Annotated in this window: 193 protein-coding genes and 12 pseudogenes (2 of these 205 running past the window's edge); 102 read left to right on the top strand and 103 right to left on the bottom strand. The window is 52.2% G+C overall.

The window, feature by feature from the left end; translation table 11 throughout:
• The 4 genes in view from VRC33_RS11745 to VRC33_RS11730 are tightly spaced (at most 9 nt apart) and all read left to right on the top strand, a layout consistent with a single transcriptional unit that may run on beyond the window.
• Positions 1 to 233: the 3' portion of a PTS fructose transporter subunit IIA gene (locus tag VRC33_RS11745; RefSeq protein WP_338556007.1), read on the top strand. The gene continues 196 nt to the left of window position 1, outside the view; 233 of the gene's 429 nt are visible here — the last part of the coding sequence; the start codon falls outside the window, past its left edge; the stop codon is at positions 231 to 233.
• A gap of 9 nt (positions 234 to 242) precedes the next feature.
• On the top strand, positions 243 to 749 hold the full coding sequence (locus VRC33_RS11740) for a PTS sugar transporter subunit IIB (protein ID WP_338556005.1): 507 nt from the start codon (positions 243 to 245) through the stop codon (positions 747 to 749).
• Position 750: 1 nt separating this feature from the next.
• Positions 751 to 1,545, top strand: coding sequence for a PTS sugar transporter subunit IIC (locus tag VRC33_RS11735; protein WP_338556003.1), 795 nt, complete (start codon positions 751 to 753; stop codon positions 1,543 to 1,545).
• Positions 1,545 to 2,387: a PTS system mannose/fructose/sorbose family transporter subunit IID gene (locus VRC33_RS11730; RefSeq protein ID WP_338556002.1), complete on the top strand. Its 843-nt coding sequence runs from the start codon at positions 1,545 to 1,547 to the stop codon at positions 2,385 to 2,387. Before VRC33_RS11735 ends, VRC33_RS11730 begins: the two co-directional genes overlap by 1 nt.
• A 31-nt stretch (positions 2,388 to 2,418) precedes the next feature.
• On the opposite strand, the gene VRC33_RS11725 is transcribed toward VRC33_RS11730, so the two are convergent.
• A complete protein-coding gene (locus VRC33_RS11725; RefSeq protein ID WP_338556000.1) occupies positions 2,419 to 3,342 on the bottom strand; it encodes a LysR family transcriptional regulator in 924 nt (307 codons plus the stop codon).
• 153 nt (positions 3,343 to 3,495) lie between these two features.
• Here VRC33_RS11725 and VRC33_RS11720 point away from each other — a divergent pair, with 153 nt between their 5' ends.
• Together VRC33_RS11720 and VRC33_RS11715 are read left to right on the top strand one after the other, a co-directional pair.
• The gene (locus VRC33_RS11720) at positions 3,496 to 4,926 is read left to right on the top strand and encodes a M20 family metallopeptidase (RefSeq protein ID WP_338555998.1); all 1,431 of its coding nucleotides are present in this window, start codon (positions 3,496 to 3,498) and stop codon (positions 4,924 to 4,926) included.
• Complete coding sequence (locus VRC33_RS11715) at positions 4,923 to 6,194, top strand: MFS transporter (RefSeq protein ID WP_338555996.1); 1,272 nt, start codon at positions 4,923 to 4,925, stop codon at positions 6,192 to 6,194. Before VRC33_RS11720 ends, VRC33_RS11715 begins: the two co-directional genes overlap by 4 nt.
• Positions 6,195 to 6,262: 68 nt before the next feature.
• Here VRC33_RS11715 and VRC33_RS11710 read toward each other — a convergent pair whose 3' ends face one another.
• A complete protein-coding gene (locus VRC33_RS11710; RefSeq protein ID WP_338555994.1) occupies positions 6,263 to 7,306 on the bottom strand; it encodes an acyltransferase in 1,044 nt (347 codons plus the stop codon).
• Positions 7,307 to 7,888: 582 nt separating this feature from the next.
• The gene (gene aldA, locus VRC33_RS11705) at positions 7,889 to 9,328 is read right to left on the bottom strand and encodes an aldehyde dehydrogenase (RefSeq protein WP_338555992.1); all 1,440 of its coding nucleotides are present in this window, start codon (positions 9,326 to 9,328) and stop codon (positions 7,889 to 7,891) included.
• Between the two features lie 370 nt (positions 9,329 to 9,698).
• Between aldA and rhaT the strand changes: the two genes are divergently transcribed.
• The gene (rhaT, locus tag VRC33_RS11700; RefSeq protein WP_338555990.1) at positions 9,699 to 10,733 is read left to right on the top strand and encodes an L-rhamnose/proton symporter RhaT; all 1,035 of its coding nucleotides are present in this window, start codon (positions 9,699 to 9,701) and stop codon (positions 10,731 to 10,733) included.
• Between the two features lie 46 nt (positions 10,734 to 10,779).
• Here rhaT and rhaR read toward each other — a convergent pair whose 3' ends face one another.
• Both rhaR and rhaS read right to left on the bottom strand, forming a co-directional pair.
• Complete coding sequence (rhaR, locus tag VRC33_RS11695) at positions 10,780 to 11,652, bottom strand: HTH-type transcriptional activator RhaR (protein ID WP_338555988.1); 873 nt, start codon at positions 11,650 to 11,652, stop codon at positions 10,780 to 10,782.
• 8 nt (positions 11,653 to 11,660) lie between these two features.
• Positions 11,661 to 12,488, bottom strand: a complete 828-nt coding sequence (gene rhaS / locus VRC33_RS11690) for an HTH-type transcriptional activator RhaS (protein WP_338555986.1) — start codon at positions 12,486 to 12,488, stop codon at positions 11,661 to 11,663.
• A gap of 299 nt (positions 12,489 to 12,787) precedes the next feature.
• Here rhaS and rhaB point away from each other — a divergent pair, with 299 nt between their 5' ends.
• From rhaB to rhaM, 4 genes are read left to right on the top strand one after another with little or no spacing between them, the layout of a single operon-like run.
• Positions 12,788 to 14,260, top strand: a complete 1,473-nt coding sequence (gene rhaB, locus VRC33_RS11685) for a rhamnulokinase (protein ID WP_338555984.1) — start codon at positions 12,788 to 12,790, stop codon at positions 14,258 to 14,260.
• Entirely contained in the window at positions 14,257 to 15,513 is a 1,257-nt protein-coding gene (locus VRC33_RS11680) for an L-rhamnose isomerase (RefSeq protein ID WP_338555982.1), read from the top strand. Before rhaB ends, VRC33_RS11680 begins: the two co-directional genes overlap by 4 nt.
• Positions 15,514 to 15,522: 9 nt before the next feature.
• Entirely contained in the window at positions 15,523 to 16,365 is an 843-nt protein-coding gene (gene rhaD / locus VRC33_RS11675; protein WP_338555980.1) for a rhamnulose-1-phosphate aldolase, read from the top strand.
• On the top strand, positions 16,355 to 16,669 hold the full coding sequence (rhaM, locus tag VRC33_RS11670; RefSeq protein WP_338555978.1) for an L-rhamnose mutarotase: 315 nt from the start codon (positions 16,355 to 16,357) through the stop codon (positions 16,667 to 16,669). The genes rhaD and rhaM overlap by 11 nt, the downstream gene beginning before the upstream one ends.
• 37 nt (positions 16,670 to 16,706) lie before the next feature.
• Here rhaM and VRC33_RS11665 read toward each other — a convergent pair whose 3' ends face one another.
• Positions 16,707 to 17,894, bottom strand: coding sequence for a sugar transporter (locus tag VRC33_RS11665; RefSeq protein ID WP_338555976.1), 1,188 nt, complete (start codon positions 17,892 to 17,894; stop codon positions 16,707 to 16,709).
• Between the two features lie 338 nt (positions 17,895 to 18,232).
• Positions 18,233 to 19,639 (bottom strand): MFS transporter, encoded by a 1,407-nt coding sequence (locus VRC33_RS11660; RefSeq protein ID WP_338555974.1) that lies wholly within the window; start codon positions 19,637 to 19,639, stop codon positions 18,233 to 18,235.
• Between the two features lie 117 nt (positions 19,640 to 19,756).
• Between VRC33_RS11660 and VRC33_RS11655 the strand changes: the two genes are divergently transcribed.
• The 3 genes from VRC33_RS11655 (at position 19,757) to VRC33_RS11645 (ending at position 22,330) form a co-directional block, all read left to right on the top strand.
• Entirely contained in the window at positions 19,757 to 20,611 is an 855-nt protein-coding gene (locus VRC33_RS11655) for a helix-turn-helix transcriptional regulator (RefSeq protein ID WP_338555972.1), read from the top strand.
• Between the two features lie 143 nt (positions 20,612 to 20,754).
• Entirely contained in the window at positions 20,755 to 21,627 is an 873-nt protein-coding gene (locus VRC33_RS11650) for an NAD(P)-dependent oxidoreductase (RefSeq protein ID WP_338555970.1), read from the top strand.
• A 220-nt stretch (positions 21,628 to 21,847) separates the two neighbouring features.
• The gene (locus VRC33_RS11645; protein ID WP_338555968.1) at positions 21,848 to 22,330 is read left to right on the top strand and encodes an Rrf2 family transcriptional regulator; all 483 of its coding nucleotides are present in this window, start codon (positions 21,848 to 21,850) and stop codon (positions 22,328 to 22,330) included.
• Between the two features lie 51 nt (positions 22,331 to 22,381).
• Here the strand turns inward: VRC33_RS11645 and VRC33_RS11640 are convergent, their stop codons facing one another.
• Positions 22,382 to 23,317, bottom strand: a complete 936-nt coding sequence (locus VRC33_RS11640) for an AraC family transcriptional regulator (RefSeq protein WP_338555966.1) — start codon at positions 23,315 to 23,317, stop codon at positions 22,382 to 22,384.
• 100 nt (positions 23,318 to 23,417) lie between these two features.
• Between VRC33_RS11640 and VRC33_RS11635 the strand changes: the two genes are divergently transcribed.
• The gene (locus VRC33_RS11635; protein WP_338555964.1) at positions 23,418 to 24,155 is read left to right on the top strand and encodes an SDR family oxidoreductase; all 738 of its coding nucleotides are present in this window, start codon (positions 23,418 to 23,420) and stop codon (positions 24,153 to 24,155) included.
• A gap of 95 nt (positions 24,156 to 24,250) precedes the next feature.
• On the opposite strand, the gene VRC33_RS11630 is transcribed toward VRC33_RS11635, so the two are convergent.
• Both VRC33_RS11630 and VRC33_RS11625 read right to left on the bottom strand, forming a co-directional pair.
• Positions 24,251 to 27,412 (bottom strand): efflux RND transporter permease subunit, encoded by a 3,162-nt coding sequence (locus tag VRC33_RS11630; protein WP_338555962.1) that lies wholly within the window; start codon positions 27,410 to 27,412, stop codon positions 24,251 to 24,253.
• Positions 27,413 to 27,432: 20 nt separating this feature from the next.
• Positions 27,433 to 28,596, bottom strand: coding sequence for an efflux RND transporter periplasmic adaptor subunit (locus tag VRC33_RS11625; RefSeq protein ID WP_338555960.1), 1,164 nt, complete (start codon positions 28,594 to 28,596; stop codon positions 27,433 to 27,435).
• A 364-nt stretch (positions 28,597 to 28,960) separates the two neighbouring features.
• On the opposite strand from VRC33_RS11625, the gene VRC33_RS11620 reads away from it, so the two are divergent.
• From VRC33_RS11620 to VRC33_RS11575, 10 genes are all read left to right on the top strand, one after another.
• A complete protein-coding gene (locus tag VRC33_RS11620) occupies positions 28,961 to 29,302 on the top strand; it encodes a helix-turn-helix domain-containing protein (protein ID WP_338555958.1) in 342 nt (113 codons plus the stop codon).
• 233 nt (positions 29,303 to 29,535) lie between these two features.
• On the top strand, positions 29,536 to 30,564 hold the full coding sequence (locus tag VRC33_RS11615; protein ID WP_338555956.1) for an isopenicillin N synthase family oxygenase: 1,029 nt from the start codon (positions 29,536 to 29,538) through the stop codon (positions 30,562 to 30,564).
• A gap of 16 nt (positions 30,565 to 30,580) precedes the next feature.
• The gene (locus VRC33_RS11610) at positions 30,581 to 31,381 is read left to right on the top strand and encodes a MetQ/NlpA family ABC transporter substrate-binding protein (RefSeq protein ID WP_338555954.1); all 801 of its coding nucleotides are present in this window, start codon (positions 30,581 to 30,583) and stop codon (positions 31,379 to 31,381) included.
• Positions 31,382 to 31,383: 2 nt separating this feature from the next.
• Positions 31,384 to 32,193, top strand: a complete 810-nt coding sequence (locus VRC33_RS11605; RefSeq protein WP_338555952.1) for an ATP-binding cassette domain-containing protein — start codon at positions 31,384 to 31,386, stop codon at positions 32,191 to 32,193.
• The gene (locus tag VRC33_RS11600; protein ID WP_338555950.1) at positions 32,183 to 32,854 is read left to right on the top strand and encodes a methionine ABC transporter permease; all 672 of its coding nucleotides are present in this window, start codon (positions 32,183 to 32,185) and stop codon (positions 32,852 to 32,854) included. Before VRC33_RS11605 ends, VRC33_RS11600 begins: the two co-directional genes overlap by 11 nt.
• Positions 32,855 to 32,930: 76 nt before the next feature.
• Complete coding sequence (locus VRC33_RS11595) at positions 32,931 to 33,950, top strand: AI-2E family transporter (RefSeq protein WP_338555948.1); 1,020 nt, start codon at positions 32,931 to 32,933, stop codon at positions 33,948 to 33,950.
• A 209-nt stretch (positions 33,951 to 34,159) separates the two neighbouring features.
• Complete coding sequence (locus VRC33_RS11590; protein WP_338555946.1) at positions 34,160 to 35,113, top strand: AEC family transporter; 954 nt, start codon at positions 34,160 to 34,162, stop codon at positions 35,111 to 35,113.
• Between the two features lie 142 nt (positions 35,114 to 35,255).
• Entirely contained in the window at positions 35,256 to 36,176 is a 921-nt protein-coding gene (locus VRC33_RS11585) for a sugar ABC transporter substrate-binding protein (RefSeq protein ID WP_338576713.1), read from the top strand.
• 33 nt (positions 36,177 to 36,209) lie between these two features.
• Positions 36,210 to 36,752 carry a ribonuclease domain-containing protein gene (locus VRC33_RS11580; protein ID WP_338555944.1) on the top strand — a complete coding sequence of 181 codons (543 nt, stop codon included), beginning with the start codon at positions 36,210 to 36,212 and terminating at the stop codon, positions 36,750 to 36,752.
• Position 36,753: 1 nt separating this feature from the next.
• Positions 36,754 to 37,023 carry a barstar family protein gene (locus VRC33_RS11575; RefSeq protein ID WP_338555942.1) on the top strand — a complete coding sequence of 90 codons (270 nt, stop codon included), beginning with the start codon at positions 36,754 to 36,756 and terminating at the stop codon, positions 37,021 to 37,023.
• A gap of 124 nt (positions 37,024 to 37,147) precedes the next feature.
• On the opposite strand, the gene VRC33_RS11570 is transcribed toward VRC33_RS11575, so the two are convergent.
• From VRC33_RS11570 to VRC33_RS11560, 3 genes are read right to left on the bottom strand one after another with little or no spacing between them, the layout of a single operon-like run.
• The gene (locus VRC33_RS11570) at positions 37,148 to 39,541 is read right to left on the bottom strand and encodes a virulence factor SrfC family protein (protein WP_338555940.1); all 2,394 of its coding nucleotides are present in this window, start codon (positions 39,539 to 39,541) and stop codon (positions 37,148 to 37,150) included.
• On the bottom strand, positions 39,538 to 42,522 hold the full coding sequence (locus VRC33_RS11565; protein ID WP_338564273.1) for a virulence factor SrfB: 2,985 nt from the start codon (positions 42,520 to 42,522) through the stop codon (positions 39,538 to 39,540). Before VRC33_RS11565 ends, VRC33_RS11570 begins: the two co-directional genes overlap by 4 nt.
• Positions 42,523 to 42,524: 2 nt before the next feature.
• Positions 42,525 to 43,979 (bottom strand): SrfA family protein, encoded by a 1,455-nt coding sequence (locus VRC33_RS11560; RefSeq protein WP_338555938.1) that lies wholly within the window; start codon positions 43,977 to 43,979, stop codon positions 42,525 to 42,527.
• 355 nt (positions 43,980 to 44,334) lie between these two features.
• Between VRC33_RS11560 and VRC33_RS11555 the strand changes: the two genes are divergently transcribed.
• From VRC33_RS11555 to fhuE, 4 genes are all read left to right on the top strand, one after another.
• Positions 44,335 to 45,654, top strand: coding sequence for a PAS domain-containing methyl-accepting chemotaxis protein (locus VRC33_RS11555; RefSeq protein ID WP_338555936.1), 1,320 nt, complete (start codon positions 44,335 to 44,337; stop codon positions 45,652 to 45,654).
• A gap of 185 nt (positions 45,655 to 45,839) precedes the next feature.
• Positions 45,840 to 46,832 carry an NAD(P)-dependent alcohol dehydrogenase gene (locus tag VRC33_RS11550; protein WP_338564270.1) on the top strand — a complete coding sequence of 331 codons (993 nt, stop codon included), beginning with the start codon at positions 45,840 to 45,842 and terminating at the stop codon, positions 46,830 to 46,832.
• 133 nt (positions 46,833 to 46,965) lie between these two features.
• Positions 46,966 to 47,250 (top strand): VF530 family protein, encoded by a 285-nt coding sequence (locus VRC33_RS11545; protein WP_338555933.1) that lies wholly within the window; start codon positions 46,966 to 46,968, stop codon positions 47,248 to 47,250.
• A 481-nt stretch (positions 47,251 to 47,731) separates the two neighbouring features.
• The gene (gene fhuE, locus VRC33_RS11540; RefSeq protein WP_338555931.1) at positions 47,732 to 49,969 is read left to right on the top strand and encodes a ferric-rhodotorulic acid/ferric-coprogen receptor FhuE; all 2,238 of its coding nucleotides are present in this window, start codon (positions 47,732 to 47,734) and stop codon (positions 49,967 to 49,969) included.
• 131 nt (positions 49,970 to 50,100) lie between these two features.
• Here fhuE and VRC33_RS11535 read toward each other — a convergent pair whose 3' ends face one another.
• On the bottom strand, positions 50,101 to 50,799 hold the full coding sequence (locus tag VRC33_RS11535; RefSeq protein ID WP_338555929.1) for an SDR family NAD(P)-dependent oxidoreductase: 699 nt from the start codon (positions 50,797 to 50,799) through the stop codon (positions 50,101 to 50,103).
• 165 nt (positions 50,800 to 50,964) lie between these two features.
• On the opposite strand from VRC33_RS11535, the gene VRC33_RS11530 reads away from it, so the two are divergent.
• Positions 50,965 to 51,885: a LysR family transcriptional regulator gene (locus tag VRC33_RS11530; protein ID WP_338564267.1), complete on the top strand. Its 921-nt coding sequence runs from the start codon at positions 50,965 to 50,967 to the stop codon at positions 51,883 to 51,885.
• Between the two features lie 2 nt (positions 51,886 to 51,887).
• Here the strand turns inward: VRC33_RS11530 and VRC33_RS11525 are convergent, their stop codons facing one another.
• Together VRC33_RS11525 and VRC33_RS11520 are read right to left on the bottom strand one after the other, a co-directional pair.
• On the bottom strand, positions 51,888 to 52,655 hold the full coding sequence (locus tag VRC33_RS11525) for an amino acid ABC transporter ATP-binding protein (protein WP_338555927.1): 768 nt from the start codon (positions 52,653 to 52,655) through the stop codon (positions 51,888 to 51,890).
• Position 52,656: 1 nt separating this feature from the next.
• Entirely contained in the window at positions 52,657 to 53,307 is a 651-nt protein-coding gene (locus VRC33_RS11520) for an amino acid ABC transporter permease (RefSeq protein ID WP_338555925.1), read from the bottom strand.
• Between the two features lie 301 nt (positions 53,308 to 53,608).
• On the opposite strand from VRC33_RS11520, the gene VRC33_RS11515 reads away from it, so the two are divergent.
• From VRC33_RS11515 to VRC33_RS11505, 3 genes are read left to right on the top strand one after another with little or no spacing between them, the layout of a single operon-like run.
• Positions 53,609 to 54,376, top strand: coding sequence for a transporter substrate-binding domain-containing protein (locus tag VRC33_RS11515; RefSeq protein ID WP_338555923.1), 768 nt, complete (start codon positions 53,609 to 53,611; stop codon positions 54,374 to 54,376).
• 54 nt (positions 54,377 to 54,430) lie between these two features.
• Positions 54,431 to 55,036: a cupin domain-containing protein gene (locus VRC33_RS11510; RefSeq protein ID WP_338555921.1), complete on the top strand. Its 606-nt coding sequence runs from the start codon at positions 54,431 to 54,433 to the stop codon at positions 55,034 to 55,036.
• Positions 55,037 to 55,068: 32 nt separating this feature from the next.
• The gene (locus tag VRC33_RS11505) at positions 55,069 to 56,397 is read left to right on the top strand and encodes an FAD-binding oxidoreductase (protein WP_338555919.1); all 1,329 of its coding nucleotides are present in this window, start codon (positions 55,069 to 55,071) and stop codon (positions 56,395 to 56,397) included.
• 4 nt (positions 56,398 to 56,401) lie between these two features.
• Here the strand turns inward: VRC33_RS11505 and VRC33_RS11500 are convergent, their stop codons facing one another.
• Positions 56,402 to 57,787, bottom strand: a complete 1,386-nt coding sequence (locus VRC33_RS11500) for a M24 family metallopeptidase (protein ID WP_338555917.1) — start codon at positions 57,785 to 57,787, stop codon at positions 56,402 to 56,404.
• A gap of 188 nt (positions 57,788 to 57,975) precedes the next feature.
• On the opposite strand from VRC33_RS11500, the gene bla reads away from it, so the two are divergent.
• The 3 genes and pseudogenes from bla to VRC33_RS11485 all read left to right on the top strand — a co-directional run.
• The gene (gene bla / locus VRC33_RS11495; protein ID WP_338555915.1) at positions 57,976 to 58,857 is read left to right on the top strand and encodes a class A beta-lactamase; all 882 of its coding nucleotides are present in this window, start codon (positions 57,976 to 57,978) and stop codon (positions 58,855 to 58,857) included.
• A gap of 455 nt (positions 58,858 to 59,312) precedes the next feature.
• Positions 59,313 to 59,858 carry a cysteine hydrolase family protein gene (locus tag VRC33_RS11490; protein ID WP_338555913.1) on the top strand — a complete coding sequence of 182 codons (546 nt, stop codon included), beginning with the start codon at positions 59,313 to 59,315 and terminating at the stop codon, positions 59,856 to 59,858.
• Between the two features lie 357 nt (positions 59,859 to 60,215).
• Positions 60,216 to 60,422, top strand: a pseudogene (locus VRC33_RS11485) (IS110 family transposase); the annotation flags it as partial.
• 608 nt (positions 60,423 to 61,030) lie between these two features.
• Here the strand turns inward: VRC33_RS11485 and VRC33_RS11480 are convergent.
• Complete coding sequence (locus VRC33_RS11480; RefSeq protein WP_338555911.1) at positions 61,031 to 61,906, bottom strand: transposase; 876 nt, start codon at positions 61,904 to 61,906, stop codon at positions 61,031 to 61,033.
• Positions 61,907 to 62,089: 183 nt separating this feature from the next.
• Between VRC33_RS11480 and VRC33_RS11475 the strand changes: the two are divergent.
• The 3 genes and pseudogenes from VRC33_RS11475 to VRC33_RS11465 all read left to right on the top strand — a co-directional run.
• Positions 62,090 to 62,248 (top strand): annotated as a pseudogene (locus VRC33_RS11475) (hypothetical protein); the annotation flags it as partial.
• A 177-nt stretch (positions 62,249 to 62,425) separates the two neighbouring features.
• Positions 62,426 to 62,716 (top strand): Bor family protein, encoded by a 291-nt coding sequence (locus VRC33_RS11470; RefSeq protein WP_009089453.1) that lies wholly within the window; start codon positions 62,426 to 62,428, stop codon positions 62,714 to 62,716.
• A gap of 321 nt (positions 62,717 to 63,037) precedes the next feature.
• Positions 63,038 to 63,676, top strand: a complete 639-nt coding sequence (locus tag VRC33_RS11465) for a TetR/AcrR family transcriptional regulator (RefSeq protein WP_338555909.1) — start codon at positions 63,038 to 63,040, stop codon at positions 63,674 to 63,676.
• Between the two features lie 327 nt (positions 63,677 to 64,003).
• On the opposite strand, the gene VRC33_RS11460 is transcribed toward VRC33_RS11465, so the two are convergent.
• Both VRC33_RS11460 and VRC33_RS11455 read right to left on the bottom strand, forming a co-directional pair.
• Entirely contained in the window at positions 64,004 to 64,795 is a 792-nt protein-coding gene (locus tag VRC33_RS11460; RefSeq protein WP_338555907.1) for an MBL fold metallo-hydrolase, read from the bottom strand.
• Between the two features lie 82 nt (positions 64,796 to 64,877).
• Complete coding sequence (locus VRC33_RS11455; RefSeq protein WP_338555905.1) at positions 64,878 to 65,906, bottom strand: LacI family DNA-binding transcriptional regulator; 1,029 nt, start codon at positions 65,904 to 65,906, stop codon at positions 64,878 to 64,880.
• Between the two features lie 289 nt (positions 65,907 to 66,195).
• Here VRC33_RS11455 and VRC33_RS11450 point away from each other — a divergent pair, with 289 nt between their 5' ends.
• From VRC33_RS11450 to VRC33_RS11435, 4 genes and pseudogenes are all read left to right on the top strand, one after another.
• Positions 66,196 to 67,224: an ABC transporter substrate-binding protein gene (locus VRC33_RS11450; protein ID WP_338555903.1), complete on the top strand. Its 1,029-nt coding sequence runs from the start codon at positions 66,196 to 66,198 to the stop codon at positions 67,222 to 67,224.
• 110 nt (positions 67,225 to 67,334) lie between these two features.
• Positions 67,335 to 69,565 (top strand): annotated as a pseudogene (locus VRC33_RS11445) (iron ABC transporter permease).
• A complete protein-coding gene (locus tag VRC33_RS11440) occupies positions 69,562 to 70,623 on the top strand; it encodes an ABC transporter ATP-binding protein (RefSeq protein WP_338563987.1) in 1,062 nt (353 codons plus the stop codon). Before VRC33_RS11445 ends, VRC33_RS11440 begins: the two are co-directional and overlap by 4 nt.
• A gap of 24 nt (positions 70,624 to 70,647) precedes the next feature.
• A complete protein-coding gene (locus VRC33_RS11435; RefSeq protein ID WP_338563985.1) occupies positions 70,648 to 71,445 on the top strand; it encodes an inositol monophosphatase in 798 nt (265 codons plus the stop codon).
• An 81-nt stretch (positions 71,446 to 71,526) separates the two neighbouring features.
• On the opposite strand, the gene VRC33_RS11430 is transcribed toward VRC33_RS11435, so the two are convergent.
• Together VRC33_RS11430 and VRC33_RS11425 are read right to left on the bottom strand one after the other, a co-directional pair.
• A complete protein-coding gene (locus VRC33_RS11430) occupies positions 71,527 to 72,066 on the bottom strand; it encodes an MOSC domain-containing protein (RefSeq protein ID WP_338563983.1) in 540 nt (179 codons plus the stop codon).
• A 119-nt stretch (positions 72,067 to 72,185) separates the two neighbouring features.
• Entirely contained in the window at positions 72,186 to 72,827 is a 642-nt protein-coding gene (locus VRC33_RS11425; RefSeq protein WP_338563980.1) for a PadR family transcriptional regulator, read from the bottom strand.
• A 229-nt stretch (positions 72,828 to 73,056) separates the two neighbouring features.
• Here VRC33_RS11425 and VRC33_RS11420 point away from each other — a divergent pair, with 229 nt between their 5' ends.
• Complete coding sequence (locus VRC33_RS11420; protein ID WP_338563978.1) at positions 73,057 to 74,565, top strand: MDR family MFS transporter; 1,509 nt, start codon at positions 73,057 to 73,059, stop codon at positions 74,563 to 74,565.
• A gap of 151 nt (positions 74,566 to 74,716) precedes the next feature.
• On the top strand, positions 74,717 to 75,250 hold the full coding sequence (locus VRC33_RS11415) for a sterol desaturase family protein (protein WP_338563975.1): 534 nt from the start codon (positions 74,717 to 74,719) through the stop codon (positions 75,248 to 75,250).
• Here the strand turns inward: VRC33_RS11415 and crtB are convergent.
• The 6 genes and pseudogenes from crtB to VRC33_RS11385 all read right to left on the bottom strand — a co-directional run bounded on the left by crtB (position 75,189) and on the right by VRC33_RS11385 (position 81,769).
• Positions 75,189 to 76,112, bottom strand: a complete 924-nt coding sequence (gene crtB / locus VRC33_RS11410; RefSeq protein ID WP_338563973.1) for a 15-cis-phytoene synthase CrtB — start codon at positions 76,110 to 76,112, stop codon at positions 75,189 to 75,191. The genes VRC33_RS11415 and crtB overlap by 62 nt on opposite strands.
• Positions 76,109 to 77,589: pseudogene (locus VRC33_RS11405) on the bottom strand (phytoene desaturase). The gene crtB and the pseudogene VRC33_RS11405 overlap by 4 nt, the downstream one beginning before the upstream one ends.
• Positions 77,589 to 78,752: a lycopene beta-cyclase CrtY gene (gene crtY, locus VRC33_RS11400; RefSeq protein WP_338563970.1), complete on the bottom strand. Its 1,164-nt coding sequence runs from the start codon at positions 78,750 to 78,752 to the stop codon at positions 77,589 to 77,591. The pseudogene VRC33_RS11405 and the gene crtY overlap by 1 nt, the downstream one beginning before the upstream one ends.
• Positions 78,749 to 80,023 carry a glycosyltransferase gene (locus VRC33_RS11395; RefSeq protein ID WP_338563968.1) on the bottom strand — a complete coding sequence of 425 codons (1,275 nt, stop codon included), beginning with the start codon at positions 80,021 to 80,023 and terminating at the stop codon, positions 78,749 to 78,751. Before VRC33_RS11395 ends, crtY begins: the two co-directional genes overlap by 4 nt.
• An 89-nt stretch (positions 80,024 to 80,112) precedes the next feature.
• Complete coding sequence (locus tag VRC33_RS11390; protein WP_338563966.1) at positions 80,113 to 81,018, bottom strand: polyprenyl synthetase family protein; 906 nt, start codon at positions 81,016 to 81,018, stop codon at positions 80,113 to 80,115.
• A gap of 193 nt (positions 81,019 to 81,211) precedes the next feature.
• Positions 81,212 to 81,769 (bottom strand): YtfJ family protein, encoded by a 558-nt coding sequence (locus VRC33_RS11385; protein WP_338563963.1) that lies wholly within the window; start codon positions 81,767 to 81,769, stop codon positions 81,212 to 81,214.
• 228 nt (positions 81,770 to 81,997) lie between these two features.
• Here VRC33_RS11385 and VRC33_RS11380 point away from each other — a divergent pair, with 228 nt between their 5' ends.
• Genes VRC33_RS11380 through VRC33_RS11360 form a run of 5 tightly spaced genes read left to right on the top strand, consistent with a single transcriptional unit; the run spans position 81,998 to position 87,388 of the window.
• Complete coding sequence (locus tag VRC33_RS11380; protein WP_338563960.1) at positions 81,998 to 82,486, top strand: (2Fe-2S)-binding protein; 489 nt, start codon at positions 81,998 to 82,000, stop codon at positions 82,484 to 82,486.
• Positions 82,483 to 83,475: a xanthine dehydrogenase family protein subunit M gene (locus tag VRC33_RS11375; RefSeq protein WP_338563957.1), complete on the top strand. Its 993-nt coding sequence runs from the start codon at positions 82,483 to 82,485 to the stop codon at positions 83,473 to 83,475. The genes VRC33_RS11380 and VRC33_RS11375 overlap by 4 nt, the downstream gene beginning before the upstream one ends.
• Entirely contained in the window at positions 83,472 to 85,838 is a 2,367-nt protein-coding gene (locus VRC33_RS11370; RefSeq protein ID WP_338563954.1) for a xanthine dehydrogenase family protein molybdopterin-binding subunit, read from the top strand. The genes VRC33_RS11375 and VRC33_RS11370 overlap by 4 nt, the downstream gene beginning before the upstream one ends.
• Positions 85,839 to 85,856: 18 nt before the next feature.
• A complete protein-coding gene (locus tag VRC33_RS11365; RefSeq protein WP_338563952.1) occupies positions 85,857 to 86,420 on the top strand; it encodes a nucleotidyltransferase family protein in 564 nt (187 codons plus the stop codon).
• Entirely contained in the window at positions 86,417 to 87,388 is a 972-nt protein-coding gene (locus VRC33_RS11360; RefSeq protein ID WP_338563950.1) for an XdhC family protein, read from the top strand. The genes VRC33_RS11365 and VRC33_RS11360 overlap by 4 nt, the downstream gene beginning before the upstream one ends.
• A 57-nt stretch (positions 87,389 to 87,445) precedes the next feature.
• Here VRC33_RS11360 and VRC33_RS11355 read toward each other — a convergent pair whose 3' ends face one another.
• The 5 genes and pseudogenes from VRC33_RS11355 to VRC33_RS11335 form a co-directional block, all read right to left on the bottom strand.
• A complete protein-coding gene (locus tag VRC33_RS11355; RefSeq protein WP_338563947.1) occupies positions 87,446 to 88,693 on the bottom strand; it encodes a c-type cytochrome in 1,248 nt (415 codons plus the stop codon).
• 57 nt (positions 88,694 to 88,750) lie between these two features.
• A pseudogene (locus VRC33_RS11350) lies at positions 88,751 to 90,456 on the bottom strand (GMC family oxidoreductase).
• Positions 90,457 to 90,535: 79 nt separating this feature from the next.
• Complete coding sequence (locus VRC33_RS11345; RefSeq protein WP_338563942.1) at positions 90,536 to 91,108, bottom strand: gluconate 2-dehydrogenase subunit 3 family protein; 573 nt, start codon at positions 91,106 to 91,108, stop codon at positions 90,536 to 90,538.
• 433 nt (positions 91,109 to 91,541) lie between these two features.
• Positions 91,542 to 92,372 (bottom strand): sugar phosphate isomerase/epimerase family protein, encoded by an 831-nt coding sequence (locus VRC33_RS11340; RefSeq protein WP_338563939.1) that lies wholly within the window; start codon positions 92,370 to 92,372, stop codon positions 91,542 to 91,544.
• Positions 92,373 to 92,386: 14 nt separating this feature from the next.
• Positions 92,387 to 93,397, bottom strand: a complete 1,011-nt coding sequence (locus tag VRC33_RS11335; protein ID WP_338563937.1) for a LacI family DNA-binding transcriptional regulator — start codon at positions 93,395 to 93,397, stop codon at positions 92,387 to 92,389.
• 438 nt (positions 93,398 to 93,835) lie between these two features.
• On the opposite strand from VRC33_RS11335, the gene VRC33_RS11330 reads away from it, so the two are divergent.
• From VRC33_RS11330 to VRC33_RS11305, 6 genes and pseudogenes are all read left to right on the top strand, one after another.
• On the top strand, positions 93,836 to 94,753 hold the full coding sequence (locus VRC33_RS11330; protein ID WP_338564264.1) for a substrate-binding domain-containing protein: 918 nt from the start codon (positions 93,836 to 93,838) through the stop codon (positions 94,751 to 94,753).
• A 55-nt stretch (positions 94,754 to 94,808) separates the two neighbouring features.
• A pseudogene (locus VRC33_RS11325) lies at positions 94,809 to 95,986 on the top strand (Gfo/Idh/MocA family oxidoreductase).
• 9 nt (positions 95,987 to 95,995) lie between these two features.
• On the top strand, positions 95,996 to 96,937 hold the full coding sequence (locus VRC33_RS11320; RefSeq protein WP_338563935.1) for a sugar phosphate isomerase/epimerase: 942 nt from the start codon (positions 95,996 to 95,998) through the stop codon (positions 96,935 to 96,937).
• Between the two features lie 447 nt (positions 96,938 to 97,384).
• Positions 97,385 to 98,833 (top strand): sugar porter family MFS transporter, encoded by a 1,449-nt coding sequence (locus VRC33_RS11315; RefSeq protein WP_338563934.1) that lies wholly within the window; start codon positions 97,385 to 97,387, stop codon positions 98,831 to 98,833.
• Complete coding sequence (locus tag VRC33_RS11310; RefSeq protein WP_338563933.1) at positions 98,833 to 99,753, top strand: TIM barrel protein; 921 nt, start codon at positions 98,833 to 98,835, stop codon at positions 99,751 to 99,753. Before VRC33_RS11315 ends, VRC33_RS11310 begins: the two co-directional genes overlap by 1 nt.
• A 237-nt stretch (positions 99,754 to 99,990) precedes the next feature.
• The gene (locus tag VRC33_RS11305) at positions 99,991 to 100,194 is read left to right on the top strand and encodes a hypothetical protein (protein ID WP_338563931.1); all 204 of its coding nucleotides are present in this window, start codon (positions 99,991 to 99,993) and stop codon (positions 100,192 to 100,194) included.
• Between the two features lie 21 nt (positions 100,195 to 100,215).
• Here the strand turns inward: VRC33_RS11305 and VRC33_RS11300 are convergent, their stop codons facing one another.
• The 3 genes from VRC33_RS11300 to VRC33_RS11290 all read right to left on the bottom strand — a co-directional run bounded on the left by VRC33_RS11300 (position 100,216) and on the right by VRC33_RS11290 (position 101,639).
• Complete coding sequence (locus VRC33_RS11300; RefSeq protein ID WP_338563928.1) at positions 100,216 to 100,494, bottom strand: hypothetical protein; 279 nt, start codon at positions 100,492 to 100,494, stop codon at positions 100,216 to 100,218.
• Between the two features lie 202 nt (positions 100,495 to 100,696).
• Positions 100,697 to 100,942, bottom strand: coding sequence for a regulatory protein YcgZ (ycgZ, locus tag VRC33_RS11295; RefSeq protein WP_338564261.1), 246 nt, complete (start codon positions 100,940 to 100,942; stop codon positions 100,697 to 100,699).
• Between the two features lie 376 nt (positions 100,943 to 101,318).
• Positions 101,319 to 101,639: a hypothetical protein gene (locus VRC33_RS11290; protein WP_338563925.1), complete on the bottom strand. Its 321-nt coding sequence runs from the start codon at positions 101,637 to 101,639 to the stop codon at positions 101,319 to 101,321.
• A gap of 421 nt (positions 101,640 to 102,060) precedes the next feature.
• Here VRC33_RS11290 and VRC33_RS11285 point away from each other — a divergent pair, with 421 nt between their 5' ends.
• The 4 genes from VRC33_RS11285 to VRC33_RS11270 all read left to right on the top strand — a co-directional run bounded on the left by VRC33_RS11285 (position 102,061) and on the right by VRC33_RS11270 (position 105,429).
• Positions 102,061 to 102,639, top strand: coding sequence for an NlpC/P60 family protein (locus VRC33_RS11285; protein ID WP_338563923.1), 579 nt, complete (start codon positions 102,061 to 102,063; stop codon positions 102,637 to 102,639).
• A gap of 96 nt (positions 102,640 to 102,735) precedes the next feature.
• Positions 102,736 to 103,701 carry a UV damage endonuclease UvsE gene (locus tag VRC33_RS11280; RefSeq protein ID WP_338563920.1) on the top strand — a complete coding sequence of 322 codons (966 nt, stop codon included), beginning with the start codon at positions 102,736 to 102,738 and terminating at the stop codon, positions 103,699 to 103,701.
• Positions 103,702 to 104,136: 435 nt separating this feature from the next.
• Positions 104,137 to 104,541 (top strand): DUF2382 domain-containing protein, encoded by a 405-nt coding sequence (locus VRC33_RS11275; RefSeq protein WP_338563917.1) that lies wholly within the window; start codon positions 104,137 to 104,139, stop codon positions 104,539 to 104,541.
• A gap of 24 nt (positions 104,542 to 104,565) precedes the next feature.
• Positions 104,566 to 105,429: a YsnF/AvaK domain-containing protein gene (locus tag VRC33_RS11270; protein ID WP_338563915.1), complete on the top strand. Its 864-nt coding sequence runs from the start codon at positions 104,566 to 104,568 to the stop codon at positions 105,427 to 105,429.
• Between the two features lie 159 nt (positions 105,430 to 105,588).
• On the opposite strand, the pseudogene VRC33_RS11265 reads toward VRC33_RS11270, so the two are convergent.
• The 9 genes and pseudogenes from VRC33_RS11265 to VRC33_RS11225 form a co-directional block, all read right to left on the bottom strand.
• A pseudogene (locus VRC33_RS11265) lies at positions 105,589 to 107,687 on the bottom strand (peptidase domain-containing ABC transporter).
• Positions 107,680 to 108,963 (bottom strand): HlyD family secretion protein, encoded by a 1,284-nt coding sequence (locus tag VRC33_RS11260; RefSeq protein WP_338563913.1) that lies wholly within the window; start codon positions 108,961 to 108,963, stop codon positions 107,680 to 107,682. The pseudogene VRC33_RS11265 and the gene VRC33_RS11260 overlap by 8 nt, the downstream one beginning before the upstream one ends.
• A 48-nt stretch (positions 108,964 to 109,011) precedes the next feature.
• Positions 109,012 to 109,368 carry a hypothetical protein gene (locus VRC33_RS11255; protein WP_338563911.1) on the bottom strand — a complete coding sequence of 119 codons (357 nt, stop codon included), beginning with the start codon at positions 109,366 to 109,368 and terminating at the stop codon, positions 109,012 to 109,014.
• Positions 109,369 to 109,657: 289 nt separating this feature from the next.
• Complete coding sequence (locus VRC33_RS11250) at positions 109,658 to 110,593, bottom strand: fimbrial protein (RefSeq protein WP_338563908.1); 936 nt, start codon at positions 110,591 to 110,593, stop codon at positions 109,658 to 109,660.
• A gap of 38 nt (positions 110,594 to 110,631) precedes the next feature.
• Entirely contained in the window at positions 110,632 to 113,187 is a 2,556-nt protein-coding gene (locus VRC33_RS11245) for a fimbria/pilus outer membrane usher protein (RefSeq protein ID WP_338563906.1), read from the bottom strand.
• Between the two features lie 93 nt (positions 113,188 to 113,280).
• On the bottom strand, positions 113,281 to 113,964 hold the full coding sequence (locus VRC33_RS11240) for a fimbria/pilus periplasmic chaperone (RefSeq protein ID WP_338563903.1): 684 nt from the start codon (positions 113,962 to 113,964) through the stop codon (positions 113,281 to 113,283).
• A gap of 52 nt (positions 113,965 to 114,016) precedes the next feature.
• Positions 114,017 to 114,565, bottom strand: a complete 549-nt coding sequence (locus tag VRC33_RS11235) for a fimbrial protein (RefSeq protein WP_338563900.1) — start codon at positions 114,563 to 114,565, stop codon at positions 114,017 to 114,019.
• A gap of 370 nt (positions 114,566 to 114,935) precedes the next feature.
• Positions 114,936 to 115,559, bottom strand: a complete 624-nt coding sequence (locus VRC33_RS11230) for a winged helix-turn-helix domain-containing protein (RefSeq protein WP_338563897.1) — start codon at positions 115,557 to 115,559, stop codon at positions 114,936 to 114,938.
• 469 nt (positions 115,560 to 116,028) lie between these two features.
• Positions 116,029 to 117,237, bottom strand: a complete 1,209-nt coding sequence (locus VRC33_RS11225) for an aldose 1-epimerase family protein (RefSeq protein WP_338563894.1) — start codon at positions 117,235 to 117,237, stop codon at positions 116,029 to 116,031.
• A 353-nt stretch (positions 117,238 to 117,590) separates the two neighbouring features.
• On the opposite strand from VRC33_RS11225, the gene treZ reads away from it, so the two are divergent.
• The 5 genes from treZ (at position 117,591) to VRC33_RS11200 (ending at position 125,278) form a co-directional block, all read left to right on the top strand.
• Positions 117,591 to 119,375: a malto-oligosyltrehalose trehalohydrolase gene (treZ, locus tag VRC33_RS11220; protein ID WP_338563890.1), complete on the top strand. Its 1,785-nt coding sequence runs from the start codon at positions 117,591 to 117,593 to the stop codon at positions 119,373 to 119,375.
• Entirely contained in the window at positions 119,372 to 121,906 is a 2,535-nt protein-coding gene (gene treY / locus VRC33_RS11215; RefSeq protein WP_338563887.1) for a malto-oligosyltrehalose synthase, read from the top strand. Before treZ ends, treY begins: the two co-directional genes overlap by 4 nt.
• A 54-nt stretch (positions 121,907 to 121,960) precedes the next feature.
• Positions 121,961 to 124,036 carry a glycogen debranching protein GlgX gene (gene glgX, locus VRC33_RS11210; protein WP_338563885.1) on the top strand — a complete coding sequence of 692 codons (2,076 nt, stop codon included), beginning with the start codon at positions 121,961 to 121,963 and terminating at the stop codon, positions 124,034 to 124,036.
• Positions 124,037 to 124,422: 386 nt separating this feature from the next.
• Positions 124,423 to 124,728, top strand: a complete 306-nt coding sequence (locus VRC33_RS11205; protein ID WP_338563883.1) for a DUF1471 domain-containing protein — start codon at positions 124,423 to 124,425, stop codon at positions 124,726 to 124,728.
• A 139-nt stretch (positions 124,729 to 124,867) separates the two neighbouring features.
• Positions 124,868 to 125,278 carry a GFA family protein gene (locus tag VRC33_RS11200; protein ID WP_338563881.1) on the top strand — a complete coding sequence of 137 codons (411 nt, stop codon included), beginning with the start codon at positions 124,868 to 124,870 and terminating at the stop codon, positions 125,276 to 125,278.
• 76 nt (positions 125,279 to 125,354) lie between these two features.
• Here VRC33_RS11200 and VRC33_RS11195 read toward each other — a convergent pair whose 3' ends face one another.
• The 5 genes from VRC33_RS11195 to VRC33_RS11175 form a co-directional block, all read right to left on the bottom strand.
• Positions 125,355 to 126,236 carry an ATP-grasp fold amidoligase family protein gene (locus VRC33_RS11195; protein WP_338563879.1) on the bottom strand — a complete coding sequence of 294 codons (882 nt, stop codon included), beginning with the start codon at positions 126,234 to 126,236 and terminating at the stop codon, positions 125,355 to 125,357.
• Between the two features lies 1 nt (position 126,237).
• On the bottom strand, positions 126,238 to 127,431 hold the full coding sequence (locus VRC33_RS11190; RefSeq protein WP_338563876.1) for an oligosaccharide flippase family protein: 1,194 nt from the start codon (positions 127,429 to 127,431) through the stop codon (positions 126,238 to 126,240).
• 218 nt (positions 127,432 to 127,649) lie between these two features.
• A complete protein-coding gene (locus VRC33_RS11185; protein ID WP_338576999.1) occupies positions 127,650 to 127,838 on the bottom strand; it encodes a hypothetical protein in 189 nt (62 codons plus the stop codon).
• Positions 127,839 to 127,855: 17 nt separating this feature from the next.
• Positions 127,856 to 128,044, bottom strand: coding sequence for a hypothetical protein (locus VRC33_RS11180; protein ID WP_338563873.1), 189 nt, complete (start codon positions 128,042 to 128,044; stop codon positions 127,856 to 127,858).
• 513 nt (positions 128,045 to 128,557) lie between these two features.
• Positions 128,558 to 129,469, bottom strand: a complete 912-nt coding sequence (locus tag VRC33_RS11175) for an AraC family transcriptional regulator (protein WP_338564259.1) — start codon at positions 129,467 to 129,469, stop codon at positions 128,558 to 128,560.
• A 157-nt stretch (positions 129,470 to 129,626) separates the two neighbouring features.
• Between VRC33_RS11175 and VRC33_RS11170 the strand changes: the two genes are divergently transcribed.
• From VRC33_RS11170 to VRC33_RS11140, 7 genes and pseudogenes are all read left to right on the top strand, one after another.
• Positions 129,627 to 130,469 (top strand): oxidoreductase, encoded by an 843-nt coding sequence (locus tag VRC33_RS11170; protein ID WP_338563871.1) that lies wholly within the window; start codon positions 129,627 to 129,629, stop codon positions 130,467 to 130,469.
• A 175-nt stretch (positions 130,470 to 130,644) separates the two neighbouring features.
• Positions 130,645 to 131,370 carry an SDR family oxidoreductase gene (gene bdcA, locus VRC33_RS11165; protein ID WP_338563869.1) on the top strand — a complete coding sequence of 242 codons (726 nt, stop codon included), beginning with the start codon at positions 130,645 to 130,647 and terminating at the stop codon, positions 131,368 to 131,370.
• Positions 131,371 to 131,530: 160 nt separating this feature from the next.
• Entirely contained in the window at positions 131,531 to 132,886 is a 1,356-nt protein-coding gene (locus VRC33_RS11160) for an amidohydrolase family protein (RefSeq protein ID WP_338563866.1), read from the top strand.
• A gap of 174 nt (positions 132,887 to 133,060) precedes the next feature.
• Positions 133,061 to 135,384 (top strand): annotated as a pseudogene (locus VRC33_RS11155) (FdhF/YdeP family oxidoreductase).
• A 77-nt stretch (positions 135,385 to 135,461) separates the two neighbouring features.
• Positions 135,462 to 136,298, top strand: a complete 837-nt coding sequence (locus tag VRC33_RS11150) for an alpha/beta hydrolase (protein WP_338563864.1) — start codon at positions 135,462 to 135,464, stop codon at positions 136,296 to 136,298.
• Positions 136,299 to 136,663: 365 nt separating this feature from the next.
• Positions 136,664 to 137,050: a response regulator gene (locus VRC33_RS11145; RefSeq protein WP_338564256.1), complete on the top strand. Its 387-nt coding sequence runs from the start codon at positions 136,664 to 136,666 to the stop codon at positions 137,048 to 137,050.
• On the top strand, positions 137,047 to 142,620 hold the full coding sequence (locus VRC33_RS11140) for an AAA family ATPase (protein ID WP_338563859.1): 5,574 nt from the start codon (positions 137,047 to 137,049) through the stop codon (positions 142,618 to 142,620). The genes VRC33_RS11145 and VRC33_RS11140 overlap by 4 nt, the downstream gene beginning before the upstream one ends.
• 62 nt (positions 142,621 to 142,682) lie before the next feature.
• Here VRC33_RS11140 and VRC33_RS11135 read toward each other — a convergent pair whose 3' ends face one another.
• A complete protein-coding gene (locus VRC33_RS11135) occupies positions 142,683 to 143,357 on the bottom strand; it encodes a GntR family transcriptional regulator (protein ID WP_338563856.1) in 675 nt (224 codons plus the stop codon).
• 114 nt (positions 143,358 to 143,471) lie between these two features.
• Between VRC33_RS11135 and VRC33_RS11130 the strand changes: the two genes are divergently transcribed.
• The 7 genes from VRC33_RS11130 (at position 143,472) to VRC33_RS11100 (ending at position 149,886) form a co-directional block, all read left to right on the top strand.
• A complete protein-coding gene (locus VRC33_RS11130; protein WP_338563853.1) occupies positions 143,472 to 144,152 on the top strand; it encodes a DUF2848 domain-containing protein in 681 nt (226 codons plus the stop codon).
• 11 nt (positions 144,153 to 144,163) lie between these two features.
• Positions 144,164 to 145,507, top strand: coding sequence for an amidase (locus tag VRC33_RS11125; RefSeq protein WP_338563850.1), 1,344 nt, complete (start codon positions 144,164 to 144,166; stop codon positions 145,505 to 145,507).
• A gap of 2 nt (positions 145,508 to 145,509) precedes the next feature.
• Complete coding sequence (locus tag VRC33_RS11120; RefSeq protein ID WP_338563847.1) at positions 145,510 to 146,145, top strand: hypothetical protein; 636 nt, start codon at positions 145,510 to 145,512, stop codon at positions 146,143 to 146,145.
• Entirely contained in the window at positions 146,138 to 147,451 is a 1,314-nt protein-coding gene (locus tag VRC33_RS11115; protein WP_338563845.1) for an MFS transporter, read from the top strand. The genes VRC33_RS11120 and VRC33_RS11115 overlap by 8 nt, the downstream gene beginning before the upstream one ends.
• A 240-nt stretch (positions 147,452 to 147,691) precedes the next feature.
• Entirely contained in the window at positions 147,692 to 148,399 is a 708-nt protein-coding gene (locus VRC33_RS11110; protein ID WP_338563844.1) for a phage antirepressor KilAC domain-containing protein, read from the top strand.
• A 357-nt stretch (positions 148,400 to 148,756) separates the two neighbouring features.
• Positions 148,757 to 149,458 (top strand): hypothetical protein, encoded by a 702-nt coding sequence (locus tag VRC33_RS11105; protein WP_338563841.1) that lies wholly within the window; start codon positions 148,757 to 148,759, stop codon positions 149,456 to 149,458.
• Complete coding sequence (locus VRC33_RS11100; RefSeq protein ID WP_338563838.1) at positions 149,455 to 149,886, top strand: hypothetical protein; 432 nt, start codon at positions 149,455 to 149,457, stop codon at positions 149,884 to 149,886. The genes VRC33_RS11105 and VRC33_RS11100 overlap by 4 nt, the downstream gene beginning before the upstream one ends.
• A 377-nt stretch (positions 149,887 to 150,263) precedes the next feature.
• On the opposite strand, the pseudogene VRC33_RS11095 reads toward VRC33_RS11100, so the two are convergent.
• Positions 150,264 to 151,171 (bottom strand): annotated as a pseudogene (locus VRC33_RS11095) (helix-turn-helix domain-containing protein).
• 204 nt (positions 151,172 to 151,375) lie between these two features.
• Positions 151,376 to 151,678: a hypothetical protein gene (locus VRC33_RS11090; RefSeq protein ID WP_338563835.1), complete on the bottom strand. Its 303-nt coding sequence runs from the start codon at positions 151,676 to 151,678 to the stop codon at positions 151,376 to 151,378.
• Between the two features lie 1,118 nt (positions 151,679 to 152,796).
• Between VRC33_RS11090 and VRC33_RS11085 the strand changes: the two genes are divergently transcribed.
• Entirely contained in the window at positions 152,797 to 154,083 is a 1,287-nt protein-coding gene (locus VRC33_RS11085) for a PAS domain-containing methyl-accepting chemotaxis protein (protein ID WP_338563832.1), read from the top strand.
• Between the two features lie 44 nt (positions 154,084 to 154,127).
• On the opposite strand, the gene VRC33_RS11080 is transcribed toward VRC33_RS11085, so the two are convergent.
• The 8 genes from VRC33_RS11080 to VRC33_RS11045 form a co-directional block, all read right to left on the bottom strand.
• A complete protein-coding gene (locus VRC33_RS11080; protein WP_338563829.1) occupies positions 154,128 to 154,868 on the bottom strand; it encodes an NADPH-dependent oxidoreductase in 741 nt (246 codons plus the stop codon).
• Between the two features lie 329 nt (positions 154,869 to 155,197).
• Positions 155,198 to 155,878, bottom strand: coding sequence for a type 1 glutamine amidotransferase domain-containing protein (locus tag VRC33_RS11075; RefSeq protein ID WP_338563826.1), 681 nt, complete (start codon positions 155,876 to 155,878; stop codon positions 155,198 to 155,200).
• 175 nt (positions 155,879 to 156,053) lie between these two features.
• Positions 156,054 to 156,659, bottom strand: a complete 606-nt coding sequence (locus tag VRC33_RS11070; RefSeq protein WP_338563823.1) for a TetR/AcrR family transcriptional regulator — start codon at positions 156,657 to 156,659, stop codon at positions 156,054 to 156,056.
• 133 nt (positions 156,660 to 156,792) lie between these two features.
• Entirely contained in the window at positions 156,793 to 157,785 is a 993-nt protein-coding gene (locus VRC33_RS11065; protein WP_338563821.1) for a sugar phosphate isomerase/epimerase family protein, read from the bottom strand.
• A 178-nt stretch (positions 157,786 to 157,963) separates the two neighbouring features.
• Positions 157,964 to 159,073, bottom strand: a complete 1,110-nt coding sequence (locus VRC33_RS11060; protein ID WP_338563818.1) for an ABC transporter permease — start codon at positions 159,071 to 159,073, stop codon at positions 157,964 to 157,966.
• Between the two features lies 1 nt (position 159,074).
• Positions 159,075 to 160,601, bottom strand: a complete 1,527-nt coding sequence (locus VRC33_RS11055; protein ID WP_338563815.1) for a sugar ABC transporter ATP-binding protein — start codon at positions 160,599 to 160,601, stop codon at positions 159,075 to 159,077.
• Positions 160,601 to 161,203, bottom strand: a complete 603-nt coding sequence (locus VRC33_RS11050; protein WP_338564253.1) for a DUF2291 family protein — start codon at positions 161,201 to 161,203, stop codon at positions 160,601 to 160,603. The genes VRC33_RS11055 and VRC33_RS11050 overlap by 1 nt, the downstream gene beginning before the upstream one ends.
• Before the next feature lie 14 nt (positions 161,204 to 161,217).
• Positions 161,218 to 162,156: a D-ribose ABC transporter substrate-binding protein gene (locus VRC33_RS11045; RefSeq protein ID WP_338563813.1), complete on the bottom strand. Its 939-nt coding sequence runs from the start codon at positions 162,154 to 162,156 to the stop codon at positions 161,218 to 161,220.
• 196 nt (positions 162,157 to 162,352) lie between these two features.
• Between VRC33_RS11045 and VRC33_RS11040 the strand changes: the two genes are divergently transcribed.
• Complete coding sequence (locus tag VRC33_RS11040; protein WP_338563810.1) at positions 162,353 to 163,306, top strand: sugar-binding transcriptional regulator; 954 nt, start codon at positions 162,353 to 162,355, stop codon at positions 163,304 to 163,306.
• On the opposite strand, the gene VRC33_RS11035 is transcribed toward VRC33_RS11040, so the two are convergent.
• Positions 163,303 to 163,812 (bottom strand): SRPBCC domain-containing protein, encoded by a 510-nt coding sequence (locus VRC33_RS11035; RefSeq protein ID WP_338564251.1) that lies wholly within the window; start codon positions 163,810 to 163,812, stop codon positions 163,303 to 163,305. The two genes, VRC33_RS11040 and VRC33_RS11035, sit on opposite strands and share 4 nt — an antisense overlap.
• 164 nt (positions 163,813 to 163,976) lie before the next feature.
• On the opposite strand from VRC33_RS11035, the gene VRC33_RS11030 reads away from it, so the two are divergent.
• The gene (locus tag VRC33_RS11030) at positions 163,977 to 164,891 is read left to right on the top strand and encodes a LysR family transcriptional regulator (RefSeq protein ID WP_338563808.1); all 915 of its coding nucleotides are present in this window, start codon (positions 163,977 to 163,979) and stop codon (positions 164,889 to 164,891) included.
• A 253-nt stretch (positions 164,892 to 165,144) separates the two neighbouring features.
• Positions 165,145 to 165,984 carry a GntR family transcriptional regulator gene (locus VRC33_RS11025; RefSeq protein WP_338563806.1) on the top strand — a complete coding sequence of 280 codons (840 nt, stop codon included), beginning with the start codon at positions 165,145 to 165,147 and terminating at the stop codon, positions 165,982 to 165,984.
• A gap of 38 nt (positions 165,985 to 166,022) precedes the next feature.
• On the opposite strand, the gene VRC33_RS11020 is transcribed toward VRC33_RS11025, so the two are convergent.
• Both VRC33_RS11020 and phbB read right to left on the bottom strand, forming a co-directional pair.
• Entirely contained in the window at positions 166,023 to 167,360 is a 1,338-nt protein-coding gene (locus VRC33_RS11020; RefSeq protein ID WP_338563803.1) for a CitMHS family transporter, read from the bottom strand.
• Positions 167,361 to 167,441: 81 nt separating this feature from the next.
• Positions 167,442 to 168,185, bottom strand: a complete 744-nt coding sequence (gene phbB / locus VRC33_RS11015; RefSeq protein ID WP_338563800.1) for an acetoacetyl-CoA reductase — start codon at positions 168,183 to 168,185, stop codon at positions 167,442 to 167,444.
• Positions 168,186 to 168,503: 318 nt separating this feature from the next.
• Here phbB and VRC33_RS11010 point away from each other — a divergent pair, with 318 nt between their 5' ends.
• Positions 168,504 to 169,610: a lactonase family protein gene (locus tag VRC33_RS11010; RefSeq protein ID WP_338563798.1), complete on the top strand. Its 1,107-nt coding sequence runs from the start codon at positions 168,504 to 168,506 to the stop codon at positions 169,608 to 169,610.
• A gap of 34 nt (positions 169,611 to 169,644) precedes the next feature.
• On the opposite strand, the gene VRC33_RS11005 is transcribed toward VRC33_RS11010, so the two are convergent.
• The 8 genes from VRC33_RS11005 to VRC33_RS10970 form a co-directional block, all read right to left on the bottom strand.
• The gene (locus VRC33_RS11005) at positions 169,645 to 170,130 is read right to left on the bottom strand and encodes a LysR substrate-binding domain-containing protein (RefSeq protein ID WP_338563795.1); all 486 of its coding nucleotides are present in this window, start codon (positions 170,128 to 170,130) and stop codon (positions 169,645 to 169,647) included.
• Complete coding sequence (locus VRC33_RS11000; RefSeq protein ID WP_338563792.1) at positions 170,090 to 170,560, bottom strand: LysR family transcriptional regulator; 471 nt, start codon at positions 170,558 to 170,560, stop codon at positions 170,090 to 170,092. The genes VRC33_RS11005 and VRC33_RS11000 overlap by 41 nt, the downstream gene beginning before the upstream one ends.
• Before the next feature lie 10 nt (positions 170,561 to 170,570).
• Positions 170,571 to 173,219 carry an aconitate hydratase AcnA gene (gene acnA / locus VRC33_RS10995; protein ID WP_338563790.1) on the bottom strand — a complete coding sequence of 883 codons (2,649 nt, stop codon included), beginning with the start codon at positions 173,217 to 173,219 and terminating at the stop codon, positions 170,571 to 170,573.
• 123 nt (positions 173,220 to 173,342) lie between these two features.
• Positions 173,343 to 174,029, bottom strand: a complete 687-nt coding sequence (locus VRC33_RS10990) for a transporter substrate-binding domain-containing protein (RefSeq protein ID WP_338563788.1) — start codon at positions 174,027 to 174,029, stop codon at positions 173,343 to 173,345.
• Positions 174,013 to 175,398, bottom strand: coding sequence for an MFS transporter (locus tag VRC33_RS10985; RefSeq protein ID WP_338563785.1), 1,386 nt, complete (start codon positions 175,396 to 175,398; stop codon positions 174,013 to 174,015). Before VRC33_RS10985 ends, VRC33_RS10990 begins: the two co-directional genes overlap by 17 nt.
• 26 nt (positions 175,399 to 175,424) lie before the next feature.
• Positions 175,425 to 176,300: an amidohydrolase family protein gene (locus VRC33_RS10980; RefSeq protein WP_338563782.1), complete on the bottom strand. Its 876-nt coding sequence runs from the start codon at positions 176,298 to 176,300 to the stop codon at positions 175,425 to 175,427.
• A 32-nt stretch (positions 176,301 to 176,332) separates the two neighbouring features.
• Positions 176,333 to 176,989 carry an aspartate/glutamate racemase family protein gene (locus VRC33_RS10975; protein ID WP_338563780.1) on the bottom strand — a complete coding sequence of 219 codons (657 nt, stop codon included), beginning with the start codon at positions 176,987 to 176,989 and terminating at the stop codon, positions 176,333 to 176,335.
• 56 nt (positions 176,990 to 177,045) lie between these two features.
• The gene (locus tag VRC33_RS10970; RefSeq protein ID WP_338563777.1) at positions 177,046 to 178,116 is read right to left on the bottom strand and encodes an isocitrate/isopropylmalate dehydrogenase family protein; all 1,071 of its coding nucleotides are present in this window, start codon (positions 178,114 to 178,116) and stop codon (positions 177,046 to 177,048) included.
• A 378-nt stretch (positions 178,117 to 178,494) separates the two neighbouring features.
• Here VRC33_RS10970 and VRC33_RS10965 point away from each other — a divergent pair, with 378 nt between their 5' ends.
• Together VRC33_RS10965 and VRC33_RS10960 are read left to right on the top strand one after the other, a co-directional pair.
• Positions 178,495 to 179,766 (top strand): SLC13 family permease, encoded by a 1,272-nt coding sequence (locus VRC33_RS10965; protein WP_338563774.1) that lies wholly within the window; start codon positions 178,495 to 178,497, stop codon positions 179,764 to 179,766.
• Between the two features lie 94 nt (positions 179,767 to 179,860).
• Positions 179,861 to 181,063 (top strand): MFS transporter, encoded by a 1,203-nt coding sequence (locus tag VRC33_RS10960; protein WP_338563771.1) that lies wholly within the window; start codon positions 179,861 to 179,863, stop codon positions 181,061 to 181,063.
• A 105-nt stretch (positions 181,064 to 181,168) separates the two neighbouring features.
• Here the strand turns inward: VRC33_RS10960 and VRC33_RS10955 are convergent, their stop codons facing one another.
• Both VRC33_RS10955 and VRC33_RS10950 read right to left on the bottom strand, forming a co-directional pair.
• Positions 181,169 to 181,789 carry a LysE family translocator gene (locus VRC33_RS10955; protein WP_338563768.1) on the bottom strand — a complete coding sequence of 207 codons (621 nt, stop codon included), beginning with the start codon at positions 181,787 to 181,789 and terminating at the stop codon, positions 181,169 to 181,171.
• A 209-nt stretch (positions 181,790 to 181,998) separates the two neighbouring features.
• Positions 181,999 to 183,963 carry a sigma 54-interacting transcriptional regulator gene (locus tag VRC33_RS10950; protein ID WP_338563766.1) on the bottom strand — a complete coding sequence of 655 codons (1,965 nt, stop codon included), beginning with the start codon at positions 183,961 to 183,963 and terminating at the stop codon, positions 181,999 to 182,001.
• Between the two features lie 224 nt (positions 183,964 to 184,187).
• On the opposite strand from VRC33_RS10950, the gene VRC33_RS10945 reads away from it, so the two are divergent.
• The 5 genes from VRC33_RS10945 to iolE all read left to right on the top strand — a co-directional run bounded on the left by VRC33_RS10945 (position 184,188) and on the right by iolE (position 188,975).
• Positions 184,188 to 185,195, top strand: a complete 1,008-nt coding sequence (locus tag VRC33_RS10945; protein WP_338563764.1) for a Gfo/Idh/MocA family oxidoreductase — start codon at positions 184,188 to 184,190, stop codon at positions 185,193 to 185,195.
• 13 nt (positions 185,196 to 185,208) lie between these two features.
• Positions 185,209 to 185,988, top strand: a complete 780-nt coding sequence (locus tag VRC33_RS10940; RefSeq protein WP_338563763.1) for a TIM barrel protein — start codon at positions 185,209 to 185,211, stop codon at positions 185,986 to 185,988.
• A 118-nt stretch (positions 185,989 to 186,106) separates the two neighbouring features.
• Positions 186,107 to 187,504 carry a sugar porter family MFS transporter gene (locus VRC33_RS10935; RefSeq protein WP_338563762.1) on the top strand — a complete coding sequence of 466 codons (1,398 nt, stop codon included), beginning with the start codon at positions 186,107 to 186,109 and terminating at the stop codon, positions 187,502 to 187,504.
• A 41-nt stretch (positions 187,505 to 187,545) separates the two neighbouring features.
• The gene (locus VRC33_RS10930) at positions 187,546 to 187,983 is read left to right on the top strand and encodes a PTS sugar transporter subunit IIA (RefSeq protein ID WP_338563759.1); all 438 of its coding nucleotides are present in this window, start codon (positions 187,546 to 187,548) and stop codon (positions 187,981 to 187,983) included.
• Positions 187,984 to 188,078: 95 nt separating this feature from the next.
• A complete protein-coding gene (gene iolE / locus VRC33_RS10925; protein WP_338563757.1) occupies positions 188,079 to 188,975 on the top strand; it encodes a myo-inosose-2 dehydratase in 897 nt (298 codons plus the stop codon).
• A gap of 283 nt (positions 188,976 to 189,258) precedes the next feature.
• Here iolE and VRC33_RS10920 read toward each other — a convergent pair whose 3' ends face one another.
• The 8 genes and pseudogenes from VRC33_RS10920 to VRC33_RS10885 all read right to left on the bottom strand — a co-directional run bounded on the left by VRC33_RS10920 (position 189,259) and on the right by VRC33_RS10885 (position 197,469).
• Positions 189,259 to 189,657 (bottom strand): DUF4440 domain-containing protein, encoded by a 399-nt coding sequence (locus VRC33_RS10920; RefSeq protein WP_338576997.1) that lies wholly within the window; start codon positions 189,655 to 189,657, stop codon positions 189,259 to 189,261.
• A pseudogene (locus VRC33_RS10915) lies at positions 189,620 to 190,453 on the bottom strand (MFS transporter); the annotation flags it as partial. The pseudogene VRC33_RS10915 and the gene VRC33_RS10920, both read right to left, overlap by 38 nt.
• A 41-nt stretch (positions 190,454 to 190,494) precedes the next feature.
• Positions 190,495 to 192,138, bottom strand: a complete 1,644-nt coding sequence (locus VRC33_RS10910; protein ID WP_338563754.1) for a GMC family oxidoreductase — start codon at positions 192,136 to 192,138, stop codon at positions 190,495 to 190,497.
• Entirely contained in the window at positions 192,135 to 192,662 is a 528-nt protein-coding gene (locus VRC33_RS10905) for a sugar dehydrogenase complex small subunit (RefSeq protein ID WP_338563752.1), read from the bottom strand. The genes VRC33_RS10910 and VRC33_RS10905 overlap by 4 nt, the downstream gene beginning before the upstream one ends.
• Positions 192,652 to 194,052, bottom strand: coding sequence for a cytochrome c (locus tag VRC33_RS10900; RefSeq protein WP_338563749.1), 1,401 nt, complete (start codon positions 194,050 to 194,052; stop codon positions 192,652 to 192,654). Before VRC33_RS10900 ends, VRC33_RS10905 begins: the two co-directional genes overlap by 11 nt.
• Before the next feature lie 113 nt (positions 194,053 to 194,165).
• On the bottom strand, positions 194,166 to 194,873 hold the full coding sequence (locus VRC33_RS10895) for a hypothetical protein (RefSeq protein ID WP_338563745.1): 708 nt from the start codon (positions 194,871 to 194,873) through the stop codon (positions 194,166 to 194,168).
• A gap of 82 nt (positions 194,874 to 194,955) precedes the next feature.
• On the bottom strand, positions 194,956 to 196,104 hold the full coding sequence (locus VRC33_RS10890; protein ID WP_338563743.1) for a beta-propeller fold lactonase family protein: 1,149 nt from the start codon (positions 196,102 to 196,104) through the stop codon (positions 194,956 to 194,958).
• A 57-nt stretch (positions 196,105 to 196,161) separates the two neighbouring features.
• The gene (locus VRC33_RS10885) at positions 196,162 to 197,469 is read right to left on the bottom strand and encodes an MFS transporter (RefSeq protein ID WP_338563741.1); all 1,308 of its coding nucleotides are present in this window, start codon (positions 197,467 to 197,469) and stop codon (positions 196,162 to 196,164) included.
• A gap of 265 nt (positions 197,470 to 197,734) precedes the next feature.
• Between VRC33_RS10885 and VRC33_RS10880 the strand changes: the two genes are divergently transcribed.
• Positions 197,735 to 198,766: a LacI family DNA-binding transcriptional regulator gene (locus VRC33_RS10880; protein WP_338563739.1), complete on the top strand. Its 1,032-nt coding sequence runs from the start codon at positions 197,735 to 197,737 to the stop codon at positions 198,764 to 198,766.
• Here VRC33_RS10880 and VRC33_RS10875 read toward each other — a convergent pair.
• Together VRC33_RS10875 and VRC33_RS10870 are read right to left on the bottom strand one after the other, a co-directional pair.
• A complete protein-coding gene (locus VRC33_RS10875; protein WP_338563737.1) occupies positions 198,763 to 199,452 on the bottom strand; it encodes a substrate-binding domain-containing protein in 690 nt (229 codons plus the stop codon). The two genes, VRC33_RS10880 and VRC33_RS10875, sit on opposite strands and share 4 nt — an antisense overlap.
• A gap of 67 nt (positions 199,453 to 199,519) precedes the next feature.
• Entirely contained in the window at positions 199,520 to 200,767 is a 1,248-nt protein-coding gene (locus VRC33_RS10870) for an alpha-hydroxy acid oxidase (protein WP_338563734.1), read from the bottom strand.
• Positions 200,768 to 200,974: 207 nt separating this feature from the next.
• Here VRC33_RS10870 and VRC33_RS10865 point away from each other — a divergent pair, with 207 nt between their 5' ends.
• Positions 200,975 to 201,631: an aspartate/glutamate racemase family protein gene (locus tag VRC33_RS10865; protein WP_338563731.1), complete on the top strand. Its 657-nt coding sequence runs from the start codon at positions 200,975 to 200,977 to the stop codon at positions 201,629 to 201,631.
• Between the two features lie 66 nt (positions 201,632 to 201,697).
• Here the strand turns inward: VRC33_RS10865 and VRC33_RS10860 are convergent, their stop codons facing one another.
• From VRC33_RS10860 to epsC, 11 genes and pseudogenes are all read right to left on the bottom strand, one after another.
• Positions 201,698 to 203,296, bottom strand: a complete 1,599-nt coding sequence (locus tag VRC33_RS10860) for an HrpF/NolX family T3SS translocon protein (RefSeq protein ID WP_338563727.1) — start codon at positions 203,294 to 203,296, stop codon at positions 201,698 to 201,700.
• Positions 203,297 to 203,560: 264 nt separating this feature from the next.
• Complete coding sequence (locus VRC33_RS10855; RefSeq protein WP_338563725.1) at positions 203,561 to 204,220, bottom strand: DUF2931 family protein; 660 nt, start codon at positions 204,218 to 204,220, stop codon at positions 203,561 to 203,563.
• Positions 204,217 to 206,076, bottom strand: coding sequence for a DUF2235 domain-containing protein (locus tag VRC33_RS10850; protein ID WP_338563723.1), 1,860 nt, complete (start codon positions 206,074 to 206,076; stop codon positions 204,217 to 204,219). Before VRC33_RS10850 ends, VRC33_RS10855 begins: the two co-directional genes overlap by 4 nt.
• Before the next feature lie 4 nt (positions 206,077 to 206,080).
• Positions 206,081 to 206,371 carry a hypothetical protein gene (locus tag VRC33_RS10845; RefSeq protein ID WP_338563721.1) on the bottom strand — a complete coding sequence of 97 codons (291 nt, stop codon included), beginning with the start codon at positions 206,369 to 206,371 and terminating at the stop codon, positions 206,081 to 206,083.
• Positions 206,372 to 206,450: 79 nt separating this feature from the next.
• Positions 206,451 to 206,768, bottom strand: a pseudogene (locus tag VRC33_RS10840) (recombinase family protein); the annotation flags it as partial.
• 234 nt (positions 206,769 to 207,002) lie between these two features.
• Positions 207,003 to 207,422, bottom strand: coding sequence for a GNAT family N-acetyltransferase (locus tag VRC33_RS10835; RefSeq protein WP_338563718.1), 420 nt, complete (start codon positions 207,420 to 207,422; stop codon positions 207,003 to 207,005).
• Between the two features lie 156 nt (positions 207,423 to 207,578).
• A complete protein-coding gene (locus tag VRC33_RS10830; protein ID WP_338563716.1) occupies positions 207,579 to 208,742 on the bottom strand; it encodes a M20 aminoacylase family protein in 1,164 nt (387 codons plus the stop codon).
• A 4-nt stretch (positions 208,743 to 208,746) separates the two neighbouring features.
• Entirely contained in the window at positions 208,747 to 210,264 is a 1,518-nt protein-coding gene (locus VRC33_RS10825; RefSeq protein ID WP_338563714.1) for an aldehyde dehydrogenase family protein, read from the bottom strand.
• Between the two features lie 4 nt (positions 210,265 to 210,268).
• The gene (locus tag VRC33_RS10820; protein ID WP_338563711.1) at positions 210,269 to 211,159 is read right to left on the bottom strand and encodes an NAD(P)-dependent oxidoreductase; all 891 of its coding nucleotides are present in this window, start codon (positions 211,157 to 211,159) and stop codon (positions 210,269 to 210,271) included.
• Entirely contained in the window at positions 211,156 to 212,064 is a 909-nt protein-coding gene (locus tag VRC33_RS10815; RefSeq protein ID WP_338563709.1) for a VOC family protein, read from the bottom strand. Before VRC33_RS10815 ends, VRC33_RS10820 begins: the two co-directional genes overlap by 4 nt.
• Positions 212,061 to 212,834 carry a serine O-acetyltransferase EpsC gene (gene epsC / locus VRC33_RS10810; protein ID WP_338563706.1) on the bottom strand — a complete coding sequence of 258 codons (774 nt, stop codon included), beginning with the start codon at positions 212,832 to 212,834 and terminating at the stop codon, positions 212,061 to 212,063. Before epsC ends, VRC33_RS10815 begins: the two co-directional genes overlap by 4 nt.
• A 113-nt stretch (positions 212,835 to 212,947) precedes the next feature.
• Here epsC and VRC33_RS10805 point away from each other — a divergent pair, with 113 nt between their 5' ends.
• Both VRC33_RS10805 and VRC33_RS10800 read left to right on the top strand, forming a co-directional pair.
• Complete coding sequence (locus tag VRC33_RS10805) at positions 212,948 to 213,859, top strand: LysR family transcriptional regulator (protein WP_338563703.1); 912 nt, start codon at positions 212,948 to 212,950, stop codon at positions 213,857 to 213,859.
• Positions 213,860 to 214,308: 449 nt separating this feature from the next.
• The gene (locus VRC33_RS10800; RefSeq protein ID WP_338563701.1) at positions 214,309 to 215,706 is read left to right on the top strand and encodes an amino acid permease; all 1,398 of its coding nucleotides are present in this window, start codon (positions 214,309 to 214,311) and stop codon (positions 215,704 to 215,706) included.
• A gap of 109 nt (positions 215,707 to 215,815) precedes the next feature.
• Here VRC33_RS10800 and VRC33_RS10795 read toward each other — a convergent pair whose 3' ends face one another.
• Entirely contained in the window at positions 215,816 to 216,025 is a 210-nt protein-coding gene (locus VRC33_RS10795) for a hypothetical protein (RefSeq protein WP_338564832.1), read from the bottom strand.
• A gap of 99 nt (positions 216,026 to 216,124) precedes the next feature.
• Between VRC33_RS10795 and VRC33_RS10790 the strand changes: the two genes are divergently transcribed.
• Positions 216,125 to 216,916, top strand: coding sequence for a substrate-binding domain-containing protein (locus VRC33_RS10790; protein ID WP_338564831.1), 792 nt, complete (start codon positions 216,125 to 216,127; stop codon positions 216,914 to 216,916).
• Between the two features lie 160 nt (positions 216,917 to 217,076).
• Here the strand turns inward: VRC33_RS10790 and VRC33_RS10785 are convergent, their stop codons facing one another.
• From VRC33_RS10785 to VRC33_RS10775, 3 genes are read right to left on the bottom strand one after another with little or no spacing between them, the layout of a single operon-like run.
• Positions 217,077 to 218,264, bottom strand: coding sequence for a Xaa-Pro peptidase family protein (locus VRC33_RS10785; protein ID WP_338563698.1), 1,188 nt, complete (start codon positions 218,262 to 218,264; stop codon positions 217,077 to 217,079).
• A 16-nt stretch (positions 218,265 to 218,280) separates the two neighbouring features.
• A complete protein-coding gene (locus tag VRC33_RS10780) occupies positions 218,281 to 218,982 on the bottom strand; it encodes a GntR family transcriptional regulator (protein WP_338563695.1) in 702 nt (233 codons plus the stop codon).
• 55 nt (positions 218,983 to 219,037) lie between these two features.
• Entirely contained in the window at positions 219,038 to 220,045 is a 1,008-nt protein-coding gene (locus VRC33_RS10775) for a Gfo/Idh/MocA family oxidoreductase (RefSeq protein WP_338563692.1), read from the bottom strand.
• Between the two features lie 368 nt (positions 220,046 to 220,413).
• Between VRC33_RS10775 and VRC33_RS10770 the strand changes: the two genes are divergently transcribed.
• From VRC33_RS10770 to VRC33_RS10745, 6 genes are all read left to right on the top strand, one after another.
• Positions 220,414 to 221,430: a TRAP transporter substrate-binding protein gene (locus VRC33_RS10770; protein ID WP_338563689.1), complete on the top strand. Its 1,017-nt coding sequence runs from the start codon at positions 220,414 to 220,416 to the stop codon at positions 221,428 to 221,430.
• 36 nt (positions 221,431 to 221,466) lie between these two features.
• The gene (locus VRC33_RS10765; protein WP_338563686.1) at positions 221,467 to 223,347 is read left to right on the top strand and encodes a TRAP transporter large permease subunit; all 1,881 of its coding nucleotides are present in this window, start codon (positions 221,467 to 221,469) and stop codon (positions 223,345 to 223,347) included.
• Between the two features lie 18 nt (positions 223,348 to 223,365).
• Entirely contained in the window at positions 223,366 to 223,785 is a 420-nt protein-coding gene (locus tag VRC33_RS10760) for a heme-binding protein (RefSeq protein ID WP_338563684.1), read from the top strand.
• Positions 223,786 to 223,941: 156 nt separating this feature from the next.
• Positions 223,942 to 225,042: a phosphotransferase gene (locus VRC33_RS10755; protein ID WP_338563681.1), complete on the top strand. Its 1,101-nt coding sequence runs from the start codon at positions 223,942 to 223,944 to the stop codon at positions 225,040 to 225,042.
• Between the two features lie 37 nt (positions 225,043 to 225,079).
• Complete coding sequence (locus VRC33_RS10750; protein WP_338563678.1) at positions 225,080 to 226,432, top strand: aspartate aminotransferase family protein; 1,353 nt, start codon at positions 225,080 to 225,082, stop codon at positions 226,430 to 226,432.
• A gap of 13 nt (positions 226,433 to 226,445) precedes the next feature.
• Positions 226,446 to 228,044, top strand: a complete 1,599-nt coding sequence (locus tag VRC33_RS10745) for a gamma-glutamyltransferase family protein (RefSeq protein ID WP_338563676.1) — start codon at positions 226,446 to 226,448, stop codon at positions 228,042 to 228,044.
• A gap of 147 nt (positions 228,045 to 228,191) precedes the next feature.
• Here VRC33_RS10745 and VRC33_RS10740 read toward each other — a convergent pair.
• The 4 genes and pseudogenes from VRC33_RS10740 to tkt form a co-directional block, all read right to left on the bottom strand.
• A pseudogene (locus VRC33_RS10740) lies at positions 228,192 to 229,564 on the bottom strand (PTS ascorbate transporter subunit IIC).
• 38 nt (positions 229,565 to 229,602) lie between these two features.
• A complete protein-coding gene (locus VRC33_RS10735; RefSeq protein WP_338563673.1) occupies positions 229,603 to 229,875 on the bottom strand; it encodes a PTS sugar transporter subunit IIB in 273 nt (90 codons plus the stop codon).
• A 30-nt stretch (positions 229,876 to 229,905) separates the two neighbouring features.
• The gene (locus VRC33_RS10730; protein WP_338563671.1) at positions 229,906 to 230,370 is read right to left on the bottom strand and encodes a PTS sugar transporter subunit IIA; all 465 of its coding nucleotides are present in this window, start codon (positions 230,368 to 230,370) and stop codon (positions 229,906 to 229,908) included.
• Between the two features lie 39 nt (positions 230,371 to 230,409).
• Positions 230,410 to 230,686, bottom strand: partial view of a transketolase gene (tkt, locus tag VRC33_RS10725; protein ID WP_338563669.1) — the final stretch only. The gene runs 1,721 nt beyond the window's last position; 277 of the gene's 1,998 nt are visible here — the last part of the coding sequence; its start codon lies off the right edge, out of view; the stop codon is at positions 230,410 to 230,412.

Raw genomic sequence — 230,686 nt, 5'->3', positions numbered from 1 at the left:
GTGACCTGCTCAGCGGCACGCCCTGGAACGTGGCCTCTGGCTACGCCTTTCACCCTGAAAAAGCGCAGCGTGTAGCGGTGCTCAGTGGCGTCAGCCTGCCTCTGCTGCTGCTGGCGCAGGAATACAGCGAGGTTGCCGATCCGAATTTCGTGGCCGAACAACTTATTGCTCAGGTTCCTGACCTTGTCGTCCATGCCCTTCCTGTTATTCATGACACCACAGAAGATTTTTAAGGAAAAATTATGGCTATCTCATTTATACGAATTGATGACCGCGTCATTCATGGGCAGTTAATAACGCGCTGGGCCAAGGAGTTTCCCTGTCAGGGCATTATTGCCATTGATGATGGCGTGGCTAACGATCCCTTTTTATCGCAGGTAATGAAAGGGGCCGTTTCAGATGTCAAAGTCTGGCTATTTACCCGGAAAGAAGCCCTGGAGAAACTGCCTAAGGTCATCGCGAGCGAAAAGAAATACTTTGTTATCTGTAAAACGCCCGAAACCTTATCGCATTTGATCAAAGCCGGGATCAGCATCAGGAATGATAATAAATGCATCAACGTCGGCCCGATGAGCGCCAGAGAGGGCACGATAATCATCGGGCCTAACCAGTCGGTCACCCAGCAGGAAATCAGTGCATTTAACGACCTGGCGAACCAGGGCTATAAAATGGATTTTCGTCTGGTACCGGATGGCAAAAGCTATGACTGGCCAGCCGCGCAGAAAAAACTGCTTAATGGAGGAAGCTAAAATGCTGATTGAATCGGCCCTGATTGGGCTGTTCTGTTATCTGGGTGCGCTCAGCACCCCGTGGGTTATGGGTCTGACCGGGGGATGGTATACCCTGAGTCGTCCGCTGGTCTCAGGGATGATCATCGGGCTTATCGTCGGCGACGTGAAAACGGGGATCCTGATTGGCGTCTCCGTTCAGGCGGTCTACATTGCGATGGTCACACCGGGCGGCTCAATGCCTGCGGATCTGAATTTTGTGGCCTGGCCGGCAGTAGCCCTGGGGATCCTCTCAGGTAAAAATCCCGAAGTGGCCGTGGCGATTGCGGCGACTATCGGTATTGTCGGCACCCTGGTTTTCAACCTTATGATGCTACTGAATTCCTACTGGAACCATCAGGCCGACAAGGCGGTAAATAAAGGCGACGAAAAAGGAATTATTCTGACCTGTATTGTCTGGCCTCAGGCCGTTCACTTTCTGCTGCGTTTTGTGCCAACCTTTATCGCGGTCTATTTTGGCGCGCAATATATACAGGGATTAATGGATTCACTGCCGGAATGGATAATCAAAACCATGACGGTGGTCGGCGGCATGTTACCTGCCGTTGGCATTGCCATTCTGCTTAAGCAAATAATTAAAAGTAATGCGCTGATGATCTATTTTCTGGTCGGGTTTGTCTGCATTGTTTTTCTGAAGCTGAATATGGTCGCGCTGGTTATGCTGGGCACGCTGTTTTCCCTGATTCACTTCAACTATAAACAGGAACCGGCGGCGGCGACTGCCACAAAAATGGACAGCAGTGAGGATGAATTCTGATGACTGATAACCTGACAAACCTGGCCCCGGCAAAAACCATCACCCTGACCAAAGGGGATTTATTCTCCTGCTGGCGACGCTGGATCATGTACAACCTTTGCTCAATGAGTTTCGAACGCTTCGAATCTTTTGGCTTTTGCCTGAGCATGATGCCGGTGATTAAAAAGCTATATCCGCAAGAGGCTCAGCGCAGGGAGGCTCTGAAACGGCACACCTCTTTCTATAATACCGAGCCGCAGATTGGTGCCATTATCAATGGCCTGGTGGTGGGGCTGGAAGAGAAAAGAGCCAATGGCGAACCTATTGATGGCGAAGTGATCAATACCCTTAAAGTCGGGTTGATGGGGCCGATTGCCGGAATCGGCGACTCAATGATCCCCGGCATGCTGATCCCGATATTACTCAGTATCGGAATGGCGCTGGCCGATGGCGGCAGTATGTTAGGGCCGATCTTCTACATTGTGAGCTGGTGTTCGATAATGCTGATCGGCTCCTGGTCCCTGTTTATGAAGGGCTACCGGCTTGGCACCGGCTCAATAGAGGAACTGGTCAGTTCCCGATCCACACGGCTGCGTGAAGCGATGTCTCTGCTGGGGATATTCGTGATGGGCGGGCTGGCGGCAAGCTATATCACGCTCTCCACTCCGCTGAGCTTTGTCTCTTCCGAAGGGGTAAATATTACCATCCAGACCATGCTGGACGGGATATTCCCTAAACTGCTGCCTTTGCTGGTGGTTACCGGCACCTGGTATCTGATGGCAAAGAGAAACGTCTCGTCGGTTAAGGCGATGATTATTCTGTTAGCCATCGCAGCTTTGGGAGTGATTATCGGCGTTTTCTGACTGCTGTTGACGCCAGTGCGCCTGCAGAAGATCAAAAGCCATACTCCTTACGAAAAGCTTCGTTTTGCTGCTGTAGCTGCTCGCTGACGTAACTCAGAAACAGATTCAGGGCCGCCGAACGCTGGCGGCCATTCACCGTCTGTACCTGAAGCGTTCTCTGGGTCAGCTGATCGATGCCCATTGAGCGCAGAGCCAGTCCTTGCTCTCTGGCGTGGTAAAGCAGGGTGAACTGACTGCAAATGGTCACCGCCAGCGGATTTTGCTGCAAAAAGGTATAGAGCGTACTGAAATTATTGCAGGTCATCGCAGGCTCGATAAAAGTACCGCTCATCTGACAGGAGAGATCAAATAACTGACGCACGGTTGTTCCCTGGTCAGGTAGCGCAACCGGGAACGCCAGCAAATCCTGGAGGCTGAAAGGGCGCGTGGCCAGCGGGTGCGACTGGTGCATGACAATCAGCACCGGCGCCGGATAAGAAGCGATAACATCCACGCCTCTCTCAGGATGGAGGCTGAACTGAAATGCGACGTCACACTCTCCCTGCCGGAGGATCTCCGCTACCTCCAGCGCACTGCTTACCTTCAGGTTGAAGCTTACCGAAGGGTGAAGCTGCCGAAACTGCGAACAGAGCGTGGGCAGCAGGCTGAAGGCCATGCCATCGGTACAGGCCAGGCGCAGGGCGGTCTTCCTCACCGCTTTCAGCCCTTTGATCTCCGCCAGCGCGTGCTCCATATCCATCAGGCTTCTGCGGACGTGATTCTCAAAAATCTTCCCGGCATCATTCAGCACCATACCTCTGGCATGGCGATCAAACAGCGGAGCGCCCACTTCCGCCTCCAGACGCTGGATCTGCCGACTGATAGCCGAGACGGCCACAAAGAGTTGCTGGCTGGCCGCGCTCAGTGAGCCGGTATTTGCCACGGCAAGAAAATAGCGGATTTCTGAACTCTGCAAGGACTTGCTTCCTTTTGGTGCATGCTGCCTGAACGTGCAATATAGCTTTGCTTTTGTAGCAAAGCTTATTTGATATTTTGATGATTGTGGCAAAGCGCGATTTTAGCTTAGATGGTCTGTATAACAAAATAATCAAACACAACAGGCAGGATTATGACCGCTAAACAGGCAGTGGCACAGGCAACAGCGTATTTTGACCGGGGTGAATTTCAGCAGGTGCTGGCACGACGTATTGCCATACGTTCTGAAAGCCAGCGCGAGGATCGCGACAGCGAACTTCAACGTTATCTCGATGAGGAAATAGCGCCTGCCATGCTGGCGCTGGGTTTTGAGCTGACGGAGCTGGCCAATCCTCAGGCGGAGGCTCGTCCATTCCTGGTCGCCACCCGCATTGAAAATGAGAGCCTGCCCACGCTGCTCTGCTATGGGCATGGTGACGTGGTCTTCGGTGATGACGAGAACTGGCGGGAAGGCTTGTTGCCGTGGCAACTGACTGAAGAGGGCGATCGCTGGTATGGCCGTGGCAGCGCCGATAATAAAGGGCAGCATTCGGTGAATATTGCCGCGCTGGAGCAGATCTTTGCCGCGCGAGGCGGTTCGCTGGGCTTTAACTGCAAATTTTTGTTCGAAATGGGCGAAGAGATCAGTTCACCCGGACTGGCGCAAATTTGTCGTGACCACCAGCAACTGCTGAGTGCCGATCTCTTTATCGCCTCTGATGGGCCAAGGCTGAATGCGGAACGGCCGACGCTGTTTCTGGGATCGCGCGGCGCCGTTAACGTCAGGCTGAGCATTAACGCCCGCGATCGCGATTATCATTCCGGTAACTGGGGCGGCCTGCTGACCAATCCCGGCACGCAACTGGCGAATGCAGTGGCTTGTCTGGTCAATCAGCAGGGGCAGCTACAGGTGGCGGCGCTGAAACCCCCGGCGATCTCAGAGGCTGTGCGCCAAATCCTGAGTGATATCGATGTTCAGGAGAGCAGCGATGGCCCGGCAATCGATGCCAACTGGGGCGAGGCGGGTCTGACGCCAACGGAACGTCTTTATGGCTGGAATACGCTTGAGGTGCTCTCTTTCCTTACCGGTAACCCGGCGCGACCAATGAATGCCATCCCAGGCAATGCCACGGCGGTTTGCCAGCTTCGTTTTGTGGTGGGCACCGACTGGGAAAATATTGCCGGTCACCTTCGTGAGCATCTGGATGCCAGAGGCTTTACGCAGGTAGAAGTGGAGTTTCTGCGCGGTTCGCCTGCTACCCGGCTGGACCCCCGCGATCCGCTGGTGGGTTGGGCACTTAAAGCTATGGCTGAAACCAGCGGTAAAAAACCGGCGCTGTTGCCGAATCTCGGAGGTTCACTGCCAAACGATGTCTTTGCAAAAATCCTCGGTCTGCCAACGCTCTGGGTTCCGCACTCCTATCCGGCCTGCGGCCAGCACGCGGTGGATGAACATATGCTTAAGTCCATCGCCCGCGAAGGGTTGCAAATTATGACGCAGCTCTTCTGGGAACTGGGTGAACAGGGTGAAGCACTGCTTGCCAGCCACCGCCAGTATCAGCAGCAGAAAGAGGGTGGCCAATGAGCTCTCTGACGCAAACGGGTGAAGTCGCCACGGCGCCCAACCTCTATAAAACCCTTTTCGCCACCTGCGTGGGCAATGCACTGGAGTGGTTTGACATTGCGGTCTATGGATTTTTCGCCAGCTACATTGCTCACGCTTTTTTCCCTGTTCAGGATCCTGCGGTCTCCCTGCTGCTGACCTTTGGCAGTTTCGGCGTATCGTTCCTGATCAGGCCGCTAGGGGCAATCGTGCTCGGTGCTTACGCAGATCGGGTCGGGCGGAAAAAGGCGTTGATGCTGTCGATCACTTTGATGATGGTGGGCGGGCTGATTATCGTGCTGATGCCTGCTTACAGCACTATCGGCCTGATCGCTCCCGTTATGATCCTGCTGGCGCGTCTGATTCAGGGCTTTTCTGCCGGGGGAGAATTTGGCAGTTCCACCGCCTTTCTGGTGGAGCATTTCCCGCACCGCAAAGCGTTTATCGCAAGCTGGCAGTTTGCCACTCAGGGAGCTAGCACGCTGATGGCGTCCGCTTTTGGTCTGGGGCTGACCCACTGGCTCAGCGAAACGCAGATCCAGGACTGGGGATGGCGTATTCCCTTTGCCTTTGGCCTGCTGATTGGCCCGGTCGGGCTCTATATCCGCCGTCATGTGCATGAACCGGCCACGTTCAAAGTACAGAAAACCCACTCACCGCTGAAACAGCTGGCCGGACAGCAAAAAAATCTGATGCTGCTGGCTATCGGGCTGATGGTGATCTCCACCGGCATCAACTACATGCTGAATTATGTGCCGACCTACGCGACTAAAAGTTTGCATCTGTCGGGATCGGCGGCCTTTACTGCCACACTGCTTGCCGGAGTGATTCTGACGGTAGTGACGCCATTGATGGGGTTGTGGGCTGAGAAAGTTGGCCGCAGGCCGCTGATGTGGGGATCGCTTGGCTTACTGATTTTGACCATTTATCCCGCCTTTTTACTGGTGGTCAATCACCCAACGCCCGGTAACCTTCTGTTACTGGTAGGCTGGATGGCGCTGCTTAAATCGGTCTATTTCTCCACCGTCCCTTCAATGATGGCCGATCTCTTCCCGGTCTCGACGCGTGCCAGCGGCATGGCAATCAGCTACAACATTGCCGTCACCGTGTTTGGTGGGTTTGCGCCACTGATTTGTACCTTGCTTATTACCGCAACCGGTACCAGCCTCGCCCCCAGCTATTACCTGATGGTGCTGGCAGTCGTCAGTGGCTGGGCGCTGTACAGAAGCCAGTTTACCCTCAGAAGTTAAAATAACGTCCCGGCGGCGACCGTTCCGCCGGGACGTTATTGGGGCAGACCTTAACCGAACCTTTCTTCCTAGCGGACTTTCGTCCACAACATGAAGGAAGCGCGACGTTCAACCAGCCGGTAAATAAGATAGCCCAGCGCAACCGAGCACAACGTTAATACTGCCACTGACATAAACATGGTGACATTGCCGCTGCCTTCCGGCGTGAAGAATGTCAGAGCCTTCTTCAGACCGCCCATCAGCAGAACATGACAGGCATAGATTGAATATGAAGCCAGACCGATAGCGGTCAATGTTCTGCCCGTATGTGAAGCTTTACGGGTATTGAAACTAAAGAAGGTCAACAGGAAGAAGGCGATGGTCAGCACCATCAGCTGGGCAATCCCCTGCAAATAAGCGGTGGCCATAATAATCAAGAGGCTGACCGTAAACAAAGAGTACCGGTTGTGATACCAGGGGATAGATAACCTCGGTTGCAGAGCAAAGCAAAATACGCCGCTCAGGAAATAGAGAATAATGGGGTTGGTGTAGAACCTGAACCAAAGATTATCGTAATGCAGGGTCTGACTGGCGGCTGCCAGCACCAGCATGCTGAGGAAAATCCAGGTCAGCCCGGAGCGACGGGCAAAGAGTAATCCGATGGAAAAAATCGCATAAAAGAGAATTTCATAGCAGAAAATCCAGCCTACTGAGAGCACCGGCGTCAGTGAGTTAAGCTCCTGGCTGAAGACAGAAGGGATGAAAATCAGCGATAAAAGGTTGTCCGCAGGCGTGAGTGAAATGGACGGGAACCAGTCAGGATTGATAATCCAGAAAATGATGGTCACTAAGGTAAAGAGATAATAGACCGGAAGTAACTTGATCAGTCTTCCTTTAATAAAGTTGGCCACTCTTCCCTCACCAAAATCCCTCCAGTGCAGGCTGGCGGTCAGATATCCACTGGTCATAAAAAACATGAAAACGCCAAGTTGACCCATCGCGGTACCGTAACCTGATAATCCACTGAATTTATCTACGGACAATTCTCTGACGAATCCTTCTGCATTACAGAGAACAATAAGCAGACAGGCCACGGCGTGTAGCCAGGTTATGGAGAGAATATTGTTTTTCATTTAAAGGACCCCGGTGCTGTGTAGGGAAAACCCTCACCGCGAACGGTGAGGGAGGGTTTTTATCCATTTAAATAATATTTGTTATATGGACTGAATTATTGGGCCCTTTTCGGGCCTCTTTGTAATAAGGCTGCTGTGTGCGTCTTTCTTTTAACACATTAGCACTGCCGTGCTCTGTGTGTGGTAATACATTAACCGGGTGACTCATTGATTGCTATATGTAAAACGCAACATTAATTAGTTTAGGAATTTCCTGTACACGTTACTTTATTAAATTTTGGTCAGGCCGGGTAAGTAATGATTGGTGCTAATAGTTTATAATTGAATTTCAAAATACAAGATGATTTTTTTCAGTGGGTTAGATTAAAGCCTCTCTTTTTTAACCGGTGAAAATGTTAACCAGGACACAGTAAAAAACACACATTCACATCCGTAATTCATTACTGGTTAAAAATTTTGCTTTATGGGCTTATTCCTGGCGCGCGGCTTAAGAGGGCTGAATGTCTGCGGTGCGGCCTGATATGACTGGTTGCAGCCGGTTAAAAAATACCGGCTGCTCTATTACTGGAAAGAGAACCAGAATTAATGATAATTCAGATAGGCGACATGCGTCTGTAGATATTCTTCCAGACCGTGACGGCCATCCGCTCCTCCGATGCCGGACTTACGCCAGCCTGCATGGAATCCCTGCATCGCTTCAAAATTTTCACGGTTTACATAGGTTTCGCCAAATTTAAGCTGCCCGAGAGCCTGCAAGGTTACGTTCAAATCGCGGGTGAAAAGCGAGGAAGTCAGGCCATACTCACTGTCATTTGCCATCGCTATAGCTTCTTCAAGCGTGTTGAAGGGGATCACTGGCAGCACAGGACCAAAAGTCTCTTCCTGCACGATGGCCATTTGCTGGTGAACCTCCGTCAGTAAGGTGGGTTCAAAGAAGAAACCACGGTCGCCAATACGTTTACCGCCGGTAACCACTTTCGCTCCCTGCTCAACAGCGAAAGCGACTTTCTGCTCAACACGTTTAAGCGCATCAGCAGAGATCAATGGCCCCATATCCACGTCGTTTTTTTCTGCGGGGTTCCCGCTGGTGACCCGTTCAAAGGCTTCAGCCAGCCGTGCCACCATCTCATCATAAACATCCCGCTGCACATACAGACGCTCTACACAGTTACAGACCTGCCCGGTATTGATCATTCTGGAACTGACAATGGCTTTCACCGCCAGATCCAGATCGGCATCTTGCATCACAATGGCCGGGGCTTTGCCGCCCAGCTCCAGTGAAACTTTGGTGATGTTCGGTGCGGCAGCCTGCAGGGTAGCCACGCCGGCCCCAACGCTGCCCGTCAAGCTGACCATGCCCACTTTGGGGTTAGCCGCCAGCGCCTGGCCAACTTCCGGGCCATACCCGGTCACCAGGTTAAACACCCCGGCGGGCAGCCCCACAGCATCCACTATTTCGGCAAACAGCATGGCGTTATTCGACGTCAGCTCGCTGGGTTTAATGACGATGGTGTTGCCGGTTACCAGTGCCGGGGCGGCTTTTCGCGCAATCAGGAAGAAAGGAAAGTTCCACGGCAGGATACCTGTGGTCACGCCGATAGCTTTTTTAAACACCATGATGGTTTCATTGACCCGATCGCTCTGCACAATCTCCCCTTCATAGCGGCGAGCCCATTCGGCCATATAGTCGAGATAATCCGCCGTAAACAGCACTTCTGTCTGGGCGAGTTGCTGCGTCTTTCCGCCTTCGGCGACGATAGTCCGGGTGATTTCAGCTTCACGCTCGCGGATCCCGGCTGAAATTTTGCGTAACCAGTTTCCGCGCTCTACCGCTGGCAGAGCCTCCCAGGCTGGCTGGGCCGCTTCAGCTGCTTCAATCGCCCGGTCGGCGTCTTCACGACTTCCCTGCGGGACCTGAGATAAACACTCTTCCGTGGCTGGATTGATCACATCAATCCAGCGGTCGCTGCGGTTTTCAACAAACTGACCCTGGATATAAAGGCGATGCTGGCGTGGGCTCATAACAGACTCTCCGTTAACGTTATTTTATAGTGAGGTTAATAAAATGTTGCGCTATAAAAGAGTGCCCGAAGCGCGCGTTGATGACCTTTCTGTGACTGCCAGCCGTGACCGTCAGATGGCAGAAATCAGAAGAACGGTAGCCGGGGAAGGCCAGAAAAGTATAAATGCTTTAAAAACAGACAATTAATTGGATATTGCCCGAATCGGGCGCTGGAATGTCAGAAGCTGGATTTGTGATCGCGGACAGCAGAAGGCACTGAATTTTGCCAGATCTGTTTAAGAGCGGGCAGCCAGCCTAAGGTGGCGGGGGGACGATCCTTCGTAGACTGCCTGTACCGGGAACCTTACCCACCTACGAAGGAAAACAATAATGAGTCAGGCAATCCTCTCAGGCATTCTGTGGCATCTGGTAGGCGCAGCAAGCGCCGCCTGCTTTTATGCACCATTCAAAAAAGTCCGCCACTGGTCATGGGAAACCATGTGGTCAGTTGGCGGTATCGCATCATGGATCATTCTACCCTGGGCAGTGAGCGCCGTGCTGCTGCCGAACTTCTGGGGGTACTACAGCAGCTTTTCGCTTTCACAGCTGTTACCGGTGTTTCTCTTTGGTGCCATGTGGGGCATAGGGAACATCAACTATGGCCTGACCATGCGTTATCTGGGCATGTCGATGGGGATAGGGATTGCTATCGGCATTACTCTGGTGGTGGGCACGCTTATGACGCCCCTGTTGCAGGGTCGCTTTGTGGAGCTGTTCAGCTCTGCCGGCGGCAGGATGACCCTTCTGGGGGTACTGGTAGCGCTTATCGGTGTAGCCATCGTCTCCCGTGCCGGTTTACTTAAAGAGCGGGCGATGGGCATTACGGCTGAAGAGTTTAATCTCAGAAAAGGGTTAATGCTGGCCGTGCTTTGCGGTGTGTTCTCGGCTGGCATGTCATTCGCCATGAATGCTGCAAAACCGATGCACGATGCGGCGGCGGCGCTGGGCATCGATCCGCTTTATATCGCACTACCCAGCTATGTGGTGATCATGGGGGGCGGGGCGCTGGTCAACCTCGGCTTCTGTTTTATCCGGCTGGCGACCAAATCGAACCTTTCAATAAAAGCCGATTTTTCGGTGGCGAAATCGCTGCTGATCAGCAACGTCCTGCTCTCCATCCTCGGGGGCACCATGTGGTATCTGCAATTCTTCTTCTATGCCTGGGGCCACGCCCGCATTCCGGCGCAGTATGATTTTATCAGCTGGATGTTACATATGAGCTTCTATGTGCTCTGCGGTGGGCTGGTGGGGCTGGTGCTCAGGGAGTGGAAAAACGTCGGGCGTCGGCCAGTCAGCGTGCTGTGCGGGGGCTGCTTTGTGATTATTATCGCCGCCAATATCGTTGGGATGGGCATGATGTCCTGAGTGGCACTCCCTGCCACACAACACGGCCACCACCGGGAAGTGGTGGTCATCCTTTATTCTGCATCACCAGTGGAATCTTCCTCTGACTGGCCTGTTCAAACTGCTGCCGGAATGCGCTTGGCGTGATGCCGGTTTCACGCGTAAACACCGCTGAAAAGTAATTACTGTCGTCAAAGCCACAGCGGGCAGCCACTTCACCAATCAGACAGCCGCTGCTGCGCAGTAAAAATTTTGCCCGGCACAGCTGTAACTGACGAATATAGTGCCCTGGCGTCATGCCTGTCTGCTGGCGGAAGAGCTGTTTAATAGCCCGTTCGGAAAGATGGTGCTGATGGCAGAAAGCGCTGAGATCAAAACTGGTGGCAATCTGACCCTGGATGGCTGACATTAACAGATCCAGTTGTTCCCCCTCGGGCAACTGACAGGCGCTGTCAGCAGAATATCGGTGACGTTGTAACGTGAGCGCCAGCTGAAGAAACAGCGTTTCCGTTAGCTGTCTGGAAAGCTGATCGCTTTTGCGGCTCTCCTGCGCCAGTTGCTGAATCACTCCCCTCGCCAGCGCCATTCCCCGGGTGGTTAATCGCCAGGCGGAGCCGGGCTCAACCGGCAGGAACCGATCCCAGTCCAGCCCCAGGCTGAAGCGCTCCCGGCAATAGATAATATTGTCCAGCACCAGTTCATTGACCGACTGAAAACTGTGGCAGTCGTCTGGCTTAAGATAGAACAGGTCGCCACAGGTGATTAGCCACGGCTGGTCGTTCATGACATGCAGCCCGTTACCCCGCCAGACAATCACCAGTTCGCTGAACTCATGAACGTGAGGCGGAAAGCAGGGCTGAGGCGCACGATCGGCCACCGCCACCGGCATAAGTTCAGAAGGAAAATAGTCGGCTTGCGCCAGGCGAAGGGGTTGAGTCAAGGTTCACCTCAGAGATCGTTTTGTCTGATGGTACGCGGTGAGAGGCCAAACTCGCGCTTGAACAGTGTGGAAAAGTGATTGCTGTCACCAAATCCACACTGAAAAGCAATATCGGTTATACGGATGTCGCTGTGCCGTAACAGATGCCGCGCCTGAAGCAGACGCAGACGATTAAGATAGCGCTGCGGCGTGCTGCCAGTCTGTTGCTTGAGCTGCCGGTGCAGCGTTCTCAAGGATAATGAGAAACGTGAAGCCAGCGCTTCCCAGTCAACTTCCTCACTGAAATGTTCTGCCAGCCAGTTCAGCAACCCCCGCATCCGGCCATCCTGATCCTCTCCTGGCAGTTCACTGCATCCCCGTCGCAGTAAGACCAGCAGCTGCATAAACCGCATCTCCTGCTCGGCCTGATTTTCCAGAGTGGGTTGACCGATGGGTATTTCAATCCCTGCGATCAGCGTTTTGGCCTGGGCGAGGACTTTGCTGCCAATGCGCCAGTGAGAAGGGTAGCTGCCTTCGATCTCCTGTGGCAGCAGATGCTGAAAGCCGGTGACAAAGCGAAAGGCCTCCGGGCCACGGTAGAGCACGTTAGTCAGAATGAGCCGCTCGGTATTCTCATACAGGTGGCGATCGTGATCGCGCACGAAACAGACACACCCGCCACACAGGGGTCTTGGTTCTCCGTTAAAGATATGGATCCCCGCCCCCTGCTCGACAATCACAATCTCATGGAAATCGTCGTGGTGATGTTCCGGAAAAGCCCCCTGAGGAGCCCGGGGTTCGATGGCTATCGGCAGCCCGCCGCCGGGGAAAAAATCCACACTGTGTAATACGGTCATGATCGGCCCTCTTTGCATGGTATCGACGGAGTCTACTGTCCGACGGGGGGCGTTCACCTTGAAAATCCGACAGAAATTCGGCGCATTGCGGCACATTTTTCAAGAAAGCCCCGGTGAAATAACAGAATTGAGCGGCATGTCACACCTGCGCGCGAAAGCAGTGAAAAACAGAAGTGTGAGCTGATTCACGTTCATCTTTGCCGGAGTGCCAGGCGGGGGCCAGGGCTGGCAGTTAGGGGAAGGTGACAAATTGTCAGGCTTTTAAACTGTGGCTATCGAACTGACAGGAAGCCACTGCTATGAGCATGCGACATTGTGTAGCCATCGACCTCGGCGCCTCCAGCGGCCGCGTTATGCTGGCCCGTTTTAACTCACAAACTGGCTCCCTCCATCTGGAAGAAGTCGCCCGCTGTGTGAACCGGCTGGTGACGGTTGAAGAGCGTCAGTGCTGGGATGTGGATGCGCTGGAAAGTTTTATCCTGACGTCCCTGAATAAGCTGGTCGCACAGGGCATCGTTCCTGACAGCATCGGCATTGATACCTGGGGCGTGGATTATGTGTTGCTGGACGGGCAAGGCAACAGGCTGGGCCTGCCGGTGGCTTATCGTGATGGCCGTACGCAGGGGGTGATGCAACAAGCCTGCGAAGCGCTGAGCCGCGAAGCGATCTATCAGCGTACCGGCATTCAGTTTCTGCCTTTCAATACGCTTTATCAGCTTCGCGCCCTGACCGTCTCACAGCCTGCCTGGCTGGACCAGGTTCAGCATGTGCTGATGATCCCCGACTATTTCCATTACCGGCTGACCGGCAGGCTGAACTGGGAGTACACCAACGCCACCACCACGCAGTTGCTGAATATCCAGAGCGGCAACTGGGATGAAACCCTGCTGGCGTGGGCCGGGGCCAGGGCCAGCTGGTTTGGTCAGCCTTCACCACCCGGCAGCCGGGTAGGTGAATGGAAAACCGCGGCAGGCGAGGCCGTACCGGTGATTGCCGTAGCCACCCACGATACCGCCAGTGCGGTGCTGGCCGCCCCCGTCGCCGGAACCAACGCCGCCTGGCTCAGTTCCGGCACCTGGTCGCTGATGGGATTTGAGAGCGTTGAACCTTTTACCGGAAAGGCGGCGCTGGCGCTGAACATCACCAACGAAGGGGGCGCGGAAGGGCGTTACCGCGTGCTGAAAAATATCATGGGGCTTTGGCTGCTGCAGCGCATCTGTCACGAGCTGACCCTCAATGATTTGAGCGAACTGGTGAGTGCAGCAGAGCAGCAGCCTGCCTGCCGTTCGCTGATCAATCCCAACGACGACCGCTTCATCAACCCGGTCAATATGGTGCGGGAAATTCAGGATGCCTGCGTAGAGCAGGGAATGCCTGCGCCTCAGGATGCGGCAACGCTGGCCCGCTGCATTTTTGACAGCCTTGCGCTTTATTACCGGCAGGTGCTGCACGAACTTGAGGATTTGCGCGGGTCACCCTTCAGCTGGCTGCACATTGTGGGTGGGGGTTGTCAGAACCCGCTGCTGAATCAGCTCTGTGCGGATGCCTGTGGCATACCGGTGATCGCCGGTCCCATCGAGGCCTCCACGCTGGGCAATATCGGTAGCCAGCTGATGGCCAGTGGAGAGATCCGGGACGTTACGCACCTGCGACAACTGATCAAACAAAACTTCTCATTAAAAACCTATACCCCTCACGCCAGTGACGCGTACCGCCGCAGTTGGCCACGTTTTCAGTCACTGACACACAAGGCAAAGGAGCTATGTATATGACCCGAGCAATCGAGCAGGCGTTTGAGCTGGCGAAACAGCGTTTCGCTGAGATCGGCATTGATGTTAACGCTGCGATGGCACAGCTGGATAAGCTGCCTGTCTCCATGCACTGCTGGCAGGGGGACGACGTGAAAGGGTTTGAGAACCCCCAGGGCGCCCTGACAGGCGGCATTCAGGCCACCGGTAATTATCCCGGCAAGGCCCGTAACGCCGCTGAACTACGCGCCGATCTTGACCAGGCAATGGCGTTGATTCCCGGCCCGAAACGCCTGAATCTTCATGCCATCTACCTTGAAAGCGACAGTCCGGTGGATCGCACCGACATCAGGCCAGAACATTTCAGCCAGTGGGTAGAGTGGGCGAAGCGCAACGAGCTGGGGCTGGATTTCAATCCGACCTGCTTCTCTCACCCGTTGAGCGAAGACGGTTTTACGCTGGCCCACAGCAATCCTGAGATCCGCCAGTTCTGGATTGAACACTGCAAAGCCAGCCGCAAAATTTCAGCCTCGTTCGGTGAGCAGTTGGGGACGCCTTCGATCATGAACATCTGGGTGCCGGACGGCATGAAAGATCAGACTGTCGATCGCTTTGGCCCGCGCGAGCGCCTGATGAATTCGCTGGATGACATTATCAGCGAGAAGCTGGATCCTGCCCATCATTACGACGCGGTCGAAAGCAAGCTGTTTGGTATTGGTGCGGAGAGTTACACCGTGGGATCCAATGAATTCTGTCTGGGTTATGCCAGCAGCCGCCAGACGGCCCTGACCCTGGATGCCGGGCATTTCCATCCCACTGAAGTGATCTCCGACAAAATTTCCACGGCAATGCTTTACGTGCCGCGTCTGCTGCTGCATGTCAGCCGCCCGGTGCGCTGGGACAGTGACCATGTAGTCACTCTGGACGATGAAACTCAGGCGATCGCCAGTGAGATCGTTCGCCAGCGGCTGTTCGATAAAGTGCATATCGGGCTGGATTTCTTTGATGCCTCCATCAACCGCATAGCAGCCTGGGTGATAGGTACCCGCAACGCGAAAAAAGCGCTGCTGCGCGCCCTGCTGGAACCGGTCGCAAAACTGCAAAAACTTGAGCAGGAAGGGGACTACACCAGCCGTCTGGCGCTGCTGGAAGAGCAGAAATCCCTGCCGTGGCAGGCCGTCTGGGAAGCTTACTGTCTGCGTCACGATGTTCCGGCTGGCGCTGGCTGGTTGGGTGATGTCCGTCATTATGAACAACAAGTGCTGAGCAAACGCTAAGGAAGTCACATGCAAAATATTCTGAATGCCTGGTTTGTGCAGGGAATGGTCAAAGCCACCACGGATATGTGGCTGAAAGGCTGGGACGAGCGTAATGGCGGCAACGTCAGCCTGCGTTTGCTGGAGGAGGAGGTCAAACCTTTCGCCGGGGATTTCTATCCTGTGCCACGCACGGTGGAGCTGACTCAGCCCGCTCCCGCACTGGCCAACTGCTGGTTTCTGGTCACCGGTTCCGGCAAATTTTTCCGCAATGTCCAGCTCGATCCGGCAGACAGCCTGGTGCTGTTGCAGGTCAGTGAGGATGGCCGTGCCTACAGCATCTACTGGGGCCTGAGCAACGGCGGCCTGCCAACGTCAGAGCTGGCTTCGCACTTCCAGTCTCACAGCGTGCGCATCAAGGCGAGCAGTGGCGTTGACCGGGTGATCATGCACTGCCATGCCACTCACTTTATGTCCCTGAGTTACGTGGTGGATCTTGATTCCGCCAGCTTCACCCGTCTGTTGTGGGAAGGCAGCACCGAGTGTCTGGTGGTGTTCCCTGATGGCGTGGGGATTGTCCCCTGGATGGTGCCCGGCACCGACGGTATCGGCGAGAAAACGGCGGAACAGATGGCCTCGCACAGCCTGGTGATGTGGCCTTTCCACGGCATCTTCGGGGCTGGGCCAACTCTGGATGAAACCTTTGGCCTGATTGATACCGCTGAGAAGTCATCCGAGGTGGTGGTTAAAGTGCTGTCGATGGGCGGCATGAAGCAAAGTATCACCACTCAGGAACTGATCGCGCTGGGAGAACGTTTCGGTGTGAAACCCTGGCAGGCCGCGCTGGAGGCAACGCATCCTCATGTTGCGTAAAGCTTTTGTGATGCAGGTGCATCCTGACAAACACCGGGAATATCAGCAACGCCACGATCCGATTTGGCCTGAACTGGCTGAGACGCTGAAAGCGCACGGCGCACACCATTACAGCATCTTTCTCGACGAGCAGCGCAGTCTGCTGTTTGCGGTGGTGGAGATTGAATCGGAAGCGCGCTGGAATGCGGTAGCACAGACGGATGTCTGTCAGCGTTGGTGGCGATCGATGTGTGAACTGATGCCTTCCAATGAGGATTGCAGCCCAGTCAGCACCGAACTGAAACCGGTATTTTATCTGGCATAAAAAAACGGGGCGAATCATTTCGTCCCGTTTTGTCATCTCAACCGTTGATCCTTAACTGCGGATAACGGCGCATACTCCAGCCACACCAGGCCAGTGAAATCAGACCGATAATCCCGCCCGCATAGCCGATGTTCTGCATACTCAAATGCAGGCTGACCTGGTTGCCAAGCAGTGCACCGCCGCCGATACCCAGATTATAAATTCCGGACAACAGCGACATCGCAACATCGGTGGCATCCGGTGCCAGCGCCAGCACACGAACCTGCACAGCCAGCCCGATAATCATCATCGACATTCCCCAGATAATACAGAGCGTCGAAATGGCCACGCTGTGGGTTACCGCCACAAATAACGTCAGCATACAAAGTGAAATTAAAGCAATGGCCCCCAGTAAAAAGAATGCCGGGAATTTATTGCCGAGGGTGCTGAACAATATGCTGCCCACAATGCCGGCTGCGCCAAATATTAATAACAGGAAGGTAGTGAAATTGCCCCCCATTGCAGCAACGCTTTGCAGGAACGGCTCAATGTAGCTGTACGCCGTATAATGGGCGGTGACCACAACGGCAATCAGTAAATAAAGCGACACCAGCGCCGGACGCTTAAATAAAATCGGCACGCTTTTTAGCGAACCAGTATGTTCACTTGGCAGTTTAGGCAGTAATTTCGCCAGGCACAGCATGGTGATCAGGGCCACTACGCCAATAATGCCGAAGGTCATCCGCCAGCCAAGATACTGACCGATCAGACGACCTATCGGTAATCCCAGCACCATTGCCAGGGCTGTGCCTGTAGCCAGCATACTCAACGCCTGCGTCTTTTTACCCGGCGGTGCCACGCGAATGGCCAGCGAGGCGGTGATCGACCAGAAAATTGCATGGGAAAGCGCAATTCCGATACGTGACAGCACCAGGATATTGAAACTCCACGCAAAAGTTGACAGCACATGGCTGGCAATGAACAGCGTGAAGATAGCAATCAGCAGAAAACGCCGTTCAACCTGACGTGTTAACAGCATCATCGGCAGAGAGAGCAGCGCCACTACCCAGGCATAGATGGTCAGCATCAACCCAACCTGGGCGGTATTCATGGCGTAACTGGCCGCAATATCTGACAGCAGACCTACAGGAGCAAATTCAGTGGTGTTAAAAATAAAGGCAGCAATGGCTAACATAACAACACGTAGCCACGCCGTTTTGCGTGATACAAGACTATTTGATTGCATTGGAGTTAACGACATGTTGATAAAAAGTTAATCCCACATCGGGCGGAATCCAGAAAAGAGCGCTTATTGTGTTTTATTTATCCGGCAGAAGACATCGAAAAAAGGCGATATTTTGTAAATCAGAACAGCAATGTGGTTTTGCAGTCACCACCTGAAGCAGTCCTGTTTCTGATATCGCCCTTTACCACGCAAAAAACTGCCGGCTGCTGAGTATAGACAGATTCATTAATTGTTCCAGCCCGATACAGCGACAGCGTAATAAGTGAGCATTGCGCGCTCAGGGATAATGTAACGTTTTTTAAGACATGCGCAGTCAGGAGGTCACTTTTCAGTCAGACTCAGCCAGCCTGAATCTGCAGGCGCCGGCGGGTCATTACCGCGCGGATAACCAGTAGCATCATCAGGAACAGCTCGGCGGCCAGGGCGGTCAGCACCGCATCATGATAACTGCCGTTATGTTGCAGCACCTGGCTGTACAGGGTTCCTAACAGCATTGGACCCAGACCAAAGGCTGCCTGCTGTACGGTCGAAAGCATTGAGCTTCCTGCGCCAGCGTGTTCTTTAGGCACATCAGACAATCCAATGCGGTAAAAACAGCTGACGATAAACGATTGTCCCGCGCCAATCAGCACGGTAGCCGGGATCAGCGCCAGAATGCCCACGTCTGGCCAGCCCCAGTTAAAGGTGGCCATCAGCACCACAAGGCCGCTCATCTGAACGCCGCATCCGGTCAACAGCGTGGCCAGTCTGCCCAGTTTCTCCACTACACGCGTGGAACAGATTGAACCGATAAAATAGGCCACGCCCAGGGCGATAAAAGCATTACCGGACTGGAAGGGCGTCAGGTGCAACCCGGACTGCAACGTCAGGGCTACAGCAAACATAAATCCGCTCCAGCAGGAAAAGAACAGAACCGCAATCGAGAGGCCGAAACGCACGCCGTTCAGCCGCATCAGGCTGGGCGGCAGTAGCGGCGCTCCCTGTTGTTGTTCCAGCTTAACTTCAACTTTCCACAAGCGGATCAGCAGAACAGGGAAAGCGGCGAGCAGCAGAATACAAGGCCATGACCAGTGCAATAAAGGCCCTAATGCCAGCGCCATCAGCAGACAGCCAATGGCACTGGCCAGCAGCAATGTCCCTGACAGGTCTAACGACACCTTTTGCGCTTTTTTGGTTTCCGGAATGCTTTTCGCCGCAAACATGACGATCAGTACGCAAAGGGGAATATTGATCAGAAATACGCTGCGCCAGGCATAGCCGCCTGGATCTGCTGCAATCAGAAAACCGCCCAGCACCTGGCCGATGATAAAAGCCAGACCGCCAATGCCGCCGTACAGGCCAATAGCGCGGGCATGGGCGCGCCCGTGCAGGGATACATGCAGCGTTGCAAGAATTTGCGGAACGACCAGCGCCGCGCCAATGCCCTGTAAGGCGCGCGCTATTAGCAGCAGCCAGACCGAACCCGCCACGCCGCACAGCAGCGATGCGAAGCCAAACACCACCACACCCAAAGTAAATACGCGTCGGCGGCCATAGTTATCACCGAGCCTGCCGCCCATCGCCAGGCTGACAGCAAAAGCAATGCCATAAACCGCCACGATCAGTTCAAGCTGAATCGGCGAGGCATGAAGGGTAGAGGAGATGGCATCCAGCGCCACATTCACAATGGAAAAGTCGATCATCGGCAGAAGTTGCCCGGCCAGCAGAACCAACAGGCCGCTACGGCCCAGGGTTGAGTTATTCATCAGGTGGAAACCTTGTCGGAAAGCAGAATGAGGCATAGCATCGGCGATCTGTAAAACGGGTACCAGTTTTTGATTATCATGGTATAAAAGCTACCTGTATCGGCCGGAGGCCTTGCCATGCCTGAATTTACCGTTATTCCTGTTACTGAAAATAATCGCCAGCTGCTTGGTGCCTTTCTCCGTCGCCGGCGTGAAAGTCTGGATCCCAACAGGCTGGGTCTGGCACGTATGCGAAATCGTCGCACGCCTGGCTTAAGGCGGGAGGAAGTGGCTCAAATCGCGGATGTAGGGGTCACCTGGTATACCTGGCTGGAACAGGGAAGGGAGATCAAAGCCTCGACGAAAACCCTGACCGCTATCGCCGCCGCGTTACAGTGTAACGAGGCGGAAACCCGCCACCTGTTTTCGCTGGCGGGGCACCAGTTCCCGATGCAGGCAGCCGCTAAAGTTTGCGCAAAGGTCTCCGCACAGGGGCAGATTACCCTGGATGCTTTGAATCCGTTGCCGGCGGTAATCCAGTCTGCCCGCTTTGATATTCTGGGGTATAACCAGGCCTGGCAGCGTCTGGTCAATGTTAATTTAGAAAGCCTTCCTCCTGAAGACCGTAACTGCATTTTTCTGGCATTTACTCATCAGGCGTGGCGCGATGCCATGCTGGACTGGGAAAGCGTGATGCCCACAATGGTGGCAAGATTTCGGGCGCAGATGGGCGATAACCTGGAAGATCCGCACTGGAAAGAGATGGTCGAACGGTTGCTGGCCTGTTCCGGTGAGTTTCGGGATATCTGGCAGCGTTACGAAATCAGGGCGATCGAAAACCAGATAAAACGCTTCTTTCACCCTTCCGTGGGCGCGATGACGCTGCGGCAGAATAACTGGTTCTCCGCGCCCAGGAACGGTGAAAGGCTGCTGGTTTATATCCCTGATGATGAAATAAGCGCCCGCGCGTTAAGCCAGATAACCGCAGAATAATGTTAAAACGGTCATACTCTTTTACGCATTTCCCACCGGTTTGATGCCTGATAAAACAGGAAATTTTGCGGACATTACGTTACCCTGGATCAAGAAGGGTGGCCGACGTGCCGCACCCGTCAACAACAAAAGGAACTCTTGCTATGACTCAACGTCCCTCTGTAGCCGTATTGGGATTAGGTGCTATGGGCCATGCCTTTGCCGCTAATTTACTGAAAAACAGCTTCACCACTTATGGCTGGAACCGCACCAGAGCCCGTGGGGAAGATCTGGAAAACGCCGGACTCAGGCTGATTGATACGCCACAGCAGGCGGTGGAACAGGCTGATGTGGTGATCGCCATGCTGGCAGATGCCAGTATCACAGAATCGGTGCTGGATCAGGCCATAAGCACGCTGAAGCAGGGTGCCATAGTGGTGCAGATGGGCACCATCGGCGTGGAATCAACCGAAAAACTGATCGCCACTTTCCAGCAGCAGCGTCCTGACGTGGTATTCCTGGATGCGCCCGTCTCCGGCACCAAAACCCCGGCTGAAAATGCGCAGATTGTGGTACTTGCCAGCGGCGATCGTGAGCGTGCAGCCGCTGTGGAACCGGTATTCGCTGCCATTTCAAAAGGCACAAAATGGCTGGGCGCGGCTGGCTCGGCGACCAAAATGAAGCTGGTGGTCAATGCCTGGCTGATTTCGATGGTTCAGGGATTATCAGAAAGCACTCAGATGGCGAAAGAGTTTGGTTTTTCCCCCGACGATCTCTGGTCAGTGCTGGAGGGCGGCCCGCTGGCAGTGCCTTACGTCAAAGGCAAACTGGAGATGATCAAAGAGGGAAGCTTCGAGCCGCAGATGCACCTGACCTGGGCATTAAAAGACGTCAACCTGGCGCTGGCGGCGTCGAAAACCAGCGAATTGCCGGGACTGAGTTTGATTTCCAACGTCTGGCAGGAGGCGGTAGAAGCAGGATACGGCGAAAAAGACCTTTCAGTGGTCTATCGCTATCTGAGTGAGAAAACAGGCTGACAGCAGCAGCCGGTCTGGGATCGGCTGAATAATGCGATCATAATCCCATATTATTCATGGTGATAAGGGGAATAGCAGTAATCGCTCAAGCCGCGCCTTCTAAAGTGCAACCATATTTGTTATATTAAGCGGGTAGTGTTTTTCCTAGTTGACTGATTTTTAATGCTTTTTAAGACCGCCTTAAAAAAGGTGTCGCACAGCTAAAAGCAAGGATCTGAACATGCTTGATATTCGTTTTCCTACAGCCTTACAAATGGTGCTCAGCATAGCCCTGGCAGAGCGGGAAGGTAAACGCAGCACCAGCAAAATTCTGGCAGCAGGCCTGGAGGCCAATCCCAGTTTTGTTCGTAAAATGATGGTGCCGCTTACCCGCGATGGCATCATTGTTTCGACACTGGGCCGGACGGGGACCATCCGGCTGGGCCGCCCGGCTGAAGAGATTACTCTTTGTGATATTTATACTTCAGTGCTGGAAGATAAACCGTTGCTGGCAGGACGTCCTGAAGTCCCGGCCCGTTGCCTGGTCAGTGCCAATACCTGCTGGTTCTTCAAAGAACTGGCGCGCGAAGCGGAACAGGCTTCGATGAACGTGCTGGCTAAACGCACGGTGGCAGATACGCTGACCGAGATTTATGAGCGCGATCGCCGTAATCCTGAAGGCAGCTGTGAAGCGACCAGAGCCAGGGAAGCAGCAGAGTCATAATTCTGCTTTCAGGGAAAAAGAAGCCGGACATCGTCAGGATGCCCGGTTTTTTTACGTCTGTTGCCAGGCGGTCACTTCATCCGGTGGGAGTGCAGGATCTTCGCCGGTGTAGCGCGCTGGCGGCACACCCACGTAGCGGGTAAAGGCAACGCTGAAAGCACTTGCGGAGCTGTAGCCCACGCGGCCGGCCACTTCAGCTATGCTTCCCTGTTTACGCAACAGCAGATTTTTGGCCATCGCCATCCGCCAGGCCAGCAGATACGCCATAGGGGCAACGCCCACCGCCTGACGGAAACGTTCAAAGAAGGTTGAGCGTGAAAGGGCTGCTTCTTTGGCCAGTTGTGCCACTGTCCAGGCCCTGGTTGGCATCTCATGCATCCTTTTGATTGCCGTTGCCAGTCGCTCATCGGCCATGCCCCGTAACAACCCCGGCGAGGCTGAGGCTTCGGTGGTCGACCGCAGCGCTTCAATCAACAGCACCTCCAGCAGCCTGGCCAGCACAACTTCTCTGGCAGGGCGTTGCACGCGACACTCTTCACCCACCAGTTGCAGGAGCGTCGCCAGCCTTTTCTCGCCCCGAACATGCACCAGATCCGGTAACAGTGACACCAGCAGGCCGGCATCCGGCGAACCAAAAAGACAATGGCCCACCAGGGTTTGCACCTCAGGGGGCCCGCTTTGCAAACCCGTGCGGAAATACCCCGGTGCAAGGGCGACAGGCATAGTGAAATCTTCAGGCTTTACCGGAAGATGGCTGGACAGGATGAAGCCTTCGGCGGCAGGGATTAGCACAAAATCCTCCTCCTGAAGCAGCAGGGGCTCTTTTCCGTCTACCGAGAGCCAGCAGGAACCCTGAAGGATAACGCAGTAAAAAGGGTCGCCGGAAACGGATCGCCGGACGGCCCAGGTCCCTGCGGCATCCACCATTTTAGAATAGGGGGTGCCGGGCCGCAGTAAGGTAACGACGTCGGCAAGGGGATCGATCATGGCTGGACTCCTGCTAATGAATGGCGGACGTTTGATGGTAGCAAGTCCGGATTATTCAGCCTATTGTTATTTTTCTGCTCACAACACCCTGGAAAACCTTATGAAAACTGTTCTGATTACCGGCTGTTCTTCCGGATTTGGTCTTGATATTGCGCGCTATTTTCTTGACCGGGACTGGCACGTCATAGCCACCATGCGTACACCGGATGAAGATCTGTTACCCCGATCTGATAAGCTTAAAATTCTCGCGCTGGACGTGACAAGTGCTGAAAGCATCCGCAAAGCTGTTGAAGCGGCCGGGCCGATTGACGTGCTGGTGAACAATGCCGGAATAGGGGCTTTTGGTATTTTTGAGAATTACTCTCTGGAAACGGCCCGCGAGATTTTCGAAACTAATACCTTTGGCACCATGGCGATGATCCAGGCTGTTCTGCCGCAGTTCAGGGAGAAGCAGGCCGGAACGATCGTCAATGTCACCTCCAGCGTTACGTTGAAACCTTTGCCGATGCTGCCCATTTACACCGCCAGTAAAGCTGCTGTAAATGCCTTTACCGAATCTCTGGCGCTGGAACTTGAGCAATTTAATATCCGCTTAAAAATCGTGTTGCCCGGTCAGGCCCCGGAAACCCGCTTTGCAGAAAATGCCGGGCCACGAATCGGTGAATTCCCACCGGCTTACAAGGATTTTGCTGAGTCAGTGTTTGCCATGCTAAAAGCGCCCGCTACTGAGATAACCAAATCACTGGATGTCTCGCAAGCGGTATGGCACGCGGTCAATGACCCAACCAGCCCGATGCGTATCCCTGCTGGTGCGGATGCGGTCGCTGTATTTAAATAAATAAGCCGGGCATCGTGATGATGCCCGGCTTTAATTCTTTTGATAGCCGATCAACCCCTGGATTCATAAAGGGTCGAACGGCACTGTCCCTTTACTCAACTCTCCAGGGCAGGTTTCTGCTCCGGCACGGGTTCTTCTTTTTTCACCAGCTTACGCAGGGCAACATAGAATACCGGCGTCAGGAACAGCCCGAACAGCGTCACGCCCAGCATCCCGGCGAAAACCGTAATCCCGGTTACGGTACGCACTTCGGCACCGGCACCGTGGCCCAGCATCAGCGGGATAGTCCCGGCGATAAAGGCGATGGAGGTCATGACAATCGGGCGCAGACGCAGGCGACAGGCTTCCAGAGCGGCCTGCACAATAGTCCGGCCCTGCATTTCAAGCTCCCGCGCAAACTCCACAATCAGGATCGCATTCTTACAGGCCAGGCCCATCAGCACCACCAGTCCTACCTGCACAAAGACGTTATTGTCACCGCCGGTCATCCAGACGCCAAACAGCGCGGAAAGCATCGTCATCGGCACAATCAGGATCACCGCCAGCGGCAGCGTCCAGCTCTCGTAGAGTGCCGCCAGTACCAGGAAGGCCAGCAGTATCGCCACCGGGAAGACAATCACCGCTGCGTTGCCCTGGGTAGACTGCTGATAACTCAGATCGGTCCATTCGATATTCATGCCGTTGGGCAGGATCTGATCGGCAATCCCCTGAACGGCCTGCATCGCCTCGGCGGAAGAGAGCACCCTGGGATCGGCATCGCCAATCAAATCCGCCGCCGGGAAGCCGTTATAACGGATAACCGGGTCAGGGCCATAAGTGGTGGCGATATGCACCATGCTGCCGATTGGCACCATCTCGCCACTGGCATTGCGGGTACGCAGGTTAGCGATATCCTCAATGCTGTCGCGGAACTCGCCATCGGCCTGGGCGTACACCTTCCAGGTCCGGCCAAAGCGGTTAAAGTCATTGACGTAAGAGGAGCCCAGATAGGTTTGCAGGGTGCCAAACAGATCGGTTAACGCCACGCCCTGCGCTTTGGCTTTATCGCGATCCACCTGTGCATCCAGCTGCGGGACGTTAGCCTGATAGGTTGAGATCGGGAAGTGCAGTCCCGGCGTCTGCATAATTGTGCCAGCCATCGCATTAGCGGCATCCTGCAGTGCGCCATAGCCCAGTCCTGCGCGGTCCTGAATATACAACGAATAGCCCGCGCCCTGGCCCAGACCCAGGATCGGCGGCGGCATAATCGAGAAGGTAAAACCTTCCTGAATCTGCGACAGCTTCGCGTTGATCTCAGCGTTAATCTCGGCGGCTGAACGTGTGCGCTGATTCAGCGGTTTCAGCGCAAAGAACACCGTGCCGGTATTAGGCGTGTTGGTGAACTGCAACGCATTCAGACCAGGGAAGGCCACCGCATCTGCCACGCCTTCAGTGTGCATGGCGATATCGCTCATCTGACGGATGACTTTATCGGTACGCTCAAGAGAGGATCCTTCCGGCATTTTCACCCCACCAATCAGGTAAAGCTTGTCCTGAGTGGGAATAAAGCCAGCGGGAACCAGCTTAAACATCATGCCTGCGCCAACCAGCAGCAGAATATAGACGCCGAACACCGCACCACGACGCCGCAGAAAGCGGGAGACGCCACCCTGATAACGTTGGGAGTTACGGTTAAAGAAGCGGTTGAACGGGCGGAACAGCCAGCCAAACAGCGCATCAATAATGCGGGTAGGGCGATCTTTCGCCGCCCCGTGCGACTTCAGCAGCAGAGCAGCCAGCGCCGGGGAAAGCGTCAGGGAGTTAATCGCTGAAATCACGGTAGAGATAGCGATGGTCACCGCAAACTGCTTATAGAACTGCCCGGTCACGCCGGACAGGAACGCCATCGGCACAAAGACCGCACAAAGCACCAGTGCGATAGCGATGATCGGCCCTGAAACTTCCCGCATCGCCTGATGGGCAGCGGCCCTGGGTTCCAGCCCCTCTTCGATATTTCGCTCGACGTTCTCCACCACCACGATGGCATCATCCACCACGATACCTATCGCCAGCACCAGCCCGAACAGGCTCAGGGTGTTTAGCGAGAAGCCCAGCAGATAGAGCACCGAGAAGGTGCCGACCACCGAAACCGGCACGGCCAGCAGCGGGATGATCGAAGCACGCCAGGTTTGCAGGAACAGGATCACCACCAGAACTACCAGCAACACCGCTTCCAGCAGGGTATGCAGCACGGAGCTGATCGAGTCGCGTACAAAAATAGTGGGATCGTAAGGCGCTTTCCACTCCACGCCATCCGGGAAGCGGGTAGCCAGCTCCGCCATTTTGGCCCGCACGGCATCAGAGAGATCGATGGCGTTAGCGCCAGGTGCCTGGAAGATACCAATCCCAACCGCATCTTTATTATTGAGCTGAGATCGCAGCGCGTAGCTGCCCGAACCCATCTCAATGCGTGCGACATCGCGCAAGCGCACGATCTGCCCGTCTTCGCCATTTTTCAGGATGATATTGCCGAACTCTTCTTCACTCTGTAAACGACCCTGAGCATTGATCGACAGCAGGAAATCGCTCTTGTTGGGCATCGGCTCTGCGCCAAGCTGACCGGCAGAAACCTGTACGTTCTGTTCCTGTATCGCCGTTACCACGTCGCCAGCGGTCATGCCACGGGCTGCCACTTTGGTCGGATCAAGCCAGATACGCATGGCATATTCACCTGCGCCGAAGATCTGCACCTGACCCACGCCAGGCAGACGCGCCAGCTCATCTTTGACCTTGAGCTGCGCGTAGTTACGCAGGTAGAGCGAGTCATAACGGCCCGATGGGGAGTCAAGATGCACCACCAGCGTCATGGTTGGCGACTGCTTCTGAGTGGTCACACCCTGACGACGCACATCCTCAGGCAGGCGAGCTTCAGCCTGTGCCACACGGTTCTGCACCTGAACCTGCGCCTGATCGGGATCGGTTCCCGGACGGAAGGTCACGGTGGTCACCAGCACGCCGTCCGAACCGGCAATCGATTTCATGTACATCATGTTCTCGACGCCGTTGATCGCTTCTTCCAGCGGCGTCGCCACGGTCTCAGCAATCACTTTTGGGTTAGCACCCGGATATTCAGCACGCACCTGCACGCTTGGCGGTACCACATCCGGGTACTCGCTGATGGGCAGCAGCGGAATGGCAATCAGCCCCGAGACAAAGATCAGAATCGACAGTACGGCCGCAAAAATGGGCCGGTCGATGAAAAACCTGGAAAAATCCATAACAGTTCCCGCAGTCCGGATTAAAGGGAGGCTGGTGCCATCGGCACCGGTTTGGCATTGACTGCCATACCCGGCATAAACACTTTCTGAACGCCGTCAACGATCACCCGATCGCCTGACTGCAAACCCTGCTGGACAATACGCAACCCCTCGGCCAGCTGGCCCGGCTTGATATCCCGACGCTGGGCTTTGTTCTGGGCATCAATAACCCAGACATACTTGCGATCCTGATCGGTAAGCACCGCTTTGTCACTGATCAGCAGAGCAGGGAAGTCGGCACGGCCAGGAAGTTGAACACGGGCGAAGAGCCCCGGCGTGTAAAGACGCCGATCGTTATCAAGCAGGGCGCGCATGCGGATAGTGCCGGTGCTGGCGGTGAGCTGGTTGTCGGTGAAATCAACCTTGCCGTTATGCGGATAACCCTGTTCGCCAACCAGACCAATTTTTACCGGCAGCGCGTGCCGGGCATTGGCGGCACTGTCACCCTGGCGGGTGATTTGCTGATAGCGCAGGAACGTGGCTTCATCGACATCAAAATAGACATACACCGTCTTCAGCGACACCAGCGTGGTCAGCACGCTGCTGCTGTCACCGGCAGTGACCAGATTTCCGGAGGTGATCATCGCCCGGCTGGCCCGGCCATCAATCGGTGCGGTTACGCGGGTAAAATCGAGGTTGAGTTTTGCCATATCAACCGCTGCCTGAGCGGAGAGCACGTTAGCCTGAGCCTGGGTGGCGGCAGAACGACGCTGTTCCCAGACCTCGCGGGAGATAGCCTGGCTGCCAATCAGCTTTTCAGTACGGCCAGATTCGCTGCGCGCCAGCGATGCCTGAGTGCGGGCGCTGGCGAGGTCAGCCTCTGCGCGTTCCAGCTCTGCTTTATAAGTCCGGTCATCAATAGTGAACAGCACGTCGCCTTTTTTAACTTCCTGGCCTTCGGTGTAGTTCACTTTATCAATGTAGCCGGTAACACGCGGACGAAGCTGAACGCTCTGTACCGCTTCAATGCGTCCATTGAAGTTATCCCACTGGCTGACGGTTTGTTGCTTCACTTCGGCCACACTGACCTGTGGGGCAGGCGGTGCGCTCTGTTCAGCCCCTTTGGAATCACAGCCCATCAGCCAGAAGGCGGAGAGCAGCGGCAGCGCGACAGTGCGCAGACGCGAAGAGGTGATTGAAATCATATTGGTAGTCCCTGTTGCAGATGCTTGACGACGTGAAAAGGGTGCACGGCATAATATGTACTTAAGATAAATACACTAAACAGGGGGAGTGTAAGAAGCGCGATCGTAAAGTGCAAGTATTATTGTTGCTTTTAGCACTTTCTTGTCAGGACGTTTTACAAACTGTGAATGAGGGGTCTGGCTAAGGAGAGTGAACTTTCGAAGAAGAATGCCTGCGAACCGCATTTAATGCAACAATTAAACTTGCATTATTGGGGCGGGTGCTTTAGCGTATATATGTGCATTCATTAAAGTTACCTTTTACCCTGCTGCGGGGGAGAGGTCAAGACCGACCAATAACAAAAAGCGCCTGAGGGGAAGAACAATGAGTCATGATGATTTCATAAGCGATCTCGTAAAGTGGATTGATACGCATATTGAAGGGAAGATGGATCTGGATACGGTGGCTGACCGTGCCGGCTATTCGAAATGGCACCTGCAACGCATGTTTAAACAGCATACGGGTCATGCCCTGGGTGAATATATTCGCGCCCGTCGTCTGAAAAAATCCGCTGAGCGCCTGGCAACGGGTGGTGAGCCGATTCTGGATGTGGCGATCTCTTTCGGATTTGATTCGCAACAATCGTTTAACCGCAGTTTCAAACGCCAGTTTGGTCAGTCACCTGGCGCATGGCGTCGTCAGGTTCAGGTCAGCGCCTGCCAGTAAATTTCCGTAGTGCTCAATAGCGGGCGTGCCAGCCCGCTGTGAGCCACTGTTCAACCAAAAACCGCTTGAATTTCCATCCTTCCAGCCCGACAAACCCACCCCTCCACATAGTCTTTGCCCGGCAAATCTTAGCTGTATTTGATATTTCTCCTTGTGACGAAAAAACATAATAGTGGCAGCAGAAAAGGCCAGGTTTCCTCGCCTTCACCTGATAATCCTGCTACGGGGGCATTATGACTCTTCCCACAACTTTGCCGGTACTCGATCTTTCCCATCTTCAGGGAGACAAAACCCAGCGGCAGACTTTTCTCAACGAGCTGAGCAAGAGTGCGCGTGAAGTTGGATTTTTCTATCTGATTAATCACGGCGTCGATCAACAACTTTCTGCCGATGTTCAGCGAGTTTCCCGGCAATTTTTTGCGCTCCCTGAAGAAGAGAAACAGCAGGTGGCGATGTTCCACTCGCCGCATTTCCGTGGTTATAACCGCGCTGGCTCAGAGATTACCCGCAACCAGCCAGACTGGCGGGAACAGTTCGACATAGGTGCAGAGCGCCCGGCTTTGCCTCTCAAAGCGGGCGATGCGGGCTGGAAGCGACTGCAGGGCCCCAATCTGTGGCCGGCATCGTTGCCGGAACTGCAAACCGTACTGCTTAAGTGGCAGGCTCAGATGACCAGCATGTCACTGCACCTGCTGCGTGCCTTTGCTGAAGCTCTTGCGTTGCCGGTCACGGCTTTCGATGCCCTGTACGGGGAGAAACCCAACGAGCACGTCAAACTGATTCGCTATCCGGGGCAGACCGCAGAAGGGGGAAGTCAGGGCGTGGGTGCCCATAAAGACTCCGGCTTTCTGAGTTTTCTTTTGCAGGATCGGCAGCGTGGATTACAGGTGGAAGTGGAGCCTGACCACTGGATTGATGCGCTGCCACGCGAAGGCGCGTTTGTGGTCAACATCGGCGAACTGCTGGAGCTGGCAACCAATGGCTATCTGCGCGCCACCGTGCATCGGGTTATCTCTCCGCAGGCCGACCGGGATCGGCTCTCCGTCGCGTTTTTCCTTGGGGCACAACTGGATGCTGTAGTGCCCGTCTACCAGCTCCGCGAAGAGATTGCCCGCCTGGCAACCGGCCCGGCCAGCGATCCCCACAATCCATTGTTACGGGATGTGGGCTGGAATTACCTCAAGGGGCGTCTGCGCTCCCATCCTGATGTGGCGGCTCGCTGGTACAGCGATCTGCTGACAACACCCGAAACGACTTACTAAAACAAGGATTTTATCTATGCGTTATGCCTCTTTTTCTGTGGCAGGGATTGCTCTGTCTGTGGCATTGGCTTTAAACGTTCAGGCGGCTGAACTGCGTGTGGCGGCCGATCCGGTGCCTCATGCCGAAATCCTGAATTATGTGAAAAAAATCGATCCTTCCCTGGACCTGAAGGTGATCGAACTCACCAGTGGCATCAATGCCAACGAACTGCTGGCCAACGGTGATGTGCAGGCCAACTATTTCCAGCATGCGCCTTATCTGCACGATCAGGAAAAGGCGCTGGGTCAAAAATTTGCAGTGGTGGCAACGGTGCATATCGAACCGCTGGGGATCTACTCCCACAAGGTCAAAAATTTAAAAGATGTTAAGGATAAAGCCACCGTGGCGGTGCCAAACAACGTGACGAATCTCAGTCGCGCGCTCTATCTGTTACAGGCAAACGGCCTGATCAAACTTAAAGAGGGTTTTACCGATCCGGCCAAAAATCAGGCCACGCCGCAGGGCATTGCAGAGAACCCCAAACATCTTAAAATCCTCGAAGTGGAGTCACCGCAGATCCCCAGGTCGCTGGATGATGTCGATTTAGCGGTAATCAACGGTAACTATGCGCTGGAGGCGGGTCTGGTCCCGGCAAAGGATGCGTTAGGCCTTGAAAGCGCTAGCCATAATCCTTACGCCAATCTGCTGGTGACCACGCCGGCCCTGCAAAACGATCCGCAGATCAAAAAGCTGGCAGCTGACCTGGAATCCCCGCAGGTGGCCGACTTTATTCGCAAAAATTACAACGGGTCGGTGATCCCTGTAGCGGGGCAATAGCCATGATCGTGATTGACGACGTCAGCAAATATTACACCCTGGGTCAGCCTCCGGCACTGGAGCAGGTTTCTCTTACCGTGCCAGACCGGGCGATATACGGGATCCTCGGGCGCAGTGGAGCGGGTAAAAGCACGCTTATACGCTGTCTGAATCTGCTTGAGCAGCCCACGTCCGGGCGGATTCTGGTCGATGGAGAAGACATTACCCGGTTCTCCAGCGCTTTGCTGCGCCGTCATCGCCAGCGTTGCGGCATGATTTTTCAGCACTTTAATCTGCTGCACAGCCGCAGCGTGGCGGACAACGTGGCGGTGCCGCTGGAGATTGCCGGGATACAGCGTGAGCAGCGTGAAGCCCGCGTGACGGAGCTGCTGTCGCTGGTAGGGCTGAGCGACAAGGCATCGGCTTTTCCCTCTCAGCTTTCCGGTGGGCAAAAGCAGCGGGTAGGGATTGCCCGCGCGCTCGCCGTAAGGCCTGATTATCTGTTATGTGACGAGGCCACCAGTGCGCTGGATGGCGAAACCACCCGTTCGGTACTGGCGTTGCTGAAAGAGATTAATCAGCAACTGGGACTGACCATTGTGATGATTACCCATCAGATTGAGGTGGTGAAAGCCATTTGCGATCGGGCAGCCCTGATTGAGAAGGGCCGGGTGACGGAAGAAGGATCGTTGCAGGAGCTGCTTCTCAATCCGCATTCGCAGTTGCGCGGGGCTTTACTGCACGATCAGGAAGAAGAACGCGCCTTTTTGCGCCGTCATGGACTGGATGTGATGCAACAGGTCAACCAGAAGGAATTCAGTTATGCGCGGTAACCTGGACTGGAATACGTATCTGGCTCTGCTCGGCAATGGCACCCTTGAAACCTTATATATGGTGGGCCTGGCCGGATTCTTTACCGTACTGGTCGGTCTGCCGCTGGGCGTGATGCTATTTATCAGCCGCCGTAAAGGCCTGAAACCCCTACCTCAGGTAAACACTTTACTGGCTACGGTGGTGAACATCGGGCGATCGTTACCTTTCGTGGTATTACTCATCGCCCTGATCCCCTTCACCCGGCTGATTATTGGCACCACGCTTGGCAGTACTGCTGCCATAGTGCCAATCACTATCGGGGCGATCCCGTTCTTTGCCCGCCTGGTGGAAAACGCGCTGGATGAAGTGGATAAAGGGCGCATTGAGGCCATTCTGTCGATGGGCGGGTCTGACTGGCAGGTGATCAGCAAGGCGTTACTCCCTGAAGCTTTACCTGCTTTACTGGCAAGCATCACCCTGACGCTGGTGATGCTGATTGGCTTCTCCTCTATGGCCGGAGTGATTGGCGGCGGAGGATTAGGCGATCTGGCTATCCGCTATGGCTATCAACGCTTTAACCAGCCGGTGATGATCGGCACGGTCGCGGTGTTAATCGTACTGGTACAGGGAACGCAGTTTATTGGCGATCGACTGGTGGCATCACTGGCTCACCGTCGATAACAGAGAAGAACCTGACAACGCGTTGTATACTGTCTGAATCACACTGATTTTTAATATCTTTCAGACAGGGATCATCATGGAGTTGGGGAAACTGAATAAACAGGGTATTTGCGAGGCTGCCAGTTTCTTACTGGTGTTTGGGGCATTGTTTCTGATTTTCCCCCTGCGGCTGCTGCCCTGTTTTCTTGCCGGATTTATTGTCTATGAAACTATCCTTGCGTTAACCCCCTGGGTGGAGAGGCTGGTGAAAGGCCCGCTGGCCCGCTGGATCATTATCTTCTTCCTGACGGTAATCATCCTGGTGGCGCTGGCGGGCGGGGTCACCAAACTGATTGGGTTTTTACTGCATGATTTCCAGAACCCGGCAGCCTTCCATGCTGCGGCAAGCAAGCTGCTTGAGGATGCCCAACGCACGCTCTCTCCGGTGGTGACACGTTATCTGCCCGCGGACATTGATGAGCTCCAGCATCAGGTTATCACCTGGCTGCGTGAGCATCTGGTGGTAGTGCAAACACTGGGACGCACAGCGGCGCACACCTTTGCCACCATGCTGATTGGTATGCTGCTGGGGGCGATCATCTCACTGCGCGTCAGCAGCCTGAATACCCGTGATGCGCCTCTTAAACACGCGCTGCTGGATCGTCTGACTATCCTGGCCGCTTCCTTCCATAACGTGGTGTTTGCGCAAATCAAAGTTTCGCTGGTTAACACCGTGCTGACCTGTGGCTTCCTGTTTGGCGTGCTGCCGCTGTTTGGCCTGCACTTCCCGTTTGCCAAAACTGTGGTGGTGCTGACCTTCGTGGCGGGGCTGCTGCCGATTATCGGTAACCTGATTTCCAATACGGTGATTGTGTTGATCGGTCTCTCTATCTCGTTGAAAGCGGCGGTGATTGCCCTGATCTTCCTGATACTGGTGCACAAACTGGAATACTTTATCAATGCGCGCATTTTTGGCAGCCGCATCAATGCCAAAACCTGGGAAATCCTGCTGGCAATGCTGGTGTTTGAATCGGCCTTCGGTCTGGCCGGCGTAGTTGCCGCGCCGGTTTACTACGCCTACCTGAAAAGCGAACTGCGTCTGGCGCGGTTAATCTGATTTCGCGCTGCCAGAAAGCGGCAGCGTGCGCATTCTCCCACTGCAAAACTGCCCGCGCTGTGACGAAGTTTATCGCTGGCAGTTTTAGCTAACTCTCTCTTCCGGGGCCGGTTTTTCCGGCCTGTTTTTATTCTGCGATCCATATCCGGGCTTTACCCCGCTATCCATCGACCTTATGGTAGAGAAAACGACTGACTGTTGAGCCCCACATGCCTGCGCTTTTGGATACGTTGCTGCACCAAATCCTGCTTTCTATGCCGTTGTTTATTCTGATTGCCCTGGGCTGGTTGCTGGTTCGCTGGCAGAAATGGCCCGGAAGCATCACCGAAGCCCTGAATCGCGTGGTGTTTAAGATTGCGCTGCCCGCCATGCTGTTCAGGTTGATGAGTGATTTCAGCAAAAGTCCCCCGGTTGATGCCCGCCTGTTAATCGCTTTTTTTGGCAGTTGCCTGATTGTTTTTGTGCTGGGAAGGCTGATCGCCAGCCGCGTATTTAAACTCGACGGTATCTCTGGCTCGGTTTTCGCGCTGGGTGGAATATTTTCCAATAACGTTATGCTTGGTTTGCCGATTGCCACCGTGATGCTGGGCGAACGGGCCATTCCGTCAGTCGCGCTGGTGCTGGTTTTCAATGGGCTGATCCTCTGGACGCTGGCGACAGTCTCCGTTGAATGGTTCAAACATGGCGCGCTGAATCTGAAAGGGTTTGGCAAAACGGCGATTAGCGTGCTGAAAAATCCGCTGATTATCGCCATCCTCTCCGGCACCCTGTTCAGCCTTACCGGAGTACCGCTACCGCAGATGGTGGATCAGCCCATCAGTATGCTGGGCAAAATCGCCGTTCCGCTGGCGCTGGTGGCACTGGGGATGAGCCTGGCGGCCTATCAGATGAAAGAGGGGCTGCGAGAGAGCTATGCCATCTGCCTGCTGAAACTGATTGTTCAGCCGCTGGTGATTTGGGCGCTGGCCTGGCTGATTGGTCTGCCGCCGCTGGAGAGCAAAGTGGTGGTGTTGCTGGGATCGATGTCCGTCGGCATCAACGTCTATCTGATGTCACAACAGTTTAATGTGCTGAAAGGCCCGGCAGCCACCAGTATGTTGCTGTCGACGATCTTCTCAGCGGTGACCACGCCCGTGCTGCTGATGGTGATGGACCTCGTCTGACGAGGAAATGTGAGCGGCCTTGCGGATTCAACGCGGGGTGCTTGCGGTAAGAGTATTTATTTCATTATCTTCTTTAATCGGTTTATTTGTTTCGTTTGCACCGGCAGGCGAGGCAGGCCGATCCTGACTCTGGAGAAGAATAATGAAAACCTGTAAAGCCCTGCTGCTGGTCGTTTCGCTGAGCTGTTCCGCTTCCGCGCTGGCGGAGACAATCGGCGTTTCAATGGCCTATTTCGACCAAAACTTTCTGACTATTATCCGCCACTCTATAGATAAAGAGGCCAAAGCCAGAGGCATCACCGTGCAGTTTGAAGATGCGCGGGGGGATGTGGGCAGGCAGACCGATCAGGTCCAGAGCTTTATCAGCGCCGGTGTGGATGCAATCATTGTTGACCCGGTAAATTCCGCCGGCACACCCGCAATGACCAGACTGGTTACCGCTGCGAAAATCCCGCTGGTCTACGTTAACCGCACGCCTGGCGATAAAAAACTGCCAGATGGCGTGGTGTTTGTCGGTTCCGATGAGAAACAGTCCGGGACGCTGCAGATGGAGGAGCTGGCGCGACTGGCAAACTATCAGGGCAACGTGGCGGTGATGATTGGCAATCTGACCGATGCGGGTGCCATCCAGCGGACTAAAGATGTGGAGCAGGTGGTTGCCAAATACCCGAAAATGAAAGTGGTGCAGAAACAGACCGCCAACTATTCCCGCAATGAGGGGATGGATCTGATGCTCAACTGGATGACCAATGGTGAGGAGATCGATATCGTTGCGGCCAATAATGACGAAATGGCTATTGGGGCGATCATGGGTCTGCAACAGGCGGGCAAAAAAGAGAGCAAAATCCTGATTGGTGGGATTGATGCCACCCCGGACGGCCTGAAGGCGATGTCCAGTGGCAGGATGCAGGTCACGGTTTTTCAGGATGCTATCGGTCAGGGCAAAGCCTCGGTGGATGTCGCCCAGCGCATGATCAGAGGCGAAAAACTTGACCCTTACTACTGGATCCCGTTTGAGTTGGTCACCCCAGCCACGTTGCAGAAATACGTTGATAAGGAATAGACGCTAATTCTCCCGGCGGGGTAAACTCCGCCGATGAATAAAAAACTGATTATTGCGGCGATCCTGGCGATTGTTGCCACCGCCGCCGGGCTGCGTCATCCAGCCGAACAACATCACTCTACAGAAAGCCAGGAGACGACTCAGCAGCAGACGGGCCGGCACGCATCGGCGGAGAGCAGCGATGAGGCCTTCCCACGTTCATCTTCAGAGAGCCGCGACAATACTGTCGGCTCCGGCAGCGATATCACCGAACTGACTAAGTTACAGCGGGTGGCTGATTATCTGCACCAGCATCAGCGGCTGCCTTCTTATTACCTCACCAAATCACAGGCCCGGCGTCAGGGCTGGGAACCCAGCAAAGGCAATCTTTGCCAGATCCTGCCAGGCCGGGCGATTGGCGGGGATCATTTTTCAAACCGGGAAAAGGTACTGCCAGAAAAGCAGGGGAGACGCTGGTTTGAAGCGGATGTGAACTATGACTGTGGCCGACGCGGCAGCGATCGTATGCTCTATTCCAGCGACGGCATGATTTACGTCACCCGCGATCACTACCGCCATGTTGAACAGGTGTACTGAGATGAACACGATCAGTTTTGATTTTGACCAGATCGCTGATGTCCCGGACTTCTACCGCCAGTTTACCCGCAAGTTCGCTATTGAAATGGCCTTTGGGGCCAATCTTGATGCGTTATGGGATGCGCTGACCGGCATGATCGAATTACCCGCGCACGTTACCTTCCGCCATCTGGATCAGCATAAAGATGCGCAGCAGTTCGCGGGCATTATTGCGGTACTGCGTGAGGCGGAAGCCGAACTGAACGGCAAGTTCAGCCTGCGTATTCGCTGAGAGTGACAGGAAAGAATTCATTAAGTTACAAGACTCTTCCCGATTCGCAGCCTGAACATCAAGGCTGGGAGGAAATGACAGGCCGGCCCGGACAGTTAATTTACTCTCCGGGCCGGTTTGGTGATTAACGCCCGATTTGCTTGAGGATCGCGGCCAGCTGCTCGCGATGTTCTGCGTCAATCTCGCGCGCGGCAGAGTAACCGGCGTTCTGCAGGATCATCTCGTTCAGGCCAACCAGCCAGTCATAAATATACCAGGCGGCATAATTATTGGGTTTCAGATCCAGTCTGGTCAGTCGCTGCCCGGGGCCAAGACTTGCCGTCTGCGTTTCCGGTTTGGCAAAAATTTTCTGCCCCCGGTTAATCTTGCTCTCCGGCCTTTGTGCTTCGGGCAGATGCTGGAAGCCAAGCCAGGCGACAAAATCGCCCATCACGCTGAGCGCGCGGGAAACCTGACGATCGGCCATCATCTCTACCGGCGTACCTGGCGCTTCATGATCGGTGAGCATTTTTACCAGCGCGGCTTCAATGTCCAGACGAATACTGGCTGTTACCAGCTCCTCGGTCAGCATCTCCAGCGTGGGCTTGGTGACGCCAAGCAGCTCCAGCAGCGGCCCCTGATCCGGTAACTGACGAAGCACATTGATCCAGTGACGATAAACCTGCTGGGCAAACTCAGCTTCAGGTTCTTCCTGCGCGGGTTTCTCCTCCGGATTGAGTAAACCTGCCACCGGCTCATCGCTCAGCAGATCAATACTGATCCCGATGCCGAAGGGATCCTCCTCGCTCAGCGCATATTCTTCAACCAGCGGGCGCTGGCCAGGATTCTGCCGTTGCAGGAACAGGTGGCGCAGCGTCTCACGCGAGGGCAGTAAACGTTCCAGCAGCTCACCGTGGACGCCGGTACGCGCCTGCAACGACTTCAGCAGCGTTCCCGCAATGCGCAGTCGGGCCTGAGGTTCCTCTTTTTCAGAAGCGAGATGCCAGCGGCCCAATAAGTTTTCGCTCAGCTCGCGGCGGATCTCCTCACGCTGCTCCTGCAGGCGTTCCAGCTTGCTCTCGCGGCGGACTTCGCTTACCAGCCAGCCGGCCATACGTTTGACGCCTTTCTCATCCATCGCCAGCATCGACCCCCAGGCATCGCCAGGGTTACCGACGTAACGCTGAACGGCAGCGTCAAAGTTTTGCCCGTGAGTAATACGCTGGTCGAAGGGCGTCAATGCCCAGATCAGGCCGGGTTTGCGCCCGTTGCGAATCTGGCTATTTTCCCCCTGAGTCTGCCTGACCCAGTTATCCAGCACGCGGCCCACGGTGCGGGTGTCGGTACGCTGGCCGACGGCGCTGCAAACCATCAGTAAATTCACTTCCTGATGTTCCGCGGAACGGGTCAGCAGGAAAGGGCGTTTGGCGGTGATAAAGTCCAGCGCCAGCGCATGTTGTTCATCATCCGGCACCACGGCAGGCGTTTCAAAGCCGGGATAGTCCAGCAGATCGACCTGCTCAAATAAATTTTCACGCGGGGCGCTGTAGAGCGGCATCACAACTTCCCGGCCAAGCAGCGCCAGCTCGGCTAACGGCAGGTTGACCGGCTGAAGATTGCGGCCATTATGCTGTGGCACCACCTGAATGACCCGATCGGATGAGGCATTGAAATAGCGCAAGCCGTGGGTGTTCAGCACGCTGAGCGACGAATCGTCCAGCACCGAAAGCGGTGCCAGCACGCGGGGCACGCAGGAAACATGGTGCAGCACATGCGCAAGCTGGCGGTAAAGGGCGGTGAGTTCACGATCCTCTCCCCATAACAGGGAAAACAGCCGCGCACGGTCGTCCACGCCCAGCATGGGTGCAAGCTCAACCGCCAGCGGCCAGAAATGCGACTCCAGCGCTTTACTGACGCAGAGCTGAGCCGTCGCCAGGCGATCCCACAGAGCCACCACATCATGGGTGTTCATCCCGTCGATGGCTTCAGCCTGACGGTACATAGAGACGGTTTTCAGCCGCTCCGAAATCTGCTGTTCATCCAGCACGCTCGCCCGTTCGCCTGAACGGCGTGCCCAGAGATCGGCCAGAATCGCCACCAGTTCTTCTTCACTTAACAGCGCAATCTGCACCGGCCACTCGTTATCCACCCGCAGCTGCTGACCGCTGTAACGGGTCACCATAGTGCCGGTTAACTGTTGCGGATTGAGCTGGCTGTAATCGAGCGTGGTGTTGCCCAGCGCAATCTCGGTTCTGCCTTTCTCACTGGCAGCCAGCGCGGTGATCAGATAGGACTTTCCCGCCTGGGAAAGTCCAAAAAAGCCGATGGCGCACTCTTTTCCGGCGGCCTCCAGCAAACGGGTCGCTTTATTACGCTGGCGCTGAAGCCGGACGCTGAGACGATCGGCTTCCATATTCAGGCGCGGCGAACTTTCACGGGCGCTGTCCAGCCAGGCTACCGACTGTTCGATGCCTTTGGTCAGGGCTTCCAGTTTTTTGCCGAACGGCCCGGACAACTGTTTAGGCGTCAACGGTTTCATTTCTTGTATACGCTCCCACTGTCAATCCAGTAATGGCTGATTCCCGATCCGCTGCTGGCCAAGGTGTTCAGCCTGAGACGTAAATGCTCCAGCGGGACCTGGCTGCCATCATCTAACGTGGCATCAGCAATTTCAAATCGTTCCGGGCCAAATTCGCCGGACTCTTTAGCCACCGCCAGTTTAATTTTCAGCACCTTATCACCTGCCACGCTGCGCGCCAGTTGCGGATCGGCAATCGACAGCGTATAGAGCGGTGAGGCTGGCCAGCGGTCATTATCCAGCTGACGGAAGCCCAGCGTCATCGCGCCACGGACCTGGAACCGCTGGCGGGCATCCAGACGGAATTCCGCGTCGTCCAGATCGATATCGCCATACCAGACATTATCGCTGCCCAGTGCCCCGTTGCTGTCCAGCATCCCCAGATAGCGGATGGTGGAATAGGGCTGGAAATCGCCAGCCTTGAACCAGAAGTTAGCCAGACGCAGATCCAGCGACAGCAGGCAAAGCATCGCGCCGACCGCCGCGGTGGATTTCGGGTTCTCAATCCGGCCCTGTTTGTTAAACGGATACCAGTCATTGGTGTGATAGCCGTCCAGAGAGAGAATACGGCTGACCGGTAAAGGCTGCAGATGGCGGAACAGCGCCTGAACGCCAGGGAAGCGTGAAGGGCGGCCGGTCAGCAGCAGAACATCGCAGTCATACACCGCGACAACTTCGGACATTGAGCGCAGGCTCTGAGTAATATTCATGCGCGGCGACAGGAACTCCGCGTGAAGTTTGCTCATTTTGACCACCAGCGGGACACGCAGGATATCAAACTCTGCGGCTTCGCCCGGCAGCTCACGCTGGATCTCGCGGTTGATATAGTCCAGCAGCTTTCTGGTGGGGGGCAGCGCCAGCAGCTCTTCAAAACGCGCATCGACTTCGGCATTCAGCTCCAGCGGGTCAAACTGCTCGTAAGCTTCCAGAATAGCCTGGCCAACCGGAATAAAGATCTGCAATGTCACCTGCTGGCGCAATGTGGAGTGACCATCGAGCCGCCCCTCGTGGCCGAACAGCCGGGTCATTACCCCTTCCGGATTGATCATGCCCGCCTGTTTAAAGGCGGCCTGTAGCGCAGGCAACACATAGAGTTGGATCACATCCAGCAGAATGTCGTCACCCGCCAGCTTGAACCCTTCACGGAACAGCAGGCGAGGCATGATTTTCACGTTAGTGCCCACGCCATCATCAAGACGGTACTGGGTAATCGCCAGATCCGTGGTGCCGCCACCGATATCAATCGAGGCGATGCGCAGGGTTTTGCCTGGCTGCTCATCTGCCGCGCGGGCACGATCCGGGCGCGCCATGCTGACGAAGAACGCTTCGGCACGGCCACCAAAGTTCACCTGGGTTTCGTTATAGAGATAAACCATCTGACCGCAGGTCGCTTCGTCCCACTCCATCTGCACTTCCGGCACGGGTACCTGGCTTTTGGCTTTGTCTTTGGCGGTGGTGAAATCGTCATCGGCCGGGTGCCAGCACATGGCTTTCCACACCAGCGCGATCGCTTCGTGCATCCGGCGGCGGAAAATCTCCCGCTCCGGTTTAGGCATCGCAGAAGGTAATGTCAGAATAATGTTACGCAACTGACGGGGGGCGCTGCTGTGCAGCATCTTCTGGCGCTGCACCGCGCTGTTCATCTGCATCAGCGCCTGAGCCAGCAGTTCAGAGAGCATAAAGCTCATCACCGAGCTGCGGCTGTACTGCGGCGAGAACACCGGCAGGCGCTCATCCAGCGGCTGGTTGTAAAGAGGCTGGCCTTCGTCATTCACCAGGTTGGTCATCGGGGCAGCGGTAGCCAGCGGCTCCTGAGCGGCATTGCCCGGCGTGCGGCTGAAGCGCCAGCCCGGCGTGTAGCTCTCTTCATCCCAGAGATAACGGCGTGGGCTGGAGATACCGGTAGCGCCCTCGGTTCCGAGACGTTGCAGGGCCAGATGACTCGCTTCACGGCCTACACGGGTGATGGAAGGCCAGATAAAGGCATCTTCGCGACCGCTCTCCATCGAGAAATTCTGTTTGCCAAAATTGGCCTGAGCAAACTCCACGCGGCTCTCAAACAGCTCGTTAAACAGCTGATGCGGCTCGCTGAGATTGCGCAGGTGCAGCTCATAGGTATGTTTCAGCCCGTGATGATCGTCAACATGATCTTCCACCATGATCCCGCAGGTATGAGAGTTGCCCACGTCCAGGATCAAATCCACCGGGATGGCTGGTTCCTGCAGGGTGGCTGCACTGATCTTCAGTTCCGGCATGGAAAGCTGATGGCCCAGCATATGCAGGATATTCAGGTAGTGAGCCTGATATTCAAATTCACGCAGGGCGGTGCGGATATTCACCTGTGGACGCTGTTCCACTGAGGAGGCCTGCTGACTGAAAATTTCACGCAGCCAGCCATCGATCCAGGTATGGTCGAGGAACTCACCCAGCTCATTGCTGCGGTGAGCCAGCGCGAAGCTGACGCCATTTTTGACATCGCTTTCATTCAGCGCCAGCGACTCATCTTCGCCTTCGGCCCAGGTCCGGGTTTCAAAAGCCAGACAAATACGGTGCGTGTTGCCGTTCTGATCCGGTTTATCCAGGGCGACAATCTGCACACGCGCCCAGTTATCAGGACCGCCAATAAAGGTGCGCGGGGGAGTGAAACGGAAATAGGGCAGCGGTAGCCAGATGCCATCCAGCAGGCGCAGCGACTGCTCCAGCGGGAAGCTGAATTCAGGCTTGACCACTTCCGGCATATCGCCTGCATTCACCGGCAGCAGATATTTGCCGTTTTGCGTATTAAGGTTCAGACGCAGCAAAGGGCCGTTGGCCGTCTGGCGGACAAATTTCCCCGGCAGCTCGGCATCATGATCCGGCGTCAGCGCAAAGTCGAGGAACTGAATGCCGCTGTTCTGAATCAGCGTCATATTCGGTTTAAAATCAGCGATCGTCGCCAGCATCATCATTTACTCTCGCGCTTCATCGTCATCGGTAACACCGTACTGGCATCATACTGGCCACTACACTCTGCTGCGCCAGTGGCGCCTTGTTTACACACCAGTTCAGGCATCTGATAGCGGGAACCGTCGCTGCACCGGGATTTGGTACGGCTGTTGATCACCAGATTGCCCGAACTCATCAGCCCGGCATAGACATCCACGCGACAGCTGATGCCGCCGCCCTGAACAATTTTAGCCACGCCTTTGCCATTTTTAATCTGATAACGCAACACGGGTGGCTTGCCGGTAAGCGGGTTCTTGCCGCCCACAATCACGCGCCAGTTGCCGTTCAGGAATTTGGTTGACCCCAGTTTGACGGCATCCGCAGGCATCACCAGATCGTCTTTAGCCGCAGGAGGAACATCAACAGCGGGTTGTTCCGGGGCTGCTTCAGTCGCTACTGCCGTGGCCGGCACGCTGGCCGCATCGACCGGCAGATCTGCCGGGCCAGGTTGTGCAGTTACAGCCGCTGGCTGAGGTTGTACCGGAGCAGATTTGGCGTTTTCGGCCACGGCTTCGGGCTGTGCCGGAGCCGGAATAACGGCTGTGGCCGTTGGCGTTTCTGGTTTAGCCGGGGTCTTAGCGGCCTCAGCCTTGCTCTGATCGTCCACCGCAGGCTGAGGGGCTTTCGCTTCGGACGCCGCCTGCGTTTTAGCCGGTTCCGGCTGTGAGACACAGCCTTTGATCTGCACGCCAAAGGCGATCAGCAGGGCGGCGGCAGGTAACATCCAGCCGTAGCGGATCAGGGCATGTTTAGGCGCGGGCTTTTGCTCCAGACTCTGTGGCTCAGCAACTGGTTCCGCGGCGGCTGCGACAGGTTCCACAACCGGGGCCGCAATAACGGCCGGAATAACGACTGGGGCAACCGGCAGGGCGGCAACTTCAGGCACTATCGGGGCAGAAAGTTTAGAAAGGTTTAATGGCGGCTCGTCATCTTCGGCGGCACGCAGGCAGTCCAGCGCATCCAGACGGGATTTTTTCTCAAGGCTGACAAACCCCCAGAACGTCAGGACCGGCTTGCCGCCGACCAGATAAACAAAATTCTGATCGGGGAACTGTATGGCTTTGGCCAGCAGGGCACCAAAAAGTTTCTGGCTGGTTTTTTCAGCGTATTGCGCCTTCTGGCACATGTCGGCCACCGCCTGCTGGCAGGCAATCAGCTGATTAAGCGCGTGCGTGCGGGCGCTGTCACTGGCAGCAGCCCAGGAGGTGACTTTGCCTGAAACCGGGGAATACCAGTCCAGACGGTCTCCGGCATCATTGGACTGAGGAATGGCCAGACAGTCTGCAATCTGCGGCTGCTTTCTGAGGCGCAGCGTTTCGCGCAGTTGCAAAGCGGAAAGATAAACGGGCTGACCGTTCTCGCCGAGAGGCAGAACCGCATCCAGACTTCCGCTGCGTAAGAATGATTTTGCCACGCAAAAAGGACCTTTTTGTCAGAAGCGGAAAATAAATTATTCTCCAGTGTTGCCGATACTGTAGTGGAATTTGACTTAAAGCAAAGGCGGAAATAAGGGGGTAAAGAGGTGATTACTTTCGCAATGAGATTGCAGAATGTCTACGGGCCACGCATCCCATCAAAATCACTGGGTTTAGCTGGGGAACTTCCTCCCGGCGTGGGGGAACCTCTGAGCTATCCGTGGTCGTCAGAAAGGTAATAAAATTTACCGGACAAAAATTAAACATAGCTATTAAATACAACTTAAATAAATGCCTTATTTGCCGATAGTGTATTTGTGACGAATACCAAAAATATGACAATAAGGTTACAACATGATCAGCACGATTAAATCAGGGGTTTTATCGCGAGTTTTTCACAGCGCTTCACGGCATTCGCAGGCAACGCTTAGCTCGCTAAATGACGCCATCGCCATGATTGAATTTACACCGGAAGGATTAATTCTGGGGGCTAATTCGCTATTCCTGGAGAAAATGGGCTACGAATTTCACGAAGTCATTGGCCAGCATCACAGCCTGTTCTGCACGCCTGCACTGGTCAGTTCACCTGAATACAGCCATTTCTGGCAGCGATTAGGCCGGGGAGAAAGCTTCAGCAATAAATTTCTGCGAGTGGCGAAAAATAACCGCCCCTTGTGGCTGGAGGCGAATTATGTCCCGGTACAGGATCGTCATGGCAGAGTGATCAAAATCGTCAAGCTTGCCACCGATATCACCGACCATATCCTGGATGCGCAGGAGCAGCGGGCGATGACGAATGCCATTAATCGTTCAATGGCGGTAATTGCATTTAACCTTACCGGTCAGGTGCTTCGTGCTAACGACAATTTTTTGAAAACCATGGGCTATCAGGCGGCTGAGGTGGTGGGCAAACATCACGGCATGTTTTGTCCTCCTGAAGTCCGAAACAGCAAAGAGTACGCTGAATTCTGGAAAAAGCTGCGTCGGGGTGACTTTGTTTCCGGCCAGTTCGCCCGCGTGAACCGGCAGGGCAAAACGATCTGGCTGCGTGCTACTTATAACCCGGTCTTTGATGAAAACGATCAACTGTATGAAGTGGTGAAGTTTGCCACCGACGTCTCTCCCCAGGTGCTGAAGAATCAACAGGATCGTGAAGCGGCTGAGCATGCTTATCAGGCCGCGCTGGAGACCAGCGAAAACACGCGTGTGGGCGTCAACGTTATTGAAAACAGCGTCAGGAAAATGAATGAGATCGCCGGGGAGCTGCGGAAAGTCTCTAACGATATTAATGGCCTGAGTTCTCAATCCGCACAGATCGGCGTGATTGTTGAAACCATCCGCTCCATTGCCAGCCAGACTAACCTGCTGGCGCTGAACGCGGCTATTGAAGCTGCCCGGGCAGGCACGCATGGCCGCAGCTTTGCGGTGGTGGCTAACGAGGTCCGCAGCCTTGCTGCCAATATTCATACCGCCAGCCAGGAGATCAGTGGTGTTGTCGACCGCAATCATGAACTTGCCAGTCTGGCCCAGAAAAATATCACCGCAAACCTGATCCGCGCTGATGAGGGCGTGCATCTCGTGCGCGAAGCCGGGGATGTGATTGTCGATATCCAGGCCAATTCTGCTCAGGTTGTGGAGGCTATAGGTAACGTGACAAATAAATTGACGGATTAAATTGAGAGGCGGATGGTGGCTTAATCGCCAGTAGTGACTGAAAAACCAGCACTATTTACATGCAGATACAAACGAAGCAGCAAGGATGCCTCGTTTCGGTGCATTGCGACTATTTGGGCTTTGCTAAACTTCTCAGGGTATTTCCCAATCCGAGGTGAAGAGTGAAAATTAAAAGTTACGCAGCGATGAAAGCCGGTCAGGCGCTTGAACTGTACGAGTACGATCCGGGTGAACTGAGTACAGAAGAAGTGGAAGTCGAGGTTGAATACTGTGGAGTCTGCCATTCTGACCTCTCAATGATCGACAACGAGTGGGGCATCTCCCGATTCCCTACCATTGCCGGCCATGAAGTGATTGGACGTGTTTCTGCACTGGGTGAGTCTGCGCAATCCAAAGGATTGAAAGTGGGCCAGCGCGTGGGGATCGGCTGGACGGCCAAAAGCTGTCAGCACTGCGATGCCTGTATCAACGGCGAGCAGGTCAACTGTGAAAAGGGCACCACGCCAACCATTCTGAACCACGGCGGCTTTGCTGAGAAACTGCGTGCAGACTGGCAGTGGGTGATCCCGCTTCCGGAGAAGCTGGATCTGGCAAGTGCCGGTCCTTTACTGTGTGGCGGCATTACCGTCTTCAAACCGCTGCTGATGAGCAATATTACGGCAACCAGCCGTGTGGGCGTGATCGGTATCGGTGGTCTGGGACACATTGCGATTAAAATCCTGCGTGCAATGGGGGCGGAAGTTGTGGCTTTCAGTTCCACGCCGGACAAAAAGCAGTCGATTCTGGATATGGGGGCTGATGAGGTGATCAACAGCCGCGATCCTCAGGCACTGAAGGCGCAGGCAGGGCGTTTTGATCTGATCATCAGCACCGTAGCGGTAGATCTTGACTGGAAACCTTACTTTGCCGCACTGGCACCAAAAGGGAAATTCCACACCGTAGGCGCAGTGATGAAACCCTTCCAGGTCGGCGCGTTTGATTTGATCATGGGCGACAAGGCGTTGACGGGTTCCTCTACAGGATCGCCGGGCCAGCTACGTTCGCTGCTGAAACTGGCTTCCCGCGCCAATATCGCCCCCACCGTTGAATTCTTCCCGATGTCGAAAATCAACGAAGCGCTGGACCACGTCCGTGCCGGTAAAGCTAACTTCCGTGTGGTACTGAAAGCCGATTTCTGATCCTTTAAGGTCTTCAAACCGGTTTAAACCAGCGCACAGGCGCTGTTTTTTTTGTCAGAAACAGGGGAGAATTGCACTGACGGGCACCATTCAGTATGGTGTCGGCAATTTCTCCCTGTTAACAGGATGCACTATGACACCTCATTCACCGAAAGATCCCCTGCACGGCCTGACGCTTGAAGCCCTGCTGAATGCGCTGGTGGCTCGCTATGGGTGGGCAGAGATGGCTGCACGCATCAATATCAACTGCTTCAAGAGCGATCCAAGCATCAAATCCAGCCTGAAGTTTTTGCGCCGCACGCCGTGGGCGCGCAAAGAAGTGGAAGAGTTCTATATTGCCTCGCTGGATGAACCAGCAGCCCCTGAACCAGAGCTGCCCGCCGACAGCCCCTGGGCTAACTGGAAAAAGAAAGAATAAGTTTCAGGATGGGGATCTGGCAGTAACCCGGTCAATCAGATGCTGGCCAGCGTAGCGGAGAGCATTCAGGATCATCGTTAGTCCGGTTATTCTCCAATATCGCCAGGACTTGTAAGACAGTACTGGCGGTTGTACGAATTTACTGGCCCCCCTGGCTGGTTGAACCCCCTGAATAACATCAATGACATTTTTGCCCGTATGCAGGCAGCTAGGATAGAACGGCGTATCGTTGTCAATTTATCCCTGTAATTAATGAAGTTACCGGGTTTTATCATCCTGATGAATCCCGGAAATGCCTGCTTTCAAACGCTTCAACAGACACATCCCCCCGGCGTCTTACAAAATTCTGAAAAGTTCCCTAATATTCTTTTACATACTAAATAAAAAAAATTATAGTTCTCATTCGCATTTGAGCAAAGGCGGGGCAGTGGCTACATCGTCGCTCAAAATAATAAATAAGAGAAAATTCTGAGGTAGTACGATGTCTTTTGCTTCAAGCCGTATCAGGGAAAAGCGCTTCATCAGTGAAGCTGGCTCCAGCATTGCACCCCGCTATACTCTGGTCGCCGCACTGGTTGCGGCGGCTTTGCAGGTTCCTTATGCCTCAGCCGCAACGGAAACCCCCACACCCGAAGCGGCAAATACCAGTACCGGACAAACGCTGACGGTTAATGCCACCACTGGCAGCGCATCTGACACGGCCGCCACCGATTACAGCGTGCCGGTGACCAGTGCCGGTACCAAAATGACGATGATTGCACGCGACATTCCGCAATCGGTCAGTATCATCAGCCAACAGCGTATGGAAGACCAGCAGCTCCAGTCGCTGGGGCAGGTGCTGTATAACACCACCGCCATTCAGGAAGAGACCGCCGATCTGGATCGCAAAACCTACTACTCGCGGGGTTTTCTGATCGACAACTATATGGTCGATGGTATTCCAACCGTGTTTGAGCCACGCTGGAACCTGGGCGATTCCCAGACGGACTCTGCGCTCTATGAGCGTATTGAAGTGGTGCGTGGCGCATCCGGCTTGATGACCGGTACAGGCAATCCTTCAGCCTCGGTAAACATGATCCGCAAACATGCTGACAGCCGCGAGTTCAAAGGCGATGTCACCGCAACCTATGGTAGCTGGAATAAACAGCGCTATGTGGCCGACCTCTCCGCACCGCTGAGTGAATCAGGCAACGTGCGTGGCCGTGTTGTTGCCGGTTATCAGGACAATGACAGCTACGTTGAGCGTTACAGCGCAGAGAAGAAATTCTTTTACGGCACGGTGGATGCCGATCTGACCGATTCCACCACCCTCTCCGTGGGATACGAATTCCAGGAAACCAATGCCAATCGCCCAACCTGGGGTGGGGCACCGCGCTGGTATCTGGATGGCAGCAAAACGGATTATCGCCGTGGCTACAACACTGCGCCAGACTGGGCTTACAACGACAAAGAGAGTTCAAAGCTCTTTGCTAATCTGAAGCAAAGTTTCGACAATGGCTGGCAACTTAATCTCAACGCCACGCATAACGTCACCTTTATTAACAGCAAGCAGCTCTACATTGACGGCTATTTCGATAAAAACACCGGTGCTGGTGTTTCACGTTATGCCGGCTATCCGGTCGTGGGCGGAACAGGCTATAACAGCGGCAAACGTGAAGTGAACGCCGTTGATACTTACGCCAGCGGCCCCTATGAGCTGTTTGGACGCCAGCATGAGCTGATGGTGGGGGTGAATTACACCAAACAGGAAAACACCTATTACAGCGCCTTTGCCAATCTTTCTACGGAAGACATTGGCAACTTTAACAATTTCAGCAGCGATTTCCCGGAAACCGACTGGGGTCCACGTTCGCTTTCACAGCAGGATACCATCCGTCAGAGGTCGGGCTACCTGGCCACCCGCCTCTCGCTGGCTGACCCGCTGCACCTGATCCTGGGTGCCCGCTATACCCGCTGGAGCACGCACACGCTGACCGAAGAGTTGGAAAAAAACAACATCTCGCCTTACGCCGGAGTGGTGTTTGATATCAATGAAAACTGGTCAACCTATGCCAGCTATACCAACGTGTTCCAGCCACAGACCTACCGCGACATCAATGGTGCCTATCTGTCGCCAGTCGAAGGCAAAAACTACGAAGCCGGGGTGAAATCAGACTGGTTTAACAGCCGCCTGACCACCTCGCTTTCGGTGTTCCGTGCCGAGCTGGACAATGTTGGTCAGAGCACGGGGCAGATTATCCCCGGGACGCAGGACACCGCCTATGAGGGCAAAGATGGCACGGTTAGCCGTGGCGTGGAGTTTGAAATCAACGGCGCCCTTACCGATAACTGGCAGATGACCTTTGGCGGCACGCGTTACATCGCTGAAGAGCGCGATGGCACCGCGGTAAATCCTCAACTGCCACGCACTCAGTTAAAGCTTTTCACCAGCTACCGCCTGCCTCAGTTGCAGGATCTCACCCTGGGTGGCGGCGTGAACTGGCAGACGCATGTCTGGGATGAAATCGACGGGCCGGAAGGCGTGGGCACGCGTTATGCCGAGCAGGGCAGTTATGCGCTGGTTAACCTGTTCAGCCGCTATCAGGTGACAAAGCAACTTTCCGTGCAGGCCAACCTGAATAACCTGTTTGATAAGAAATATGACACCACCGTAGACAATATCTACGCGCAGTACGGTGAACCGCGTAACTTCTCGGTAAGCGCCAACTACAAGTTCTGATAATGTTGAAAATGGCTCCTGAACGGAGCCATTTTTTCCAGGCGCTGCTTCCCCGAGGCGATTCGCACACAGCCTGCCTTGATGACCTGGACACCACGTCCTCAAGGTATTTCGCACACTGAAAACCCCGATCACCAGGGAACCACTTTCCCCTGATAGTCCAGATAGTGCAGGCCTGAACGTCCTTGATATTCCGTCATGGTATTTATTAACGCCGGAATGCTTTCAGCGATAGTCAGCCGTGCCTGCGATCCCCCCATATCTGTGCGAACCCAACCGGGAGCCATCAGCAACAGCGTACGGGGATCTTCACTGTGCCGCGCCGCAAAACTGCGCATAAACATATTCAGTGCGGCTTTACTGCCCCGGTACACTTCGTAATTGCCATTGGTATTATTCGTCAGGCTTCCCTGACCGGAAGACATAACGCCAATCGTGCCGGTCTCCACCACCCGATCCTTGAACACTTCAATCACCCGCAGCGGGCTGAGGGAATTGGTGACCATCACCCGGATAAATTCGTCAGTGGATACATCGGCAATGGTTTCACCGTCGCTATTTTTAACGCCAGCATTGATAAAAAGCAGGTCCACTCGCAGATCGCCAAGCCGCTGGTGCAACGCAGCCACTTGTTCTGGAAGGGTAATATCGACGGTTTCCACCCTGAGATCGGGGTGTATATCGGCCAGCGCCAGGAGTTTATCAATTGAGTTACTGCGGCCAGTGGCTGTGACTTTCCAGCCGCGATGAAGGTACTCTTCCACCATCGCCAGGCCCAAACCGCGTGAAGCGCCAATCAGCAGGGCAGATTTTTGTTCTAATCTGGACATGGATGCATTCCTCATAGTTCAGCTGAAAAAAGTGTTTTCTCTTCAGTCTGTGTCAGTGAAGAAAATATAGCCCCGGCAGAGATAAGGCGGAAGACGCAACGCCTGCACTGATAACCTGCACCAAACGCCTTCCCACATTGAGGGGCGCGGGATAATATGGCTGCCATGAACGATCCCGATCTGAACTTACTGATAGCGCTTGATGTCCTGCTGGCAGAGGCCAGCGTGGCCGCGGCTGCCCGTCGTCTGGGGTTAAGCGCCTCCGCCATGAGCCGGACTTTGGGTCGGCTACGAACGGTGACAGGCGACCCTTTGCTGGTGCGGGCAGGGCGCCGCATGGTGTTAACGCCCGGAGCTGAAGCCCTTCGTGAACGGGCACATAACACCGTCTTCGAAGCCCGTTCCGTACTGCGTCCCGCTGTCGACGAATTTGATCTCTCCTCCCTGAATCGCGTTTTTACGCTGCGAACCAACGATGGCTTTGTGGAAACTTTTGGCGCCACGCTGATTGCTGCCGCCTGTGCTGTCGCGCCGGACGTGCTTCTGCGTTTTGCTCCCAAGCCTGAGAAGAGCAGCGTTCCGCTGCGTGAAGGGCAGATTGACCTTGAGATCGGGGTGCTGGGGGAAATGGGGCCGGAGGTCAAGATTCAGGCTCTGTTCAGAGATCGCTTTGTGGGCGTGGTCAGAAAAGACCATCCCCTGGCGCGAGAACCCGAGGTCACTGCGGAAAAGCTCGTTGCCTGGAGTCATGTGGTGACCTCCCGCCGTGGGCTAATCCACGGGCCGCTGGATATCGCGCTCGCGGCATCGGGTCTTGAACGTAAGGTGGCTGCTGTGGTGCCGGGTTTTGCTGCCGCGCTGGCCGTGGCTCAGGCTTCTGAACTGATAGCACCGGTATCTGAAGCCTTCCTGAATTCGCAGCCGGTGATCAATGCCCATATAAGGGGATCGCTTTTCGCTTTCGAACTGCCGGTCGCGACCGATCAAATGACGATATCGCAGATGTGGCATCCCAGGCTGGATGCCGATCCGGCGCACCGCTGGCTGCGGCAACTGGTACTAAGCGTCTGCCGCGGCCAGCCGTAAATTCAGGCCGACTTCAGGCAGCCTTCGCAGGTGCAGGTTGACTGCGTGCCGATCACACGGCGAAGGAAATCCTGAGTCGGCGCTTCCTGTGGCGTGAGCAGTACCCGGTTGGCCGGGCCTTGCTCTACAATTCTGCCGCTGTGCAGGAAGCAGACCCTGTCCGCCACTTCGCGCGCAAACTGCATTTCATGCGTCACCACCACCATGGTCATGCCTTCTTTCGCCAGATTGCGCATCACCTGCAACACTTCACCCACCAGCTCAGGATCGAGCGCGGAAGTCGGCTCATCAAATAAAATCGCTTTGGGTTGCAGTGCCAGCGTGCGGGCAATAGCGACCCGTTGCTGCTGGCCGCCGGAGAGTTGCGCTGGCCAGGCGTTGATTTTTGGGGCAAGGCCCACCAGATCCAGCAGCTCCTTCGCCCGTTTCTCTGCCTGCGCGCGAGGCTCGTTGTTCACATGGATTGCGCCTTCCATAACATTTTCCAGCACCGTGCGGTGGGGAAACAGATTAAAGCGCTGGAACACCATGCCAATCTTACGGCGAAGCTCATTGATGCTCTTGTCACGATTATTCACCCGCTGGCCCAGCACGCGGATTTCGCCTTCTTCATAAGTTTCCAACCCGTTGATGCAGCGAAGCAGGGTGGATTTGCCCGATCCGGACGGGCCAATCAGACAGACCACTTCCCCTTCCTGCACGGTAAAACTCACGCCTTTCAGCACTTCAACATTGGAAAACCGTTTATGGACGCACTCAATTTCGATCATATCAGACCCCTTTTGCCTGGCGGGATTCAAGGCGTTTGGTCAGCGCCATCAGTGGCAGACACAGCGCCAGATAGAGCAGCGCCACCAGCGTATAAACCGTGGTGTTATCAAAGGTGGAGGAGGCGATTAACTGGCCCTGGCGGGTCATTTCAGTGACGGCGATAGTTGAAGCCAGGGCGGAGTCTTTCAGCATCATCACCAGGGTATTGCTGTAAGGGGGCAACGCCACATGAAACGCCTGCGGCAGAACCACTCGCTTCATCGCTTTACCAAATCCCATCCCCATAGAGCGCGCAGCTTCCAGTTGCCCACGGTCGACCGACTCAATACCCGAGCGGAAGATCTCGGCAATATAGGTTGAAAAGCAGAAGGCGATACCGATAACGCTGGCCTGGAAAGAGGTCAGGGTGATGCCGATGTCCGGGAAAACAAAATAGATATAAAACAGCACCACGATGATCGGCAGACCCCGGGTGATATTGATGATGACTGACACCGGCCAGGAAATAATCTTCCACGGACACATTTTTCCGGCGGCAAACAGCAGCCCGAGGGGCGTACTGATCACCAGCGAGAAAAAAGTGATATACAGCGTCATTTCAGCCCCTTTCAGCAGAAAGGGTAAGTAGGTGTGGATATTGCTCCAGTCCATCGCTCACTCCTGTACTTTATGGGACGCGCCAACGGCTGACAGGACGCGAATTTCATTTAATTGAATATCACGCGCCCCCATACCCCTGTCAATCGCTTTAAATTAATTCAACATAGGCTTTGCTTATTGCTGATATAAAGGGGCTTTATTTACCCTAAAATACCTTATAAATCATCGTTAAATAAGTAATCCTACCGACTTAACATTAGTAAAAATAAAAGATTGACAAGGACACCCCGAAATTCATTATAGTGAAAACAGACCCTCAGCGCCGTTCTCACTGTTTACCCAGGAGTGACCTATGCCAGCTTCGTGTTTACCTCTCTCAGCTTTGCATCGTGGTGTGGTTCTTGCACTTACCCTCACCGCCAGCGTCACCTCATACGCAGCAGGATGGACAGCAGGATCGCCTCCCTCCAGCGCGCCAACCACCTTTCTGGACACCAAAACAGGGAACATCGAAGGCTTTATGCCAGATGTGGCTCACGAGGTCGCAAAACGGGAAAAACTGGATATCACTTTTACCGCCGTCCCGTTCTCAACCCTTATTCAGTCGGTGATTGCCGGTAAAATTGACATGATTGTGGCAGGGATGACGCCAACGCCCGAACGGGCCAAAAGGATCACCTTTTCCCAGGAGGTGACCGCGTTTGGCGCCGGACTGATGGTGCGCGATGACAACAAAAAAACGTACCACTCCTGGCAGGATTTGAAAGGCGAAGTGGTGGGCAGTATGGCCGGCACGGATTACTCGCAGAATTTAATTAAAAGCGGTATTGCCAAAGAGGTGAAACTCTATGACAGCCCGGCAGATATGACGCGTGACCTCTCTCTGGGACGAGTGGCCGCCGCAATGAACGATTATCCGATTATTAAAGCGCAGGAAAAATCCGGCGGCTTAAAAGGGATGCACGTGGTGGATGGATATAAACCGGAAACGGTTTCCCCGATGGCCTTTGGCGTGAAAAAAGGCAACGATGCGCTGATGGCGAAAATAAATGCTGCGCTGACCGGAATGAAAGAGGATGGCACGCTGCAAACGCTGAAAACAAAATGGAATATGCCGTAAGCACTCCGGATAATAGTCGTTCTCTGTGTGAAGGATAATTAAAGGGTAAAGAGCATGAAAAAGGAAAAAGAGACCCTCTCAGAGGCCGGTTCGCTGGAAGCGGATATCGGCGCACGCCTGAAGGCGATCCGTAAAGCCCGCAATCTGACGATTACCGACCTGGCCACGCTGGCCAATGTTTCAGCCGGGACCATCAGCCAGATTGAACGTAATATGACCAATCCCACGGTCAGGATGCTGGAGCAGTTGCGGTTAGTGCTTAAGGTGCCGTTGACCACCTTTCTGGAAGAGACGGCTCCCTCTCTTCGCGGCGCGGAATTTTATGTCCGCCGGGCTGATGCACGGCCCCATTTCCATGTGGGCAAGCGGGGCATCGCCAAAGAGATGCTTTCACCCTCTGGCGATCACGATATTCAGTTTATGATTATCGCCATTCCGCCCGGTGTCCGCTCAGATGAGATGCTGATGGGACAGGGCGAAAAAGCAGGATTGGTCATCAGTGGCGAGCTGACGCTGGAGCTGGATGGTGACGCTGTCACTTTATCGGCTGGCGACAGTTTTCAGTTCAACAGCACTCTGGCGCATAACGTCTTTAATCATACGGATGGCGAGGCCAGGGTGCTGTGGATTATGCATATTATTCCCGAGAACCATCTTTAGTTCGGATTACTCCGGCCCCGTTAAGGACATCTATGCGCATTAAAATTGATGCTGTACCAGACAGTTTAGCGTTTCCCGAACAGGCTGATGTGATCGTCATCGGTGGCGGAATTATTGGTACGTCGGTCACCTATGAACTGGCAAAACGGGGCGTCCAGGTAGCTCTGTTCGAAAAAGGGGTGATCGGCTGTGAACAGTCGGGCCGCAACTGGGGATGGGTCAGGCAGCAAAACCGCGATCTCTATGAGTTGCCGATGGCGATGTACAGCCTGCAACGCTGGTCAGAACTGGGCGATGAGACCGGGTATGACCTGGGATTCCGCCGCTCCGGCATTCTTTATGGCACCACCAGGGAAGAGGATCTGCAAAAGTGGGAAACCTGGGGGAAGAAGGCCCGGGAGGTGGGTTTTAACAGTGAAATTTTGTCGGCAAGTGAAGCGCGCGAGCGGATGAACAGCGCCACGCCCTGGCTGGGGGGCATCTGGTCGCCCACTGATGGCCGGGCAGAGCCTTCCAAAGCCGCACCCGCACTGGCGATGGGCGCACAAAATCTCGGGGCCAATATTCAGCAGCGCTGTGCGGTGCGCGGGCTGGAGATCGCTGCGGGTAAAGTGGCGGGTGTCTGGACTGAACGTGGCCTGGTGAAAGCCAGCACCGTAATCTGCTGTGGCGGAGCCTGGAGTTCGCGCTTCTTCAAGCAGTTGGGCATTGATTTACCCTGCGCCAATATCCTGGGTACCGCCTTTAAAACCACTGCGGCACCTGAAATCATCAAAGGCTGTGTCAGTACGCCAAACCTGGCGATCCGTCGCCGACTCGATGGCAGCTACACCATCTCCATTCCGGGGCGTGGACGGCTGGATCTTGCGCCGCAAAACCTGCGCTTTGCGACAAAATTCTATCCCATGTACAGAAGCAAAATTGCCAAGAAACTGAAAATACGCATCAACAGCTCCTTCTTCTCGGGAGCGGAAGCTGCCGGTTCCTGGTCAATGCAGTCGCGCTCGCCCTTTGAAAAACACCGCGTGCTGGACCCGGCACCCGATCGGGGCATCCTGCGTGAGGCAATTGCCTCGCTGGTAGCGGAGTTTCCCGCCCTGAAAGGGATAGGCATCGATCATGCCTGGGCTGGATGGATAGACACCACGCCTGACCTGGTGCCGGTGATCGACAGCATTGATGAAATCCCGGGCTTCGTGGTGGCATCGGGCTTTAGCGGCCACGGGTTTGGCATTGGCCCCGGCGCGGGCAAACTCACCGCGCAGTTAGTGATGAACGATCAACCCTATACAGATTTCTCTCCCTACCGCCTGAGTCGCTTCTATGATGGTACCGAAATTCGCCAGCCACAGATGATGTAGAGGCTCATTGACGAATCAGCGCGCGGGTTTTATCCAGCAGGAAAGGGCGCAGATAGCCGACGGTGTTGGAGAGCAGTATCACCTCGTCGGCTACGGTGATTTTCAACACGTCGCGCAGATAAGTTTTACGCGTCTCCATCCGATGCCACACCTCCGGGAAGTCATTTTGTAGCGCTGCACGGAGGCTGGCATCGGCAAGCGCCACCGTATCCTCAATGCTGCAACCGCCATATCCCGGCAGAGAAGGGATGATATCAATCTGGAAAATCATCCCGCTCTGCAAAGGGATAGCAGAATCCGGATATACCGGCGAGCAGAGCCACTCTTCATCCGCAACCAGATGACCAGGATTGAGATGCCAGTGATAGTGCGCTTTCGGCAAAACGCCCTCAATGGTCTGATAAAGCTCTCCGCCGGTCAGGCCGGTACGAAGGGTTTCCAGCCAGGTGATTACCGCCCGGTAATAGGGGATCGCCAGCGCTGGCAGATAATCGGCCACTCCGGCATTCAGCTCATTTTCGGCAGCCACCACATAAGCCGCCCGGCTTGTCAGCCCACCTTTGTAGCCCAGAGTCAGTGAAAATTTATCACCACGTTGAATTTTTTTGTCAGTGGGATAGAGGCAGGCATTGGCAAATCTGTCGCCAGTTGCGGCAATCATCACCACGCTGGCAGGTTGCCCTTCACTGGAAAGATGTTGTGCAACCGCCCGCTCGCTTTTTCCCACTTCGATACTGTCCAGGGCGGCCAGTAAAGAGGTTGAAGCGAGGTTAGCGCCGTATTCATAAAAGGCGATTTCACTGGCAGTATTGATTCGCCTGATACCCCGTTGCGGTGAGATCAGCAGCGAGGTGGCATTCACCACCTGCTGACGATTGCCAGCCGTTGTAATTATCGCCTCCAGCATAAAGGCCGGAATATCGAACAGGTAGCGATTGTCCTGTCCGGCGCTGGTAAACAGCTTCCAGCCAGCCACGCCCACTTTTTGGCCGGGGGCAATACCTGCCTGCGCCAGCACCTCAGCCAGCGGAGCCTCATTATCCATCGGTTGATTGGGCAGAGAAAAGGCGGGGGCATGCAGGCACTTCCCCGGATTTCTGGCAAAGGGCACCAGTTTAAGATTCTCATTCCCCATCACGTAAGCGAGTTCCCCGGCTGCGGAAATAACCAGCAAGGCCTCCTCAAAACGGGGAATAAAGCCTGAGAGGTATTCAAAATTGCTGCCATGCTCTTTGTCGGCATAAATAACCAGAGAGTCCAGATCCTGCTCGCGCATCGCTTTCAGCAGGTTTTGCAACCGCTGGCGCATAACTTCATCACTTATCACCGGGGTTTTAACGTCGCGAAACGTCGCAGGCGCGGGAATTTCACTTAGCTGAAAGTCATTCATTTTCTTCCTCATCTGGCCATCGTTAAAACAGCACCCTATCCCATAATGTTCTGGTAAGTAAAACAAAGCGCAGCAGGGCCGTAACAGAGATTTACAGCGTGACAATACGCGCAGGATTTCGCTATGAGGATTGGATCAGTAACAGCTAATCCTTATTATTACTGAATCTCACTTTACGCAGGTTTCTTATGATAACTGTTCCCTTACGCCGTCCCACAATGATCCTTGCCGTTGTTGCACCGCTGCTTTTCACCAGTACCCTCTGGGCAAAATCACCCCCGGCAGTTGTGATACAGCAAAAACTGCTGAAGTTAGAAAAAACAGCCGGTGGGCGTCTGGGAGTGGCTTTGATCGATACCACAAGTGGGACTCGCGTGGCTTATCGCGGTGACGAACGTTTTCCTCTGTGCAGCACCAGTAAAGTGATGGCAGCATCAGCGATTCTCAAAAAAAGCGAGACACAAAAAGATCTGCTGAACAAACACATCGTCATCAGCAAATCGGACCTGGTGAATTACAATCCGATCACCGAAAAGCATCTGGATACCGGCATGACGCTGTCAGCCCTGAGTGCTGCCGCTTTGCAATACAGTGATAATACGGCAATGAACAAGCTGATTGCAGAGCTGGGTGGGCCGGATAAGGTCACTGCCTTTGCGCGTTCAATCGGTGACTCCACCTTCCGTTTAGATCGTAAAGAACCTGAGTTAAATACCGCTATACCCGGTGATGAACGTGATACCACCACCCCCCATGCTATGGCGGAAAGCCTGCAAAAGTTGATGCTGGGTAACGCATTGCAAAACCCGCAGCGTGCCCAACTGGTGACCTGGATGAAGGGAAATACCACAGGCGAAGCCAGTATCAAGGCTGGTCTGCCGTCTTCCTGGATAGTGGGAGATAAAACAGGCAGCGGCGATTTTGGTACCACCAACGATGTCGCGGTGATCTGGCCGGAAAACCATGCGCCGCTGGTACTGGTAACCTTTTATACCCAGACCAGGCCGGAAGCCAAAAGTCGTAAAGATGTGCTGGCCGCAGCCGCCAGGATAGTTGCTGAGCAATACTGATACATATCAATGGTGCAGCAATAGCAGCCCCTGTTATATCCGGGGCCCGACTGGAAAACGGAAAATAGCCTACGCTAAGCCTGTTTTTTAAGCAGACATGACGGGCAGCATTGAGCGAACAGCGGAAGCCAAATTGCTTTCCTTTGCGGGTCAGGGGGTACCAACAAAGCTCGGCAACATTCAGGAAACATATTTGTTGAATCCGGTAAATCTCAGTGCTAAAACAAAAGAGCAGTTTTTTACGATTCGTAGTGTTTCCTGTTGCTAATACCCATAAGAGAAAGTCAGAAAATGATAAAGTCTGTTCATCCAGCGACAACCGTTACCACCACCGGAAATTTCGGCGGCGTGGGCGTATCTGTGACTGGCTCCTGACAAAACAGACTCTGACTCCCCGCCAAACCGGACGGGGAAGAAAATTTCTCCGTTCATGACCTACTGAATGGAGATACATCATGATTTCATCTGAAAATGCGCTTTTAGTTATTGATATGCAGCAGGGACTTTTCCGTGGACCCGCCTCACCGTATTTTGCAGATTCGGTTCTGTCTAACATCTGCTTACTGATTGAAAAAGCGAGGCAGGCTAAGGTGCCCGTATTTTTTGCCCGCCACACCGGACCTGAAGATTCTCACTTCTCTGAGCAAAGTCTGTTGACACAACTGATACCCGAAATGAATGTGAACGCTGAGCACGATGTCGTGTTTATCAAAAAGTACCCCAACTGTTTCCGGGATACGAACCTGCAGCATCAGCTCAGCCAGAGAGGTGTTAAGGAACTGGTTATCGCCGGGATGAAAACAGAATTCTGTGTGGACACTACCTGTCGCGCAGCACCGGAACTGGGATTCAGGACCGTGCTGATTTCAGATGCGCACACGACAATGGATAACAATCACCTGTCCGCAAATGAAATCATCAGCCACCACAACGTCACACTAGCTGGCCCGTTTGTGTCGCTCGCGACAGCAGCTGACTGGGCCTTTCACTCTGAGAAATGAGTTGAGACTGAGAGCCGCCCTCAGGGCGGCTAAGGTGCTTAAGGTCCGCTTTTGGCACAAAGCGGACATTCTGTAACGCCACGTCAGGGCCGGAGCAATTGCCGGAATGGACGTACCGGCTACCTTCACTTTATGCCAGCTTCGGTAAGCTGGGTGAGGCACCGACTCATAAAGATATCATTGATAACAATCGCAGCATCAACTGGCCTGTATAAAGGCGCTGCCGGTAAACTGTTCTCAGACTGGTAAGGCTATCCCTGCCTTAAAATTTTCAGAAGTTGCCTCCTGCAAAATTTCACAATAAACGCCGTCTTAACATGCCGTTAGAGGAATGCTTCTGGTTTGTTGGATGGCGTTGCCAAAACGGTTAACTCATCATACTGGTCCAAGCTGTATTATCAGGGACTGCGAGAAAAAGGAAAATCTCACCAGTCTGCAATCCGGGCTCTTGCCTTCAAATGGATAAGGATCATTTACCGCTGCTGGAAGACCAGAACCCAGTACGATGAAGCGAAGTATTTGCTGGCTCTTGAAACGCGACACTCGCCCTTACTGAAACCATAAAAGCTTGTCGAATGTCTCATGGCGTGAAGCGGACGTTAGCGATTGATATCATCTCTACTGGTCAAATAGATGCATTGAGACATCTGGAAATCCATAATTGCGTGCACCCCGATTACCAGGATTGCCTGGTCTTCCGGGATTCCCAGGGTTTCCCGGGTTACCTATGTTTCCAAAATTACCCATGTGCTTGTTTAGGATCATGCTTTCATGAAGTTCACCAATGTATTGACCAGAAAGCCTATGTACATGTGTTCCATGAAGTTGGCCGACCGCATTGCCGTTCATACCATGTATGTATTTCCCACAGATAAAGCCTACGGCTTTACCTTGAGAATTATAGATATAATCTGTCATTTAAATGCCTCATAGATTCTTAGTTAATATTCATTATGGATGTATTACAAACTATACACACTTAACTTCTTCAATTTCGTATCTTAATCATGGTAGCACTGTCATAAAGTTTGATTTTGTCTTAAAGTGAAATTAAACGCTGACCAGTGTCCAATTTTCGTAAATTTCATTCATTACTTTTTTCACTAAACATCCTTTCTCAATAAAGACACTCAATGAACCGAAGAGTGTCAATGATAATAATATGATGCATCCTAGATTACATACACTTTCACTAAGACTTTGCCATCTTTACTTGAGCGCTCACCTTCCAAATCACTTTTAAATCCTTGTGAATTAGTTATATATTTGTTTGGGTCATATACGATACACCATAAATTCTTGCATTCACTATGCCGTCTGTAATGTTCAATATCAATTATAAGCTCATCGCCAATTTTTTTGGCATGACCACGGTCTCTTACAATTTTTGTTTCAAGAACAAGCTCATGCGCAGGCAAAAGGAAATCCATCCTAGTACTTGAACCAGCATAGCTAGGAGTAAATTCTTCTGGGCGTATATCTTGAATCCATGGTCTCAATAATGAATGAAGTAGATCTTGCACATCATATTCATTGCTAAACGTTAAGTTTTGACTTCCTTTTCTTCGGTGAGTGAGGGGGTGCATAGCACGTTGCAAACCTCTAACCAACCTTTCCAGCAGAGCTTCCACTTTATGAGGAATAACTGGCTGCTGACTAATTCTTAAAGTCTCTTCATATGGGATATCATCTGCGGGAATGTGACCCAAGGGTAAAATTCGGCCAAAACGATAATATCGAAAACCATTGTCATGTAATGCGGCTTCGACTCGCTCTCTTTTTTCAGACCATTCAAAAAACTCGGGGCTTCCTTGTTTCGGAGGAAGATCCATAAATTCTTCAATTACCCCACCTAACACAGATAGACTATCTACCTCCTTGTCCTGACCAGTGAGGTATAGCCAGTCCTTCCACTTTGTACCATGAGATCCTTGTGGTGGTTCACCAGGAGCGCCCGCTGAGAAAAATAGTGATTCCAACGCTGCATGAGACGCAGTGTTAGCAATGACGTCCCCAACAACTTTGCATAGCGACCGTGATAACCTCATCTTCGCCCCATTCAGAGAAAAACATTCACATTGACTTTATCGTTGAAACGCACAAATGGAAATATCGAAATTTAATTAAATCTTCATTTTTAATCGTTACTTTCTTTATTTTTCCAATATTAAGTTGTGGTAGTAAAGTCCGCTTTTGGCACAAAGCGGACTGACGGCAGGCCAGGGTCCGTTATGAGCGAGAAGCATAAGTCGCTGCTGCGTGAGCTGGAATAGAGCTTTGGTGGTGCGGCGGGCGAGAAGAACAGTCCGCATTCAAAAAGCTTTCTCGATGGCGTCCAAAAGGTTCTTCTACGATTTGACTCGCTAAGCGGAAACGCTGCGGGAACATAAAAAGCCCCTGCTGTGCAGGGGCTTTTTTTATTGCTGTACTATTCAGCAAAACGTATCCGTTAGGCGTACTTAAAAATCTTTCTCATGTTTCCGCTTTCGTTGTCGATAACCAGATGGCTGGCTGAGTGATGATTTCACTCAGCATTTATTTTTTTATTTCACGCGATAAGGGTATTTATGAACAAGCTTTGTGTTGCGGCGTTGTTGGCTCTGAGTTTAACCGGCTGTGCGCAGCAGACTTTCGTAATGAAACAGAATCAAGTTGGCGCGGCGACGAAAACCACTAGCCAGCCGTTCTTTGTTTCAGGTATCGGTCAGCGTAAGAGCATTGATGCGGCGCAGGTGTGCGGCGGCCAGGAAAAAGTTAGTCGGGTTGAAGTGCAGCAGACGTTTGTTAATGGCTTACTGAGCGTGGTGACGTTTGGTATCTACACGCCACGTGAAGCGCGCGTTTATTGCGCCATCTGATAATGCCTCAGGCCGGTTCGCCGGCCTAATCCTGCGCCTGTTATTAAATCGCATTAGTATATTGTAACTATTAAATTCTGCTGTCGCACCGCTGCGCGGCTTGCCTGCTGACGACGTTACTCGAAACGAGTTCAGGCAACGTCGTCCAGCCTGGTAAAAGCAGTGGTAAGCTGTTGAGGCATGTCAGTCCACTATGAGCGAGGAGCGGACATATTCTCATCAAGCTTTGCAGCTTGGACAAGTTTGTAAGGTAAATCTGAGAAGGTGCTTTTAATTGTAGATTGATCGATCTACAATCAATTCTCACTTCTGGAGGATTAAATGAAAGCATCTGTTGGTAGACCCCGAGAATTCGACCCTGAAACATTTCTCAATACCGCGCTGGAATGCTTCTGGCAAAAAGGATATCGGGCAACATCAATGTCAGACCTCATGAAAGCCTCTGGTCTTGCAAGCGCCAGTATCTATAAGCTTTACCCTGATAAACGCACAATCTATCTCGCGGCCTTACAGCAATACATGGATGAAGGTGTTTCCAGAGCAACAGAACGCGATGCGGAGTTATCTCCAGAAAAGGCATTGCGCGAAACGTTAGAATTTGTAGCGCTTTTATCATCTTCTCCTGATGGAGAAAAAGGTTGTTTTACCATTTCCGCGGCCAGTGAACTTCTACCGGGTGATGCAGAGATAAAAAGTAAGGTTCATCATAAATTCAACTCAATAATCAATCAGTTGGAAAACATATTACGCAAAGGTCAGACGCAGCGGCTGTTTCGGTGCGATGAAAGCCCACGAACAATGGCCATGAGCATTTTTATGATGCTGGAAGGGATGCGGGTTTATGGAAAAATTCAGCCTGAAATTGACGAACTTAAAAGGTGTAACGAATTCATCGTCAGATCGGTGCTCTTAAACAGAAATGTTGATGGGAAAGCTCTCTCCAAAGAGACATCAACATGATGGCAGTGGGCACAATTGTTCGTCGTCGAAAAAGAAGGAAAACAATGGTTGTGCTCGAATATGAAAACGGCATGGCTTTATGTGGTTGGGTCGATAACGGAAAGCTTTTCAAAAGACGCTTTCTACTGTCTCAGTTAAAGATATGCGTGCCTTACTCAAACTTTTGGCCTCTAACTTGAAGCGCTGGATTGGCCCTTTTCCGGCGACTGATACTGACGTCCGCTTCTGGCACAGAGCAGACCGTCCAGCTAAGAGGTTTAAGCTGAATTTATACTCAGGATTGTTGTCCTGCCTTTACCCGGAGTAGGGTTTGGCGGGTGGGGGCTGTCATTTTAAACAGGCTATATACTTTTCGCCTGAACGCTGCACGATGTCACCGGCGTTTGCCGTGATGTTCTGACCTTCAAATGCGCCATAGAGTTTTGCAAACGGCACTTCACTGAGCCGGTGCGTGATATCGCTGACGGTATTTGCCGGAAGCGGCAGCATATTCGGATAGCTCCACATAAAAGAGACGGCATCCGCACCGGGTGTCACCTGGACGATATCACCGGCAAGTACGACCCCATTGCCCCGGGAGCAGTGTAAAACCGTGCCGCCGGCAAAATGGCCACCCAGACGCAGTAAGGTGACGTCAGAAGTGAGTTGAATCGACTCGCCTTCCCACAGCTGGATATGAGGATTATCACGCATTATCCACTCACGATCGCTGGCGTGCAGGTATACCGGCGCGTCGAATTCGTCCGCCCAGTCCTGCATGGTGGTGTAGTAGTGAGGGTGGGAGAGAGCGATGGCTTTGATTCCCCCCAGTGCGGCAATCAGGGATTTGGTGGCCTCGTCAAGATTGGCAATACAGTCCCAAAGAATATTGCCTTCCGGGGTTCTCAAAAGAAAAGCACGCTGATTGATAGCAAAGTTGGGCACGGTTTTGATACTGAATAGCGTGCTGTCGTGTTGTTGCCACTTATTTGTGTGTGAAGCCACCAGCGCATTCAGCTCCAGCCACGCCTGACCCTGAACCGGAACATACTGACGTTCGTCGTCGCATATCCTGCACTGTTCCGGCCAGCGGTCGGTGACCTGATATGAAGTGCCGCAGGCTTTGCATAACGTGATCATAAAGTCATCCTCTCTGTTTTCGCCACAGCAATGTGTTACGCCGGGCGGGTTTATCTGAGCATGGCATTGAAAATGAAATTCGCTAACCCCCGCGCACCGACCCACGCCAGATAATCTCTGACTGATATACCCGGCAATCACCCACCGGTCTGGCTGGCAGGTCATGTTCCTGTTTTTCGGCGGCAATTAACCACGTGACAGCGTCACGTGCAAACTGCTCTACGGGCTGGGCGAAGGTGGTGAGGTTATAGGAGGACCAGCCGGACTGAGGAATATTATCGTAGCCGACCAGGCAAAGATCTTCTGGGATTCTTAACGAGAAACGGTGGCGGGCCTCATCCATAAATCCGCAGGCCATTAAGTCCGTCACGCAGAACACGGCATCGGGGCGTTGATCTCTGGTCAGCAGCCGGTGCGCCAAGATCTGGCCGCTTTCATAGGATGTGGTGCCGAACCGCTCCACGGTGACGGGCAAGCCAGCTTTGTCCGCTGCGGCCAGAAAATCCCGTTCTCGGTTCATCAGGCTCGGCGTGCCCGCCAGGGAATTGGCAAACGCAAGGCGGCGGCAGCCTGCACGAACCATAGCCATTACCGCCATCTCAGCGGCTGAACGGGAATCGAGATTAATACTCAGGGAGCCGGGAAGCGTCTCATCTCGGTTGATCATAACGATGTGCTGGCCATGTTTATAACAGACCCGGGTGATGGCTTTATCAGGCATGCCTGAAAGGATTATCGAGGCATCCGCGCGAAAATTGATCGCCTGTTGCAGGGCAAGGGTGACGCTCTCATCAGACCGATCGGTATTGATCAGCATCGCCACTTTTCCGGCATCCTGCAGAAATTGCGTCAGCCAGCGCACCAGGCTGGCACGATAGGGCGTTTCCACTTCTGAAACAATCAGGCAGACAATGCCGCTGCGGTTACGCACCAGCCCCCGCGCCAGGTGATTAACGTGGTAGCCCAACTCTTCCGCAGCCTTCATCACTCTGGCCCGCGTGGCTTCCGATACGCTGGCGCCAGGGGTGTAGGTTCGTGACACCGCTGAACGGGAAACGCCGGCACGATCGGCCACATCCTGCGCACTGACCACCGTTTTTTCAACGCTCATATCGCTTCTCCTTTAACCGACGTCCCGCTCTGGCCCGGCGGGCTTTTACTCAAGAGTGAAGAGGCCTTTAACCTGTTTATCGGTTTGCTCTTAAACGAAGGCCAGTGTGCCTCACTTTGCAAAGCTGTGCAAAAAACCTTTGCGGCCGGATGTTTCAATTTTGTGACATTCCCCTTCAAATGCTGAGCAGGCTGATTGACAGGCCAGACGATGTTCCCTACTAATTTGCACACACGTGCAAAGAAAGGTGCCGGTGAAGCACCACACCCTACAAACCCAGGAGAACACCATGCGATACACTTCTCTGTTAGCTGCCCTGACTCTTACCTGCGGAACACTGCCTTTCGCGGCATCAGCCGCGGGCAACCTGAATATGATTTGCTCGGCAGACGTGGTGGTCTGTGAACTGATGACCCGCCTCTACAGTCAGTCCCATCCCGATATCAAAGTGAGTATGGTGCGGCTTTCCGCCGGTGAAGCCTATGCCCGAATCCGCAGTGAAGCGCGCAACCCCAGAACGGATATCTGGTGGGCAGGTACGGGCGATCCCCATATGCAGGCGGCGGAAGAGGGGCTGACCCAGGTCTATAAATCGCCGTTGCTGCCACAGCAGCAGGACTGGGCGCAGAAACAGGCGGAGATTTCCGGCTATCGCACCGTGGGAATTTACGCCGGTGCGCTGGGCTGGGGATATAACACCAAACTGCTGGCGGATAAAAAGCTTAAAGCACCAGCCTGCTGGGCCGATTTGCTGGATCCTGCCCTCAAGGGTGAGATCCAGATAGCTAACCCTAACTCTTCCGGCACGGCCTATAACACGCTGGCCACGCTGGTGCAGATAATGGGAGAAGATAAGGCCTTTGATTACCTGAAAAAACTCAACGGTAATATCTCCCAGTACACCAAATCTGGTTCTGCGCCGGTGAAATCGGCAGCGCGTGGCGAAACGACCGTCGGCATTGTTTTTATGCATGATGCCGTGGCCATGCAGGTTGATGGCTTCCCGATCAAGGCGGTGGCCCCCTGTGAAGGCACCGGTTATGAAATCGGATCAATGTCGATTATCAAGGGCGCGCGCAATCTTGCCAACGCCAAATCCTGGTATGACTGGGCGCTGAGCGCAGAAGCTCAGTCGCATATGAAAGAGGCTAAATCTTTCCAGCTTCCCTCTAATCGTGAGGCCGAAATCTCTGAACACGCGCCGCGATTCGAGGACATCAAGCTGATCGACTACGACTTTAAAACCTACGGCGACTCGGCGAAACGCAAAGCGTTACTGAGCCGCTGGGACAAAGAGATCGGCGCCAGCGCGCAGTAAAAGCGACGCTCTGGCCGGCATCAAGGGCCGGTCATAACCTTCTGTTGCTGAACAGCGGTGGCTATAGCCAGATGTCCGCATCAGCCTGAACCTTCAGGTCGGGGTGAATTATGAATGCTAATAACCGGCGCTTAACCGGTGCGCTGATTGCGGGCGCTATCGCCTTAACCCTGCTGCCCTGGTACAGCCTCGAAGCGGGTTTTTTCCAGGGGGCTGGATACTCTCTTTATGGGCGAACGCTGAAACCGCGCCCGCCCTCTGGCAAATGCTGGTCTGGCAGCATCCGTGGCTGGCCGTAGCAGTGGGGCTGTATCTGCTTTGTGCAGCCTGTGGATTAATGCCTGCCGGAAAACTGCGCAGCAGCTTACTTCTTCTGCTCAGTACCGCTGGCGTGGTGTTTCTTATCTTTGAAGGCCATGCCATCGGTTACAGCGGCTGGAGTTGGGTCTGGCTTGAGAACCTGATGGGCACGCTTGAGCAGGGGCAACCGGCGATGGGGGCTGGCGCACTGCTGATGCTGACCACCTTCCTGCTTATTTTCTCTTTTGCGCTGGCGGAACGCGGGGTATTGAGGGGGGATGCTTTTGTGGTGGCTTCGATCGTGATGCTGGTAGCGCTGGTCACCACCTTCGTTCTTTATCCGGTGTTAAGCCTGTTTATCGCCTCGGTGCAGGATGTGGATGGCAGCTTTAAGCCGGATGGACTGATTGCCAATATGATGGATCCTTCGATCTGGAGTCTGTCATGCCTTTCCGGAGGAACCTGTGGAACAGCCTGGCGCACGCTGGCGCTGGCCCTGATGACCGCAGCCGGTTCAACGCTGTTGGGGCTGGCCTTTGCGCTTGCCGCCACCCGCACAGCTTTCCCCTGCAAGAAAGCGCTGCGCATGTTGACCATTCTCCCGATTATCACGCCGCCGTTTGTGATCGGCCTGGCGCTGATCCTGCTGTTCGGGCGTTCAGGCGTGGTGACGGAATATCTGGCCGCTCTGTTTGATATTGAGCCGGGACGCTGGCTATACGGCCTGACCGGCATCTGGATTGCCCAGGTTCTCTCCTTTACGCCCATCGCCTTCCTGGTACTGATTGGCGTGGTGGAAGGCGTCAGCCCCTCTATGGAAGAAGCCTCACAGACACTGCGGGCCAACCGCTGGCGCACCTTTACCCGTGTCTCGCTGCCGCTGATGGCACCGGGGCTGGCGAATGCGTTTCTGATCGGCTTTATCGAAAGCATGGCGGATTTCGGTAACCCGATGGTGCTGGGCGGCAGCCACGGTGTGCTTTCCACTGAAATATTTTTCTCGGTGGTCGGGGCGCAAAACGATCCAAGTCGCGCTGCGGTGCTGGCAATGATCCTGCTCTGCTTCACGCTGGCTGCCTTTATTCTGCAACGCGTGTGGCTCTCGGGGAAAAGCTACGCCACGGTGACCGGCAAGGGTGATGGCGGAAAACACGGGCAGCTGCCGGTGGCTCTGCGCTACAGCGTGTACGGCATGATTATTCCGTGGGGACTCTTTACCCTGGTGATCTACGGCATGATTTTTGTTGGCGGTTTTGTTCAGTCCTGGGGGCTGAACGATACGCTGACGCTGCAACACTATATTCACGCTTTCCGTGTCAGTATTACCGATGGAGAGATTATCTGGAGCGGAGTGGCCTGGAACTCCTTCTGGACCACGCTGGAAATTGCCCTGATTGCTGCGCCATTAACGGCGGCGGTGGGATTACTGACCGCCTGGCTGATTGTGCGGCAGAAATTTGCAGGCCGACAGACCTTCGAATTTATGCTGATGCTGAGTTTTGCCATTCCGGGCACGGTCATCGGCGTGAGCTATGTGACGGCTTACAATCTGCCACCGCTTGAGATTACCGGCACCGCTCTGATTCTGATTGCCTGCTTTGTGTTCCGCAACATGCCGGTAGGCGTGCGTGGTGGCATCGCGGCTATGACCCAGCTGGATAAAAGTCTGGATGAAGCTTCGTTGACGCTGGGTGCAAACAGCTTCCGCACGCTGCGCAAAGTGGTGCTGCCGCTGCTTAAACCGGCGATCAGTGCCGCGCTGGTTTATGCCTTTGTCCGGGCTATCACCTCAATCAGCGCGGTGATCTTCCTGGTCAGCGCGCAGTACAACATGGCCACTTCGTACATCGTGGGCCTGGTGGAAAATGGTGAATATGGCGTGGCTATTGCCTACTCGACGGTGCTGATCGTGGTGATGTTAACCATTATCCTGGTGTTTCAGCTTCTGGTGGGTGAACGTCGGCTTCGTCGTGCGGCCACTGCCGTCCCCGTTGCGGTTCCCCCAACGCCCACATCCTTAACGCAGGAGAGTGCAGTATGACTTCGGTAACCGCAGGATCCGTTGTATTTGAGCATGTTTCAAAGCAGTTCGCGGGCTTTACGGCGCTGCCGGATCTCTCACTGACCGTGGAAGCCGGAACGCTTGTGACGCTGCTGGGCCCCTCTGGCTGTGGCAAAACCACCACGCTCAGGCTGCTGGCCGGGCTGGAACATCCGACTTCTGGCCGTATCCTGATTGGTGGGCGTGATGTGACAAATCTGCCCGCCAATGAGCGTGACGTGGCGATGGTGTTCCAGTCCTATGCGCTGTTCCCGCATATGACCGCGCTGGAGAACATCATGTACGGGCTGCTTTCGTCGGGCATGAATAAAAAAGAGGCCCATGACCGGGCGCAGGAAGGGATGAACCTTGTCGGCCTGGCTAATCAGGGGCACCGGCTGCCTTCTGAACTCTCCGGCGGGCAGCAGCAGCGTATTGCCGTGGCCCGCGCGCTGGTGCTTGAACCTCAGGTGCTGCTGCTGGATGAGCCGCTCTCAAACCTGGATGAGCGCCTGCGGCGACGGGTCAGAACCGAAATTCGCGATCTGCAACAACGGCTTGGCTTTACGGCAGTGTATGTCACCCACGATCAGGAAGAGGCGCTGGCGGTGTCGGACAAAATTATCGTGATGAAAGAGGGCGAGATTGCGCAGCAGGGTGCGCCGGAAACGCTCTACCATTCGCCAAATTCGGTGTTTATTGCCGACTTTATGGGGGAGGCAAACATTCTGCCCTGTGAAGTGGAGCAGGTGGAAGGCGACAGCGCAATGATCAGAGTAGGCACCCAGCTTTATCGCGTCCGGGGAGCCGGAGCCAGAATGGGGGCTGCACAGCTTTCCGTCCGCCCGCAATTTATCACCTTATGCGGTGAGGGAGAGGGCGCGCTGAAAGGGGAAGTGATCCACAGCACCTGGCTGGGCGACCACATCGAATATGAGGTGCATACCGAGCTGGGATCGCTGTTTATCGTTGACGCGCAGATGGAGCATCAGCTGCCTTTGTCATCGGCCGTGGCCGTGGACTTTAAACCTCAGGGACTGGCGCTGATTGCCTGCTGATCCCTTTTAACCTAAGGATTGACTATGAATGCTGGTAAAAATGAAATGATGGCTCGTCTGGCACTGGCAGAAGAGGTGGCGCGGGCAGGCGGGGAGGCCGCACTGGCCTGGTTTCACAAACGTGACAGCCTGGTGATCGAAACCAAATATGACGCTCAGGATGTGGTATCGATCGCGGACCGGGAAGTGGAACAGCTTATCAGCGAGCGTATAGCGGCAATGTTTCCGCACGATGGTTTTCTTGGTGAGGAGAGCGGCCTGCAAAAGGGCACCTCTGATTATACCTGGGTAGTGGATCCCATTGATGGTACCAGCCCCTTTCTGAACGGTATGCCAAGCTGGTGTGTCTCTGTCGCGGTACTGCGTGGCGATGTTCCGGTGATTGGCGTCATCTTCGCGCCCTGTTATCAGGAATGCTACATCGCCGCGCTGGGCGAAGGGGCGACACTGAATGGCCGCAGGCTCCAGGTTGATCCCACACGAACACTGCAAAACCATGTTACCGGCTTTGGTGCCAACAGCTACGTCAGCCCCGAAAAAGTAGGAGAGATTCTGGCTTCTCTGCTCACGGCGGGCGGGAACTTTATCCGGATTGGCTCCGGCGCACTGATGCTGGCCTGGGTCGCCGCCGGACGAGTCGTCGGTTATTACGAGCCCTATATGCACGCCTGGGATTGTCTGGCCGGGTATTGTCTGGTGAAAGAGGCAGGCGGCTGGTATCACCCGTTTAATACGGAGGGGGATCGCCTCACGAAAGGGGCACAGGTCCTGGCCGTGGCGCCGGGCGCGGAAGCCGAGCTGAGGAAAATTGCTGGTATTTAACGGCGGATGGGCAAACCAGTAGCTATGACTGCCGGTTTGCCCCCGTCATGCGCTTTTATTACTGACCGGGAACCCGGTAGATCAGCGGTTTATGAGGCAGGGGGGCAACTCAATGTCAATCATGTCGCCCGGATAGACTTCGCCGCCCTTGATTACGATGCTCATCACCCCTGTTTTGCGGACCATGCCGGCAGGTGTTTTTTCAACAAGATGCTGAAACAGACCGGGCTGAAACTTTTCAATTTGACTGCAGGGGTTTCGCAGTCCTGTCAGTTCAATGACCGCTTCACCGCCGAAGTGCAGGCGTGTCCCCACAGGCAGGCTGAGCAAATCGACATTCCTCGTTGAGATATTTTCGCCCAGTTCGCCTGGCCGCACGGTGTGACCCTTTTCCAGTAACTGATCAAACAGTTCTGCCTGGATCACATGCACCTGACGAAGGTTGGGGTGTTCTCCGAAACGCCGGATATGGTAACGATGCTGGTCGTTGATTCCGGCATGAGAATCGCCCTCAACGCCAACATTTTCAATCAGCCGGACAGACTGCTTCGGCGCTTTGCTGAAGGCATGTCTGGTGCTGCTCTGGACGGAAACCACCACGGGGAGGTCAGGCTCATACACGGAGATATCCTCTCATACAAAACGTTCCTTTCAACGGTGCCGTTGAGACACCGTGGCAGGCAAAGAGTTGCAGAAGAAAGCCTTGCTGGCCTCCTTTGTCTGAGAGGGAAAGGCCGGATTCACGACCCTACAGATTTAAGCTGGTCCAGCGTTTGCTGCAAAACAACCGCAACCTGCTGCTGGGTGTCTGCATCACTGCCGTGATAATTATGCAGCTGAGTGCGAAGCTGATGAATCGCCTGCATTAGTGCAGGTTCAAACGGTTGGCGGTGCTCGGACATCGCCTGATTCACGGTATCGCTCTGGCGGGCAAACAGGGCAAGTTTGGCGATCAGCGCTTCTGCCACAGCCTGATTTTCCGCAAGCCAGGCTTCACCCTGCTGGTTGATCGCATAGCGTTTACGATTACCTTCCTGCTGCACGGTGACATAACCGACATCTTCCAGATAGGTCAGTGCAGGGTAGATAACACCAGGGCTGGGGGTGTAAAAACCGCCGCTTTTCTCGGTCAGCGTTTTGATCAGCTCGTAACCGTAGCTGGCCTGCTCTTTGAGCAGCGTCAGCACCAGAATTTGCAGCTCATCCGCACCAAATTTACGGCCACGCAGGAAAGAAGGGCGATCGCGATGACCAGCATCATCACCGCCACGGCCACGGCCATGTCCACGGTGCCCCTCGTGACCCTCACCACGGCGATGGGCATGTCTGTGATGATGGTGGTGGTGGCCACCCCGGCTTTCGTTAAACAGTTCTTTAAACATAAATGATCTCCTGAGTAGAATAAGTATCTTACGACTGTATCGTAAGATAGTGCTTGTTATATATCTTACGATAGTTAAAAGCAACATAAAATGGCGAACTCAGACTCCCTGGTCTTGATTGCAGGTAAACTGTGCCAACATAATGTGCAGCAGGGATAGCCCTTTACAGAATCTGGTTTATCAAGCCGGTGCCTCATACAACTACAAATTTCTAAAAGCGAGTGTCGTTATGGATGCTGATTCTTTCGCATCAAAAGAGTCTGATTCGCAGGGGAAAGAGCCCTCCCTGCGTCTGCTGTTCAGTGCTTTATTGCTGGTGATGCTGCTGGCAGCGCTGGATCAAACTATCGTCTCCACCGCGCTGCCCACCATTGTGGGTGAACTGGGTGGCCTGGATAAACTGACCTGGGTGGTTATCGCCTATACCCTGGCTTCCACGGTTGTGGTGCCGTTGTACGGTAAATTCGGCGATCTGTTTGGGCGTAAACGCGTTCTGCAGATTGCCATTGCGCTGTTCCTGCTGGGGTCCGCCTTGTGTGGACTGTCGCAGACCATGGAACAGCTGGTGCTGACCCGTGCGCTTCAGGGACTGGGAGGCGGGGGACTGATGGTGGTCAGCATGGCCGCCGTGGCGGATGTGGTTCCTCCCGCCAGCCGGGGGCGCTATCAGGGGTTATTCGGCGGTGTATTTGGGCTGGCTACGGTAATCGGCCCGCTGATTGGAGGCTTTATCGTTCAGCACACCACCTGGCGCTGGATCTTCTATATCAACCTGCCTCTGGGGCTGTTTGCCCTGCTGGTGATCGGCGCGGTGCTTAAACCGGCCGGAAAGCGGAAACAGCACGAGATCGACTATCTGGGCGCTTTCTATCTGTGCCTGGCGCTGGTTGGAATAACCCTGTTCACCAGTGAAGGCGGCAGCGTTAAAGCCTGGTCCGATCCGCTGTTGTGGTGCATCCTGGCATTTGGTCTGGTCGGCCTGGCTGGCTTTATTTATGAAGAGCGCAGGGCGATCGAACCGATCATTCCGCTGACCCTGTTTCGGGAACGCAGCTTTCTGCTCAGCAGCCTGATCGGTTTTATTATCGGCATGGCGTTATTTGGTAGCGTGACTTTCCTGCCGCTCTACCTGCAGGTGGTGAAGGCTGCAACGCCTACGCAGGCGGGTATGCAGTTGCTGCCGCTGATGGGGGGCTTGCTGCTCACGTCAATTATCAGCGGCAGGATAATCAGCCGCACCGGGAGATACCGTCTGTTCCCCATTGCCGGAACCTTGTTCGCCAGCATGGGCATGGCGCTGTTAACCACCATCACCACCGATTCCCCGGTCTGGCATCTCTATCTGTTCACCAGCGTGATGGGCATGGGCCTTGGCATGGTGATGCAGGTGCTGGTACTGGCGGTGCAGAATACCGTCGCGCCCACTATGCTTGGCGTTGCAACCTCTTCCGTCACGCTGTTCCGTTCGGTGGGAGGATCTGTTGGCGTGGCGCTGTTTGGTACGGTATTCACTCAGATCCTGAAGTCGGGACTGGAACGCCTGATCCCTGAAGGTTCAGAACTGCCGAAGTCACTGGACCCGACTGCCATTCGTCATCTGCCCGAACCCCTGCATCATGACTACCTGCTGGCGTTTGGCGATGCGATTCACGCAGCCTTTATGATGGCTACCGGCGTGATGGTGATGGCGTTTATTCTCTCCTGGTTTTTACCCGAATCTACGCTGAGGAAAAGCTAAGCGCCTGTTTCGATCGGCAGCAAATAAACGGGGGGATATCGCTTCAGCTTCAGAGGGTTCATAAGGCCGGGCAGGCAAACTAAATTTCTGCACGCTTCAGGAGTTAATGGATTAAGCTTGTGCCCATGTTGTAAAAAAGAGTCAAAACACTATGCTGCTGTTGGTTAACATTTTGATTGTTATCGCTACCGTTGTTGTGATGGAAATCGTTGCTGCACTTTCCCATAAATACATCATGCATGGCTGGGGGTGGGGCTGGCATCTCTCTCACCACGAACCTCACGAGGGCGGCCTGGAGTTGAACGATCTTTATGCGGTGGTGTTTGCCGTACTGGCGATTGGGCTGATTTACTTCGGCAGTACCGGACTCTGGCCGCTGCAGTGGATCGGGGCGGGAATGACGACCTATGGCGCACTCTATTTCATCGTGCATGACGGTCTGGTGCATCAGCGCTGGCCGTTTCGCTATATCCCGCGCAAAGGCTATCTGAAGCGCCTCTATATGGCTCACCGCCTGCATCACGCGGTCAGGGGCAAAGAGGGGTGCGTGTCATTTGGTTTTCTGTACGCGCCGCCGCTGACGAAGCTGCAAAAAACGCTGCGTCAGCGGCATAAAAGGCCGGTCAGAGCGGGCGCTGCCAAAGCGCCGCAGGACGGGATGTCCGCTTCGAAAAAAGAGAAGTAGCGGCCTGACCTGCCGCCGAGGCCAGCAAGCCGAGCTTTTCCAGCTTGCTGGTGCCCTGGCGTTTCTGCCAGGCCTGTTCGCCCGCAGCCATCACTTTTACGCCAATCTCACGATAAACGCCTCGCGCCGTGGCGATCGCCCAGGCAGAGCGTAAAGGTAAACCTTGCAGCCCAGCCTGAGCTGAGTGGTAATAAGGTTCAGCCGCCATAATCAGGCGCCTTGCCACTCTTGCCAGCGCAACACGCTGAGCAGGTTCAGCGTAATTTTGCAGGGTCAGACCCTCTTCCTCAAGCCAGCTTACGGGCAGATAGCAGCGTCCGGCCTGTGCATCCTCCACAATATCGCGGGCGATGTTGGTTAACTGGAAGGCTAATCCCAAATCGCAGGCGCGATCCAGCACAGCCTGGTCGCGGACGCCCATCACCTGAGCCATCATCAGTCCCACCACGCCGGCGACGTGGTAACAGTAGCGAAGCGTGTCATCCAGCGTGTAATACGTTTCTTCCCGCACGTCCATCGCATAGCCTTCAAGGTGATCAAACGCCAGCCGTTCGGGGATCGCCTGCGCCAGCGCCACTTCCTGAAAAGCGGCAAAAGCCGGGTCCTGCATCGGCTCGCCCCTGAATGCGGCACGGGTGGACTGCCTCAGCTCCTCCAGCCGCTGTTCCGGGGTATCAGCCGGGACAGGTGCTGCAAACCCCAACTGCTGGCCGTCAATCACATCATCACAATGACGGCACCAGGCATAAAGCATCAGCGCGCTGCGGCGGGTAACGGGATCAAACAGCTTTGAAGCGGTGGCAAAACTTTTGGAGCCAGCAGCCATAGTTTCGGTGGCGTGATTAAGCAGAGGCTGATTCATGGCGCTAAATCCTTAACCATCAGGCTGGCAGTGGCTTTGGCAGAGCCAATCACACCGGGTACGCCCGCGCCAGGATGCGTGCCTGCGCCGACCAGGTAAAGGTTTTCAATCTGGCTGTCCCGGTTATGGGGCCGGAACCAGGCGCTCTGGGTCAGGATAGGTTCGATGGAAAACGCCGAGCCCAGGTGCGCATCCAGTTGATCGCGGAAATCAAACGGGGTAAACATGCGATGCGTGACCAGTTGCTCCCGCAGGCCGGGCATATAGCGCTCTTCAAGGTAATCAAAAATGCGATCGCGCAGGCGCGGGCCTTCCACTTCCCAGTCAATGTCGGCGGTTCCCAGATGCGGTACGGGGGCCAGCACGTAGTAACTCCCACAACCTGCGGGAGCCAGGGAAGGATCGGTCACGCAAGGGGCATGAAGATAAAGAGAAAAGTCTTCCGCCAGCTCTGGATTGTTAAAAATTTCATCAATCAGCTCCCTGTAGCGGGGGCCAAAACAAACCGTGTGATGCGCAAGCTGACTGTGATGATGATTCAGCCCGAAGTAGAGGACAAACAGTGAGTTACTCATCCGTTTGCGGCTCAGCGAGGCCGCCCGCGCCACGCCCTGAGGATGATGGCTTAGCAGCTTTTTATAGGTGTTCACCACGTCGGCATTCGATGCCACGGCGGAAACAGGGATCAGCCGTCCATCCTCAAGCTCCACACCCGTGACCCTGTCACCTTTTGTCTGGAGCTGGCTGACCCGTGCATTGAGTTGAATCTCTCCTCCCAGGTCTTCAAACAGCTTTACCATTCCCTGAACAAGGGCGCCGGTCCCCCCCGCGGGAACCAGACACCCCATTCGCGCTCCAGGGCGTGGATCAGCGTATAAATGGCGGAAGTGGCAAAAGGATTACCGCCAACCAGCAGAGAGTGAAACGAGAATGCCTGACGCAGATGATCCTCCTCTATAAAAGAAGAAACCATAGAATAGACGCTGCGCCAGGCCTGAAGACGTGCCAGTTGAGGGCCCGCTTTCAGCATGTCGCGAAAAGAGAGAAAAGGCACGGTGCCGAGCTTGAGATAGCCTTCGCGGAAAACAGCCTGCGAATAGGAAAGAAAACGCTGATAGCCCGCCACATCTGCCGGATTAAAACGGGCGATTTCCTGCTCAAGCTGCTGCTGATCGTTGTCATAGTTCAGCACCTTGCCATCTTCCCAGCAGAGCCGGTAAAACGGCCTTACCGGCATTAATTCGACATAATCTTCCAGCCGCTTACCCGCCAGGGTGAACAGCTCTTCGATAGCACTGGGATCGGTGATAACCGTAGGGCCGGCATCAAAAGTAAAACCCTGATCCTGATAGACGTAAGCGCGGCCGCCGGGCTTGTCCCGACCTTCCAGCAGCAGGGTGGGAATGCCTGCCGCCTGGAGGCGGATCGCTAAGGCCAGGCCGCCAAATCCGGCGCCAATTACCGTGGTTCTGTTCATTATAATGCTCGCAGACGGGGAGTTTGCTTGAGCACGGCCTTCAGCGCTTCACCTACCGGAACCGGTGGTTTACCTGTCAGAACCCGTGCCATATCGTATAACGTTGGCTCTCCCGCATAGAAGCGGGCAATCAGCTGGTCATCCAGCCGGTAAAAACGTTGCATCACCTGCCAGCGCCTGGAAGGCGTTCCAGCCAGAAATAGCATGCGGTTAAGCAGACGGAAAAAGCGCTGCTGCTGCCACTGTCTGGCCGAAAATCGCTGGATGAGTTCGGCCAGGCTGCTGCTTTCCAGATCGGGCTGGCTGGCGATCAAATCGGCCAGCGTGGTTGCCAGAGGCAGGGAATAGCCGGTTGTAGGATGGAAAAGGCCGGCGCGAATACCGCTGCGGGGCTGGCCGCCAGCGTGCTGCCAGAACGCTTTGGGATCGCCCGCCAGCGTAATAGGCAGGTTTCCCTGCTCTTCACGCTCCAGTGTTTGCAGTTCCCAGCCTTTTTCGCGGGCATAGGCGGCTATCCGCTCCCGGGCTTCACTGGCGTTGAAGGCGGTGCCATCAATGTAATGGGTATCTTCAATCAGCAGCGAATCGGGCGTCAGCGGCAGTGTATAAACAAACCTGTAGCCTTCAAGCTGATCGACCCTGGCATCCATAAGGATGGGGCGGGTTAATCCGTGTGGCCTGGCAAGCTGCCACTGCTGACCCAAAAACGCCTGATAGCCAATCTTCATACAGGGGCTGGCCTGATAGCCCCTGCCATCAATAACTGCCGGAGCGGAGAAAGTACGGCCATCGGCCAGCCTTACCTCAGTGGGCGTGAGCTGAACGATGTCGCTCTGAGTCAGGATGTTTTTGCCCAGAGCCTGCTCCATAACCCCGGCGAAACGTTCAGAAGTCACCGTCAGATAGCCGCCTGGCAAAGTGCGATTAAGCTCGGGGAAGGAGACGTCGTAGCCCTCCCAGCGATGGGCTATCAGCGGGGCGATCTCTGCCAGTTGAGCAGCGGTTAAGTCGCTTTCGTGAAATGACCAGGTATGATTGCCGCCGGGCCGTGGCCCTGCTTCAATCATCAGAATACGGATATCGGGCTGACGCTGGAGCAGGCGCAGAGCAATCAGTCCGTTTGCCAGTCCACCACCGGCGAGGATCAGATCCCAGACTCTCACCCGGCCGCCTTAGCGATGACGCTGAAAGAGGGGCTTAGTGCCTGGCTGATAAGGCGGGCAGCCAGTACCGCTCCGCCCGCGTTGTTGAGCTGCGCCTGCAGGGGCTGAAGATGTTGCTGATAGCGGTTTTCACTTAACAGCGGGTGCAGATTTTTTGCCAGAGTATCGCTGCTGCAATTGCGTGAGACACGACGACCAATCCCGCTCCAGCTGACCCGTGCCGCCACACCGGGCTGATCAAATGCCACCGGCATAGCCAGCACCGGCGTCAGGGTGGCAATGGCATCAGCCACGGTATTCATCCCACCGTGGGTAACGACCGCCTGAGCCTGCTGTAAAACGGCGTACTGATCGGCAAAATCTGTGACCCAGGTGGCGCCGTTTTCCCGCAGGAGATCGCTTTGTGCTTCATCCAGTCCGCCGCAATGGGCGATCAGCAACTGAACATCCAGGCTGCGGCACGCCCTGGCGATGCTTTTAAACTGGCTGAATCTGTGACCCTGTAACGTGCCCAGTGAAGCAAAGACCAGAGGACGCGAAGAGGAGACACCCGGATGCGGCTGAAGATGATGACGGGGCTTACGCAGCGGGCCAACAGCATGAAATGTTTCCGGCAATGCGTAGCGGGGGAAATCCAGGCCGGGCAGAGTCTGGCTGATCTGCAACAAGGGCGAAAGGCAGTCATGCAACCCTTTACGGCTGCGCAGTCCAAATGCTGCGGCGTGGCGGTTAATGGCTCTGTTCTGCGCCCGCATCAGCCAGTCATAGATGCGCTGGCTGGATTTAAAAAGCCTGAGCGAGCGCTGGTCGGTGCCGTAATCAAAGGGCATCACCGGTAAGGGTAATCCCGGCTCGCGGTTGACCGGTAGCGCACAGGCAACGGAAACAAAAGGCAGGCCCAGCGCTTCGGCCACCAGGCCTCCGGCCGGCTCCATCTGATCGACAATTAACCCGTCGACGGCCAGTTTTTCCAGCGCGGCGGGGAGTTCCGCACAGAGCATATCAGTGGTCAGCGCCATATCCTCGATCAGGCTGAGGAGCGAAAGGCCGGGACTGGCCGCCAGTTTCAACGTACGCGAAAGGGATCCCTCAGGGTGGGACAATATGCCCACGGGATGCCTGCCGATACCCGGCTCCTGCAGATTTGCCAGGGCTTCAGGCTGCTGAATAAAGGTAATGCGGTGTCCCAGTGCCATCAGTTCATAAGCCAGCGCCTCCAGGGCGCGCTGATGGCTGTAAAGCGGGGGAGCGATAATGGCGTAATGGCTCATTTTTCCCTCCCGGTAAGCCGGCGATCGTGGTTTCGCTGAATCAGATCCTCGTCCTTCATTCACTCTCCGTTGGGGTCTGCAGCCGGGCTCTAACCGAACGAGGCAAGCTGCTGATCGAACCAGGCATGCATAAACTGGCGGGTAGCCATACCCTGTCGGCTGACAGAGGCAAAATGCTCGTCTGCACTCTGCAGATGCGCACGCAATCGCTGATGCACCTCTTCGTTACCCAGCAGGGCGACCAGCGTGGATTTTCCCTGATCCTGATTGATATCTTTGCCCGTTCCGCTGTGGCTGTCGGCCAGATCGTCAAGCAGCTGAAACGCCTGCCCCAGGTCATGAGCAAAACAGCGTAATCGCTGGCGAACTTCCTGGTTGGCATCGGCAGCGAGAGCGGCCATCTGCAGTGAGGCATCAAACAGCATGCTGGTTTTCAAATCGTTGGTCCGGGCAATCGCTTCTTTGCTGCGCGTGGTATTGCCCTTTTTCAGATCCAGAAATTGCCCCTGCACCAGCCCCTGTAAACCCACAGCGGCAGATAACTCTGCAACGGCCTGTGCCCTGCAGCTGCCTGACAGGCCTTCCGCAGAGGCCACGGTGCCGAAAGCGGTGCTGAGCAGCGCAACGGCAGAAAGAATGGCCACATCCTGGCCGAACTGGCGATGAATGGTCGGCTTACCCCGGCGCATTCTGGCGTTATCCATGCAGGGGATATCGTCCAGAATCAGCGAAGCCGCATGGACCATCTCCACCGAGCAGGCCAGATCGATCATCCCCGGATGCGCAGGGTCACAGCCGATATCCTGGGCCACCAGCAGCAGCAGCAGGGGGCGGATACGTTTACCCGGCGTCAGCGTGCCTTCACGCATCGCCGCAATGACACGATCTTCTTCTCCCCCTGGGGGCAGCAACTGCTCAAGGCGATGATTAACGGCCTCGCGCATCCGCAGCAGCCCGTTTTCATGATTAAGAGATTTTTCAGCTAATAAGGTCATGGTCACTCTTAATTGCGTCAAAAGGGGATTTCCGACGTTGATCACAGAATGACCAGACGAAGAAAGCGTTTGTTCCTCTTTGATAAGGCTAGAATATTATTGAGAAATTGCGCTGATAACCCACGATTAAAAGTGGATTTACCGATAAAGCAGCCGGCCACGGGGGGTAAAGGCACCGGACAGGGGGGCAGAACTACTGAACCAGCGTTTTCAGCAGGGTCATAACCTGTTCAACTTCTCCGGAGGTCAGCGCGCCCTCTTTAACGAAGCGCACAATCCCCTGACGGTCCAGCACCGTCACGGTCGAACCTCCCGGTTTCAACTGCCAGGCCTGGCTGGCGGTGCCCCTGCCATCAACAATGAATTCTGACCAGGGCGACTGCTCTTTACTGGATTTCAGACTGGCGCGGACAAACATCGCGCTGCCCGGGATGGCATCGTCAGTATTCACAATCAGCGTGGTCTGGTAACGATCTCGCGGAAGATTGGCAGTCTGTAATTTCTCCGTTAAGACTTCATTTTCATCCTTCGCCGAGAGGCGGCCTGCCAGATGCAGTAAAACCCGTACTTTTCCCGGCAGTTTTGCGCTGTTCCACGCGGTATAGCTGAAATCTCCTGAGGAGTAGTTAAGCCTCCCCGGATCGGCTACCACCGCCAGCGGCAGGCGTTGGCCCATGACCAGATTGTGTGCGGAACAGCTAAAAGAGAGGGCCAGAAAGGTACAAAGACAAAGCTGACGCGGAGTGATCATATTGCTCCTGAAGGTCGTGGCAGGTTCCTGATTTCCCCAAAAGCATAGCAGCGGCGCGGCAGGCCGGTGGCCGAATTCCCGTATTAACTGTCCGGACGCCTGTCAAAATCGGCTAAAAGTGCTAAACCTTAAGCTTGCGAGATAAAAAACAGAAAAGGGCTAACCCTTACTCTTTCAGGCCTGGTCACTGCCTGAACACTTTTCCACCCAGAAAATGGGAAGTTTGCAATGTCGGATAAAATCACACTCAACTTGTTCATTAATGAGCAACCTGAACGGCTGGATATCGATCCACGCGTCACCTTGCTGGATGCATTACGCGATCATCTGGCGCTGCCGGGCACCAAAAAAGGGTGCGACCAGGGGCAATGTGGAGCCTGTACCGTGCACGTTAATGGCCGTCGTGTTCTGAGCTGCCTGACGTTGGCGGCACAGGCTGAAGGCGCTAAGGTCACCACCATTGAGGGGCTGGAAAAGCCCGATGGCACGCTGCATGCGGTTCAGCAATCTTTTCTCAATCATGACGGTTTTCAATGTGGTTACTGTACGCCCGGCCAGATAATGTCGGCCGTGGCCTGCATTAAAGAGGGCCATGCCGGTTCTGAAGAAGAGATCCGCGAGTATATGAGCGGCAATCTTTGCCGCTGTGGTGCTTACCCGCATATCGTTGATGCTATCAAAGAAGCCGCTGCTGAGATGGCCAGGGAGTCCGCATGAATCCGTTTAGCTGGCAGACAGCCGGGTCGGTCACTGAGGCCGCAACCCATAAGAAAAATGACGGCAGCCAGTTACTGGCGGGGGGCACCACCCAGCTGGACCTGATGAAGTGCGGCGTTTTCAACCCGGAAACGCTGATTTCGGTTACGCAGTTGCCGGGAATGGGATCCATCACCTTTGCGGATGAGATCATCACCCTGGGAGGCGGGGTGTTGATGAGCGAGCTGGAGAATCACCCGGAGTGTCAGCAACGTGCTCCCGCACTTTACGGCAGCCTGTGGCAGGCCGCTTCTCCACAGATCCGCAATATGGCGACGCTGGCCGGTAATCTTCGCCAGCGCACTCGCTGCGCTTATTATCGCGATCCTGCAACCTTTCCTGACTGCAATAAAAGAACGCCAGGTTCAGGCTGTGCGGCGCTGGCGGGCGTGACCCGCAACCATGCCATCCTTGGCGGCAGCGAAAGCTGTGTGGCGACCTATCCTGGCGATTTTGCCGTTGCGTTGATGGCGTTTGATGCCGTAGTGGTGCTGGAAAACGCTCAGGGTGCGGTGCGAAAAGTCCCGATAGACGATTTTTACCTGCTGCCCGGCAATACGCCGGATAAAGAGCACAACCTTGAAGATGATGAGCTGATCATCGCTATCGAACTCCCGCAAACGGCGGCGCTGAAAAATTCCACTTACCTGAAGGTGCGCGATCGCAGCTCTTATGAATTCGCCGCAGCCAGTGCGGCCGTGGGGCTGGTGGTTGAAAATGGGGTGATGGTGGAAGTGAGGATCGCTGTGGGTGGCGTGGCGACTAAACCCTGGCGCGCGCGCCGTGTTGAAGAGGCATTGCAGGGCCAGCCCTTCAGTGAGGCGCTGGTTAATCAGGCGGCAAGCCGGGTGACAGAAGATGCCCATCCGCTGACCCACAACGCTCACAAAATGACTCTTTTACCACGTGTTATCGCGCGTGCGCTGATCGCCGCAGGAGAAACATCATGACTTCATCGACCGATACACAACGCCGCGGACTCCAAAAGGCCACGGAAGTCGTCACGGCGTCTGGCGGCCCTGAATCTGCTCAGGCTGAAATCTCTTCCCCCGTCAGAAAAACAGCCGCAGGGGTGCAGGGTCTGGGATCTTCACGCTCTCGCGGAGATGGCCAGGTAAAAGTTACCGGGCGCGCAACCTATGCGCTGGAAAGCCAGGTCGAAAATCCTTTGTCTGGCGTGGTGATCCAGTCCACGATTTCCAGCGGCCATATCACCCACATTGATACCGCAAAGGCAGAACAGGCTGCGGGGGTGATCGCTGTCTACACTCACCTGAACAGCCTTAAAATCAACAAGCCTACCCCCATTGCTGAAGGTGGGGCCGCCCAGTCAACCTATACGCCGATCCAGGATAACGTCATTATCCATAATGGCCAGAATATTGGCCTGGTGGTCGCCGAAACCTTTGAGCAGGCCACTTATGCCGCCTCGCTGGTGGAAGTGACCTATGAAACTTCTCCGGCGCTGATTTTTGCCACGGATGAAGGCGTGGAGCCGCAGGATATGAGCGAGGAGGATATCCTGCTGGGCGATGCTCAGGCCATGATGGCCGGGGCCGATGTGCGCAACAGCCAGTGCTATACCACTCCCCGCGAATACAATATGCCGATGGAGCCCCATGCCTGTATTGCAAGCTGGCAGCAGGGGATCATGACCGTCTGGGAGCCGAGCCAGTGGGTGGCCGGTGCGCAGGTTGAGATCGGCGAGTGGATGGGGATCCCGGCGGATAATGTGCATATTATCTCCCCCTATGTTGGCGGGGGATTTGGCTCCAAACCTGTGCCTTACACCCATGTTGCTCTGGCCTGTGTTGCTTCCCGCCAGCTCAACCGTCCGGTAAAGGTCTCCCTGACGCGTCCTCAAACTTTTACCGGGCTGGGCGGACGGGCGGCGACTTCACAGCAGCTTGAAATGGGAGCGACGCAGGACGGAAAAATTCAGTCGGTGATCCTCACCAGCTTTAATGAAACTTCGCTGCTGGATTCGTTTTCAGAGAATTGTAATCACGTTACCGGGCGCATGTATGCCATCGCCAACCTCTCTGCTAAACATCAGGTCATCCCCATCAATACGGTGACGCCAGGCTGGATGCGCGCGCCGGGTGAAAACCCCAGCGCCTTTGGGCTGGAAGTGGCCATGGATGAAATGGCCTATGCGCTGGATATTGATCCGCTGGAATTACGTCTGCGCAACTGGGCGGATCACGATTATCAGATGAACATCCCCTGGAGTTCCCGCCGGCTGAAAGAGGCTTACCAGAAAGGGGCCGAGGCATTCGGCTGGGGAAAACGCATTATGGCCCCGCGCTCGATGCGCGAAGGACGGGAGCTGATAGGCTGGGGCATGGCTTCCGGAACGTATCCGGTGAGCCGTTTGCCGGCGGAAGCCAAAATTATCCTGACTCCACAGGGGCAATTTATCGTGCAGTGCGCGGCGGCGGATATCGGCACCGGCACCTACACCATTCTGGCGCAGACCGCAGCGGATGTACTGCAGGTTTCCTCCGAAAAAATTGTGGTGCAGCTTGGCGATACCCGCCTGCCAAGGGCCGGAGTTGCGGGCGGTTCACAACTGGCTGGTAACACCACGGCGGCAGTCCATGTCACGGCTGAAAAAATGCGCCAGAAAATCCTTGAGCTGGCGAGTCAGCTTGAAGGATCGGCTCTGAAAGGTTCCCAGGGGCAGTTGATCCTGGTGGACGGTGAGGTGCGGCTGGCTTCCCGTTCAGGCAAAGGCATCAGCTTCCCTGAGCTGATAAAGCTGGCAGGGCTGCCGGAGCTGGAAGTGACCGGCGGGACTTTTGCCGAAAATCTGACCCCAGAAGAGAAAGATCGGATCATTGGTGGGCTGGATAAAATGACCCAGCCGGAGCATGTTTCAGCGCATAGCTGGAGCGCACAATTTGTTGAAGTCCGCGTTGATGAAGACTTTGGAACTGTCAGGGTGAAACGCATGGTTGCCGCACTGGACAGCGGCAGGCTCTACAATCCCAAACTGGCCAGAAGTCAGTGGATTGGCGGGATGATTATGGGGCTGGGGCAGGCCTTGCTGGAGGAGGGTATTGTTGACCCGAGAACTGGCAGAGTTATCAACAACAACCTTGCTGACTATCTGATCCCGGTCAATGCTGACGTGCCGGAAATCACCACCATCAATGTTGGAGAGCCCGATTTTGAGGCAACAACCATGGGTGGCAAAGCGGTGGGCGAACTGGGCATTGTCGGGGTGGCGGCAGCCATCAGTAATGCGGTGTTCCATGCTACCGGCAAGCGGGTCAGGGATTTACCCATCACCCTGGATAAGCTCCTGTAGAGCCACCCAGGTGACCTGATGAAAAGTGCAATATTAGTGATGGCGGCCGGTCTGAGCCGCCGCTTTAATCAGGCGGGTGCCGGGCATAAGCTGCTGGCAACGCTTGATGGCAAAACGGTTTTACAGCATACGCTTGAGCAGGCGAGGGCGACAGAAAGGGACGTGTATGTGGTTTCACAGCCCGCTGATGTGCAAATTCACCGGCTTTCCGGTCAGGCTACGCTGGTGCTTTGTGCCAGCGATGGCCTGGGGGATTCCATAGCAGCGGGCGTGCGGGCCTGTAAACAGTATGATGGCTGGCTGATAGCGCTGGGCGATATGCCCTGGCTGACAACGGGCAGCTATCTGGCCGTGCTGGAAGCCCTTGAACGCTATCCGGTCGTCCGGCCCGTTTTCGCTGAGATGCCGGGGCATCCGGTGGGGTTTCAGTCGTCCTTTTATACTGCCCTGACCGCCTTACGGGGTGATAACGGAGCAAAAGCGATCCTGCAACTCAATCCACCCCATATGCTGAGACTTCAGGATCGGGGCTGTCTGCTGGATGTCGATTATCCTGAAGCGCTGTCAGGGAGTGCACAATGATCAGGCTCGATCAGTTAGTGATTAAAGAGGCGCTTGGCTGGCATCAGGCCTCTGAAGCGGTATGGCTTTGTACGGTGTTACATACCTGGGGATCTTCTCCCCGTGCTCCCGGCACCGTCATGGCTGTGAACACGCAGGGGCAGTTTTGTGGTTCCCTGTCCGGCGGCTGCATTGAGGAAGATTTTCTGGCACAGGTAGCTTCAGGCCTGTACCGCGAAAGCAGCCAGGTCGTGCGCTATGGTGAGGGCGGAATGCGTCCTGACGTTAAGCTTCCCTGCGGCGGCAGCCTGGATATTCTGATTGAATTCCTGCCTGCCGATGCGCCGACCCTGGCATTACTTCAGGCGATGCAGGCTGCATTAGCGGGTCAGCAGCGCATGGTGAAAATCTTTAAACCGGGTGAACGAGCGCATTGGGAAAGTCTGGCGGCTGAATGTGCAATGCCGGTATTAACCCGCACCGGAGAGCAGATCACAGTGCCGGTAGGTGCCACGCCGGAGCTGCTGGTAGCGGGCTATTCTTCTGTAGCCTTTGAATGTATCCGCCTGGGGCAGATTCTGGGGTTTCATGTGCGGATTTGTGAGCACCGCCCGGAGAGCCTGAGCGAAGTCGAACGGCATTTTCAGGGGGCCGATAACGTCACTATTGTGCCACAGCATCCCGCCCGCTGGCTGGAGGTAAACGGCGCAAGCGCGGCAGTGGCGATTGTTTCACTGACTCACGATCCGCGTATCGACGAGCTGACGATGATGGAAGCGATCACTACTTCTGCTTTCTATCTTGGTGTGATGGGTTCTGAGAAAAACAGCGAGCAGCGCAGGGGACGTTTACGGCAAATTGCCGGTTTTGAAGATGATGATCTGGCACGCATTCATGCGCCTGTGGGTATTAAGATAGGCAGTAAAACCCCATCAGAAATCGCATTGTCGATTATGGCGGATATCGTCAGGGTGAAGAACGGGGCGTAATCAGCGCCCCTGAAAGATGGCCGGTTCAATTATCCGGCCATCGTTAAAATTCCTCATCTAAGGAGTTTTAAGCTTTTCCTGTGTGTCTGTTTCTTTCCGTAAGTCAGCAACCTTTTCTTCGGTGACCTCACTCGCTTTATTACCCCAACTGTTACGAACGTAATTGAGTATGTCTGCAATCTGTTGATCGTCCATTTTCCATGCAAACGATGGCATTCCCGCTGCAGTCTGGCGCGCCTCCGTATGGGGTGCCCGGGTACCCGTTAGCATTGCATGAATCATATTAGTGGGGTCGTTTTGCATGGAACGGTTACCGGCAAACGCCGGAACCATGCCGCTAATGCCTTCTCCCCGTAATCCATGACACGCCGAACAATTCACTTCATAACTATCGGCCATGTTTTTTTCACGCTCGCCATCCATATGAAAAGCCTGCTGCGCGGGTGCTGATGATGCCGGGAGATCTCGTAAATAGCGGGCGATGGCCTGAAGATCGTCCGGTGCAAAGTACTGTGTAGAATGTTCAACGGCTTCTGACATCGGACCGGCGGCAACACTGGTGCCGTTAGAGCCGGTTTTCAGGTAGTTGGCGATTTGATTATTATCCCAGCCACCAATTCCAGCATGAGGATTTGGCGTAATATCTGGTGCGTACCAGCTACCAAGTTTTCCGCCCTGCAGATAAGCGCTGCTAATTTCCCCTCCCAGCGCATTGCGGTCGGTATGACAGACGCTGCAATGCGCCGGTCCATCTACAATATATTTACCGCGGTTCCAGGCGCTATCTTTATGAATATCAACTTTAAAACCTTTATTATCAAAAAACAGCAGGTTCCAGCCTGTCATTGCCAACCGTATATTATACGGGAAATTCATGCCCGCATTTTCATCCACCTCATGCTCAACCGGTTCAACGGTGGAAAAATAGGCCCACAGGTCGTGCATATCCCGATCGCTCATCTGCGTATAAGCGGTATACGGCATTGCCGGATAAAGAAAGCCGTGTCTACCGCGCCCCTGTCGCACCGCATTAAAGAAATCGCGTTCGGTCATGTTGCCAATACCCGTTTTTCGATCTGGCGTAATGTTAGAGGTTTCCAGCGCGCCAAATGGAGTGTCAATCTTGTAACCGCCGTTAAAGCCCGGATTATGACAGGCTGCACAATCGCTGAGGCGCATCACATATTCCCCGCGACGGATCGCTGCTTCATCCTGGCTTTTAAAATCAGCAAGTGTCGTCCGATCGTCAGCGACATCAGAACGCGAGCTTTCCAGCACTGCCCATAAACGGTAACTGGCTCCCAAACCAGCCAGAATCGCAACAACTGCAGCGCCATAAGCCAGTTTTTTTCACGCTCATGATTATGCTCCCACCAACGGTGAAGGATTTTGTATGTAATGCTGATAGATGGCTTGTGCTGCGCGGATCGCCAGAGCACCCACGGTGACGGTCGGGTTATAACCCCCGTTATTGGGAAACGCCGATGCACCGACCACAAACAGATTGTGCGCATCCCAGCTCTGAAGATAGGGATTCAACGCTGAGGTGGAGGCATCTGCGCCCATGACTGCGCCACCAATGGTGTGTGAGCTGTGTTGCATATAGGGATTCCAGCTGCGCTCTGTCTGGTTGTCGATGACCAGATGCTTGCCACCCACCTCCTGCATAATTTTTACGGCGCGGTCCGTGACGTAATTCGCCATGCGCACATCATTCTGATTCCAGTCAAATGTCATACGCATCAGGGGTTGGCCATGACGGTCTTTATAAACCGGGTCGAGATCAAGATAGGCTTCACGCACCGGCATTGACGTGCCCTGAGAGAAAATCGTGCCTGCGGTCTGATAATCACGCGCATAACCGGCTTTCCATTCGCTGCCCCAGCGCGGGGTACCCGGACGCAGTGCATCCATATTTTGAATCGGTCTTCCATTGGTTGAGAACCCCATAATTCCCGCACCGCCAATGAAGTCCAGATTGCTGTGATCGAAGTTGTCACCATTGAAATCATCAATTTGAACAGCTAAAGCTCCGCCTCCGATAAACGGATTCATGTACTCATTATCAAAGAAGCCGGTAACGCTGGAACAGGTCTGGTAGTTATAGTTGCGGCCAATGGTGCCGCGGCCAGTGCGCGGATCATATTGTTCACCTACGCCGGAGAGCAGCATCAGGCGAACATTATCCATCTGATAAGCAGTGATACAGACGATATCGGCTGGCTGGAATCCCTCTTTGCCATCTTCAGAAATAAACTTAACGCCTTTTACCGTTTTGCCATCGTCATGCTTCACGGCGTGCAGAACTTCGGTGTTGGTCAGCAGCGTGAAGTTTTTCGGCGCATCAGCGCAGGTAAAATACAGGCCTGTGGAGAGGATTTTGAGAAGTTACCGCAGCCGTGGAAGTCACAGAAGCCACAGTAGGTGCATGGACCCATGGTTACGCCCAGTGGATTGACGTAAGCCTGTGAAATGTTGCCCGCCGGCACGGTGAACGGGTGATAACCCATTCTCTCGGTAGTTTTACGGTACTTACGCATCCAGTGGGTATCTTTTAATGGCGGAGTGGGGTACTCGCGGCTGCGTGAGCCTTCAAAGACATTGCCGCCGTGTTGTGGCTGACCATTCAGGTTGCCTGCTTTACCAGACGTGCCAGCAATACGCTCGAAGCGATCGTAAAAAGGGGCCATTTCATCATAGGTAACGCCCCAGTCCTGCAGCTGTAATCCTTTCATCTTTGCAGGGCCGTAACGTTCACGTGTCCGTTTAGCAACTTCAAAATCCCAGGGTGAGAAACGCCACGACATACCGGCCCAATGGGTTCCAGCACCGCCTACGTTCCAGCCAAACTGAAATGCCGACCAGTTACGCACCGGCGCTGCATCCTGATTACTCCTGTTTCGGAATGTGGTGGTTTCAACGCTCATCGGCTGCATAATCTTACGGCGGGTTCGCCAGCGCAGTTCATCAGGATCGACGGCGGGAGGAAAATCGGTTGAGGTATCACGCCAGGCGCCGCGTTCAATCGCGACGACTTCAAGGCCGGCTCGCGTTAATTCTTCTGCCATGACGGAGCCAGCCCAACCTAAGCCGACGATTACCACGTCCGCTTTTTTCTTATTAAAGACACTTTGTAACGCTCCGTAATTAATTATCTGGGATAAGGCTGACAGGAATGAGCTGCAGGTTTTCATTATGTCGATCGATATAGGGTCGATAGTCATAACGCGCGCCAGGGAAACCAATCATTTTCCATCCCGCCATATTTTTATTACCGCCATACATAGGGTCGGCAAGATAACCTTCACGAACGTTTTGTAGCATTAACTCAAAAAAAGCCTGACTGTTGATAGTACTGCCCAGATCGATACTTCCGGATTCCATTTTTTTTAAAAATGAATCAATATCTTCATTATTCAACTGATGAAAGGGGCTTTGCTTATTCTTCTGCGCCCAGCTTTCCAGTGCTTTTAGCCCGGTCAGATATCTTTCACGGGGCGGCATGAGGAACTGCGGACTTCCCATCAGCGCCTCTTCATTGCCCGGATTTAGCGGACCATCAAGATAAAGTGCAGCACCGCTGCCATAATCCCCGGCCAGTTCACTGTCAATGAATTCGATACAGCCCGCTTCACTGGCTGAAGGACCATGCCGATCCGCCGGGATCAGGCGGTCAAATATAGCGGTCAACGTTTTGCGGTCCATCTCATCGGTCAGCACCTGATAACCTTTTTGCCATGCAGGCTGAGGTAAATGATCGCTGTTGAGCTGTGTGGACAGGGGGACATTACGTAATTCTTCTGACCTGAGTTTTGGTGCCACCGCCAGTGAGGCAACGATAGAAGTCAGTGAAAAGAGTGCTTCTCTTCGGTTCATTTTTAATACCCTGTTATACCGGCACTACACCGGGCATCATCGTTTTTTAACGACATGTTTTTTCTGACGTGAGCGCACATGCACTCGCCCTGTAATAAGATTTGCTTTTTTTCAGACAAAAAAAGACCTGCGAAAAATATCGCATAAATTTAATCGAGCTATTTACACTATCAGTGTGTGGCCGTTTGATTAACGGAAAGCTGATAATGCTATTTTATTAAAATATTTTTTATTCTGACATGATCATTATTCATGCCGCACAAACGTGGCATGATATTTACTTTGCGATGCCATACTGTTTCAGGCTCTGCATACTCACTTTGCCAATTTCAAACAGATCTTTTTCCCAGGCATGAGGGCTCAGCCATTCTGGCGTCCAAACGCCGTCATACCCGGTTTCACGGACAGCATTCAGCCACACTGGCAAATCAACGTCACCCTGACCGGGTTCATAGTCTCGCTGAACCCATTCATCCCAGCCTTCATCTTCATGTGCAGCACGACCATCACAGAAATGGATACCGTAAATCAGATTTACGTCCATTTTGGCCACTTCTTCAGGCCGCGTGCTTCCACCCGCGTGCAGATGCCAGAAATCAATCACCAGCCCAACATTCTCTCTGGCGCAGGCTGCAACCATTTCCAGACCTTGTTGCAGGGAGTTGAAGGGGGTAAAAGCCACAACTTCAATCTGAAATCTAATACCAAGCGGTTTACCGATATCCGCAATCGCGCTGATATTTTCGCGCAAGATGGCGTTGCGCTCAGTTTCAGAAAAATCATCCAGTTCATTAAGTGCCATTATCTGAACGACCGGGCAGCCCAGCTCAACTGCGGCATGGCAGATTTTATGCGCTTCCTGCATCATCGCCGCCCGCTCTTCAGGCTGATGACGCCCGATACGCTTCAGAGCATTGATGCAGGTGATATCGATGCCGAATTTTTCCATTAATTCACGATATTCGGCGTAACTTCCCCCGTTATCGAGGTAACGAAAAAGATGTTCTGGCAGCAGTTCCAGTCCGCTGAAACCAGCTTCATGGGCAATCCGTAACTGCGTGACGGCATTGCTGTACCAGACAGAAACACCGTGTAGCGATAATCTCATCTTATCTCCTTAAATTAAGGCTTCAGATGAGAGCGCCTGATACGCAATTCTCCCTGTCGCCAGTTATTGTTTTCTGCTGTCTGCCCGAGCAGCAGACGGTTTAAGGCTTCGGCAATCAATAAATCCAGCCGCTGGCTGTAGGTGGTCAATTGCCAGCCCGGTGCCGCCGCTTCGTCGATATCATCAAATCCCACTATCGCGATATGCGTTTTGGGCGCGGTATCCCGAAGCGCCGCCGTTGCGCCAAGCGCCAGAATGTCATTTTCACAAAACAGCGCTTCAAAGCGTTCGGATGCCGCTGTTTTAAGCAGGTAATGCTGCATAGCCTGGTAACCGAGCTGGCGATCGTAATGTTCAGTTTTGAGCTCATGGCTCAGGGTTAGCCCCTGGGATAAAAGCTCATCGCGAAAGCCTTCTTTTCGCTGTAAATGACCATCTTCCGATCCAGGGCCCGCCATATAGCCAAACCGCTGATAATCCTGTTGCGTTAACAAACGCGCGATAACACGGCCCGCCTGGTACCCGTCAATATTGACCACGTCAATATCCTGTCCGGTGGTGTTCCGACACACCTGCACTAACGGGACGTTATGCATATCTTCGGCAATCGCCACTAACTCCGGGGTTAATGCCGTACCCAGAAACAGGATGCCATCTACCTGCAGCTGATCGGCCAGTGACATTACCGATCGATAATTTTCACCGGTTATATTCAGCATCAAGGCCATATAGCCCCGCGCCTGAAGCTGTCGCGTGACTTCATCCAGCATCAACATTGAATGTGGATTTTTCAGCTCATCAATCACAACGCCAATAATATGGGTACGTTTTTGTGACAGGCTCCGCGCCAACAGGTTAGGGCGGTAACCCAGCTCTTTCGCTACGGCCAGAACGCTTTCACGTGCCTTGTCTGAAATGGAGGCACCCGGCGTAAACGCGCGCGACACCGTCCATTTTGAAACGCCTGCTTTGGCTGCCACATCGCTTGCCGTGGCCTTATGTCGTTTTACTGGTTCTTTAGTCATCAGCCCGCGTCCCGAGGTTAAATTTCTTCCTCAGCATTGAACGCGAAACGCTGACTAAAAGAAACCCTGGCAGTCAGACTGGTTCAAAAAACGCTGTAAACCTTACTAATGTTGCGATTATGTTTGATCATTGCACCCGATTGCAAACATTTTGTGATCGAGCGGGGCGAATTGATAAAATGCCAATTGACTATTTTTTAAGCCTCTTACACATTTGTATCTGAGCCCGTCCAGACCGCGAGGGGTGAAAGAGCAATATTTTTTAAAAGCTGCGCAATCATTTGTGCACCCGGGTGCATAACTGATCGCAGTGTGACTTTAACCCCCGTTCCGGCTGCAAAAGTAAAAGACAGGTTTCAGGAAAGGCTACAAGGGCAGTGTGAAGTCGCTCTTCGCGTCGCGTAATGAATGTTAATTCTTACCCCACAGGACCCGATGATGAAAAAGACACTCTGTTTAATCATGCTCCTCATGCTGGCATATGTCGCGCCAGCCACGGCCAAAACATTCCAGGTTGGTGTGGCACTGGCCAACTTTGATCTCAACTTTGTTTCAATTTTGCGCACGCAAATGGTTCACGAACTTGAAGTTCAGGGGCTGAAAGGCCAGTTCTCTGATGCCAAAGGAGACGTTGCGTTGCAGGCGCAACAGGTTGATGACTTTATCAATCAGGGGGTTGACGCCATCATTCTTAATCCGGTAGATACCCAGGGTGTGTTACCCATGATTAATGCGGCAAAGCAGGCCAATATTCCCCTGGTGTTCGTTAACCGTAAGCCCGAGGTTCCGTTGAGCGGCGCAATGGCCTATGTAGGATCTGACTCCGCGCTTAGCGGCAGGATGCAAATAGAGGCGCTGGCAAAACAGATGAACTATCGCGGCAACATCGCCATTTTAATGGGGGCGTTGTCCAATGAAGAAGCGCGTGAACGTACCCGTGCCGTCGAAGAATTTGTTGCCCGGCATAAAGAGATGAAGATTGTTGAAAAGCAAACGGCAAAATGGCAGCGCAACGAAGCAGTCGACGTAGTCTCAACGTGGTTACTTAACGGCACCCCAATTAATGCCATCGTAGCCAATAATGATGAGATGGCGATTGGGGCTATTATGGCGCTAAATCAGGCTAAAAAAACCCAGGTTCTTGTGGCAGGAATTGATGGAACTCCCGATGGCCTGCAGTTTATCAAAAATGGAAAAATGGCCGTGACTGTTTTTCAGGATGCTAAAGGGCAGGCAACCGGGGCGGTTAAAGTCTCCCACGACATGCTCGAAAAACAGAAAACTGCAGTTTACAACTGGATACCTTATCAGACCGTTACCAAAGCGAATTACGGCCAGTTCACGCAACAAAACTAAAATAATCTTCTAACCCTACAATTGCACCCGAGTGCAATAACGCTGAGGATCCACTATGTTAAACGGTGAAAGAAGTATTCCAGCCCCCTCCGCTGGGCGATGGTTGGGGGCGGGCGCCTGAGTCAGGTCGGCTATAAGCATCGTTCAGGCGCGCTGCGTGACAATACCGCATTTCAACTCGTCGCCAGTGCTTTTGATATTGATGCCACACGGGGTCGTGAGTTTGGGGTTAACCTCGGCATCGCGCCAGAACGCTGTTACGACAACTATCAGCAACTGCTGGAGGAAGAAGCGAAACGGGAAGATGGCATTGAAGTTGTCACTATCGCCACTCCAAATGGCACCCATTATGAGATTACAAAAGCGGCACTGAACGCGGGGATCCATGTTATATGCGAAAAGCCGCTGTTCTTTACCGCTGCTGAGGCGCAGGAAATCAAAGCGCTGGCTGACGAAAAGAGGCTGATTGTGGGGGTCACGTATGGTTATTCCGGTCACCCACTATTAATGCAGATGCGTGCCATGATAGCCAAAGGTGAGATCGGCGACGTGCGGATGGTCGAACTGCAGTACACCCATGGTTTCAGCGCCAGTGACAGTGCCGATAAATTCAGCGACGCGCAGAAATGGCGGGTTGATCCGAAAATTGCCGGGCCCACGTTTGTACTCGGCGACATTTCCACGCACACGTTCTACATCTCACAGCTGGTCATGCCTGACCTTAAAATTAAAAGCCTGCTCTGCGATAGGCAAAGTTTTATTCCCTCACGCGCTCCGCTGGAAGATAACGCTATGGTGCTGATGCACTATGAAGGCGGTGCGGTTGGACGCATGTGGGCCTCAGCAATCAACGCGGGTTCGATGGATAGCCAAAGTATTCGGGTGATAGGTTCACGCGCCAGCCTGGAATGGAGTGATTACAATCCGGGTGAACTCAGGTTTGAAGTGCAGGGGCAACCAAACCAGACGTTACATCATGGCATGCCTTATCTTGATGCAAGCGCGCTGGCGGATGAACGACTCGGGGCGTTACATACTGAAGGGCTGGCTGAATCCTGGGCAAATATCTATCTCAAATTCGCTATCGCTATCAGCGCCACACAACGTGGTGACACCGAAACGCTGGCTTCGCTGATATACCCGGATATTAACGCTGGCGTGGAAGGCGTGCGCTGGATTGAGAATTGTGTGCGTTCAGCAGACAACGGCTCCAGCTGGATTAATTACGAATAAGGGATCGGCATGAAACTTTCATTTTGTACGGACAGTCTGGGTAACCTGCCTTTTGAACAGATGCTGGATAAGCTGCTGGAGCTGGGTGTTAACGGCGTGGAAATGACCACCGGCGGCTGGTCACCGGCGCCACACGTACCAACCTCTGAGCTCCTGGCCAGTGCCGCTAAACGTCAGCAGTTTTTACAGGCTATTGAAAGCCGCGGCATGTCGATTGCTGCACTCAATGTATCGGGGAATCCTCTTGATCCCGGCGGGCTGGGACAGCGTCATAAACAGGATACTGAGGATGCACTGACGCTGGCCGGTGAACTTGGTGTGAAGAAAATTGTAATGATGAGCGGCCTGCCGCCAGCCAGCCCGCATGACACGATCCCCAACTGGATTACCTATACCGTAAGTTGGCCGCCCACACTTAAGAACTGCCTCGATTATCAATGGAATGAGGTGGCAATTCCGTACTGGCAGGGATTAGTTGAACGCGCGAAAAATAATGGCGTTGATAAATTTGCGCTGGAAAACTTCAGCTCTATGCTGGTATGGAATCCTGAAACCCTGTTCAGGCTGCGGGATGCTGTGGGCCCGATGGTGGGGCTGAATCTCGATCCAAGCCACCTGATCTGGATGGGAGCCGATCCGATTGCGGCTGCACGCGCACTGGGGCCCGCCATCCATCATGTGCACGGTAAAGATGTCCGCCTTGAGCGGGGTCTCGTTGATATTAACGGCCTGCTGGAAACCAAACCGGTTGAAGATGTTGCTAACCGTGCGTGGAATTACGTCGCAGTAGGGTGTGGTCAGGATATGCAGTGGTGGAAAGAGTTTTTCTCGGTGGTGCGCATGATGGGTTATAACGACTGGGTGTCGCTGGAAATGGAGGATTTAACCATGTCCGTTGAGGCCGGCGTAACCTCGTCCATCGCGGCGCTAAAACAAACCCTCAGTCAGTAACTCTCGCAGTAAAGACCGCAGTCATCGTGCTGCGGTCATTTTGAGCTTTCAGCTAAAGCTGTTGCGCGCTCGTATAGAATTTGCCCTGACTGCCAGTCCAGAAGGAAATCAAACTGCTTCAGTCGCGCGTCACTTTCCTGGTTAATCAGTTTCTCACGAGTGAAATTGATTGTCATAAGCCTTCCGTAATGAAATTAAAATTTCATGGTTAGAGTAAGAGATAAAACCATAAATTATTTAACATCAGAAGCTTGAGTAAAGACACTTAATTTTGCACCCGATTGCATTTTAGTTATCCACGTCACAAAACAAGATTATATCTTTCGCCAAAAAGATATTTGGAAATTACATTTCACTTTATGTTGCAGGGTTACCCATCTAAAACGTGATTTCAATGCTGTCGCTCATTGCAGAACATTGAGAGTTGACACTACTAAGGGCTCCAGAATGGAAACAAAACACATCCGGTATAATTTGAAGTATGTAATGTTGTGTTGCACCGTTGCCGCCTTTGGCGGATTACTTTTAGGATACGATTCCTCAGTGATTTCAGGTGCAATCGAACCGCTTAGCCGCTACTTCTCACTTTCACCCGCTGAAACGGGATGGGCGGTCTCTAACATTTTGCTGGGTAGCCTGATAGGTTGTTTTATCGCACCAAAATTAAGTGACAGGTTGGGGCGCAAAAAGTCTTTAGCCATTACCGCTTTTATTTTTACATTGTCCGTTGCGGGAACTGCACTGGCGCATAATTTCACGTTATTCGTCTTTGCGCGGATGTTGGGCGGTTTAGCCATCGGCCTGGCCTCGGTAATCTCCCCCATTTACCTTGCCGAGCTTTCCCCCTCTAAGTTCCGTGGTCGTACTACCGCGCTCTACTCCGTATGCTGTGTTGGCGGTCAGTCAGTCGTTTTGCTGACCAACTATTACATCCACAAATCCATGATGCCCGAAGTGATGGATAATATCGGCTGGCGGTATATCCTGGCTACAGCACTGGTACCTTGTGCGCTGTTTATCATTTTTATAGCTTTTATCCCTGAGTCTCCACGCTGGAATGTATTACGCGGACGTCATGAAGCGGCACTCGATACGCTGAGCAAAATATCCAATGCGTCCCATGCTCAGCGCGTCATGAAGGAAATTCAGGCATCTCTTTCTACCGACGTGCAGGAACAGCATAAAGCACGTTTCAGATTAGACCGGCGTACATGGCCGCTGTTGCTGGTAGGGATTGGCCTTGCGGTGGGGAATCAAATCAGCGGTATCAACGTCATTCAGTATTTTGGACCTTCGTTGCTCAGAAACGTTTTTCCTGACGCCGGGTCCGCATTACTGCAAACTTTTTGGCTGTCTGTATGCCAGTTTATTGGTGTACTGATTGGCATGTCTTTGATCGATCGCGTTGGCCGCCGCAAGCTGTTGCTGGCGGGTGCTGTCGCCTCAAGTATCTTTCTGACCTACTCGTTCTTTGCTTTTTATTACCATTTGCCCGGCATGCTGGCGGTGGTGGGGTTGTTTGCTTACATGATCTTCTTCGGCATTACCTGGGGGCAGATAGTCTGGACAGTACTGGGCGAGATATTCCCAACTGAAATCCGGGCCGTATGTGTTGGCATCTCAATCTGCATGATGTCTCTGGCTAATTTTGTCATCAGTACCACTTTTCCTGTACTGAACACCAACAGCTTCCTGCAGGAACTGTTTCATGGTGGTTTCCCGCTATTGTTATTCGCTGTTTTTTCATTGGGTATGTATTTTTTCACCTTTCGCTATCTGCCTGAAACCGCAGGGGTCTCTCTTGAGAAAATTCCCGATTTGCTGTTACGCAAATATCAGGGTGAACAAAAGGACTCACGGATTAATCATGATGTCGCGCGCACTGAGGAGTCGTAATGTTGATAAGAATTGCAAATGCACCCTGTAGCTGGGGCGTTGACGATCCGCAAAATCCATTCCTGCCACCCTGGGATAAAGTGCTTAGTGAGGCGGCACAGGCCGGCTATAAAAGTATTGAACTGGGTCCATGGGGATTTCTGCCCGTAGAAAGTGAAGCGCTGACTGCAGCACTCAATAAGTATCAGCTCTCACTGGTTGCAGGCACAATCTTTGACGATTTGGTCAGCGAAGAAAATGCGGCGAAGCTGTTCGATCTCACGCACAAAATATGTCAGACACTGGTCAGTGTACCCCAGGCTGAAAAGGTTCACGGGAACAATGTGCCAGCGCCTTATTTGGTGATTATAGATTTTGGCGATGCAGAGCGTGGGCGGCTTGCCGGACAATCGGCGCTGGCACCCCGGCTGCCGGAGGAAGCATGGCAGCGCATGGTCAGACACATCAGGGATATCAGCAATATCGCCCGACAGTATGGTGTCCGGCCAGTCATCCATCCTCATGCGGGTGGCTATATAGAATTTATTGATGAACTGGAAAAAATCACGGCGGCTATCCCGCATGAGACAGCGGGTTTGTGCCTTGATACTGGCCATATTTACTATTCAGGCTCCGATCCACTGACTGTGCTCGAACGCTATTTTTCGCGGATCGATTATCTGCACTTCAAAGATGTCGACCCCCGGCATTTCCGCCATGCGATAGACAATAATCTGGATTTTTTTACTGCCTGTGCTGAAGGCGTAATGTGCCCGCTAGGCCAGGGGGCAATTGATTATCCGGGGGTTCTGGCGCTGTTAAAAAAATGCGCCTATCAAGGCTGGATTACGATTGAGCAGGAACGCGATCCTCGACATGTCGAAACCAGTCTGGAAGATGTGACGGCAAGTCTGCACTATCTGCGAAGCGTGGGTTTCTGAGCCATTTATTTTTACCTGCATGACCATCAGGCATAATCATTCCCGTCTGTATAGCTGCCGATATCGGCGGCTATACAGCCCACCTGCATCATCAGCCGGGACAGGGACTGATGTGCTTGATGCGGCTATCCGCACAGACCTGACCCTGAACGCCACTGTCGTGTCAAAGCGGAGCGGGTGCATAAAAGCACGAGTGATGATATTGTGTAGGCACATCCAGCTACCAATGGGTAACGTGTGCAAGACAAAGACAATGAGTGCACTGCAGAAATTTATGCGGTGATTGGCAAGGCGGTCGCTGAGCTGATCAAATCTGGAGAGGACGTAGGTAAAAAAAACGTGCTGCTCAAACTCCAGCTCCACAGCACCCTGACTACCGACACATCACTGCAGGCTGTCTATAATCAGGCGTTTCGAAATATTCTTGAAAGCTTCCACTGACCAGCACTAACGGCTTAATACCTAGTGCTTCTTCGTGCCATCCGGTGGACCTTCGCTGCTGAACATGTGCGTCATGTTCTCATGCTTATTACTTTCATGGTCGGCGGCCATATAACTCCTGACTTCACTAATAGCCCGACGGCAGGCACGTTGCCTGACGGTGTCGGACTCTGCGGAAGCCATAGCCTGAAGCTGCCTGATCAGAGCAGCATTACTGATGGCTGCGTCATCTTTCAACAGCACCATCACCGCTTCACCAAGCAGGATATCGATCAGTTTTTCATCTTCGTTTTTATACATACCAACTTCTCTGAATCAGTAGTAATGCAGGCGCTGTAGAAATGGCCGCAGATACTTTAGGCAAACCCTGTTTTACAGGTGTTCGCAGGTCGAAAACACCAGACCTGTCATACAACAGGTGGGCATACCGGTCAGATTGTCGGACTGAGTTATCAAGCAAGAGACACCATAAAAAACAGTTCAAAAATATACGTGCTAAGACTCAGTCACCCCGGCCAAACAGCAGGCCAATTAACTCCTGATAATGCTGCTCCTGCTCCGGACCAGAAGCGTGCTCAAGCCGCTTGAGAAGGCGAGCACAGAGAGATTTACGGTTCAGGGTATTTCCGGCGCGCAGGATCTCAACCACAATCTGGCCAAGCGTTTCCTGCTGTGAAGGCACAATAGCTTCATTAAAATAACGGCTGATGTCATTGCCAATGCTGGTGTTAGATCCATTCTGACGCATCATGTTCACCCCTCAGTCGTAAAGTATAGAAAGTGTTCAAAAAAACCTGCAATAAAGTTATACACCTTTTGCAAACTTGTACAGCGATTCTGGCTTTATGCAGTTTTGATTTTTTAGCAAAAAGTGCTATTTGAATGTTTTCAGTAGGTTGGGAGCAAACGAGTCGTTCTGGAAAACTTAACCCGGACAAGCGGAGAGGTTGTACAACGTTAAGATTTAACAATATTACCATGACAGGGAAGTGAGGCGCAAAGCGAGGGGCATACTATTAGTAAAGTTGAGGGGCAAATCGTGGGCTACTCTGTTCGTCGTCCCTGACGATGCTGTCCTGTCACTTTAGCGGTAGAGGCAAAGGCGCTCATACCATTTTCCCGGACTAGCGTTTAGATTTATCGCTTCCCTGAGCGGATCTCAGACGAATATCAGACTCTTTTGCCTGTGGATCGGGCTGTGGCCTGGAGGAAAAAAGCCAGTTGCTGGTTGAGGTTAACGGATTGGTGACCTGTTTATACTCCAGTAACCATTTACGTGCCTTCCAGATACTCAGTAATCTGTCATCATCTTCTTCATCTGAGGCCATAGCCTGTAGCTGATTCAGAAGTGTTCCAAGACTTATCTCTTCCCTGCTGAAGACAACATTCATTGCCGCTTCGCCTATCATAATATGCAGTAATTCATCTTCTTCAGAAATAGTCAAAATAACCTCCGGTACATCTGTCCTCATTAAAAGTGAACGTTCATTAGTAACCTTAGGTCATGATCCTCATTTTGTGAAATTCTGCCGGTTTATTCAGCTTTTTCTCACGCTTTGAGTAGAGCATAAATCGGGTGAGCTGTAAGTTTTTAATTCTGGTTGCGTCATTGTGTGTGGTTAATTAATGCAGAAGATTATTATTAAGTCAGCATTTATCATTCAGGTTATTAACCAGCTTAAAAAACATACATAATAAATGCTCATATAAATTTGAAGGCATATACGTCGGAAAGTGGCCCTAATTTTTTACGTAAGTTAATGTAAAGCATGGTAATCCGGCGTCATAATCAAGCGCTGGCGATCGGCCAGACAACCCGGTAAGTTATAAGCAATTCCTCTTCCTGTTCAACTGCGATTGCCCTTAATGATGTCACTGGTTAACTTTAAAAATCTGTTATGCCTTATGCTGATTGTCACCGGAGGATGTTCCTCTAAGACTCATAAAAGTCCTCACTCTGATGACGATCTGCCAACAGCATCCACTGTACAACCCGGCGCTCAGCCCGATCTTATTCCTGTCCTCGCTGCGCTGCACGATCAGATGCATTCATGGCAGGGAACCCCGTATCACTGGGGTGGAACCAATCTGAAAGGGGTGGACTGTTCGGGCTTCGTCTGGAGAACACTGAAAGACAGATTTAACATTCCTATGGAGAGGGTGACCACTAAGCAGCTGGTTGAGATGGGTAAGCCAGTCGATGCGAACCATTTGCAGACGGGAGATTTAGTCTTTTTCCAGATCCATCATCAACTGCATGTCGGTTTTTATGACACGCAAAGACATTTTTTACATGCCTCTTACAGTAAAGGTGTCATTCGTTCATCGCTGGATAATCCTTACTGGCAATCCGTATTTTATCGGGCCCGCAGGCTGAAAAAAGAGTACGGGGCGGAAATCTCTTTTAATCATGATGAAAAGAAAATCTTTTTAGCCAGCAAGTAATTAAATAAGCTTAAATAATGGACTAACGAACCCCCTGAGCTCACTATTTTTCAGCCAGCTGTTACACTGAATCAATCAGAATGACAGGGGGATATAATGAAACTTGGTTTTGCTTGCAAATATTTAAACGCAGATTTAACACAACCTTTTCCGTTAAAGGCTACCACGCGTAAGCGTTTTCTGAGCCTGGAAAATAAAGAGAGAAAGGCGCTGATTTCTGGCATTGCAGAGATCAACCTGAAGAACCTGTTTCTGACCCTGGAGCAACTGGCTGTTCTTCCTGAAAGTTTAAGAATGATGAGAATTGGCAGCGATCTGCTGCCCCTGTATACGGTTCCGGAAGCCACGGTGTTATATGCGGATTTCCTGCCCGATCTCTATCCTCTGTTTGAAAAATGCGGTGATTTTGCCAGGAAAAATCAGATCAGACTCTCCTTTCATCCTGGCCAGTATACGGTTTTAGCCTCTGATAACCCGCTGGTGGTTGAAAGAGCCATAGAGGACGTGGAGTATCACGCCCTGTGTGCGAGGCTGATGGGATTTGGTAAAACCTTCCAGGATTTTAAGATTAATATCCATATGAATGGCAAAGCGGGGATCGAAGGATTCAGGGATTCGTTCAGCAAGCTGAGCGCGGAAGCCCAACGCATGCTCACGGTAGAGAATGATGAAATCTCCTGTTCACTGGACGACGTTCTGCAGGCCAGTGATTTGTGCCCGGTGGTACTGGATATCCACCACCATTGGGTAAAAGAAGACAGCTTTATCAAACCGGACGATCCCCGCATAAAGCAGGTCATTGCCTCATGGAGAGGTGTCCGGCCGGTTTTGCACTACTCGATTTCACAGGAAGGCGTAATCCCCGTGCAGGGATTTCCAGAACAGCAGGCCCTGGGCATATCAAAATCTAAGCTACGCGCCCACTCTGATTATTATTTCAACGAAACCCTGAATGACTGGGCGCTATCATTCACCGACTTTGACATCATGTGTGAAGTGAAGATGAAGAATCTGGCCAGAGAACAGCTCTACGCCTGGGCCAGGAAAACCAACAGAATCTGAGATTCCACAGGGTAAGCGTTCATCATCTTCTGCTTACTCATTCATTATCTTTCTTATCAAATTGACTGTGGTTCACCTGTAACAGGGTAACCGCAGTTATTCGCTGGCCTCGTTTTATCGAGGAATTTTTATATTAATAATAAGTTATTGCTTTTATTGCATGATGACATGACCTCCGGACTGGTACACATTTCTCAGCAGGACAATAGGTTATTGTCAAAGTTCAAAGTAAATACTCCTGTTTATTTTTCTCTGAAAAATTCCTGCTGAATTTTATTCATTAAATTATTGTTACATTTGTATACCCGGCAATTACAAACAAATCCTGAGAGTGGGCTACAGTTAAAAGCGTGAAGGGGAACAGCAGGGCAGCACGTCATATTAACCTTTACCGCTGGCATTTTTTCTTTAACCTGATTTATAAGGACGACTATTATGGAAAATACCAAAATGCCACGGGCTGGAGAGCATGATGAAGCTACACTTAAGCTGGCTGAGGAGCAGGTGGAAATAACCAAACACCGCCATGTTGATGCAAAGGTTGAACTGCATCGCACCACTCACAGCAGAGATGAGCTGTTAGAGACTGAGCTGACGCGGGAAAATGTGGAAATCCTGCATATTCCCCGTGGTGAGGTTGTTAACGACGATTCTCTTCCTCAGGTTCGACAGGAAGGAGATGTATTAATCATTCCTGTTATTGAAGAAGAAGTTGAAATTATACGGCGTAAAGTGCTTAAAGAAGAAGTTCACATTATTAAGCATCAGGCCACTGAAAAATTCAGGCAGAGTGTCACTCTGCGCAATCAGGAAGTCACCATCACCAAAGACGAAAACTGAAACCAATCTACGAGGATCTATTTTATGGCACACGAAAAAATCGTAACCGCATTCAACCAGGTACAGCAGGCAGAAGCAGCCAAAGAAAGATTGATCGTCGAAGGTATTGCTGAAAAAAATATTGATATTATTTCAGGCGAACGTCTGAGAGTAGAAAATAAAGAAATTCGTCATCCAAGTTTCTGGCAGCGCCTGTTTGGTGACGATGTGGATGATAATAACGCCGCAGAATATAATCGCGCCATCCAGTCTGGCGGTGTGCTGCTTACTGTAAGAGCGCCTAAAGATCAGGCCAGCCATATTGAAGAAGAGCTTTCTGCCTTTGCAGCTGACTATTCTTCAGTAGGTCATAATGAGGGGGCGCTGACAGGCGGTGAGTTTGCCGGGGAAACTAATGACCGCGCAGTCAATTCACGCACTGAGTTCACCTCGCAGAATCCTTCACTGGTAGCGGAAGATCCGGTTGCCGGCCGTGAACCGACGCTTGGTGAAAACCGTGATGCGGTTAAGCTGGCGGAAGAGCAGGTTGATGTGGGTAAACGTCGGGTCAGTGACGGTACTGTACGACTTCGCCGATATACTGTTGAGGATGAAGTTGCTGAAGATGTCTCTTTATTCGATCAGCATGCAGAAGTGTTCCGTAAAGCGGTCGATGAGCCGGCCTATCTTAATGATGTAGACTGGTCAGACAAAACACTGGTGGTTGAAGAATCCCATGAGGTACCCACCATTGCCAAGACAGCGCGTGTGAAAGAAGAAGTTGGCCTTCGCGGTGAAGAAACTGCCCGAGTGGAGACAGTGAAAGATACTGTCCGTCGTCAGGAAGTGGAAGTTGAACACACTGATGATACTCGCCTTGCAGGCAAACCCGATGCTAAGAAGTTCTGATGTTATAAACTAAGGCTCCGGCCATAAGCCGTGGTCACATGAAAAAAAGCGCCGTCATACACGGCGCTTTTTTCTTGTTCTGAATCTTCCTGGTCGGCGGCATTTGAAGCCTGGCTGATACCACGCTTTGCTTTAAATGATAAATAGCTGTGATAACATTTAAAGTGTGATAACGCGATCTGCTGAAGCAATAGTGGAAGGGCGATGGGCAACAATGATACGGGTGATTTTCAGAGATGAGATTGCTTTATTGATCGCCGCTTCATTGGCAATATCCAGATGGCTTGTCGCTTCATCCATAAAAATAATGTTCGGCTGCCGGTACAGCGCGCGGGCAATGAATAATCTCTGCTTCTGCCCGCCAGAAATACCCGTTCCCAGTTCACCAATCATGGTCTCATAACCCATCGGCATACTGAGAATTTCATGATGAATGTTACTGTAGGCTGCGCAGGCCATCACTCGTTGTCTGTTTGCATCCTGAGCAAATCCACTGATATTTTCTGCAATTGAGCCGGAAAATAACCGATCATCCTGCAATACACAGGAAATGCTCTGGCGATAGTTATTGATCCCCATTTTATGAATATCCAGTCCGCCAGCCTGAATTTTTCCGCTTGTCGGCGTCAGCAGCCCGCTCATCGCTTTCAGCAAAGTCGTTTTACCCGCGCCAGAAGGGCCTACAATAGCCACACTTTCTCCCGCCTGGACCAAAATATTCAGGTCCTGAAAGATCGGTTTTGACAAAGTATCATACTGATATGAGAGTTCTTTAATCTCTAAAGCGATGCCTTCCCCTTTCTGGAAGAGTGTACGCAGGGGAAGTTCTTCTTCCGATTCGGTAAAGATAATGTCTGAAATCCTTTCATTATGCAGAGACAACATCCTCAGGCTCAGCGTGAGATCGATCAGATTGCCAGCACGTTGAGAGAATTGCCCGCGATAGGCGTTAAAAGCCATAAACATCCCGAGAGTCATAACATTGTCGATCACCATCGACGCGCCCAGCCAGAGCACCGCTACCTGATCAAGCGTGGAGATAAAAGTATTCAGGCCGCCAAATAACATGCTGTAACGGGTAGTCTTAATCCCCGTGTTAGTCGCATCAATATTCAGATTGAGCCAGTGGCTGGAACGAATATTGTTGATGCCGAGTGCTTTAATGGTGGAGATCCCGTAAAGCGTTTCCATAAAATGCGAACTTGCTTTGGCACCTTTAACGATTTGCTCCTCAGATAACTGGCGAAATACCCGATAGGTCGCCAGACGGATCAGCGCATAAATCACCGTAAAACCCACGACGACCCAGACCAGCCAGCTGCCGTAAACCGCCATCATGGCCAGAAGACCCAGGGTCATGATGCCGTCGATAATGCCGGTAACGATACTGTTAGTAAAAGTAGAGCGAATGGCATCCAGCGAGGCAAAACGGGACTGAATATCACCGAGGTGCCTTTTTTCAAAAAAGAGAGGGGGAGCTTTATCAGATGGTCGAACAAGGTGGTCTTCCACTGCACATCAGTCAGGGTACCGAGCACGATTGAAGTCCAGGCGCGGAGCATACTGACCAATGCTTTGAACAGCGTAAACAGTACCAACCCCAGACATATCACGGTCAAAAGATCATAATCATGCGCAGGGACAACATGGTCCATTACCAGTTGCGTTCCCACCGGCAGTAACAGGTTAACGGCCTCAATGACCAGAGAGAGGGCGAATATTTTTATCAATGCGCCCGTTAACCCGTCGATGTTTCTCATTAAATCGGGCAGGCGCAACCGGGTTTTGACCGTCTCTTTATGAAACTCTTTGTCTGGCCACAGTTCCAGCGCCACGCCGGTAAAATGACAGGACATCTCCTTAATACCGACAACGCGACGGCCGAAAGCAGGATCGTGGATAACAAAAGAGCTGTGACGAACTTTGACCAGGACCACAAAGTGGTTCATGTCCCAGTGCAAGATGCAGGGTGTTTTTAACTGGTCGATCTCATTGATGTCCAGCGAAAGGGCACGGGTTTTAAGCTGTAGCTGTTTTGCTATATCAGCCACCAGATTTAAGGTAGCCCCCTTGGTGGAGACGCCAAACTTTTGCCGCAGGTTAAACAGGTCAACGTTGAGGCCATACCATGATGAAATCATCGCCAGACAGGCCAGCCCACATTCTGAGGATTCAGACTGCAAAATTTTTGGCACCTTACGCCGCAATGAGAAGTTAATTTTGCCGTTAATTTTTTCAAAAAGGGTTTTGCTATTCACCGACCACTCCCGTCACGCTGTTCTTGATTTTATTAACAGGGGAGGTTGCCCATTGATACAGGGGTTTTGTTTCAAGAAAGACAATAGCTTTAGCCTGCAGGCCGCTGGAAATTTCAAGTTTCTTACCTTTATCACTGATTTCTGTATTATTAATAGCAACCAGAACTTTATAATAAGCGCCAGTTTCTTTACGGCTTGCGCTGCTGTACCCCCTCAATTCCTGTGGCGGCGCAGGCAGAGAGGAGACAGAAGCCACCTTTCCGGGGAACTGACCAAATTTATCTGATGGAAAGGCGTTATAACGAATGTTTATCCCGTCTCCAATTTTTATGTAGGGCAAGCTATTATCCGGTAACCACAGCAGCAAGTAATATTTCACATCATTAATGGGTTTTATTTGCGCCAGGCTGGCGCTGGTTTCTACCATTTGACCGGGGGTGACGCTCATTGATTCGATAAAGCCATCCAGTTTGGCACTGATAATCAGGCTGTTACTGGCTTTATATTCGGCAAGCTGACGTTCCAAATCACTGGCCTGAGACTGGTTTTGTATTATCTGATTATCCAACTCTGCGCCTCGTGTAATTTTGTCACTTTGCAGTTGTGCCAGCTGAATAATTTCCTGATTACTTTGATTACTGAGGGACTGCCAGGCACTTTGTTGTGACAAAGCCTGTGCGCGCTGGTAGTTAAGTTGATCCTGAGTGATCAATCCTTTTTTCAGGTATCCCTCATAGTTTGTCAGGCTCGCGTTCATTTTTTTCATGCCCTCCCAGGCATTTTTGACGATTTTCTCCGTTTCTTTATGTGCTAAAGCGTAATTATCGATCTGATGTTGCAGATTATTCAAAATAGATGTTTTATTCCCTTCAAGCTTGTGAATAATGGCCTGAAAATTAGCTGACTGTTTCTTAATGGATTCAACCGCTGCATAGCTCACGTTTCCAGAAGACGTCGTTCGTGAAACATCCAGCTCATACAATGGATCGCCTTTTTTGACCCGGTCACCCACCTTAACAAAGGTAAAGGTGATATACCCCTGCTGGGGAGAGTAAATATTGATCGAATGGGGCAGGGTAATCACTTCACCATCTACATCTACGCGTCTGCTGTAATCAAATAGAATCATTGCCATGACCAGGGCAACAATAAAAGCCAGAGAGGTGCCAGCAACAACTGGCGCAGGAATTTTGGAAAGCAACAGTGCTTTACCTACCCACTTCTGGCGTTGATAATCAATCGCGTCACTGCGAAAAATACTTTTTTTGTTTTCCATTTGCGCTCTAGAAAAGAGCCACAGACGTGGCTCTTTGTCAGTGGTTTTTTAACTCAATGTGCCTTCAATAATTCCCGCAGTAGCTTTTTTACTGTATTCCAGCGTAACATCCCACCCTAAAACAGCTCCGGCAATACCATAGGTCAAGCCCCCTATAATAGCACCAGAAATCATTCCGACACCCTGACCGATAGATCCAAAGCCGAGCAGGCCGCCACCGTCACCACCGTGCTTCCCTGCTATCAGAGCACCTGCAGCAGTTCCTACAGAGGCGGCCAGAGTAATACTTGCAACGGCTTCAACGGTATTACCTGCAAGGGAACCGAAAAAACCGCCAATGCTACTAAAGTCCCAGCCATAAGCACCAGATACATCATTCATCTCAATTACTGTAATTTCTTTCATTCTAAAAATCCTTTTGTTTTCCATTCGTGTTTTCTAAGGAATATTCCATACTCCTGGATATCCCTTTATTTTATACCCACTCTATTGGGGCAAGAAAACCTTAATTAAAAACCACATGAACTATCAAGTGATTTGTTTATATTTAATGTAATTCATACCTTCTTAAATCAACTTGAGACCATTTTATTGGAGTTATTAGAAAGCTCATGGTTAATTGCATGCCATTAAACGTGGGCGTTAATTTATCTATATATAACTTCACTTATCAGGTGTTGATTAAATAAAATAATTAATTTTGTGTAATCGTAAAAGTCATGGCGGCATTAGCTGAGCCGGGCGTGATTATCCCAACTTGCTTATATCTTGCAATAAGGGGGATTTCAATCAATGCCTCTGACAGGCTGTGATAGAGAGTAGTTTGTCCAAATATAATCGGTGTTCTGCTACTGTCCAGCACCTCAACCACAATGCCGGAAGCCGTATCATTACCTGCATCCAACGTAATCATGCCATTTCCACCCGAACTTCCCACTGGGTCGAAACTTACCAGGACAGGGATATTGTCTTTTTGACAATTCATCACCACACTGAAGTTATGTTCAGAAGAAGGTGCACTACTTCCAGGACCGTTAAAATCACTGCGATTGTGGTTACCTAATATCACTGTCTGATGCCGGGTGTTAACGTCTACCAGGCAACTTTTTTGAAAAATCCTGATGCTGGGTACGGTAACCGAGGCAAAAATAGTCCCATTAAGATAATAATTGGCATACACTTTTTTCCCCATTGAACCCGCAATTATTGGGCCTGTTTTGACAAAGGTTAACCTCACTCTTTCAGCGAGCCAGTTAGTAAGAGCATTGGGGCCCAGTGAAGTGCTAAAAGGAACTAACCTGGCCGGGTTGTAGAAATCACTTATTTTTACACCTACACCAGGAATGCCCGTTTCATAAGCCCCCTCAACGGTAGTGCTTAAAGCTAATAATGAAGTCGAACGATAGGGTGAACTGCCTGTACAAATAACGTTGTATCTGCCGCCTAAATGCTCGGCATAACGGTAGCCGAGTATCGCCCCTGGATCCGCATCAGGATCAACACCAAGTGATACGACTGCTGTTGTTGCATTCCTGATTCCTATCGGGCAACTTCCTGCCCAGGTAAAACAAGGCATCGTGAAGAGCACTAAAATGATTTTAAACTTCAGGCTGTAATTTGATAGATTCATATCTTAAGCACTCCGAATCCGCAGCGTTTGTTTCCAGATTACTGACATTCATGGGTTAAAATATTGATGCCAGCTCCGGCTTTTTGTTTGGGCAGAATATAATCGACCTGACATTGTCTGTTCGCAGTTTTTCCCCACTGAACCAATAGCCTGCCTTCTGGTTGCAGACCACTCAGATAAACCTGTCCTGCATCACCGACGATATAACTTTGTTTATTATTTTTGCTGTTATCGACCACTATTGCACCAAAAGGAACCGGGCGACCATTATGGGTTAGCGTCATAATGCTTCTGGCGCCCACCTGCGCAGAAAACGTTGCGCGGACAATAGCCCCACGGGTAGGTACCACACTTTGGCTGGCCAGCCCCAGGTCAACATCTTCTGGCAGACTGGTCGTATCCAGCATAATGTCGGACTGGCGATAAGGTGTGACATCAGGCACCACGGTGTAACCGCGAAAATCTGTTTTAACCCCTGTCTGATTGGTTATCTGTACGCCACTGGCTCCTGGAGCCATCACCAGGGCTGCGGTATCGCCAAAGGCCTGGCTTAACGTTGCCCCATCCTTATGAATGATCACTCCACCCTCAACGCCATAGTTCACTCTTTTACTCTCTCTGTCATAGCCGTAACCCGCGGAGATCTCACCATAGGTGCCCCGGTAGCCGCCATCCAGGTTGCCACTGTTGCCCACTCCCTGGCTGCCATAGCCTTCGCGGGCGTTCCAGTACAGGTTGTTGTTTTCCAGTGAGGTGCCACTCAATCCCACGCTCTGGCTGCTATTGCCCGGCTTGCTGTTGGTGACGGTGTAACTGGCCCAGGTGTTCGATAACCAGTGGTCGAGCGGAACAGAAACGTTGAAAGAGACCAGCTGGTCTTTGCTGTAACGGGTTGGGCCGTAAAGCGGGGACGAATTACGGTTATAACTGTAACTCACTCCGTAATTGATGCTCTTGTAACTGTTGTTGTAACCCAGAGCCAGGGACTCCATCCTCCGGTTGGTACGCCAGTAATCCTCACGCAGCAGACTGACACTCAGTGATCCCGCAACCTCGCCAAGGTTCTGATTCACAGTGAGTTCAGTACGATTACGCGCCTGTTCCCGCACCGCAGGATTTTCGTTAAAACGGTATGTTTCCATCAGCTCTGACAGGGAGTAGTAATCACGGGTAGAGTATCGGTAACCCGCGATTGCAAAGTTGGTGCCTGTCTCATAGAAATTTTTACTGTAGCGCACACGAAACGACTGACCTTCTGCCTTTACAGCGTCTTTGGCAGTGGCCCAGGAATTAAGGATATCGGCAGAAAATGCCCCAAAATTACCCAGGTTTCTACCCACGCCGAGTGCCAGCGACTGGTAATCCGCTGCCGCTTGCACGCCGCCATACAGGGTGAGATTCCAGGGCAGACCGTAGATCGCCGTGGCCTGACTGAACGATTTTTTGACGACCGCATTGTCGAAGGGCCGGTAATGTCCAGAGGTGAGGCTGTATTTCAGATGACCTTCACGCACCAGTACGGGCAGTGATGCATAGGGAACAACTAAGTGTTGCTCGCTGCCATCCGCTTCCTTGACGGTGACATACATGTCACCGCTGCCGCCGGTTGCATAGAGATCGTCGATCTCAAAGGCGCCGGGAGCAACATAGCTTTGATAAATGATATAGCCATTCTGGCGGACGATAATTTGGGCATTGGTGCGTGCGGTGCCGCGAACCACTGGGGCATAACCGCGCAGACTCTCAGGCAGCATCTCTTCATCAGAGGCCAGTTGTGCGCCAGTGAAAGGAACACTCTCGAAAATTTCGGCAGGGGAAGTGCCTTCACCTACTGTCAGTTGAGATTTCATCGGCACGATATTCCGCTGTAACCGGGTATAAACCGTACTCCATTTTCCTTTATCGGCATCGGTGCTGCTGCGATTCCAGGTGGTGTAATTACGCATACGCCAGGGGCCGATATTGAAACCCGGTCTCAAATTAAGATACTGACTGTCGCTGGTGGTCCCTGTGCGGCTGCGGGCACTATTATTTGCCCCGGAAAAACGGTAGTTCAACGACAGGGCAGTGATCCCCTCGTCAAATTTATCCGGTGAGACGTAGCCCCTGGCACTGGCAAGCATGGCAGCCTGAGGGATACTCAGTAACAGACGTTGTGTATTAAAGTTGAAGGTGGCAGTAGCCTGTGGGATGACGGTAATATCAACACAACCGTTATTTTCTGTGAGATTCGGGAAGGCTTTAATCCGTATGCCGTAAGCCCTTAATGTTTCCAGCTTAAGACAGGGCGCAAGTCCGGTGTTATCTTCAGGATCCTTGCTCGCCAGAAAGGTCACGTTTCTGGATTCAATAAAACGGTAGTTAAGCCATATATCAACCAGATAGTTACCAGGAGCCTGTGACTGACTGTTCTCAAACACCGACAGGTCGGCTATGCTCGCCCCCTCCTGGCCAGACTCCAGGAAAACGGGGTTAAAGGTTTCTGCCGCCTGGACTTGTTGAGCCACTAACCCAAAATTTATTGCAGGAAGAATCAAAATAACAAGAAAACTATTCCAGGATTTAATCCTTTCATTGATAGCCATTTTTTTCATCTTTACATTCCATTGCTCAAGCACTGACATCATTGTCAAATCACAGGAACTCTTGTAAAAAACACTTTCTTAAGTTAATGCTGAAGAAGATATTTATAGTGTGAAGTGATGTGCAGGACCTGTACCACCGTAATCATTGATGATCGCCCAACTGAGGTCGCCGGTGAGGTTATTTGCAGGCAGTGTAAAAGTCATTGCAGACTCCGGCCCGACAAAACCACCGTCGGAGATTTTTACATTGTTAATTTTAACAGACATAAAATTCATATAATATTTCGACGGATTAGTAACGGTTAATTCATTCCCCTGGCGATGCCAGACTAACTTTGCTGAAAATTCCTCGGGCACTTCACTCAGTAAACTGTCAGGACGATAAATCAGTTTCAGACGCGAACGTACGGCTATTTGTAGCGAATTTTTGTCTTCATCCGATTTTGCCGGAATAGACTTGATATTTAACCAGAACAGCGACTCCTTGTCCTGAGGCAAAGATTTCATACTGTTGATGATCCGCAGAATATTTTTCTGCCCGCCATCCAGTCGGAACAGGGGAGGGGTGACAAAAAATTGGGGAGGCGAGTTAAGCAATTTTCCTGACGCATCTTCAATCCATGACTGGATCAGAAAAGGTGTGGGATCCAAATTTTCAACCGTGATTGACTGCTCTTTTTTATTTCCTTCGTAAACCATTCGGCTGCCGCCAATGACTACGCCAGCGCTTACTTCGAAGGTGATGATACCAAGCAGTAGTAAAAACGAAATCTGAAATCTGCGCATTCCGCTACCTTTTTTGAAAAAGACACCTCCCATCCCGGGGAGGTGTCAGCAATTAATAATTAACGGTAAAAGTTGCCACAGAGTTAGCTTTACCCGCCGTTACAGCAGCGTCTTTCTGAATATAGCGGGCATAAAAGTCGAGGATATTGGCATTAGCACCACTAACGAGATTGTAGGATGCAGACTGGGTGAAGAGTGGCAGTACCTCTCCCGATTTGTCAGTCAGCTGGATACCCACACCTTTTGCCACCCCGGTTTCATTGGTCAACGCCAGAACGGTGTTATCACCCGCATAGGCTATACCATCGAATTTAACTTTGGCTGTAGAAACAGTCTCAGGACAGTTCTTCAGGGTGATGTTGAATTTAGTGGCGCTTGCGCTACCCCCAGCAGTTGAGCCTGTACCGGTAAAGGCGGTTTTAGAGACATCTCCCATCAGGACATCCATCGTTTTTGCACCTGCGCCGTCCAGATCGACGATACAGGCAGCATCAAGGATATTTCCTTTGAAATTGATAGTGCCATCAGCGGCGCTGATTGATGCGGAGGAAAAAACGGCCAGCAGTGTTACTGATGTCATAGCGGATACGATATATTTCATATTTCTGTCCTTTGAATTTTCATGTAAATAAGTTCACCGATAAAGGTGGACTTACTAACGGTTTAAGTCTGAAAAGCATTTTTCATTTCAGGCTAAATGCTTCCCTGTCCATTATTTTCGCCACTGCAAGTAACCTGAGGTTCACGCTGCAGTCGGATTACTTTATGTTTAAGAAATTAAAAAATCCATTTAACTCAGTCTTAATTATTTCGTTCATAAATCCTGCAGAGCGGGTTCACATGAAATATTACTGTCTTACAATGCAATTTACTGACTGGAACCCCCTCCGCGTTAACTTAATCACTCAGCTAACAGGGGGTGGCAATTAACTATTTAACTGGAAAGGGACTGAACCGTTAGACGCTAAAAATTACGAAAAAAGATGGTTATTAATTAATATTATGATTGTTGCAATAAAGATAGCAATGATGATTTTATGGTGAGGCTGTAGCCTTGAGGTTATTATTTCTTTCTCCTGGCGTGGCGTTCCTCTCATTTTCATTTCGAATTCATCTTTCTTACCTTCTGTCTGAGGTGAGTGAATTGATGTTTCTTCCTGATGATAACTATCATAAACAGCCGTTTTGTTGTCAATGACATTATCTTCTTTTTCAATACTCACATCCAGAGCAAGGGTCAGGCCTTGATGAGGAACGGTAATGATGATGTCCTCTTTGATTCCGGCTTTTTTTAATGTTCTCCTTAAAATTGAGATATTTTGATAATAGGTATTCTGTGAAACGAAAGCTCCGTTCTCTATCCAGACATGCTGAAGAAATTCCTCACGCGTAACAACCTTACCCCTTTTTTGTATAAGCAGCATGAAACACCGACTGGCAGGCGTATTCAGGCTAAATTCCTGAGGAGATAAATCCTTTCCGCGACAAAATAACTTATGACCCTGTGGATCAAAAAAAATGGTTTCATCAATCGTGAACAATACCTGTGATGACTGATTGTCGTTGTTATTTTCCATGTTTACCTCAGAAGACATTACGCTTCCTGATTCATACCCAATTTCTCTGTTTTAGGTTTGTGATGAGTTAGTTAATTTTAAATTTCTTTTGTATGATAAAACTCTACTTATTTGACTTAAGTCAGAATCTTTTTATCGGGTCGGGGCTTTGATGTCCAGAAAATTTCATCTGAATTTTCATGCTTATTAAGAATTGAGAGTGAATGAACCTTTGCAATCTGGGACTTCATGGCACTTATCGTTAATAAAAGAAATCTTCTAAGATAAATGAATGTTATTTTTGTTGCTGGGCTGCTGGCGCTAACAGGGAGTGAAAAAGGGCGAAGGGTATGCAAAACAAAAGCGCCGTGTCGCGGCGCTTTGAACAGATATAAAGTTCGTGATGGAGAGGAAGATCCTTTCATCTTCCTGCACAGAGCCATTAAGTACTCTGGATAAACAGCGATTCACTCTTTCTGCCGTTGAGCATTGTTTATCCCGCCGCGAATCACTCCACCGCAATGGGCTTTTCATCAATTTTCACTGACTCATCACCCTGAATCTCCTTCACTCTTTGCTCAACTTTCTGAACGGCAGCCGCATCTTTCAGCAGGGAATAGGTGAGGGTAAACGCCGTGCTCTGACCTGGCTGTAGCTGCTTAACTCGTCCCTGTTCTTTTTCGATAGTGACCGGGTAGGCATAGTTGGTGCCTGGCTCAATGCCGGTGACGTATCCCTGCTTCAGGGTATCGGTGTTTTTCCACATAGTCAGCAGCGGTAACTGATGGGTATCAAACTCAACAGACGCGCCTTTGTCTCCTTTGCTGTTGATCACTGCTGCCAGCGTTTTGCCCTCTTTATCGGCTTTTGGCTTAAGGTTAAACACCATTTCATCAAAGTCTTTGGTTGGCGCATCATAGGTTGCCCAATCCTTAAGCCCTTTTTTGGCATAGTCGTTGAAAGGTGAAACAGAGACCAGTGGCGCAATAAAGCGCGCATCTTTTTCCAGGATCGGCGTACCAAAGTTACTGTGATAGATAATCTGGTAGTCGTGTGGGTAATCCGCCTGATTGGTTAAGACGTCATGTACGGTGAAGGAGTCACTGCCCGGCACATAACGCAGTTCCGTCCAGGTTTCCAGGTTGGCTTTCTTAAAAGTATGCTCTTTCAACAATCCACGAATGCGGATCTCATGCGGGGCTTTATCATCCACGCTGACTTCAACTTTGGATGCCGGAGTATTCCCCGCTTTACCGTGTAAAGTATAAATTAATCCGTCTTTAGTGACCGGGTGGCCAGTCCATTCAAAGCCACAGCGCACCATCATTTCATTGAAGCCTTCCAGCCAGCCCAGGCCATTGCGGCTTTCCAGATTGATATAAGCCGGGTTAACCACTTCATTTACCGGTGAATCCCAGCCCAGCCGCACGCCATGACCCGTTACACGCAGCAAATCCATGCCTCTGGTCGGGCTGAGCATGATAGTCAGGCCATTGTTGCTGGTCAGCGTTATGACCTTTGAACCTTCCTGTTTGCCGCCGTGCAGAACTTTCTGTTCAATGCTGAAGGGTTCGCCACCCAGCTTCAGCTCAGTGTTGGAAATCTGCCAGTTCCCCTCGTCCTTGCTGGTGTCAACGTCTGTCAGCACCCAGCTTTTTGCGGAAGCCTGTGCGCTTAATAAGGTAAGAACCACCAGGGCCAGAGTCTGTTTTTTCATCGTATTCATCCTTTTTGCTGAATTGATTTAGCTAACGTTTCAGGAGAGTACAAACTCATGCTGAATAAAGATGTGAACGGCGTCACCGGCAGGAAAATACGTTAATAAAGGTGGCAAATATCAGATACACATCACGAATTGTTATGTTTTGAGGGGCTTTTATCAGGCTAAACGTGAGTAAAGGAGCAATTTTTTAGCAAATAATGGATTCGATTCAGCTTTATCTCTACTGCTGGGGCAGAGCATTGCCAGAATACTCGACTAAGATTATTTCAAGCGAACGAGACGCAAGCTCGCACTATTGGTACTGGTCCGCGTGAAGTTTTCATTGATTGCTTAAACGAGGGAGTTGTATGACATCCAAAGCCTTTTTCAGGAGCTGGGGAGCCGAATATCTGGACTCCGGTGCAGTTCGCTTTGCTCTTTGGGCAACCGGGCAAAAGAAAGTAACGTTGAGACTAAACGGCGAAGACAGAGAGATGGAGCCTGGCCTTGATGGCTGGTTTAGCCTGGAGCTGGAAGGCATAAAGCCCGGCGCGGAATATAACTTTGTCCTGGCTGACGGCATGGTTGTGCCGGACCCGGCATCCCGGGCTCAGAAAGAGGGTGTTAACGGCCCCTCACTGGTTATCGATCCTCAAAACTATCGCTGGGAAAATGCCGGCTGGGCTGGTCGTCCGTGGCAGGAATCAGTGGTTTATGAGATGCATATCGGCACCTTCACGCCGGAGGGCACATTCAGCGCAGCAACCGAAAAGCTTGCTTACCTCGCCGGACTCGGCATCACCATGATTGAAGTATTGCCCCTTTCGCAATTTGGCGGCGATCGTGGCTGGGGATATGATGGCGTGCTGCTTTATGCTCCGCATTCCGCCTATGGCACACCGGAAGATTTCAAAGCCTTCGTTGATGCTGCTCACGGTCACGGGCTGTCGGTGGTGCTGGATATTGTGCTTAATCACTTCGGACCTGAGGGCAATTATCTGCCGCTGCTGTCACCGCATTTCTTCCATAAGGAGCGGATGACGCCCTGGGGTGCAGGCATCGCTTACGACATTGATGCGGCACGGCGTTATATAGTTGAAGCGCCGCTTTACTGGCTTGAAGAGTTCCACCTTGATGGCCTGCGTTTTGACGCTATCGATCAGATTGAAGACAGTTCTGACCGGCACGCGCTGATCGAAATCGCGGAACGCATCCGCGCTGATATCACAGATCGTCCCGTCCATCTGACCACTGAAGACTGCCGCAACGTTATTTACCTGCATCCACGCAATGCGGATGGTTCCGTCCCCTTGTTCACGGGGGAATGGAACGATGATTTCCACAACGCCGTTCACGTATTTGCTACCGGTGAAACCCATGCTTATTACCAGGATTTTGCCGCAGAGCCTGAAAAGCTTGTGGCGCGAACACTGACTGAAGGCTTTGCCTATCAGGGAGAGGAATCGCTGCAGAGCGGCGAGAAGCGGGGAGTGAAAAGCACCGGCCAGCCGCCCGTTGCCTTTGTTGACTTCATTCAAAACCACGATCAGATCGGCAACCGTGCGCAGGGCGAGAGGTTGATCGACCTGGCCGGAGCCGACCGGACCAAAGTTCTGCTGGCGACACTGCTTTTATCACCGCATATCCCGCTGCTGTTTATGGGCGAAGAGTATGGAGAAACCAATCCCTTCCTGTTCTTTACTGATTTTCACGGCGATCTTGCCAAAGCCGTACGCGAGGGCCGCGCCCGCGAGTTCAAGGGCCACGCTGGCCATGGCGAAGTCGTGCCCGATCCTAATGCCCGCGAGACTTTCGCAATGTCGAAACTCGACTGGAACAAGACCGGAAGCGAGCAGGGTAAGGAGTGGCTGGCACTGACCAGCAAGTTGCTGAAGCTGCGTCAGCAACATATTGTTCCCTTGCTGCACAATGCCGGGGGGAACAGCGGCAAGGTGGTCAAAACGGCGAAAGGTTTTCTGGCCGTGAGCTGGGATTTCCCACAAGGCACGCTTTCACTCGCGCTGAATATCGGTGAAAACACTCAACCACTGCCAGACCTGCCAGGTGAGAAAATTTTCGGCTGGCCGCAGGGGATCACCGATCTGCCACAGAATTCTATTATCGTGCGTCTGGCGCAGGGAGAGGCAGAGTGAAGATACCAACCGCTACCTACCGTATTCAGTTCCGTAACGGCATGACTTTCGATCGTGCCGCAGGCCTGGTGCCTTACCTGAAACAACTCGGCATCAGCCATCTTTATGCTTCGCCAATTTTTACCGCCACATCCGGATCGACTCACGGTTATGACGTTACCAACGCTAACGAGATAGAACCTGAGATTGGGGGCCGTGAAGGCTTTGACCGTATGGTCCGGGTTCTGAAAGCGGCCGGGCTGGGGTTGATTCTGGACATTGTGCCAAATCATATGGCGGCTTCGCTGGAAAATCCCTGGTGGCGTGACGTCATCGCGCAGGGTGAAAAAAGCCGATATGCCCGTCATTTTGACATCGACTGGTCACGCCGCCTGACTCTGCCTTTCCTCGGCGACAGTTTTGAAGCCGTGCTGGAACAGGGTGATATCAGCATTAAAGCCGATCCTGAAACGGGTAATCCCGCCCTGGCTTATTTTGAGAATATCTATCCGCTGGTGCCGGAAAGCTGGCAGGGGCGTGAAGCGGAGGTGCTGGCAATCACCGATAAAGCAGAAATTGCTGAACTGCACGATCGCCAACCCTGGCGGTTGATGTCGTGGCGGGATGCGCCGCGTGAACTTTCATATCGCCGGTTCTTTGAGATAACTGGCCTCGCTGGCGTCCGGGTTGAAGAGCGTGCCGTTTTTGATGATACACACCGGCTGATCCTGGAACTGGTCCATTCCGGGGCTGTTGACGGCCTGCGGGTTGATCATGTCGACGGGCTTGCCGATCCAAAAGGTTATCTTGAGCTTCTGCGCCAGCAGGCAGGGCCGGATTGCTATATCACCGTTGAAAAGATCCTGGGAGAGGGTGAGCACCTTCCCGAAGACTGGCCCATTTCCGGCACCACAGGCTATGAATTTATCGCCTCGCTTTCTGATGCGTTGGTGGATGGCGACAGGATCGACACGCTGCGTAAAGCCTATGAGGAAGTGCTGGGCAAGCCGGTAGATGTGGCGGCCGAACTGCTGACGGCGAAACTGCTGATGGCAGGAAGAAATTTTGAGGGCGAATCCAGCACGCTGCTGAAAATTGCGCTGGAGATTGCTGCTCAGCAAAATGTCGTAGCGGATGAGAAAGCTTTGCGGTCAGCCCTGCGGGAGTTGCTGGTCGCGTTCCCGGTCTACCGAACCTACGGCACGGCGGCAGGGTTGCCCCCGGCCGACACTGCGTTACTGCAAAAAGTGGTTGAGCAGGTCACGGCCAGTACTAACGCGCCCGATCCTGAAGCGCTGGAATTTCTGACCCGTATCATGTCTGGCAAGGTTTCTGAGGCATCTTCAGCTGACGCGGCCTCTTTCCGTACCCGCTTTCAGCAACTTACCGGCCCGCTGATGGCAAAATCCGTGGAAGATACCTTATTCTTCCGCCTGCATATGGCGCTGGGGCTGAATGAAGTTGGTGCAGAGCCGCTACCGCGTTCGTTCTCCCCTGAACGCTTCCATGAAGAGATGAAGATCCGGCGCGAACGTCAGCCTGATGCCATCACCAGTACCTCAACCCATGATACCAAACGGGGTGAGGATGCCCGTGCGCGGCTTTACACGCTGACGGAAGCACCGGAACGCTGGACGGAGTGCTTCACCCGCTGGTGCCAGATTAACCGTGCAAAAGTGGTGCAGCTTGACGATGGTCCGGCACCGCGACCGGGTATTGAATGGATGATCTTCCAGGCGCTGGCCGGCGTCTGGCCTGCCACACTCGGCCCGGATGACAGAGAAGGGCTGAAAGCGCTGGAGACACGGTTCCTGGCCTACCTGGAAAAAGCGCTGCGTGAAGCGAAGCTGCGCACAGACTGGGCCGACAATAACGAAGCCTATGAACAGGCCGTGTTTGACTATGCCCGTCATCTCTTTTCACCGGACAACCAGGCTTTCCTGCAGGATTTCGTCAGCGCATTGCAGCCATTTATCCGCGCAGGCCTGGTAAACAGCCTGACCCAGACGGCCATCAAACTGACCGCACCAGGCGTGCCGGATATTTATCAGGGCAGCGAGGGGCTGAATTTCAGCCTTGTCGATCCTGACAACCGCCTAGAGCCGGATTTTGCCCTGCTTCAGCAGCAGCTGGCTGAGGATAATATTGTCGACCCTCCGGTTGATGAAGCCTGGCTGAGTGGCCGACTGAAACAGCACCTTATTGCGAAGCTCTTGCCTTTACGTCAAAAGAAGCCGAATCTGTTTAGTCACGGTGATTATCTACCTCTCACCATCACTGGCAGCAGGGCGGATCATATTCTGGCCTGGGCGCGGGTGGATGATGAGGATGCCCTGATCGTTATCGTTCCCCGTCTTGTCTTCGGTCTGCTGAATGAAACATTTTGCGAAACCCCGACAACGCTCTGGAACGGGACGGAAATCGTCCTGCCCGAACGCCTGGCTAATCGTCGCTATCGGGATGTTATCACCGGTGAAGAGCGCGTCCTGACTAACCGTATCACGCTGGAGGATACCGGGAAGCTGACCCCTTCCATACTTTCAATTGATTAACCTGATTTATAAATCGCTTTCGTGCGTAATTAGAGTATCCATGGAGAGTAAAGCATGTCAGAAGGTAAGCCTTATGAGATCACGGCAGGTCACAGCCTTCGTTTAGGGGCTAATTATGATGGTAAGGGCGTCAATTTCGCGCTGTTTTCAGCCAACGCAGAGAGAGTTGAATTATGCCTTTACGACCCGTCCGGAGAGGTTGAAATCACCCGACTGGATCTACCCGAATATACCAATGAAGTCTGGCACGGCTTCGTTCCGGATCTGCAACCTGGCGCGCTTTATGGCTATCGGGTCTATGGCCCCTTTGATCCGGACAACGGCCACAGATTCAATCCCAATAAGCTGCTGATCGACCCCTATGCACGCGAACTTTCAGGCAGCCTTGACTGGAATGAAGCGCATTTTGCCTATGATATGCAGCATGAAGACAAAGACCTGACCTTTGATACGCGCGACAGCGCGCCATTTACGCCAAAGTGCAAGGTTATCGATCCCGATGAATTTGACTGGCACGATGAAAATCGTCCTTGCATACCCTGGTCCGAAACCGTGCTTTATGAAGCCCATGTCAAAGGCTTCACACAGCTTAATTCAGCTTTGCCAGAAGCGCTGCGCGGCACTTATGAAGGCATGGGGCACAAGGCCACTGTCGACTATATCAAAAGTATGGGCATCACTTCGGTCGAGCTTCTGCCGGTTCACTGGTTCCCGGATGACCAGCATCTTCTCGACAGAGGGCTGAAAAACTTCTGGGGCTACAATACGCTGGGCTTCTTTGCGCCAGCCAGGCGTTACTTTGGCCCCAACGGTATTCAGGGCTTCCGCGATATGGTACGGGCTTACCATGACGCCGGGATAGAAGTGATCCTTGATGTCGTTTATAACCACACGGCAGAGGGCAACGAACTTGGTCCAACGCTCTCCTTTAAAGGCATCGACAACTTCTCCTATTACCGCACAATTTCCGACCAGCATCGCTACTACGTTAACGATACCGGCACCGGCAATACCGTTAATACCTCTCATCCCCGCGTGCTGCAGATGATTATGGATTCCCTGCGTTACTGGGCGGAATCCATGCATATCGATGGTTTTCGTTTCGATCTTGGCACTATTCTGGGCCGGGAGCCGGACGGATTTACCGAGCGGAGCGGCTTTTTTGACGCGGTGATGCAGGATCCGGTGCTGTCAAAACTCAAGCTGATTGGTGAGCCCTGGGACATCGGTCCGGGCGGCTATCAGGTAGGCGGCTTCCCGCCCGGCTGGGCAGAGTGGAATGACAAGTATCGTGATACGGTGCGTGAATACTGGAAAGGTGACAACGTTTCGACCGATTTTGCCGCCCGCCTGCTGGGTTCCGGCGATCTTTACGACCAGCGTGGCCGTCGCCCCTGGGCGAGCGTCAATTTCATTACCGCCCACGATGGCTTTACCCTTAACGATCTCGTTTCTTACAATGAGAAGGAAAATGACGCTAACGGTGAGGATAATAACGACGGACACAATGATAACCGGTCTTACAACTATGGCGTTGAAGGCCTGACCTCTGATGAAAAAATCAATGCCATACGTGAACGGCAGAAACGCAACTTCCTCACCACGCTGATTTTCTCCCATGGTACGCCCATGCTGCTGGCGGGTGATGAGTTTGGCCGCAGCCAGCTGGGTAACAACAACGGATACTGCCAGGACAGCGAAATTTCGTGGGTTCACTGGGACAATCTGCCAGATTCTGCCGGGGCGCTGCGCGAGTTTACGCGTCAGCTGATCAAGCTTCGGGCTAAACAGCCGCTGCTGCGCCGTGAGAGCTGGCGCGACGGTATGGATATCAAATGGTTCAACGCCGGGGGAGGGTTCCAGCAGTCTGAACAGTGGGATGAAGGCTCGACGCTGGGCGTTTATCTTGGTCGTAACGACCTCAAACAGGAAGAAGGTATCTGGCACGATGTGCTGATGTTGTTTAATCCGTTTGAAGGCAACGTCCCGTTCAGTATCCCGCAGTTTGGCGAGGGCGGTTGGGTGCTGGAGCTGACCACCTCAGAGACAGCAAATCAGGGGTTAGTCATTACCAAAGAGGTGGATTTTGTGCTGGAAGGGCGCAGCATTGCCTTGTTCCGCCGCCGGTAAGGCTTCAACCCGCTAACTGAATCAGGCCTGAACCTTCCGGGGTTCAGGTTTTTTTTTACCAGAAGGTATGCAGATGCCTTTAAGGCCCTGCGGATCATAATGGTCGTGCTATCCCGATCGACCGGTGTCAGAACACACCAAAATGTAATCAAATGAAAATATCTTCCTGAATTACCTGAAGAGTTGGGTAAGACGTTTCATTAACACCTAATTAGCAATTAAAGCTAAAACGATTAACATCAAAAGGTATTTATTACTCCTGACGCGGGCAACGCTTGCCGTGCGCTTACGCTGTGACTGTTAAGGGAATTTGGGCCGATCGATCATCAAAAAGCCTGACCCTTGCCAGATCATCGGTTTTGAAGTCATCTGAAAGGAGTAAGACCATGAAAAAGCTGGTTAGCGATGTTTTAGCGATCTTTTCACCTCAGAGCGTCAAGCCTGTTTTGATCCGTTCAGGACTCTCCTGGAGTGAGATAGCCTCAATGCAGCCCGTGGGCGTGACAACGGTGAGTTGGGCAACCTCAATGGAAGAGCTGAACGATGCCATCGTTAAGAAGGCGCTGGAGGCTGGCGCCGTGGGCTATCATATTACGGATGTGGAATCCCATAAGCCGGGTAACGACGAGCAGCATGTGCTGGCCGCAACGGCAACGCTTTATAACCTTGACGCCAAGGCGATTCATGGCTGATGCTCAATCTTACTTTGGATAAGCAATACGCCGCCGTTCTATGAACCGCGGCGTTTTTTTCTGCCGGTAAAATTGTCACGAACCTCTGCCAGGATGACTATCCTTCTGTTAGTACATTGACTGAATCAGGGAGAGTGTTATGAGCGGTAAAATATCTGCCCAGTGTCATTGTGGTGCCGTGGTGTTCAACGCCGATCTCACCGATGGCTTTAATACGCTGCGCCGCTGCAATTGTTCATTTTGCCGTATGCGCGGCGCGGTAGTGGTCGCGGCCCGGCAGATTGAAGTGATCAAGGGCAAAGAATTTCTTATGGAGTATCGTTTCAATACGGGTGAAGCTGCGCATTACTTCTGTGCCGTCTGCGGCATCTATACCTTCCACCAGCGTCGCTCCGATCCTCAGCAGTACGGCGTTAACGTCGCCTGTATAGAAGGGGTCTCACCTTTTGACTTCCCTTCGATTGGCGTCACGGATGGCATTAATCATCCCAAAGATGGCGGTGCCGGGGGCGTAGTCGGGCATGTGAATTATATAGCCGTATCAAAGTAAAGATTGGGGCTCCTGAACGAAAACAGGCAGCGATCCGGTGAACACCAAATCACTGCCTGAAAAGATCCCGCTAAACTCAGGCCGGTACGAGGTTGCTGGTATCCGACATATGCCATTTATTGCCCATCAGCACATCCAGATCGCGACCATACCCTATACCAAACCCTGCGGCAGGCGTCAGGGTGACTTCGCCAAAGTAGAGTTCATCTTCATGGATATACCAGTCGATGCGGGCGTACTCAAGATCGCCCAGTAGCTTTATGCTTAATTCCAGACCTTGCTGAACTAAAGGCAGAAGTTCCTCTCCGATTTCATGCGTGCCGGAATAGGCTTCGGTAAAATTATTGATATAGAAGGTGCGGCTGAGCGCGCCTTCAAACCTGTCATCAATGAGTTGCAGCACGAAGAACACTGACCCGTCTGGTTGCTTAAACAGGTGGTACTTATAATCAGTCAGGGCCGCTACGCCATCACCGATGCGTTTTTCGATCAGCAGTTTTCTTTTGATATTCTGATAATGGAACTCGCAACTCTGAATTGAAAAATCGGTTTTCAGCCAGCTTTCAGCTTCAATCAGCAGCGCGGCGACTTCCTCTTCTTTCAATTTATCGTTGATGACTTTGACCATGCCCGCGCCATGATTAGGTTTCACCACGCAGTGTTCGAGGTTTTTGACGACATCCGCCAGCGAGTGGACATCGTCAAAATGCTCAACCAGAGGGATCAGGTATTTTTCACCGACACAGCTTTTCACATACTCCCTGACCAGAAACTTATCCGCCAGCATGGTGTAATTTTCATTGTCCGTGCAGAGGAAACGTTTTCTGTACAGTACTTTTTCATTGAAAGTTTTCGGTATCTTCAGATCGGGAAGCATACCAAAAGCACGGTAGTATTTATAACTGTCTCGTAACTTCCATGGCATTTTATTTAAAGCAAGATTTTTTAATCGCTTCACTTCAAGCTCCTTTGAATGACAGGGTCAGGATATGCAACTTCAGGATGAGTGCTTTGTTGAAAAAATAGTTCATTACCGTCAGGGATAAAAATTCCACTGCAACCACGCTTATTGCCGCGCCGGTAATGCCAAAATATCGGGTCAAGAAATAAGAAAGAGGGATGCTGATCAGGAACACGGCCACCATTTTTTTAGATAAGTAGGCATAGCCTGAATGTTTAATGATGTACCTGTAGGCCACTGAACCCGTGGAGGAGAGTAGTGTGCCTACGCAAAGGATCACCACAGGGATATAGGCATCTTTATATTCATCGCCATACAGCAGGTGAATAATCTCCCTGCCGAAGATAACAATGAACCCCACAAAGAAAGCAGAGAAGATCACCGCATATCTGTTGAGCTTTGCCGCCTGCTTCATTGCCGTAGCCTCATCATTTTCAGCATAGATTGAGGTATAGAAGGAGGTAATTACCGAGTTGACAAAGAAACTCCACGAGGTGGCAAGCGTCAGCGCTACCGAATAGATACCCAGCTGATAGCTTCCGGTGAATTCAGAGATGAAAAAGAGATTGATGCGCGTATAAATTGCCACCGAAATGCTGGAAAGCATCACGGCGCTGCCCGCCATCAACATGTATTTAGAATAAACCAGAGAGTTTTTTCGCCACTCTTTATGGATAGGTTTGACATGACCTGCATCGCGCCTGAACCTGGCTCTTCTGATCAGGAACGGGATCAGGGTGGTCAGCACAATCGGGATACCAAGCAGCATCGGGTCGAGCTGCAGTCTGGCGATGATGTACCTTACGCCAAGCCCAATCACCAGCCCGATAACGTTGGAAACAGCGTTGTATTTGGAGCTGAGGGTGGAGTTGTTATAGATGGTATACACATCTATAGCGCTGAACAGGCAGGCGAGAGCGACTGAAATGGCGAATACAAAAGCGGTCTTGTCAGCAGAGAACCAGAAGTAGAGAACCACCGGAATCGCCAGCACAGTATAAAGCATCAGGCGCAGCATAAAGGAGGCCCGGATCAGACGAACACCCGAATCGACCTTTTTGGCCACGCGTTTGAAAATGATATTTTCACCGCCCATTTGAGCAACGGTCTGCACTATCTGAAACACGGCCATTGCCAGCGACAGCGCACCAAATAAAGAGGGGCCAATGTACTTAGCTACATAAGAGGTCACAAAAAAAGACCAAAAATGGAAATGATCTTCTCGGACATCATCCAGATAGCATTTCGCCCTATACTATTTAAACGCATATAAAACTCGCATAACCATGATTAAAAAAACAGGAAAAAGCACCGGCCTGAAGGGGGCAAAAATTAAGCATGCAGGTTCCATGACATCAGGCCAGTGTCAGAGGGTAATAAAATTAACTGCAATGACGGACGCTGGTATATTTACTCGCTGAATAAATTCTCTCTGCTGGATTCCACTTCCCACATCATAGAGATTAACTCTGCTGCGGCACGAGCCTGGATCTCTAAAGAGTGGCCAGCCTGTTCTGCAATGGCCGCAAAACGAATCAAATTTGTGTGCTGTTGTTTGTCGGCCAAAACAAAACTGGTGTAATCCTTATTGAGACCCATAGTCCGGCAGCGGGCATTTAATAAGAAAAAAACTGACTTTTTTTAAGATTGTCTTCTGACCATGTCGGCTTTGAATCTGCCGGTGCTTTATCAAACAGGGAAACAACCTGCCTGACCACTTTGCTGACAGGTGCCGTACGGGAAAGTCTGACAAGCTTAATAAAACCCCAAACCATTGCTAAAAATAACAAAGTGAATATGGCCATGCTCTTTTTCTTCGTCCTGAATAAGGTATAAGTCTGTATGCGGCAGTAGACTATCATAAGGAAATGTTATCGGGCAAAGCTCTGCCAGCCCTTTTTCAGGTGTTATCAAAAGTGAAACATATGGATGGTCTGTTTAATGGCGTCCGGATGTGGGGAAACTACCCATAAATTCAGTACCGGATTTTATCATTAACAAGCATTGCATCAGCAGGGGGCAATCTGTGTTTCAGAGAGGATCAGCCCGCTTTTAAAGCGCCGCGAGCAGGCTTAAGCGCAAACGGACTCACGTATTTGACTTAAATTAACAAAATTTGCCGCGCTGACTTAGTAATTAGTGGTCATGCCGGTGGTTTTTATTATGGTTATAATTGGCACCAAATCAGTGCAGCTGTTAATTGTCTCGGGGCTATACCTGTTAGGAATTACGCCAAAAATTACCCCGTTTTTTTAAGATTTTCCTTGGTTACACCGCCAATATTCCTTTACTGATTCGAATTTCATCCTGAAAGCCTGTTAATGGGACGACACAAACTCTGATGCTGAATGCGCCGGCGGGATGGCGAAGTTTTCCCGCCTACGTCGTGCCTCTTCAGCCGGTGGAAGGCCAAATAAACGCTTAAATTCCCGGTTAAACTGCGACGGACTTTCATAACCCACAGCCTGACTGGCTACCGCTGCGGTCATGCCTTGCCGGACCATCAGCAGTCTTGCCTGATGAAGGCGTGTGGATTTCACGTACTGCATCGGCGATGTGCGGGTAATAGCTTTAAAATGGGCGTGAAAACTGGGTACGCTCATGCCTGCTTCGTCTGCCAGTTGGGTTAAATCCAGTGGATTAGCGTAATTTGCGTGGATACGCCGTAACGCCTTACCAATTTTCCCAAACTGACCCTGCATAGCCAATGCCGAGCGCATTACATTCCCCTGAGGCCCGGTGAGAACGCGAAAGTAGAGCTCGCGTAGCAAGGCCGGTCCCAGTATCACACTGTCCAGCGGCTTACTCATCGCCTTAAGAAAGTGAAGTACAGAAGTTTGCATCTCTGCATCCATCGGGCTGGACATCATACTTTCTGGAATGGCTGTCACCATCGCATCGCTTTGTCTGTCGATCTGGATTATCAGTTCAGCCGCCAGCCTGAAGTCCAGATGCAGATACAGGGCAAGCAGTGGATGTTCCGGTGAGGCATCGGTTTCCATCACAAAAGGCACAGGGACCGACACGGCCAGATAGTGCAACCGATCATAAACGTAAGTCCTGTCACCAAAATAGCCCCGTTTGCACCCCTGACAAACTATCACGATGCCGGGATCATAAAGGACGGGGGTGCGTGTAAGAGGGCGATCCGAACGCAAAAAACGCACGCCGGGGAGCGGCGTCAGGTTATATCCCTCCTGCGGCGCCAGCTTCTGTAACAGGTCAATCATGCTTTGCTGAGCGGAATTCTGGCTTTCAACAGCGGTGTCCGGATGATTCATATCACTACGTCCTCATAGAAACAGGCAATCATCAGAGAAGATTGGGTCTGAAAACGCCGTGTCATAGAGAATATTATTCATTTCTCTTAACCAGAAGGAGTTTTGTATGTCTTCATCAAAAATTATGTTTATCACCGGCGTCAGCAGCGGTTTTGGTCGTGCTCTGGCGCAGGAGGCCCTTGCCTGCGGTTATCAGGTTGTCGGTACCGTACGCAGCGAGTCGGCAAGGGAAGCCTTTGAGTCCCTGCATGCTGAGCGGGCTTTTGGCCGTATCCTCGATGTTACCGATTTTGAGGCTATCCCCGGTGTGATTGCTGAAGTGGAAGCCAGTATTGGTCCGGTAGAAGTGTTGGTCAATAATGCGGGTTACGGTTATGAGGGCATCATGGAAGAGTCGCCGCTGGACGAAATGAAACGGCAGTTCGACGTCAACGTGTTTGGTGCCGTAGCCGTGATTAAAGCGCTTTTACCCGCCATGCGTGAACGCCGTCGCGGGCATATTCTCAATATCACCTCTATGGGCGGATTTATTACTATGCCCGGTATCGCCTATTACTGCGGCAGCAAGTTTGCCCTGGAAGGTATTTCAGATGTGCTGGCGAAGGAGCTTAAGCCTTTCAATATCGCCGTCACTGCCGTTGCCCCGGGATCTTTTCGCACGGACTGGGCAGGGCGCTCTATGGTGCGCGCGGCCCGGACAATTGCCGATTACGATCCCTTATTCGATCCCATCCGTAAGGCAAGGGAAGAGAAAAATGGCAGGCAGCCTGGCGATCCGGTAAAAGCGGCGCGGGCCATGCTGGCGGTGATTGCCAGTGAGACGCCGCCTGCACATTTGCTGTTAGGGAGCGACGCGCTCAGCCTGGTGCGCGACAGGATCACAGACTATACCGCCGGGATAGACGCCTGGGAGGCGCTGACTTGTTCCACCGACGGCCCTTTAAGCTGAAACTGTGAGCCAGTAAAACCTCAGCCGCTTAAAGTCTCCTATACTCACCGATGCTTATGAACAGCGATACCTCTTCATTACGCCAGCCCAACTTAACGATGCCGGTGAAGCCAGACAATGCGGCTGCGCAACCGGCATCATCTTTGAATGTAGGCTCTGAATCAGAGGAAATAACATGACAGATTATCCAGAGATCAAAAGCGCCCGAAGGGTTTTCGTTATCGGTGGCAGTCGGGGCATTGGCGAAGCTATCGTGCGTCGTTTTGCAGAGAGCGGGGATGACGTGATTTTCACTTATGCCCGTTCTCCTGAGAAGGCTCAGGTTATCGCTGATGAGACGAACAGCCACCGGCTTCAACTGGATGTGTCCGATCGTGCTGCCCTTATAGAAACGCTGAATCATGCCGGTGAACTGGATGTGCTGGTTATTAATGCGGGCCTGCTGAGTGCAGGAGACCCGCTGGGGATCGAGGCGGATGAGATCGAGATGTTGTTCAGGGTGAATATTCACGCCCCCTATTTTGCAGCGGTCGAAGCTGCGCGGCAGATGCATGAAGGAGGGCGGATTATCCTTATTGGTTCGATCAACGCCGATCGCAGCGCAGTGCAGGGACTGGCTGCCTACAGCGCCACTAAATCAGCGCTTCAGGGCATGGTGCGTGGTCTGGCAAGAGATTTCGGCAGCCGTGGCATCACGGTAAATGTGGTTCAGCCAGGCCCCACAGATACCGATATGAATCCGGCTGAAGGGCCGATGAACGAAACGCTGCACAATTTAATGGCCATCAAACGGCATGCTCACGCCAGTGAAGTTGCCAGTATGGTGTTCTGGATTGCCAGCCCGGAAGCAGCAATGGTGACAGGTGCCGCACTGACCATAGACGGTGGATTTGGGGCTTAACTGCTGGCATGCCGCGCTGCGGTTTCTTACTCCTATAGCACATATGGAACGGAAAGCTGGCCTTTCTTCTCTTTTACAGCTTCATAAAAGCAAATATTTCCTATCATAAAATGTACGTTTCATTTTGTTTTATCTTTTAATGAAATTGACGGGGAAGCTGATGAAGAGATTATGTTTACTGGCGGTAATGCTCACCGGAGCAGCCACCTCGCCTTTGTTTGCACAGCAATCAACTGATATTGTTATAAAAAATGGCTATGTAATGCCACTAAAACCAGGCAGTATCGACTTGCCTGACAGCGATATTTTAATTCGCCAGGGCCGGATAGCTGAGATCGGTAAAAATCTCCCGACTGAAGGACGCCAGATAATAGATGCAAATGGAAAATTTGTTCTACCCGGATTTGTGGATACTCATTCACACCTCTGGGTGACCACTATGCGAGGGCAGTTTCGCAATCAGGATGGCAAATTTTTCCCAGTCAGCAACAAACTGGGGGCTCGTATGCATCCTGCTGATATCTATACGGCAATGTACAGTGGCGCAGTGGAGTTACTTTCCAGCGGGATCACCACCAGCGGCGACTTTTTCGACAATATCAGAGGACCCGAGTGGGGGGATGCCGGGCTGAAAGCGCTGAAAGACTCCGGTATTCGCGCTCTTATGTATTACGGCGGCCCGGATAAAACCACAAAGCACCCGATAGATACGGATCATTTGCTGAGCCTGGTGCAGCAGCAGCAGCCAGATGACCGGGTTAAGCTTGGGCTGGGGTGGCGCTTACCACGTCAGCTACAGGATGAAAATAACTGGGCTATGCGTAATAAAGAGTTCAGCTTCGCCAGGCACCACAACCTCCCGGTGCAGGTTCACGTCAGCGGGGAGGCGAATGCCATGTTCAATGCCCTGATAAAACGCGGCTTTCTTAATCCGTCGTTAACGGTAGTTCACGCAACGGAGGCTACCCAGGCTCAGCTTGCGGCGCTTGAAAAGGCGGGTGGAAGTCTGGCTTTAACGCCGATTAGCGAACAGCGGGTCGGCTATGGTTTGACCCGGCTCGACCATTTCTCAAGGGTAACACGCAAAGGGCTGGGGATAGACGGCAATGCACTGGCGGGCAGCGGGGATATGTTTGCCACATTACGGCTGGCAGCATTAACGTTAAGTGGAGCAACTAAAGATGAGACCAGTCCGGATGCCCGCCAGCTGCTGGAACTGGCAACCTGGCATGGTGCTGATACGCTGGGGCTTTCGGCGGTAACCGGCTCACTGGAGCGGGGTAAACGGGCGGACATCCAGATCCTTGACCCGGACGCGTTGAATTTAAGTGGTTTTGGCGGTGGCGATCCGGCAGCGCTGATTGTCTATTCTGCCCGACCAGAAAACGTCACCACGGTAATGGTCGATGGCATCCTCGTTAAACAGGACGGGCATATGCAGCAACAGGATGTGCATTCGCTGATAAGCCAGGCCAGTAAATCCGCCAGACGCCTGCTGAGCAGGGCTGAACAGTAAAAAATCTCACTCCTTCCTGCTGGCCCGGACCGGGGATGAGCGATGAAGCCATCTCCCTGTAAAGCCAGCAGAAACATTTTGAGATTCTTAACCCAGCTTTCACTGGGGTTTTGCTCCACCATTTTACCGATCCTGTACCAGGCTTAGAACCTGGTAAAAAGATAAGGTGTGGCAATGAAAAATAATAACCGGACTACTGGCATCGCACCCTATGGGGGTTCTGCAGGGGGTGGGGGGCACTTAAAGCGGTTGCTGACGCGATACGTGGACAAATGTCGGTAAAGCAGGATGTGATTGCCTTATTCAAAGTCAATCAGCCACAGGGCTTTGACTGTCCGGGCTGTGCCTGGCCCGATCCACAACATGCATCCTCGTTTGAGTTTTGTGAAAATGGCGCCAAGGCCGTCTCCTGGGAAGCCACCAGCAAAAGGACCACGCCCGATTTCTTTGCCGCGCATACGGTCAGCGAACTGTGGCAGCGTAATGCACTGGAACTCGAAGGCGAAGGCAGGCTGACTCATCCGATGAAATATGATGAGGCTACGGATACTTATCAGCCCGTGGAATGGGAAACCGCATTTAAAGAGATTGGCGAGCATCTGCGCAGCTATGAAGATCCCAACAGCGTCGAGTTTTACACCTCTGGTCGCGCCTCAAACGAAGCCGCCTTTCTCTGGCAGCTTTTCGCCCGTGAATACGGCACTAATAACTTTCCTGACTGCTCCAACATGTGCCATGAACCCACCAGCGTCGGCCTGCCTGAATCCATTGGCGTAGGCAAAGGCACGGTGGAACTGGACGATTTTGACCATTGCGATCTGGTTCTCTGTATCGGCCACAATCCTGGTACCAACCATCCCAGAATGCTGGGGACACTGCGGGAGGTCTCTAAACGCGGTGCCACAATCGTGGCTGTCAACCCGCTGCGGGAGCGAGGGCTGGAGCGTTTTACCTCTCCGCAAAGCCCGATCGAGATGCTGTCGTTAAGCTCTACCGAACTCGCGTCCACCTATTATAAAGTTCGTGTGGGTGGCGATGCGGCGATGCTGAAAGGCGTGATGAAAATCTTGCTGACAATGCACGAAGAGGCTCTGGCAAAAGGAGAGCCTGGTGTTATAGATGACGCCTTCATCCGCGAGCACACACAGGGATTCGAACAACTTAAGGCCGATCTGGATGCTACAGAGTGGGAACATATCATCAAAGTATCCGGAATGGATCGCCAGGAGATCCAGCATATCGCCCGCCTTTATGCGGATGCTGAGCGCACTATTATCTGTTACGGCATGGGCATCACCCAGCACCAGTACGGCACGGAAAATGTCCAGCAGATCGCTAACCTGCTGCTGATGCGTGGGAACATAGGTAAAAAGGGCGCTGGCATCTGTCCCCTGCGGGGCCATTCCAACGTCCAGGGCGATCGTACTGTAGGGATCACGGAAATTCCCTCGCAAACGTTGCTGGACAGCATAGAGCAGGTCTTTGGTTTTAAGCCGCCACAACATCATGGTCATGGCGCCGTTGCGGCCATTCAGGCGATGCGGGACGGGCAGGCCAAAGCATTACTTTGCCTCGGCGGTAATCTGGCTGAAGCGATCTCCGATCCACAGGTCACTTTCCCGGCCATGCGTAAGCTGGATCTGGTGGTGCATATGGCGACCAAACTTAACCGCTCTCATCTGCTGCTGGGCAAGCATAATTATCTGTTACCGGTGATTGGCCGTACCGAAATTGATTTGCAGGCTTCAGGTGAACAAAGCGTTACGGTTGAGGATTCCATGTCCATGGTGCACGCTTCACGGGGCTCATTAAAACCCGCTTCACCCTGGCTTAAATCAGAACCGGCGCTGGTGGCTGGACTGGCAAAGGCGACGTTACCGGACAGCGTGATCAACTGGGATAAGATGACCGGCGACTACAGTTTTATCCGGGACGCCATTGAAGCGGTCTTTCCTGCCTTTGAGAATTTCAACGAGCGGGTGAAAAAGCCCGGCGGTTTCCGATTACGAAACACCGCCTCGGAGCGCGTCTGGAATACCCCCTCAGGCAAGGCAGAATTCAGGATCATGCAGGGGATCAATGAAGACCCGCGATCCCTGAAGTGCCATGATCTCGTCCTGACCACTCTGCGCAGCCACGATCAGTACAACACCACACTTTACGGCCTGAACGATCGATATCGCGGCGTTACCGGCAGACGGGATGTGCTTTTTATCAACGCAGATGAAGCGGAACAACGCCAGTTGCGCGTCGGCGATCGGGTCAATGTTGTCGCCCTGGATTTTGAAGGTAACCCGACAACGCGGCGTCTGGACAATCTGACAGTCGTGGTAATCGATATGGCTTCCGGATCGGTTGGCGCCTATTATCCGGAGGCGAATGTTCTGGTGCCGCTGGACAGCCACGACACCAGGAGCGGAATACCGGCTTATAAAAGTATTCCGATTGCGATGGAACGCGTTGAAGTCCCTGTACCCACTTCCGGCGCACGCCGTTGAAGGCAACCGGTTAAAGCCCTGAGATTCAGAAGTCTGAATGTAATCGAACGTTTCTCTCAACTGAAGGAGTCACTTCTATGGCATTTGTCACGACGAATGATGGCGTAAATATCTGGTACAAAGACTGGGGGCCGGTAGAGGCAGAGCCCCTTGTTTTCCACCACGGCTGGCCACTGAGTGCCGATGACTGGGACAACCAGATGCTGTTTTTCCTGGCAGAAGGTTTCCGTGTCATCGCCATTGACCGGCGCGGTCATGGCCGTTCGGATCAGGTCAGTGACGGGCATGATATGGACCATTACGCAGCGGATGTTTCAGCCGTAGTTGAACATCTGGATTTGTATAATGCAGTCCATATAGGGCACTCCACGGGAGGGGGCGAAGTTGCCCGTTATGTCGCCCGCTATGGACAACCCCAGGGTCGGGTGGCAAAAGCGGTGCTGATCAGCGCTGTACCGCCATTGATGGTGAAAACCGAAAACAATCCTGGCGGTACGCCGCTGGAGGTTTTTGACGGTTTTCGGGCGGGCCTGGCCGCAAACCGCGCCCAGTTCTACCTTGATGTCGCTTCCGGCCCCTTCTATGGCTTTAACCGGGAAGGGGCGAAGGTTTCTCAGGGCACCATCCAGAACTGGTGGCGGCAGGGAATGATCGGCAGTGCCAAAGCCCATTACGAAGGGATTAAAGCCTTTTCTGAAACCGATCAGACGGAAGATTTAAAGGCGATTACTGTGCCGACGCTGATCCTTCAGGGAGATGACGATCAGGTGGTTCCTTATAAGAATGCGGCTTTACTGCAGGATCAACTCCTGTCAGACAGCACGCTGAAGGTCTATCCTGGCTTTCCTCACGGCATGCACACCACCCATGCTGATGCGATCAATGAAGACCTGCTGGCCTTTATCCGCTCGTGAGTTAGTCGACATAAATTGATTGCGAAGGCGCAGAGAGAGTCAGGCTCACCCGGTCTGCCTCTCTCTGTTTTTCTCGCTGAAGAGAGTGCTCATTCGCGCAACCTCATTTATCGACCGTATACAGCACATCTGAACTATTTCCCCTCCTCGCTTTGCTATTATCGAGCGTGTAATCGGAAAACGCCTTGAACCGACATTTGACGCAGTGCCTGTACAGATAAACAGGTATACGCAGAGATAATAGTAAGGTTATAAAAAGTCCCATACACTGCGGTATGGGTGTGAATTCTTCTCCGCCTTCAGATAAAAAAGCCATAAGGAAAGCCGGCATGTTCGTGTCGGTACTATCTAAGGATAAAAACAGCATGCAGCTGCCCCAGTGCATTGTCATCGTCGATGACGAGCAGTCAATCCGTAGTGGGTTGAGTAATTTACTTCAGTCAGAAGGCTACTCAACTCTGACTTTCGAGTCAGCAGAAGCACTGCTTGATGACGAAACTGCGATGGCAAAGGCCGCGTTGTTTATCATTGATGTGGAACTGAAAGGGATCAGCGGTTTTCAGCTTTTCAGCCAGCTAACGCGGCGGCTTGAAAACCCACCGGGCATTATTATTTCAGGCAAGAGTGATGAACATATGCTCTGGTATGCAATAAGCCTTGGCGCCCTGGCTTTTATGCCAAAACCCATTGATATTGAAGCGTTATTTTCACATATCCAGACAAAACTCTGCCTGCGGGATAAGCAACTATGAAAACGACCTCTCCGGCACAGCCGTTATCGGATACCGAAGTCCTGCCGCTGGCAGACGGGCTGATGATAACGTCTCTGGTGAAGGTGGGGCATATCGAATGGTGCCAGTGCAAAGATCCCAATACGGGTGAGATATTCAACCTGGCGACCCCATCCAGCGAGAAATACCTTTTTCAGGTTACGCAGTTACTAAAAAATGAATATCAGTTGCGTGACAGGCTGACATCAGATTGGGCGGTGAAAGCCTGCGGGCAGGCATTGTACTTTGGGCGGTACGCTTTGCTCTATCCCGCATTTTCCTACCGGACATTGGTCGGGTTACTTGACCAGCCTCCTGCGCCGCTGGCTATTTACCTGAATAACGCCATCCAGCTTTGCGCAGTCGTAAGCTGTGCGCACCGGCAGGGGATTGTGCACGCGGACATCAAACCGGCGAATTTCTTTATTTTTGATGATGACAGCTGGCGTCTGCGTGGATTTGGTCTTTCATCATCAGGCGAAGCGACAGATGAGCAGCCAAGACCGCCAGCTATCAGCGGCACTCTGGCTTATATGTCGCCTGAACATACGACCCGTACGACCCGCCAGGTGACCTTTCAGAGTGATTTATACAGCCTCGGCATCGTTTTATACGAATTGCTGACCGGCAAACTGCCGTTCGGTGCGCCGGATGGCAGCCTTGCCGAGTGGGTCCATCATCACATCGCTTCTGAACCGGTTCCCCCACACATTATTCGGCCTGATGTGCCAGCCGTGGTGTCAGCCATTATTCTCAGGCTGTTATCTAAATCACCTGAGCAACGCTATCAGACGGCTGAAGGCCTTCAGGCCGATCTCCACCGGTGCCTGTCAACAATCACTGCGGAGGGTCAGATTGAGTTGTTTATACCCGGCTTGCAGGATACGCAGCAGACAGGGTTAAGCTCAGACCGTCTTTTTACTGAACATCCGCAGGCAGTCGACGTCCTGGCCGCTTTTGAAGAAACAAAACGTACCGGATCTCCTGCGTTAGTTGTTATCACTGGCGCACCAGGAACCGGCAAGTCATCTTTGATTGCTTCGTCGCTTAAATTACTTCAGCAGGAAAAATTGCTGGTGACGATGGTGAAAGCCGACCGGCACGCACCGGTATTACCCTACGCCGTGCTGATAACCGCTTTTCGCTCTCTGGTATTAACGCTTCTGGGTCTGCCCGCCAGTGACGTGGCGCGATGGCGCGCGCATTTCGGCAGGCTTCTGGGCGATTATGCAGGACTGGCGGCGCATTTTATCCCGGAAATGGCCGCACTGATGGAACAGAAGGCGCGCATACCGCCTGATGTTCACTCGCCGGATGCGCGCAAACAGTTTCACAACATGGCCTGCAATATGGCCCGGGCTTTCGTTATGCCGGGCCGGCCGCTGGTGATATTTATTGATGATATTCACTGGGCCGATCAGGCCAGTCTGGAATTGCTCCAGCATCTGTTGAGTCAGGGTGAAGAGATTCCGGTAATGTTAGTGGTTGCTCACAGAGATGTCGCCTCTCTTCCGGATGCGCTGACTGGAACGCAGCTGGAAAAACTTCATCAGTCAGCTTCCCGCACGGTGATGATCACTCCGGTTTCTCTCTCAGTAAAAAATATTGCATGCTGGTTAAGCGGGATCTTCCATGTAAAAAGGGCCTCCACGCTGGACCTGGCTCAGCTTATCCATGAAAAGACCGGCGGTAATCCGCTGTTCACTCAGGAGTTTTTCAGGCAGGCGGTTCAGGACGGGCTGATTAACCTGCAAACATACCCGGCGAAATGGAGCTATAACAGGGAGGCAATACAGCGTTGTCATTACGCTGAGAATGTTGCCAGCCGGATAGTACAACAGCTGGAAGGCATTCCCGGTGAGACGCGCATGCTGCTCAGCGATATGGCCTGCCTGGGGGGTTCTGGCGACATTGCTCTGCTTACCAACGTTCTGAACCTTGATGCTGATAACCTTCGCATCCTCTTATATCCCGCAGTGACCGGCAGGCTCATTACGCTGACAGCAGACAAATATGCTTTTACCCACGACAGGGTTCATGAGGCTGTTTTGATGTTGAACAGCTCAGGGGATAAAGACTGGCTTCATCTCCGGGCCGCATCAAGGCTTTCAGAGCAGGTAGCCGCAGAGTCGGGTAATGAAGCGCTGTTCAGAACCGTGCATCATCTTTCATCCATTACGGATGTCGGGCTAATCCGTCCGCAGGTCACTCACTATCGCGCACTGATCCTGCTTGCCTCACGCAGGGCAAAGAACACCGGAGATTACGCCTCTTCACTACGTTATATTCGGGTGGCTCATAAGTTTGACGTGGCTTTAAGCCGTAATGAAACCTTTGTTTTTCTTCTTGAAGAGGCCGAGTGCAGATTCCTTCAGGGAGAGTTGTGTGAAGCACTGGAGTTATGCAATCAACTCATCAGCGCGCCGGGGGAATTAACTGACAAAGCTGTAGCTGTCTGCCTGCTGGCTGAAATTCATATGCGGCAGTCCGATCATCAGCTGGCGCTGGAAACCGCCTTGTCCTGGCTTGCGGTCTTTGGGATCCAGCTTCAACAATTTCCTGAGAAGCAGGAGTGTGATGTCGCCAGGATCAGGTTGAAACAGCACGTCGGGAAAAATCCCTACAGCCGTTTCCGTTCTCTGCCTTTATTAGCCAGCCGCGAAACCGAAGCTGTAATGAACCTTCTGGCCAGTGCCAGTATGTTTGCCGCCTTTATCTGCCCCCGTCTGCATTTTATGATTATCTGTAAAATGCTTCATATCACCCTGGACGAGGGAGTGACCGGCGCTTCAACCTTTGCATTATCCTGGTATGGCGTGCTCTGCGGCGATCACTATGATGAGTACAGCCGGGGTTTTGCCAGTACGCTGCTGGCCAGAGAGCTGGTGTATAAACATGATTTTACGAGCTTCAAAGCCCGGACGTTGTTGCCTCTGGATCAGGTCAGTATCTGGACCATGCCGGTAACTTATGCCATCGACTGTGCCAAAGCGACGTTTGATGCCGCCGTGGCTAATGGCGATCGCACCTCTGCCTGCCTCGCTTTACGCCATCTGATCATGAATTACCTGACCCGTGGCGATCACCTGGAGGGTGTTCAGACCTCAATAGAGCGTGGCCTGGTCTATGTCCGAAAGTCTCAGTATCAGGATGTGGAAATCATCCTGCAGTTGCAGCGTGATTATGTCTCATTTCTCCGTACCCCTACGGCCACTGTGTTTTCAGGAACCCACTTCACGCCGCGTGCCATACAAATTGTCAGGCCGGAAGTCGCCGTTGAACCCATCTCGCTGATGCAGTTCTGGATGTGGCTCTACAAGGGCATGGCGCATTTCTTTGCGGGCGAGTACAGCTGTTCCGGCCTCTGTTTTGAGCAGGGGGCGCTGCTGACTGAAACCCTTCCGGGCCATGCTCACATGCTTGATTTCCACCTTTACAGCGCCCTCAGCATCACTGTCCCGCTGAAGCCCGGTGAATATACCGGGTCAAAGCGGCAGGCCGTACAGCGTCACTATGAAAAAATTGTGACCTGGACGACCGAAAATGTGAAAACCTTTGCCGATAAGGAAGCTTTACTGAGTGCTGAAATGCACCGGCTGGAGGGCAAGAGTGCACAGGCAGGGTCGCTGTATGAAGCGGCTATAACGCTTTCCCGTGAGGGGCAGTTTCACCCCATTAACGGTCTGGCGCATGAGCTTGCCGCTGCTTTTGCCCTCTCAAACGGGTTACGGGTTGCGGCAGAAGCCTATATCAAAGGGGCCATTCATGCCTGGGAGCGCTGGGGCGCAACGGCAAAAGTGCGGGACCTGGAATCAAAACATCCGCATCTTGTGATTTCAGGCGTGGGATTGCCCTTCACTACGATGTCATATGAACAGAATGCAGCCATCAGCGATTTAGAGAGCGTCATCCTTGCCGTTCGTGCACTGACTGAAGAGATCAACCTGGACCGGCTTATCAACACCTTGATGGTGATGCTGCTGGAAAGGGCTGGTGCCCAGCAATGTATGCTGATCCGCCTGCATGATGGCGGTACTCCTGAGATTGAAGCCAGCGCGATGACCACCTCCCAGGGTATCAAGGTTAAAATTGTCAATCAGACTCCCGTCGCCACTGATATGCCGCTGTCGCTGCTGTCTGCGGTGATCCGTACCGGACAGGAAATCCGCACCGGCAAGCCTGAAATATTCAGCCCGTTCAGTCAGGATCCTTATCTGGTGGCGTCGGGGGCTGCCGTTATGTGTGTCCCCATGTTCAAACAGGCCCGCATGACGGGCGTGCTGTATCTTGAGAACAGGTTAATGCCGGATGTGTTTACCGCTGAGCAATCGCGGGTGGTGTCAATGCTGGGGGCTCAGGCCGCCGTTTCGCTGGAAACAGCCCGGTTATATGCGAAGCTGCTGGATGAAAACAACCATCGCAGGCGGGTGGAGAAGCAGCTGCGTGCCAGTCAGACCTCCCTGATGCTCGGTGAGAAAATCAGCCATACCGGCACATGGCACTGGCATCTGGATACCGACGTTCAGCTTATCTCAGATGAGTACAAGCGCATCATGGGCCTGCCGGATGGACAGAACAGCACCTCAATGAGTGAATTCCTGACGCGAGTTCATCCTGATGATGTTTCCTGGCTGAAGGTACTGATAGAAACTAGCGTCAGAAAGGGCATCAGCATGCAGGCCGAGTTTCGTATCATCAGGGATGATGGCGAATGTCGCTATATCAAAGGCATTGGCGATCCGGTCGAGAGCTGGCCGGAACTGGCGGAATATTTCGGCACCTTATCGGATATCACCCCCGAACGTCAGGCTGAGGATGCCGTAAGGATTGCTCAGGCCGATTTGGCTCGCGTTTCCAGGGCTACAACCGTCGGGCAGCTTACTGCTTCGATTGCTCATGAAATCAATCAGCCGCTGATGTCGATAGTGGCCAACGCCGGGGCCAGTCTGCGCTGGTTGAAAAAGGATCCTGCCAATGTGGAAAAAGCCGCACTGAGCCTGAACGAAATACTCAGTGAGGGGAAAAGGGCCGGCGATATCATTCGTGGGCTACAGGGGCTGACCCGGAATAATACGGCAGAATTTGCCCCGGCAAACCTTCATCTGCTGGCCAGGGATATCCTGTCTCTTTCAAGGATGGAGCTTGAAAGAAGGGCGATTTCGCTGGAGTTAAATTTCCATGCAAAAAGTGACACCGTATTCTGTGAGCGGGTGCAAATCCAGCAGGTGCTGCTTAATCTGGTTCTCAATGCCATTGATGCGATGGATGAGAACGGGCAGGAGATGCGTATGCTGACGCTGTCATCTTCAAGTCCCGATAATGAAACGGTCCGCTTTGAAGTATCGGATACCGGTACCGGTCTTTCAGAAGAGGTTGTTGAAAAAATCTTTGATTCTTTCTACACCACTAAAGCGCAGGGAATGGGGATGGGGCTGACCATCAGTGCGGAGATCATCAGAAAGCATGGCGGTGAGCTGAAAGCAGAGAACAGAAAGGGGGCAGGGAGCACCTTCTGGTTTACGCTGCCGGTAGAAAAAACCGATCTGTTTTGATTCGCGGTGACAGGGCCGGGTTTCATCCGGCCATCCGCCACCCTGTTCTGTCCGCAGATTTCTCAGGTAGTCAGTAGCGCAGACTTGAACGACCTGATATGAGCACGCGCGGCTTCAGAAGCCTGTTCTGAGTTACCCTCTTCCAGCGCCCTGATAATGGCGTTGTGCTCCGCAATCACCTCATCCATATGCGTCACGCTCGACAGCGTGGTGGCCCAGAACCGCTGTGCCTGCGCATGGATGATGCTGAGAATATCGGAGAGTCGGCGATTGCCCGCGATGTCTGCCAGCACCTGATGAAACTCCCGGTCCAGCAGCATCATTTTTTCCCTGTCGCGAGCTTTGCCTGCCGCCGCAATATCCTGATTCAGACCCTGCAGTTGAGTAATGTGCTCCGCATTGACCTTCTGGCTGGCGAGCTGCACGCAAAGTGTCTCATTGACCAGGCGTACTTCAATCAACTCCAGCGCATCATCTATCGACAGCGGTGCCACCATCACCCCTTTGCGGGGGATAATCTGCAAAAGTCCTTCGGTGGCCAGCCGGTGAACAGCCTGGTTGACCGGTGTGCGGCCCATTTTCAGATCGTCCATCACCTGAGCGGTATTGAGATATTCACCCGGTTTATAGCGCAGGGTGATCAGCCGGTGCCTGAAAGCCAGATAGGCCTGATCGTTCAGGGATAACGTTCTTTCACGGCTGCGCAGGTTCACACCTTCGGTAATCGAATCATTCATCGCAACATTCCTTTTTTAGCTTCTGAGACATATTACACAAAAAGATGGCATGAAAATCGCTAGTTTAGAATTACTGTGAAATTTCACTGTAATTTTCAAGCGAGGAATCTCCCTATGCATCTTCAGTTCAATACAGACGCCAAAGCCACCACCACGCTGGATGTTGAGATAAATCATTTCGTGATCGCAGGCTGGGTAGGCCGGGATCAGGAAGCCGTGTTGCACCATATCAGGGAGCTGGAAGCGCTGGGTGTGCCCGCTCCGGGTGCAGTGCCTCTGTTTTATCGCGTGGCAACCAATCAAATCAGCCAGCAAAGCCAGCTGGAAGTCGTCGGTAACGAAACGTCTGGCGAAGCTGAACCCTTCGTATTCTTTCACGACGGAGAGTACTGGGTCTCACTTATCTCCGATCACACCGATCGGCATCTTGAAACCTTCAGCGTGGCTCTCTCCAAGCAGGCCTGCATCAAGCCGGTGGCTTCCGGCGCATGGCGCATGAGCGAGGTGACCGGGCACTGGGATGCACTCGAACTCACTTCCTGGATCAAAGAGCAGGGCGAGTGGGTGATCTATCAGCAGGGTACTCTGGCTTCACTTTTAACCCCGCCCGACTTGCTGGCCCGCTATTTAGGTGACGGCTCAGTGAAAGAAGGGTTTGCCATGTCCTGCGGCACCCTGGGGGCCATTGGTGGTATCCGTCCCTCCAGCGAATTCCGCATGGCGCTGCACGACCCGATTCTGGGCCGGACGCTCGAACATCATTACTGTACCGGCGCGCTGCCGGTCGTGGCATGAGGAACTGAGCGATGACCACACTATGGCAGGCAAGTCAGCAACTCCAGGCGGGAACATCCCGGCCTGATACCTTCACGGAAGCTGCCCTGAAGGCGGCCAGCGATCCTGCTGGTGAAAGCACACGAGTCTTCCTGCGCCGCTATGAGGAGCAGGCAAAAACTCAGGCTCAGCAGGCGGGATTGCGCTGGGCATTGAAGGAAGAACAAAGCCCAATCGATGGTCTCCCGATCAGCATAAAGGATCTCTTTGACGTTCAGGGTGAGGCGACCACCGCCGGTTCGCGTCTGTTGGCTGATGCGCCTTTAGCCACGGCTGACGCAAGCATGGTCGGAAGACTGAAGCAGGCAGGTGCCGCGATCGTTGGAAAAACCAATATGACCGAGTTCGCCTTTTCCGGATTAGGCATTAACCCACATTACGGAACGCCTGCTAATCCCTGGCGGCGCGAAGAGAAACGTATCCCTGGCGGTTCATCCTCAGGTGCGGCCGTAGCGGTTGCCGATGGTATGTGCCTGGGGGCTGTGGGGACTGATACAGGAGGTTCGGTCCGCATTCCAGCGGCACTGTGTGGTCTGACCGGCTTCAAACCTACTGCCAGTCGTATTGATCAGACAGGTACTCTGCCGTTGTCCGTATCACTCGACAGCATCGGCGTGATTGCACATGACGTCCGCAGCTGTTGGCTGCTCGACAGCATTATTGCCGGTTATCCTCTGGTGATTGAAGAACGCGACCTTAGTCAGGCGCGCTTTGCCATTCCGCAGACGCGCGTGCTGGACGATATGGATGAAGAGGTGACGCAGGCGTGGCAGGCAGCCATTGCCGTTTTACGCAATGCCGGTGCCACGCTGGTTGACCTGCCACTTCCTGAGCTGAACGAACTGAACGTGATGAATGCGCGCGGCGGCATCACGGCCTTTGAGGCCTGGCAGTGGCATCAGCGTAGCGCAGCCGAACGGCCGGATGCTTACGATCCGCAAGTGCTGGTGCGGGTGCAGCGCGGCAGCCTGCTGACCGAACAGGATGCCGCAGAGTTATATCAGCAACGTGCAGAGTGGCAACAGCGGGTTAATCAGACGCTGGCTGGTTTTGATGCGCTGCTGATGCCCACCGTGCCTCGTATCGCTCCCACTATTGAATCGCTTGAGGATCCACAGCGTTACATGGAGATCAACGCGCTGATGCTGCGTAACACCAGCGTCATCAACATGCTGGATGGCTGCGCCCTCTCTTTACCCTGCCATCAAAGCGGCACTGCGCCAGTTGGCCTGAGCCTTGCTTCCCTTCACGGTGATGATGCCCGCTTAGTCAGCTGGTCGCTTGCCGTAGAAACTGCCCTTAACCGGAGTAAATGAACATGACACAACCCCACGGCATGCTGTTTGTGGCGACCAATGTCGGCGCTGAAGACGAAGCGGATTTTAACCAGTGGTACGATCGTGAGCACGTTGAAGAGCGCGTGGCCATCACCGGCTTTTTAAGCGGTACGCGCTATCAGGCCGTCAGTGCAGAGCGTAAATACCTTGGCCTGTATGAGACAGAATCACTGGAAGCCTTCACCAGCGCGGATTATCACGCGGCGTTTACACGCCAGACGGAATGGTCGGTGAAGAACCTGCAGAAAATGATTAATCCGATGCGTCGGGTCTGCGCGGTGAGCCACCGTCAGGGTAAAGGTACCGGCAATCATCTGGCGGTCATTACCCTGAAAGAGCCAACAGATTTTACGGCGTTAACCGCTTGGCAGCATAGTGTCAGCCACACGGCTGGCTATATCGCCTCTTATCTTCTCACTCCGGACACCACTCTCAGCTCTCCACTGCCGATGGAGAAGGCTGAAAACCGCCAGATGCAGTCGATGCTGATTGTCAGCTGTAGCAGTGCAGCGTGCTGTGAAGAGCTGGCCTCTGCGGCTGCACAGACCCTGCAGGGCGTCGCTCAATGCTATTCATTCGGCTGGACACTGACCAAACAGGAGATGACTCATGGCTGATACCCACACCACTTTATCCGGAGCGGTTCGCGACAGGCGCACCAAATCAAAAACCGGTCGCCTCGCGGCGGCCAGCTCTATAGGCACCGCGCTGGAATGGTATGACTTCACGGTCTACAACATTATGGCGGCGCTGGTTTTCAACCATGTCTTCTTCCCAAGCTTCGATCCCCTGGTCGGAACCATACTGGCGTTCTCCACCTATGCCGTAGGTTATATCTCGCGCCCGCTGGGTGGTTTTGTATTTGGTCATCTTGGAGACGTTGCTGGTCGCAAGGCGGTGCTAATCATTACGCTGGTCATTATGGGCGTGACCACAGCCCTGATGGGCTTGCTGCCCGGCTATGCAACCTGGGGGATCTGGAGCCCGGTGCTGCTGGTGGCGCTGCGCTTTGTGCAGGGCATCGCGCTCGGCGGCGAATGGGCAGGAGCCGTTCTGCTGTCGATGGAGCATGGTGATGCGGATAAACGCGGGCGGAATGCCTCGTTTGCCCAGGTCGGCCCTTCATGCGGTACGCTGATCGGGACCGGCTTTATTACACTGGTGACAGTTTTGATGAGCGGGGAGCAATTTCAGGCGTGGGGCTGGCGCATTCCTTTCCTGCTGAGCCTGCTGCTGGTGTTGTTTGGTCTGTGGCTGCGCCGTGGCGTGGAAGAAACACCCACATTTCTGGCCATGCAGACGGCAGAGAAAACGACCCATACCCCATTAAAAGAGGTTTTCGTTAACTATCCTAAACAGCTGCTTATCGCTGGTGGCTCCCGCATTGGCTCAGATGTGCTGTATGCGCTGGTGGTGGTATTCACACTGACCTACGTGACGACCGTACTCCACTTACCGCGTCCCCTGGCTTTGATAGCGACCATGCTGGGTGCGATTGGTAACGCCATTACCGTGCCGATGTTTGGTGCGTTGTCTGACAAATGGGGTCGGCGTCCGGTCTATATTACCGGGGCGCTGCTGGCCATTGTCTGGTCGTTCGTCTTCTTTGTGCTGCTAGACAGTACGCAACCGGTATTGATTGTGCTGGCGGTGATTGGAGGCCTGTTGATTCATGCAATGATGTATGGCCCGCAGGCGGCTTTCGTCACCGAGCAATTCCCAAGCCACGTTCGTTATGCCGGTTCATCGCTGGCCTATACGCTGGCCGGGATTGTGGGGGGCGGGTTTGCTCCGCTGATTATCACCACGCTGTATAAAGAAATGGGCAGTACGCTGTGTGTGTCGCTGTATGTGACTCTGGCACTGCTGATCACGCTGTTTGCCGTGTGGAAAGCTAAAGAAACCGCGCATCGTCCGCTTTGACCCTGGATTTTGGCGAAGGATTGCCAAAACTTTCAGGGTAGCCGAAGTTCACAGTTCATATCCAACACCTCTCAACATTTCATCTGCCACGGTTCTTCTGCCACATCACAAATCCCATATCTCATATCCCGTAAAACCGTTACAACTTTGCTCAAATAAAATACTGGATATTTGAACAGGGGTTTGTATAATAATTCTACTGCCCGCTGGGTATTGGTAGAGTGAGTGAGGGGTGAACCCATGATGATTTCCACTGAAAGTCTTAAATCCCTGGAACAATCGGTCACAATGAGCAGCCGTGAATTGGCTCAGATGACCGGCATCACGCATGGAGAAGTGAAGCGGTTATTTAAAAGCCTGGAAACTGCTGGACGTCTGTCGCAACCCATCATCGTCAATGACTATGAGCGGGAAGGGGAGATGCGTCAGGAGTATCGTCTGAATAAACGTGACTCGTTGTTGGCAGTAGCTCGTTTATCACCTGGCTTTACCGTTGAAGTGCTGGACCGCTGGCAGGATCGCGAAAAAACCACGCACTTGCCTGACTTTACCAATCCGGCCGTAGCGGCACGCGCCTGGGCTGAACAGTTTGAACAGCGCCAGGCTGCTGAGCGTCAGCTTGCGCTCTCAGCCCCTAAGGTCGCTTTCTTCGACAGCTTTATTGAGGTTCAGGATTCACTGGGCTTTCGTGAGCTGTGCAAGATGATGAAAGTGAAGGAGCCTGAGTTTCGCCAGTTCCTGCTTGAGCGCAACATCATGTATCGCGCCAAAGGCACCCTGACACCGCAGAATTACCATCTGCAGGCCGGTTATTTCACGCTGCACTCTGGCGTTGGCGAAAACCGTCATACCTTTTCGCAGGCTCGCTTCACTTCAAAAGGGGTGAAATGGATCGCCAGCTTGTGGGCAGGGCACGTTTCAACGCAGCCTAAAGGCGCGGCGGCTTAACAGGGCATTGCGGCTCCACAGGCTGATAGCCGCATTGCGAATACTTGTTGTCTGGCATAAAAAGCCACATCCGGTCCTGACAATCGTCATTCGATATGCCAGGAAAGTGGGGAAACCTTCACTTTTGACAAAATAATCGATTACCGCTCTTATACAGGGCGGGCGAAGGCATGCATTCGGATGGATTTGAGCAATATGATCCAGTTCAATCATGATTGCAGTAATGAATCCTCTATTAATGTTTTATAATTAAAAATTAATGCAATCCCATGCTAAAGTAGCCTGGTTCTATATGGAGATTTACGGAAAACCCTGGTCCAGTACTTAATGGCCACTACCCAATGGAGGGGAACAAGGATGAGTATAAGAAGCGAAATAATTGATGGCAGCCGGGCGCCAGGGAGTAATTACGGATTAATATATACGGAAGTATTAGGTTGGGTGGATCTCGGACATGCCCAGGGCACAGACATACGCAATTTATGGGCGCAAATGCTGCGCGGTGAATCTCAAAGCGATTCAACTTATGATGTAACTTATAAACAATCAATGATTGGTCTCAAACATCGTCTGACGGTGGGTAAATCCCTCACCTGGCGACTAAAAAAAGGCCTGTCATATACTCAAAAGCAAAGCATTGCTCTAACCATGATGATAACAATAGCCCGACGGTTTGAAAATCTTCAAGGCTCTTTCCCTTTCAACTGGGCTACAGATAGCGGATTTAGTTGTGAGGATCTGGTATCGGACCTGCTCGGTTTTTACCGGGTTATGACGTGTATGAGCAACGTGTTTAGCTACCTTAAACCGGTGAGTAAAAAGGAAGCCTTAAAACGGTGGGACCATTACGGGAAAATAGGCTCTTGGAAAAATGAAACTTTCAAACCGCTTCTCTTCCCAGATCCGGATCATTATCCTAATGGCAGACCGTACTTTGGACAATTACCAAACTTCATGAGAAGGGTTACACCTTACAACAGATGGACATCTGAGGATGTCATTATTGTTGATCCTAATCGGGGATTTATTCGTTTTGGCAGGGGAGAACCACGGCCATGAAAAGGTTTCTAAAAAGTACACTTGCCATTTTAATGGTATGTGTAATTGGTCTTTTCTATGGCTTGGAATACCTCAAGATGGAATTCGCCGACGGTGCTGATTACTCGGAAATGGATAAACGAGAGTATGATTTTTATACCCCAGAATTGCTGAAAAATATGCCACGCGTGAGTAAAACCTATAACTTTCATTATAGTAATTTGTCTGGACCTAACGCTGCTCTGATTTATCAGTCAAACTTTTTTGGCATTAGGGATACCCGACAAATTGATATCTACCTGGAAAAAAACGGATTTAAAAAAGGTGGAACGTGCAACACCAGTGAAAATTGCTGGATTAGCAAGGACCCCAATCTAACCGTATCGGTAGAAGTTGAGGAAAGTCCGGACACCATCCGCGTCAAGATGATAGATAAGGTGGGATATTAACGAGAGTTTCACCGGAAGCCCCGACAGGCAGCAATGTCCGGAAGAGGCGAATTACAGCCTGTTAAATCACGATATAATATGGAATGATTGGCAGATATATGATTATCAAGGAAGCGAACTTTGAGGCATGAACTCAGGGTAGAGCCCGATGGATGCCAGACTTTTTGTCTGAAAGGTGCCCACGGAAATGCAGTAAGATCATTATTAGAGACTGGTGCAGAGCTTGTATGGGAAGTTGAGGCGGCCAGCCATTATGAAGCAATGACGCTTTACTATAAATATATGGACTGGGGTAAATATAAGACGTCCTTTCCTGAACAGGATTGTAAAACTTATTGTGAACGGGGTTGGGAATAAAGCCAGTTAACAATCCGGATTCAAGTGTCTTTCTGCTCAAAGATTTCTTTGATGCGGGTCTGTAAATCAAAAAAACGCTTTAAGCAAATCATCTTCATTAACCGCACGCTGTCGCTTTCTAGTCGGATTTTTCTTCGTACTCCTGCGACTTGGCCCGGTTCCGGCCGGAAGCGCCTGCGATCGCGTATTATCACGCTTGTCCTGCATTATTTTCACAACACCCAGCGCGTGGCCAAGCCGTTTATTGTCAACGATCGCGCTTTGGTCAACTTCGGAAAGCCGGTCATAGGCAGAGTAGGGAAGCACCACGCCGTGACTCCTGAGCTCAACGCGGCCATCCGGGTACTGCCAGGCATCCAGGTATTTACCCATCGCGCGGCGGCTGTCATCGTTATCCTCAAGCAGCAACAGCATTTTATCGTAGCGGACCGTCAGCGCTTTTGACACCTTACGCGGCTCGCGCCAGGTAAATATCTGGTTCAGGTTGTCGTCAGCATCGAGCGGCCGGTGCACGTCAAAATCGTGCCTCGGTGCCTTAGCAAAGCGGCGGTTATAGTCCGCCATAAACTCAGCGGCAAAGGTGTTAGCCACGTCAGGCGTACTGATGCCACGCAGCCTGAAACTGGTGTTGGCACAGATACCGGTGATGTTCAGCTCGTTCATCGCGCGTCCGAACTGTGTCTGACCGTCGCCGCCAGCCGCATTTTCATGGTAGCTGATAGTTGCTGGGCATGCCGCGCCGCCGGTCAGCCATGCCCAGCGGACCGTCTATACGATAGCGCTGAAGCAGACGGCGACATTGTCTGTTGGAAATACCAAGACGCTCAGCAGCGAGGTGGTTTGTCAGTCGCCGATCGACGACGTCCTGAATGACTATAAGTCGGTTAACTTCGTTCATCGTGAAAAACTCCACCTTAGAAGCCGCCATATCTAGTTCCTCAGCAGGTCCACCCGAAGCGGCCATGTTAGCTTAGCTCAAAGCGGACATTACTACTTTTCCTCTATAACCTTAGTTCGCATAATGTATATTATGTTAAATTGGATATCCTATAGCGCACTTAACATCAACCTAAGCTGTCACCTGCTGATCGCTGTCGTGTTTAGTAGTTTTGCCTGCGATCGATCCATAACATCATCTGAAGCCCTCCGTAAGATCGAACAACCACATCCCAAGGCGTCTTAGCTTTTGGATGAACTTTTCCATTAAGACTGCATAGCGTGGACGCGCTAGCGGTTTGACGCACGTTATTCCTTTTTGGCTCAGCGTTTGCCAGGCATCTAACCTCACCTGATAAACAAAATCGTTTTTTGCCAGATGCTGTAATGCCTTTATGCTGTGTTCATCTGAGCATTCTTTCAGGTCTGCTATCAGTTTCAGTCGTTTTTTAAAATCGCTTTTATCTTTCAAGATGGTTTCTACTTCATCTGATCGCACAGGCACTCCTCATATCGGGCGAAAAACCGGCATCGATACGTGAAAAACTTACGAATACTCCTGCACGCCATCACGCAGATTTTACGTAGCGACACCTGTTATAGATGTCTGTCTGACGCTTGTTCTAATTGTTAATTCCGTGACATGAAAAAACTTAGTCTATTATTACCGATGGTTTTTCATTCTCGGGTGACCAATAGCCACCCCTACCATGATAGGTTTAGCGCCCAATTAGGATGAGTAATTAAGGATCTTACATGCCGTTATGAAATTTATCAGCTAATTTGTATACGATATAGGCGATAACGAATCCAAGACATGATATGCCCGCCATAATATATCTGTAATTTGATTCAGACATGAAGATAAACCAGAATAACAATCCAAGTGTAGCGAGAATTATGCAGTCACTGATGCCTGCGATACCCCGTGCGACCAGTGTTTTTAATAGCTTCATTAAGGTCTGACCTGTTGAAAAATGTCCCTAAAAATATATTTGAACTTAACTTCACAATCTTTTTCTAGATCATTTCATATCCTTGTGACTGGACCCTATCATAACCCGACCTTATAAAATTCAAAAATGTGAATCCAATCAGTGCTGTATAAAAATCCAGTAAATCGAATTCGTGCTGACGATGGCTAAAATGAGTACAGGTTGCGCTACGTGAATTCTGATAATTAATCTGGGCATCACCCCTGCAGATTTCACGTAGCGATGGCAAAAAATGGTCTTAAATTTGCCGTCGGCGCCCTTTTCTCTCATCATCACTACGGCATATGCCGAAAATCGCGTCAACATTCCCGGTAAATCTGCCACACACATATCTTTTAAACATTCCCCTCAAACTTTCCGCTGCGGTGCCGATACCTGATTAAGACGGGGATTTTCAAGCCCCCAGACATTTTTCAAAACACCAGGTAAGTTACAGAGACAGTATCCCGGCATGCGTACTTCGGGCGTAAAGAGTCACGGTCCTCCGCCACATATGGTTGAAGGCTAAAGTGTCCTGCAGGGAAAAATTATGCGGCCCCATAAGGGTAACCGCGAAAATTCATTTGCGAAGGCCCGGCCCGCAAACGAGTCACAGAGATGGTGATATCTTCCTGAGGTTTATATGTTTGGTGTGAAAAAATCGAGTCTTTCCCTGCCCTTGTCCAAAGGCAGTAGCATTGTTAAGGACATCAATGCAATTAAACAGCATGTGGCATGGATTGAGTTTTTACCCGATGGAGAGATCCTCAGCGCCAATCAGCAGTTCCTGGAGGTTACCGGCTACTCTCTGAGTGAAATTCAGGGCAAGCATCACCGGATTTTCTGCAAACCCGAATACGTCCGATCTTCAAGCTACAACGCTTTCTGGCAGGCACTCGCGTCTGGCGAGTCGGTCACCGGTATCTTTGAACGCTTCAGCAAAAATCATCAGCGTTTTTACCTTAGCGCCACCTATTTTCCCGTCAGCGATGATAAAGGTAACGTTTACAAGGTGATCAAGGTGGCTACCGATATCACGGCGCGCCATCAGGAGCTGGAACATAAAGAAGCAGTCATTAACGCACTGGATCTCTCAATGGCGGTTATTGAGTTTACGCCTGACGGCAAAATCCTGACTGCGAACAACAATTTCCTCACCACGATGGGCTATGCGTTGTCTGACATCGTGGGTCAGCATCACCGTATTTTTTGCTATGAAAGCTTCTACAAAGATAAACCCGATTTCTGGCAAAAAATTGGTAAAGGTCAGCACTTTGTTGGCCGTTTTGAGCGCAAAACGGCGAGCGGAGAACGTATCTGGCTGGAAGCGAGCTATAACCCTGTTTATGACGCCGATGGCAAAGTGGGCAAGGTCATTAAGATCGCTTCTGATATCACCGCCCGCGTTGAAGCTGCAAAACGGGTAGCGGATATCGCTGTCACCACCTCAGAAGAAACATCGCAAATCACCCATAACGCCAACGAAGTGCTGGATGAAACCGTGCGTAACTCCGGGCTGGTTGCGATCCAGGTGAATGCGGCTACTGAAATTGGTGCGCAGCTCAATGCTTCGGCTAAAAGTATCAGCGAAGTGGTGGATACCATTAACGTCATTGCTGCTCAAACGAATATTCTGGCGCTGAATGCCGCAATCGAATCAGCCAGGGCGGGTGAAGCTGGACGAGGATTTAGCGTAGTGGCTGCCGAAGTGCGACGGCTTGCTGCTTCTACCGCCAGCGCCACGCAAAAGATCACTGCTGTGGTAGAAATAAACTCGACGCTGATTCAGCAAATGTATCAGCAACTGGATGCGGTAAAACAGATTGTGGTTAGCGAGCAGGATAAAATCTGCGATCTTTCGCGCAGCCTGAAAGAGATCAACAGCGGCGTACACCAGTTTGTCAGCGTTATTCACCGGCTGGACGTCTGATTAACCCGGAAAATGGGGAGCAACGTGGCTCCCCTTTTTTATAATTACTTATCCGTACCGAATCCCTGCTTTTTCAGCGCAGCCAGCACGTCTGGGAAATAGATCTTGCTGTAGTATCCGCTGACACTTTCACTCCAGCTTTCACCATCGTTGCGCCCGATGTCTTTCCAGTGCTGAACCATGACCTGATTATATTTTTCGATCTGATTTTCCAGGCCCTGGGTCTGGTAGGTTTCATTATGTCGGAAAGTTTCCATCGCCATGCGTGGTTTCATGTGCGAAGGTTGGTCAACATAGCCAATTACAACGCCAGCTACCGGGAAGGTTAATTGCGGCAAATCCAGCAGAGTAATCAACGCCTGCGGATCACGACGAATACCACCAATCGGTACAATCCCTAATCCTTCCGCGCGGGCTGCGGCCATCACCGACCCCAAAGCAATTCCGATATCTGTCGATCCGGAAACGATGCTTTCAATACTCTCATGTGCCAGTTGGGCCTTATCCACAGCCGACATGCCAACATAAGACTTATGCATATCGAGAACAAATGTAATAAAAACAGGTGCTTTGGCAATCCAGGGCTGGCCGCCAGCGATTTCAGAAATCTTTGCACGTTTCTCAGCACTACGAGTCACTATCACAGAAACCTGCTGAGAATTAACAGAGGTCGGCGCATGGTAAGCGGTACTGATGATGCGATCTAATACTTCATCCTCTACAGGCCGATCGCTGAAGCTACGTTCACTTTTATGGCTGATAAAATTTTTAATAACTGAATTCATGATTTCTCCTGTGATTAAGGGAAGACAATAACAAAAAGGCCGCTTCCAGACTTAACCGTATTTGCGGCAGTTAAAAAAGGAGACTTTTTGTTCTGTGCAGATAAAAGAGGAATGAGTGAAGAGGGATTTAATTTCGGATAAAATTTTATGAGGCATTTTGACATTCAAATTAACGCTGTGGCAGCATTCGGAATCCATCACTGCCTTAACATTCAAATTAACGCTGTGGCAGCGTTCGGAATTCATCACTGCCACATTGCTATTTATTACTTCCACATTGCTATTTATTACTGCCACATTGGCATTTATCACTGCCACATTGCTATCAGTTACTGAACAAACTGCTTAATAAGCAGCTCTGCAGTAGCGGCCGATGAACCTGGATTTTGTCCAGTGATCAACAAACCATCCTGTACGACATAGGAACTCCAGTCATCACCTTTAGAATAAATCCCACCTTTGGCAATAAGCTCGTCTTCAACCAGGAAAGGCACAACGTTTGTTAATCCTACAGCCTCTTCCTCGGAATTGGTAAAGCCAGTGACCTTCTTGCCTTCAACCAGCGGTCGGCCCGCCGGTGTTTTGACATGACGCAGTACGCCAGGCGCATGGCAGACCAGCGCAACGGGTTTATTAGCGGCAAGGAATGATTCAATAAGCGCGATGGAGTGTTTATCTTCAGCCAGATCCCAAAGCGGGCCATGGCCTCCTGGATAAAACACGGTGTCATAGTCAGCCTGAGAAATTGTGTCCAGGCGTACCGTATCGGCGAGCTGAGACAGAGCAGCGGTATCAGCTTCAAAGCGATGAGTCTGCTCTGTCTGGAAATCTGGCTCATTACTTTTTGGGTCCAGAGGCGGCTTACCGCCCTGCGGCGAAGCCAGGGTGATTTCTGCCCCGCTATCTTTAAACGCGTAATAAGGTGCAGCCAACTCCTCCAGCCAGAAACCCGTTTTACGGCCAGTATCGCCAAGTTGATCGTGAGAAGTCAGAATCATCAGAACTTTCATGTTGTATCTCCAGTAGAATGAAGCGAGCTATTAAGTAGACCAGTCGTATAGAAAATACCTAAATAAAAATTCAACAGTGTTCAGTGCCAGCTCAAACTCAGGGCGGTTCAATCCGACCAGTCGTCTTGATTTTAGTGCAAAAAATATCCCTGTGAGGGTTTACTGATTGCCCTGTCTACAGGGCAATATTGAGACTCTTTTTAGTCAGCAGCATGGCTGATTCAAAGGGGTCTTTATTGCGAACAATTTTCACCATCACGCTCGCGCCAAGCCAGAGCTGGTACAGGCTTTCTGCCACCCTCGCCGGCTTATCATCGATATGCAGTGACCCCTCCTTCACGCCTGATTCAATGCCCTGCGTCAGGCGCTGAATAATGGCAGAAGTCCCCGTTTTAAGCGTAAGCCGCATATTTTCGGAGAGGTCAGCCACTTCGGCTCCCAGCTTCACGGCGAGACATTTCCCCTGGCAATCGAGAAAAGATTGGGTGTCCTGCCACTGTTGCCAGTAATGCATCAACCGCTGCGCCATGGTGCGATCGGGTAAAGCCAGCGTAACGTCCAGTTCAGCCAGATAAGCGTCGAAATAGCTTTCAAGCATCGCCACGCCAAAGGCATCTTTGGAACCAAAGTAATGATAAAAAGATCCTTTGGGCACACCTGCATCACTCAAAATTTCATTGAGTCCAACTGCCGAATATCCTTTGCTCGCCATAATACGCTGGCCCGTAGCCAGGATATGCTCGCGGATATTATTTCTGTGTGAGTGAGTAGATGTGGTCATGCATTGAAGATAGCCCCAATTAGACCGACCGTCTAGGATAATTTAAAATAAATTAAAAAAATCAGCCCTGCTCCCTGTCCCACCTCCAGAAAAGGATCCGCAGATCCTTTTCTGGCACGATCGGCGATCTCCCCTATTCTTCTTCAATTGAGGAGAGCAACGCGTTCTGAATAATGCGCTGCGCCTGCATGGCATCCTGACGATGCTGTGCCGCCTGCAGTGCCGGGATATCCAGCTTATCCAGGGCGCGATAGATATGCTTCAGGAAACGAATCGACAGGCGTGCCGCCTCAACGTTATCTTCGCGGAACGGGAACTGATCCAGTTGCCAGACGCCATCCCAGTTATTGATCTTCAGTACATAGAAGAATTCAAAGATCTCCGTCATATGTACAGTGCCGACCACCAGGTCATCATCCCAACCGCGCAGGTTATCGTTCACGTCCATTCCAAACAGACGACCACGATCGATGATCAACTGGGCAGAATCCGCCGGGGATTCTCCGCCAAACAGCGCATGACCAAAGTCCAGCAGCACGCCGACATTATCCAGACCGATCTCTTCGATACCCAGCAATGTGCGTGCCGCTGAATCCCAGGTCATTTTTACCCGTGGCTCACGAGGCTTGTACTCAATAGCAAACTTCACATCCGGGTTAGCTGCCGCCAGTTCGCGCATACCGTCAACCGCCAGTTTCCACAGCTGTTTATGATCCACCTGGAAGGGATAATCCCAGCCATCCTGACCCGGCCAGACTTTGACATAGCTCGCCCCCAGCTCCCTGACCACCTGCGCCGCTTCGTTCATCAGCTTCATTGCCTCCTCCCTGGCGACAGGATCGGGGTTGGTAAAGGCACCGCGTGACCATTTGCGCAGATAGATCTCCGGCGTGATGCCAATGGCCTGCAAGCCAGCCTCCTTCAGCGCCTCCCTGACCTGATCTAACGTAACGCCCGGCGAGAACGGATAGGGAATATCCACAAAGGAGAGGTCTCCCACCTTTTTTGCTTCCTGAATCTGTTCCAGCGTGCTCAACGGCGGACCGTAACCGTCTACCGCGTAACGGTCAATGTAGTTGGCAAAATGCCACAGGCCAGCACCAAATTTGGGATAGTTATAGGTCATTTCTCTTTCTCCATGCTGAACGACGTAAGAGTGCACGCGGCTGCGTGAGATAAGATGTTTTGAGCAAATCTGATTGCTGGCAGAGAGGTACACCAGCCTCATCATCTCGCTTTTGAATTTAAAATTATTAGTGAATATATATTCACAAGGGGTGTGAAAAGTCCCGGTTTTGTCCTGTTCAGCCGCTGCGGCTGGCACCCTCTTCCTGAATCAACGCCTTCTGGGCAACCACTGCCGCCTTCTGCTGCATCCGGTTCTGCATCTGGTCGATAATGACGGCGATAATGATCACTATGCCTTTTATCACCATCTGCCAGAATTCACTGACGCCCATCATAATCAGTCCGTCAGCAAGGAAGCCGATAACGAACGCCCCAATCAGCGTGCCCAGAATGGTCCCGCGTCCACCAGCCAGTGAGGTTCCTCCCAGCACTACGGCAGCAATAGCGTTCATCTCGAATGAGGTACCGTTGGCTGGATGGCTCGCCACCAGCTGCGAGGAGACCACAATCCCGGCGATCGCGGCGCAGAATCCAGAGAGCGCATAGACCATGATTTTGACCCGCTTCACCCGTACCCCGGAGAGCTCCGCTGCCCGTTCATTGTCACCAATGGAGTAAACATGGCGGCCAAACGGCAAACGCTGCGCGATATAGGCGATGACCAGCGCCAGCACAATCATCATCCAGATGGCATAAGGCAGGCCGAGAAAATAGCCTGCGCCAATCTCATCAAAACCGGTATTCCCTAACTGGGGATTACCCTGCAATCCTGGAAAAGTTTCGCCGCCCGAGGTCAGCATGGCCGCCCCGCGCAGGATATACATAGTGCCCAGAGTGCAGATAAAAGGCGCGACGTTGTAGCGAGTGATTATCCAGCCGTTACCTGCCCCTATAAGCGCCCCCACCAGCAGCACCAGCGGGACGATAACCCAGACGCTGGGGAAGATGGCGATGCCAAACATCGGCAGAACGATGCCTTTGGTAATCAGCCAGCCTGCAATCATGCCGCACAGCCCCAGCGTGGCCCCGATGGAGAGATCGATTCCCGCAGTGATGATCACAAAGGTAATACCCAGCGCCAGGAAAGCATTGATTGCAATATGTTTAATCATGATCACCATACTGCCGACCGCGAGAAAATCCGGCACGGTGATGGCAAAGAAGCCGACAATCAGAATCAGCGCGATAAAGGTGCGCATTTTTAATAACAGCAGAAGCAGGCTTTCCCGTGAATTAAAGGCTTTTACTGGCACGATGCCTGGCGTGGCCGTGTGGCTGTTTTTCATGTCAGAACCCCTGAGCACTTGCTTTAACCAGCGCCGACTCTTCTGCCGCCGCACGAGGAATATCGGCGGTAAGTTTCCCGCCGGACATCACCAGAATGCGATCCGAGACCGCCATGATTTCTTTCAAATCCGAGGTGGAAAACAGAATGGCTATGCCCTGCTTCGACAGATCGACCATCATGCGGAAGACGTCCGCTTTCGCCCCCACATCAATACCCCGGCTGGGTTCATCCAGCAGCAGCAGGCGGGGATTGGTCAGCAGTGAACGTCCAATCACGACTTTCTGCTGATTGCCGCCGCTCAGGGCATTAATGGTGACCTCCGGCGAGGAGACTTTGATCGACAGATTACTCACCGTCTCCTTAACCACCGCCTGCTCCTTACGGCGGGAAATAGCAAATCTGTATTCCAGACGTTGCCACAGGCTCCCCACAGTCAGATTGCTGGCCACCGACGACACCGGGAAGATGCCGGTACGCTTACGGTCTTCCGGAACTAGGCTCATCCCCATACGGATACGTTCTGCGGGTTCCAGCCTTTGAGGCACCGGCTTACTGTCGAGCCAGATTTTGCCAAGGTAGTTACGTTGCGTACCCAGCAAGCACTCAAACAGCTCGGTACGCCCCGCGCCCATGAGGCCATAAATCCCGACAATCTCTCCCGCCCGCACGTTAAACGAAACGTCATCCACCACCGGAATACCTGCGGGACCCACGCAGGTGATTTTCTCGACCTCCAGCACCGGCGCACCAAATTGCCTGCCCGGCGGCAGAAAACTGGAGATGGGTTCACTGCCCAGCATTTCACGCACTATCCACGGCACATCGATGTCACTGACCTGCGCCTCTGCCTGAAACCGTCCATCCCGCAAAATGGTGATCACATCCCCGATGGCCATCAACTCTTCCAGCCGGTGAGAGATATAGATAATAGAGACGCCCTGCCGCGTCAGCTCGCGGATAACCCGGAACAGAATCTCCACTTCCGTTTTACTCAGGGCTGAGGTTGGCTCATCCAGGATCAGGATGTCGGTATTTTCTGCCAGCGCTTTGGCTATCTCCACCAGCTGCTGCTGGCCAACCTTGAGATTAGCGACCAGCTCACGCGGTGAGATAGCCTGATCGAGACGCCGCATCAGTTCAGCCGTCCGCGCCTCCTGGGTTTTCTCATCAATCGGTCTTAGCCCATGCTGTAACTCACGCCCGAGGAAGATATTTTCTGCGACCGTCAGATTTTCAAACAGGTTAAGCTCCTGATGCACCATACCAATCCCATGCCGGGCCGCCTCACGGGTACTGTGAAGCGTTACCAGCTCGCCGTTGAGCCGGATCTCTCCGACTGAAGGCTGCTGCACACCGGCGAGGATCTTCATCAGCGTGGATTTTCCGGCGCCGTTTTCTCCGATGATAACGTTCACCTTACCGCGCCAGACGTTGTAGTCGACGTTGTCCAGTGCCAGGGTACCGGGAAACAGCATTGATACGTTCCTGGTCTGTAAAATTACCGGATCCGCATTGGGCTGGGTCATTATGGCTGCTCCTGCTTCAGGGAAACGGCGACCACGTCCTGCACCTTGTTGGTCTGTAAGGTCACGGCCACCACCAGCTGCACGGATTTACCCACCCAGCTCCCATCAACCGGCGGTAGCTGTTTCACCGCATGGCGATTCAGTGCTCTGGTGATCTGGGCATACTGCACCTGGTTAGTGAACTCCTCAAACCGGAAGCCCGCAGCATCACGTATTGCGTTACTGCGGATAACCGGCCCGATAGCAACCGGCACCGCCTCACCGTTCAGGGTTACCGTCATGATGCGTTCACGTTCGCTGGCTGCACTGACCGCCGTCACCGTACCCGTACCGCGCACAAACAGGCTGTCACTGGTGCCCGCCTTAACGGTAGTGCTGCGAATTTTCATATCGGCCCAGCTCAGGGCGTGCTTATCGGCTCCGGCAAGCACTTTGCTCTGCCAGGTGGCTTCTGCCACCTGCTGCGCCGTCAGGTCGCGGTAGCCCTGCTTCGCAGCAGGGTCCTTTGGAATAATCGGCTGCCCGTTGGCATCCAGATCGACCACCGTACAGGCACTCAGCATCAGGACCATCAGGGCGATCGGCGCACGTTTCGTCAGCATCATCGGCTCCCTGACTACTGTGCGAGGTTGAAGAGTTTCAGTTTGCTGGCATTGGTGTCATCAATCAGCGTGCAGTCCATCAGCTGTTTCTCTTCTTTCTGCGCTTTGCCGTGCGTCAGGTAGTAGTCAGCCTGTTCAATGGCCATCTGCGCCTGTGCCCAACCCGGTTGCAGAACCGTGGCCTTGATATTGCCTTTGTTGATGATGGAGTCACGCACGTAATCGCTGCCGTCAAAGCCCACTACAATCACATCTTTTTTGCCGGCAGCCTTCAGGGCCGCTTCAGCGCCCAGCGCCATAGTGTCGTTGCCGGAGATCACGCCGACAATATTGGGATTTTTTTGCAGAATAGTTTCCATGCGGCTGAAAGCCTCTGTCTGGCTCCAGTTAGCGCTCTGTTGTGCCACCATCTTCATATCGGGATAATCATCAAGCACGTCGTGATAGCCCTGAGAACGTACCCCGGCGTTGGTATCAGACTCTTTACCCAACAGCTCTACATAATCCCCTTTACCGTTCAGCAATTTGGCGAACTTTTCTGCCCCAAGCTGCGCGCCCTGATAGTTATTGGAAACGATCTGCGCAACGGCGATGCCCGGCTTGTTGATCTCACGGTCAATAAGGAAAGTGGGAATGCCGGCATCCTTCGCCTTCTGAACCGGCCCTACGGTGGCATCCGCACCCGCGTTATCCAGCACAATAACTTTGGCCTTGCGGGCAATAGCCGTTTCAATCAGCTGATTTTGTTTGTTAACGTCGTCGTCATGCGATGCCACCAGCGTACTGTAGCCAAGGGCTTTGGCTTTCTGATTCGCACCATCGGCTTCCGCCTTGAAGAAAGGGTTATCGTGTGAAGGGGTGATGATAACTATCAGCCCTTTATCGGCGGCCAGTGAAGCCGCAGAAAACGTCATGGCGGATAAAAGTAAACCGGTCAGCAGGGTACGTTTCATTGTCTCTCTCCGTTATGAATATATATTCAAAGGTGATTTATTATTCCATGAATATGATTTACACTTGATTTTCCCGCCAGATAAACCGGACAGAAAAGCGAACAGGATCACAGCTCGCCGGGGGATTTACTCGAAATTGGGGTTGAGTCGTCATTTTTGCGACTTTCAGGATAATCAGCACCGCGAGGGAGAAACGATGTCAAAGCAGGATGAACAGCGCCTGATGGTAAAAATTGCCACGCTCTATTACACCGAAGGGATGAAGCAGTCTGACATTGCCAGAACCCTGCATTTATCTCAGTCCTTTATTTCGCGGATGCTGGTGCGCTGCCTGAATGAAGGCGTGGTGAAAATCAGCGTCATTCCACCCGGCAACATTTTCCCCGCGGTTGAGAAGAGTCTCGAAAAACGCTATGGCCTGAAGCAGGCCATTGTGGTGGACACTGCAGAAGACGCGACGCAGATGCAGATTCGCCATGCGATTGGCTCCGCTGCCGCGCATTACGTGGAAACGCGTATCCGCGCTAATGACCTGGTAGGCATCTCCTCCTGGAGCGATACCATCCGCGCAATGGTGGATGCCCTGCACCCGCAAAGCGTCAAGGCGCGGGGAGTGATCCAACTGCTGGGCGGCGTCGGGGCCAATGGCAACGTACAGGCCACCATCCTGACCCAGACCCTGGCCGCCGCCATGAACTGCAAAGCCTGGCTACTCCCTTCCCAAAGCATTGAGCGGTCGGTAGATGAACGCCACCGGCTTTCGACCAGCGACGATGTCGCCGAAGTGGTCAGCAAGTTCGCTGAAGTTGATGTCGCCATTGTGGGCATTGGTGAACTTGAACCTTCACAGCAGTTGAAAAGCTCCGGTAACTATTATGATGAAGAGATGCTCAGGATCCTGGCTTCACGCGGGGCGGTGGGTGATATCTGCCTGCACTACTATGATGCCAGCGGAAAGCCGGTGCTGAATGACGGAGAAGATCCGGTGATTGGCATGGAGCTCTCTCAGGTTCATGCCTGTCCCCAGGTGGTGGCGCTGGCTGGCGGTCTCAGTAAGGCCAGCGCCATCCGGGGTGCGCTGGTGGGCGAATACATCAATGTGCTGATTGTGGATTACCCTACCGCCAGGAAACTGCTGGAAGAGTATTAACGTCCTCTGGCAGCGTTCACAAGCCCGTCCAGCCAGTCCTGGTGACCATTGATCATGGGGTTGGGATGCGCTTTTGCGAGCCCGACCGCCGGAAGACCCTTTTGTGTTTCCTGAGTCAGGATACGGACACGGTTGCCTGGCAAATCTTCCAACAGCCAGGCATGCAACACATCCAGCCTCTCAGCACTGCCCTTTTCTCCAGCCCAGCCATGCCAGGAAATACGCGCGGCTTCACCTGGGGCTGGCGCCACAAACTCAGTAACCCTTGCTTCGACAGGAAAACCAAACGTCTCAAAGCTAAACCTCACATCCAGTTCCAGCTCAGGGCCTTTATTGTCATGAAAACGAGTATTAGCTGAGTTCTTATAATAGGTTGGCCAGCGCTCAGGATGGCTCAGCAGTGGCCAGATTTCGCTGGTGTTAAGCCCCGCAACAATCACTTCATTTGAGCAAAAGTTGTCACAGAAACCCGGTAAAAACCCTTCAGGCCAGTTGATAGCATGCATTTTCATCTCTTACTCTCTCTGAAAAAACCACAGGATTGTAGCGGTAGAAAGAGTATGTTCTCCTGTAAGAAATAAGACCAATCACCATTTACTATTCTGATTATCAATTTTCGTGATATCAGGATATCCTCGAATACATCATCATTTATGCATCCCGGTAAACCATGAAAATCGATGTCAGAAATCTGGATCTGAACCTGTTGAAGGCGCTTGATGCTTTGCTGGATGAACGGAGCGTCACCCGTGCGGCTAAGCGATTAGCTCTCACGCAGCCCGCGATGAGTGGGATGTTGAACCGGTTGCGGGATTGCTTCGAAGATCCTCTTTTTACCCGGACGCAGCGCGGTATTGTGCCCACGCTTCGTGCCCTCGAGCTGGCTGTTCCGGTCAAAAACATTCTGACTGACGTGGGAGAATTACTGCAGAAGCGGCTCTTTGATCCTGCTACTGCCGCGATGACGCTTAATATCGCCGCCACAGATTACGCATTGCGGGCCGTCATTGTGCCCTTTATGTCCGCATTGCGTCAGCAGGCGCCGGGGATTCGCGTGGCTGTGTTACCGGTGAATAATGAACAACTGAGTTTACAGTTTGAGCGTGGAACCCTGGACATCGCGTTGATAACACCCGAAACCACCCCACCCGATTTACATGCAAAAGCGCTTTACGAAGAGCAGTACGTCTGCCTGATGAGGAGAGAGCATCCACTGACGCAACCCGGTGCCTTTACGCTGGATGCTTTTTGCTCTCAGGATCATGCGCTTGTCTCTTATCCGGGTGGGAGTTTTTCTGGCGTAACTGATGAAGCGCTGAGAAAAATCGGACGCGAGCGGCGGGTTACACTTTCAGTATGCAGTTTTCTGGTGCTGCCTGAAATTCTGCGCGTCAGTGATTTAATCAGCGTTGTGCCCAGGCGACTGGCCCTGAGTACTCAGGGGCTGGTAATGTTACCGCCACCTATTGAAATTCAGGGGTTCACTAAAACCCTGGTGTGGCATGAACGTACACACCGCGATCCGGGTCACCAGTGGCTGCGTGAGTTGTTATTTTCAACGGCAACTGTTCGACACATACGCTGAGACCTCATTTAACATGCCCGCGCAAAGAGGCAAACTTCTTCACTGCGGCCTGATAATGGCCACTCTGCCCGGTGGCAGTCAGATGAGGTCCACTACCGGAACCTGATTTTCTGTGATCCTGAAGGATTAAATTGCATTTATAATTATTCAAATGCAATATTGGCAATAATTTTATTGCTTACCACTGTTTTGTAGGGCTACCGTCATGAAAATAAGTGCTCTTACGGAAAGGCTTTCTCAGAAAATAATCACCATGATCGACAACGGTGGGCTCTTGCCTGGCGCGCATCTCAGCGTCCCTAAGCTGGCAGAATCTTTTGATGTTTCACGTTCTCCAGTGCGTGAAGCTTTAGTCTACCTCGAGAACAAAGGCGTCCTTCAGCAGCAGCTTAACCGGGGTTTTTTCGTTAAGCAGGACTACGCTCCGCAACTTCAGAATTCAGATGAGAGTGAAGTCGATAATGATCTTCCTGAATACTATCAGTTAGCGGAAGACTGGCTGCAGGATAAAATCGAATCGGAAGTGAACGAACTGTATCTGCTTAAGCGGTACAACCTTTCTAAAACTCAACTAACGACGATCCTTGCGCGCGGTATCAGTGAAGGTTGGGTTGAACGTAAGCAGGGTTATGGCTGGCGTTTTCTGCCGGTTGCCAAGACAAAAGCCGCACTCGAACATATTTTTAGCTTCCGCATGGTCATCGAACCTATGGCCATACTGGAATCTACGTTCAAAGCACCACAAAGCAAAATTGATGAACTGAAGCGCGAACTGGATATGTTGCTCGGGAGTGGTATTCAACGTCTCTCTCCCACTCAGCTGCAGCTAGCCGGGTACCGCTTTCATGAGACTGTTATCAGTTTCTCAAATAACCCGTTTTTTGAGATATCACTGCGCAATGTTAACCGCATGCGACGTCTGATGGACTATCGCATCATGGATGACCGCAATCGTTATTATGCTGAAGTGAAAGACCATATCCATCTTCTGTCATTGATCGAGTCCGGGCAACTGATTGAAGCGTCTTACATGATGAAGCAACATCTTGCTGTCGCGCTTGATAACAAAAAGCAACGTAGCATCGGGATATAAAAAATGGCCCGGATGGGCCATTTTTGTTATCAAGGCGGTTATCCCGCAGGTGAATAAAGCGGGTACAGTCCTAACAATAAACCTGAAGCCAGGAAAATCATGCAGAGCAGGAAAGCCCACTTGAAGGTGTATTTCTGATGATCGCTGAATTCCACCCCTGCCAGGCCCACCAGCAGGTAGGTAGAGGCCACTAACGGACTAAGTAAGTGAATGGGTTGTCCCACTAACGATGCACGGCCAATTTCAATAGGGTCAATACCGTAGGCTTTCGCCGCTTCTGCCAGCACCGGCAAAACACCGTAATAGAAGGCATCATTTGACATAAAGAAGGTGCCAGGCAGACTGATTAATGCCGTAATCGGAGCCAGGTAAGGCCCCCATGAATCGGGTAACACATCCAGCAATGAGGCTGACATTGCAGTAACCATGCCCGTACCCGAAAGTATCCCGGCAAAAATCCCGGCGGCCAGAAAAATGGACGTCTGGTTTAAAGCGGCAGGTGCATGGGCTGCTATACGCTGCCGCTGGGCATCAATATGCGGATAATTGATCAGCAGCGCCAGTGCAAAGGCGACCATAAACAACACAGACAGTGGCAGTAACTCCATCACCAGCGAACCCATCAGAACTAATGTCAAAACGGCATTCAGCCAGAACAGTTTTGGGCGACGCAGCTCTTCATTAACTTCATTGATGGCCGGAAGATAGCTTTCAGCATCATCTTCAGTAACGGCTCCGTTTCCACCGGTATTAATACTCAGCTTGCCCAAACGCCCACGTTCACGAATGCCGATATACCATGACAGAACCAGTACCCCGACAAAACCACAGACCATGGTTGGAATCAGTGGAATAAACAGATCGCTGGATTCAACTTTCAGGGATGCCGCAACGCGTGCCAGTGGCCCGCCCCAGGGCAGCAAGTTGGTGATACTGCCGGCCAGGAAGACCACACAGGTCAACGCCAATGGGTCCAGACGAATGCGTTTGAACAACGGAAGCATCGCCGTAACGCAGATCATATAGGTGGTTGAGCCATCACCATCCAGTGACACCATCGCCGCCAGAACAGCGCTACACATTACTGCTTTAACCGGGTCACCATTAATAATTCGTAAAAAGAAGCGAATAACAGGATCAAATAAACCGGTATCAAACATCGTACTGAAGTAGAGAATGGCAAATATAACCATGATGGCAGTTGGAGCAACTTTCTTAAGCCCCTCAATCATCATCTCGCCCATTTCTCCACCGAAACCGGCAATCAGGGCAAATATTATCGGAATAATGATCAGTGCGACGAGTGCAGAAAGTTTTTTGGTCATGATGAGGATCATAAAGACCACAATCATGCCATATCCCAGAAGCGAGAGCATAAGAGCCTCCAACGCATATTATTGCTAATATGCGTAATAATTAATTAAAGGAATTTTTTTAAGCAGGTTTATTTTAATTAATCAGCCCATATGCAGGCCGCCATTAACAGAAAAATCAGCGCCTGTCGCAAATCCTGATTCGTCAGATGCCAGCCATGAGCAGATAGAGGCAATTTCCTGAGGAGAGCCCAGTCGACGAACCGGGATTTCCTGAACAATTTTATCAATGACCTGAACCGGCGTGACCGTCTTCAGTTTTGAGGTGGCCAGATAACCGGGGGAGACTGTATTCACCGTCACGCCACGAGCTGAAACCTCACGGGCCAGCGCGCGAGTGAAACCCCGTACCGCAGATTTTGCTGTTGAGTAGTTAACCTGACCCGTTTGACCAATTTGCGCATTCACCGAAGAAATATTGATAATACGCCCCCACCCTCGCGACATCATGCCATCAACAACCTGTTTTGTGACATTGAATAATGAGTTCATATTGGTGTTAATCACGGCTTGCCACTCCTGTGGCTGCATGTCACGAAATAAAACATTTCGTGCCGTACCGGCATTATTAATCAGTACATCGATTTCCCCAATTTCAGCCTTTATTTTGTTAAAAGCTTTGACCGTCGATTCCCAGTCAGCCACGTTGCCTTCTGATGCTATAAAATCAAACCCCATCTTTTTATTGTCATCAAGCCAGGCGTTTTTACGTTGAGAATTGGGGCCGCATCCTGCAATAACTTTAAAACCATCCTTCGCCAGCCGACGGCAAATAGCGGTTCCGAGGCTTCCCATCCCGGAAGTAACATACGCGATACGTTGGGTCATAACCCTTCTCCCAGATGCATTTATGTAACAGTTTTTCACGACTTGTTAACAGTAAGCTGCCTGCGGTTTTTTTTAGCAATCCCGGACCGCTGAATTTGTGACCACGATCGTCAATTTTCTGCATTTGAATACAGCTAAATGCAATGACAGGTATCTCAGTGCACTTTCAATCTTGTATGATTCGAATCAAAACCCGCCACAAAACCCTTTATAAATGGGCATAAAACTTGATGTGAAAGGGAAATCGTGATTTCAGTCACAAGATCATTAATGCACTTATGTTTAAATAAATGCATATTTCACTTTATGGAATTGTAAATGAGTCAGTTTGCCTATGTTGGTTGCCGCACATCCCAGTGGCGTGGCGCGCGTGGAAAAGGGATCGAAGTGTTCCGCATTGATGAAGGGGGTAACTGGCATTCTGTTCAACGCGTGATATCCGTTCAGGAGAACCCTTCCTGGATCACGCTGGATGAAAAACGAAACCGGCTTTATGTGTTGCACGGCGATGGTAACCAGGTAGCCATCTTTGCGCGCGATGCTCTGTCTGGCATGCTTACCCTGTTATCTTCACAGGCTACCGGCCCACAAAACCCCCATCCTGATCTCGATCCACTGCGGCGTAACAACCCGGTGCATGCCGCTCTCTCACCTGATGAGCGTCATCTGCTGATTGCCAATCATGAAGGGGGCAACGTGGCGGCATTGGCGTTTGCTGATGATGATTCGCTGCTGCCCCCCGGCCATCTGGCAATGGTGGAAGGTCATATGAATGAGGCTGGAGTAGCGGCCAGCCTGTCCCGCCCCCATGAGATTGTTTTTGCGCCTGAAAGTGATTACTACACCCTGCCCGTCCAGGGGCGTCAGGCGGGCAATGGCATTGATATGGTGCGTGTTTATCACTGGTGTAACGGCCAGTCATTGCTCATTGATCAGGTGCTGTTGCCTGCGGGAAGCTGGCCGCGACATGTCGACTTCCATCCTCAGGGCAAATGGCTTTATGGTCTGAGCGAGCTGGCCAGCACGATCACCGTTTACGACTTTGATCGTGAAACGGGCAAGATTGCCTTAAAGCAAGTGTTGAGCAGCCTGCCGGTGGGCTATGAAGAGCGGAACGATGCAAGCGAAATCGAAGTGCATCCTTCAGGACGCTTTTTATATGCCGCGAATCGTGGTCACAATAGCATTGCGGTTTTCAGCATCGATCCCGCAAATGGTCGTTTAACCTTTGTTGAGTGGGTTTTTTGTGGCGGTAAAACCCCGCGCTTTACCACGCTTTCTTCTGATGGGCTGCGTTTCTATAGCGCAAATGAGGACTCCGATTCCATTCGGATCTTCAGTATTGACCAGGACACCGGGAAATTAAAAGACACGGGTAAAGAGGTATTTACCGGCAGCCCGACCTGCATAGTGTTTTCCGGTTGATGGCGCGCCTGAGTTCAGGGTTGATAAACCGGACTCAGGCCTGTTCGCCTCCTGCAAAAGTTGTAAGCTTCGAGGGTGTGACGTTTGCTATAAACGCTTTCACAGAGGGAGAAGAGAACGCATAACTTTTCACGCCGACGTACAGTTCACGTTTCGCCCACGGCTCATCCAGCGGAATACAGCGTACCGATTCATGATTCGCCCCCTGCCCGATCTCGTTCACAGGCAAGATGGCTATCCCCAACCGCTGCGCAACCAGTTCCGCCATTGAGATAAAACTACTGACCCGTAAACCAGTATTCAGCGTTTTTCCCAGTTTTCTGGCTTCACGATCGAGAATATGGCTTACAGCGCTTTCACGATGCGGGCCAATCATCTTCTCACCGATGCAATCCGCTAAGTGCAAAGTAGCGCGTTCCGCTAACGGATGTCCCTTCCAGACCAGCACGGACAGCTGGTCATGCTGCCACGGCCAGACTTCAATTCCGGAAGCCGGTGTCCAGCTGGAAAAAACCCACATCCGCATCGCCCTGCAATAATCCCTGCACCACGCCAATACCGGTGTGCTCTTCAATATCGATATCCGTCTGGGGATAGTAGGTAAGGAACTGGCTGACGGCACGCGGCAGATAATGCATTAATGCTGCAGAGATAGTGAAAATGCGGATGTGGCCGCGTACGCCGGCCACATAGTCACTCAGCTCCTCTTCCATCTGCCCGAGATTGCGGAACACCTGACGGGCATGAAACAGCAGTGAGTGACCCGCAGGCGTCAGCTCAATACCCCGCGGCAAACGTAACATCAGCGGCGTGCCAATTTGTTGCTCAAGCTCAGCAATGCGCTTACTCACGGCTGAGACGGCCAGATGCTTACGCCGTGCGGCACGGGTGAGATTCTGCTCATCAGCTACAGCGACAAACAGCGAGAGTGTGACCAGATCGTAGCGCATGAACTTCCTGTTAATTTGTGAGTGTTTGCTGGATGACGAAAGGCAAAATACCGCCATAGCGCAGATAGCGCAGCTCCTGCTGTGAATCAATCACTGCCTTAAGATTCAGTGCAGCAACCTCCCCGTTATCACGACGGATATAGAGTACCAGCGGGGTCTCTCCCGGTGCCAGCGCTTCCAGACCAGTAATATCCAGCACCTCTGTACCCTCCATTTCAGGGAGTTTCTCATACTCACCGGCCATAAAATGTAGCGGAAGAATACCCATACCGATCAGATTGGTGCGGTGGATACGTTCGAAGCTTTTGGCAATCACGACTTTAACCCCCATTAAAGCCTGAGCTTTGGCAGCCCAGTCACGACTTGAACCCGCACCGTAACGCTCCCCGGCCAGCACAACCAGTGGTGTGTCTGTTGCCTGCCATGTCTGCGCGGCTTCAAAAGCCGGAAGAATATGGCGATGGGTCGCGTCCCAGGCAAAACCGCCACCGCCACGCTTATCAGCCGGTAACAAACGATTAGACAGCGCTCTGTTAGTGAAAGCACCGCGTACCATCACTTCATGGTTACTGCGCCGCGTGGAATACAGATTCAGATCCTGCGGATCTTCATGATTTTCCAGCAACCACTGGCCGGCGAGACTGGAGGGGGAAATTGCCCCGGCAGGCGAAATATGATCGGTGGTAACGTCATCACCAAACCAGAGGAAAGGTCGGGCATTATTTATCAGGAGCGGTTCAGCGGGATCGCGCGGTAAGCTTTCCAGATAGCCTGGGCGGCGCAGATAGGTCGACGTCGGTTCCCAGGGATAATGGACGCTACCCGTTGCTTCAATTTGCTGCCAGTGAGGGGTTCCCTGCCAGATGATATCGCGACGCTGAATATAGTGTTCCCGTTTCATCACCGATTTGACCCAGTGCTCCACTTCTTCACGAGCCGGCATAAGTTCTCGCATCAAAACCGGCTGGTTATCCTTATCGTAACCCAGCGGATCGTGCAACATATCATGCTGCATACTGCCGGCGATGGCCCAGGCAATGACCAGTGCTGGTGAGGTGAGGTAACCATGGCCGAGGCTGGGATTAACCCGGCGTGGAAAGTTACGGTTACCGGAAAGTACACACGCCGCCTGAAGACCGTCACTCACCAGACTTTCCATTGCGGGTTGTAATGCACCGGAACTCCCGATGCAGGTCATACATCCATACCCTGTCACATCAAAGCCCACCTTCTCCAACTCGCTAAGCAGGCCAGATTCGCCCAAATAATCGGTAACTGCCCGGGAACCGGGTGAGAAGGACGTTTTTACCCAGGGTTTCGGTTGCAGTCCGTACTTTGCAGCATTACGGGCAAACAATGCTGCCTGGATCACAAGCCAGGGATTGGCGGTCGTTGTGCAACTGGTGATGGCCGCGATGGCAACGGCACCTTGCCGGACAGGCTGCGCGTAATCCTCGTGATGCCATTGCAAAGTACGATCGGCAGGTTTCAGGGTTTCCATAAAACTCTCAGCCGAGTCGCTAAGCGGAATTTGCTGATGAGGATTATACGGACCTGCCACACAAGGTTCGATACTGCCCAAATCCAGCTCAATCAGCTGCGTGAATTCCGGCTGCCGATCGTCTGGCATACGCCATAAATGCTGATGGTGCATATAGCCGTGGATAATGTCCTGTTTCTCTTTACTGCGGCCCGTCATGTTGACGTACTCCGCGCTGCGCTGGTCAAACGGGAAGAACACCACCGTGGCACCGTATTCGGGAGCCATATTGGCAATGGTGGCGCGCGACTCAAGCGGCATGGTATGAAGAGCGGGACCGGTGAATTCTACAAATTTGCCGACCACGCCGCTTTCACGCAGCAGGCGCGTGATGTGCAGTGCCAGATCGCTGTCGCTGACTTCAGGTGGCAGCTGACCAGACACAGAAATGCCTGTCACTTCCGGGAACCGCAACGTTACTGGCTCACCGACCAGGGCGGCCTGACCTTCCAGCCCCCCCACACCCCAGCCTAATACGCCAAGTGCATTGATCATCGGCGTATGGCTGTCGGTCGCAATCATGCAGTCGGCATGCAGCAACGGGATGGTTTCACGTTCATCCACCGTCACCACTTCCGCAATGGTCTCAAGGTTCATCAAATGAATAATGCCGGTGCCTGGCGGAATAACGCGAAAGTTATCCAGACTTTTTTCTGCCCAGCGGATAAAGCGGTAGCGTTCAGCGTTGCGACGGAAATCAAACTTAAGGTTATCTTCCAGCGCGTCAGCAGTGGCATAACTTTCAACGATTACCGAATGATCGATCGCCAGCACAGCAGGAATGTGTGGATTGATGGCGCGAGGATTGCCGCCTGATTCGGCGGTGAGATCGCGCATCGCGGCAAAATCAGCCAGCGCCGGTAAGCATGTGGTGTCGTGAAACATCAGCCGGTCAGGGTAAAACTCAACTTCACCCGGAGATGAACTGCCCGACAGATAGTCGAGAAATTCCGGTAGCCTGTGCGGCGAACATCGCGCTACGTTCTCCAGCAGAATGCGAATGCTGTAGGGTAATGTCTGTAGCTGTTCAAGCGGCACAATGTTGGTGAGATCAATAAAATGATACAGGCGGTCATTAATGACCAGCGATGAGCGTTCCAGAGTTGAGGGCGATGTCATAAAAACCTTCCGTCACAGCAATCTATTTATGTTTGTCGCTGGATAACGTCTCATGCCCTGCAATGAATGAAAATTGAACATACGCTAATACAGCGTTCTCCAGAAGAGAACGCTGTACCGGGTTCAGGGCTCAGCAAGGTTTCTCTCAATGATCTCGCTTATGACGCCATTGTCCTGCCACTTATGCAAACAGTGGCTGATTTCATTACAGAGCTGCTCATTCTTACGGGGTACACAAATTGCCTGAAAAATCTGACCGAAATTATCCGGCAGCACGCGAAAACCGCCGTTGTTGCGGGCTGCCTGTTCCAGAGGCTGACGAATTCCGGCAGCCATATCCCCTTCTCCATTAAGAAACGCATCAATAGCCGCCTGTGAGGAAGCTAACCGGCAGAGCGAAGCCTGCTTCAATTCCCGGGTCAGGAAAAGATCGTAGGCTGCGCCTTTACCAACATTAATAATGACACCCGGTTTGTCCATCCCGGTCACGCTTTGCCAACGGCTGTTCTGCCTGACCAAAACGGTGCCTTCAATGGTGATATAAGAGTGAGTGAACCGCAGCACTTCTTCACGCCTGGGATCTATTGCCAGAAAGGCAACGTCCCAACAATCGTTACCGGCATCGTCCACCACCTTCCCCGCGGTTGGATAAGTGACGAAGTGCGCGACTTTCCCCTGTTCTTCCGCGATTTTGTGCGCAATCTCAACTGTAATCCCGGCGGGTTGTCCGTTGGGCAGTGTTTTGGCTAACACGGCGTTTCCGAGGTTTATGGCAAAACGTAGTGGTAAGGCGTTATCGGTGGCTGACATGCGGTTCTCCCGTTAATTCGTTATCCTGGCCCTGCTTTGGCGTTTCAAAATTCAGGCGTTGGATTTTTCCGGCCACAAACAGATAACAGCACAGATTGAGGAAAGCGCAGACGCCGACAAAAATCAATGCGCCATTGAATGAACCGGTATCTTTAATGATGTAGGCAATAATGATTGGCGTGAAGATCCCGGACACGTTTCCAATCATATTAAATAAGCCGCCGCTCAGGCCTACAGCCTCTTTAGGGGAAAAATCGGAAACCACGCACCACCCCATTGCACCAAACCCTTTGCCGAAGAAAGCCAGCGACATGATGCCGACCACAATCCACGCCGAATCTACGTAATTACAGATCACCATGCTCACGGCCAGCAGCATACCGATAACAATGGGGGTTTTACGTGCTGCAGACAGACTGAAACCCCGTGCCAACATGTAATCGGATAACACGCCACCCAGCAGCGCCCCGGCACAGCCGCAGAGCGCAGGCAGTGAAGCAATAAAGCCCGCTTTAAGGATGGTCATGCCACGGTCATGTACCAGATAAACCGGGAACCAGGTCAGGAAAAAGTATGACAGCACGGTAAAGAAGAATTGCCCCATATAAACGCCCAGCGCTAACCGGTTAGTCAGCAATTTGCGGGTGTAGCCTTTGCCAACATTATCGCCTTTTTTACTGGCCTTCATGTTAGTCAGTCCACCGCCGGCCTGGATATATTCAAGTTCAGCATCATTGACCAATGGATGAACTTTTGGCGTATCGGTGAGTACCCGCGTCATCAGCAACGAAACCAGAATGCCCGTCACGCCCATGAACCAGAACACCGATTCCCAGCCAAACGAATAAGAGAACCAGCCCATCAAGGGTAAGAAAACCACCAGAGCAAAATATTGCGCTGCGGTAGTGAATCCCGAGGCTTTACCGCGCTCTTTGGCCGGGAACCAGGCGGCAAGAAACCGGGAGTTCGCCGGTAAGGTGGGTGCCTCAATCAGCCCCATCATAAAGATGAAACCGAACATCAGTACGCGTGTCACCCAGATGTTGTCGAAAGAGGTGCTAAAACCAACCAGGAAGACAAACAGAGACCAGGTGAAAACGCCTGTCACCAGCACTTTTTTGGAACCGTAGCGATCCAGTAACCAGCCGCCTGGATATTGTCCCAGAACATAGGCCCAGGTAAAGGTTGAAATCAGATAACCGAGCGCGACAATATCCAAGCCAGCAGATTTCACCATATCCGTACCGGCAATAGAGAAAGTCGCTCTGTCGCCATGATTTATTGCAATACTGAGAAACACCATCAGCAAAATCATATAACGATAATGCGTCGGTCGGTTCTTTTTCACTGTAGAATTCAGAGTAATCATAATATTCGGCCTTTTCTGGCGTACGATTAATTAAATCGGTAAAGTTCAGCCGGGTTAGCCACAAATAACTTGCGTCGAACCTGATCGTTATGCGCCCAGTGGTATATTTTCGATAATATCAATGCATCATCTGGCATTTTTTTATTGGCACTTATCAAATTGGGATGTGGCCAGTCACTTCCCCATAAAACACGTTCAGTGGCTTCACGAAATAAGCGCGTAATTAAAGGCGCCATATCAGACACATCATTTCGTTGTGACTGATGATAAAGCGCAGAGAGTTTTACCCAGCATCTGCCTTTTTCAATCAGCTCCCACGCCAGCGTCCAGCACGGGTGTGCCATCGGGTCAGGCTGCGGCAGCCGGAAGTAGTGATCGATAACCAGATTGCCAGGGATCTGAAGCAACACAGAACGCAGTTGCCACAGTTGATCGGCAGTGGCATGGATCTGCACATGCCAGCCACGTTCTGCCACGCGGTGCGCCACGGGTAACAGCATCTCAGGGGGCGTTACGTTGCCTGCTCCGAGATTGAAACGAACACCTGTAACACCAGCCTTCTCCAGCGCATCCAGTTCTGCCTCAGTGACAGCTTCGTTTACCACAGCTTCACCGCGCGCGTTCGCGCCAAAAGCCCGCAGCGCATCGGTCAGGCAACTGTTATCGGTTCCATAAGATGAGGGTTGCACCAGAATATGACGAGAATGTCCCAGCCAGTTTTTAAACCGCTGGTAATCGTTGACGGTCGCGTCAGGTAAGTTACGCGTGTCATTCGCGGCATAGGGATAACGTCGGTCATAGATATGATGATGGCAGTCACAGCTATTTTCAGGCAATACGATCTCAGGCAGGTGTGAAATATGGCTATACTTCACCTCCGCCGAAATATCTCTGCTTTCCACGATAATGCCTTTTTAACTTGAAAGAGACTGGATTAATCAGCCATTACTATTTTCAGTTTTGAAACGGCCGCATGCGGACTGCTTAATACCGGACACTTCACCGCTGACTGAACCTGGTGCCAGGCAATGGCCATCGAGAAGTGCGCAAGGAGAATGGCATCGGCATCGCTGTGTTCACGTGCCGTCTGCACGATCAACTGGTTATGCCGTTCTTCATCACCCTGCTCAAGTGCATCACGCGCTCCTTCGACCAGAATGCTGGTAAGCGTGGCTTCAGAAGAACTTTTGCGCGCCAGTTCTTTGAATTCAGACTCCATCCCCGCAATAGCGGGAGCAAAGGTTGCGAGCATGACAATATTTTTACCCTTCACTAATGCCGCTTCAAACATGGCTTCATTTGGCTTGAGTATGGGAAAGCTGTTTTTGGCTGCGCTGGCATCAATAGCTTCACCAAAAGCTGAACAGGTAAACAAAACTGCCCCGGCATGAATGCTGCCAGCATAGTCCACCAGTGAATTAATCCTCTGATACAGAGGATCGGTCAATACAGTGACTTTGCGGCGGTCAACGCTTAGCGCGTCATCCAGCAGGTTACTGATTTCAGCTTCTGGCCACAGGTCAGCAAAAGCCTGGTTAATGGGCTCAACAGCCAGCGGAGTGGCGTGGATTAAAACAATACGTTGATTCATCTTCGTCTTCCTAAAAGCAGGCTGCCGCTGAAGTGCGGCAACCCTCTGACGCTAAATCAGGCGCGAATGGATGCAGCCACTTTCTCAGCAAAGGCTTTAGTACCGCACTTGCCGCCCAAATCAGGTGTACGGGTGTCCGGATTTTCCAGCACTTCATCAACTGCACGGTTGATCTCTTCCGCGGCTTTCAGGAATTTGGGCTGATTATGTTTCTCTGCGTACCACTGCAGCATCATCGCAACGGACAGAATCATAGAGACAGGATTAGCTTTGTCCTGATTCTGAATATCCGGCGCTGAACCGTGCTGGGCCTGCGCACAGCAGTGGGTGTCGCTGGCCATGATGGAACCGGCCAGGCCGAGGCTGCCTGATAATTCGCTTGCCAGGTCGCTGATGATGTCGCCGTAGAAGTTAGTGGCAACCAGCACGTCGAAGCGCTCCGGGTTACGCACCAGGTGCGCAGTGGAGGCGTCAACTAACAGATCGTCCAGTTCAACTTCCGGGAACTCTTTTGCAACGTGGCGCACAGCCTCAAGGAACAGACCATCGGTCATGTGGAAACTGTTAGCCTTATGAATTGCCGTCACTTTTTTACGACGCTGCATCGCCAGCTCAAAGGCTTTGCGTGCAATACGCTCAGAACAATGACGGGTGATTTTACGGGTCGAAAGCGCCATATCCGGGCTTGGCATCACTTCACCCCAGCCGCGAGTCATGTTGCGGTCTGGGTAGAAGCCTTCGGTTGCTTCACGCATGATCACCAGATCCATTGATTTACCTTCCTTCATATTAGAAGTCAGGAAAGGACGGGTGCGCGCAGGACGTACGTTTGCATAAAGGTCCAGACCGATACGGAAGCCGGCAGAAACATTACGTCCTCCTTTTTCCGGTGCAGGATAATCAGCATGGGACTGTGTGCCCAGGATAATGCCGTCATAAGTTTTAGCACGGTCAAGAGATTCCTGACGCAGAGTGGTACCGTGTAATTCCAGGCTTTTAAAACCTACGTCTTCATAATCGAACTCAAAGTTCAGACCATAGGCTTTATCCAGTGACTCCAGCACGCTTACCGCAGCAGAAGTGATCTCAGGGCCGATACCGTCACAAGGCAGAACCAAAATACGCATAAATACTCCAGATAGATGATTTGTTTTCGATTGCATTTTTATACCAAGAAATGCACCTAGTGCAAGGTGATTGAGATCACATTTTTGATACAAAAAAGACACATCGCCATATTCTCCTGTTTAATCATCAGGTTAGGTAAAGCCTGTTCGGGTCAGTAATTTGGTCGTCAGAGTGACAGGTACCTTCAGATACCCACAAACCTGCATTTGTTAATAAATAACCCCATTTATGTGATCTGAAGCACAAAACAACACGCGGATCAATTGCACTTCTTTACACATAAAAGCAATATAAACCGGAACCGTTACCCCTGACACTTTTGACTGCGGAAATAGTAAGGATAAGTTATGTCACTAATGCTTATTACTGGCATTGTCATGTTTGTTATTTTGACATGGTGCTTATTGAAAAATAAGTTCCCTCCCAGTGTGCTTTTTATTGTATTACCGACGGTCGCTGCACTGGTCTGCGGGTTTGGCTTTAAGGAGTTGGGTGAATATGTTGCATCAGGCTTGAAATCGGTGGTGGGCACCGCAACGCTGGTAGCCTTCAGTGCGATGTTCTTTACTCTGATGAAAGAAGCGGGTGTGTTTGACGTTATTGTACGCTTTATCCTGCGCTTCGTTACGCAGTCAACTTTTTCTGTTCTGCTGGCTACGCTGGTTATAGCTTCAGTATGTAGCCTGGATGGTAATGCGTACGCCACCCTGCTGGTGACTGTCCCAGCGCTGTTGCCCTTGTATGAAAAAATGAATATCAGCCGAAAGACCTTGTTGATGCTGGTTACTGTGGGTGTCGGCGTAACGGGTATTACCCCGTGGGGAGGATCGCTGAACCGCGCCATTGCCGTGACGCATCTTGATATCCTTGACGTCTATTACAAACTCATTCCTCTTCAGGCCGTACTGTTTGCGCTCGGCGTTATTCTCTGCTGGTACATGGCCAGAGTGGAAAATAAAAGCGGTTCAGGGATCGGCAAAGAAGCCTTCCTGCTGATGCGTCAGGAAATGCTATCGAGCAAAGGCGACCATAATCCCTGGCTGTTACGCGCTAACTTTGTGTTGGTGATTGCCACAATTGTTATCCTGGTTTCGGGTTTAGTCGCGGGTAATTTCCTGTTTATGATCGCTTTCTCGCTGGCGGTGATGATCAATTATCCTGATGCTAAAAAAGCACAGCAGAAAATCAAAGATTATGCGCTGACTATCTTCCCGGTCATCGTGATCTTCTTAACCATTGGGGTATTCGTCGGGATATTACAAAATACGGGGATCATTAAAGTATTAGTAAATGAACTCGCAGCCGTTCTGCCCTCAAGTTTAGGACCCTACCTTTATATTATTCTGGCTGCTTTCAGCGTTCCGATTGTTATTCTTATCGGTTCTGATGCATTCTATTTTGCGCTTCTTCCTCTCGCTGTCGGACTTGGGCAAAGCTTTGACATATCGCCACTCCATGTCACCATCGCTATGCTTATTACCGAACAGATAGGTTTGCTGTTAAGTCCGGTTATACCGGCAACGCATCTTGGACTGGGGCTGCTAAATCTCCAGGTCGGTGAGCATATTCGTCACTCTATGGTGAAAATCTGGATCATGAGTGTGTGTGCTCTGTTAGCCGCTGTTGTTCTTGGCATTATTCCTGTGTGATGAGGATTGGTACTACGCTATGTTATCCTGGTTGTAGAGATCTCCTGGCGGTGACCGTCGAAAAAATTCAACCGGTTTTATTAAGGGTTAAGATGTGAATAAAAATATGTACCGTCAGATCGGTGTACTTGCAGGTTCTCAAGCTATTTTTCAGACGGCTTCCGTGCTGGTGGCTACCATAGGCGGACTGGCAGGAGGTCAGCTGGCTCCTTCTCCGGATTATGCCACTCTGCCAGTAGCCACCATGTTTTTAGGCACGGCCGTGATGACTTTCCCTGCGTCACTCTGGATGAGTAAGGTCGGGCGAAAGAGGGGCTTTTGTGCAGGGACGGTTGCCGGAATAGTGGGCGGCATCTCCGGCGCCATGGGTCTTATAACCAGCTCTTTTTTCCTGCTCTGTTTTGGAACATTTCTGGTCGGAGTATACCAGGCCTTCGCTCAGTTCTACCGGTTTGCAGCCAGTGAGGTTGCAACGCCTGCTTTCAGACCGAAAGCAATTTCACTGGTAATGGCGGGGGGTATTGTTGCTGCGTTGGCTGGCCCTCTTCTGGCCCAACTGGGAAGCAACCTGTCAGCAGTGCCTTATGCTGGTTCATTTGCCCTGCTCATTGTTATCTCGCTGGTGGGCCTTCTGACCTTAACCCGCCTGAAGACAGATGAACCGGTCTCCACGCAGATGAATGCCATCTCCGGAAGACCCTGGCATACCGTTATCTCTCAACCCGCCTATCTTATTGCCCTTTTCGGCGCGGCCACAGGCTACGGAATAATGATCCTGGCAATGACCGCGACACCCCTTGCCATGATGCACCATGATCATCCTCTTGCTGAAACATCCATAGTCATACAGTTACATGTGTTGGGTATGTTTCTTCCCTCATTTTTTACCGGCAGGTTGATTGAACGTTTTGGTGTTATCAGCATTATGCTGACGGGGATTTTATTTTTTATCGTTCACATTTTACTTACGCTTACCGGAACGGGATTTGCTTCATTTGCAGGCGCACTGATTTTTGTCGGTCTGGGATGGAATTTTCTCTATATTGGCGGGACCACTCTGGTCACTACCACGTTTTCCTCTGCGGAAAAAGGTGTGGCGCAGGCGGTCAATGATATGACGATTTTTGTGGTGGGGCTGGCGTGCTCACTCTGCGCTGCCGCGCTTCTTAGCTCGATAGGGTGGGAAAAAATGAATCTGATGCTGCTGCCCTGGTTAGCGGTAACTACCCTGACGCTTTTATGGCTTGCGATGCGTCGTCGCAAGTTGGCTTTAACCAGAGATGCTGCCGTTAAATAAGTAAAACGCATCAGTGTAAAAATGAGATTGAGTGATGCGAATCCGTTCGCATCACTCTGGCTGTAAACAAAAGACTGACTTAACCCCTGATTTTTTCAGCGCTGTCTAGCGCTTACTGAACGCCAGCCGGGCTGCAAACAGCAGAAAAATCATCCCGGTTGTGCGATCCAGCCAGCGGATAACTTTCTCTTTACGCAACAAAGCTGCCAGCGGGCGCGTCGCACCAATCAACATCATCGACCAGATAATGCCAATCACCATATGAATACTCACCAGTGCAAAAGTCCAGATAACGGGCGAGTGCCCCTGTGGAATAAACTGAGGTAAAAAAGAAACATAGAAGATGCCCACTTTAGGGTTCAGGGCATTGCCGAGAACGCCTTTCAAAAACCAGTTTTCAGCCGGTTTATTGGAAGTCTCTGCCACTGCGAACTGCTTCCTTGGACGCAGCAACATATTTATGCCCAGCCAGCTCAGATAAGCTGCACCGCAGTACTTCAGAATGTCATAGGCAAGTTCGGAAACAGCCACCAGGGCTCCTAACCCGAAAGCCACTGCTACGCCCCATATTAAGCAGCCGGCACTGATACCAAGCGCAGCGCGAACAGCCTGTTTTCTTCCTTCCACAGTGGCGGTTCGCAATACCAGGGCAGTATCCAGGCCTGGGGTTAAGGTTAACAGCACTGCAGCAAAACTAAACGCCAGAAGCGCATCCATGATGGACATAACAACATCTCCGGGTTATTAAAATGACGTATTCATGCTCGGTCACAGCCGATTTTGATTTAAGGCCTTATTATAGTGATTTTGCTCCCCAGGGTCATGGTTTTTCATTTCATAAAAGCAGACAGAGGGAGATAAAATTAAGTGATTTTTGAAATCAATTATTTTAAATAAAATCATCGAATTTGAATTCATATGGGGTAAAAGCCTTATCATTTACGAAAACTCTCAACATCAATAGAGTAGCGTTTGATTTTGTTATAGAGTGCCGTACGCGAGAGGTTCATGGCCAGCGCAACCTGACGAAGATTGCCATTCTTTTCTAAAAGACATAATTCAATTAAATACTTTTCCCCTTCCTGAAGATTATATCTTACTGCTGAAGGATGACTTTTTTTATTATCCGGACGGGTAGCATGTTGGATATCATCAGGTAAATCCTCCAGACCAATGACAGAACTTTCGGTCATATTGATTGTTCTCTCAACAATATTTTCAAGTTCACGTACGTTCCCCGGCCAGTTGTGGGCTTCCAGTGCACGGATCGACTCAGGTGTAAAATGCGAAGGATCTTTCCCCAGCGACCGGCAAACTTGCTCACTAAACAGTTGGGCTAACTCCGTTATATCCTCCGTTCTCTGCCGGAGTGGAGGTATCAGCAAGCCAATAACATTCAGACGAAACCAGAGATCGCGGCGGAAGGCGCCATGTTCCACATCTTTCTTTAAATCACGATTAGTTGCAGCAATGATCCGGACATTAACTTTCACTGAACGGTCACTCCCTATGCGGGTAATCTCACTCTCCTGAAGCACCCTTAATAAATTGGTTTGTGCCTCTAACGGCATGTCACCTATTTCATCAAGAAACAATGTTCCCCCATCGGCGAGTTCGAACTTACCTGCTGCCCCTCCCCGTCTTGAGCCGGTAAAAGCCCCGTCTTCATAGCCAAACAATTCACTCTGAACTAAATCCCGGGGTATAGCGCCGCAGTTTACCGCAAGGAAAGGACCATTATTACGCTGGCTGACGTTATGGATGGATTGTGCGAAGAGCTCTTTGCCTGTTCCACTCTCTCCCATCAGCAGTACCGTGCTGTCGCTTTTTCCCGCAATGCGGGCTTTACGTCGAATATCCTGCATGACTTTTGACTGGCCGAGAATCATGTCGAAATGGTAGCTGGCTTTGCTGCCCATAACCTTATGGGTGATGTCGCGAATACGGCGATTTTCTCTTAGCGAGATCACTTTGCCGCCGTCATGAGTTAAGACAACGGAGATCAGACAATTTATGGGGTTTTTCAGCACGGGGCAAAACGTTACATTACGGTCTTTACATACAGGAAGTTCCTTTAAAGAACCCGTATCAAGAAGCAATATGTTATCGATATCATCACCTTCCTTAGCTTCCACAATATCCATAACTTTCAATGCGTAGCGATTAAACTGACGAACAGTGCCCGTTGGCGCTAAAACAATAACCCCTTCATTAATGGATTCCAGAACCGATTGCTGCTCACCCACCACCCTTCGGAGAATCAACTGCTGTGCTATCGCCTCGGCAGCTGCCTGTACGGTGCCCACAGTATGGTAGTGAAAGTAGCCGGGATTGGCAGTTAACGTCAGTACAGCGATTGTTTTTCCATGCTCATCTCTGACTGGGGCTGCCGCACAATGTTTACCGCGAGCACGCAGGGAATATTTGTAGTTTTCTTCACTAAGCAGGTAAACCAGATGGTTTTCACTCAGGCAGCGACCTGTGCAGTTGGTGCCCAATATCTCCTCCCTGAGTAAGCTGCCCACAGGTGTTATATCCTGACCACAATAACAGAGAGTCACGCCATCGGCGTCTGTGAGGTTGATGTGACCGTCAGGATTATAAGTGAGTAAATTAGTCATAATGTCCCGAGCCGTAATGATCAGCTGGGCATTTTTCTGCAAAATTGCTTTTAATTGAACGGCATCAGCAAATTGATATTTAAAAACTTTACCTGTGATCCCCTGGTCACGACTCCGCTGCCAGGAAGCATAAACAGTTGACCTGAGTCCCACAGGCTTAACACCCTGTTCAAAGGCTTCCCAGAATCTGTGGACATCTTCAGCCTCTTTGGTGGCACTCTGTTCATTATTGAGTCTTGCGATAAGCTCCCATTCTTCATTTCGGTCATCCCCTTCCATGTAAACCCCTTGAAATTTTCTCTGAACAGTATGTCTGTTTTATAAACATGTTAACTTTACATGTAAACTATGTGAACATTTTATTTACATATAAATTTTATAAAAATCATTAAAAACAGCAAGTTAATTTTTGGCATACTAATTGCTTATCTATAGCAGCGATAAAAATAAACATGTTCATAACGATAATCACACGCTCTTAACCCTGTAGAGAAGGAGGATATATGGCAGTTCAAAATATCGTACGCGTAGGCCTGATTGGTGCAGGCCGTATGGGAAGTTTCCATGGACAAACAGTAGCCCAGCTTATTCCAGGAGCGGTATTGGTAGCAGTAGCCGATCCGGTACCGGGCGCTGCAGAAAAACTCGCCGCGACGCTTGGCGCGGAAAAATCCTATACCGATCCTCAGGCTTTATTTGCAGATAACGATATTGATGCTGTTGTCATTGCCTCACCCGCCCGCACACATGCAGAACTGGTGATTGCGGCGGCAAAAGCTGGCAAAGGCGTATTTTGTGAAAAACCTATGGCTGTCACGCTGGATGAAGCGGACCGGGCCATCAATGCGGCAAAAGAGGCCGGGGTCGTACTGCAGGTAGGCTTCAATCGCCGGTTTGTAAGCGGTTTTGCCGCCGCCTTTCAGGATATCAAAGCGGGCAAAATTGGTATCCCTCAGTTAATGCGTTCAGTTACCCGCGATCCTGGTCTTGGTGACCCGACCCCAATCCCACAGTGGACTATTTTCCTGGAAACCCTGATCCACGATTTTGACATTCTGCTCCACCTGAATCCCGGGGCAAGACCGGTACAGGTATATGCAATGGCTGATGCCCTGGTTCGTCCGGATTTCAAAGATCGCGGACTGCTCGATACGGCGGTGGTCAATATTCGCTTCGACAACGGTGCCATTGCTACAGCGGAGGCAAATTTCCAGGCCGTCTATGGTTACGACGTACGGGGCGAGGTTTTTGCCAGCAAAGGAATGGTTCAGGCAGGCAATATAAATGTTAACAACTGCGTACGTTACACCGCAGAAGGCATCTCGGTTGATACAGCCCGCAAAGATACGGATTTATTACGTGATGCCTATGTTGCAGAACTGACAGACTTTGTGCGTTGCGTTGCAACTGGAGAGACACCTAAAGCAACCGGGCAGGATGCACGTAATGCGCTCGAAATTGCCCTGGCCTGTATTACTTCTGTCGTGCAGTCAAAACCTGTCACCCTGTAAGGAAAAACGTTCTATGCCTCATTACACACTTTCAGTTTGCGCCGAAATGGTATTCCTGGATTTACCCTTTATTGAGCGGGTTCAGCGCATCCATGCCATGGGGTTTGGCGTGGAAATCTGGGACTGGACACAAAAGGATATTGCCCAGCTGGCGTCCACAGGCGCACGTTTCACTTCAATGACGGGGTATATATGTGGCAACCTCACGGATGATGATGAAATCGGGGCACTGCTTCATAGTGCCGCTGAGTCAATTGCCGTGGCTGAACAGCTAAATTGTCCCTCTCTCAATCTCCATGGAACAGGCCTGAACAATGTTGGACTCCCCGTTAAACCTGTTGAAGTGGTTACGGGGGCGATGTGGCTGAAAGCAAAACAGACTCTTGAGAGCCTTGCAGCTTTAGGGGAAAAAGCCAATCGGGTCTTTACGCTGGAAAATCTGAATACCGCGGTTGATCACCCCGGAACACCCTTTGCAAAAGCAGACGAGACCTTAGCTCTGGTACAGGCTGTTAACAGTCCGTGGCTAAAAATGAATCTTGATCTCTATCACGCTCAAATTGGTGAGGGAAACCTTATTGAATTAATACAACGATGCGGTAGCAATATTGGTGAGATTCAGGTTGCCGATGTTCCGGGGCGAAAAGAACCCGGCACAGGTGAAATTAATTATAAAGCAATAGCTCAGTCACTAAAAAATATTAATTACGCGGGTGTGGTGGCACTGGAAGGCTGGGCATCCGGTGATTCTGAAAAAGCGCTCCATGCATTCCGCGAAGCCTTTACTGTATAAAATAAAAATTAATTATTAATAACGGAATCCCCCCTGATCCTTCAGGGGAGGATTCAGGGGTTAAATTTTATTGTGTATTTTTAATATATCCGAATACCAGAAATAAAAGGTGAACATTATGTCATTGGCAATGAACCTCAATGGACAGCAAAAGAAACGATTGCATCAGGTAACCCTGGCTGTAACGTTTGGCGGTTTACTCTTTGGTTATGATACAGGTGTTATTAATGGCGCATTTACCTCCCTTAAAGTCAGCATGGCACTGACCTCCTTTACTGAAGGTCTGGTGATGAGCGTACTCTTGATGGGGGCGGCAATAGGTGGAATATGCGGCGGCATTTTTGCCGATTATTTTGGCCGCCGAAAATACCTGTTATATCTGTCCGTTCTGTTTCTTGCAGGGGCACTGATGTCAGCGGCCTCACCAAACCTCACCCTACTTTTAATTGCCCGTTTTATTCTGGGTTACGCCGTTGGAGGGGCCTCAGTAACTGCACCTACCTTTATTTCAGAAGTTGCCCCTACTGAAATGCGGGGCAAGCTGACCGGAATAAATGAGGTGGCCATTATTATCGGAATGTTTCTGGCCTATTCAGTTAACGCCTTTATTGGCTACTTCTGGGGACATTTGCCTGAGGTGTGGCGCTACATGCTGGTTGTGCAGGCCGTTCCTGCTCTCTGCCTGTTAGCAGGTATGCTCCGTGCGCCGGAAAGTCCACGCTGGTTAGCCAGCAAAGGACGGCATCAGGAAGCTCTGGCCATCCTGAAACAAATTCGTCCTGCAGCCCGTGCGGAAAAAGAAATTGATGATATTGTTAAACTTCTTCAATACGAAAAAGCCAAAAAGCAGCATTCTCACAGTTATCTGAAAACTATCACAACAACGCCATGGTTGATGAAACTGATCCTGGTGGGCATTGTCTGGGCTGCTCTTCAACAAACCACTGGCGTGAACGTCATCCTTTATTACGGAACTGACATTCTTAAATCAGCCGGGTTCTCCGAGCAAACCGCGTTGATATGTAATGTTCTGAACGGGGTTTTTTCGGTCGGTGGAATGTTATTTGGCGTCCTGTACCTGGTTGACAGATACAAAAGAAAATCGCTTATCACTTTTGGTTTTATCGCTATGGCAACCCTGCACCTTATCATTGCCGGAGCCGACTATTATCTGTCAGGTGATATGAAGGCCACAGCGATTTGGCTTCTGGGTGCACTGTTTACCGGCATAATGCAATGTACTATGGGTTTCCTGACCTGGGTCGTTCTGGCTGAACTGTTCCCTCTGAAATATCGCGGATTTGCTATGGGAATTTGTGTATTTTTCCTCTGGGTCACCAATTCAATTGTCAGCTACCTGTTCCCGTTGTTAGAAGCAAAAATTGGGTTGGGATCGGTGTTCCTCATCTTTGCGGTAATCAATTACCTTGCCATTATTTTTGTGGTCAGGGCACTCCCTGAAACGTCCAATAAATCTCTGGAGCAGTTGGAGATGGAGTTATCTGCCTCCAGATAGCGTTAAAACATCTCTTAGTGATGTTAATGAGGAATGAATTTATGATTGAAAATATGACCCCAGACAACCTTCATATGGATTGCCGCGCGAAAAACAAGTCAGACGTTATTGCGATGGTGGGAAAGACATTTTTGGATAAAGGTTATGTCAGTCAGGAGTGCATCACATTTCTTCATGAGAGGGAGAAACAGGTGTCCACTTTTCTGGGGAATGGCATTACCCTTCCCCACCTGCCTAAAACGGCAACCAATATCATTCTTAAAACAGGCATTGAGATTTTTCAGTTCCCGGACGGAGTGATATGGGACAGGAGCAACGTCATGTTTATTACCATAGGGGTAATAGCCCGGGAAAAAGAGCATATCGATGTTCTTCGTGAAGTGGCATCTATTTTCAGCGATGAGATTATTGCTAATGCACTTTCAATAATATCAGGTAAAGATGATTTTCTGCGAATTCTTAATCAGGTGAACGAATAAGGATGATTGATGATTATTCAAAGGTAACCGCCGCTCATCATACAAATTGACGGCAGAATTATCGGGCAGAAAAACAGTCATCTGAGGAGTTTTTAATGTCACTAAAAGAACGAATTCGCGTTGGTGTGAGTCCGCTGTCCTGGACTAATGATGTTCTCGAAGATCTGGGTGGTGAAATTCCACTTCTTACCTGTTTGCGTGAAGCCGCGCTTGCTGGCTACCAGGGCATTGAGCTGGGCAGAAAATTCCCGCGCACTCAGCATGAGCTTCAGCCTTTGCTGGATGAGGAAGGCCTGCAGCTCGCATCGGGTTGGTTTAATGGTTTTCTTGCTGAAAGATCGGTAGAAGAGGAACTTACTGCGGTACATGAGCATGCTCAGCTATTAAATGCCTTAGGCTGCAAAGTCTTGGTCTATGGTGAATGTGGAGCAATGCCGGGTGAGGCGCCTCTGGATCTCCCTTTATCTGCTTCACCTGCATTAGAACAGGTTAGTCTTGAAGAGTATGCCGCTAAGCTTTGCCTCTTTGCAGAGAGACTCTGGCAACGCTACGCCCTGAAGTTAGCGTATCACCATCATCTGATGATGCTGGTAGAAAAGGATGAAGAAGTGAAAGCCTTTCTGAAGGCTACGAATGACCATGTTGGCATTGTTCTGGATTGCGGTCATGCCACTGCGGCTGCCGTAGATATCAGCTGGATAATCGATCATTACGGCCATCGCATTGTTCATCTGCATTTGAAGGATGTCCGTGGCGATATACTGGATGCCGTGCTCAGTCAGGATAAAAGTTTTAACGAAGCGGTCAGAGAAGGCCTGTTTACGGTCCCGGGGGAAGGCATTGTCGATTATCAGCCCGTGCTGAATTTCCTGCAAAAATCGTCATACAGTGGATGGATAATCATAGAAGCGGAGCAAGACCCCCAAAAAGCCCCCTCCTTTGAAACAGTTGTCCGGGCGCGTCAATGGGCATTGCAGAATGTGGGACTTTAACTCTTACACTAGCTGAACTGCCAGATGTGTGAGCATAAGAGATTGTCATTACAGACTCAAAAGGGAAGCTTTTTCAAACAGATCGCCTGCAGGCGATCTGTTGATAAAGGCTTACTGCATACTCCCGACCTCTTCCATCCGGGATTACATTGTCCTCTGCGCTCACCGGCGAAGGCGTCGTTACAGGGGATGCTTATGGCTGGCTATCGCACAATCCTGCAGGGACTTCGATCACCAGCGCTTTTTTTCCGGCAAGCTCCATTAGCGGTAGTTTCTCACCCTTTCACGTATTTTTTTCGGGCAGCGCAGTTTCATGAAGATGCCGCCAGATAATCTGACCTTCACATAATTCAAATACCACGGTAGAGAACCGCAATGTGGCACTTTGCCCGGGAAGCTGCTGTTTTTCCTGATACGTCACCGTTGCACCATCAGCACTTTCGGCAATCAATTGCATATTCATCACTTCAATCAGCAGCCCCTTTTTTGCACCACGCTGCGCGCGAAAAAAAGCACTTAACGCAGCAAAATCGAGCAAGGCACCGCCCGGCGTCACCATTGAATAGACCGGACTGAAGCGAGCCAGTAACTTCTCGCATACCTCTGGGGCAACCTCAGAATGCCCCAGCCAGTTACCAATAAGCTCATGAGCCTCTGAAACTTCCTGAAAATAACGATTCATTTTTTTCCTGAATAAGTGTGATGACATTTTGGTTAGAAATTCGCAGGCAACACGCTATGGGGATGGCAATGCTACAGGCGGCTAATATAAAGCAAAGATGAAAAGCCTCGTTTGCCGGAATGCCGGAGTTCAGCATCAGGTTGAGGAGTAAGCTTATTATGGTGACGCCAAAGCAAAAGCTGAGCTGCCGGTTAATATTCCACAGGGCACTGGCATCAGCCAGGCCACTGTCGGCTATCTGAATGAAAGCAGAGCTTTGTGCCGTGCTGCTGCATAAACTGCTACCGAACCCCATGAGTGTGTAAGCCAGCACTGTCGTGAGTACGTCACCAGCATCACCGATGGTTGCCAGTAATCCAATGCCTGCTCCCTGAACCAGGCAACCGGCAATAAACAGAGGACGCGGACCAGTATGGTTAAACTTTCTACCAGTCAGGCTGATTGCTGCAAATGAAGCCAGCGCCCAGGGGATCATCATTGTGCCTACCATCGTGGCACGCATGCCAAGTTGATTTTGCAGGTAGAGCATCGCAATGAGGCTAACCCCGGTAAAGATGCCTGGAATAAACTGGTAAATCAGCATCGCAGTTTGCAACAAAGGATCCTTTACCAAACGCAGATTAAGTAAGGGATTTGCTTTATTCAAAGCGCCACGCACATACCAGATTAAAGAGAGGGTGCCAGCGATCAATAACGCTGCTCCTTTCAGCGTCTGATCAGCCTCACCGAGATAAGTCAGTCCCAAAAGAAACAAAGTCAGCGCCGCGCAGGCACTCACTAATCCGGAAAGATCTAACCGCATGACGCCCTTAACCAGCAGGTTGAGGGCGATAACATTCAGCTTTGTTTCATCCCTTTCAGCATATTATCGGCCAGCCGTAAGCTTAAAGCCGCGCCTGTTAAGGTCGGATTCATGCAGGAGGCGGAGGGCATCACGCTGGTGCCGGCAATCCACAGATTTGGATGATCGTGGGTACGGCAGTCACTGTTCACCACCGAGTTCTTTGGATCGTTGCCCATAATGGTGGTACCCATGATGTGCTGACGATCCTGGAATTTGGTATCGATCGACAGTATCTCGGCGTTCAGCAGCTCAGCGAACTTATGAAAATCCTTGATGCCCTCTTCTTTCCCGGCGTGCCAGTAATCCGTCACGCTATAGTAGATTTCCGGCAGGGGGATCCCAATCGCATCTTTTTTAGTTTTGCTGGGCGTTACGCGGTTCTCCGGCAACGGCAGCGTTTCAAAGTCGATAGCGAAGTTAAGTGAACGCGCTGACAGGCGGCGGAGTTCCGAATCAAGCTTAGATCCCAGTACCCCTTTCTCAATCAGTGAAGCCGCGTAATCCGCCGTCGGCACCGTATTACGCACCTTGATTTTGTAGCTGGGGAAATTTTTGCGGAATGCGCCATCACGGTTATTCAGCCAGACCAGCAGTTCTGTCGGCCCCTGACCCGGCCAGACATCCTCTGACATCATCACATTCATGCTGATCCCGGTATGCCCCATCAGATTACGCCCGACCTGATCGGAAGAGTTGGCGATGCCGTTGGGATACTTTTCCGAAGTGGACATCAACAACAGCTTGGGTGATTCAATACCGTACGCGGCCAGCACAAAGTAGTTTGCGGTGAGATGATGTTCAGACCCATCCGGCTTTTTGTACCTTACGCCGGTAATGCTCCCGTCCTCTCCCGCTTCGATACGGTATACCACCGCATTGTCGAGCAGCTTTGCGCCAAGACGTTCAGCTTCATCAATGTGCATTGAACCATCATATTTGGCCGCAATCGGACAGACCGGGTTACAGTTATTGTTACCACCACACACCGGACGTTTACCCCAGGGTTTGGTTGCGCGTCCGTTAGGTTCCAGCACCGGATTGTAGCCGCCTTTACCAAGCATGTCGGTCAGGCGATCGAACAGGTAACTGGTTGGCAAACCCGGCATCGGGAACGGCGTGGAGCGTGGCGGCCAGGCTTTGCCACCCTGTCCACTTTCGTCCTGACCCTCCATTCCGGATACCCCCAGCTCATGCTCTGCTTTGCCATACCAGGGCTCAAGCTCATCGTAACCGAATGGCCAGTCACGGCCACGACCGTAGAGGCTGTTGAGTTTGAAATCGTTGGGGATCATCCGCCACAACGCGGAACCAAAATGCCAGGTTGTGCCGCCAACCACGCGCAGGTATTTAGTCGGATATTTCACCGGCCCGACCTGTTGAAGGTAATCTCCGTAGGTGGACGGTATATGCGGCGGATTGGGATACGGTGACCCCACGCCCTGCAATTTAATGTTGGTAAGTGACATTTTAAACGGCGAGTTGCGGAAGCGCTCAACGATCTCCTGTCGCGAAACGCGTGGCCCCGCCTCAAGAATGATCACTGATTTACCGGCTTTAGCCATCTGCGTTGCAATCACCCCGCCCATCACGCCGGAGCCTATGATGATGACATCCGCATCCACTTTTTGTGCACTCATTCGCCTTCTCCTGTAGTAGCCACTTTGCCCTGCGTCACTGCCCAATAGAACGGCCCACCGCCGTAGGTCGGCACCACCAGAATGTCTCTGGTCGGCAGGTACATCAGCGCACCGGCGTAAGCTATCAATTCCAGATCGCTGCCCTTGCCCACCACGCCTGAGTACCAGGCTGATATCATCGTTTTTGCTGTCTGCCAGTCACTGTTGTCCGCACCAAACGCCGCGAGGAAATCATCAACGTGCGCAAATTGATGCTGCTGCAACAGCGTGTTCAGGCTGCTGAGTTTTTGCGGGAACTGCGCATCGTGGCGCGTCAGGCCATCGTAGTAGCGCTGACCCAGTACCGGGCCAACCTGGCGGCTGACCAGGAACGCTGAAACCGGGAGAAAAGCGTTGTCAGACATCTGCCCGGCGGCCACTGCGCGTGCCGGAAACAGGGAATTGCACATCGCGCCGAGGGACAATATGCCCATGCCCTGCAGCAAACGCCGCCGGGAAATCGCTGACGGAGAGTTATGCCTCATGTTTTTTACCCCTGCGAGAAAATGAAACAACGATCAGCAACAGCACGATCGTCACCACAGCCCCCGCCACCCAGACAGCAGGCTGCGCCAGACGGGCAATCAGCGGACGTTCGCCACCTTCACGCACGGTTTTCACCTGCTCTGGCGTTACCCTGAGCTGTGCATTGCCAAAGTTCTTCAACACATAATTACTGACATCCGAGATTTGCTGGTCGCTCAGGCGGTCGGTGAACAACCCATCAGGACCAAAGCCCGGCATATCCACCACTTTGCCATCCACCGTGCGATGGACACCGTAAACGATGGCCGCAATCAGGTTGTCGGCCTGAGGAGCGCCGGTTGTGGTGTTATGGAACAGCGAAGGATAAATACGGTTGCCAGAACCGTCTGGCTGGTGGCAGTTGGCGCAGGTGCTGCCATACACTTTCCAGCCGGGATCGGGATCTTTTACTGCGCGCATTTCCGCTTCACTGGTTGCCGGTTGCCCCAGGTTGTCCCGTGATGTCTTCACGGGCTGGCTGACTGCGGGGATCTGACGCAAATAGGCGACTATGGCAGTGATATCGTCGTCGGAAAGGTGTTGCAGGCTGTGTTCAACCGCTTCAGCCATTGGCCCGGCGGCCTGAGCTTTGCCCGCGACATGACCGGTTTTCAGATACTGGGCGATCTCTGTGTCGCGCCAGTTACCGATACCTGCCTGCTTATCCGGGGTGATGTTCGGGGCATACCAGCTTCCGAGGCTACCGCCACCTAAAGCCTGGTCGTTGTCCTGCCCCATCAGCGCATTGCGCGGCGTGTGACAGGTATCGCAGTGCGCCAGCGCATTGACCAGATAATCACCGCGATTGATCAGAGCGGATTTATCTTTTTGCGGAATAAACACGGTTTTATCGGCGAACAGCCTGTTCCAGATGAACATAGTTGAGCGGATATTAAACGGGAAAGGTAAATCAGTGGCCTGCGGGACATTATCGTCTGCTTTCACGCCATGCATAAAATAAGCATAGAGTGCATGAATATCATCATCGGTAATTTTTGCGTATGAGGTGTAAGGCATAGCCGGATACAGGTGTTGCCCCTGCTTATTAACGCCATTGCGCACGGCACTGGCAAAATCTTCTTCGGTATAGTTCCCTATCCCTGCAATTTTAGAGGGGGTGATATTGCTGGCCACGATATTTCCCAGCGGCGAGGAGATAATATAACCGCCTGACATTTCCGGGCCGTGGGAGGGCGCTGTATGACAGGCACCACAATCTGCAGCTATGGCCAGATACTTGCCTTTTGCTATAAGAGACACAGAGTCATCCGCCTTTTCAGCCTGAGCTAAAAAGGGTGCAGAGATCAATATGCTTAATGCAAAAGGCAGACAACGTTGTCTTGCCTTCATTATGATTGCTTCCGGTAAATAACTAAAAGGTGTCAATAATAAATGCCCCTCTGCGGTATCACCGCAGAGAGGCAGAGTATCAAAAGGGTTTGATTAACAACTTACAAACAGTGCTATAACAGTTCATAATCATTGAAGACGATATTTTCGCCACTGGCGGCGGTTAAATCGACCTTACCCGGCTCGGTCAAAAAGGCGTCCCCCGCATGAACCCAGACTTCCTTAACCCGGTTATTATGCGCGGGATCGGCGATGAGCACCCTGCCTTCCGTAAAGAACACGCGCACGCCAGGGCCGTGCTGGGTATAGTCGCCAGTGCTTTCGCCTGGTTTCAGCGTGACCTTCCATCCCTTAACGGTTTTTTTATCCAGCACCTGCTGGAAGGCCTGCCCTGAAGGCCGGGTCGCCCCGCCAAAATGTTGTGGGCCGGGAATGTTGATTTCAAACGCGACCTGATGATTGACGCTGGTCCCGGTATTGGTAACTTTATCGGTGTCAGATTTTCCCTGATGCTCGCCGAATTTTACGTTACCGCTTTTCATCTCGGTGTTATTTACCGGCTTGTCGGGATAGTTAATGCTTACCGGGCTGCCCTGAATATGTGTATTAACATAATCGAGGTGCTGCTCATGAAACAGCGTGGAGTGTCCGGGCTGGATCAGCACCCGCATAACCGTGACATATTTATTCTCCAGAATAACGTGATGCAGGGGTTCCAGATCGGTAGCCACAACTTTCTCTGCGGCCTGCGCCTGCATTCCGGCAGAAAAAAATAAAGGGACTAATAAACTCGTCAGTAACTTCTGTTTACTTCCGGACATAACTTTTCCTTTTGCGTGAAAGCATAGAATATCTTTCTGATGACCTCAGTGAATGTAAGAGCGCTCAAGTGACAACGATTTTTTATTCGACGATTGTCACCCAGTTGGCTCCGTTACCCGTTGGCACACGCTCAAGTAAATTGAGCCGGCCATTTCCCTGATCAATAGAATAGAGCGCCACCTTATTCGACTTCTGTCCTGATTCGATTAAGTAATGGCCTGTCTTATCTATAGCAAATCCGCGTGGCTGGGTTTCAGTTTTCAGGCTGCTAATAAAAGATAACCTGCCATCCTCCGGGGAGACGCGAAATGCCGTGATAGTGCTGCTGGTACGCTCAGTGGAATAGAGAAAACGCCCGTCAGGCGTAATATGAATGTCGGCCTGCCATATCCGCGGTTTCGCTGACTGAGGTAAATCATCGTCGCCGGTCAGCGGCCTTGGCTCCCCCCGCTGCATCCCACCGGCAATAACCGGATCGAGTGACGGTGTCACTTCTTTTTCCTGCAGAGTGCCGTCTTTATCCTGCGTCAGCCGTGAGATATTGCCTGCCATCTCCGTCAGCAGATAGATGTTCTGCTCGCCCTTCCCATCACGTTTCGGTGCAAAAACAAAATGACGGGGTCCGGTAGCCGCTTCACGCTGAATATTCACAAAGCCTGGAGTATTAGCAGTGACTTTGCCGCTCTGACTGTCAAACCGGTACTGCAACATCTGATCTGCACCAAGCAGTGGAACATACAGATAGCGGTTAGTGGGATCGGTCTGAATGGAGTGGGCACGTTTGCCAGTGTGCACCACCTGTACAGGCGCGCTTTCCACTTTACCGTCATCAGCGATGCGGTTAATGCTGAACATATCGCCGCCATAAGATGAGGAGAGGAGAAATCGCCCGGTTTTATCCAGCGCGACATAAGCCATCGCTTCCGGCAGCGGCGTATCGGCAAAATGGGTCAACGACCCATCCGTCTGAATATGCCAGGCCGATATATGATAAGGCTGGCTGCGCACAGAGACATAGAGCGTCTTTTTATCGCCGGAGACCACCAGAGGCATGCTTTTCAGGCCGGTTGGATAGTCGCCAACGGGCGTCAGTTTATGCTTCCCCTTATCCAGTGCGTAGGCGTTCACCGTGCCGCTGTCCCCGTTTGATACGTAAACAAATGTCTTTTCCTGCGCCATTGCGGCTGATGCGATCAGCATCATGCCGGCGACCATGACCACCTTTTTCATTATCAGTCTCTTTTTTTCAGGGTACGGGTACAAAATCGTTATGCCTGTTGTTTTTGCTCAGTCGTTGGCAGTGGCAACCACATTCCTTTTGGGACTGGTGCTGACAGGAAGCGGCTCCAGCTTGCCGAGTACAAACATGAAGGTCAGCGCGCCCAGCACGCAGATGCCCCCCGCTACCACTAAAGGCACCACGAAAGAACCGTGGCTGAGGCTGAGCATTAATCCGGTGAACGAGGCGGTAACAATCCCGGCGAGATTTCCCGCAAAGTTCTGGATGCCTCCCAGGGTGGCAACATAGTTACTGGCCGGAGCCACATCAGCAGGCAGCGTCCAGATATTGGCTGCGGTAAACGCCAGACCGGCGTAGGTGATGGAGAACAGCGTCAGGATCACCGCAATGCTGTCGGTGAAGGCAGCGAAAGCTATTACGGAAGAGAGCAGCATGCCTGTGACCAGACAGGTTTTACGTGCTGCTGTCAGGCTGAATCCTTTACGGTAGAGCGTGTCGGAAACCAGACCGCCTAACAGACTGCCGGGAATGCCCATCAGAGCCGGGATCGCCCCCAAAGTGCCCAACTCTTTCAGCGAGAAGCCGTGCGCCATCGTCAGGTAGGTCGGGAACCAGGTCACAAAGAAGTAGGTGGCAAAGTTCATGCAGAAGAATCCAATCATCATGCCCCAGACGTTACGGTGGCGGAACAACGACCAGAGCTCGACCTTCGCGTTTTCATCGGTCACCGGTACAGCGCGATCTTCGATAAGGTTCTGGCGTTCCGTTTCATCCAGCCCTTTCATCTTTTCGGGATCGCGGTAGAACACCAGCCAGATGACCACCCATACCAGGCCTAGTGCACCGGTGACCACAAAAGAGGTTTCCCAGTCCCAGGTACTGATCAGCCAGGCGACCAGCGGCAGCGCCAGCGCACTCCCGGCACGCGGGCCGGCATCAAAGATCCCACTGGCGGTGGCGCGCTGTTTTTTAGGAAACCAGCTGTAAACCACCTTAACGCAGCCGGGATTGCCTCCCGCTTCACCAATACCCAGTGCCAGACGGGCAGCAAACAGTGAGGTAAATCCTTTCCCGAATGAAGTAAACACGGTGAAGAGAGACCACCAGCCCACCGCCAGCGCAAGGCCAGTACGCGCGCCAAGGCGGTCAATCAGGCGTCCCGCCGGGATCTGCATCAGCGCATAGGTCCAGAAGAACGCGCCCAGCACCAGGCCCATGCTGGTGTCATCAAGACCCAGGTCGGCTTTGATATGCGGAGCGGCAATAGCCAGGTTAATGCGGTCGATGTAATTGATGGCGATGGCAAAAAAGCAGAACACGATCATCAGCCAGCGAATTCGTGGATATCTGCGCATGGTGAATTCCTTTATTATTTATGCATAGGTTACAGAGATTCTGCGGCATATCAGCCTGCAGCAGCCCGCGTTGCGGTTAGAATCTGGCGATGCACGTCATGAGATTGTTAATAATACGTGAGCATGTTTCGCCAAACTGATAACATAATGTAGAAAGTAAGCGATTACAAAATACAGTCAAGCCAAAAGTAAGCGCTTTCAAATTTGACGGTGAGTTGTCTGCAAATTTTGTGGGTGAGCTCACTCTTTCAGCAGGAGTAACTTGATGAGTGAGAAACAAAATGGATCTGGCCGCGTATCACTGGAAGATGTTGCACGTCTCTCAGGGGTATCCACCGCCACGGTCTCACGGGTGCTGAACGGCAGCAGCACGGTGAAAGCAGCACGCCGCGAAGCGGTGGAAAAAGCCTGTGAAGAACTGGGGTACGTTATTAACCGTGCCGCGCGCACTCTGGCTTCACGCCGGAGTATGACCATTGGTGCCGTGGTCCCCACGCTTGCAACAGAAACTTTTTCGCGACCGCTTGCAGCATTTCAACAACTGATACATGAAGCGGGTTATACCCTGCTGCTGGCAAATTCTAATTTTGACCCGGAGACCGAGCTGAAAGAGGTCAACAAGCTGATTGAATACGGTATTGACGGCCTCATGCTGGTGGGTAATACCCATCATCCGAGGCTGTGGGAGCGTATAGAGCAGCAAAATATCGCCTGTGTGCAGGCCTTTTCTCAGGATCGGGAAAAACCCAGCGTCGGTTACGACAGCGAGGGGGCAGCGGAGACGCTTGCCAATCACCTGCTTGGACTGGGGCACCGGCGTTTCGCCGTGATTGTGGGGACACCGCCTACCAACGACCGTGTCTCAGAACGCCTTAAAGGCACACGGCGGGCGTTGCAGCAGCATGGCCTTTCGCTGCCTGATACACACCTGATCGACAATGCCTTTACCATGAATGAGGCGCGTAAGGCGGTTTTCCGTCTGCTTGATGGCGCTGAACCCCCTACTGCGATTGTCTGCGGTAACGATCTGCTGGCTTTCGGGGCGATGCGGGCGGCCAGCGAACGTTACCTGCGCATTCCAAATGACATCTCTATCGTCGGCTTCAACGATTACGAGTATGCCGAGCACCTGGAACATCCGCTGACCACCATGCGCGTTGATCTGGCGTCGATTGGTCAACACGCCGCACGGTATCTGTTAAATACGCTGAATAATCAGACCGCTGAAGCGCATACGGCAATCAAAACCGAGCTTATAGTCCGGGGCAGCACCGGATCTGTGCCGCGAGAGCCTTAATCGCGGCGCACCAGACCAAACTGGGTGAAAATCTCCGTCACCTGAGGCTGCTTCAGCCACGCCAGAAATTCTCCTGCCCGCGCAGGAAGCTCAGCCTGGGCCAGCACAGCAGCCGAAATCGAAATGGGCTGCTGTGTGCCGGGCGGCAGCGGGCCTGCGATATCAATACCCCTGACCATCAACAGCTCGCTGATCTGCTGCACCGCCAGGTCCGCGTTTCCCTTCACCAGTTGCTCAGCGGTAAAACCGGCAGGAATGACGGTGCCACGCGAACGCAGCTCCTGATCAATGCCGAGCTGCTTCATCAACTGTGAAAACCAGACGCCACTGGCTCCGGCTTCCGACCAGGCCACAGATCGCGCCGCGAGCAGGCTCTCAACCAACCTGTCGCGGCTGCTGATATCCGGCTTCGGCGCGCCCTCCACCACCGCGATGCCAATCGGAGAGTCAACCAGTTCAATGCGGCTCCCGGCATCAGCCAGCCCGGACTGAATCAGGTTACTGACCGTTGCAACAGTGGCAATGACCAGGTCAGCCTGCTCGCCCTGCCTGAGCGTTTTTTCAATAACTGTGCTGGGGTGCCAGCGTATCTCCAGCCGCGTATCGGGCTGCTGCTTCTGCCACTGTTCCGTCAGCAAACTGAACGGGGCGCTCAGGGTCAGGGCGCTGTAAATGACTAATTTCATGATTATCCCTCACGTACAAACAGGGTAGTGCAACGCAGCAGTGCACTGTATGAAACTGATTTCATGATTATCCCTCGCGTGCAAACAGGGGAGCACGACGCAGCAATGCGGAATCGAGTTGTCCGGGACGGCTCACTCCAATCAGTGCCATATCCCGGTCAATTTCATCGCGCAGAATATGCATCGCATGTTCAATTCCGGCCTGAGCGCCGATAACGGAGCCATACAGGAACGGGCGTCCGAGAAACACAAAGTCGGCCCCAAGCGCCATCGCTTTCATCACGTCTGTGCCCCGGCGAATGCCGCTGTCGATAATCACTTTCATATTCCCTTTGGCAGCGGCAATCTCAGGCAGGGTATGTAACGGGGGAATGGTATGATCGAGCTGGCGCCCACCGTGGTTGGAGAGGATCACCGCATCGGCCCCTGCATCCCGCGCAATAAACGCATCCTCAGGCGACATCAGCCCTTTAATCACCAGGTTACCTTTCCATTTTTTGCGGATGGCTTCGACGTGTTTCCAGCTCAGTTTGTCGCGCGCGTTGGTGTTGCGCACCTTGTTCGACATCATGGGTGGGCCGCGCTCGGCATCGGTGTTTTCAAAGTGGGGTGCGCCGTGGCGCAGATAGGTTTGTGCTACGGTACCCAGCAGCCAGCGTGGGCTGATGGCGCTCTGCCACATTACCTTTGGCGTCAGTTTTATCGGCATGCTGAAACCACTGCGCGTGTTATGTTCGCGGTTGCCCAGCATCGGAGTATCTCCGGTTACGACCAGCGTTTTGTAACCCGCACGTTCAACGCGCTCCACCAGCCGGTCAATACGCGGCTGATCGCCTGCCAGATAGGCCTGGAACCACGCATCAGGGTTGGCGGCAATCACCTCCTCAAGCGGGATCAGCGAGGAGGCGCTGAGGATCATCGGCACGTTCATCGCCCGCGCCGCTTTTGCCAGCATCAGGTCGGCACGGTAGCTGACAAAAGACGCGCCGCCAAGCGGAGCAACACCAAAGGGGTGTGACCAGTCATGGCCCAGCAGATTAACCTGCTGATCGCGCCCTGAGACGTCCCTGAACATGCGTGGCACAAAGGCATACTGCTGGTAAGCCTCATAAGCAGCAGCCAGACCTCTTCCGGTTTCAGCGCCCCCCTTAACATACTGAAAAATCATATTGGGCAAACGCTTACGGGCATGACGTTCAAAGTCATCCAGCGCCAGCAGGTCACGAAAATGGCCTGGTACAGTGCTGACCGGACGGGTAGTCGCTTCCGGCGTAACGGCGATGTTGATAGCGGTGGTTTCTCCACGAATTGTCATAGGCATTCTCAGTATCAGAAGTAAGTAAGCGATTTCAAAAATAGACATTCACAGGAATGCGTGCTGGATATATCCTGCCAGACGCCCAGTTTTTTTATGTGACTCCCGTCACTATTTTGCTATTTTTGTAAGCCCTTACATTTTCATTCGGCGCTATTTATGGTCTGGTGTAGCTGAGCGATCCTGCGGCTGATAACGGAGACAACGATGAGCCAACGCATAGTTTTACTGCATGCCACCCCGGTGGCGATGACTCCCATTCAGGAGGCCTTCAACGATTTATGGCCGGAAGCTGAAATTGTTAATCTGCTGGATGATGGGCTGACGATTGATCGTGCTAAAGAGGAGCAGCTTTCACGCGGATTAACTGACCGCTTTGTCGCCCTTGGCCGTTACGGCTACGCCATGAAGGCACAAGGCATACTGGTAACCTGTTCCGCCTTTGGTCCGGCCATTGACGAACTGGCTGAAGCGCTGCCCATCCCGGTGCTGAAACCCAACGAGGCGATGTTTGAAGCGGCGCTGCAGCAGGGCGAACGCATCGGTATGCTGGCGACTTTTGGCCCGTCGCTGGTCACCATGTGCGACGAGTTTGATCGCTATGCGGCGCAGATTGACTCCAGCGCCACGCTGGAAACCGTGCTGGTGCCGGAGGCCATAGATCTGCTGCGCAAAGGGGATGTCGCCAGCCATAACCGGCTGGTGGCGGAGTATGCGCCGCAGTTGAGCCACTGTGATGCGATTATGCTCGCTCACTTCTCCACTTCACGCGCCGCAGAGGCGGTACGGCAGCGTGTCTCTGTTCCGGTGCTGACTGCACCCCACGCGGCAGTGAGAAAGATGCGCGCAGCACTGCGTGGATAAAACAGCGGGATCGGGAAAAGAGTCCCTGATCCCGGACCTCTGCTCCCCGATTCTGACCGGCCCCGCCTAACTCTGTGCCCAGACGCGCGGGCCATCGATCTGCGGATTGCCCCTGGAGGCTGTCTGTGCGGCATCCAGTACCTGACCAGCACCCTCTTTTATCCCCTCCTTCACGCCCTGCTTCAGACCTTCCTTCAGCCCGGCAGTCACCGCAGCGCGTCCGGCTGTGGCCGCCAGACCTGCAGCGCCAACGCCCGGAATAAAGACGGTAAGCGCGGAACCGATATAGCTGAGTATATCCAGCAATTTAAAGATGCCGCCGCCCTTCTCTTTTTTGGTGTCCGGCTGCGTCTCCTGGCCGGTTGCCATATCCTGCCGGGCGGTCATCTCGCCCACCGTTTTGGCGGTGCCCGATAACGAGTCAGGGGTGGCTACCTGATTACTGCCTTTTTTGATAAAGGCATCCAGGTCCCCTTTACTGATGTTCTTGTCATTGGCTTTGTTGAAGAAGTTGCCGCCAGCCCCGTGTTTACCGTTATCAAGCATGGTAAACAGCATTGACTCTGGCTGACTCAGCAGATTTGCCGCATCACGCACATCCTGACTGTTATTTTTGTCGTTAGCGATATCGGCCAGTTTACCGGTCTTCAGGCCTCCGCCTTTAAAGAAGATATCCTGATTATTTTTCAGCGTTTCAACCGCTTTACTCTCCTGCGGTGAGAGCTTCACGTTATAAGAGGCGAGATCGCAAAGACGGTCGCGCGAGACACCGGCATTTGGATCATCCTTGCCGGTCAACTTCTGCCATTCATCGGGATGATCGGTGTAATATTTCGCAGCAGCAGCGACTTGTGGCGGACATTTACCCATATCCTGCGAGCCATCGGCGATTTTCTTTAACGTCTCCGCATTGATGTTTTTTGGCAGGCTTTCGGAATACTGATAAAGCTCGCGCATGGCATCATTGGATGACATCTCGCGCGGTGCCGAGCCTGGCTGAGCGTCGGAAGGCACATAATCGTGGGTATAACTCTCAGCTTTGGCGCTGGCATACTCTTTAACCGCCGGATCTTCCTGCCACTTGCGAATATCTTTCGAACTGATTTTTCCGTCGTGCTTACCATTCTTTGCCGAATCCAGCCGATCGAACATTTGCGGATCGTTCAGCAGGGTCTCCAGCGCTTTTTTCTCATCGGTTGGCGTGTCGGGGTCGTCGCGGAGCTTCTCCATGCCCTCGCGGTTAGTGGCTTTCTTAAGGAGATCTTCATGCCGCCCCAGCGTAGTCACCACCTGCTCAAACGGCATCTGACCGTTGCTGGATTCGCCTTCAGCGGCGCTTTCTGCCGTCAGCGGCTGATCGAGTCTGGCGGTAGCGGCTGAGGTGGCAGGGGCCGCTTCCCCGCCCGCCTGGGTTATCAGGTTACCCAGCAGCGACGAGATCAGTTGTTTGATCATCGTCTCTAAGGATTGCGGGCTATCCTGGCTGAGCTGAGCTGCCGGGTTGCGGTTGCTTTCGGCTGACTGTGCCTGTCCCTCCAGGGATGATATAAATGAAAGCACGCCGGATTTGGTGGCCGGCTGCTGGGTTGGCGTGGTGCCTTTATCCGGCAACGTACCGATCATGGGTTTATTTGTAGCAGGTGGTGAAAAGCCAGAAAGACGCATCAGGATCCCCTCCCGTAAGTATGGAGGTACTGTGTGGCTTTTTAGCTCCGGGAGTTCCTTATCACCTGAATCTTCCTGGGGTTTCGCGCACATTTCCCCGAAAAGTGCCACCTGGCGTCTAAAAAATTATTATTATCATACTATTAACCTATAAAAACAGGCTCTGTTAAGGGGCTGGCGCTCAGTGGAACGAAAACTCACGTTAAGAGATTTTGGTCAGGCGATTATAAAAAAGGATCCGCACGGGATCCTTTACAGGGGCTACTACCAGCTACCATAGGGATAGGTTTTCCCTTTGATAAAATCCTTTATGTCCTGATCATATCCGTAAGAAAAGTCACTCTGCGTAATCCCTTTACAGGCATCCAGTTTATCCCCGGACAGCGTGGTCATTTTTACCGGTTCAACCGGCAGGTTATCACCGCCTGCGCTGTTCTGAAGCCAGATACGGACTTTACCCTCTGGTGCCAGCCCGAACAGTAATGTTTTATACCAGGCCGTATTACCTCTTCTGTCCCTGCCGGTTGGTACAGACATTTTTTCCCGAAGAGCGGATGAGAAGGTGATACGCGTCTCGTAGGTCTTTTTATCGATGACCGAATCCCAGCAGAACAGCATTAGCGCGGGCGGATGCCGGACCTTGTTGAACTGGATCCCCCCGTCATCTGTTCTGCTGTTCCAGATCCCCACAACATCAGGGTCATTCTGGGTACTGTCCAGTGTCCGGAAGGTGGATACCACCTTTTCGTTGTCGATAATCAGCGCTTTCGTCACTACCGCTGGTAATGCCCTGGGGGTGAAAAACGCAAAACCGACCTCACCATAGGGCATTTCACCGGTGTCTTCCGGCGTCTGCGCTTCGCCTGCACAACAGCCGCTGACCATGACCAGCATCACCAGGGGAAAAAGGGATTTCAGCCTCATACCTTCTTCCCGTCCATGCTATAGACGGAACGTTTCCACTGCTCATCCGGGCGGTCGATAAAGCCAATCAGCTCTGAGGGTGATGCGCCCCCGTGAATGAAGCCGTCCGTATTCACCACGATGGCATTCCAGTTGGCCGAACAGTGAATATACTTCTCCGCAATCACGTCCACCTCATCCTGGCTGAAAGCCGGTGGCGTCTGGCCGCTGCGGACAGCTTTCCCCATAGTCAACGCCTTATCACACAAAGAAGACAGCTCATCCGGGAGGTGTAATTCATGATTCGTTGCGCGAATAGGGTCAAACACCACCCCGGCTTCCTGCGCAGCCTCAAGCATCACCCTCAGCGCCACGCGGGACCAGTCGTTTCTGACGGTCCGCTCACGCAGGGTCAGTGCCGCAAAGCTGCGCTTCTGCATCTGGCCATACCGATCCGGAGGAAGCCTGTCGTCATGCCAGGTTTCTGCCGATATTTCATTTGTCCGCAGCAGCGGGGCCAGGCAAGGCGATTTATCCAGCGCCTGCAACTGCGCCACGGCCTGCCGGTAGGCCTGCGTCTTTTCGCCGGGCTGACTGTATGGTACGGTTTCCGTTGCAGGCCGCGTCAGAAAAAGATGTTCCTTCGTGACGGGCAGATAGCCGCCGCCAATATCGGAATGCACGCCGGGCAGCGCCAGTTCCGGCCACGCCGGTTTCACGCTGTTCAGCGCAAAGTTGAACCGGCATTCGTTCGCGGCAGTGATATGAAACACCTTCTCCGCCACGCCGGGGCGCAGAGTGAGTTTCACGTCACCGGTATCCGCGCTGTGCGGATTCAGACCGTTAACCGGCGTACCTATGGCGGCAACGGTATCGAAAATGCCGATGAAGCGTATTTTACCGGCAGGAGAACCATTGAAGTCCGTGCCAGTTACACCCTGCCTGATTGCGCTGATAATAGCGGGGTCTTCAGACTGGATGCGGTTGGCAAAATGGCGGGCCGCCGCTGCACCGCGGCTGAAGCCAAAAATATCGAATTGCAGGGCACTGATGATGAGCGTGCAGTCAGTCTGCTTTTTACTGACCGCATCCAGCGCATCCTGAATACTGTCAGCAAGCATGGAAACCGCTTTATCCGTTTTGGCAACAACACCGGTATCAGAAATACCAAACCCCTGGCCCAGCTTGCTGTCAGGTTTTCCCGCGTCAGTGCCAATACCGTCAATATATACAGCTCGCTGCACATCGGGGCTGTCTTCAGTAAGGCGACGGCTGTAGAGCGTGCTCAGCCAGTGAATATTGGTGTAGTACCCGGTATAGCTGGTTGCACCGCTGCCCGACACACCAAAATTGTCACGGGCGCATTTTGCCAGAATGGACTCAGCTTCCGGGTCATCCAGATTGTAATGACCTGCGGTATACGCCTTCAGCATGTTCTGTGTGTTAACGGCATTGTTGCCGGTACCGTCGAAGAACAAGCCTATCGTCAGCATGATCTTCCGTTTCTTTCTCATCACCGTCTGCGCATGCTGTTCCGGCTCCGGAGCGACTGCCGGGGTCATCCCGGCTTTTGCCGCTGAAAGCTGCGGTATCGTACCCGGCGCAATCAGAAAATTGGTTCCCTGTGGGCACCCGCAACGGATTGCCGAGCCATCCACCGCGACTGCGGCGCTGTTTGAGTGCCGGTGATCGCCGTCCACAATTATCCCCACTTCCCCGCACTTCGGGCAGGGAGTAGTCTTGTCGCCAATATAGAGCTTCAGCAGCCCCATGACCGACATACCGGGACGGGCCGCGATACATTGCGCCCCCGTTGAAGTCCTGTCCCCGTGCAGCCCGACGTTTTTACCGTGAATGATACAGCCTCTTCGGATCATCGGCTCAGCCCTCTGCCGGTAAAAAATCAGCATCCATTGGCAGACCTTTCTGCTCATTCAGCGTACATTCCGCCTGTGGGGTGCTGATAATCACATCACCGTTACTCAGCCGGCTGCCGACCAGCGCGATCCGGTAAATCGCCACCACCGGATGTTCAAGCAGAAATGCCTCCTGCTCTTCAACCGTCTGACGGGCACCTGCAGACATCCCGGCCTTTTTCTCCGCTGAGAAGGGCGGACGCGCCAGTGAGGCGGCTAATTCCGGGGTCAGTTCGTTGGTATACTGCTGTTCCATATAAAATCCCTCTTATTCCTGTGGTTACTTGTCCCATAGTAACCGGATGGCATGACTTAACCAAAATTTAGTGCCAGCGTCAGAGCGGCTGAACTGCCTTTTCGTCTTCAAGAATTTTATACACCATGGAACGGGCAATGCCGGGCTGCCGGGCGATATCCGTTGCGCCAGTTCCTTTGCCGTGGAGTGCCAGTACACTATTTCTGTCGATGGTGCGTCTGCGGCCAAAGCGGATGCCTTTCAGCTTTGCTTCCTGTCTGCCTTCATTCGTACGCTCCAGTATCCTGCGCCGCTCGGCCTGGGCTACAGCTGACAGGATGGTCACCACCATCTGGCCCATTTCACCATCGGTACTGATCCCGTCATCAATAAACCGGACGGCCACGCCCTGGGCGTCAATATTCTTTTGAGGAGCAGGCTGCAATCACAGATCTGGATGGTATCCTGGAAGATGTTGATCCATTAAGTGAAGAAGATGACGATTTAGTTTAAAACACTAAAAGCATGATAAATAATGATAATTTATCATGCCGTGGCGCTTTTCGAGGAGATGAGCACTGAACCCTTTCCTGTTACCTGCCAAAGTGTGCAACGGGCACCCACTCTGGCAGCGGTTCTGCCCTGTCAGAGGTTATACCAGTTCTGCAGCAAGCAACGTCCATGAGCTGGGGTGCTGCTCAAAGCCAATTTTCGGATAATAATTTACCGCCTGGGGCGCAGCTAACAGGATAACCCGGCATTGCGGATGAAGCTGTTCTGCAGTTTTCGAGATCAGTGCCTTGCCTATCCCTGCTTTCTGAATGCTGCCAGAAACCGCTAAATCTGACAGATAACAGCAGAAGGTGAAGTCGGTCAGGGATCTGGCGACCCCAACCAGCTTATCCTCAGCCCATGCCGTCACCAGCAGGTTTGCATGTTCAAGCATTGACGTGATGCGCGCTTTATCGGCTAAAGGCCTTCTCTCACCCAGTGAAGTTTCACCTAGCAGGGCAACAAACTCCTGTTCCGTTATGGGTTCATTGATTTTGTAAGTGATGTTTTTATCCGTCATTTCTTTTACCAGACCTCGCTATAAAAACAGGCTATTCAGTGGGTTACTTTCTGTGCTTTTTGAGTATCAGGGATTGCTTTCACTCCCGCAAGCCATAAGCATTTAAATTGCTCCTTAAACCGCCCGGTGGGGAATTATCCACGATAACCGTAGGGATTATTTACTCAACTGACTCTCGACTAGCGATTGCCAGAGCCTGATACCGGTTTCGATAATCCCATCATTAAAGTCAAACCAGGGGCTGTGAAGCGGATAATGCGTGGCGGGATCGCCCTGCTCTTTTGCACCCAACCAGAAATAAGCCCCTTTACAGCTTTCCAGCATAAAGGAGAAATCTTCAGAGGCCATTGAAGGGCTGATATTCCAGATCACCCCGGACTCGCCCAGCACTGAAATAGCGGCCTTACGGACATTCGCTGCGGCTTCCGGATGATTCAGGGTCACCGGGTAGCCCTGCTGATAGCCAAGCTCACAGGTTATCTTTTCAGCCACGGCGGTTGCCTCTGTCAGTTCCCTGATTAATGCCTCAATCTTTTCGCGCGTTGGCTGCTGCAAACAGCGAACGGTTCCCCTGATCATCACCTTTTCCGGTATGACGTTATAGGCCTCTCCTGCATGAATCTGCGTCACGCTTATCACGGCATTGGCCAGCGGTGAGATCTTCCGGGAGACAATCCGGTTAAGGGAAGCGATCAGTTCGCCTGCAATCAGAATGCTGTCCGTGCCTGTTTCTGGCATGGCTGCATGGCAGCCCTTTCCGGTCAGCTCAATATCAAACGTATCCAGAGAGGCCATCATGGCCCCTTCGCTGACGCCAACCAGCCCGGCCTCCAGGCCTGGCCAGTTATGCAGGCTGTAAACGCTGTCCACGGCAAACTCTTCAAAGAGCCCGTCTTCAATCATCGCCTTCGCGCCGGCAAACCCCTCCTCTGCGGGCTGGAAAATATAATGGACGGTGCCGTGAAAATTCCTTGTTTCACTGAGCTGGCGTGCGGCCGCAAGAAGTATCGCCGTATGGCCATCATGCCCGCAGGCATGCATACAGCCCGGATTTGTGGATCGGTAACTGACCTCAGAAAGTTCAGCGATGGGCAGCGCATCTATGTCGGCACGCAGCCCAATAGTGGGCCCCTGCCCGTTGCTCAGGGTGCCGACAACGCCCGTGCCGCCAATGCCGGTCCGCACTTCCAGACCAAAGCCTGTCAGCAACCCGGCAATCATGCTGGCCGTTCTGAACTCCTGATACGCAATCTCGGGGTGAGCATGAATTTCCCGCCGCCAGCTTACCGCCGCCTCCAGAAGTGAAACCGGTATTGTCATCTGCTTATTTCTCCTGGGCTCCGTAACCAAAGTTGACCAGGGGATCGGCAGCGGTTTCCACCCATACGCTTTTCACTTCGCTGTATTCCCTGAGCGCTTCAAGCCCGGAGGACCGTCCATACCCACTTTCGCCATAGCCCCCGAACGGGGAAGCCACATTGATGGTTTTGTAACCATTGATCCAGAATGTTCCCGCTTTAATTTGTCGGGCTACCCGATGCGCACGGCCAACGTTGTTGGTCCAGACCGCACCCGCAAGGCCAAACCGACTCTCATTGGCAATGCGTATAGCCTCTTCCTCATCTTTAAAAGGAATGGCAATCACCACGGGCCCAAAAATCTCTTCCTGGGCGACGAACATCTGATTATTCCCCTTAAGAATGGTCGGATTGATGTAGTAGCCTTCAGAGTCCGGCACCGGGATGGCGTTCTGCCCGGCCACTTTTGCGCCCTCCGCATGGGCTTTATCCAGCATGCTGCATACGTGACGATACTGCTTCTCGTTGTGGATCGGGCCAATCTGCGTTTCTGGCTCTTCCGGATTTCCCACGCGGAACTTTTTAGCGGCTTCAGCCATATCAGCCACAAATTTCTCGTAGATACTTTCCTGAACCAGCAGACGGGAACCTGAAACGCAGCTCTGCCCGGCACCGCCGAATATGGCGCCCTGTGCACCCCGCAGCGCTTTATCCCAGTCGGCGTCTTCAAACACGATATTGGCCGACTTGCCACCCAGCTCAAGTACTGCCGGGATCCCACGCTGTGCAGCAGCAACAGCGATCAGCTTGCCTGTGGCCGGAGAGCCGACGAAGACAACCTTACGAATGGGCGCTTCGGCAATCAGCTGCTGACCAATCGTATGACCATACCCGGCAATGACATTGATCAGCCCTTTTGGCGCGCCGGCACGTTCAGCCAGCACTGCAACGATCAGTGAAGTCAGTGGCGTCATTTCAGAGGGTTTGAGGATCACCGCATTGCCCGCAGCAATAGCCGGGGCTATTTGCCAGCCACAGGTGAAAATCGGTGCGTTCCACGGGGTGATCTGCAATACGGTGCCCAGGGGTTCATAGGTAACATAGTTCAGATGGGTGGTGGGCACCGGGATAACCTCACCATGAAGTTTGTCGGCCCAGCCAGCATAGTATTCGAACATCTCCGCGACTTTTTGCACTTCACCTTTTGCATCACGAACAGGTTTGTTCGCGTAAAGGGCTTCGATTTCGGCGAGGTTATCCGCTTCTTTGCGAATCTCAGCGCCGATGTTATACATGATGCGTCCACGGGCCTGCGCCGTAAGCGCCCACCATTGGGTTTGTGCCCGGCCAGTCGCTGTTTTCAGCACCGGGAGAAGCGCGGCTCCCGCATCTCTGTAACTGAACAAATCAGTGCCGTCATGCGCTTTTTTAACGGTGATGATGTCACCCTCGCCGGCGATGAAACGCCCGTCAACATAGCTGGCCACACCCTGATGATCGCCCCAGTAGTCAGCGAGTTTTTCCTGCAATTTGCTGATGCTCATGACGTTACTCTCCTTTGGCAAACAGTGATTTATCGGTCTGTGAGACGATAAAAGTGAAATCCTCATCATCCGGGATAGTGGCCAGACTTTTCTGCCAGAGCTGGCCGACAGAGGCAAACAGTGGCAGGTCCAGTTCGAGCTGATCGGCCAGTTTCAGGGCCAGGCCGACATCTTTGCGCATCAGACCCATGGTAAAGCCTGAATTCCAGGCTTTATTCAGTATCCACTTCTCAAAAGAGACTTTGCTCACGGTGCTGCCGCCAGATCCGGCATTGATGCCCTGCAGGACCCGCTCCGGATCCACCCCGGCATGAACCGCCATGGAGAGGGCTTCTGCTGTAGAGATCAGATGGGCAGCGCACAACATATTGTTGGCGATTTTGGCCACGTTTCCTGCGCCACATTCCCCCACATGAACCTGCGTGGTGCTCATGGCTTCAAGGACGGGCAACACGTCCCGGTACTGCTCTTCACTGGCGCCAATAACCATGGACAGGGTTCCGGTAGCAGCACCTGCTGGCCCACCTGATACGGGCGCGTCGATAAAACCGATGCCTTTTTCCTGTAATTTTTTCGCTGTGGCACGACTGACCTCCGGGGTCGACGTAGTGGTATCTATAATGATCAGTCCGGGCTTTCCGGAATGAATAACCCCTTTTTCACCCAGACAAACGGCCTCGACATGCTCCGCTTTAGGCAATGAGAGGATCAGAATATCGGTGCTTTTTAGCAGCTCGCTGACGCTGGTGGTGCAGGCTATCCCTTTCTGGCTGAGCCTGCTACGGGCCTGCTCTGACAGGTCGAAGCCGGTAACTGAAAACCCTTTTCCGGACAGGGTTGTTGCCATCCCCGCCCCCATATTGCCCAGGCCGATTACCCCAATGTTGAAACTCATAATTGGTCGCCCTCCTGAATACCCGTAATAAATTCGAAAATGACGTTGCCCGTCCAGTCGGGGGCAACCAGGATACGGTCAGAAAATTCGCTAAAGGGGATGTTCTGATGCTCAAGGATCAGTTTCAGATCGTCGGGTTTATGGGTGTTCAGGGTGATAGCAATTCCATGCGCGCCCGGTTCTTTCCGTTCAGGAAGAGGAATGCCGGGATAATGTTTCTCTGCTGTTTCCTGATCCATTGCGCGTAGCTGGCCATACCCGGTTTCCGCTGTGAGCACGCCATCCTTAAGCACCACATTCTCGCCGTAGAAGGTTTTCCAGCGCTCAACCAGAGAGGCTGGATCAGCTAGCCAGGTGACGGCAACAATGGCATCCACGCCATTGGGGTGGTGTTGCCAGCCCGGCACCCAGATAAGTTCTGGTTTGTGCTGATGGCAGATAAAGTTAGAGATATCAGGCTGCTGTTCATCAATAAACAAACCCAGGGAAACCACAGCTTCATCTGGTGAACCATCTGGCAGGGTCATCCTGCGGCGAAAATCTATACGCCCCTGTCCTGCAAGACCGGCAGTAGTCAGATCTTCATAATCTTTATCAGCATCTTTGCTGTGCAGGGCCACCAGCGAAATCCCCTCTTCACCCCGTTCCAGGAAAGAGCCAAGCTGCCTGCCAAAACAGAAGCCATTAACCGAATTGGTGCCAAATTTCGTGGCGTCGTCAACGCCTATCAGCTCAATGAAATTATTGCGAAACATCATCAACGAGGTGACGGTTCCCCAGGGGTGGTAACTGACCGGTGAAGGTGAAAAACCCATCCGGATATAGAGCTGTAATGTCCGGGCGTGATCTTTTACGGTAACTAACGGATGTTCCAGACCAAATCTGGTTTGTGCTGGAGGGATCATAACGACTCCTTGGTCTTACAGGGCTTAGAGGAAAGGGTTTGTAGCTCTGCGGGTACGTCCGCAATAATTTTTGCAGGCGATCCGGCAACGATCACGCCAGCAGGAACAGCTTTAGTAACCACAGCACTGGCCGCCACAATGGCGCCCGGCCCCACGGTAATATTGCCGAGCACGGTAGCACCGGCACAGATAAGCGCCCCCCGGCCAATTTTGGGATGTCGCTCTCCGGCTTCAGTCAGGGTGCTGCCCAGCGTGACGCCATGCCAGAGGCTGACGTCATCTTCCACCACCGCAGTTTCGCCAATCACGATGCCAATGCCATGATCAACAAACAGTCCGCGTCCCATGCTGGCCGCAGGATGAATATCAATATTCCAGTGTTGCGAAGTCCAGTTTTGCAGGAGCACCGCACTTTGCCGGTCTCCTGAAAGCCAGACCTGATGAGAGAGACGTTGAGAGGTTAAAGCCAGAATGCCCCTGAAGCTCAGAAGCCCGGTCAGCTCATCCGGACAGGCAGGATTTACCGCCGCCAGTTTGCGCAGGTCATACTTTGTGTCATCAGCAATATCGGGGAAATTCTGCATTACTTCGGCGAACCACCCCTTGAGATCAACGCCCGGCGCATGGAGAGAAAGGTGATGCGCAAGATTCCCACAAAGCGCTGAAGGCAGATCGTCGAAATCCAGGATCAGTGATTTCAGATACTCTTTAAGCCGGGGATTGCGTTGAGTCAGCAAGCCGGCCTGCTCACAAATGTCGCGCCACAACATAGTGTTAACCTTTGCATATTTAATTTAACCGCAGTATAGACAGCTGTCAGCGCTCTAAACAATAATCAGCTTATGTCTGCTTTGTTGCGTTTAGATCAACACAGGAACTGAGAATGAACGGAATTAGCTTTAACCGGCTGCGCTATTTTTTTGAAGCTGTGAGGCTGAAAAGCGTCCGGGGCGCCGCGGATTACCTGAATGTGGCCCCTTCCGCAGTAAGCCGACAGATCTCCCAGCTTGAACTTGAACTGAACAGCCAGCTGATCGAAAGACATCGCCGTGGCGTCCGGCCTACGGAAGCGGGTGACAGAGTCCTGGCTTTTTATCAACACCATCTGGGTGAACAGGAACTGTTGATTGATTCTTTACAGGCCTTGCGGGGGTTGCAGTCAGGCAGCCTGACGCTGGCAATAGGTGAAGGGTATATAGAGAGTATTTCAGGGATCCTCTCCGATTTTTCTGCTCACTATCCCGCTATCAGAATCAATATTGAGATTTGCGGCAGCAATGATGTCATACGGCTTATCGTTGAGGATGAAGCGCACATTGGCATCCTTTATAACCCCTCCAGGGATACAAAATTACGGACTCATCAGTCTTACACGCACCCGTTGTGTGTAATCACCAATCCTGAGCATCCGCTGGCCTTACAGGCTAAAGCGGTTGAGATCCAGAGCCTGGGTGAACACAGGCTGGCTCTGACCAGAGTCTCCCACGGTATCCGGCAAATCGTCAGTCGCGTTGAAGAGGATACCGGCATCACTCTGGAACCGGCCGTAGTCTGTAATAATCTGCTGCTGCTGAAAAACTACGCCAAAGAGGGGGGCGTCTCTTTGTTACCGGATTTTATGGTGCGGGATGAAGTACGGGCTGGCAGTCTGGTGGCTATCCCACTGCATCACCGGCTGTTTGCTTTTACTGAAACGCAGATCGTGACCCGTCTGGGAAGGCAACACGGATCCGGCGTGAACAAACTTTTGCAGAAGATCACCGGGAATTTATTTAAAGAACAAAAGGCATCCTGATTTACAGCGTTCTGTTTTTAGCAACAACATAATCCCGGTATGATATTGCAGCGTTGAGTAACAGTGATAATATTGACACTTAACTATATTCACTCCCTTATTATTTATTACAAGGGAGTGCTTTGCGTTGCTGAATTTAATCATTAAAAGCCAGATGCACCACAATAAATCAGCATAACCATCAGGGTGCGTAAATTATTTATTATTACTGTGACTTCCCCCGCCAATCACAAATAACAGCCATGTCATCACCCTGCTTTTCATTTAAATTGCATTTTTTCTCGCTATTATCTGTGTGAATCTGACCTGCGGATAACTTTGCCGCCCCTGCTCTGCCCATTATTTTTTATAAATGAATGCGGAAAGATGTTTGTGGCATAGCCTTTGCAGATACTTAAAGGTGGCAAAAATTGTTTTTTATTTTCCCTGCAATTAAGAGGTAAACCGTTATGGCCCAGGGTGAACAACAGCGTGGACTTAAAGAAAGACATCTGAGTTTGATGGCATTGGGTGCGGCAATAGGAGTAGGTCTTTTCCTTGGATCCGCAGCCGCCATAAAAATAGCCGGACCCGCCATCCTGGTGGGGTATTTAGTGGGAGGACTGGCTATCTTTATCATCATGCGTTCTCTGGGTGAGATGGCAATCAAAAATCCTGTTTCCGGTTCTTTCAGCCGCTATGCGCGTGACTATCTTGGGCCCCTCAGCGGCTATCTTACCGGCTGGACGTACTGGTTTATGTGGATAGTGACCTGCATGGCGGAAATCACCGCCGTAGGGATCTACATGCATATCTGGTTCCCTGAAACGGCGAACTGGATCTGGGCGCTTGCCGCACTGACTGCCATGGCTTCAGTGAATTTTTTCGCGGTGAAGTTTTATGGGGAATTTGAATTCTGGTTTGCGATGATCAAAATCGTCACCATCGTGCTGATGATTGTTGCGGGTTCTGGTGCGATCTTTTTTGGATTAGGACACCACGGCATTCCCACAGGGTTTCATAACCTCTGGAGTAATCACGGCTTTCTGCCTTATGGTATTACCGGTATTATAATGGCTATGCCACTGGTGATGTTTTCCTACGGCGGCATTGAAATTTTGGGGGTTACCGCAGGAGAAGCGCAAAACCCGGAGAAGTCTATCAGTAAAGCAGTTAATACCGTTTTCTGGCGGATATTGATTTTTTACGTGGGTGCCTTACTGGTTATTATGTCTGTTTATCCCTGGGATCAGCTGGGGACTCAGGGAAGCCCCTTTGTAATGACCTTTGAAAAAATGGGCATCCCTTCCGCTGCCGGTATTATTAACTTTGTCGTGATTACAGCCGCTCTCTCCTCCTGTAACAGTGGCATATTTGGTACGGGCAGAATGCTGCTTAATCTTTCTCAACAAGGTCATGCGCTGGGATTATTTAAGCGAATTAATAAGAATGGCGTGCCAGGGTTTGCGATAGCGTTCTCAGTAATAATGCTGTTGATTGGAGTGGCCTTAAACTATCTCGCTCCAAAAGAGCTGTTTATCTGGCTCAGCGCCGTTTCTACTTTTGCTTCGGTCTGGACCTGGCTAATCATCCTTCTCTCGCATATTAAATTCCGTGCTTCTCTTTCTCCCTTAGAGAAATCAAAAACCTTTTTGCTGGTCCCGCTCTACCCTGTCACCTCCTGGCTTGCCGTGTTATTTCTGCTGGGTATCGTCGCCATCATGCTCTCACAGGCTGAACTGAGAGTATCCGTCGTCATTGGCTTTGGCTGGATAGCCATGTTGACAATCCTTTATTACGCACTCGGCTATAACAAAACAGAACGGCGGGCGGAAGCCCTTCTGGTGCCGGGCAGAAGCAATCACTAAATCGCCCCGGTTATTGCATTAAAAAATAGCCCCCTGTCCTCAGGGATAGAGATTCTGCATCAGGGGGCTTTCCTGGCGCGACAAAGCTGTTGCACTCCATGCGTTTCGACTATCCCTGCAACGTTTGCTCTCCCGCGCCTCTTCGGATTGGTGTCGGGCGTTCGCAGGTAGTCTGAAGCACAATTTCCTTACCTGCGGATTTTTCCAACCCGTCAAGAATTTCAAAAATATGCAGCGCCATTTCGCCAGATGCCCGGTGATCGCGCCCCTCTTTGATGGCCACAGCCATATCCACTAACTTTTTTGCGGTCAGCAACAAAGGGGGAGTTCTCTACTTTCGGCTCCAGAAATATCCGTCTATTTATCGCGGAACATCCTGTTTTTACGCCGTTCGGTCAGCGCCGGCTATGGCCGGACTGTGCTTCAGAAACTGGAGGACAGACTGACATCGGCTGGGAGTAAAGTTCTTGAAGTCTCCTATAACGATGCCGATCACGCCCGACTGGCTATTCAGGGACTTCCAGCATTTGATGCCTGTGTGGTTCAGTCCTCATTCAAAATCATTGCTATTCAAACGCTCCAGGCAATAAGAGAAAAAGCGTCGGGTATTATTCTTCACGGGCTGGGGCTGACCGGAACAGAAGTGGATTGTATTGGCCACGACTGGGGTTCCTCAGTCTCACAAGCACTAAGAATTTTGTCCGGTAAAGGCCATAAGCAGATCGGCTTCGTCACTACAGATCGTCCTTTCATGGCTAACCTGATGGGAATTCGTCGTTTTCTTAACTGGTGTGATGAGCGTCAATATTCCGCTGATGAGTATTTAATCCGCATGCCTGTGGTGATCCAGGGCGACTACGAAATGGCCGTTGCTGAGACGCTGCAACAAAAACGGAAGAGCACAGGTAAACTCCCTTTTACTGCCTTGATCTGTTGGGGAGTAGAGCATCACGCGCGTCTTCTTGAGGCGATGTCTCTCAGCCATATAAAAGTCCCGGAGGAGTTAAGCGTAATTCTTCTTGGCGGTCCGGATGAGGCACAAAATCACTCATCCGCATTTACCACGCTTGGTTCAACCGCTGAGCTTCAGGCTGAAGGAATATTTAAAAATATTGGCGAACGACTTGCGAACCCCACTTCGGCCCCAAAAGTGACTTTTTTGCCTGCAGAACTTTATGAAGGCACCTCAGTACACAAGATAAGCAAATAATAATACAATTTACAATACTTCGCTAAAGTGTATTACTTTTTCGTATTGAAAAAACCGGGCGCTATCCTGCCCGGGATTAACCATTCTCATCCATCACGATAGAAACTGACGTTAATATAAACAGGGACTCCGCCCTTCAAGTCACAGGGTAAAACTCTCTTCAACCGCCGAAGCGAGTCCAGCCACGGCCAAAGTCCCCATAAGCCTTTACGGAACCATCAAGTTCAATGGCCAGGGTATCTTCCAGTTTGATAAAGCCTACGCGGGGATGTTTAATCGCCGCTTCAACAGATATCACCATGCCTGGCTCCAGCGGGCGTTCAGCATCCGGGTTGTCGTACGGGTAGCCAGATGGGGCAAGACGCGGAGTCTCGTGGGTGACAAGCCCCAGGCCGTGAGCCACAAAGTCGACATATTTTGCATTAGGCGAACGTGCAATCTGCGCATTGGCGGCAGTGTAGATCTCTTTGCCTGATACACCTGCCTGAATGGCACCGCGGGCTGCCGTCTGGATGGCATCAACTTCCGCGATCAAGTCTTCCTGTTCCGCATCCGGCTCACCCACAATGGCCATACGGCAAAGATCGCCAATGTAACCTCCGAGTTGTCCACCTGAGTCGATAGAGACAATATCGCCCTGCTTCAGAACGTAATCAGAAGGAGCGCGGTTAAGGCTGGTTCCTGCGGTAATGAGGCAGTATTCATAAGAGAGGCCACGTTTGATCTCTTCGGCTGCAAGTGCCGAAACCAACTGATGTTTAGTGGCGCCAGGACCGTGCGCAGCCACAACGGCCAGCATTGAGTGAACCACGTCATCGGAAGCCTTTTTGATCATCTCAAGTTCACGGGAAGTTTTGATCGACCGCAACAGTTCCAGAGGACGCTGGCAATTGACCAGTTCAGTGCCGGGCAAATGTTTCTTTAATGCCAGTGCGGCTTCATAAGGCAGGAAGTCAGGTTCAATGCCGATTTTGGTAATATCTGCCCCCATATCCCGGATATAGGGCACGGCAAAGTTCAGCGAATCCTGAATACCCCAGGCTTTGGTGCTGACTTCATGCATCCAGAACTTATCCAGCTCCAGTTCAAAGGATTCCATACCATGACCGATATAGACTGTTTTTTCCGGTTTCCCCCGGAAATAGGCCATCAACGGGAAATATTTACTGGTGCCAAAGGCTTCAAAAGAGTCAAAAAAGAAAAACGTATAACCACCGAGTAAATAACGCAGATTATGGCGTGATGACACCAGAATAACGTCTAATCCGGCATTCTCGAGATAAGTATCAAGTTTCTTACTGTCGAAGGGAGGCCTTCCCTTAGTCACTGGAATAGCGGTGGTACCCATTTTTCATTTCCTGTTATTAACGTTTAGTTGCGGACTCGAGCCTTGCACGCTGATGTAACCAGGCCACCAGCTTGCCACCCTCGCTTTCATTGTGCGCCCAGGCTTCATGTGCGGCCGCCAGGCCATCGCCCCGCAGCAACGCATCGATCATGGGCCGGTGCTGCTCAATGATGCCAGGCAGATTACCGGTCATTAACTGGTTGCTGATCTGGATATAAAGGCGGACCTGCTGCTCAACCAGACGATACTGATCGGCAAGGCGTGTATGCCCAACGCATTCAATCAACGTGCGGTGAAGCGCGAAATCGCATTCACTTGCCTCATGCACATCGCCATTCATGCAGGCATGGACAAGGTTGTTCATCGCCTCTTCAATCAGGGACTGCAAATGAGGCGTCATATTCTCCGCGGCCAGCCTGATCGCCAGACTTTCAAGGCTGGCCCGCAGTGTCCAGAGTTCCCAGGCATCGTCAGCGGTCAGGGATTTCACTTCCCAACTGGTATAGGGTTTTTTGACCAGTAATCCTTCCGAGGCCAACTGGTGCAAGCCGGTACGCAGGGTTGCCCGGCCAATCCCCATCTGATCCGCCAGCGTGGTTTCTGTGATCCGCTCACCTGGCTGCAGTGCGCCAGAAAGGATAAATTCCCGCAGGCTGTCTGTAGCCAGTGCTTCTATTGACCGCTTTTCTAACGGCGCGAGTGAACGTTTAACAACCACAATAAGTATCCTTTCTGAAACCTGGTTAAGTTAGCTCTGGATCAACCGGCGGGAATTACCAGTCGAAGTGAACGGTTTCGCCTTTCAGCGCAGAGGTCAGTGAAGCTTCAATGACTCTGATAAGTGCCGCACCCGGATGGTGCAGAACGCTTCTGTTAGGCAAGCCACGAATTGCATGCGCAAATTCAGTAAATTGATTGCGGAACAGTTCATTCGTGACCAACAGCGTAGCGCCCTCGCCTTCTGGCGGAGAAAGCACAACTTCCCCATTGACTAAGACGGTGTTCACATCGCGGATTTCCACAACATATCCGTTAAACAACAGCACGTAGCGCTCGAAGAATGGCTGTTGATTGTAAGACAAATGAACGGTAGCCATCTTATCATCCGGATAGCGGATCAGGATCATCGCTTCATCTTCTGCTTTCCAGCAGTCACGCAGTCCGGCCGCTTCCGCATGAACCCGCAGCGGGTAGTCTCCCAGCATTGCCTGGACAAAATCAATCGCATGCGATCCCAGCATCGGGAAAACCAGACCTTCTTCACGCGTGCGATCTTTCCACCAGGGTGCCTGTGGGCCATCCCAGTACATGCAGAATGAGGCCTGAACGGCACGCAAGGTGCCAAAACGCGCCATATTGTCCTGAACGTAACGCACTGCTGAACCATGACGACGCGACTGCCCAATGGCGAGAACAAGTTTCGTTTCATCTGCCACGGCGGCCATCTGCATTGCCGTCTGGTAATCATCCGTCATGGGTTTTTCAACCAGCACATGTCGGCCACCGCGAAGACATTCAATGGCCACAGGAGCATGTAACTGGTTAGGCAGGCAAAGATCGAAGGCTTCAATTTCTGAACAATTTAACGCTTCTTCAACGGAGGAAAAGGCATAAAGCGCGCCATGCTTTGCGGCAGAAGCTCTGGCCAGCTCAATGTTCTGATCGATAACCGCGATCAGTTTCCCTTTCTCCGGCTGCGAGGTGATGGCACCGAGGTGGGCATCTGAAACGCGGCCTGCGCCAACAACGGCCATTCCTACAGGCTTGATAGTATCCGACATATATTTACCTTATTTATAAAGAATCAGTAGCTGATTGCTATTAAAAAACGCCCCTGACACAGGATAACGGGTGGGGTTTAAATAAGATGCTACGACCATCGGCGATTGTCGTCAATATAATTTAATCCTCCCCAAAATAGTGCTTCAGTGCGTTTATTTGGTGCAATCAAAAAGCCACCACACCCCCAGATTAATATTTACCATTCAGTCTGAAATTAACAATAAATCCATTTAAAACATACAATTATAAATAATATTTTGCGCAAATTTGAATATTGGCCTTTAAATTGCTTCAGTAAAAAACAGCATGGTTGGTTGTCGACAATCATCACTTAATAATGAAAATCAGTCCTTTTGTGGAGATTGCCATGAGCATTAACCGTCGCAAGTTTTTAAAAGCATCGGCCGCCGCAGTGCTGACGTTGCCTTTAGCGGGAACTTTTTCGAAAGCCTTTGCTGCAGGATCCAGCTACACACTCAAAATTGGAAATTCTTTTCCCAGCGCGCACCCTCTTAACGTGCGTTTGAAAGAGGCGGCTAAAGCCGTTGAAGCCAAAACCAACGGTCAGTTAAAAGTCCGAATCTTCGCTGACAGCGCATTGGGATCTGACAGCGACATGATGAGCCAGGTCCGTTCTGGTGCACTGGATGCCGTCTGCACCTCTCTGCTGTTTTTCGAATCTCTGGAGCCTTCCGCTAACATTGCCGGTCTGGGTTTCGGCTATAAGAACTACGATACCGTCTGGGCAGCCTGGGATGGCGATGTGGGCCACTACGTCCGCCAGCGTTTGTCCAAACTGGGTATCACTCCCCTTGAAAAAACCTGGGACAACGGATTCCGTCAGATTACCAACAACGTGCACCCGATTAAGACCGTTGGGGATCTCGCCGGGATGAAAATTCGTGTTCCCAGCGCACGTATACAACAGGATTTGTTCGTTTCACTGGGGGCAGCGCCCACTTCACTGAGCATTAAAGAGACTTACTCAGCCCTGAAAACGCATGTGGTTGATGGTCAGGAGAATGCCCTTACCCACGCTGAGTTCTGGAAGTTTTATGAAGTGCAGAAGTATTGCTCAATGACCAGCCACATGTGGGATGGGCTGACCGTGGTGTGTAACAGTGATATCTACAGCGGTATTCCGGATAACCTTCGCACCGTGTTTACTCAGACCTTTAATGATACTGCCCTGTTACAGCGTAAGGACATGGTTGCGCTGAATACCCAGCTTCGTGACTCTCTGAGCAAAAAAGGCATGGCGTTTAATGATGTCGACAGAGAACCCTTCCGCCAGAAGCTGGTTGATGCCGGTTTTTATAAAAAGTGGCGCGGGATTGTTGGTGAGGAAGTGTGGGCGCTTTACGAAAAGTATGCCACCGCATGATTGTTTGTTTCATTACCCTAAGTTCCTGAGGTAAATATGAGTATCCCCTTTTCTGTGGAAAATTCACTGTATTCCGACCGTCGCCCGACGCTGTTGGGGCGTATCGAAGCGATCGCTGGAGAGATAGTGGGTGGCCTGGCTGCGGCTATTATCCTGTTTGAGACAGTGCTCCTTGCAATGGGGGTATTCGCCCGTTACGTGTTGCACTCGCCCATTTTCTGGAGTGATGAACTGGCATTAATCCTGTTTGCCTGGCTCTCTATGTTTGGCGCTGTTCTGGCCCTGCGCAACGCTCAGCATATGAAGCTCGGTTTTATTGTCGACAAGTTCTCACAATCCACTCAGCATCGCCTGCAGGTGTTTACCTGGACACTGCTTACGGCAGTGATCGCCGTTCTGCTGGTCGCTTCATGGAATTACACCCTGCACTCCTGGATTGAGAAGACCCCTTCTCTTCAAATTTCAGTGGGATACAGAGCGGCCTCTATCACCGTCGGTTTTGCATTGATGTTGCTGACTTGTCTTTCACGTCTGCAGGATATCGCCCGTCTCTCCACCCTTTTAGGATCCGCGGTAATTATCGGCGTGATTGCGGTCGCTTTCTGGGCAGCAGGGCCCTTTTTTAACAGCATCGGCAATTACAGCCTGATTTTCTTCTTTGTGCTGATGGTGCTGGTCTGTATCGCAGCGGGCCTGGAAATTGCCCTGACTTTTGCCATGGCGACCCTGGCCTATATCGCCATCATGACCCATGCGCCGTTCAGCATAGTGATCAACCGGCTGGATGCGGCTATCTCTGACTTTGTGTTGCTTTCCATTCCGCTGTTTATCTTCGTCGGCGTCCTGCTGGAAGCCACCGGGCTTTCCAAAGCGCTGATCGACCTGATGGTGAAACTGCTGGGCCATGTGAAGGGCGGCTTCCATTACGTTCTGATTGCTGCGATGTACCTGGTATCGGGAATTTCAGGTTCAAAATCCGCTGATATGGCGGCAATTGCCCCGATCCTGCTGCCGGAAATGAAACGTCGTGGAAACAGCGAAGGCGAGACTGTCGCGCTGCTCTCGGTATCCGGGGCGATGGCTGAAACTATCCCGCCAAGCATCATTCTTATCGCTGTGGGGGTTTCATCGGGCGTCTCGATTGCCGCGCTGTTTGTCAGTGGACTTGTTCCGGCCCTGCTCGGCCTGCTGGCTCTGGCGGCGGTGGTCTTCTTCCGCCAGCGCAAAAGCACCACGGTCAGTGCAGAACGCGCCAGTAAAAAAGAGGTGTTTAAAGCGCTGGTCATCGCCCTTCCGGCCCTCGCGCTTCCTTTACTGATTCGCGCGGCAGTGGTGGAAGGTGTGGCGACGGCAACGGAAGTGGCAACGGTAGGCGTGGTTTACGCCATCTTCTGTGGACTCTTTGTCTACCGTAAGTTCCCGCTGAAACGTATTTACCGCGCGATGATCGCCACTGCTTCACTGACGGGCGCCATTATGCTGGTGACCGGCCTGGCGGGCGGTATGGCCTGGGCGCTGACTCAAAGTGGCTTCTCAGATGACCTGATGACCCTGATGAAGAGCCTGCCCGGTGGCTGGATTGGCTTCATTCTGGTGTCGGTGGTGTTCTTCGCCATTCTGGGCAGCATTCTGGAAGGGTTCCCGGCCATCGTCCTGTTTGCTCCTCTGATGTTCCCTATCGCCAGTGAATTCGGTATTCACGGCGTGCACTATGCAATGGTGGTGGTGCTCTCAATGTCGATTGGCCTCTTCTCTCCGCCTTTCGGCGTCGGATTCTACTCAGCCTGTGCAATTGGTCAGGTAGCACCAGATAAAGTGATGAAAGATATCTGGATCTACATGCTGGCTTTTATCGCAGTGGTGTTGGTTGTCGCTCTGGTGCCGTGGTTCTCCACCGGCTTGCTCAATGATCTGTAAGGGTAAAAGGATAAAAATATGAAAAGTAAGCTGATTATTGATTTAGCCACGGCCAGAGCAGTCTGCAATCAGGCGATGAATTATGCGACCGGACAAGGCTGGAATGTGGCTGTAGCCGTAGTTGATGACGGTGGACACGCGGTGATGGTCGCCCGAACGGATGGCACTTCGCCAGTGAGCGTTTATATCGCTCAGGATAAAGCTAAAACGGCTGCCATTGCCCGTCGCGAAACCAAAGTTTTTGAAGACGAGATCAACAGTGGCCGGGTTGCGTTTCTCAGCGCGCCGGTGAAAGGCGCTCTTGAAGGCGGTATCCCACTTATCGCTTTTGAACAGACGATAGGTGCAGTAGGCGTGGCCGGAGTGAAACCTCATCAGGCCGCTGAAGTGGCCAGGGCGTCGGTTGCCCTGTTCGACCAGATAATTTCGGAATTATAAATCACTGATTACCTTCAGTTGCAGCAGGGAACTGGCAGTAGCGCTTGCGGCTGAATAAGCACATTGAAATGGGGATCTTTCTGCCTTTTTAAATTGTCGACAAACGACAACAAAGGCAGAAAGAGTGTACTGATACTCACTAATTAAGTAATCACTATGAAACCAACCACGCAAATTATCGATGACAATATTGAGAAAGTGGCAGAAGAAGGTGGCCTTGCCGGCGCCTATACGGTGATGGGGGAATATGAAGCTATCCGCCTGGCCTCCACTGTTTACAGCCTTTCAGCTTCTGCACAGCGTCTGGATACCGAGAAGGATGACACCTTCCTGATGAAAACCAGCCAGGGCGAGAAATATATTCTTAAGGTGGCTAATCCTTCTGAGGATAGTGAGGAAATTGATTTTCAGACAGAGTTGCTGGAATACATCACTACCCAGGATCCCTCCTTACCTGTCCCCCATACGGTCAAGGCGCTTGACGGCTCTCTGCACCCGGTGATCACCGACCGGGCAGGACAGACAAGGCATGTTCGCCTGATGACTTATCTTGAGGGAACACCTCTGGACAGAACCACCTCATCAGCGGCGGAACGCGAGCACATTGGGGAAGTGCTCGGGCGGTTACGCCTGGCCTGTACCGGTTTTTCTCATCTGGGCGACTCCCGCGTACTGGCATGGGATGTGCAGCATCTGAAAGAGCTTCAGCATCTGTTGCCCGAAATTGCCGACGAAGAACAACGCGCACTGCTCGAACAGGGCATGGATCGCTATCTTGCTCTGCTTCCCCGTATCAGAGCGTTACGCACACAGGTGCTGCACAACGATTTCAGCCAGTCCAACATCGTGGTGGATCACGATGCGTCTGCCTTCGTCACCGGCATTATCGATTTTGGTGACGCGGTGAAAACAGCCATAGCCATTGATGTTTCAACTGCCCTGCTGAACCAGTTGCCCCGTAATGCGCAGGGTGAACGCGGAGAAGATATTTTTAACGCGGGTAAAGATCTTTTAGCCGGTTATCTCAAAGTTACTGAACTCACAGAGGAAGAGCTTGAGCTGATCCCGCACCTGACCATGGCGCGGGTGATTGCCAGAACCCTGATCACCCACTGGCGCGTGAAGCTTTTCCCGGAAAACGAACCCTACATCATGCGCAATACCGAACAGGGCTGGGCACAACTCCGCTGGTTCCTTGCCCATTCAGTAGAAGAAGTTTCCGCCTCCTTAAAAAACGTTACTGCCCTGGCAGAGTAGTTTTATCCTCAAGTCCATCAATAAGAGAACTGTTTTTATGACAACTTCTAAGCCAAATGCACCTCGCGGTAAAATGAACAACGCATTTAACCCGAACGATCTTGATCATCTCGATGCAGAAACCCGCGAGCTGGTACAGCGTCGTATGCGGTTACTTGGGCCTTCCTACCGCCTGTTCTACAGCAATCCTGTGGAAATCAGCAAAGCGAAAGGCGTGCTGCTTTGGGATAAGAACGGCAATGAATATCTTGATGCCTACAACAACGTGGTTTCTATCGGGCATGGCAATCCTCGCGTCGTTCAGGCGGTGGCTCAGCAGATGGAAAAACTCTGCACCCATACCCGTTATGTCAGCGACGATATTCTGAATTACTCTGAGCAACTGCTGAAAACCTTTGGCGGCCGCATGAGTGAAACCGGCCATACCATGTTCACCTGTACCGGCTCAGAAGCCAACGATCTGGCGATTCGTATTGCTAAACACCATACCGGCAAAAACGGCATTATCGTCACTTCTGAGGCCTATCACGGTAACTCTGATATGACGGCTTCCTTCTCCCCTTCGCTGGGTGAGCACTCGCCGTTAGGCACCTGGGTTCGTCGCGTCCCTGCCCCGGATTCTTACCGCACATCACCAGAAGAGATGGGCAAGTTGCTGGCGGCCCATGTCAGAGAGCAAATCAAAGATCTCGAACGTCACGGTGATGGCCTGGCAGCCTTTGTGGTTGACTCCCTGTTCACCTCCGACGGCATCTATCCTTACCCGGATATCCTCGCACCGGTGGCTGAAGTGGTCAGAGAAGCGGGCGGCCTGTTTATCGCCGATGAAGTGCAGTGTGGCTTTGGCCGCTGCGGCGATGCGATGTGGGGTTATCAGCGTCACGGTATCGATCCAGACATCATCACCATGGGCAAACCAATGGGCAACGGCTATCCGGTTGCCGGTATCGCCGTCACGCACGAGGTGGTGGAAAGCTTTGGCCGTGATATGCGTTACTTCAATACTTTTGGCGGCAATACCGTGGCAATCGCCGCGGCTCAGGCAACGTTAGACGTTATTGTCGAAGACAAGCTGATGGAAAATTGCGATAAAGTGGGCCGTCTGCTGCTTGAAGGCGTTCAGGGTATTGCCAGACGTTATCCTCAGATCGGGGATGTGCGCGGCGTTGGCCTCTATATGGGCGTGGAAATCATCAGCGATGCTGAAAACAAAACGCCGGATCAGAAAACGGCAGCGGGCCTGGTTAATGCCCTGCGCGATCGTCGTGTACTGATCTCCGCAACCGGGTTCCACGGTAACGTGCTTAAGATCCGCCCACAGCTTATTTTCACCGCCCAGGATGCAGAACGTTTACTGAAAGACATCGACGCTGTTTTTGCTGCACTTTAAGCAGGGGAAAATTATGAACTGGGATCTACCTTTCTCATCAGGCAGACAGCCTGTAACAGGCCGCAACGTTGTGGCCACCTCTCAGCCTCTGGCCGCTCAGGCGGGTGCTGCTGCGCTGGCGCGTGGCGGAAACGCCATTGATGCGGCGCTGGCTACGGCCATCACGCTCACCGTGGTTGAGCCGGTGATGAACGGCATTGGCGGCGACGGTTTTGCGCTGGTCTGGGATGGCAAAACGCTGCACGGCCTGAACAGCTCGGGCTTATCCCCGGCTGGCTGGACACCTGAGCGCTTTGCCGGTCTGGATTCTATGCCTTATCGTGGTTGGGAAAGCGTTACTGTACCAGGCCAGGTTGCAGGCTGGGTTGAGCTTTCCAGAAAGTTTGGCCAGCTGCCGTTTAAAGATCTCTTTATTGATGCCATCCGCTATGCCCGCGAAGGCTTCCCGGTCAGCCCGGTGATTGCCCGTCAGTGGGAGCAGTCGGTTAAAGATCTGCATATGCAGCCTGGTTTTAACGCCTTCACGATTGATGGAAGAGCGCCAAAAGCCGGTGAAATCTGGCGTTTCCCTGAGCAGGCCGACACGCTGGAAGAGATTGCCGCGACCGAAGGGGAATCGTTTTATCGTGGACGCCTTGCGCGCAAAATCGTCGACTTCGCGGAACAACACGGCGCAGTTTTAAGCCTCGAAGATTTGGCCGCGCATAAAAGCGAATGGGTTAAGCCGATCTCGGTGGATTTCCAGGGTTATAAAGTGCATCAGATCCCACCTAATGGTCAGGGTATCGCCGCCCTGATTGCGCTGGGTCTGCTGGATAACCTTGCCTATAACGAAACGGCACCGGGTTCTGCCGAACGTATGCATCTGGAAATTGAAGCAATGCGGCTCGCCTTCGCCGATCTGCATGAGCACGTTGGTGATACGCGGCATATGCGCTTTGATCCGACCTCGTTATTAAGCAAAGAGTACCTTGCTGAACGCGCCAAAACGATCAACCCAGCTTTACGGGGTAAACACATTGCCGGAACGCCTAAAAGCAGTGGCACTGTCTATCTCTGTGCCGCAGATGACCAGGGCCGGATGGTCTCCTACATCCAGTCTAACTACCGTGGCTTTGGCTCGGGGGTTGTGGTGCCGGGCACAGGGATTTCATTGCACAATCGCGGCTACGGTTTTGTCACCACGCCCGGCCATGTCAACCAGGTTGGCCCATCTAAAAAACCGCTACACAGTATTATCCCGGCGTTTCTGACCCGTGATGAGAAGCCAGTCATGGCATTTGGCGTGATGGGTGGCAACATGCAGGCACAGGGACATGTCCAGATGGTGCTGCGCAGTGTCGCTGAGGGGCATAATCCTCAAGCCTGCTCTGATGCCCCACGCTGGCGTATCAACGATGATTCGGTGCTGACTCTGGAGCCAACTGTCTCTGATGAAGTCGTTGAAGGGTTGAAAGCGATGGGCCATGCGCCGGAAGTATTGCCGCCGGGTAATCTGGATTTCGGCAGCGCTCAACTGGCTCAGCGCATCGATCACGATGAAAGCCGGGATGGCGTGGCCTATGTTGCCGGGTCAGATCATCGCCGTGATGGCTTAGCTCTGGCGAAATAAACGCTCCTGAAAGCAAAACTGGAGAACGCTTTTAATGGCGTTCTCCAGTCTGAACAGTTCCCGGAGCAGTAAATAATCCGGCATTTTCACTGTCAGAAAATGCCGGATATCCTCTTGCTAAATGTTGCCTGAGGTTACGTCAAAGGTTTAACTCACTTCCTCTTCCACCACTGGCTTCTTTTTAGCCGTAAAGTTATAAATAACCATCAGCGCAAAGATACCGGTAATTACCATGGTGATGGTGCCTTTATCCATAAAGCGCGCCATATTGCCGAGAATAATGCCCGTCACGCCAAAGTCAGTATCCGAGAAGGTGGTATTAGTCAGGCCAATCGCACCCAGTACCGGCAACAGAGCAACCGGCAGGAAGGTGATCAAAATACCGTGAGCAAAAGCCCCCAGCATCGCCCCGCGTTTACCACCGGTGGCATTACCAAATACGCCAGCCGTTGCCCCACAGAAGAAGTGCGGCACCACACCCGGCAGGATCAGCACCCAGTGAAGCTGACCCAGAACGAACAGCCCTACCAGCCCGCCGATAAAGCTGGAGATAAACCCAACCAGAACGGCATTTGGCGCATAAGGGAAGACGATTGGGCAATCCAGCGCAGGCACTGCATTGGGCACCAGCTTCTCAGAGAATCCTGTAAAGGCCGGGACAATTTCCGCCAGAATTAAACGTACACCCTGAAGAATGATAAATACGCCCGCAGCAAAGGTAATGGCCTGAATAAAGGAGTAGACCAGATAGTTCTGACCATTACTGAAGTTGCTTTCCACATACTCTTTGCCCGCTGAAATCGACAGAATCAAATAGATAATCAACATCGTCAGGGAGATAGAGATGGTGCTGTCACGCAAAAAACTCAGGTTTTTTGGCATGTTCATCTCTTCGGTAGATTTGGATCCTTTACCTACCAGGGATCCAATCCAGCCGGATAAGATATACCCAATCGTCCCGGTATGCGCTAAAGCAACCTGGTCAGTGCCAGTAATCTTACGCATATAGGGCTGAGCCAGCGCCGGGAAAGTGGCCATCAGCATACCCAGCAGTAAAGAGCCGGTGTAAATAAGCTGAATACCTTCAAAACCAGCCACTGACAAGATGATCGCCACCATGCACGCCATATAGAAAGTGACATGCCCTGACAGGTAGATATATTTCAGGCGGGTAAAACGGGCGACAACAATATTCGCCACCATCCCGAATGCCATAATCAGCGTGGTTGGCGCACCATATTTAGCCAGCGCAATCGAGACCATAGCTTCGTTGTTAGGGATGATCCCCTGAACATCAAAAGCCTGTTTGAAAATGTCGCCCAGCGGCGTCAGTGACCCGACCAGTACGGATGCACCACCAGCCAGCACTAAAAAGCCCAGGATAGTTTTGACTGTCCCTTTGATAACATCAGGGAAAGGCTTTTTTGTGCCATCAGTCCGAACAATGCCACCAGTCCTACAAGGATGGAGGGCACTTTCAGGACATCGACGACAAACTGCAAAAGGTTGTGAGCAAACATAGTAACCTCTACTTAAGGCGTTAATCTGAATTCAGGAATCAGTGCTTATCGAAATACTCACGTATTTTTTGCTCGACCTCTTTCAGGTCAATGATGTTGTTGATGATAATGACCTTGTCTTCAGGAAGATTCGCACTGTAAGCAATGTCTTTAGCCATCACAAATACATCAGCCAGATCGGGGGTTACAGACCCTAAATCGGAATGGTCTACCTCAGCTTCCACTTCAAGTTTCTTCAACACTTTTTTGATGTTCATTTCCATCATGAAGCTGCTGCCCAGACCCGATCCACAAACCGCTAAAATTTTCATATCTTGCCTCACCCGTTAATTATTTGTTGTTTACTGACTGACACTATTGTCGGCCAGTAGAATTGCTTTGAGTTCTTCTTTGCTACGCGCAGCAAAGATCGTTTCCATTATTTCATCATCGGAAAGCACTTCTGCCATCTGAGAAATCATTTCGATATGGCTGTTGCTGTCCGGTGCCGCGAACATAAAAATGGCGTCTACCGGATCGTTCTCATCAGCATCAAACTTTACCGGGTTAGCCAGTTTGACAATCGATAACCCCAGGGCTTTTGCGCCCTGTTCAGGCCTGGCATGCGGCATGGCAATCCGGGGGGCGATAACAAAATAGGGCCCGATCTCTTCTTTCTGACGGATGATGGCGTCAATGTAATCCTGCGAAATTGCGCCCTCCGCCAGTAATGGACGCCCCGCAATCTGCACGGCCTCTTTCCAGTCTGCTACCGCTTCAACATACTGAATTTTTTCGTTGTTCAACCACTTTCCCAGGTGTGACATAATTTTTTCCTGCTTTAAAAAGAGATGATCAATGCTTGCTTATTTCTTCAGCATGCCCCGGGCGACTTCAAGGACATTTTCTTTGGTAAAGCCAAAGTGCCGGAAAAGTACCGCTGCCGGTGCGGATTCACCAAAGGTCTTCATGCCGATTACCTTGCCGTCCAGGCCGGTGTAGCGTTGCCAGAACCCTTCAATACTGGCCTCGACTGCCAGACGAGTGCGAACATTACCTGGCAACACAGATTCTCTGTACGCCTGATCCTGTTTATCGAAACGTTCCGTACAGGGGATGGAAACCACACGAACCTGATGCCCC

Source organism: Erwinia sp. E_sp_B01_1 (genome assembly GCF_036865545.1).
Lineage (GTDB): Bacteria > Pseudomonadota > Gammaproteobacteria > Enterobacterales > Enterobacteriaceae > Erwinia.
Note: the sequence above shows the minus strand (reverse complement) of the source record. Positions and strands in the feature narration are given on the sequence as shown.

Excerpts from the sequence above, each read along its gene's own strand:
- VRC33_RS11740 (WP_338556005.1), top strand. The coding sequence starts at position 243 with ATGGCTATCTCATTTATACGAATTGATGACCGCGTCATTCATGGGCAG.
- VRC33_RS11735 (WP_338556003.1), top strand. The coding sequence starts at position 751 with ATGCTGATTGAATCGGCCCTGATTGGGCTGTTCTGTTATCTGGGTGCG.
- VRC33_RS11730 (WP_338556002.1), top strand. The coding sequence starts at position 1,545 with ATGACTGATAACCTGACAAACCTGGCCCCGGCAAAAACCATCACCCTG.
- VRC33_RS11720 (WP_338555998.1), top strand. The coding sequence starts at position 3,496 with ATGACCGCTAAACAGGCAGTGGCACAGGCAACAGCGTATTTTGACCGG.
- VRC33_RS11715 (WP_338555996.1), top strand. The coding sequence starts at position 4,923 with ATGAGCTCTCTGACGCAAACGGGTGAAGTCGCCACGGCGCCCAACCTC.
- VRC33_RS11710 (WP_338555994.1), bottom strand. The coding sequence starts at position 7,306 with ATGAAAAACAATATTCTCTCCATAACCTGGCTACACGCCGTGGCCTGT.
- aldA (WP_338555992.1), bottom strand. The coding sequence starts at position 9,328 with ATGAGCCCACGCCAGCATCGCCTTTATATCCAGGGTCAGTTTGTTGAA.
- rhaT (WP_338555990.1), top strand. The coding sequence starts at position 9,699 with ATGAGTCAGGCAATCCTCTCAGGCATTCTGTGGCATCTGGTAGGCGCA.
- rhaS (WP_338555986.1), bottom strand. The coding sequence starts at position 12,488 with ATGACCGTATTACACAGTGTGGATTTTTTCCCCGGCGGCGGGCTGCCG.
- rhaB (WP_338555984.1), top strand. The coding sequence starts at position 12,788 with ATGAGCATGCGACATTGTGTAGCCATCGACCTCGGCGCCTCCAGCGGC.
- VRC33_RS11680 (WP_338555982.1), top strand. The coding sequence starts at position 14,257 with ATGACCCGAGCAATCGAGCAGGCGTTTGAGCTGGCGAAACAGCGTTTC.
- rhaD (WP_338555980.1), top strand. The coding sequence starts at position 15,523 with ATGCAAAATATTCTGAATGCCTGGTTTGTGCAGGGAATGGTCAAAGCC.
- rhaM (WP_338555978.1), top strand. The coding sequence starts at position 16,355 with ATGTTGCGTAAAGCTTTTGTGATGCAGGTGCATCCTGACAAACACCGG.
- VRC33_RS11665 (WP_338555976.1), bottom strand. The coding sequence starts at position 17,894 with ATGCAATCAAATAGTCTTGTATCACGCAAAACGGCGTGGCTACGTGTT.
- VRC33_RS11660 (WP_338555974.1), bottom strand. The coding sequence starts at position 19,639 with ATGAATAACTCAACCCTGGGCCGTAGCGGCCTGTTGGTTCTGCTGGCC.
- VRC33_RS11655 (WP_338555972.1), top strand. The coding sequence starts at position 19,757 with ATGCCTGAATTTACCGTTATTCCTGTTACTGAAAATAATCGCCAGCTG.
- VRC33_RS11650 (WP_338555970.1), top strand. The coding sequence starts at position 20,755 with ATGACTCAACGTCCCTCTGTAGCCGTATTGGGATTAGGTGCTATGGGC.
- VRC33_RS11645 (WP_338555968.1), top strand. The coding sequence starts at position 21,848 with ATGCTTGATATTCGTTTTCCTACAGCCTTACAAATGGTGCTCAGCATA.
- VRC33_RS11640 (WP_338555966.1), bottom strand. The coding sequence starts at position 23,317 with ATGATCGATCCCCTTGCCGACGTCGTTACCTTACTGCGGCCCGGCACC.
- VRC33_RS11635 (WP_338555964.1), top strand. The coding sequence starts at position 23,418 with ATGAAAACTGTTCTGATTACCGGCTGTTCTTCCGGATTTGGTCTTGAT.
- VRC33_RS11630 (WP_338555962.1), bottom strand. The coding sequence starts at position 27,412 with ATGGATTTTTCCAGGTTTTTCATCGACCGGCCCATTTTTGCGGCCGTA.
- VRC33_RS11625 (WP_338555960.1), bottom strand. The coding sequence starts at position 28,596 with ATGATTTCAATCACCTCTTCGCGTCTGCGCACTGTCGCGCTGCCGCTG.
- VRC33_RS11620 (WP_338555958.1), top strand. The coding sequence starts at position 28,961 with ATGAGTCATGATGATTTCATAAGCGATCTCGTAAAGTGGATTGATACG.
- VRC33_RS11615 (WP_338555956.1), top strand. The coding sequence starts at position 29,536 with ATGACTCTTCCCACAACTTTGCCGGTACTCGATCTTTCCCATCTTCAG.
- VRC33_RS11610 (WP_338555954.1), top strand. The coding sequence starts at position 30,581 with ATGCGTTATGCCTCTTTTTCTGTGGCAGGGATTGCTCTGTCTGTGGCA.
- VRC33_RS11605 (WP_338555952.1), top strand. The coding sequence starts at position 31,384 with ATGATCGTGATTGACGACGTCAGCAAATATTACACCCTGGGTCAGCCT.
- VRC33_RS11600 (WP_338555950.1), top strand. The coding sequence starts at position 32,183 with ATGCGCGGTAACCTGGACTGGAATACGTATCTGGCTCTGCTCGGCAAT.
- VRC33_RS11595 (WP_338555948.1), top strand. The coding sequence starts at position 32,931 with ATGGAGTTGGGGAAACTGAATAAACAGGGTATTTGCGAGGCTGCCAGT.
- VRC33_RS11590 (WP_338555946.1), top strand. The coding sequence starts at position 34,160 with ATGCCTGCGCTTTTGGATACGTTGCTGCACCAAATCCTGCTTTCTATG.
- VRC33_RS11585 (WP_338576713.1), top strand. The coding sequence starts at position 35,256 with ATGAAAACCTGTAAAGCCCTGCTGCTGGTCGTTTCGCTGAGCTGTTCC.
- VRC33_RS11580 (WP_338555944.1), top strand. The coding sequence starts at position 36,210 with ATGAATAAAAAACTGATTATTGCGGCGATCCTGGCGATTGTTGCCACC.
- VRC33_RS11575 (WP_338555942.1), top strand. The coding sequence starts at position 36,754 with ATGAACACGATCAGTTTTGATTTTGACCAGATCGCTGATGTCCCGGAC.
- VRC33_RS11570 (WP_338555940.1), bottom strand. The coding sequence starts at position 39,541 with ATGAAACCGTTGACGCCTAAACAGTTGTCCGGGCCGTTCGGCAAAAAA.
- VRC33_RS11565 (WP_338564273.1), bottom strand. The coding sequence starts at position 42,522 with ATGCTGGCGACGATCGCTGATTTTAAACCGAATATGACGCTGATTCAG.
- VRC33_RS11555 (WP_338555936.1), top strand. The coding sequence starts at position 44,335 with ATGATCAGCACGATTAAATCAGGGGTTTTATCGCGAGTTTTTCACAGC.
- VRC33_RS11550 (WP_338564270.1), top strand. The coding sequence starts at position 45,840 with ATGAAAGCCGGTCAGGCGCTTGAACTGTACGAGTACGATCCGGGTGAA.
- VRC33_RS11545 (WP_338555933.1), top strand. The coding sequence starts at position 46,966 with ATGACACCTCATTCACCGAAAGATCCCCTGCACGGCCTGACGCTTGAA.
- fhuE (WP_338555931.1), top strand. The coding sequence starts at position 47,732 with ATGTCTTTTGCTTCAAGCCGTATCAGGGAAAAGCGCTTCATCAGTGAA.
- VRC33_RS11535 (WP_338555929.1), bottom strand. The coding sequence starts at position 50,799 with ATGTCCAGATTAGAACAAAAATCTGCCCTGCTGATTGGCGCTTCACGC.
- VRC33_RS11530 (WP_338564267.1), top strand. The coding sequence starts at position 50,965 with ATGAACGATCCCGATCTGAACTTACTGATAGCGCTTGATGTCCTGCTG.
- VRC33_RS11525 (WP_338555927.1), bottom strand. The coding sequence starts at position 52,655 with ATGATCGAAATTGAGTGCGTCCATAAACGGTTTTCCAATGTTGAAGTG.
- VRC33_RS11520 (WP_338555925.1), bottom strand. The coding sequence starts at position 53,307 with ATGGACTGGAGCAATATCCACACCTACTTACCCTTTCTGCTGAAAGGG.
- VRC33_RS11515 (WP_338555923.1), top strand. The coding sequence starts at position 53,609 with ATGCCAGCTTCGTGTTTACCTCTCTCAGCTTTGCATCGTGGTGTGGTT.
- VRC33_RS11510 (WP_338555921.1), top strand. The coding sequence starts at position 54,431 with ATGAAAAAGGAAAAAGAGACCCTCTCAGAGGCCGGTTCGCTGGAAGCG.
- VRC33_RS11505 (WP_338555919.1), top strand. The coding sequence starts at position 55,069 with ATGCGCATTAAAATTGATGCTGTACCAGACAGTTTAGCGTTTCCCGAA.
- VRC33_RS11500 (WP_338555917.1), bottom strand. The coding sequence starts at position 57,787 with ATGAATGACTTTCAGCTAAGTGAAATTCCCGCGCCTGCGACGTTTCGC.
- bla (WP_338555915.1), top strand. The coding sequence starts at position 57,976 with ATGATAACTGTTCCCTTACGCCGTCCCACAATGATCCTTGCCGTTGTT.
- VRC33_RS11490 (WP_338555913.1), top strand. The coding sequence starts at position 59,313 with ATGATTTCATCTGAAAATGCGCTTTTAGTTATTGATATGCAGCAGGGA.
- VRC33_RS11480 (WP_338555911.1), bottom strand. The coding sequence starts at position 61,906 with ATGAGGTTATCACGGTCGCTATGCAAAGTTGTTGGGGACGTCATTGCT.
- VRC33_RS11470 (WP_009089453.1), top strand. The coding sequence starts at position 62,426 with ATGAACAAGCTTTGTGTTGCGGCGTTGTTGGCTCTGAGTTTAACCGGC.
- VRC33_RS11465 (WP_338555909.1), top strand. The coding sequence starts at position 63,038 with ATGAAAGCATCTGTTGGTAGACCCCGAGAATTCGACCCTGAAACATTT.
- VRC33_RS11460 (WP_338555907.1), bottom strand. The coding sequence starts at position 64,795 with ATGATCACGTTATGCAAAGCCTGCGGCACTTCATATCAGGTCACCGAC.
- VRC33_RS11455 (WP_338555905.1), bottom strand. The coding sequence starts at position 65,906 with ATGAGCGTTGAAAAAACGGTGGTCAGTGCGCAGGATGTGGCCGATCGT.
- VRC33_RS11450 (WP_338555903.1), top strand. The coding sequence starts at position 66,196 with ATGCGATACACTTCTCTGTTAGCTGCCCTGACTCTTACCTGCGGAACA.
- VRC33_RS11440 (WP_338563987.1), top strand. The coding sequence starts at position 69,562 with ATGACTTCGGTAACCGCAGGATCCGTTGTATTTGAGCATGTTTCAAAG.
- VRC33_RS11435 (WP_338563985.1), top strand. The coding sequence starts at position 70,648 with ATGAATGCTGGTAAAAATGAAATGATGGCTCGTCTGGCACTGGCAGAA.
- VRC33_RS11425 (WP_338563980.1), bottom strand. The coding sequence starts at position 72,827 with ATGTTTAAAGAACTGTTTAACGAAAGCCGGGGTGGCCACCACCACCAT.
- VRC33_RS11420 (WP_338563978.1), top strand. The coding sequence starts at position 73,057 with ATGGATGCTGATTCTTTCGCATCAAAAGAGTCTGATTCGCAGGGGAAA.
- VRC33_RS11415 (WP_338563975.1), top strand. The coding sequence starts at position 74,717 with ATGCTGCTGTTGGTTAACATTTTGATTGTTATCGCTACCGTTGTTGTG.
- crtB (WP_338563973.1), bottom strand. The coding sequence starts at position 76,112 with ATGAATCAGCCTCTGCTTAATCACGCCACCGAAACTATGGCTGCTGGC.
- VRC33_RS11395 (WP_338563968.1), bottom strand. The coding sequence starts at position 80,023 with ATGAGCCATTACGCCATTATCGCTCCCCCGCTTTACAGCCATCAGCGC.
- VRC33_RS11390 (WP_338563966.1), bottom strand. The coding sequence starts at position 81,018 with ATGACCTTATTAGCTGAAAAATCTCTTAATCATGAAAACGGGCTGCTG.
- VRC33_RS11385 (WP_338563963.1), bottom strand. The coding sequence starts at position 81,769 with ATGATCACTCCGCGTCAGCTTTGTCTTTGTACCTTTCTGGCCCTCTCT.
- VRC33_RS11380 (WP_338563960.1), top strand. The coding sequence starts at position 81,998 with ATGTCGGATAAAATCACACTCAACTTGTTCATTAATGAGCAACCTGAA.
- VRC33_RS11375 (WP_338563957.1), top strand. The coding sequence starts at position 82,483 with ATGAATCCGTTTAGCTGGCAGACAGCCGGGTCGGTCACTGAGGCCGCA.
- VRC33_RS11370 (WP_338563954.1), top strand. The coding sequence starts at position 83,472 with ATGACTTCATCGACCGATACACAACGCCGCGGACTCCAAAAGGCCACG.
- VRC33_RS11365 (WP_338563952.1), top strand. The coding sequence starts at position 85,857 with ATGAAAAGTGCAATATTAGTGATGGCGGCCGGTCTGAGCCGCCGCTTT.
- VRC33_RS11360 (WP_338563950.1), top strand. The coding sequence starts at position 86,417 with ATGATCAGGCTCGATCAGTTAGTGATTAAAGAGGCGCTTGGCTGGCAT.
- VRC33_RS11340 (WP_338563939.1), bottom strand. The coding sequence starts at position 92,372 with ATGAGATTATCGCTACACGGTGTTTCTGTCTGGTACAGCAATGCCGTC.
- VRC33_RS11335 (WP_338563937.1), bottom strand. The coding sequence starts at position 93,397 with ATGACTAAAGAACCAGTAAAACGACATAAGGCCACGGCAAGCGATGTG.
- VRC33_RS11330 (WP_338564264.1), top strand. The coding sequence starts at position 93,836 with ATGAAAAAGACACTCTGTTTAATCATGCTCCTCATGCTGGCATATGTC.
- VRC33_RS11320 (WP_338563935.1), top strand. The coding sequence starts at position 95,996 with ATGAAACTTTCATTTTGTACGGACAGTCTGGGTAACCTGCCTTTTGAA.
- VRC33_RS11315 (WP_338563934.1), top strand. The coding sequence starts at position 97,385 with ATGGAAACAAAACACATCCGGTATAATTTGAAGTATGTAATGTTGTGT.
- VRC33_RS11310 (WP_338563933.1), top strand. The coding sequence starts at position 98,833 with ATGTTGATAAGAATTGCAAATGCACCCTGTAGCTGGGGCGTTGACGAT.
- VRC33_RS11300 (WP_338563928.1), bottom strand. The coding sequence starts at position 100,494 with ATGTATAAAAACGAAGATGAAAAACTGATCGATATCCTGCTTGGTGAA.
- ycgZ (WP_338564261.1), bottom strand. The coding sequence starts at position 100,942 with ATGCGTCAGAATGGATCTAACACCAGCATTGGCAATGACATCAGCCGT.
- VRC33_RS11285 (WP_338563923.1), top strand. The coding sequence starts at position 102,061 with ATGATGTCACTGGTTAACTTTAAAAATCTGTTATGCCTTATGCTGATT.
- VRC33_RS11280 (WP_338563920.1), top strand. The coding sequence starts at position 102,736 with ATGAAACTTGGTTTTGCTTGCAAATATTTAAACGCAGATTTAACACAA.
- VRC33_RS11275 (WP_338563917.1), top strand. The coding sequence starts at position 104,137 with ATGGAAAATACCAAAATGCCACGGGCTGGAGAGCATGATGAAGCTACA.
- VRC33_RS11270 (WP_338563915.1), top strand. The coding sequence starts at position 104,566 with ATGGCACACGAAAAAATCGTAACCGCATTCAACCAGGTACAGCAGGCA.
- VRC33_RS11260 (WP_338563913.1), bottom strand. The coding sequence starts at position 108,963 with ATGGAAAACAAAAAAAGTATTTTTCGCAGTGACGCGATTGATTATCAA.
- VRC33_RS11255 (WP_338563911.1), bottom strand. The coding sequence starts at position 109,368 with ATGAAAGAAATTACAGTAATTGAGATGAATGATGTATCTGGTGCTTAT.
- VRC33_RS11250 (WP_338563908.1), bottom strand. The coding sequence starts at position 110,593 with ATGAATCTATCAAATTACAGCCTGAAGTTTAAAATCATTTTAGTGCTC.
- VRC33_RS11245 (WP_338563906.1), bottom strand. The coding sequence starts at position 113,187 with ATGAAAAAAATGGCTATCAATGAAAGGATTAAATCCTGGAATAGTTTT.
- VRC33_RS11240 (WP_338563903.1), bottom strand. The coding sequence starts at position 113,964 with ATGCGCAGATTTCAGATTTCGTTTTTACTACTGCTTGGTATCATCACC.
- VRC33_RS11235 (WP_338563900.1), bottom strand. The coding sequence starts at position 114,565 with ATGAAATATATCGTATCCGCTATGACATCAGTAACACTGCTGGCCGTT.
- VRC33_RS11230 (WP_338563897.1), bottom strand. The coding sequence starts at position 115,559 with ATGTCTTCTGAGGTAAACATGGAAAATAACAACGACAATCAGTCATCA.
- VRC33_RS11225 (WP_338563894.1), bottom strand. The coding sequence starts at position 117,237 with ATGAAAAAACAGACTCTGGCCCTGGTGGTTCTTACCTTATTAAGCGCA.
- treZ (WP_338563890.1), top strand. The coding sequence starts at position 117,591 with ATGACATCCAAAGCCTTTTTCAGGAGCTGGGGAGCCGAATATCTGGAC.
- glgX (WP_338563885.1), top strand. The coding sequence starts at position 121,961 with ATGTCAGAAGGTAAGCCTTATGAGATCACGGCAGGTCACAGCCTTCGT.
- VRC33_RS11205 (WP_338563883.1), top strand. The coding sequence starts at position 124,423 with ATGAAAAAGCTGGTTAGCGATGTTTTAGCGATCTTTTCACCTCAGAGC.
- VRC33_RS11200 (WP_338563881.1), top strand. The coding sequence starts at position 124,868 with ATGAGCGGTAAAATATCTGCCCAGTGTCATTGTGGTGCCGTGGTGTTC.
- VRC33_RS11185 (WP_338576999.1), bottom strand. The coding sequence starts at position 127,838 with ATGGGTCTCAATAAGGATTACACCAGTTTTGTTTTGGCCGACAAACAA.
- VRC33_RS11180 (WP_338563873.1), bottom strand. The coding sequence starts at position 128,044 with ATGGCCATATTCACTTTGTTATTTTTAGCAATGGTTTGGGGTTTTATT.
- VRC33_RS11175 (WP_338564259.1), bottom strand. The coding sequence starts at position 129,469 with ATGATTGACCTGTTACAGAAGCTGGCGCCGCAGGAGGGATATAACCTG.
- VRC33_RS11170 (WP_338563871.1), top strand. The coding sequence starts at position 129,627 with ATGTCTTCATCAAAAATTATGTTTATCACCGGCGTCAGCAGCGGTTTT.
- bdcA (WP_338563869.1), top strand. The coding sequence starts at position 130,645 with ATGACAGATTATCCAGAGATCAAAAGCGCCCGAAGGGTTTTCGTTATC.
- VRC33_RS11160 (WP_338563866.1), top strand. The coding sequence starts at position 131,531 with ATGAAGAGATTATGTTTACTGGCGGTAATGCTCACCGGAGCAGCCACC.
- VRC33_RS11150 (WP_338563864.1), top strand. The coding sequence starts at position 135,462 with ATGGCATTTGTCACGACGAATGATGGCGTAAATATCTGGTACAAAGAC.
- VRC33_RS11145 (WP_338564256.1), top strand. The coding sequence starts at position 136,664 with ATGCAGCTGCCCCAGTGCATTGTCATCGTCGATGACGAGCAGTCAATC.
- VRC33_RS11140 (WP_338563859.1), top strand. The coding sequence starts at position 137,047 with ATGAAAACGACCTCTCCGGCACAGCCGTTATCGGATACCGAAGTCCTG.
- VRC33_RS11135 (WP_338563856.1), bottom strand. The coding sequence starts at position 143,357 with ATGAATGATTCGATTACCGAAGGTGTGAACCTGCGCAGCCGTGAAAGA.
- VRC33_RS11130 (WP_338563853.1), top strand. The coding sequence starts at position 143,472 with ATGCATCTTCAGTTCAATACAGACGCCAAAGCCACCACCACGCTGGAT.
- VRC33_RS11125 (WP_338563850.1), top strand. The coding sequence starts at position 144,164 with ATGACCACACTATGGCAGGCAAGTCAGCAACTCCAGGCGGGAACATCC.
- VRC33_RS11120 (WP_338563847.1), top strand. The coding sequence starts at position 145,510 with ATGACACAACCCCACGGCATGCTGTTTGTGGCGACCAATGTCGGCGCT.
- VRC33_RS11115 (WP_338563845.1), top strand. The coding sequence starts at position 146,138 with ATGGCTGATACCCACACCACTTTATCCGGAGCGGTTCGCGACAGGCGC.
- VRC33_RS11110 (WP_338563844.1), top strand. The coding sequence starts at position 147,692 with ATGATGATTTCCACTGAAAGTCTTAAATCCCTGGAACAATCGGTCACA.
- VRC33_RS11105 (WP_338563841.1), top strand. The coding sequence starts at position 148,757 with ATGAGTATAAGAAGCGAAATAATTGATGGCAGCCGGGCGCCAGGGAGT.
- VRC33_RS11100 (WP_338563838.1), top strand. The coding sequence starts at position 149,455 with ATGAAAAGGTTTCTAAAAAGTACACTTGCCATTTTAATGGTATGTGTA.
- VRC33_RS11085 (WP_338563832.1), top strand. The coding sequence starts at position 152,797 with ATGTTTGGTGTGAAAAAATCGAGTCTTTCCCTGCCCTTGTCCAAAGGC.
- VRC33_RS11080 (WP_338563829.1), bottom strand. The coding sequence starts at position 154,868 with ATGAATTCAGTTATTAAAAATTTTATCAGCCATAAAAGTGAACGTAGC.
- VRC33_RS11075 (WP_338563826.1), bottom strand. The coding sequence starts at position 155,878 with ATGAAAGTTCTGATGATTCTGACTTCTCACGATCAACTTGGCGATACT.
- VRC33_RS11070 (WP_338563823.1), bottom strand. The coding sequence starts at position 156,659 with ATGACCACATCTACTCACTCACACAGAAATAATATCCGCGAGCATATC.
- VRC33_RS11065 (WP_338563821.1), bottom strand. The coding sequence starts at position 157,785 with ATGACCTATAACTATCCCAAATTTGGTGCTGGCCTGTGGCATTTTGCC.
- VRC33_RS11060 (WP_338563818.1), bottom strand. The coding sequence starts at position 159,073 with ATGAAAAACAGCCACACGGCCACGCCAGGCATCGTGCCAGTAAAAGCC.
- VRC33_RS11055 (WP_338563815.1), bottom strand. The coding sequence starts at position 160,601 with ATGACCCAGCCCAATGCGGATCCGGTAATTTTACAGACCAGGAACGTA.
- VRC33_RS11050 (WP_338564253.1), bottom strand. The coding sequence starts at position 161,203 with ATGCTGACGAAACGTGCGCCGATCGCCCTGATGGTCCTGATGCTGAGT.
- VRC33_RS11045 (WP_338563813.1), bottom strand. The coding sequence starts at position 162,156 with ATGAAACGTACCCTGCTGACCGGTTTACTTTTATCCGCCATGACGTTT.
- VRC33_RS11040 (WP_338563810.1), top strand. The coding sequence starts at position 162,353 with ATGTCAAAGCAGGATGAACAGCGCCTGATGGTAAAAATTGCCACGCTC.
- VRC33_RS11035 (WP_338564251.1), bottom strand. The coding sequence starts at position 163,812 with ATGCATGCTATCAACTGGCCTGAAGGGTTTTTACCGGGTTTCTGTGAC.
- VRC33_RS11030 (WP_338563808.1), top strand. The coding sequence starts at position 163,977 with ATGAAAATCGATGTCAGAAATCTGGATCTGAACCTGTTGAAGGCGCTT.
- VRC33_RS11025 (WP_338563806.1), top strand. The coding sequence starts at position 165,145 with ATGATCGACAACGGTGGGCTCTTGCCTGGCGCGCATCTCAGCGTCCCT.
- VRC33_RS11020 (WP_338563803.1), bottom strand. The coding sequence starts at position 167,360 with ATGCTCTCGCTTCTGGGATATGGCATGATTGTGGTCTTTATGATCCTC.
- phbB (WP_338563800.1), bottom strand. The coding sequence starts at position 168,185 with ATGACCCAACGTATCGCGTATGTTACTTCCGGGATGGGAAGCCTCGGA.
- VRC33_RS11010 (WP_338563798.1), top strand. The coding sequence starts at position 168,504 with ATGAGTCAGTTTGCCTATGTTGGTTGCCGCACATCCCAGTGGCGTGGC.
- VRC33_RS11005 (WP_338563795.1), bottom strand. The coding sequence starts at position 170,130 with ATGTGGGTTTTTTCCAGCTGGACACCGGCTTCCGGAATTGAAGTCTGG.
- VRC33_RS11000 (WP_338563792.1), bottom strand. The coding sequence starts at position 170,560 with ATGCGCTACGATCTGGTCACACTCTCGCTGTTTGTCGCTGTAGCTGAT.
- acnA (WP_338563790.1), bottom strand. The coding sequence starts at position 173,219 with ATGACATCGCCCTCAACTCTGGAACGCTCATCGCTGGTCATTAATGAC.
- VRC33_RS10990 (WP_338563788.1), bottom strand. The coding sequence starts at position 174,029 with ATGTCAGCCACCGATAACGCCTTACCACTACGTTTTGCCATAAACCTC.
- VRC33_RS10985 (WP_338563785.1), bottom strand. The coding sequence starts at position 175,398 with ATGATTACTCTGAATTCTACAGTGAAAAAGAACCGACCGACGCATTAT.
- VRC33_RS10975 (WP_338563780.1), bottom strand. The coding sequence starts at position 176,989 with ATGAATCAACGTATTGTTTTAATCCACGCCACTCCGCTGGCTGTTGAG.
- VRC33_RS10970 (WP_338563777.1), bottom strand. The coding sequence starts at position 178,116 with ATGCGTATTTTGGTTCTGCCTTGTGACGGTATCGGCCCTGAGATCACT.
- VRC33_RS10965 (WP_338563774.1), top strand. The coding sequence starts at position 178,495 with ATGTTTGTTATTTTGACATGGTGCTTATTGAAAAATAAGTTCCCTCCC.
- VRC33_RS10955 (WP_338563768.1), bottom strand. The coding sequence starts at position 181,789 with ATGTCCATCATGGATGCGCTTCTGGCGTTTAGTTTTGCTGCAGTGCTG.
- VRC33_RS10950 (WP_338563766.1), bottom strand. The coding sequence starts at position 183,963 with ATGGAAGGGGATGACCGAAATGAAGAATGGGAGCTTATCGCAAGACTC.
- VRC33_RS10945 (WP_338563764.1), top strand. The coding sequence starts at position 184,188 with ATGGCAGTTCAAAATATCGTACGCGTAGGCCTGATTGGTGCAGGCCGT.
- VRC33_RS10940 (WP_338563763.1), top strand. The coding sequence starts at position 185,209 with ATGCCTCATTACACACTTTCAGTTTGCGCCGAAATGGTATTCCTGGAT.
- VRC33_RS10935 (WP_338563762.1), top strand. The coding sequence starts at position 186,107 with ATGTCATTGGCAATGAACCTCAATGGACAGCAAAAGAAACGATTGCAT.
- VRC33_RS10930 (WP_338563759.1), top strand. The coding sequence starts at position 187,546 with ATGATTGAAAATATGACCCCAGACAACCTTCATATGGATTGCCGCGCG.
- iolE (WP_338563757.1), top strand. The coding sequence starts at position 188,079 with ATGTCACTAAAAGAACGAATTCGCGTTGGTGTGAGTCCGCTGTCCTGG.
- VRC33_RS10920 (WP_338576997.1), bottom strand. The coding sequence starts at position 189,657 with ATGAATCGTTATTTTCAGGAAGTTTCAGAGGCTCATGAGCTTATTGGT.
- VRC33_RS10910 (WP_338563754.1), bottom strand. The coding sequence starts at position 192,138 with ATGAGTGCACAAAAAGTGGATGCGGATGTCATCATCATAGGCTCCGGC.
- VRC33_RS10905 (WP_338563752.1), bottom strand. The coding sequence starts at position 192,662 with ATGAGGCATAACTCTCCGTCAGCGATTTCCCGGCGGCGTTTGCTGCAG.
- VRC33_RS10900 (WP_338563749.1), bottom strand. The coding sequence starts at position 194,052 with ATGAAGGCAAGACAACGTTGTCTGCCTTTTGCATTAAGCATATTGATC.
- VRC33_RS10895 (WP_338563745.1), bottom strand. The coding sequence starts at position 194,873 with ATGTCCGGAAGTAAACAGAAGTTACTGACGAGTTTATTAGTCCCTTTA.
- VRC33_RS10890 (WP_338563743.1), bottom strand. The coding sequence starts at position 196,104 with ATGAAAAAGGTGGTCATGGTCGCCGGCATGATGCTGATCGCATCAGCC.
- VRC33_RS10885 (WP_338563741.1), bottom strand. The coding sequence starts at position 197,469 with ATGCGCAGATATCCACGAATTCGCTGGCTGATGATCGTGTTCTGCTTT.
- VRC33_RS10880 (WP_338563739.1), top strand. The coding sequence starts at position 197,735 with ATGAGTGAGAAACAAAATGGATCTGGCCGCGTATCACTGGAAGATGTT.
- VRC33_RS10875 (WP_338563737.1), bottom strand. The coding sequence starts at position 199,452 with ATGAAATTAGTCATTTACAGCGCCCTGACCCTGAGCGCCCCGTTCAGT.
- VRC33_RS10870 (WP_338563734.1), bottom strand. The coding sequence starts at position 200,767 with ATGACAATTCGTGGAGAAACCACCGCTATCAACATCGCCGTTACGCCG.
- VRC33_RS10865 (WP_338563731.1), top strand. The coding sequence starts at position 200,975 with ATGAGCCAACGCATAGTTTTACTGCATGCCACCCCGGTGGCGATGACT.
- VRC33_RS10860 (WP_338563727.1), bottom strand. The coding sequence starts at position 203,296 with ATGCGTCTTTCTGGCTTTTCACCACCTGCTACAAATAAACCCATGATC.
- VRC33_RS10855 (WP_338563725.1), bottom strand. The coding sequence starts at position 204,220 with ATGAGGCTGAAATCCCTTTTTCCCCTGGTGATGCTGGTCATGGTCAGC.
- VRC33_RS10850 (WP_338563723.1), bottom strand. The coding sequence starts at position 206,076 with ATGATCCGAAGAGGCTGTATCATTCACGGTAAAAACGTCGGGCTGCAC.
- VRC33_RS10845 (WP_338563721.1), bottom strand. The coding sequence starts at position 206,371 with ATGGAACAGCAGTATACCAACGAACTGACCCCGGAATTAGCCGCCTCA.
- VRC33_RS10835 (WP_338563718.1), bottom strand. The coding sequence starts at position 207,422 with ATGACGGATAAAAACATCACTTACAAAATCAATGAACCCATAACGGAA.
- VRC33_RS10830 (WP_338563716.1), bottom strand. The coding sequence starts at position 208,742 with ATGACAATACCGGTTTCACTTCTGGAGGCGGCGGTAAGCTGGCGGCGG.
- VRC33_RS10825 (WP_338563714.1), bottom strand. The coding sequence starts at position 210,264 with ATGAGCATCAGCAAATTGCAGGAAAAACTCGCTGACTACTGGGGCGAT.
- VRC33_RS10820 (WP_338563711.1), bottom strand. The coding sequence starts at position 211,159 with ATGAGTTTCAACATTGGGGTAATCGGCCTGGGCAATATGGGGGCGGGG.
- VRC33_RS10815 (WP_338563709.1), bottom strand. The coding sequence starts at position 212,064 with ATGATCCCTCCAGCACAAACCAGATTTGGTCTGGAACATCCGTTAGTT.
- epsC (WP_338563706.1), bottom strand. The coding sequence starts at position 212,834 with ATGTTGTGGCGCGACATTTGTGAGCAGGCCGGCTTGCTGACTCAACGC.
- VRC33_RS10805 (WP_338563703.1), top strand. The coding sequence starts at position 212,948 with ATGAACGGAATTAGCTTTAACCGGCTGCGCTATTTTTTTGAAGCTGTG.
- VRC33_RS10800 (WP_338563701.1), top strand. The coding sequence starts at position 214,309 with ATGGCCCAGGGTGAACAACAGCGTGGACTTAAAGAAAGACATCTGAGT.
- VRC33_RS10785 (WP_338563698.1), bottom strand. The coding sequence starts at position 218,264 with ATGGGTACCACCGCTATTCCAGTGACTAAGGGAAGGCCTCCCTTCGAC.
- VRC33_RS10775 (WP_338563692.1), bottom strand. The coding sequence starts at position 220,045 with ATGTCGGATACTATCAAGCCTGTAGGAATGGCCGTTGTTGGCGCAGGC.
- VRC33_RS10770 (WP_338563689.1), top strand. The coding sequence starts at position 220,414 with ATGAGCATTAACCGTCGCAAGTTTTTAAAAGCATCGGCCGCCGCAGTG.
- VRC33_RS10765 (WP_338563686.1), top strand. The coding sequence starts at position 221,467 with ATGAGTATCCCCTTTTCTGTGGAAAATTCACTGTATTCCGACCGTCGC.
- VRC33_RS10760 (WP_338563684.1), top strand. The coding sequence starts at position 223,366 with ATGAAAAGTAAGCTGATTATTGATTTAGCCACGGCCAGAGCAGTCTGC.
- VRC33_RS10755 (WP_338563681.1), top strand. The coding sequence starts at position 223,942 with ATGAAACCAACCACGCAAATTATCGATGACAATATTGAGAAAGTGGCA.
- VRC33_RS10750 (WP_338563678.1), top strand. The coding sequence starts at position 225,080 with ATGACAACTTCTAAGCCAAATGCACCTCGCGGTAAAATGAACAACGCA.
- VRC33_RS10745 (WP_338563676.1), top strand. The coding sequence starts at position 226,446 with ATGAACTGGGATCTACCTTTCTCATCAGGCAGACAGCCTGTAACAGGC.
- VRC33_RS10735 (WP_338563673.1), bottom strand. The coding sequence starts at position 229,875 with ATGAAAATTTTAGCGGTTTGTGGATCGGGTCTGGGCAGCAGCTTCATG.
- VRC33_RS10730 (WP_338563671.1), bottom strand. The coding sequence starts at position 230,370 with ATGTCACACCTGGGAAAGTGGTTGAACAACGAAAAAATTCAGTATGTT.